The organism is Mesorhizobium sp. WSM4829 (assembly GCF_055811475.1).
The window spans coordinates 57672-283206 of the sequence record NZ_JBVVQJ010000003.1 but is presented as its reverse complement, the minus strand read 5'-3'; the positions used below and the strand labels follow the sequence as shown (position 1 = coordinate 283206).

Sequence of the window (225535 nt, the reverse complement as noted above, 5' to 3'; positions counted from 1 at the left end):
CATAGCCATCGCCTGTGGCCCGCGGGTTCCTTCCTCGGGGACTTTCGTACGCCTGCTGGCGCCCGAAACTCTTCACGGGAGCGGACTGGCGGCTTTCAAGTCAATTATTCAGAAGCGGACTGTTGCCGCCCTGGTATTGACGTTGTCCGACAGCAGGCCGCCGACTTCGGGCGTTGCGATGGGGTAGTTTTCGCGAACAAGACTTGCGTCTGTCGGCGACGTCGAGGCCTGCCTGACATCGCTGCAGCCTGTATATCGAACCCTGCTTCCGTTACGCACTCATCAAGTGATATTGAAGATGGTGCACAAGACTTCGCCATAGGTCAGACGACATGTCGAACATCGAGGAATTGACCAGCGTCCGGCGAAGTCGCCAAACGGTCGGCCATTATCTCAAGCTGAGTGCGTACTGCTCGGCTGCCATTCTCTTTGCATCGCTATGTGGTCCGACCTCCGCTTTTGAGAGCCTGGAGCAAGCTAGCGCAACGGATTATTTGAGTTGCGGGTCCTCTGGCAATCGTTCCGCACCGAGCGAAGGAGCCAGCAAGCCCCAACCGAACCCAAAACGACAACCCGCCGGCCCCATATTCAGGCAGAGCCTACGCAACGCTCCTGATCGCAGAGTTGCGCTTCTACAGAGCGTGCTGGCGGATAAGGCAGTTTATGCATCTGTGATCGATGGCTTGTTCGGCTCGCAAACAGTGAGCGCGGTGAAGTCCTTTCAGGCCAATAGTGGGATGCCTGTCGACGGCATGGTCGGCATTGAGACAGGCAAAGCGATGGGGTTGCCGTTTTGGGACGCCAGTCACACTCGCAAGCTAACTCCTCCATTTCGTGATTCTGCGAAATATCCTGACGATATAGAATTCAGGTTCAGGAGCCTGATCGGGATTGGCAATTTCTTCAGCAGCGTGCCAGACGCCCGCTACAGTTCGTCCGATACGCTCACTCGACGGGCGCTTCGAACAAACAATCCCGGCGCCATCAACATCTCGAGATGGCAGCGAGATAGCATGAAAGGGTATGTGGGTTGCACGCTGCCCGACAGGTACGGCAACCAGACCGCCGTTTACGAGACTCCTGAGTTTGGGGTAGCCGCTTGGGGCTTTCTTCTTCGCAAAATCTATTTCGGGGGCAAGAAGGACAAGGTCACCATTGGCGCCATCGTAGACAAGTACCGCGGCGACAATCCTCGTGATGCGTATATTGACGGCTACAAAAAATATTCAGGCGGCAAATTGGCGGAAAGCTATGAAATCGACTTATATGACAACCGGCAACTGGCCTTGCTGGCAATCGCCGCATACTCACACGAATTCGGCTCCTGGTACCCTCTCACGGGAAAGCAGCTTCTGGCAGGCTTTTCCATTACCGATGAATACATCGACTCTGGCGTTAACGACGAGGTCATCGTGGCGCCGGAGGAAATGGATCCCGGCCGATATATAAAGCATTCCGATGCCGAACGCCCCGCACCCACGCCCCCTCCGCCGGCCGCGCGGTCAGCCACAACCGATGCAGCGGTGCGACACGGCCTGCAGCAGCTAGTCGAGACTGAGGGTGGGCCGCCAGGTGCGATAGCAACTCTTTACCGCGACGGCCGCCTAACCGTACTCAGTGCGGGCCGCGCCAATGTGTCCTCGGATGTAGCGCCAGCGGTCAATCAATACATGCGTATCGCCAGCGTCTCAAAAGCCTTCAACGGGGCCATTGCCCTGCATCTCGTCCAGACTGGCCGGATCGGCCTCGACGAGACTATCGGCCAACATTTGCCCGGGCTGCCGGCGGCTTGGTCCGCGATCACGCTTCGGCACATGCTAAACCACACCAGCGGGTTACCTGATTACCTGCGATCCGACGGCTTGGCCAAGCATGTGGCGACAGATCCCCAAGGCTACGTCGAGCCGAGAAAGATCATCGACTGGGTCCGCAACGATCCGCTCGAGTTTGCCCCCGGTTCTAAGTATGCCTACTCAAACACCGACAATATCGTGGTTGGGCTGATTGCCGAAGAAGTGACCTCCAAACCTTACGAGGCACTGTTGCAAGAGATGATATTGGGTCCTGCCAACCTCGCGCAAACTAGCTTCCCGACAACGGAAATCGCGCTGCCGACGCCCTACATCCACGGCTACGCCGTTGAGCCCGGATCCCAGCCAGAGGACGTGACCAACTTTGTCAGCCCCAGCGGCGCGTGGGCATCTGGTGCGATCGTGTCGACTCCTGAAAACTTGTCCACGTTCATACGGGCTGACCTTGCGCTGAAGTTTTTCGGCGCTGCCGAGCAGCAGGAGCAGATGCAGTTCATATCAGGAGATTCCAGCCCGCCCGGACCAGGGACGAATGAGGCTGGCCTAGGACTGTTCCGCTACACCACGCCGTGCGGCGTCGTGTACGGCCATACAGGCAACTTCCCGGGCTATACGCAGTGGGCCGCGTCCAACGCCGACGGTACGCGCTCGGTCACTACCACGCTGAACGCTGCCGAGCCCACAGGCGCCTTGATTGAGCACTTGAGGGAGGTTCAGGCTCAGGCTGTCTGCGCGTTACTCGGCCATTGACGGTATTTTTTGCCAGTGACGGACCCGCGGCATACTGCTAAACCAATTCAGAGTTACCGCTGATTTCCCTGCCACGATAGTTCAGCGAGTTTTGACATGCCTGGCCGCAAGGCGCTGTCCCGATGGTCCGACGCAGTGCGTTGCCTATCGATTTGTCTTGCGATCAGTGCCTTCATTGTCGGGCCCAGCCTTAGCCAAACAATTCCCGAGCAGATCGACTCGGTGATCTCGGATCAGAACGAGACTGTCCGACGCTATTCCGCACCGAGGAAGCCTGGAACGATCGACCTTTCGGTCCCCGACGCGCGCAAGACTACGCCACCCGAACAAGCCGAACGAATATTATTCACCTTGAGGTCGGTAACGGTTCGCGGCGCCGTGACGGTGCCGGCGTCACAGTTGCAGCAAGCGTGGGCCTACCAGTTGAGCAAAAGGATAAGCCTTGGCGACCTCTACGCCATTGCCGAACGAGGCGTTTGCGCGGGCTGCCTCGATCTCGCTTCGTTGTTCAGGGGTAATGCTCAATTTCATCTCTCCTATTATTGGCACGTTGAACTTGGTGGCGAGTGCCGACAAGAATCCCAGCGATCAGGCGAGGGTTGCCTCAGATTTTTTGCTGCAAGCCCCTCCACCGGATACCGTTCGCAAAGCTCGCCCGCCCTTTTGTTTTAGCGGACCACGACACGATCGGATCGCAAACTTAAACCGCACCGGGAACGAACTCCAGCAGCTGCTCGTCAATGTCTCCTGAGGTTCAAGTAACGAGGAACATTGACATGGTGGGGCCGTCCATCGCGGGTGCCGAGGTGGAGCAGTGGCGGACTTCGTTGTGGAAGCAGCCGTATCGCATAACATGGCCTACCGCCTACAATAGTTTTGAGCAGCCAATCCCAGCCCGTCGGTTAGGGGGCCAATGGATGACCGCTCAGGGGTCGAAGAACGAACCCGCTGCGCGGGACGGGCGCGCGCGGTGAGGTAGAGGACACGGGCCGGTCATCGTGCATACCGGGCTCAATGACCGCAAAGGGTCGAACACCGCCGTTTGAGATCACCGCCACCGTGTACCATGCTAAACCACGTCGGCCCGGACGCTTACCCAGGTTCAGCATATCCGGTTCAGCCCCGCGCATCCTCGCCGCTGGCATCCTCGGCCGCAAGGTGATCGCCGACACGCTGCATCAGCCAGTCCCAGGCTTCTTTTTCGCCCTCGCCCGCAGTCTTTTCGATGGCAATCGAAAGGTAGGCGATTTCCACCTCGATCTTGTCGCGCGGCAGCATGCCGAGCCGGCTGACCAGGATGGCCAGTTCCAGCACCGCCGCCTTGGCGCGGTTGAAGCCGGTGAACGGCGCATGCGTTTCCTCCTGCACCACGCGGCAGAAATGGCGAGGCCGCATGGCATCGTCGTCGACACTTTCGACTTCGAGGACCGAATGCGCGAGCGCCGCTGCGAGCCGCGGCACCGGAAACCCGTCGACCGCAACGGTCGGCCAATGCTTGCGGCCGGTCAGGCAGCCGGCAAAGATGCGCACGTCATCGGTGTAATTGGCAATGGCGAACGGCACTTCGGCGAGATTGTCGAGCGTGATCGACGGCCGGAACGGCGCGATGACCCAGCCGTCCTTCTCGGCGATGATGCCGATCGGCGCGATGTGGACGTCGCCGGCTTCGTTGACCGTGGTGATGATAGATTCGCGAATGAACGGCATGGTTTAGCGCTCTTTCTTCGCGCGAAGCGTGGGGCCCGCTTCGGCAAGACGGCTGCGGTCGGTTTCGGGAGCCGGCGCGGCAACGCCCCATGCGAGCGGCTCGTCCTGCACATAGCGCTTGCCGAGGCGCCACGCGATCTCGGCCTTCATCAGTTCGGCGCCGAGATAGAACGCGTGTGCTCCATCCGCCTCAACGCCAAGCCCGGCAAAGAGTTCGAACGCATCCGTGGCAACCGCGTGCCCCTTGCCGTTGAAAACATGGATGCCGTCCTCCGCGGTCATGATGCGGAAGTTGGTGTCACGCACCTCGGCCGCGAGGGCTGCGATATCCTCGGTCGAGGCGGTGAACGGCTTGCGATCGTGAACCTGCAGCAGTCCTGGATGATAACTCCGCGGCAGCGCACCGTCACTCTTGGCGGCAAACAGGATGCGGCGGGCAATGTCGTGCTCCTCGATCGTTCGCAGCGTATGCGGGCTAACATGCACGGCAAGCACGTTTCGGATCTGAAGTTCCGAGCAGAGCCCGGCCAGAACCGCGGTAACGCCGGAACTGTCGGCGTCGGTCAATTCGGTGAGATTGCCGGTGCCCATCAGCAGTTCGACCTCGGGCCAGCGGCGGCGCGCCTCGATGAAACGCCCGAGTGAGGCGGCAAAGCCGAAATGGATCGGGTCGAGAACCGGATCGGCGAGGAAGGCGACGCCGGCCTTCTGTGCCGCTTCGATGGCCCGGCCGAGCGAATCCAGGTCGCCGGGCGTGGCCGGGATCAGCACTGGTACGGCGTTGTGGTCGAAGGCCAAGGGCAGCGTGTTCTCATCGAGGCTGAGAAGATAGTCCGCACCGGCGCGCGCGCCGATCGACAGTTCGTCGGTGCTGGCGGAATCGACGCTGACCAGAAATCCCTGTGCCTTCAGCTCGCGCACCGCCTCGTCCAGCAACGGAAACCGTGTTTCCGGCAGGCAGCCGAGATCGATGACGTCGGCGCCGGCCGCGGCCAGCGTCCGTGCTCTCGCCACCAGCGCCTCGACCGACAGCATCGGCGCATCGACGATTTCGGCGAAGATGCGCATGTCGTGACGCGAAAGGTCAGGCGGCTCGCCTGCCCGGCCGAGAAAGGCCGGCAGATCGGCGATCTCGTCGGGCCCGCGGACGAAGGGCACGCCGAAATGGTTCGACAGATGCTCGATGTCGCCGCGATAACGGCCGGGCAGGATGACGCGGTCGGTGCCGCCTGCCAGGCTGAGCCGCCGCTTGATGATGTCTTCGCTCATCAGCGCCGCGACCTTGACGCCGATGTCGATGATCTCCCAGGCAAATTCGGTTTCGCCCAGTCCGGCCAGCAGCCTTTCCAGCCGGACCTTGGCCAGATGGCCGGTAAGAAAGACCAGCCGCTCAGCCATGGCTTGCGAGTTCGGCGCGGCGCCGCCTGACCGAGGCTTCGAGATCGGCAAGCGACTCGACCACCTGGGTTCGCTCAAAACTCTTCAGCTGGTTGGTATTCTCCAGGTCGATGCTGCGCGGATAGACCTTGACCAGCCCATGCGGCGCCATGGTTTCGAGTTCCGGCGCGGTGTCGCAAGCAAAGACGATGGCCGGCACCCGGCATTTTCCGGCCTGGGCAAAAACGTTGGTGGCGAGCGTGTCGGAAATGCCGTGCACGCATTTGGCGACCGTGTTGGAGCTGGCCGGCGCCACCACCACCGTATGATAGACGCCGTGATAGAATTCGCCGACCGGGATCGCGCTCGCCGTCTTGTCGTGCAGCACGCGCGTCGTCTCCGGGAAATCGAGCTTGAGCTTGTACATGCGCAGCACTTCGTTGGCGGCTTTCGACACAAAGACATCGCAATGCTCGATCTGGTGGATGAGTGCAAAACTCTCCGTAAAAAAATGACCGGAACCGGTCAAAACCCATGCCCAGCGCGGCGTATGCAGCATCGCCATCGCCTACCCTGCTTTTCTTGCCGACCGGATCGAAGCCGCGATCGCAATGCCGGGCAGATTGCCCGCCGCGAGCAGCGCCCCGGCCTCGGCGGCATCTTTCGGGCCGGCGAGGTGGACATCGACACCGTCGGGCAGCATGGCGGCGAAGCCGGCGTCGACGATGCCTCTGACCGCCAGACTGTCGATCGTGTCGCTGCCGGAGAAGGCGCCGGTCTGCTTGATCAAGAGCAGCGCGTTCGCGCCGAGCCTGCCGGCAAGCCAGGCGGCGAGGGAATCGGAGGTAACATCCCAGGACGCCGGAATGTCCGGCGCCGGCAGCGCCAATGACGACGGCAGCCACACCGGGATCTTCCCCGCGTCCAGCGCCCGCCGCATTTCTTCCAGCGACCGTGCCGGCGCCAGTCTTTCGTCACGGTCGAGGATGACCTGAGCGAACTGCTCCATGGCCAGGATCGCCATGGCGTGGGCGGCGGTGTCGGAAAAATCCATGTAAATCTGCGTCTCGCGCACCTGGTCGGCGAACAGGCCGCCGCCGGGCACGATGACGATCGGCAGCTTGGAACCCGCCAGCGCCGCGATCCAGCTTTCCAGTTCCGCCGCATGGACGGTGCTGCCGCCAAGCTTGACGACGGACGGCTTGACGGCGGCTCGCCTGATGGCCTCGGGCCTTTCCTGTCGCGGCCGGGAAACGGCGCCTTGGTCTTTTCGGCCGGCAGGGCCGGAGGCAACGCCGCGGCCTGCCGATTGGCGCTTGCGTTCGATCTCGACGCCGACGCCGCCTGGGCCGAGCTCGAGTTTTTCCACCCTTACCGTGACCCGCACGACACGCGGGTTCTCCAGGATGTAGGTCGCCACCTGCTCGGCCAGGGCCTCGCTAAGCTGGATGTGGCCGCGCGCAACAATGGTGCGGATGCCGTCCATGATGATGTCGTAGGAGAACACATGGCGCATGTCTTCGGGATGGTCAGTGACTTGCAGCACGTCGGCGGTCACGTCGAAACGCACTTTTTGGGTATGGCCGTGCTCAAAACTGTAGGCGCCGATCTGGACCGGCAGGACAAAGTCCCGCACGAAGATCTTGTCGGTGCCCAGTGTCGGGTCGGTGCCCGGCGAATAGCCCCTCGCCGCCAGCAGGCGGTAGTCGATGCTCGACGCGCCGCCGGCCCGGGATGCTTCCGGGATCAGTTCGCGGATCTGCGCAACCGCCTCGGCGCTGATCGAACCCACGCGGCCGGAATCGCCGCACAGCGCCCCGCGAAAGCCGAGAAAATCGGGAGCGAAGGGCAGCAGGCGTGGAATATCAGGGGCTTCCAGCGATCCGCTCAGCCCAACCATGAGGCCGAGCGATTTCGCTCGATCGATGAATCCCGGGATACGCTCGGGCGGCAGATGGTCGAGCAGCCGCCCGTTGGCCTTGTTGGCCGTGTCGACCATGGCGCCATGGAAGCGATGTTCGGCAAGCATCGGCAGAAGCTCGAAATCCGGCGTCAGGTCTGCGAAAAGCACGGCGATCAGTTTCGTTCGCGCGGCGAGCGGCGCGAGCGCCGCCGCACAAGCCGCAACATTTGCCGACGGAAACAAACCTATCTTGACGTAATCGGCGCCGGCGGCAGTGATCTCTTCGGCCCTGGCGCGGATCGTCTCCGGTTCCATCGGCAGGTCGCCGCAGACCGCGCTGACCGGCGCCCGGCCGGCGATCAGCGAAATCGTCCGGCGGATGATCTGCGTGGACACCGCGCCCAGCGCTCCCGCCTTCGGATCCTTCAGATCGACGATGTCGGCACCGCCTGAAAGCGCGATCTCCGCCTCGTCGACGCCGGTGACGCTGGCCAGCATTCTGGTCATTGACGGACTTTCTCCGGCATGAGGAAAAGGACGCTTTTGGGCCCGAATACCGAAATCCGCTCGGTCGCCGTTCGGGCGAGCAGGCATGGCACTAAAGCAGACGTGAGCAGTCCACTTTCAGGGTTTGATAAAATTTGCGGGTCAGCTAAGCTCATCACGGGCACCTTGACTTCGCGCCGCTCCGACAACAATCGGACTTTAGCGCAAGAACGGGTAATTTATCGATGACGAGCGCGGTGCCGGGCACTCTGGCGGCTTTTTTGTGCTTTTTTTCCCTGACCGTCAACGTTGCGGGCGCGCTCGCCCAGGAAGCGACGGGCAAGCAACCGACCGCAACGGCCAAGCCGGAAAAAAAGCTGACCGAGATCAAGATAGGCTATTTGCGCGCCTATGCGCCGCAACTGGCCTTGTCGGTGCTCGACGTCCCGCCGCGCGATGAAGGTGTCGCCGGCGGCAATGTGGCGATTGCCGACAACAACACGACCGGCAGCTTCCTCGGCCAGAAATTCAGCCTCGACGTGACCGAGGTGAAGCCGGATGCCGATGTCGTCCCGGCCTTCCAGGAGATGATCGCCAAAGGCAACCGCTATGTGGTCGCAGACCTCTCGGCCAGGCAGTTGCTGTCGATCGCCGACCTTGCCCGCGACAGCGGCGTCTTGATCTTCAACGCCGGCGCCACCGACGACAGTCTTCGCGAGGAGGAATGCCGCGCCAGCATCTTCCACACCATCCCGACGCGCAGCATGCTGGCCGACGGGCTGGCGCAATATCTGATCTGGAAGCAATGGCGGCGCTGGGTGCTGATCTACGGCTCGCACGAGCGCGACCAGCTTTTTGCCGAGGCGCTGCGCCGGGCGGCGACGCGCTTCGGCGGCGAGATCGTCGGCGAAAAACTGTTCGAGGATACCGGCACGGCGCGGCGGACCGATTCCGGCGTCGTCCAGATCCAGCGGCAGATGCCTGTCTTCACCCAGGACCTGCCGGAGCACGATGTGCTGCTGGTCGCCGACGAAAGCGAGGTGTTCGGCACCTACGTTCCGTTCCGCACCTGGATTCCGCGGCCGGTCGCCGGCACCGCCGGCCTCACCCCCTTGGCCTGGCATCCGGCCAGCGAGCAATGGGGCGGCACACAGATCCAGAACCGCTTCGCCAAGGCAAACGGCCGCCGCATGGTGTCGAAGGACATGGCGGCGTGGACCGCGGTGCGCATCCTCGGTGAGGCAGCGACCCGCACGCAGGGCGCCGACCCGCGCAAGATGGCCGATTTCATCCGCTCCGACGATTTTTCGATCGCCGCCTTCAAGGGGCAGAAACTGACCTTCCGCAAATGGAACCAGCAGTTGCGGCAGCCGATCTTCCTCGGCGACACCAGGTCGGTCGTCTCGACATCGCCGCAGGAGGGATTTTTGCACCAGCTGTCGGAGCTCGATACGCTCGGGGTCGACGAGCCGGAAACAAAATGCGTGCTTAAGTAGAAAAGCTTGGGAGGAATTTCAGTGCAGAGACGAGCTTGCGCACTCGCCATAGTTGCGACCGGCTTCATGGCCGACCCGGCGTCGGCCTACATGGCCTATGTCTCCAACGAGAAAGACAACACGATGACCGTCGTCGACACCGCGACGATGCAGGTGGTGAAGACCGTCAATGTCGGGCAGCGTCCGCGCGGCATCACCATCTCGCACGACGGTAAGCACATCTATCTCTGCGCCAGCGACGATGATTCGATCGAGGTCATCGACACGGCGTCGCTGGAGATCGTCGATACCTTGCCTTCCGGGCCCGACCCGGAGCTATTCGTGCTGTCGCCTGACGGCAAGACGCTCTATGTCGCCAATGAGGACGACAATCTCGTCACCGTCATCAACATCGAGGGTAAGAAGGTGCTGGCGGAAATCCCGGTCGGCGTCGAACCGGAGGGCATGGGTGTCAGCCCGGACGGCAAGACCATGGTCAACACGTCGGAAACGACGAACATGGCGCATTTCATCGATACGTCGACGCACGAGATCACCGACAACGTGCTGGTGGATGCGCGTCCGCGCTTCGTCGAGTTCACCCCCGACGGCAAGCAGGCCTGGGTGAGCGCCGAGATCGGTGGCACGGTTTCGGTGATCGACAATCAAACGCGCGAAGTCGTCCAGAAGATCACCTTCGAGGTTGCCGGCCTGAGGCCCGAATCCATCCAGCCGGTCGGTGTGCGCATCACCGCCGACGGCAAGAAGGCCTATGTGGCGCTCGGGCCGGCCAACCGCGTCGCGGTGGTCAACACGCAGACATACGAGGTCGAGAAATATGTGCTGGTCGGCCAACGGGTCTGGCAGCTCGCTTTCACCCCGGACCAGAAGACCATCATCTCGACCAACGGCGTGTCGAACGACATCACCTTCATCGACGTGGCGACCGACGAGCCGGTGCAGTCGGTGACCGTCGGCGCGCTGCCGTGGGGCGTCGTCGTCTCTCCCAAATGAATCCCGCCACATGAACCATTGAATAAACCAAGTGAATCAAACCGACAGAAAAACAGCAGAAGGGCAGGAAATCATGCGGAAATTTCGGGCAGTCGCTTTCGCCGCGCTGGTGGGCATGGCGCTCCCCCAGGGCCAGGTCTGGGCGCAGGACGGCGATGACGATGACGCCGCCGCCGGAGCGGCTAGCACGGAGGCCAATCCGAAAGCCGAGAAGGCGACCCGGGCCAGCAAGGACGTGCCGGAACTTATCCTCGGCAGCAAGGAAGACCAGTTCACCGCCAACCAGAAGGATTTTGAGCTGATCGCCGGCCAGGGCTATCGCTGGAAGATCACCGCGGCGGGCGGGCTGGAGTACAAATTCCACACCGACCTGTTCCGCAATGTGTGGAACAACCAGATCGTCATCAACGACCTCGAGGTGCACATGAACGGCGCACCCGCATGGCTCGAATTCGACGCCGACGGCACCATCCAGGTACAGTTCACCACCGTGAGGCCCGGCATCTACACATGGTCGGTACCCGACCTCGCCGACAAGGGCATGAAGGGCACGATCACGATCAAGTAAAGTCACTTGAAAGCAGGACCTGCGCGATCGCGTCCCGTGGGCTAGACTATTGTCGACGACAAGGGAGCCAGCCGGCGTGCAGCATGTGAGGACAAACGGACCGGGAGATCAGGTGGCGGCGCTCGACGTCGCCGCCGTCAGCCATTCCTATGGTTCGAAGCCGGCGCTCAACGACGTCTCGTTCTCGATCGCGCCGGCGACGTTCACCGTTCTTCTCGGTCTCAACGGCGCCGGCAAGACGACGCTGTTCTCGCTGATCAGCCATCTTTACGACACGCGCCGCGGATCGATCCGCATCTTCGGCCATGACGTCAGCCGCGCCTCCGGCGAGGCGCTCAGGCGGGTCGGCATCGTGTTCCAGGCGCGCACGCTCGACCTCGATCTCAGCGTCTACCAGAACCTCTCCTACCACGCCGCGCTGCATGGCATCGGCGGACGCGAGGCCCGGCAGCGCATTGCCGCGCTGCTCGATATCGTCGACATGCCGGGCCGTCAGCATGACAAGGCACGCAGTCTTTCCGGCGGCCAGATGCGGCGCATCGAGATCGCCAGGGCGCTGCTCCACCGCCCGTCGCTGCTGCTGCTCGACGAGGCGACGGTCGGTCTCGACATCCAGTCGCGCGCCGGCATTCTCGCCACCATCCGCAAGCTCGTCGAAACCGAGGGCATCGGCGTGCTGTGGGCAACGCATCTGATCGACGAGGTTGACGACGGCGACCATGTCGTCGTGCTGCGGCAGGGCGAACTGGTCGCCAAGGGCAAGGTGGCCGATGTCGTCAGGACGAGCGGCGCCGGCTCGATCCGCGACGCCTTTTCCAGGCTCAGCCGCATCGAGGCGGCCGGCACCGCGGGGATATCGCCATGAGCGCTCCTTCAATGCCCGAAAAAGTCGCCGGCATCATCCCGGCGAAGTTCGAAAAATTCGGCCTGCGCCACTATCTCATTTGCCTCAAGGGCGTCGTCCTGCGGGAATGCCTGCGCTTCCTGCACCAGCGCGAGCGCTTCATATCCTCGCTGGTTCGGCCGCTCATCTGGCTGTTCATCTTTGCCGCCGGATTCCGGCAGGTGCTCGGCGTGTCGATCATCCCGCCCTACAAGACCTACGTGCTCTACGAGGTCTACATCACGCCGGGGCTGTGCGGCATGATCCTGTTGTTCTCAGGCATGCAGTCTTCGCTGTCGATGGTTTATGACCGCGAGATGGGCAACATGCGCACCTTGCTGGTCAGCCCCTTCCCGCGCTGGTTCCTGCTGGTGTCGAAGATGCTCGCCGGCGTCTCCGTATCGATCGCGCAGGTCTATGCGTTCCTGATCGTTGCCTGGTTCTGGGGCGTCAAGGCGCCGCCGATCGGCTATCTCATGGTGCTGCCGGCGCTGTTCCTGTCGGGAATGATGCTTTGCGCGCTCGGCATGCTTTTGTCGTCCATGATCAAGCAGCTCGAAAATTTCGCCGGCATCATGAACTTCGTCATCTTTCCCGGCTATTTCGCCTCTCCGGCGCTCTATCCGTTGTGGCGCATCCAGGAGGCGAGCCCGCTGCTCCACAAGATCTGCCTCGCCAACCCGTTCACCTATGCCGTCGAACTGATCCGCTTCGCCTTCTACGGCCAGATCGAGTGGCTGTCGCTGGGCGTCGTTGCCGGCTGCACTGTCCTGTTTCTTGCCGCCGCCATCATCGCCTACGACCCTTCGCGCGGCCTGCTGACCCGCAAACAAGACACCGGAGGAAATGCCTGATGGCACGAATGAGCCTTGTTCGCAGCCTGGCTTTGGTTGCCATGCTCGCGCCGAGCGTGAACGCCAGGGCGGCGAATACCGATCCGGACTGGCCCTGCATACAGCGCAAGGTGCCTCAACTCTCGCTCGGCCAGATCTGGAACGGGCCGGAGCTTCCGCCAGCGGCGAAGAATTTTTCGAAGGACCCTGCCGTCTCCGGCCTGGTCGAGGAGGTAGCGGCCCGGCGGATGCCGATTGCCGAAGCCCAGAAGAAGATCAAGGATTTCGCCGCCTCGCTGCCGGCCGAGCAGCTTGCGCCGAAAATGGCGATGCTGGTGCAAGGCATGTTCGATCACATGGACGCCGAGCGTTCGCAGGTGATCTCAGGCATTTCCCGTTACGCCCACAAGCAGCTCGAAATGGCCGCCGCCTTGCGCAAGGAAGCGTCCAACGTCGATGCGTTGCGGGCAAAGCCGGATGCGGATCCCGACGACATCGAACGGCGAACCGAGCAGCTGAAATTCGCAACGCGAATTTTCAATGAACGCGTCCAATCACTGACTTACGTCTGTGAAGTGCCGACGATCATCGAGCAGCGGCTTTATCAATTGTCCAAGGCCGTCTCGGAAACCCTCGCAGCGAAGAAGTAGACCCTCTATTTCCGCAACGGATCTTACGTTCCCCGGCCGGGCAGCACGCGCCAGCGCTGCACGAAATAACCGGGATGCGTCTCGATCCACTGGGCTACCAGCGGCTGCGCCTGCATGAAGGCGGTCCCTGGGTTCATCGCCAGGCCGTCCACCATCTGTTCGCGTTGTTCACAGGTCTGCGGCACATCCGTCAAGCAGACCATCATAACCAGCGTATAAAGCATTGCCCCATTACCCCCATCGAATCCCGAACCCCATGCCCGGGAGTTTCAGTGATACCGACCAGTCTGCAGGGTCGCACATACAGATCGCTTACGGGTGTGAAAGGACGTGCCCCCGCTCTTTCGCACCGCAATATAACATATCGCTTATCTAACACCTACAACCGCCGGTCGTTGTTCTAGGCAATTGCTTCAGGTTGCGCTGCGCCAATGCGGCGCCGATGTTTCCGGCGTCGATGATTCCGATCTTCACGGGGTGTCTTCGATGTCGTCAGACCGGCAGCCCGTTCTGCTTGCGCAGGCTCTTGTCGAATGCGGATGCGGGGACGAAACGGCGCAGGAGACTGACCTGGCGCGCCATTTTTCCCGCGGCATAGCGCCTCTTCGGAACGGGATCGGTCGCAGCCGCCAAAACCGTCTTGGCGACCAATTCGGGCGAATCGCCTTTTTCCATTGCTTTCCGCACGACTGCGTTCATGCCAGCGCGCGCAGCGTCATAGATATCAAGCAACTGGTCCGGCCTGGCTAGATTATCTTCAAAGGACGTGCGGGTATAAGCGGGTTCGACCAATGCAACGCGAATCCCGAACGGGCGCAGTTCATGGTCGAGCGATTCGGAATAGCCTTCGATGGCATGTTTGGTCGACGCATAAAGCGCGAAATAGGGGGCTGGGATGAACCCCTGCACCGAACTCAGATTGACGATCCTGCCCTTGCCTTGTCGGCGCATTATCGGCAGGACCGCGTTGGTCACGCGGAGCACGCCGAAGACGTTCACATCGAACAGTGCCTGAGCCTGGATCATTGAGGACTCTTCCGCGCCACCAAACAGGCCCATGCCGGCATTGTTGACGAGCAGATCGATGCGCCCGGTCTCGGCCAGCACGTCATCGACCAGTTTCGCCACCGACGCGTCATCGGTCACGTCACAGGACAGCATGGTCAGGCCGTCGGAGTTTTTGGCGGCTGCGCGACGGCTGGTGCCGAACACGCGAAAACCGGCGCTTTGCAAAGCTATGGCCGTCGCGCGCCCGATGCCGGAGGACGCCCCCGTCACCAGGGCGACGCCAGGATTGGTCTTGTTCATGGGAATCATTTCTTTCTGTGGGTTGGACTGATTTTGGATTGGCGTGGGAGAAGCACGAAAGGTCGGAGGCGTCAGTTATGAGCGCCTCTGGCGTTCGCACCGGCGAGTTCGTCCGTCCAGCGCCGGAATAGCGCGCTGGCGTTGACGCCGCCAAAGCCGAAGCCGTTTGATATCGCGTAGTCCATTGTCATCGGCCGGGCCTGGTTGGCGACGAAGTCGATGCCGTCGCCGGCGGGATCCGGGGCGCCCAGATTGAGGGTTGGCGGCGCCACCTGATCCCTGAGCGCCAGGATTGCGAAGATGGCTCCAAGCCCGCCGGCGGCTCCAAGCAGGTGTCCGGTCGCCGATTTGGTTGCGCTGACGGCGATGGTGGAATCTGCGCCGAAGAGTGTTTTGATCGCCGCCATTTCCCCGAGATCACCGACCGGCGTCGAGGTCGCGTGCGCATTGAGGTGGCGAACCTCACGCGGCGAAATGCCGGCTTGGGCCAGCGCGATCTGCATGGCTCGGCGCGCCCCGTCGCCGTCCTCGGGACCGGAGGTGACGTGATGCGCATCCGCCGTCGTGCCGTAGCCGACGAGCTCGGCGAGCGGTTTCGCACCGCGCGCCAGCGCGTGGCTCAATTCCTCGATGACCAGCACGCCGGCTCCTTCGCCCATGACGAAGCCGTCCCGCGACACGTCGAAAGGCCGTGACGCCTGAGCCGGCGCCCAGTTGAAGCCGGTTGAAAGAGAGCGTGCGGCAGCAAAACCACCGAGACTGACGATGTTCATACATGCTTCGGTTCCGCCGCACACCGCGATATCGGCTTCGTTGGCGCGGATGAGGCGGGCCGCATCGCCGATCGCCTGGATGCCGGCCGCGCACGCCGTCACCGGCGCGCCGAGCGGCCCCTTGAAGCCATGGCGGATCGAGATGTGGCCTGCCGCGAGGTTCACCAGGAAGGACGGAACCGTAAACGGCGACAGGCGGCGGACGCCGCGCTGGTCGACCGTGCGCACCGCCTCGGTTATGGCGGGGAAGCCGCCGATGCCGGAGGCGATGATCGTGGCCGTGCGCAGGCGATCCGCTTCCGAGACAGGCGTCCATCCTGCTTGCGCGAGGGCCTCTTGCGCAGCGGCGAGCCCGAAGATGATGAACCGGTCTACCTTACGCTGGTCCTTCGCAGCCAGGACGGTATTCGGATCGAAACCAGCGTCCGGATCGTCTTCCAGCGAGGGAACCACCCCGCCGATCTTGGCCGGGAGGTCTGCCACCACATCGTCCGGAAGCCTGCGGATGCCCGAGCGACCGGCCAGCAGCCGCGACCACGACGCTTCGACATCGGCAGCAAGGGGCGTGACCGCTCCCATGCCTGTAACAACAATCCGTCGCAATCTATTTTCCTATCAATTGGCTGCGCCGCCAACGCTGCGCACGCCGTTCATGCGCCGGCTGCTTCGCGAACCTGTCCGGTCGCCGCGTCCAGGAAGGCCTGGGCGAGATCCGGATCGTTGACGACGCGCGACAGCATCAGCGCGCCGACCATCGTCGAGAGAATGGCCATGGCCTTTCTGTCGGGCTCCTCAGCTTTGGCGTCGGCAATAAAACGGCCGAGGATTTCGAGATGCTCCTTGATCCCGGCTTCGAACGACGCTTTCACCTCGCTGCCCTGTCTGGCGGCATCCGAGCCGAGCGCGACAATCGGGCAGCCGTCCATCTTTTCTCCGCGATGGCCCATGCTGAGGTAGAATGCGATCACGGCGCCAAGCGGATCCTCGGATTTTGCCGCAGTCGCGGCCGACCAGCGCAGCGTGGCGCTCTCCATCGCCCGCCTCGACGCCTGCACCGCCAAATCGTCCTTGGAGGCGAACTGCTTGTAGAACGCGCCCTGGGTCAGCCCGGCAGCCTGCATCAGGTCTTTTAGCCCGATGCCGTCAAAGCCGCGCTCCCGAAAAAGCCGGCTTGCCACATTGATCACGGTTTCGCGGTTTTCCGCCGCCTGAATGCGACTCACACGCATGTAGACCTCCTTAAATTAGCTTGCGTTCGACATCTATAGCAGGTATAGAGTACGAACGCAATCCAATTTGGAGGAGAGGTCAAATACTATACAGTTATATCGTCGAGAAATCGATCCGGCAGAGCTTCGACCACGTCAACAACCATCGCTGGGACGAGGCGGTGAAAGCACTCGTGCCGCATGTCCATCACCGCGTTTCCGGTGACCACGCGCTTGGTGGTGAGCGCCACGACAAGCAGGCCGTGCGCCGCTGGTTTGAGCGCCTCGGCCGCGTCCTGCCCAATCTCCATCTCACGGTCAACCACGTCTGGGTGACGGGCTGGCCGTGGCATACCACCGTATTTGCCCAGTGGGACGGCACCGCGACGCTACTCAACGGCGACGCGTCCTACGTCAACAGTGGTCTCCACGTATTCACCCTGCGGTGGGGCAAGGTCTATGCGCTTGAGGAATTCTACGATTCACAAGCAGCGGCCCGCGGTCTTGCCGCCCAGGCGGCGACTGGCCTCGAAGAAGCTGTCGCCGAACCAATTGTTGGCTAACGGAAGTCAGCGACCCGCAGCGTAACCGCGGGTACGCTAGCCCGTAGCCCCTCATCGCTTGGCTGACTATCGCCTCGGCTCGAATGCGTATTTCGCTCCCGACCACCCCGTCATTGCCGCCGCCCGGGTCCCGCATCGCAGCCATTCTCCCTGCCACGCACGTTTGCGCCAGAGTGCTGTTGTGGCGGCGCCGCTGTGACCTTCCTTTACGGCAGCAACGCCCAAATCGCACCGAAAGTATATCCGATCACCAGCGAGCCAATGACGGCAAGGGTCACAAACAGGGCAATGGTTGGCGGCCTAAGGACGAAAGCTACGGCAAAGACGCCCCAAATACTGACCGCGCCGCCTGAAACGAGGAGTGCCATTGCCGCGCCGGGCGACATGCCGAGATCAAGTAATCCTCGAACCAAGGGCAGTGCCGCAAGACCATCGAGATACATCGGTGCGCCGACCAGCACCGCAAGCGGGATAGCGTAAGAGGATTCCTCGCCGACGTAGGTGGTGAGGAGATGAGACGGTAGAAAGTCGCGCAGCAGAAACTCAGCAGAAAAAGCAAACAGCAAACAAATCACAACGATCCTTGTTGTGGAGACAAGATTTGCTCTAAACACACGCATGCGAGCCGGCTCTCGCCAGATTTGGAAAGAGAAATCCGTCGGCGTGCACGTGCCGCACTGCTCACTATTCATAAATCGCTGTGGCCGTAACGGGTTCTGGACCATCTGGGTCTGCACCAGGAGAGCCGTTAAACCGCCGGAAAAGATTCCAAGGCCAAAAGCCGCAAGCATCTTTCCGATGGCGAATCCAGGGCCGAGCAGCGCCCACGTCGCGATGAGCATTGTGGGACCGGTAACAGGCGAGGAAAGCCAAAATGCCATGATGGGCGCAAGCGGAACGCCGGATGCAAGGAACCCCGTCGTGAGCGGCAACACCGTTACGCCGCACACAGGAGTCACAGTGCCGATCCCTGAAGCGATCACAACAGTCGCGACAGGGCTACCCTTAAACCACCGTGCAGTAATGATCGCCGCTCCGCTGGCCGCGACCCATGCCGAGATGATCAGCCCAATTGCAATTGTCAGCGCGACATCCAGGAAGCTCCGCAAGACAAAATGGAGCGTCTCCTGTGCCCGTTGCGGCCACGTCAGGGCGGCAACGACCGTCAGACCAGCAACCGTCGCCCACATGACCGGCTTTTGCACGTTCGGAAGCGCAATGCTCATGACCGCCATCCTTTGAGCAGTCTACGGCGCACACTTCCATTCAAGAAACGAATAGAATAAATACCCGATATGAGCCAAGACGATATCTTGTTTCCTCAGCTCGATAGCGACCTGCTGCGCAGCTTCCTGGCCGTCGCCAACGCCGGCAGTGTCAGTGGCGGCGCGGCGCGTCTGCTTCGGACGCAGTCCGCCGTCAGCCTTCAGGTGCAAAAACTCGAAGAAATCGTGGGGCAACGATTGTTTGATCGGCATGGACGCGGCGTTTCCCTCACGGCACGCGGCGAACAATTGCTGCCGATCGCACGCCAGGTCGTTGAAGTCCTCGATCAGGCGGTCATTGCCATGCGAGCGCCGGATAACAAAGCCGAAATCCGCCTCGGCATACCCGAAGAATACAGCGATACGTTGCTTCCCGCGATCCTGGCCGATTTCTCGCAAGAGCAGCCTGGCGCTCGCATCCTTTTGCGATGCGGCTCAAGCGTGGAATTTCCGTCCGCGCTGGCCGCGGACGAACTGGATATTGCCCTGCATGCTCCCGAAAATGTCACGGTTGACGATATCGTCGTTCACCGTGAAGCCGCCATTTGGGCCGGGTCGGCTTTCCATGAGCTCGAGCACCGTCGTCCACTGCCTGTCGCGCTGTTTGACCGAACATGTTGGTGGCGGGAACGCTGCATCGATCTGCTGCAAAAAGCAGACCTGGATTACGAGATCGTCTGCACCAGCGAAAGCGTCGCTGGCATTCGGGCGGCCATCTCGGCAGGTTTCGCTGTCGGTGTCCTGCCGCAATGTGCAATTACCGACCGGGTCAGGCAGTTGCCGGATGCAACCCTTCCACAACTTGGGGACACCGCGCTTGTTCTGACGTGTTCGCCCGCTGCGCCACTTCGCCTTGCGGATAGTCTCACCGCGATCGTCACAAAAAAGCTTCGAGCGCTCAAACCGCTGGCATATCCCTAGTCGCGCGCCGCGTGACCTATCCGAAAGCGCTGACAATCCCTTACCCAGAAAGGCGAAAGATGAGTTTTGACGGCATCGTAAGATGAGGAAGCTCTTAGCGCTAGCGCTCCTGATGGCCTTGCCGCCGCTCGCTTTTTACGGCTGGTTCGAAGTGAGCGTCCGCCGAATCGTGACTGAGCAAGGCCTTGACGGGAGCTATCGCAACGCCCTCAAGCATGCTTCGGCGTCTTCCTATCTTTATTCCGGACTGAGGCTTCTCGGGCTTTCAGAGACAATAGCCGAAGAGATGGTCGTCCGGTGTGGAATGGTCAATGAATTTGCTGAACTCTATGTGAAACGCGGAAAGCCTGACACGACTTTGGAAATCATGAAGGACCTACAGAACAACATGGTCGGTATCGGGGTCGCCAAATGGCTTGAGAACAATTCCGCCGAAACACGTGTCACTCTTTTCGTGGCATTGGGGCAGCAAGGTATCCTTGCCTTGTCCCAAAATACGCTAGGTTTTTCAGACTCCAGGGAATCGGCGGCTGACTATCCCGGCGCTAAGAATTGGTTCATGGCGCGTCGGGAGCAGATCGACCGGGATGTGCAATCCGCGTTGGACATAGTCACTCGGCGCAAAGGCAATTTGATTGGAAAGTCTAGGGACGAAGGATGAGTTTTGATCTGATCGTCAAGGGCGGCATCCTGCCCGATGGAAACACCACCGAGCCAAAGGGGAGCGTTTTTTTGGCTTTCGCCTCGGCCAGGCAAATGTGTATTTCGCTCCCGACCCTCGATTGAACTCGGCATGGACGGGCACCTGAGTAGCCCGCTATGTGCTCGACAGTGACGCCGCGGGACGCCCGTTATTGCCGCCGTCCGTGGGGGCATCGTCAGCAGATTATTGTCGAGAGAATGGCCATGGCTTTGCCGTCGGCCGTGCGTTGGCCTCGCGTACCCAGCTAGCGAGCATCTCAAGGTATCCCCTGATCCCGGCTTCGAATGACGCCTTCACGCCGGCGCCCTGCATGGCGCTATCCGAGCCGAGCTCAACAATCGGGCAGCCGTCCATTTTCTCCGCGGCTTGCACACTCATCGCCGTCCCGCGGGTTTCCGTAGCGCCGCACACGCAACTTTTTTTGATTTTTAGATTGCATTGGTAATCTAACTCAGTTATAGAGTTCGAACGCAATCTAAAACGAAGGAGATACGAGATGATCCGCAAAACCCTGAGCGCCTCCGTTCTGGCCGCGCTGCTTGTTGCCGCCCCGGCGTTTGCCGAGGAAGCCACCATAGGAAGCCCGATCGTAGCCGGCAGCCTGCACGAGGGCCACCTCGACATGGTCGTCTATTACGTCCCGGCCGAGGGCGACCTCCTGGAGGTCACCGCCACCTTCGCGCCGAAGATCGGCGGCGATCCGCAGCGCGTCGTCATGGGCCTCGCCGACGGCGACTCCGTCGCTTTTTCGATGCCGGGCCACCGCGGCTCGCAATACGCGTTCTCGAGGTCCGGCGACGAGGTGACGGTGTCGTCCGAGACCGACATGCGCGCCGATGCCAATGCACCGACCCGCCTTGCAGACAGCGGCCTGCGTGCTGCTGGGCTCGCGTCCGTCGGGCCGATGTAAAGGTCGAACGCAATCTTTTTTGAGAGGCGACGAACGTGAAAAAGAGACCCGCTGTTGTACTGGGGAGCGTGCTGATCGCGATGTCAGGAGCGGCGGCATTCGCCACACTTGCCATTCCTACGCAGGGAGCCTCCGCCGTAGGCGACCCGAGGCAGGAAGCGCCGATCGTCAGACTGGTGAAGGCAGCGCCGGTGAAAGGATCCGAACGCGGCTTCACCGGCATTGTCGGGGCGAGGGTGCAGAGCGATCTCGGTTTCCGCGTCCCCGGCAAGATCGTGGAGCGGCTCGTGGATGTGGGTCAGGAGGTCAAAGCTGGTCAGCCACTGATGCGCATCGACGACACCGACCTTCGCCTCGCGCTCACGGCGAAGCGCAACGCCGTCGCCGCAGCGCGCGCAACAGTCGTTCAGGCGGAACCGGATGAACGGCGATACGCCAGCTTGCTGAGGGATGGATGGGTCCCCCGACAGCGCTACGAGCAGGCCAAGGCTGCGGTGGATACAGCTGAGGCGCAACTCGCTGCCGCCGAAGCCGCAGCGCATGTCGCCGAGAATGAGGCAAGCTACGCGGTTCTGGTGGCGGACGCAGACGGAACGGTGGTCGAAACGCTTGCCGAGCCGGGACAGGTCGTCTCTGCCGGCCAGGCGGTGGTCCAGATCGCGCAGGCCGGCTCCCGCGAGGCGGTGGTCGCGCTTCCCGAAACGATCCGGCCGCCGATCGGGTCGGTGGCCGAGGCCAGCGTATATGGCGGCGACGGACGTCGTTATACGGCACGTCTGCGGCAATTGTCGAACTCCGCCGATGCCCGGACCCGTACCTATGAGGCCCGTTATGTGCTCGACGGTGAGGCCGCGGCAGCACCGCTTGGCGCGACGGTAACCATTCGGCTTGCGGGCCAGGCACGCCAGCGCGAAGTCCAGCTGCCGCTGGGAGCCGTGCTCGATGACGGCGAGAAGACTGGCGTCTGGGTCCTGGACAACGCCACCTCGACCGTAAAGTTTCAGCCCGTCAAGCTTGTTCGTGTGACCAGCGAAACCGCTGTGGTCTCCGGACTGAACTCCAGCGATCCGATTGTTTCGCTCGGCGCCCATCTCCTGCAGGAGGGCGCTCGCGTCAGGACTGCGTCCGAAATCAGGGGCAACTGATATGAACCTCAATCTTTCCGCGATCGCCGTTCGTGAACGCGCCGTTACCCTGTTCTTCATCCTCCTGCTGGTGGCCGCCGGCGCCTACGCTTTCGTCATGCTCGGGCGGGCGGAGGACCCCAACTTCACCATCAAGACCCTGACGGTCACGACGGCATGGCCGGGCGCGACGGCGCGCGAGATGCAGGACCTCGTCGCCGAACCGTTGGAGAAGCGCCTTCAGGAACTGACCTGGTACGACCGGGTCGAGACGACCACACGGCCGGGTTACGCGTATATGATGGTCACGCTGAAGGACAGCACACCGCCATCTGTCGTGCAGGAGGAGTTCTACCAGGCCCGCAAGAAGCTTGGGGATGAAGCCCGCAACCTGCCGTCCGGCGTCTTCGGGCCCTTCGTCAACGACGAATATTCGGATGTGAGCTTCGCCCTTTATGCGCTGAAGGCGAAGGGCATGCCGATGCGTGAGCTGGCGAGGCAGGCCGAGGCGATCCGCCAGGACCTCCTGCACGTGCCCGGCGTCAAGAAGATCAACATCCTCGGTGAACGTCCCGAACAGATATTCGTCGAATTTTCCTACGCCAAGCTGGCTACCCTCGGCGTATCGGCACAGGACATCGTCGCCGCCTTGCAGCGGCAGAACACCCTCACGCCGGCAGGCTCGATCGACACAAAGGGGCCGCGGGTCTTCATCCGGGTCGACGGCGCTTATGACAGCGTTCAGGCGATCGCCGACACGCCGATTGCCGCCGCGGGGCGGACGCTGAAGCTCTCCGATATCGCCGAAGTCCGGCGCGGCTATGAAGATCCTCCCACATACCTCATCCGACGTCAGGGTGAGCCCACCATCATGCTCGCGGCTGTCATGCAGGAGGGCTGGGATGGTCTCGCGCTCGGCAAGGCGCTGGAGGACAGGACGGCGGCCATCGCACAGACGCTGCCGCTCGGGATGACGCTCGACAAGGTGAGCGACCAGGCCGTCAACATCACCTCGGCGGTTGACGAGTTCATGATGAAATTCGCGATGGCGCTCGGCGTGGTGCTGCTGATCGCCCTGATTAGCATGGGCTGGCGCGTCGGCATCGTCGTGGCGGCTGCCGTCCCCCTGACGCTAGCCGTCGTGTTCCTCATCATGCTGGAGACCGGCCGGTTCTTCGACCGCATCACGCTCGGCGCCCTCATCCTGGCGCTCGGTCTTCTCGTCGACGACGCCATCATTGCCATCGAGGTGATGGTGGTGAAGATGGAAGAAGGCATGGACCGCATCAAGGCGGCGGCCTATGCGTGGAGTCACACTGCGACGCCGATGCTGTCCGGAACGCTGGTGACGATCGCCGGTTTCCTCCCGGTGGGCTTCGCGCGCTCGACCGCCGGCGAATACGCCGGCAACATCTTTTGGGTCGTAGGGTTCGCCCTCATCGTCTCCTGGATCGTCGCGGTGGTCTTCACACCTTACCTCGGCGTCAAGATGCTGCCCGACATCAAACCGGTCGAAGGCGGTCACCAAGCGATTTACGACACGCCGAACTATCGGCGCTTGCGGCGGCTCATCACGTTTGCCGTGCGCCACAAATTCGCAATCTCCGGTATCGTCGCTATCGCCTTCGTGCTTGCCGTTGTCGGCATGGGGTCTCTCAAACAGCAGTTCTTTCCGACATCCGACCGACCCGAAGTGCTGGTGGAGGTTCGCCTGCCGGAAGGCACCAGCATCGAGACGACGACCGCTACGGTCGAGAAGCTCGAAGGCTGGCTGGACGCCCAGGCCGAGGCCAAGATCGTCACGAGCTATGTCGGTCAGGGCGCACCCCGCTTCTTTTTCGCAATGGCGCCGGAACTGCCCGATCCTGCCTTCGCCAAGATCGTCGTGCTGACCCCGGACGCCGAGGCGCGTGAGGTGTTGAAGCACCGCCTCCGCGAGGCGGTGGCAGAGGGGCTTGCACCCGAGGCCAATGTCCGCGTCACGCAACTCGTGTTCGGCCCCTACACGCCATTCCCGGTCGAGTTCCGGGTTGTCGGACCTGATCCCGCGCAGCTCTACAGCATATCCGAGAAGGCCCTCGACATCATGCGGGGCGTCCCGGACGTGCGTCAGGCCAACCGCGATTGGGGCAATCGCACACCGGTGCTCCGCTTCGTCCCGGATCAGGATCGACTGAACCTCATCGGCCTGTCGCCGACAGAGGTGGGCCAGCAACTCCAGTTCTTGCTCACCGGCATCCCCGTTACGCAGGTTCGCGAGGACATCCGCAACGTCCCCATCGTCGCACGCAGCGCCGGCGGCGAGCGGCTGGATCCGACACGTTTGGCGGATTTCTCACTGATGAGCCGGGACGGTCGCTCGATTCCGCTCGACCAGATCGGCCATTCGGAAATCCGTCTGGAAGAGCCGATCCTGAAGCGCCGCGATCGCACGCCTGTCATCACGATCCGCTCGGATATCAACGAAGCGACTCAGCCGCCAGAGGTTTCCAAGGCGATCATGAAGGCCCTTCAGCCGCTGATCGCATCCCTTCCGGCCGGCTATCGCATCGAATTGGGCGGATCGATCGAGGAGGCTGAAAAGGCCAACACCGCGCTGGGCAAAGTCTTTCCGGCAATGATCGCCGCCATGCTGATCGTTATCATGCTGCAGGTGCGATCCTTCTCGACGATGGCCATGGTCATGCTGACGGCGCCGCTTGGCCTCGTCGGCGTCGTGCCGATGCTGCTCACCTTCAACCAGCCCTTCGGATTCAACGCCATTCTGGGCATGATAGGACTGGCCGGCATCCTGATGCGCAACACGCTGATCCTGACCGAGCAGATCAAGGAGAACCGTGCTGCCGGGCTTGACGACTATCACGCCGTCATCGAGGCGACGGTGCAACGCACCAGGCCCGTGATCCTGACGGCACTGGCCGCCGTGCTGGCGTTCATCCCGCTCACGCACTCCGTCTTCTGGGGATCGATGGCCTATACGCTGATCGGCGGCACGGCGGTCGGCACGGTGCTGATCCTGCTCTTCCTTCCCGCGCTCTATGCCGCATGGTTCCGGATCAAGCCGACTGCAGACGACGTCCATGAGGAACCATCCGGCTCGATGGATGAACTGGAAAAGCAAACAGCAATTGCTGCCGAATAGGGCTCTGTTGCGGTGGCGGCGGGTTTTGCTCGCTGGCTTTGCCTGAACATAGGCAGGGCCAGCGGCACGACCTTACCGCTTGCAAATGAACGTTCAGGGCGAGCCCGGCAAATCCATCATCAGTTCTGGAGACATCGATGAATCATCCGGTCGGACCGCGAACGGATCCCGACGAGGTGCGGGCTCGCATCCTGGAGGTGGCGGAGGCGCATTTTCGCCGCATCGGCTACCATAAGACGTCGGTAGCCGACATCGCCTCCGAACTCGGCATGAGCCGGGCGAACGTCTACCGTTTCTTTTCCTCCAGGGATGCAATCAACGAATCCATCTGCAGGCAGGTCGTGAACGAGGTCGCGGACATCGCCATTGCGATCGCACGCACCAACGCGCCGGCCTTGGAGAAACTCGACCGGCTCCTGACCGCCGTTCACCAGCACAACAAGACGAAATTGATCAAGGAAAGAAGCATGCACGACTTGATCGTCGCCGCCCTGCGCGAGAATCGGGCGGTCATCAAGGCGCATGTCGAGCGAATGTTGGAAATCCTTGAGGCGATCATTCGTGAGGGGACCGAGGCGGGCGAACTCAAGGTCGAGGACCCGGCAGAAGCGGCGCGTGCGGTCAACGCCGCGTTCACGCCGTTCTTCCACCCGATTCTGATCGAGCACTGCGTTCAACACGGCGAAGACACCGAAGCGGGCCTGCGCACGCAGATTCGCTTTGTCCTGAAAGCTCTCGCCAAATCGAACTAGCCGCCCTGGCAGGTACCTGGCAGGTGGCTGCCAGCGACGCATTCCGCCCTCAATTCAGGCGCGACCTCCTGCGTTCGGTCCTTCGTGCGGATAGAGCTTGCCGAACAGCGGCAGATACATCGCGCCCTTGCGCATCAGGAAGTCGTGGAACGTCGCCATCGCCGGCGAGATCGCGTGATCGCTGCGCATCACCGAAAACCATTGCCGGCGGATCGGCATGCCGACGACGTCGAGGATGACCAGCCGGCCGGCTTCGGTTTCGGCGGCGATGGTGTGGGCAGAGATGAAGGCAATGCCGAGCCCGGCCATCACCGCCTGCTTGATCGTCTCGTTCGAGCCCATCTCGACGCCGAGATCGTCGATGCGGCCGGGCACGTCGCTGAGGAATATTTCCAGCGAGATGCGCGTGCCGGAGCCGGGCTCGCGGATGAGGAAATGCTCTTCGGCGATCCGCTCTTTGGATATCTCGCGCGCCGACGCCAGCGGGTGGTCGGGCGGCGCGATGATGACCAACGGGTGATCACCGAAGACCGAGGCACGCACCGGGACTTCCCTCGCCGGGCGTCCCATCAGCGCGATGTCGATGTCGTGGTTCTTCAGACTGTTGATGGTTTCGGCGCGGTTGCCGATGGCGAGCCGCATGTCGATGTCGGGATGTTCCTTCATGAAGCCGGCCATCAGCCGCGGCGCGAAATATTTGGCGGTGGAAACGACGCCGAGCCGCAAGCTGCCGATACGCACGCCCTTGATCGCATCCATCTTGTCTTCGAGCAGGCGAAGCCGCTCCTCGATCGCCTGCGCCGTCTCGACGAAGGCCAGACCTGCGGCAGTCGGACGCATGCCGTCCGACGTTCGGTCGAACAAGGCCAGTTGGAACTCCTCCTCGACCTGCCGCAACTGGATCGTCACCGCTGGAGGAGACAAGCATAACACCTTGGCCGCGCTAACGATTTTTCCATGGCTGATGATGGCCTGGACGGTCTTGAATTGCTTGAGCGTGAGGTTTCTCATGCGCTATACTAAATTTTTTTTAGTGCAAAAGTAAAGTTATTGAATTTTACTTATCCACGGCAGTTTGTTCTCATCCCCTAATCCGGCCTGAGGAGTTGCGGCTGGATCGGGAGGTTACGATGCCAGCGGCAACGCTCGACGCATTTCTGAATTCCTATCTCGGCCCACCCGACGAACTGCGTTCGGCAGTCGTCGCGACCGTCCGTCAGCTGACGCAGGCCGCCACCAGGGTCCGCAACACCATCAATCAGGGCGTGCTCGGCACCGCCTTTGCCGGGACCCGCAGCGCCAATGCCGACGGCGACATCCAGAAGGATCTCGACATCTTCGCCGACGACATCTTCCTCGACGCCATGCGCCACGCTCCGGTCGCGCTCTACGCCTCCGAGGAACTGGAGCAGCCGGTCCTGCTCGACAGCCAGGCGCCTCTCGCCATCGCCATCGACCCGCTCGACGGCTCTTCCAACATCGACACCAACGTGTCGATCGGAACGATCTTCTCGCTCCTCCCTGCAACTGGCGCGCCGGACGAAAATCCGGCCGCCTCTTTTTTGCAGCCGGGCGTGAAGCAGCTGGGCGCCGGTTTCTTCATCTACGGGCCGCAGCTGGCGCTGGTCCTGTCGCTCGGCAGCGGCACGCATGTCTTCGTTCTCTCGACCAGGCTCGGCACCTTCGTCCAGGCCTACGAGAGCCGGATCATCCCGCAGCGTACCCAGGAGTTCGCCATCAACGCCGCCAACTACCGGCATTGGGACGAGGCGGTGCGGCTCTACATCGACGACTGCCTCGAAGGCACTGAAGGCCCACGTGGAAAGGACTTCAACATGCGCTGGATCGCCTCCCTCGTCGCCGACTGCTACCGCATATTGATGCGCGGCGGCGTCTTCCTCTATCCAGGCGACAAGCGCAAGGGTTACCGCCAGGGACGGCTGCGCCTCGTCTATGAGGCCAACCCGATCGCCTATCTCATCGAACAGGCAGGCGGCGCCGCCACCGACACCATCACCCGCATCCTCGAAATCGAGCCCGAGGGCCTGCACCAGCGCGTGCCCGTGGTGTTCGGATCGGCGCGCGAAGTCGCACGCATCAGCCGCTACCACACCGAGCCCAGCGCGATCGGCGAGCGTGCGCCGCTGTTCAGCCGCCGCGGCCTGTTCAGGGCCTGAGCATCATGTCGGCAAAGCACCCCATCATCACCATCACCGGGTCGTCAGGCGCCGGCACCACCTCGGTCAAGCGCATCTTCGAGCTGATCTTCCGGCGCGAGAACATCGACGCCGCCTTCATCGAAGGCGACGCCTTTCACCGCTACGACCGCGCCACGATGAAGGTCAAGGTGGCCGAGGAGGAGAAGGCCGGCAATCCGAACTTCACCCACTTCCATGCCGAGGCCAACGAGCTCGCAATCCTCGAAGAGGTGTTTGAGGAATATGGCCGCCGCGGAACCGGAAAGACCCGCACCTACATCCATGACGAGGACGAGGAGAAGCAGTACGGCACGCCGCCCGGACAATTCACCGAATGGCGCGAATTCCCGCCGAGCGACCTGCTGTTCTACGAGGGCCTGCATGGCTGCGTCGTCACCGACAAGATAGACCTGGCCAGGCATGCCGACCTCAGGATCGGCGTGGTGCCGGTCATCAATCTCGAATGGATCCAGAAGATCCATCGCGACCGGGCAACCCGCGGCTATTCCACCGAGGCGGTGATGGACGTCATCCTGCGCCGCATGCCGGACTATGTCCGCTACATCGTCCCGCAATTCTCGCAGACCGCCATCAACTTCCAGCGTGTGCCGATCGTCGACACGTCCAACCCGTTCATCGCGCGCTGGATCCCGACGCCCGACGAATCGATGCTGGTCATCCGCTTCGCCAATCCCCGCGGCATCGATTTCCCCTACCTGCTTTCGATGATCCACGACTCGTTCATGTCGCGGCCGAATTCCATAGTGGTGCCAGGCAACAAGCTCGATCTTGCCATGCAGCTGATCCTGACGCCGCTCATCCTGCAATTGATCGAACGCAAGAACCGTGTGTCGTGAGGAGGACGCCATGAACAGCCAAGCAGCAGCCCTGAAGCCCGTCGCCGCCGTCTCGGAGCGCGACATGGCGAACGCCATTCGCGCACTGGCGATGGACAGCGTCCAAAAGGCCAATTCCGGTCATCCGGGCATGCCGATGGGCATGGCCGACGTTGCGACGGTGCTGTTCAGCCGCTTCATCAACATCGATCCGTCGGCGCCCAACTGGCCCGATCGCGACCGCTTCGTGCTTTCGGCCGGGCACGGCTCGATGCTGCAATATGCGCTGCACTACCTGCTCGGCTTTGAAGACATGCCGATCGAGCAATTGCAGCGGTTTCGCCAGCTGGGCAGCCGCACCGCCGGACATCCCGAATATGGCCATGCGCTTGGCATCGAGACGACGACCGGTCCGCTCGGACAGGGCATCTCGACCGCCGTCGGCATGGCGCTGGCCGAGCGCATGCTTGCTGCCCGCCACGGCGCCGATCTCGTCGACCATTTCACCTACGCGATCGCCGGCGACGGCTGCCTGCAGGAAGGCATCAGCCACGAGGCGATCGACCTTGCCGGTCACCTGAAGCTCGCCCGGCTGATCGTCTTCTGGGACGACAATGCGATCTCGATCGACGGGCCGACGTCGCTGTCGACATCGATGGACCAGCCGGCACGGTTCGAAGCCGCCGGATGGCAAGTGCAGTCGGTGGACGGCCACGACACGGAAGCCGTCGCTGCGGCAATCGAAGCGGCGCAGCAGTCGGACCGGCCGTCACTGATCGCCTGCCGAACGGTGATCGGCAAGGGCGCGCCCAACCTGGGCGGCTCGGAAAAGACGCATGGCGCGCCGCTGGGCGATGCCGAGATCGCCGCGACGCGCGAGAACATCGGCTGGGCCTGCGCGCCGTTCGAGGTGCCGGACGACATCCTGTTCGCCTGGCGCGAAAGTGCCGAGCGCGGGCAAGCGGCGCGGCACGCCTGGGAGCAGCGGTTTGCCGCCTCGCCGCAGCGCGAGGCCTTCGAGAGTGCGGTCGCCGGCACCCTGCCCGACGCGGTCTTCGAAGCGCTCGCCGCTTTCCGCAAGGAGCATGTCGAGAAGGCGACCAAGGTCGCAACGCGAAAAGCCTCCGAAATGGCGCTCGGCGCCATCAACGCCGCAACCGAGCTGACCGTCGGCGGCTCCGCCGACCTGACGCATTCGAACCTGACGATCACCAAGGGCATGGATCGCATAGCGCCTGGTGCCTATGCCGGCCGCTACATCCACTACGGCATCCGCGAGCATGGCATGGCCGCGGCCATGAACGGCATCGCGCTGCATGGCGGCTTCGTGCCTTATGGCGGCGCCTTCCTGTGCTTCGCCGACTACGCCCGCGGCGCGATGCGGCTGTCGGCGCTGATGGGCCAGCGCGTCATCTATGTGATGACCCATGATTCCATCGGCCTCGGCGAGGACGGCCCGACCCATCAGCCGATCGAGCACCTGGCGATGCTGCGGGCGACGCCCAACCTCAACGTCTTCCGTCCGGCCGACATCATCGAAACGGCGGAGTGCTGGGAACTGGCGCTGAAGAGCAAGAACCGGCCGAGCGTGCTGGTGCTCTCGCGGCAGAACCTGCCGATGCTGCGCCACACAGATAGCGAAGAGAACCTGTCCAGCCAGGGCGCCTACGTCCTGCGCGAGCCAGCCGGGCACCGCGCCGTGACGCTGATCGCCACCGGCTCGGAGGTCGAGATCGCCGTCGCCGCCGCCGAGCGGCTGGGGACCGAGCACGGCATCGCCGCCGCGGTCGTTTCGATGCCGTGCTGGGAGCTGTTCGAGGAACAGGATGCCGGCACCCGCAAGGCGGTCCTCGGCTCGGCGCCGCGCATCGCCGTCGAAGCCGCAGCACGGCTCGGCTGGGACCGCTGGATCGGCGACACCGGTGCTTTCGTAGGCATGGCCGGTTTCGGCGCCAGCGCCCCCGCCCCGGATCTCTACCGGCATTTTGACATCACGCCCGAAGCCGTCGCCGCAGCGGCGCTGAAGCTCATCATCTAGGAAGGACCCCAAAATGGCCCGCATCACCCTTCGCCAGCTTCTCGACCATGCCGCCGAGCACGGCTATGGCGTTCCGGCATTCAACATCAACAACATGGAACAGGGCCTTGCCATCATGGAGGCGGCCAGGGCCTGCGACGCACCGGTCATCATCCAGGCCTCGCGCGGCGCCCGCTCCTATGCCAACGACATCATGCTGGCCAAGATGATGGAGGCGTTGACTGAAATGCATCCGGCCATTCCGCTCTGCATCCATCAGGACCACGGCAACAACGAAGCCACCTGCCTTTCGGCGATCCGCCACGGCTTCACCTCGGTGATGATGGACGGCTCGTTGATGGCGGACGCCAAGACGCCGGCAAGCTACGACTACAACGTCGCCATCACCGAACGTGTCGCACGCATGGCGCATTGGGTCGGCGCTTCCGTCGAAGGCGAGCTCGGCGTGCTCGGCTCGCTGGAAACCGGCCAGGGCGAGGCCGAGGACGGGCATGGCGCCGAAGGCGCGCTTTCCCACGACCAGCTTTTGACCGATCCCGATCAGGCGGTCGACTTCGTCACCGCCACCCAGGTCGACGCGCTGGCGATCGCCTGCGGCACCTCGCACGGCGCCTACAAATTCAGCCGCAAGCCCGACGGCGGCATCCTCGCCATGCAGGTAATCGAGGCGATCCACGAAAAGCTGCCCAACACGCATCTGGTCATGCATGGCTCTTCCTCGGTACCGCAGGAACTGCAGGACGTCATCAACCGATATGGCGGCGAGATGCCCCAGACCTTTGGCGTTCCGGTCGAGGAGATCGAGCGCGGCATTCGTTACGGCGTGCGCAAGGTCAACATCGACACCGACTGCCGCATGGCCATGGCCGGGCAGTTCCGCCGCGTCGCGACGGAAGACCCGCGCGAATTCGATCCGCGCAAATTCCTGAAACCCGCCATGGATGCCCTGCGCGACCTGTGCCGCGATCGCTTCGAGCGCTTCGGCACGGCGGGCAACGCCTCGAAGATCAGGGTCATCGCCATGGACGAGATGGCCAAACGTTATGCCGCGGGAAAACTCGACCCGCAAATCGCAACCGCGAAAGCCGCCTGAGCGGCAAACAGGAGACCTGTCATGAACAAGATCGACATGCCGTCAGCTGGCACGCTCAAGGAAGGCAAGGAACGCTACAAGTCGGGCGTCATCCCCTACAAGAAAATGGGCTACTGGGAGCCGGATTACCGGCCCAAGGAGACCGACCTGATTGCCATGTTTCGGATCACGCCGCAGCCAGGCGTCGACCACGAGGAGGCGGCGGCCGCCATCGCCGGTGAATCCTCCACCGCGACATGGACGGTGGTGTGGACCGACAGGCTGACCGCCTGCGAGCTCTACCGCGCCAAGGCGTTCAGATCTGAGCCGGTGCCGAACACCGGTCCCGGCACCAAGACCGAGCAGCAGTACTTCGCCTACATCGCCTACGACCTCGACCTGTTCGAGCCGGGCTCAATCGCCAACCTGACCGCATCGATCATCGGCAACGTGTTCGGCTTCAAGGCAGTCAAGGCCTTGCGGCTCGAGGACATGCGCATCCCGGTGGCTTACCTGAAGACCTTCCAGGGCCCGGCGACCGGCATCGTGGTGGAACGCGAGCGGCTCGACAAGTTCGGCCGGCCGCTGCTCGGCGCGACGACGAAGCCGAAGCTTGGCCTGTCAGGCCGCAACTATGGCCGCGTCGTCTACGAGGCGCTGAAGGGTGGCCTCGACTTCGTCAAGGACGACGAGAACATCAACTCGCAGCCGTTCATGCACTGGCGCGACCGCTTCCTCTACTGCATGGAGGCCGTGAACAAGGCGTCGGCCGCCACCGGCGAGGTCAAGGGCCATTATCTCAACGTCACCGCCGGCACGATGGAGGAGATGTACGAGCGCGCCGAATTCGCAAAACAGCTTGGTTCCTGCATCGTCATGATCGACCTGGTCATCGGCTACACGGCGATCCAGTCGATGGCCAAATGGGCACGCCGCAACGACATGATCCTGCACCTGCACCGCGCCGGCAACTCGACCTATTCGCGCCAGAAGAACCACGGCATGAATTTTCGCGTCATCTGCAAATGGATGCGGATGGCCGGCGTCGACCACATCCATGCCGGTACCGTTGTCGGCAAGCTGGAAGGCGACCCGCTGATGATCAAGGGTTTCTATGACACGCTGCGCGAGGAGCGCACGCCGCAGAACCTCGAAACCGGGCTGTTCTTCGACCAGGACTGGGCCTCGCTCAACAAGGCGATGCCCGTCGCCTCGGGCGGCATCCATGCCGGCCAGATGCACCAGCTGATCCATTATCTCGGCGAGGACGTCGTCCTGCAGTTCGGCGGCGGCACGATCGGCCATCCGGACGGCATCCAGGCCGGCGCGACGGCCAATCGCGTCGCGTTGGAGGCGATGATCCTCGCCCGCAACGAGGGCCGCGACTATCTGCGCGAAGGCACCAAAATCCTCGAACAGGCGGCCAGATGGTGCACGCCGCTGAAAGCTGCCCTGGAGACCTGGAAGGACGTCACCTTCAACTACGAATCGACCGACACGGCCGACTTCGTGCCAACCGCAACGCCCAGCTTCTAGACGAAAGGAACCGTCGCCATGATGACCAATCCGGGAAACAAGGTCACGCAGGGACAGTTTTCGTTCCTGCCCGACCTGACCGATGAGCAGATTTCGGCGCAGATCAAATACGCGTTGAAAAACCACTGGGCGGTCAGCGTCGAGTACACTGACGATCCGCATCCGCGAAACACCTATTGGGAAATGTACGGCAACCCGATGTTCGACCTGAAGGACCCGGCGGGCATCCTGCTTGAAGTCAACAATTGCCGGAAAGCCATGCCCAACATGTATGTCCGAGTCACTGCCTTCGATTCGAGCAAGGGCTGGGAAGCGCCGCGCATGTCGTTCATCGTCAACCGGCCGCCCAACGAACCCGGGTTCCGGCTGCTGCGCCAGGAGCGCGACGGCCGCAGCCAGGGCTATTCGATCGTGCCTTATGCGACCGACAGGCCCGAAGGCGAGCGGAGCTAGCCGAAACCATGCTGGACGCGATAGCAAAGGGCACTGCCGCGCCGGACGAATCGGTCGATCTGCAGGCCGAGTTCGAGGCGTCCAACATCGATGAGGTGCTGGGCAAGCTCGACCGCGAACTCGTTGGCCTGAAGCCCATCAAGACCCGCATCCGCGAGATCGCGGCGCTGCTCCTGGTCGACCGGCTTCGCCGCAAGTTCGGCCTGACCTCGGGCGCGCCGACCCTGCACATGAACTTCACCGGAAACCCCGGCACCGGAAAGACCACCGTGGCGCTCAGGATGGCCGAAATCCTGCATCGTCTCGGCTATGTCCGCGAGGGCCACATGGTCGCAGTGACGCGAGACGATCTCGTCGGCCAGTATGTCGGCCACACCGCGCCCAAAACCCGCGAAGTGATCAAGCGCGCCATGGGTGGGGTGCTTTTCATCGACGAGGCCTACTATCTCTACAAGCCCGAGAACGAACGTGACTACGGCCAGGAATCGATCGAGATCCTGCTGCAATGCATGGAAAACAACCGTGACGACCTGGTTGTGATTCTTGCCGGTTACAAGGACAAGATGGACCGCTTCTTCAACAGCAATCCCGGCATGCGCTCGCGCATCGCCCACCACCTCGACTTTCCCGACTACGGCGTCGGCGAGCTCAAATCGATCGCCGAGATCATGCTGGCGGAACAGAATTATCGTCTCAGCGAGGCGGCGGCCAAGGCGCTCGAAGAGTACCTGCCGATCCGCATGCGGCTGCCGCATTTCTCCAACGCTCGCTCGGTCCGCAATGGGCTCGACCGGGCGCGGCTTCGCCAGGCCAACCGGCTTTTCACGTCGCGCGACCGGGTGTTGACGAAGACCGACCTTATCACCATTGAGGAATCCGATATTCGCGGCAGCCGCGTGTTCGCGGAAGGCAAGCTCGAAGGCGAACCGGAGACGAGGGCGCGCTGACACGATGACGCCGGTTGGTGTGCAGCGACCGGAAACCGAAGACGGAATGGAGCCGACGACCATGGGTACCAAGACAATCATCGCCCCCTCGGTGCTTTCTGCGGATTTCTCGCGGCTCGGCGACGAGGTCGAAGCAGTCGTCCGGGCGGGCGCCGACTGGATCCATCTCGACGTGATGGACGGTCATTTCGTGCCCAACATCACCTTCGGTCCGCCGGTGATCAAGGCGATCCGTGACCGAACCGACAAGGTCTTCGACTGTCACCTGATGATTGCGCCGGCCGACGCCTATCTCGCCGCCTTCGCCGAGGCCGGCTGCGACATCATCACCGTGCACGCCGAGGCCGGGCCGCATCTCGACCGTTCGCTGCAGGCGATCAGGAATCTCGGCAAGAAGGCCGGCGTGTCGCTGAACCCGTCGACGCCGGAAAGCGTCATCGAATATGTGCTCGACCGGCTCGATCTGGTGCTTCTGATGACGGTCAATCCGGGTTTCGGCGGCCAGGCTTTCATTCCGGCGGTCGTCGAAAAGGTCAGGCGGGTCAAGGCGCTGATCGGCAATCGCCCGATCGACATCGAGATCGACGGCGGCGTCACCCCCGAGACCGCCCCGCTGGTCACCGCGGCCGGCGCCAATGTGCTGGTCGCCGGCTCGGCTATCTTCAAGGACGGCAGCGAGGCGGCCTATCGCGCCAATATCGGCGCCATCAGGCAGGCAGCCGACGGCGCGATCCGGAAAGCCGCGTAAAACCATTTCATCGGAGCATAACATGGGGGCAATCCCACCTGTCTGCGATTTCGGCTGGCAAGCCATCGATGCCATCTTGCCCGGCGTCGACGGCAAATCGCATTCGATCTTCAGCCACGCCGGTCCGAACGGGCTGGTGGTGGCCTTCATCTGCAACCACTGCCCTTACGTGAAGGCGGTGATTTCCCGCATCGTCCGCGATGCCAGCGACCTCAAGCCCGAAGGCATCGGCTTTGTCGCGATCAACGCCAACGATGCCGACGCCTATCCGGATGATTCCTTCGACAACATGAAACTCTTCGCCAGGGCGAACGGCTTCACTTTCCCCTACCTCCACGACGAGCGCCAGACGGTGGCGCGTGCCTATGGAGCCGTTTGCACTCCGGATTTCTTCGGGCTCAACAGTGAATTGACCCTGCAATATCGCGGCCGGCTGGACGCGGCGCGGCGCGACGCTGGACCGCCCGGACTGAGACGCGACCTTTTCGAGGCGATGAGGCAAATTGCCCGAACCGGCGACGGACCGCTGGACCAGATCGCTTCGATCGGCTGCTCGATCAAGTGGAAGGATGCTGCATGAACGTCGGTGCAGGCAGGCGGTTTCGATCGCCAAAAGCGATCCTGTTCGATCTCGACGGCACGCTGGTCGATTCGGCGCCCGATATAACCGCCGCCGTCAACGAGCTGCTGGCCGGTCGCGATCTGTCGCCGCTGCGCCTGGAACAGGTCAGGGCGATGATCGGCGGCGGCGTCAGGAAACTGATCGAGCGAGCCTTCGCGGCATCCGGCGCGCCGCTCCTCGGCAGCGCGCTCGACGAGGCCAACCGTGCCATGGCGCCGATCTACCGCAGACATCTGACCGGCCTGACGACGCTGATGCCCGGCGTCAGGGAGGTTCTCACCCACTTCCATTTGAGCGGAATAGCCATGGGCGTGGTGACCAACAAGCCGCAGCTGGCGGCTCGCGAAATCCTGCTGCATTTCGGGCTGACGGAGCATCTCGGCGCGATCGTCGGCGGAGACGCGGTAACTTGCCTGAAACCGGCGCCCGACGCTCTGCTGCTGGCGCTCGACCAGCTTCAGGTCGAGCCTCGTGACGCACTGATGGTCGGAGACAGCGGCGCCGACGTGGCCGCCGCCCGCGCCGCCGGCATGCCGGCTATCCTGCTGCGTGGCGGCTACACCCAAATTGCCGTTGAAGCGCTTGGCGCCGACCTGGTTTGCGACGGCTTGCTCGACCTGCCTTCCGCGATGCGCAGGCTGCAAGACGCCGCTTGACCGGCGCCAACCAGTGCGGGCGCGCCGGCCGAGCGCAGTTTGCGAACGGCCGACGAAGTCGCGTTACTTCGGCGGAAGAACCGGGTTACTTCCGGCAGAAGAACCGGGTTATTTCCTGCGGAAAAACCGGGTTATTTGGAGTATTGCTTCAGATAGGCGATGACGTTGGCGAGATCCTCGTCCTTCTTGAGGCCGGGAAACGCCATCTTCGTACCCTTGATCATGCCCTTCGGGTCGCGAAGATAATTCGTCAGCGTGGCTTCGTCCCATTTGACGCCGGATTTACCCGCCTCGGCCATCGGTTTGGAATATTTGAACCCCGGATGCGTGCCGGCCGTCCGGCCGATAACGCCGCTTAACGACGGGCCGATCTTGTTCTTGTCCTCGTCGACGACGTGGCAGGCCTTGCACTTGGCGAAGACCTTCTCACCCGCCGCGGCATCCTGTGCCTGCGATTGGTTTGTAATAAACGTCGCAACGGACACGACGGCGAAAAATGCGACTGCACGCATGGCATTTCCTCATTGATCGTCAAGGTGCCCTGGACGATTAGCGCATGCCGATCATCGGCATGCGTCCCTGTGGAAGCTACCCGGCAGATGAGCGATGTCAACCATTGGCCCGAATTCAAGGCAGTCGCTTCAGATTTGCGCTGCCTTCCAGCATTGATGGTTGGCGAAAGCCAAAGCGACATCCAATCTCCCCCCTTGCGGGGGAGATGTCCGGCAGGACAGAGGGGGGGTGGGAAGGATCGCCAACTTTCGGCTTTATCCATCCCAACCGGAAATCAGTCTGAGGGCGTGGCTGTAATTGGTCGACAGGTCGGAGGGACAGCACCCCCCTCTGCCCTGCCGGGCATCTCCCCCGCAAGGGGGGAGATCGGCAGCTTCACCGACGGCGCGATTGCGCGCAGAGCGCGCTCAGCTCCGATCGCCCCTCCCATTCGCCGTTGTTGACGGCCATCGGGCGAGCGCGTAGCCTCAAACCATTCCGGTTTTCCATGGGCACCTCGGGACTCCGGCAGTTGGCGATTTTGTCCAGGCTCACGGATCGGGCCGGAACTCGTCAAAGCGGGCGTCTTCAAGCGCGCAAGAGGTGCTGAATGGATATGGTCGACCTCATCTTGACGGTTTGCCTGATTGCCAATCCGGGCAATTGCCGAGACGAACATCTCTATTTCGAGAGCCGCGGCTCTCTGTTCCAATGCATGATGCTGGCGCCTACCGAAATCGCGAAATGGTCGCAGGAACACCCGACCCTCAAGGTCAAGCGCTGGAAATGCGCTTTCCCGAACAAAGACCGTGCGATCTGATCGGCGCCCCGGCCCGTTACGGCCCCGGGAGGAGACATCATCATGATTTCGCGTCGAGGAACGCTCCGGCTGGCGGCTCTTGGAACAGCCGCGGCGCTTGTCCCAAAGCCCTCCTTCGCCACGACCCCCTCCTTCGCCACGAACAGGGTTCGCATCGGTGTGCTGAAATTCGGCACCGTGAGCTGGGCGCTTGACACGCTGAAGCACCACAGATTCGACACAGCCAACGGTATCGATCTGGAGGTCGTCGATTTCGCCGGCGAGGATGCAACCAACGTCGCCTTGCTGGCCGGCGCGATCGACATGATCGTCTCCGACTGGCTGTGGGTCTCGCGCCAGCGCTCCGAAGGCGTCGACCTCACATTGGTTCCCTATTCGACCGCCGTCGGGGCGATCATGGTGAAGGAGGGAGCGCCGATCCGCACGATCACCGATCTCAGCGGAAAAAAGCTCGGCGTCGCCGGCGGACCGCTCGACAAAAGCTGGCTGCTGATCCAGGCGCTGGCCAGACGCGATCACGACCTCGACCTGGTGGCAACCAGCGACATCGTCTTTGGCGCGCCGCCGCTGATTTCGGAAAAGGCGATGCAGGACGAGCTCGATGCGGTGCTCAATTTCTGGCATTTTTGCGCCCGCCTCGAGGCCAACGGCTTTCGTCGCCTGATCGGCGCCGATGCTGCGGCGAAAGCGCTCGGTGCCTCAGGCGCCGTATCGGCGCTCGGCTATGTCTTTCATGACAATTGGGCGAACGAAAATCCGGACGCTATCAGCGGCTTCATCAAGGCTTCGGCGCAGTCCAAGGACTTGCTGGCCCGATCCGACGATGAATGGCTGCGCCTTGCGCCTGATATCCGCGCGCAAGGCGAGGAATTGGCCAAACTGCGTGACCGCTATCGCGAGGGCATTCCCAGACGCCCCGTCGCCGAGGATGCGGCCGACGCCGGCAGGCTTTACCGCGTGCTGGCCGAGATCGGCGGCGAAAAGCTGGTCGGCCGCGCGCCGAAGATGGCGCCCGGCACGTTCTGGCAGGTACCCCCGCAATGAGCGCACCTGATACCGGCGATCGCCCGCCTGGCGCTGCGGCCGGCATGTCCAGCCAATCCGGCCTGGCAGCGGCGCTGACACCGGTGCTGACGGTCGCGGCCTCTCTGCTCGGGCTTGGCCTGCTGTGGGGCCTTGCGGCAAATGCCTGGCCGAGCCGTGCCTTTCCAGGGCCGGGACAGGTCTGGCAAGTGCTGCTCGAAGAGGCGGCGAACGGCGATCTTTTCTACCATCTCGGCGCGACGCTCGGCCGGGTTGCCGCGGCATATGTCGTCGCGATGGTTGTTGGCTCGGTCATCGGCGTCCTCCTCGGCAGCCACCGCAGCGCAGACCGGTTCTTCGCTCCCTGGGTGGTTCTGTTCCTCAACATTCCCGCGCTGGTCGTCATCGTGCTCGCCTACATCTGGTTCGGCCTCAACGAAGCGGCGGCCATTGGCGCGGTTGCCGTCAACAAGATCCCGAATGTCGTGGTGACGATGCGCGAGGGCGCCAGGGCGCTTGATCCGAGTTACGCCGAAATGGCCGCCGTCTACCGCTTCGGTCTCCTCGACCGCGCCCGCCATGTCCTGCTGCCGCAACTGCAGCCCTATCTTGCCGCCGCCTCACGATCCGGCATCGCTCTCATCTGGAAGATCGTCCTGGTGGTCGAGCTGCTCGGCCGCTCCAACGGCGTCGGCTTCCAGATCTATCTTTATTTCCAGCTCTTCGACGTCGCCGCCATACTTGCCTACACCCTGGCTTTCGTGGCGGTGATGCTTGTCATCGAACTCCTTCTGGTGCAGCCCGTTGAACGACATGCAACCCGTTGGCGCCGTCGTCCCGCTTAGGGTCGACATCGCCGAAAAGACTTTCAGGTCCACGCAAGGCGTCTCGATCACGGCGCTCCAGGACCTTTCCTTCGAGGTCCGGCAAGGCGAATTCGCCTGCTTGCTGGGGCCGTCCGGCTGCGGCAAGACCACGACGCTGCGCATCCTGCTTGGGTTGGACAAGGACTTTTCCGGCTCGTTCCAGCTGCCTGAAGGCGGCTCCGACCGGATCGCCGCCGTGTTCCAGGAGCCGGTCTTGCTGCCGTGGCGGACGGTGGAGCAGAATGTCAGGCTGGCGCTGCCGAAAAGCCTGAGGACGAAGAATCTCGATGGGCTGTTCGACGCGCTCGGCCTCGCCGGCATGCGCGCGCTCTATCCGGCGGAGCTTTCGCTCGGCCTTGCCCGCAGGGCAGCGCTTGCCAGGGCCTTCGCCACCGAACCGGCGGTGCTGTTCCTGGACGAACCCTTTGCCTCACTCGACGAACGGACCGCCGAGCGGCTTCGGCACCTGCTTTTGACCGTGTGGTCGGCGCGGCCCACGACCGCCCTGATGGTAACCCACAATCTGCGCGAGGCCCTGATGCTGTCGGACCGCATCATCGTGCTCGCGCAGCGGCCGGCGCATGTCCTCGGCATGTTCGACGTAAGGCTGCCGCGGCACTATCGCAATCCACAGGTGATGAGCGACCTTTTACGGTCGTTCCAGCAAAAATTTCCGGGCGTGGCCTGATCGCCTTACAGTTCGGAACCATATCGGGAGGAAACCATGCCGATCGACAGGATACGACGCAAGCTTGTGAACGGCTTCGCCTGCACCGCGGTCAGCGCCGCGATGCTGCCCTGTTGCCTCGGGCGGGCCGCTCTCGCCGCAGCCTATGGCCTTGAATTCAAGCTCAGGAAAGTCGCCGACGGCGTCTTCGCGTTCCAGGGCGTCGATGAATTGATGAGCGCCGCCAACCAGGGCGCGATCTCCAACCTCGGCGTCGTCGTCGGCACCGACGCCGTCGCCGTCATCGACAGCGGCGGCAGCCTGATCGAGGCGAACGCCCTCATCGCCGAAATAGGCAAGATAAGCGCCAAGCCGGTCCGCTACCTGATCAACACCCACATGCACCCCGACCATGTCTTCGGCAACGCGGCGTTCCGGCAAATCGGCGCCACCATCGTCGGCCACCACAATCTGCCGCGCGCCCTCGAGGCGCGCGGCGCCTTCTACCTGCAGAACTTTCGCGAACAGATCGGCGACGCGCTCATCAAAGGGATCGAGATCATACCGCCGACGATGCTGGTCGACGATCGCCTGCAGCTCGACCTCGGCGGGCGCGTGCTCGAATTGCAGGCATGGAAGGCGGCTCACACCGACAACGACCTGACCGTCTTCGACAGCGCGACCCGCACGCTGTTTGCCGGCGATCTGGTTTTCATCGGTTCCTTGCCGACGCTCGACGGATCGCTGCTCGGCTGGCTCCGCCAGATGGATGGGCTCGCCGCGATTGGCGCCACGCGCGTCGTGCCGGGTCATGGCCCGGTACCGGCCGACTGGCCGCAGGCGCTGATGGCAGAGCGGCGCTATTTCGAAATTCTGGCGCGCGATATTCGCAAGGCGATCGCCGACGGGACGCCGCTCCGCGACGCCGTCAAGACCGCCGGCGCAAGCGAACGGAGCAATTGGCAGCTGTTCGACGACTACAACGAGCGCAATGCAACAGCCGCCTTTGCCGAACTCGAATGGGAATAGGTCACAGCGACGAGCGCTGGACGTGGTGGATCGATTTGCCAAACGCATCGTCAAGGGTCTATCCTCGACATTGGCCTGGGCACCACCTCTCTGACATTGGTGGAGGCATCGAAATGCAGAACCACGCTTACCGGAGCCGGCAGCTCGGCTTGCCGCTCGCAGCCATCTTCGCCGCGATCATCCTGGCCATCGGCGCGCTCTTTGGCGCCTCCGGAGCCGCCAACGCCCAGCAAACAACCGCCTCTTCGGACCGGATCTGGCAGGATATGAAAGGCGACGTGTTCGGAGATCGGGCGATTCTGGTCGATAGCGGCGTCGTCAGGATCGAGGCGCCGAAGCGGGCGCAGGATGCCGCCATCGTGCCCGTCGACATCTATATCGACCCGGCCAAGGCGCCCGCCGGCATCAAATCCGTCACCTTGATCATCGACGTCAATCCAGCGCCGGTAGCGGCGACGTTCGAGATCGGCAAGGACGCCGGCGTGACGCATCTGTCGACGCGCGTGCGCGTCGACGACTATTCCTATCTGCGTGCCATAGCAGAGACGCAGGGCGGCGAGCTTCACATGGCCCAGACCTTCGTCAAGGCGTCAGGCGGATGCTCCGCCCCGGCGCTCAAGAACCAGGACGAAGCGATGGCAACGATGGGGCAGATGAAGCTGCGCCAATTCCCGCCGCAAGAGACGATGACAAAGGCGCAGGAATTGCAGCTGATGATCCGCCACCCGAACAATTCGGGCCTGCAGCGCAACCCCTTGACCCAGTATTTCATCCCCGCGCATTTCGTTCAGAAACTGTCGGTCTCGCAGGCAGACCGGCTGATCCTGTCGATGGAAGGGGGGATATCGATTTCGGAAGATCCCAATTTCCGGTTCGATTTCACCGCGCACGGCACTGGCCAGATCCAGGTGGAAGCGATCGATACGGACGGCAAGGTATTTCGCAATCAATGGCCGCTGGAGGCTACGGGGCTTTGAAACCTCGAAACCGTATGCAGCCGCCGTCGGCGGTCTTACACAGCGTCTAAAAGCAGCGCACGTCGGCTTCCGCCTGCGCGCGCTTCAGTCCCGTGCTTGCGGCTTTTGCCGGCGCGCTTTCGCGGAACAGTCCCGAACGCTCCCCTGTCGTCAGGGACATGCTCTTGAAGGTCTCGGCCCTTTCATAGTCCTCGAAGGGAAGGATCGAGGCGATGACGTCGATCGAGCAGGAACAGCTCTCCAGCGCCCGACGTGTCTGGCCATTCGTCTGCATGCAGCCGAGCACATAGTCGACAACCGTCACCGTCGGATAATCTGAGGCGGCGCCGGCCGGATTGGCGAAGGCCAGGGCCGACGTGAGCAACAGCGGCAAGCTCGAAAAGCCGACATATCTGATCATGGGGAACCTCCGATTGGCCCGGAACGTGACAGATCGAGCCCAATGGATCGAGACGGATCACCGCACCAGTTGGCCTCCTGTCGCCACGCCCGTCAAGTTCTCATGCAGGCCATATAGTACCAAAGGACAGGGCCGTCCCGGCCGGCAAAAGGCCTCCCCGACAGCACGAACATCGGCTCCGAATCCTGGTGCTGAGCTTGATTTCAGGTCTCCTCCACTATCGGCACCCGAAGCTACGCGAGCATACTTAAAATCATACGATCCAGCGAATATTCCCAAATAAAAATCAATACATTTTGCCCAAAAAATACGTAAAATTTAACCACTTATATAAATCGCGCTTCATCCACAGTCGATCAATAGCTTTCAGTCCGGATTTTTTCATATCTATTTCTCTATATTGCAGTGCAACATAGATGGAAGTGATTTTTCTTGCCTTCCTTCTGGGGATGACATAGCTTCATCCTGTTTCCGGCTTCAAGGGCGTCACCGTCAATTAGGGAGCGGCGACAGTCTTTCGTAGGCCAGGTGGGATGGGCAGTAACGGTGCCCTCTGCTCATTCGGCTTAGGTCGTGACACGCTGCCGGAAATACTTCCCCCACATGAATCGCTTGGGCAAGCCCTGGTGGGCTCAACGGACGATTCGTCATTGTGCACCCTGGGAGGACTTTGATGCGTGTATTAGCGAAAACTGCCTACCTACTAACGACCGCGGCGCTCATGTCGTTCGGCGCGGTCCACATGACGTCGGCCAATGAAGAACTGATGAAAATGGCCGAGAATCCCAAGGACTGGGTGATGCAGACGGGTGACTACGCCAACACCCGCTTTTCCAAGCTCAACCAGATCACCAAGGACAATGTGAAGAACCTGCAGGTCAAGTGGACCTTCTCCACTGGCGTGCTGCGCGGCCATGAAGGCGGGCCGCTGGTCATCGGCGATGTGATGTATGTCCACGCGCCGTTCCCCAACACCGTCTATGCTCTCGATCTCAAGAATGACGGAAAGATCCTCTGGAAATACGAGCCCAAGCAAGACCCGAATGTTATTGGCATCATGTGCTGCGACACGGTCAACCGTGGCGTTGCCTATGGTGACGGCAAGATCATCCTCAATCAGGCCGACACCACCGTCGTGGCGCTCGATGCCAAGTCCGGCAAAGTCGTCTGGACGGTCAAGAACGGCGACCAGATCGACGGCGGAAAGGGCGAATCCGGCACGTCGGCGCCTGTGGTCGTCAAGGACAAGGTTATCGTCGGCATCTCTGGCGCCGAATATGGCGTTCGCGGCCACCTCTCGGCCTACAATCTTTCGGATGGCAAGCTTGCCTGGCGGGCCTATTCGACGGGACCCGATGCAGAAACCCTGATCGATCCCGAAAAGACCACCCATCTCGGCAAACCGGTCGGCTCGGACTCGGGCACGAACACCTGGGAAGGCGAGCAGTGGAAGACCGGTGGCGGCACGACCTGGGGATGGTACGCCTACGATCCCAAGCTTAACCTGATCTACTACGGCACCGGCAATCCATCGACCTGGAACCCGGTCCAGAGGCCAGGCGACAATCGCTGGTCGATGACGATCATGGCTCGCGATGCGGATACCGGGATGGCCAAGTGGCTCTACCAGATGACCCCGCATGACGAGTGGGATTATGACGGCGTCAACGAGATGATCCTTGTCGACGGCATGGACATCAAGGGGGCCAAGCGCGATGTGCTGGTGCATTTCGACCGCAATGGCTTTGCCTACACCATGGATCGCGCCAATGGCGAGCTTCTCGTCGCCAAGAAATACGATCCGGCAGTGAACTGGGCGACGGAAGTCAACATGGACCCCAGCAGCGACCAGTACGGCCGCCCGCAGGTGGTCGCCAAATATTCGACCCAGCAGAACGGCGAAGACACCAACTCGACGGGCATCTGCCCGGCCGCGCTTGGAACCAAGGACCAGCAGCCGGCGACCTATTCGCCGAAGACCGGTCTGTTCTACGTGCCGACAAACCATGTCTGCATGGACTATGAGCCCTACAAGGTGAGCTACACCGCCGGTCAGCCCTACGTGGGCGCCACCGTGTCGATGTATCCTCCCCCTGGAGCCGACCACATGGGCAACTTCATTGCCTGGGATGCTGCCAAGGGCGAGATCGTCTGGTCCAAGCCCGAGAAGTTCTCGGTCTGGTCGGGCGCGCTTGCCACCGAAGGCGATGTGGTCTTCTACGGCACGCTCGAGGGCTACATCAAGGCGGTCGATCATGACGGCAACGAACTCTACAAGTTCAAGACCCCGTCCGGCATCATCGGCAACATCACGGCCTACGAGCATGGCGGCAAGCAGTATATCGCCGTTCTGTCCGGCGTCGGCGGATGGGCCGGTATCGGTCTGGCAGGCGGACTGCTTTCGCCCGACAACGCCGCTGCCTGGCATGGCGCCGTCGATCAGGGCCGTGCGCAAGGCGACGAGGCTGCGGTCGTTGGGACTGCTGGTCTGGGCGCAGTCGGTGGCTACGCAGCACTTGCCGACTACACGACGCTAGGCGGCCAGCTCACCGTCTTCGGTCTCCCGGACTGATAAAAACGGGAACGACTGAAACACGGGAACCATAGGCACGCCTCGGTTTTTTGAGAAGACCAAGGCTTGAAAAAGCGAGAGCCCGGATCACCGGGAAGCCAGGACCGGGCTCTCAATTTCGCCGCGCACCCACATCGATCCATGCCGCTTCACGACAGCAAAACCGTGTGCAGGCGAAATCAAGAAATCAAGGAAGTAGCTGAATGTCCGTTCGCATTGTAATTTCCGCTCTCGCCCTGGCGCTGTCTCTGGCAAGTTCAAGCCTCGCGCATGCCCAGGACAGCGCTGAAAAAGCCAAGGCGGTGACGGAAGAAGGCGGCAAGCATTTCGACGCGGACGGAAATCCGACCTTCAAGATCGAAAACGGAGCCGTCGACTGGTATACGTTCAGCGGTTACCGCCGGTATCACTCCGATTGCCATGTCTGTCACGGACCGGACGGCACCGGTTCGAGCTATGCGCCGGCCTTGCTCAACAGCCTGAAAACAATGGATTACGCCACCTTCATCTCGATCGTCGCCGAGGGCCGCAAGAATGTCGGCGGCGGCAAGGAAAATGTCATGCCTGCCTTTGGCGAAAACAAGAACGTCTATTGCTACATGGATGATCTCTACGTCTATCTGCGTGCCCGCGCCGACGGTGCGGCGCCGCGCGGCAGGCCGCCGAAGAAAGCAGACAAGCCACAGGCAGCGAAGGATGCCGAAGCATCCTGCATGGGTGGATGATATGATTGGCCGTGACGCGTTGAAGCTGTGTTTTGTCCTGCCGATGCTCGGCGCACTCGCCTTGCTGCCTGCGAACGCCCAGGCGCAGGACGCCGGCCTTGGTGCCGCGGGCGAACTGGTCGACCCAGACATTCTGCGCGTCTGCGCCGATCCTTCGAACATGCCGTTCACCGACGAGAGCGGCGAAGGCTTCGAAAACCGGCTGGCCGACCTGGTTGCCGCGAAAACCGGCCGAAAGTCCGTCGCCTATACATGGTTTCCTCTTGTCGCCGGCTTCGTGCGCAACACGCTGGCCGCCAACCGATGCGACATCATCATGGGCTATGCCCAGGGCGATGAACTGGTGCAGAACACCAACGCCTACTATCGCTCGTCCTATGTGCTGGTGCACCCGAAGGGCAACGGCATGGAAGGCGTCGAGACCATCGAGGATCCGAAACTCACCGGCAAGAGGATCGGCGTCGTCGAAAGCACGCCGCCGACTGCCAACATGGCCGCCAACAAGCTCATGCGAACGGCAAAGATCTATCCGCTGGCGGTGGATACCCGCCTCACCCCCTCCATGGGGGAAGTCATGATCAAGGACATGCTCGCCGGCAAGATCGATGCGGCGGTCATGTGGGGACCGATGGCAGGCTACTACGCCAAGCAACTCGGCGCCGATCTCACGATCGTTCCGCTGGTGAAGGAAAAGACCGGCTCGCGCATGTCATACCGCATCACCATGGGCGTGCGTCCCTCCGACCAGGAATGGAAGCGGACGCTCAACCGGGTGATCAGGGAAAACCAGGCGGAGATCACCAGGATCCTGCTGGACTACGATGTGCCGCTGATCGACGAACACGATAATCCGATCACGCAATGACGAGAAACGCATGAAGGGAAAGGAGACGATTTTGCTGGTTGCCGCGGGCCTTCTAGGTCTGACCGAACCGATGTGGGCTGGCGATATCGCCGAGCCCGGTGGCTACCGGATGGACGACTATCGGGCGCCGGTGCCGCAGACGCTGCAGGGCGCGAAGGTGGTGACGACGGCGGAGGCGGAGGCGCTGTGGCGGGAGAAGAAGGCGGTGTTCTTCGACGTCATGCCGAACACGCCGAAGCCGGCTAATTTGCCGGCGGGAACGATTTGGAGAGCCAAGATCAGAAAGGACATCCCAGGCAGCACCTGGCTGGCCAATGTCGGTTACGGTGCTATCTCCGAGGAGACCGCCAACTATTTTCGCCAAGGCCTCGCTGCCGAAGCCGGTCCCGACAAGTCGCGTGCCATTCTGTTCTATTGCATGACGAATTGCTGGATGTCGTGGAATGCCGCGAAGCGGGCCATCGAATGGGGCTACAGTTCGGTGATCTGGTATCCGCCCGGCGCCGATGGATGGGAACGTGCCAACCTTCCGCTGGAGGAAAGGAAGCCTTATGTGATTAGCAATTGAGGATGAGCATTGTTATTTTCTTGTTTTTCGACTTTTCAGGACCTGCCGTTTCATTTGTCCATTTTGAGAGCTGATGGACGAGCCATTGCAATGGTGCCCAGCAATGGTTGACCGAGAAAAGGATCGGCCCCTTCGGGCTGGTAGAAGAGGAGATATGCCATGAAGAAGAGCTGGACAAAACCGACCATGTGCCAAGTTGCTGCGGGCTTCGAGATTTCGCGGTATCTGCCTGCTGAAATTACTCCCAAGAAGTAGGCCGCAGAGGTGCGTGTCCCCGGCAACGGGGACACGCACTGCCATTTCGCGCGAGGTCTTGGTGAAAGGCTTTGATGCGTTCAATGCGGGCGCGAAACCATTCGCGGTCGAAAATTTGCTGTTGGTTGAACAAGCCGCAGAGCGGGCATTGCAATGCGCTTGAAGATCATCGGCTCGGCGGCAGGCGGCGGCTTCCCGCAGTGGAATTGCAACTATCGCCTGAGCCGCGCGGCTCGCACCGGGATGGCTGGCGTGCATTCGCGAACCCAATCAAGCATCGCCGCCTCAGTGGATGGGGCCGGCTGGGTTCTCTTCAACGCCTCGCCCGATATCCGCCAGCAGATTGCGCAAACGCCTGAATTGCAGCCGGCGCAGGATGCGCCGTTGCGTTCGACACCCATCCGCGCGGTGGTGCTGACCAATGCCGATGTCGATCATGTCGCCGGCCTGCTCAGCCTGCGTGAGCGGCAGCCCTTCGCCATCTACGCAACGACACAGGTGCTGGCGACGCTGGAAGCGAACTCGATCTTCAATGTCCTCGATCCGGCGCTCGTGCCGCGACGCATCTTGCCGCCGGCTGAAGAACTGGCGATCTGCGACGCAGACGGCCACGACACCGGCGTGACTGTCGAGAGTTTTCCCGTGCCTGGCAAGATTGCCCTCTATCTCGAGGAAAGAAGCCGGCCGGATGCCAATTTCAGTTCCGACGCCGGCGACACGATCGGCGTCCGCATCGCTGGTGCCGGCAGTCACGGCTGCGTCTTCTATATCCCAGGCTGCGCGCGCATCGATGCGGCCCTGCGCACGCGCCTGGCCGATGCCGCCTGTGTCCTGTTCGATGGCACGGTCTACACCGACGACGAGATGATTGCCGCCGGCGTCGGCCAAAAGACCGGTGCGCGCATGGGGCATCTGGCCATGTCGGGAGACGGTGGGTCGATCGCCGGCCTGGCCGATGTGGGGATCGGCCGCCGTGTCTTCGTCCACATCAACAACACCAATCCGGTTCTGGACGAGAATTCGGCCGAGCACGCAGCGGTCAAAGCGGCTGGCTGGGAAGTCGCCCGCGATGGGATGGAGATGGAATTTTGAGTGATTTCCACGACGCGGCCAGGAACGGCCTGTCCTCCAGCGAGCTGGAAGCCGTGCTGCGGCAGGTCGGCGCCGAGCGCTATCACAACCGCCATCCTTTCCACCACAGGATGACCAGCGGTGCGCTGTCGAGGACCGAGATGCAGGCCTGGGCGCTGAACCGCTATTGCTACCAGGCCGTCATCCCGCGCAAGGACGCCATGATCCTCGCACATGCGCAGGACCCGGCGTTTCGCGCCGCCTGGCGCAAACGCATCGAGGACCATGATGGCGAGGACGGCTGGAGCGGCGGCATCGCGCGCTGGCTGCATCTGGCGACCTCGCTCGGCCTCGATGCCGATGACGTGAAGAGCGAAAGGCTGGCGCTGCCGGCGACACGCTTCGCGGTCGGCGCCTACCTCGCCTTTTGCACGAACCGGACGCTGTTCGAGGCGGTCGCATCGTCGCTGACCGAGATGTTCTCGCCGCTCATCATCGGCGAACGGGTCCCGGCGATGCTGGCCAAATATGATTACATCACCGAGGATACGCTGGCCTATTTCAGCCGACGGCCCGAACAGGCCTCGCGCGACGCCGACTTCGCCCTCGCTTACGTGCTCGGCCATGCCGACACGGCGGAACGCCAGCAGGAGGCGATCGATGCGCTGGTGTTCAAATGCGATATACTGTGGGCCATGCTCGACGCGCTTCAACACGCCTATGGCGAGCCGGGAAACATCCCGCCCGGCGCCTTCCGTCCGGAGCCAGCCCAATGATGGCGCTGCGCGAAAGAGCTTTGGTGTCGTCGCGATCGGTGCCGTCGCTGCCGAAGCACGTGCGCATACAGTACGACCCCGTGCGGCAGGCGTTCGCCGTGCTCTCGCCGGAAAAGGTGTTTTGGCCCAACGACATCAGCCTCGATATATTGCGCCGCTGCGATGGACGGTCCACGGTCGGCCACATCATCGCCGAGCTTGCCGCGGATTATGACGCCGAACAGGAGGCGGTGGCGGCCGACGTCGTCGCCTTCCTGCAAGAATGGTCGGACAAGCTGCTGGTAAAACTATGAGCGAGCCCCTTCTCCCTCCGATCGGCATGCTGGCGGAACTGACGCATCGCTGCCCGCTGCAATGCCCGTATTGCTCCAATCCGCTCGAATTGCTGAAAGCCAATCGCGAACTCGATACACAGGCCTGGCTTGATCTGTTCTCGCAGGCCGCCGATCTCGGCGTTCTCCAGGTGCATCTGTCGGGCGGCGAACCGACGCTGCGCCGCGACCTCGAGCAATTGATCGCCGGGCTTTCGGCGCGCGGCGTCTACACCAACCTGATCACCGCCGGCGTCGGCATTGCCGAGGGCCGCATCGAGGCGTTTGCCGAAGCCGGGCTCGACCATCTGCAGCTGAGCTTTCAAGGCGCACGGCCGGCGACCACCGACCGCATCGGCAATCACAAAGGCGGCCACGAAAAGAAGCTGGAGACGGCACGCCGCGCCCGCGCGGCCGGCCTGCCGCTTACCATCAACGCGCCGATCCATCGCCACAACATCGAGGAAGTGCCGGAATTCATCGACCTGGCGCTTTCGCTGGGCGCGGAGCGGCTCGAGATCGCCAACGTGCAGTATGCCGGCTGGGCGCTGACCAATCGCGATCAACTGATGCCCGAGCGCGCTGCGGTCGACCGTCAGGCGGAGATCGTCGCGGCGGCGCGCGAACGGCTCACCGGCATCATGAACATCGATTTCGTCACGCCGGATTATTTCGCCATCTATCCCAAGCCGTGCATGGGCGGCTGGGCGCGCGACGCCTTCATGGTGGCGCCGGACGGCACCGTGCTGCCATGCCATGCCGCACAGACCATCCCGTCGCTCAGTTTTGAGCGTTTCGGCCCGCGCAGCCTGGCCGAAATCTGGACCGATTCGCCGGCATTCAACGCCTTTCGCGGCACCGACTGGATGCTTGAGCCCTGTCGCAGCTGCGAACGGCGTGAGATCGACTGGGGCGGTTGCCGCTGCCAGGCGATGGCGATTGCCGGCGACGCCGCCGCGACGGACCCGGCTTGCGCGAAATCGCCGATCCATGCGCGCATGGCCATGCTGATCGACGAAGCCCAGCGTGCTGCGGCAGTTCCTTCGAACGACGAACAATTCGTCTACCGGCGGATCGGCGTCGTCACCGAGCCCGCCTGATCTCTTCCCCGGTCTCGCGCTGGCGCACCGCGTCGGCGAATGCCAGTGCGTCGCGATTGACGGCAACGTTGTGGACGCGAAAGATCGCAGCGCCCTTCAGCCGCAGGATGACGCTTGTTGCCGCTGTGCCGACGTCTCGCCCTTCGTCACTTCCGCCGACCAGGTGACGGGCAAGGCGCTTGCGTGACGTGCCGACGAGCAATGGAAAACCGAGCGCGCGCAATTCACCGAAGCGAGCCATGAGCTCGAGGTTTTCCTCGCCGTCCTTGGCGAAAGCGAAGCCGGGGTCGAGCACGATCCGCTCGTCCGGGATGCCGGCGTCGCGCGCGATCTCCAGCGATCTGTTCAGGAACAGGAACTGGTCGGCGATCACATCCGCCAGTTTTTCGCGGCCGCGCCCGGTGTGCATGATGACGAGGCCGGCGCCGGTTTCCGCCGCAACCTGCGCGATGTCGGGTTCGCGCTGCAGGCCATGCACGTCGTTGACGATATGCGCGCCCGCGGCGACCGCCAGCCGCGCCGTCTCGGCCCTGTAGGTGTCGACCGAAACCAGGCTGCCGCCGTCGGACGACAGCGCCTCGATGACCGGCAGGATGCGCGCTTGTTCCTCGCGCGCCGAAACGGCGCCGGCGCCGGGCCGGGTGGATTCGCCGCCGACATCGATGATCGCCGCGCCCTCGCCGATCATGCGCCGCGCCTGCTGCAGCGCCCGCTCCGGCCGGTCGAATTCTCCGCCGTCGGAGAAACTGTCCGGCGTGACGTTCAAAATCCCCATCAGCAACGATTGCGCGCCAAGATCGAGATACCGTCCATGAGCAAGCTGCCAGCGCCTCATGCATCAACCTTTTTTCATATCAGATGCCATTCGCGACAAGATTGTCACTCACACGAACCCGGTTTCCCCATCTACCTATGCTCGCGAAACAAAAGGAGCGTAGCAATGACCAGGGAAACGATCAGCTTTACTTACACGACCTATATTGTCTCGACACCGGGAAAGGTGTTCGAGGCGATAACCAAACCGGACCTCGCACGGCGCTCCTGGGGCCACGAGAACGTCTCCGACTGGAAGCCCGGCTCGAGCTGGCAGCACATCCGCGCTAATGACGAACGGACCGTCGAGCTCGTCGGCAAGGTCGTCGAGGTGTCGCCGCCGACCCGTCTCGTCATCACCTGGGCAAACGCTTCGCAGGCGTCCGATCCGGCGAGCTACAGCCGGGTGACCTTCGAGCTCGAGGAATACGAGGCCATGGTCCGGCTGACCGTCAGCCATGACGACCTCGAAGCCGGCAGCGGCATGGCGAACGGCATCAAAAAGGGTTGGCCGATCGTCCTCTCCAGCCTGAAATCCTTCCTCGAAACGGGTCAGGCGATCGATGTCTTCGCCAGGCCACGCGCGTCCGAACGGGCGGCCTGACCCAGGACAAAAGGACCGAGCAGATGAGCACTCACTACACCGGCGGATGCGCGTGCGGCGCGGTGCGCTACGAGGCCAAGGCAGCCCCGATCTTCGAGAACCACTGCCAATGCCGCGACTGCCAGAAAAGAAGCGGCACCGGTCACGGATCTTACCTGACGTTTCCGTCGCGGGCGGACGTGACGATCACCGGTGTGACGACGGACTGGCGTGTCGCGGCGGACAACGGAAATGTCAAAATCCATTCCTTCTGCCCGGTCTGCGGAACGCCGACCCACCTGACATACACTGCCATGCCGGACGTGATCACGGTCCATGCCGCAAGCCTCGATGATCCGGGCCGGTTCAATCCGACCGTGGTGACGTACGGTATCCGGGCCCTCCCCTGGGACAAGATGGAAACCGGGCTGACGACGTTCGAGAAAATGCCATCAGGTTGACGGCCCGGCGGGCGGGCGGACGCGCACTATTGTTCAGGAGGCGGATCTGCGCCCCTGCGACATTCAGCGGTTGCCGTACTCGTCATGGCGGCGCCACCACTCCTGGGGGAACTCGAGCCCGTTCTCGTTCCTTCCCCACGGAGCCAGGTCGAGGAAACGGTAGACCCCCATAAACGCCTCGGTGCCACGGGCGTAGGTCGAGCAGGTGTGGTAGACGGCACCGTCCTGGAGCGCGAAGACGCTCATTCCCTCCTTCTGCGGCTCGGCCCTGTCGACACGCTGATAGTTGTAGTCGGCGCCGTCTCTCTGCTGCTCTTCGGTGAAGGCGGCGCCGAGGTCGTATTTGAAATCGCTGCCGAGCGACGAAACCCACGGGAAGCGCCAGCCCATTTGCCGCTTGTAGTCCTGGATCTCCTGCAACGGGGCGATCGATTCGCAAACCAGGGTAATGTCGCGGCCGTTCAGGTGGGGGATGACGCAGTCGAAGTGATCGGCGATCAAGGAGCATCCGGTGCATCCTTGGCGCTCATCGGTGAGCCGGTATCCGTAGCCGAACATGAAATGATAGACGAAGAGTTGCGAGCGCCCCTGGAAGAGGTCGGCGAGCGAGGCGCTGCCCTCCTCGGTCTCAAACAGATACTCCTTGTCGATCCGAACCCAGGGCAGCTCCTGTCGCTGTCGCGCCAGCTCGTCGCTCTGCCGCATGAGCCTTTTCTCCGCCTCGAGCAGTGCGAGCCGCGCTCCGAGCCATTCCTCGCGTGTTCCGGTCTTGTGTTTCGTCATCGCTGCTGTCTCCTTCCTGGGGGATCTTCCTTTCCGTTTCTCGAAACAACTTGTTGCGTCAGGCGTTAAACTCAATGCCGGAGGCGAAACATGGCAGCTGGATGTGGCGGTTTCCGATGCACTGCCTGATCCCTGCCCGCTTGTTGCGGCGCCCGTTGAGGGCGCGGGCGCCTCGTCGAATCATTTGCGTCGTTTGGAGGGCAGCATGAAATCGCCGACAGTGAGGGTTATGGCCGCGTCCGATGAAGATCCGGCGATCGGAACAATCTCGCTGGCGTTTGCAGCGGATCCCATGGCACGATGGACCTGGCCGCATGCACACCAGTACCTTGCGGCCATGCCGCGAATGGTCCGCGCCTTCGGGGCCAGGGCATTCTCAAACGGAAGCGCTTTTTGCACCGATGGCTATGTCGGGACGGCGTTGTGGCTGTCGCCCGGTGTGCATCCCGACGAGGAAGGGCTTGGTGCGGTTGTCGAGAGCACGGTTGCGCCCTCCCTTGCCCCTGAAGTCGCCGCTGTATTCGAGCAGATGGCCAAGTACCATCCGGCCGAACCGCATTGGTACTTGCCCGTGATCGGCGTCGACCCAGCGCATCAGGGCGAAGGCCACGGCGAGGCCTTGATGGCATACGCGCTCGCGCAGTGCGATCGCGATCACGCGCCCGCCTATCTGGAGTCCTCGAACCCGCGCAACATTCCGTTCTACGGGCGCCACGGCTTCGAACCGCTCGGCGCAATCCAGGTCGGTTCATCGCCGACGCAAGTCCCGATGCTGCGGCGACCGCGTTGAGCCAGGCAGGGCAGACGAGCGAAGCGTCAGCCGCCATCCCGTGGTGTCGGCGCAAGGGTATTTCGGTGAAGGGCATTTCGGTGACAGTGGACTTTTTGCCGTGCTCGGCCCGCCACGCCATCTGACAGAGGCGGAATTGGGAGAGGCCCGGCAACGCATTGAACCGCTCGTCCGGGCCGCCCAATCGAGCTTGGACCGGCTCTATCTTGCGGTGGGCGATGTCGGATGCTGCGTCCTGCTCGCCGATCGTGACGGCGTGCCGGTCGAACGGCGCGGTGCGCCTGTGGATGACGAGGCTTTTCATTCCTGGGATGGCTTCGGCTTCTCACCAGTCTGCCTGTTGCGGTCTGTCTGCTGGGCAACGCTGTCCGCCTGCACTTCCGTCTCGTAGGGCGAAGGCTGACCGCCACCGACGTCGCCCGCATCGGCGACACGCCCGTCTGGTTCTTCCGACGTTTTTTCTTTCGCTTCGCGCTGGGGTGTCGTCTCGGAACTCTTCCATACCTCTTCCGGGTCAGTCGGATCATCGGCGTCGGGACGAGCTTTTTGTCGTTCATGTCTCGAGTCAACGCCCGTGGTTTTAGAGATGTTGGGAGAATCGTCCTTGCGATTCCGTTTCTGGTCTCTTTGCATGATTTGGCTCCTTATCTCGCCGAAGGCCAACGAACGCAGGGAGCCGTTGTTCCTCGATGCGATCAGGATGCTAAACGGCAGCGATCCACTCAGGACGAGCCCCAAAACCGTTCACCGAGACAATTCGCCTGCGCCCCGCCCAAGATCATCAGACTAATGCGCTGGCCGGGGATGGAAGCCTGGACGCGCAGCGCATTGGAATTCGCCGGTCGTCTCCGCATGGCCAGCTACGGCCGGAACAGCCGTTTCAATACAAGATGGACCGGCAAGTAGGCGACCAGGGGCAAAAGCACCATGTACAGGCCGAGATACATGCGTGGCGGCAAGATCCTCTGCGGCTCCGGACCAGGCCCGTGCACCCAGTTGATGTTCTCGTCGGGCCGGGTGAACCAGTAACTTGCAACCAGTACCACCCAGGCGAGAGCGGTCTGCGCTTTGAACGCGCGGCGGTCGTAGCCTTGCCGGATCAGCATGAAAATAATGATGACCGGCATGAACAAATGAAAGCCGGACAGCGTCCTCGCATATGCGGGCTCCCTTGGATCAAACATGTAGGCAGCGAGCCCGGTCAGCTTGCCGCCGGTCACGAAGTCCGCCAACCAGGCGAACTCGAGCGGCAGAACGCCGACTGCCATCATCGAATAGAGGAGTCGGCTGCCGGTCCACAACGCGATCAGCACGGCAAAGAGCGCAATATCGGAGAACCACAGGAAATTGCCGGGGCCGTATCGCAACCAGTATACCGGCGTGAGCACGGCGACAAAAAGCGTATAGGGCAGAGTGATCCAGAGCGGGTATTTGGGGATCGGGGCTTTACTGCGCTGCTTTGCCGCCATGGCCGGCCCTTTCGCGGACTGGCGCGGCGGCAAACGCCAATCGTAGGCGCAAGGACTGCTCTCGAGCCATCAATGGCTTCGCCGCCTGGACTCAATCAGCTTTATCGATCCTGGATCCTTTATGCTTGCGAGGGTCTCGAAACCGACTGAGGTGAACGCGCGGATCTCGGGGATAAATGTTTGCAGCCTCATAGCGTTCCATCGCCGCCGCTTCAGCCGCCCGTCGGGCTAAATGTCGGGTGTTCAGTGGGAAGCTCTGGATCTCACTGAGGCTCTGGCCGGCGTTTCGGTAACCGGAGGATATGATGAAGGCGGATACGGTACGGTCGAGTTGATGTGGGGCGTCCTGGCATCGACTTCAACGGCATCGTGGGCGGCAATATAGGCCCCGGCGAACGATCGGTTCTACCCTCATCCGCCACAGTTCGACTGTCGTTCCGCTTGGTTGGTGGTCAGCGACCGGAACATATCCGCGCCTTCTTTCGAAACTTCGTCGAAGCTCGCTTTCCTGCCGGCTGTCAGGTTGTGTTCGAGGGGGCCGGCGGGAACGCGGCGGTGTCGGTGAACGAAGCCAGCCCCTACATTGCAGCCACTGCGCGAGCGCTTGACGCAGAATGGCCAGAGCCGACCCTGATCAAGGGGACGGGCGGCACGGTTCCATTGGTCGTACTCCTTACGACCGTCTTGGCATCGATTGCATCGTCACGGGCTTGATCCTCGCCGACGATGCCATTCATGCCCCTAACGAGCGGTACGGTGTCGATCGGCTTCGCAAGGGAATACGCGGTTGGGTGCGCATCCTGTCGGAATTGCGGTAACATTACTCGGTTCGGTTCAGAGTCCGTGCCGAGACTCGTAAATCCCCATTTGGAGCACCGACAACATCCGATCCAGGACAGCAAGCATCAGCTTGTCATCGGGTGACGTGCTTGTGCTCCGTTGACCACGCATGTGATATAAAACACCGTGGCGCCGTTTTTGCGGTGCAATGGGAAGCTATCGTCGGCAATGAAGATCAGCGATTGCGATGAAATTGCCACCTGGCTCGCGGAGGCTGGGCTGCTTGGCATCCGCAGCGAGGAATCGCTTGTACAGGCCTTCTGCGAGCGTTGCGTCGAAGCAGGGCTGCCGCTGGGCAAGGCGTTTGTGATGATCGACACGCTGCACCCGATGCACGAGGCACGCGCCTTCTTCTGGGACGAAGACGAGTCGATCAGCTTCCGCGAAGAAGAATACCCGTCGAGCCGTGAGGGCAAGGGAGCGGAGTTGTGGAAGCGCAGCCCGTTTCTGGAGATGCTGCGGCGGCGTGAATTGACCCTACGTTGCCGGCTCGAAGCAGGCGAAACGCGCGGCTTTCCGGCGATCGAGGAGCTGCGCGATGCCGGCCAGACGGACTATCTTGCGATCGTCTATCGTATCCGGCAGGCGATGAGGGTCGAGGATGTCGATGCATTCTACGCCCGCTGGACCACAGCGCGCCCGGGTGGATTTTCGGAGGAGGAAGTCGCTGTTCTGTCCCGGCTTACACCGCATCTGGGATTGGCGGTTCGTTCGGCTGCGCAGACAAGGCTCACCAAGACGCTGGTCGAGGCATATCTCGGCCGGGGGCCTGGTCGCCAGGTGCTGAGCGGCGGCATCCGCCACGGCTCGGTGAAGAGGATCAACGCCGTACTCTGGTTCTCCGACATTACTGGCTATACGAACCTGTCCGAGTCGGTTCAAAACGATCAACTCGTGCCGTTGATCAATGACTACGCCGAAGCGGTCATCGGCGCAGTGAAGGCCGCCGGCGGCGATGTGCTGAAACTGATCGGAGATGGAGTCCTGGCCATCTTCACCAGTTCGCGGCCCGAATATTCCTGTCGCGCCGCGGTGGAGGCAGAACGCGACATGCGCACACGGCTGCTGCAGCTTGCCAAACGCCGCAAAAACGATGGCCTTTCTGTCGCCGACATTCACTTGGGCCTGCATGCCGGCAGGGTCTTCTACGGCAATATCGGTACTCCGGACCGTCTCGATTTCACCGTTGTCGGCCCGCCGGTCAATGAGGTCAGCCGGATCAGCTCCATGTGCGAGTCGGCCGGTCGCAATATGCTTTGCTCATCGGAATTCGCCGAGCTGCTACTCGGCGAGGAGCGCAAAAAGCTCGTTTCAGTCGGCCGGTTCGCGTTGCGTGGCGTCGGACGCGCGCAGGAGCTCTTTACCCTTGATCCCAGCCTGAGCCTGGAACGCTCGCAGCCTTTGCCTGGTCCGCGGCGCCGGCAGGGGCGGGGCTAGTCGGAGGAAGGTGGACAAGCATGAATTCGGGAACTTCAGATCAGTAGTCTCTTATGTTCCAACCCGCGGATGAGACTCTGATCAACCGTCGTCTCTGAGTATGAAAGCGCGCCGAAAATTAACCCCGGGGCACCGGAACGCTTAAATGTCTGATGCAGCGGCCCTTTCCGGGATATTCGAAGGGTCACGATAGGCGCCTTCTGAGACCCCAGCTCGAGGCCGGCACCGAGCTCTACAACCCGCCGCGCCACCATTGGCTGGTCCGCCCCCTGTGGCACGACGAGTGTCGGCACCCCGGTCCGCATCGCCTCGTTGACACTGTTCATGCCGCCGTGGGTCACGAAGAGCGCCGCCCGGGCCAGCACCTGGAGCTGCGGCACGGATTGGCGGGCCAGCACGTTGGCTGGCAGCGGACCCAGGTCTGCCGGTTCCGTGGACCCGGTCGAGACGACAACGGTGCCGCCCAGCGGTGCCAGCGCGGTCGCGAAGGTCTGCAGCAGGGCGGGCCGCGCATCGAACACCGTGCCCAGCGACGCGTACAGCACGGGGTCCTCGAGCCGGACGGCGTCGAACCCCGGATCGGTCAGGCGGGAACCGGCACGGTACGTGCCCGTTCGATGAAGCCACTGAATTCTACCATGAAGGTCTTCAGGAATTCGGCTGTGGATTCGCGCGACACTTCGCCATCATCGCTGATAAGGTCCGGCGTGAACTGGATGTAAGCCTCCGGCGCGTTCATCTGCGGCGAATCGCAGAAGCCGAGGACAGTGCGCAAGTGCTGCTGGCCGACGGCGGTGCCAATCAAACCGGGAGACGTTCCTATCACCGCCGATGGCTTCCTCGTGAACGCATTCTGCCCGTACGGCCGGCTAGCCCAATCTATCGCGTTCTTCAACGCGCCGGGTATCGAACGATTGTACTCTGGCGTAACGAAAAGGACGGCGTCGGTATCAGCTATGGCACTCTTGAAGCGATTTGCGGCCTCTGGATAATTGGAGTCATAATCGTAGCTGTAGAGCGGCAGATCCCGGATGGGGATTTCCCTGAGCCTCAAATTCGAAGGAGCGAGTTTGACGAGCGCGAGCGCAAGCCGTCGGTTGATAGATTGAGACGCGAGGCTACCAATAACGTAGCCGACCTCAAATTTAGCCATTTAATGATCCTTTTCAATTCTCAACTCAGCCACGCCCGCTTCTGCGCGGCCATAAGGCTATCAATTGCGGGCTCACGAGTTCAGCCCGTTTAATCGGGTCGCCGCTAACGGCTCCGCAGCGCGTAGCGCGCCGGAACCAACTCGTCAGGCTCCGGCCTACCGGGGTGTGAGGTGTTGTCCAAAGCTCATGTTTGTCTCCTGCTGATCGCCTTACCCACGGCCGTATCGGCCACCTCCGCCGCTGGCCCCCGTGGGTTGGCATGCGCCTCCATGGATGGCCACCTAGTGTCTGCGGAGGAGATTGCGCCGCCTCGGTCCGCGCGACTATCGAACGGCAGTGTCGGTCAGGCGATGCGAAGGTCTATGGTAGACCCGTTGCGAGCATGGGGTGATCTCCCGCAAACGTCAGAGGATGCCGCTTTGAGCAGCGAACAACGGCTGTGTCTCTTGCCTGTCGCCGGTACACCCAGCGCGGGGAGATTCTAAACCGCGGTATCGGTCATTCACAGCTTTGATGCAGTCGACTGAACGCGCGCCCTCAACATAGCGTTCTACGCGTGTCTTTGGTCGGCACGCTGGTCGAACGAGCAAATGACGAACCCGGGCATGTCGCGCACCGATAGACAGTCCATCACGTTTAATAATGGATCTACGCAAAGGCCTGACCCTTGGGATAGCTCTGCCTAGCCCATCCGAGCGGAGATATGACCCTCTAGCACATTTGAATCTTCGCAGCGCTGCAGCGATGCTTTCGTAAAGCGGTTCGCTTCCGCGACGCTTGCGAGATGACCCGGAGAACAAATGCCCAAGACTTGGCTCATACGATCCGACAATAGGCGAGATCATGCGGATGACCGAGAATTATGCGGGAAACGAGCCCGGCGACCCTGGCAAGGTCGCCAATGTGATCTTCGACTTATCGCGTGAGGATAATCTGCCCGAGCAACTGATTCTGGGACGTGATGCCTTAGAGCGCATAGCACAGACGGATGCCGTCCGAGCCGCGGCCGCGCTCAAGTGGGACGAGGTCAGCCGATCGACGGATTATTGAATGGAGGGTGTAAGGGCCACACGTGCTCTCCCAGACGCCGGTAATTTCTGGTTTTGGGCAGTGGCAATGGTACCCGGAATGACCAAGATCGGGCGCGAAGCTGCCGTTCACGTCGCGGCTTGCGTAAGTCGCTCTCCGGCCATCAGCGCTGGTTGCCACGAATGTCGGCTATCGGGCAGCAAAACGGGTTGCTGAAGGTCGGCTTGGGGTCATGATTCCGGTTCATCGCCGCTGCAATGACCGATGGATCACAGACGCTCGGCATTTCGCGTTAGACTGCAGCTACGGCATTTTCGATCATACACTCAACCATCCTATTCGCACGTCGTTGCCGCCGTTCGCCGCACCTACCGATCGGAGGCCTTCCTGTGTGTAGTTGAACGCACGGCTCGACCAGCATCGCCGCGCTGCCGATGTCGGCATCTGAACGGCCGGAGGGCGGCGAACCACTTCTGGACCGGATTGCCGAGCAAACCGGAAAAGCCGTGAAATCGGGAAAACGCGGCTAGGCGGGGAAAGAAAATAGTGCACTGTCACCGTAATTCCAGGACGCTGGCCAAGGCGCAACAGATCCGACAGCGCGGCGCGAAGTTGCGGCCCAGGAATTACGATCCTGACGCCAGACCAAGCGTTTGGCGCGCCTCGTTGACGGTGGCCACACGCCGGCCAAACTTCCCGACTGAGGCCGCCGCGATTTCAACAAGCTCGGCGTTGCTGCGCGCCAGGCGTTCCCTGGTGATCCTGATATTGTCCTCAAGTCCGGTGCGCACTGCGTCTGCTCCGCGCGCCAACGCCCATTCCATGACGATCGTCTGGTTGCGGCCTATTCCGGCCGCTGTCCAGGTGGATTGTGGAAACAGGAGTTTCGCTTCCGTGAGGAGCACATCGAGCAATCTCTCCTGCGCAGGCAGTGCGTTTTGCACGCCCATGACAAACTGGATGTGCGGGCGCTCGCCGATAAGCCCACCGTCGGCCAGCCGCCTGGCAGTGTGAAGGTGCGAGAGGTCGAAGATCTCGATCTCCGGCAGCACGCCATTTGCCTTCATCGCGGTTGCGAGATCACCGATCAGGGCGGGATGGTTCTCGTAGACGATGGATGGGAAGTTGACCGAACCGGTCGAAAGCGAGGCCATGTCCGGTTTCAGATAAAGTGCCGAGCCACGCGCGGCCGGATCACGACCGCGCCCGCCGGTCGAAAACTGGACGATCATGCCGGGGCAATGCCTACGCACCCCCGCCTGAACAGCAGCGAAGCGCGTTGGTTCAGACGATGAACTCTGATCGTCATTGCGCACGTGGATGTGCACCAGCGACGCACCTGCTTCAAAGGCTTCCTGGGTCGACTCGATCTGTTCGGCCACGCTGATTGGCACCGCAGGATTGTCTTCCTTGCGCGGCAGCGAGCCGGTGATCGCAACAGCGATGATGCAGGGTTCAGGCATGGCGATACACTATCCGTCGACCTGGTCGATGAGCCAGCGGATCGCGAGCGGATAGCCTTCGGCGCCAAGTCCCGCGATCACGCCGGTGGCGACCTTCGATACCAGCGACCGATGATAGATCTCCTCGCGGCGATGGATGTTCGAGATATGCAGTTCGACGATCGGGCCCGGAAACATCTTGAGCGCATCGAGCACCGGGATCGAAATAAAACTCAAACCCGCAGGATTGATCAGAATGCCCGCGCCTTCGTCGATCGCCTCATGCACCCAGTTGACGATTTCGCCCTCGATGTTCGACTGGTGAAAACGGATCGGATGGTCGCCGGCGGCGTCACGGCACATCCGCTCGATTTCTGCGAGTGTCGTCCGCCCATAGATCTCCGGCTCGCGCATGCCGAGCCGGTTGAGATTTGGGCCGTTGAGGACGAAGATTGGCTTGGTCATGGTCCTATCCTTGATAGCCCAGCAGGCGCGGCAGCCACAGCACCAGCGATGGGAAGAAGGTGATCAGCATCAGGGCGGCAATCATGGCGTAGAGAAACGGCATTACGTCGTGCACCAGGTCGCGCAGCGGCACCTCTGCGATGCGGGTCATGATGAACAGCAGCAAGCCGTAGGGCGGGGTGACGAGCCCGAGCATGATGTTGACGACGACCATTACGCCGAAATGCACCATGTCGACACCGAGCGCCTGCGCCGTCGGAATCAGCACCGGTACGATTACCAGCAGGATGGTCGTCCCTTCCAGCACGCAGCCCAGGATCAGCAGCAGGATGTTGACCAGGATCAGGAAACCCATCGGCGAAAGATCCCAGGACTTCAGGATCACCGACAGGGACTGCGGTATGTTCTCGACCGTGACAACGTAGTTGAACACCAGGGCGCCGGCGATGAGCATGCCGATCGAGGCCGTGGTGCGGGCGCTGTTGAGAAGCGCATGGTAGAGTTGGCCCGGCGTCACGCTGCGATAGATCGCGACCGAGATGAGCAGCGCGTAGCCGGCGGCGACCGCCGCGGCCTCGGTCGGGGTCATCACGCCGCCCCTTATGCCGACCAGCAGAACGACCGGCAGCATCAGCGCCGGAAATGCGCGCAAGGTGATCCCCGGCAATTCCCTGAGCGGCACCGGCTTCTCGACCGGAAAGTTCTTCCGGCGCGCGTCGATGGCGACGATGATCATCTGCGACAGGGCGAGAAGAAGGCCCGGCACGATACCGGCAATGAACAGGTAGCCGATGGATGCATCCGAGATCAGCGCGTAGATGACCAGAGGAATCGACGGAGGAATGATCGGGCCGACGACGGAGGTGACGGCTGTCAGCGCAGCGGCATAGCTCGCCGGGTACTTGCCATCCCTGGTCATGAGTTGCTGCATCATCTTGCCGGTGCCCGCGGCGTCGGCGATGGCCGAGCCGGACATGCCGGCGAAGATGATCGACTGCAGCACGTTGACTTGCGCCAGACCGCCGCGGAAACGGCCGACGACGGCGTTGCAGAATTGCAGCAGCCGGTCGGTCATGGTCCCGGCGTTCATCAACTCCGCGGCGAGAATGAACATCGGTACGGCAAGCAGAATGTAGCTTGTGTAGAGCCCGTTGAGGAGTTGCTCGGCCGACGTGCCCATGTCGAGCCCTGCAAGCCAGAGATAGAGGATCGACCCGGCGATCATCGAGTGACCGATCGGCAGGCCAAGCAGGGCCAGCGCTGTGATCGCAACGACTGACAGCGAAAAGGGACTCGCGAGATTCATACGCCGGAGCTCGCTTTCGTGGGGTCGAATTCCGCCGGTGCTTCGCCGCGCAGAGCACGCCACGCCAGCCATAGGTAACGGGCGATCACGGCGACCACGAAGACGAGATAGATCGAGAACAGCCAGTCGAAGCGTATCTTGAGATAGGCGGTGCTCTCGACCTTCATGAAGGTCACGTAGCTGAAGACGGCCGGAAAGGACCAGCCATAGAGCGCGACGAGAGCGATTGCGAAGGCAAGCGTCATTACCCGCCTGATGTCCGGACCGACTGTGGCGTAGAGGAGATCAAAACGGATTTCCTCCTCTTCACGAACGACGAACGCTGCGCCGAACAGCACAACCCAGATCCAGAGTACGACGGTGAGCTCGTTGCTCCAGCCGGTCGGCCAGTTGAGAAGGTAGCGAAAAGCAACCTGCAGCAGAAACGCGGCGAACATGACGCCGATTGCGATGGCGATTGCGTTCTCGGCGCGCCGGTAGAGCCAGCCGCCGACCTTTCTCAATCCCGGGTTCATGATGCCTCCCTGCCTGGCCAAACCGGCCAGCCGGCCGCAAGCGGACCGGCCGGCTGGCTCGTCGCGTCAAAGCGCGTTGATCTTGTCGACCATCCCGGCAGGCCATTCCTTGGCCAGGTCGGAGGCAAGATACTGCTCCTGCACATGCTTGCGGAATGCTGCGACATCGGGCTCGTAGATCTTCAGGCCCTTGCCCTTGAACGTTTCAACGAGTTCCTTCTCGCGCGTCAGGTGTTTCTCCGTCGAGAAGTCGATCGCCTTGTCCGCCGCGGCCTGGACCTTTGCCTGCTTCTCGGCCCCCATCTCGTCCCACACCTTTTTCGAGATGCTGAGAAGGTCGAATCCGACAAGGTGCGAGGTGAGCACGATCTGCGACATGACCTCGTAGAACTTCATGTTCTCGACGTTGGGCAACGGGTTGTCCTGCCCATCGATCGCGCCTGTCTGCAGGCCGGTATAGACCTCGGCGTAGGCCATTGGCGTCGGGTTCGCGCCGAGCGCCTGGCCGAGGAATTGCCAGGCGTCGCCACCCGGCATACGCAGCTTGATGCCTGCCATGTCGGCGGGAGTCTTGATTTCCTTGTCCGGCTTCAGGCCGACCTGGCGCAGGCCGAAATAGGTAGGGCCGAGCACCCTCACGCCGAGCTGGTCCTCGGTCATCCTCTTCAGCTCTGCACCGGCATCGCTGGCAAAGAACGCCTTCACGTGCGCGGCGTCACGGAACAGGTAGCCGGCGGTGACGATGGACCACGCCGGAATCTGCTTGGAGATGTCCTGCGGGGCGACGTTGCCCATCTCGAGGTTGCCGCGCTGGATGGCGACAAGTTCGGTGCCCTGCTTGAACAGGTTGCCGCCGTAATAACCCTCGAAGGCAAAGTCGTCCTTGATGGCTTCGGCGAACATCTTCATCATCTCGGCCCGGATGTCCTGTTCCGAGAACACGGCCGAGAAACGCAGCTTCGGCTTGTCCTGGGCGAAGGCGGGAATGGCGGTCGCGGCGGCGAGTGCGCCGGCGGCGACCATAAACAGGCGTCGGTTCATTTCAGCTTTCATGTCGATTTCCTCCCTATGGTCTTCATATGGTTATAGGCGTCATTGCCTTATGCGGCGGCCTCGAAATGATCTGCCATGGCGCGGCGGTCGGCCTTGCGCCCGGTGAACAGCTCGAACGCGCGGACGGCCTGATGGATCGCCATGCCGATGCCCGGCAGCGTTCTGCAGCCGATCGTACGGGCTGCGACCAGCAACTCTGTTTCGGTCGGAAAGTAGATTATGTCGGCGACCCATTTTTCGGCTGTCAGAAGAGCCGTGTCGAACGGTGTTCCGGGGTATTTCGCCATGCCCACCGGGGTCGTGTTGACGATGCCGTTTGCCATGCGCACGGCTGCGGCCGGGTCCGGCCACGTCTCGACGCGACCGCCGAACAAGGCGCCCATGCGCGACGCAAGATCCGAGGCGCGACCGGGTTGGCTGTCGAGGACCAACAGCCGGCCAACGCCCATTTGCATCAGCGCGTTTGCGACTGCGGCGCCCGCTCCGCCGGCGCCGAACATTGCGACACAGCCCATCGATGCGCCTGTCATCGCTTCGCGAAAACTCTCCGCGAAACCCCAGCTGTCGGTGTTGTGGCCTTCCTTGCGTCCGCCAGCAAAGACGACCGTATTCACCGCGCCTATCACGCGCGCTTCCGGCGACAATGCATCGAGGACGGGAATGACAGCCTGTTTAAACGGATGCGTGATGTTGAGGCCGTGAAAGCCTGCAATTTCCGCCGCCGCGATCAAGTCGCCGATCGCCGCGTCTGGCAATCCGAGCCTGTCGAAATCGAGCAAAAGGTACGAATAGCCGATGCCGAGGCGCCGGGCTTCACGCTCGTGCATGCCGGGAGTGCGCGAGGACTGAATACCGCGTCCGACGAGGCCAATCACGACCTTTTCGTTGTCGCCGCCGGCGGCGCCCTTGTGCTCGTCGGCAAGACGGCAAAGGAGGTCGACAAGGCTGTCGTCCATCTCGCGAAATTCCTCCCTGTGCGGGCCGCCTCCCAGCCCAAATGCGGCAATTCCCGGATCGCCCTTGTGTTCACGCCAAACGCGCCGGTAAATGAGCCTGTCGCGATTTGCGAATAATGTACTAACTGGTTAGTTTAGTCAAATACCGGCTGTGCCGGGGCGGGAACTCAAACTGCATGGCCGTTATCAAGAAAGAACGAAAGCCGAAGCCGGACGCGAGCACGACGCGTATCCAGGACCCTGAGGGCACGCGCCGCAACATCCTGGAGATCGCCTCCAAGGAGTTTGCCCTGAACGGTTTGTCGGGCGCGCGCATAGACGAGATCGCGGCGCGCACACGCTTCAGCAAGCGCATGATCTACTACTATTTTGGCGACAAGGAAGGCCTCTACCTGCGCGCGCTCGAGAACGCGTATCGTCAGGTGCGCGAGGGCGAGGCTCAACTTGATATCGAAGGTCTGCCCCCCGTGGCGGCACTGACGCGCCTGGTGGAGTTCACGTTCGACCACCATCACCGACACGAGGAATTCATCCGCATGGTGATGATCGAGAACATCCATCACGGCCAATACCTCCAACAATCGGATGCGATCCGCGAACTGAACGTGACGGCGATCGACCACATCTCTCGTATCTATTCACGCGGTGTCGAAGAGGGGGTCTTCCGGCCGGGACTCGACGCGGTCGAACTCCATTGGCAAGTAAGCGCGCTGTGCTTCTTCAACGTTTCCAATCGCACCACCTTTTCGATGATCTTCGGACGCGACTTCGGCGCGCCGGCACAACTCGAGCGGCTCAAACGCAACAGCGTGGAGATGCTGTTGCGTTTTGTCGCGAAGGACGAAGCTCCCGCAGAACGCTGAGCGGCCGAAACTTGCGGTGCTGGCAGCGTTGCCTTAGTTATGTACGAACTGGTTCGTTCACGACAAACCAGGGAGGAGGCGCGCTTGAAGACGTCGATCGCGACGGTGTCGATCGCCGGTGACCTGGCGGAGAAATTCGCGGCAATTTCCGCCGCGGGCTTCGACGGTGTCGAAATCTTCGAGAACGATTTCCTCGCCTTTGACGGCTCACCGCGCGACGTCGGCCGAATGGCTGGTGACGCAGGTCTGACCATAACGCTCTTCCAGCCGTTCAGGGATTTTGAGGGGTTGCCGGAGCCGCAACGCAACCGCGCCTTCGATCGTGCCGAGCGCAAGTTCGACGTCATGCAGGAACTCGGCACCGATCTGATGCTGGTATGCTCGTCGGTGTCGCCCGTCTCGCTTGGCGGGATCGACCGGGCGGCCATGGACTTTCGCGAGCTTGGCGAACGCGCCGCCAGGCGCGGTCTGCGTGTCGGCTACGAGGCATTGGCCTGGGGGCGTCACGTCAACGATCATCGCGATGCGTGGGAAATCGTGCGCAGGGCTGACCATCCGAACGTCGGGCTGGTTCTCGATTCCTTCCACACGCTGGCCCGCAGGATTGAACTCGTCTCCATCCGTTCGATACCCGCGGACAAGATCTTCATTGTCCAACTCGCCGACGCGCCGCTGATCGAAATGGACTTGCTCTATTGGAGCCGGCACTTCCGCAACATGCCAGGCGAAGGTGATCTGCCGGTGCGACAGTTCATGCAGGCGGTCGCCGCAACCGGTTATGACGGCTATCTGTCGCTCGAGATTTTCAACGATCAGTTCCGTGGCGGGTCGGCAAAGGCGATCTCCGTCGACGGACGGCGTTCGCTCGTATGGTTGATGGATCAGGTGCGGCGTGAAGAACCGGCACTTGACATGGCTATCCCGCCCATGCCCGACCGCATCGGAGTTGCAGGGGTCGAGTTCATCGAGTTCGCGGCCGATCGCCAGGACGCCGGACAGCTTGGATCGCTGTTGCGCATGCTCGGCTTTGTCGAGGCCGGTCGGCACGTCTCGAAGGACGTCACGCTCTACCGCCAGGGCGAGATCAATATTGTCATCAACACCGAGCGGCAGGGCTTTGCCCATTCTTCCTTTGTTGTCCATGGCACGTCGGCATACGCAATGGGCCTGAAGGTCGAGGACGCCGCCGCCACGGTGGCGCGCGCCGAGGCACTGGGCGCGGAGATCTTTCACCAGCGGGTTGGGCCCGGCGAGTTGTCGATCCCGGCGATCCGCGGCGTCGGCGGCGGACTGATCTACTTCCTCGATGCCAAGACCGACCTGGCGAAGGTCTGGGACATAGAGTTCACGCCGGTCACGTCGGCAAGTTCCGGCAATGGCGTCGGCCTCACCCGTATCGATCATGTCGGGCAGACCATGGCACAGGAGGAGATGCCGAGCTGGCTGCTGTTCTATGTCTCGATCTTCAGGACGACCAAGACCCCGATGGTCGACATTGTCGATCCGGCCGGCCTCGTGCGCAGCCAGGTCATCGAAGGTCTGGACAAGCGCTTCCGCCTCACGCTGAACGGCGCCGAGAGTCACCGCACCCTGGCTGGCCATTTCATCGCCGAAACCTTTGGTTCCGGCGTCCAGCACCTGGCACTCGCGACGGATGACATCTTTGCGACGGCGGCGAAGCTGCAGGCCAACGGCTTCGAACCGCTTCAGATATCGATGAACTACTACGACGACGTAGAAGCGCGCTTCGGGTTGGATCCGGAGGTCGCCGATCGGTTACGCTCAGCCAATATCCTTTATGATCGCGACGACAACGGCGAATTTTTTCAGCTCTATGCGCCGACATTCGGAGAGGGATTCATTATCGAGTTCGTTGAACGGCGCGGCGCGTATGCAGGCTATGGTGCGCCGAACGCACCATTCCGCATCGCCGCGCAAAAACGGCTGATGCGGCCCAAAGGAATGCCAAAGCTATGACAAGTATGAACTTTGCTCGCATCAATGGCGCGACGATCCACTACCGGCATCGTCCCAAAACTGGCAGGCCGACGGTCGTCTTCGCGAACTCGCTCGGCACGGATATGCGCATCTGGAACGAGGTCGAGCGAAGGCTGGCCGACGACTGTACATCCGTTGCGTTCGACAAGCGCGGACACGGCCTGAGCGAGCTGGGTGGCGCGCCGCAAACAATCGAGACCCATGCGACGGACCTTGCAGGGCTGCTCGACCATCTCAGCGTAAAGCACGCGGTGATCTGCGGGCTTTCGATCGGCGGCGTCATTGCGCAATGCCTTTACAAGACGCGGCCGGATTTGATCGAGGGATTGATCCTTTGCGATACGGCAGCGAAAATCGGCACAGTCGAGATGTGGAACGGGCGCATCAACGCGACCCTGTCGGAGGGCATCGCCAGCTTTGCCGACGACGTGATGCGAAAATGGTTCACGCCGGATTTCCATAACAATCGCGGCGAGGAACTGGCGGGTTATAAAACGATGCTGACGCGCCAGGATCCGGCCGGCTACGCTGCTGCCTGCGCGGCGATCCGCGACGCCGATTTCACCGCGACGACCGCCGCGATCAACGTGCCGACACTCTGCATTGTCGGCGATCAGGACGGATCGACGCCGCCTGAACTGGTGGAATCGCTGGCCCGCTCAATCCCCGCCGCACGGTTCGAGATCATTGCCGGTGCGGGCCACATCCCATGCGTCGAGCAGCCGGAAAGGCTGGCCGGGCTGATCCGTGGCTTCCTGAACGACATGCCAAGAGAGCGCAAATGAGCAAGCCACGACACGGCGACCGATACGTCGAAGGGATGGCGACGCGCCGTTCAGTGCTGGGTGACGCCCATGTCGACCGCGCAGAGGCGGCCAAGACCGAATTCGACATTCCTTTCCAGGAACTGATCACGGAGGCTGCATGGAGCCACGTCTGGTCGCGGCCTAACATCACCAGGCGCGAGCGTTCCATGATCACCATCGCGTTGCTCGCCGCGCTGAAGCAGGACGAAGAGGTTGCGATGCATATCCGCGCCAGCGTCAATACCGGGGCGACGCGCGACGACATACGCGAGGCGCTGCTGCATGTGGCAATCTATGCCGGGGTGCCGGCGGCAAATCATGCGATGAAGATCGCCAGGAAGACGTTCGACGAAATCGACGCTCAGGCCGGCTAATCATGACCAAGTCGCGCTTTCCCGCCAACCGCACGCCGGAAATCGGCGCCTTCTTTCCGCGCGACCGCAACTGGCATCCGCCGGCCTTCACGCCGGCCTACAAGACGTCCGTTCTGCGCTCGCCGCAACGGCCGCTTCTTTCCCTCGACAACACGCTGTCGGAGCTTACCGGGCCGGTCTTCGGCCAAAGTATTCTCGGTGAACTGGACAATGACCTCATACACAATTTTGCCGGGCCGGGCGAAAGCGCGATCGGGCCACGCATCCTCGTCTATGGCCGCCTGCTCGACGAGCGCGGCATCGGCGTCGCTGGTGCGTTGCTGGAGGTATGGCAGGCCAACGCCGGCGGACGCTATCGACACAAGAAGGAGACTTATCGCGCGCCACTCGATCCGAACTTCGGCGGCTGCGGCCGCACGATCACCGGCGAGGATGGCTCCTATTGTTTCCGCACGATCCAGCCGGGGCCATATCCCTGGCCCAACGGACCCAACGACTGGCGTCCAGCGCACATCCATTTCTCGATCTTCGGGCACGGCTTCGCGCAGCGCCTGATCACCCAGATGTATTTCGAGGGCGACCCGATGATCTGGAGGTGTCCGATCGTGCGGACCATCAACGACCGCCGCGCTATTGAAGGCCTCACCGCCGCACTCGACATGGAGGCAACGATACCGATGGATGCGCGGGCATACAAATTCGACATTGTACTGCGCGGCCGCCGCTCGACGCTGTTCGAAAACCGCATCGAGGGCAACTGATGGTCCAAGCTCTTGGCCGGCTGAAGGAAAGCGCCTCGCAGACCGCGGGACCCTACGTCCATATCGGGCTGACGCCCAACTTCGCCGGTATCTCGGGCGTCTATGAACGCGACCTTGGCACCGCGATGGTCAACGACAAGACCAGGGGCGAACGCATCAGGGTCAACATCCGGGTGATCGACGGCGCCGGCTCGCCGCTGAACGACGCACTTGTGGAGATCTGGCAGGCGGACGCCGCCGGCATCTACAATTCGCCCTCGGATCTGCGCGGCTCCGCCGACCCGAACTTTACCGGCTGGGGCCGGCTGCCCACCGACATGACGACGGGCGAATGCCTGTTCGAGACCATCAAACCCGGTCGCGTGCCGTTTTTTGACGGCCGCAAGATGGCGCCGCATTTGACGGTCTGGATCGTCGCGCGTGGCATCAACATTGGCCTTCACACCCGCATGTATTTCGGCGATGAGGAAACCGCCAACGCCGAGGATCCCGTCCTGATGCGCATTGAGCAGAAAGAGCGCGTGTCAACGCTGGTCGCGCCGCGCGATGGCGACATCTACAAGTTCGACATTCATCTCCAGGGCATCAACGAGACGGTCTTCTTCGACATATGATCGCAGCATTCGACAATCCCCTTCTGTCCGGGCCCCTCCTGTCCGGGCTTCTCGGCGATGAGAAGATGGCGACGCTGCTCGGCGTCGAGGCCGAACTTGCGACGATGCTGCAATTCGAGAAGGCGCTCGCCGACGCAGAAGCTGCGCTCGGCATCGTCCCGGCGGCTGCAGCAAGCGCCATCGGGCGCGTCCTCGACAACTTCCGGCCGGAAATCCAGGCCCTGAGGGACGCAACGGCGCGCGACGGCGTCATGGTGCCGGAACTCGTGCGGCAGATCAGGCATGCTGTCGGAGAGCCGCATTCGCAGCATGTGCATTTCGGTGCGACCAGCCAGGACGTGATCGACACGGTGATGATCCTGAGAATTCGCGCCTGTATCGACCTGTTGGAAGGACGGCTTTCGGCTCTGGTGGTCGCCTTCGCCGATCTCGGCCATCGGTTTGGCGATCGCACGCTGATGGCCCGAACCCGCATGCAGGCAGCAATTCCGATTTCCGTAGCCGACCGCGTCGCAAGCTGGCGCGAACCGCTCGTGCGCCACCATGAGCGGCTTCAATCGGTGCGGGGATCGGTTCTCGTCGTCCAGTTCGGCGGCGCCGCCGGGACACTCGAGAAGTTTGCAGACAAGGGCGCCGCCATCCGTGCCGCGCTGGCCCGGCAGCTAAGCCTCGGCGACGCGCCGCAATGGCACAGCCAGCGCGACCGCATCGCTGAACTGGCCAGTTGGCTGTCGCTTGTGACGGGCGGCCTCGGCAAGTTCGGGCAGGACATTGCACTGATGGCGCAGGCAGGCGACGAGCTGCAACGGGCGGGCGGCGGTTCGTCGTCGGCCATGGCGCACAAGCGCAATCCCATCGACGCCGAGATGCTGGTGACGCTTGCCCGCTACAACGCGGTCCAATTGTCGGGAATGCATCATGCGCTGATCCATGAGCAAGAGCGCTCTGGTGCAGCCTGGACGCTGGAATGGTTGATCCTGCCGCAGATGCTCATGGCGGCTGGAGCATCGACCTGCGTCGCGGACAGGCTGGTCCGGACCATAGCGGCAATCGGAGGCAAGATCGACTGATCCCACTAGAGCGGGATGCGTCCACTCTCCCAGGCATCGAGTGGGTTGGAAATGGCCGTGCCCTGGTTTGCCGACAATTGTGCGGCCATACCCATGGCGACAGCTTTCCAGCCATCGTCCAGCATCACCTCGACCGGCCCCTCGCCTCTCAGGGCGGCGCAGAAACGCTGATGCTGATAAAAGGTCGAGCCGTTGTGATCGCCGGCCGTCAACAATTGCGGGTCGACCGGGATCTCGACCGTGTACGGTCCCTGCGGAGAGCGCGGGCTGACAATCAACTGCGGCGTCGGCGCCGCGCCGAGATGGGCTGGCCAGAAGCGGCCGGGACCCGGCACCAGGCATTCGACTTTGCCTCGCGCACCGACGGCGCTGATCTCCTCCTGGTAGCGGCTGCCCTCTGCATACATGCACAGTTCCAGCATGGCGCGCGCCCCGCTGGCGAAATCGACCAGCACGTAGCCGCAATCCCAGATATCGGGTGTTTCGCCATCATAACATTCATCGAGATGGTTCACTTCCTGTCCGGCCGACGCCATGATTCTCACCGGTTCCGATTTCAGGATCAGCCGCATGAGATCGAAGAAATGGCAGCATTTTTCGACGAACGTGCCTCCCGATCGACGGTTGAAGCGGTTCCAGTGGGCGACCTTGTCCAGGAATGGGTAGCGATGTTCGCGGATTGTCAGCATCCGGATGCCGCCGGTGGCGTTCTGCGCCTGCTCGATGAATCGAGCGACCGGCGGCATATAGCGGTATTCCATCGCGACCCAGACTGGTGCGGTATAGGTCGCAGCGAACGCCTTCACCGCGGCTCCGTCGACCGGATCGGTGAAAAGCGGCTTCTCGACCAGGATGGGCAGCGCACGGACAGCAGCGACTTCCCTGAGCTGCGCGAAATGCACATAGTTCGGACTGGCGATGAGCAGGCAGTCGACGCGCGGATCGGCCGCCACCTCCGCGACCGAGCCGGCGATCGATGCATGCGGGGCAAGGTCTGCCGCGCGGGCGCGCATCGTCGCGTCGGGCTCGAAGATCGAAGCGACGCCGACATCGGGCAGCAGCGCGATATTGCGAAGATGCTCCTGCCCCATCATGCCGCAGCCGATGATGCCGTAGGAAATGTGCTTCGCCATAGCCGTTCCTTATCGCAGCCGCGCGACGTAGCGTGCGACGCCATGATCAAACCAGGTCCTGGAAAACTCCGCGCTGGCGCCGTCCTGCATCCAGCCGGTACGCTCGATGAAGCCGGCGGCGGCGCCCGGCGCGAGGCCGAACTCAGGCGGCGCCCATCCCGGCACCTGGCCGACCCCGACGCGGTCCTCTGCACGCAAGATCCAGATGCCGAGCGCCTTGCGGTAGTAGAGATAGAGCGAATCCGACAGTTCTTCGATTGCAACCGTCTCCACACGGGCACCGCCGAGCCAGATCTCCTCCAGCGCCGCCGGCTTGCCGCCGAGGCTCCGCAGCCGTCTTATTCTATGGGCCTCGCTGCTCGACCCGAACACCGGCAGGTCCATCGGTTTCGCCAGCCGATCGACTGACAGAACGCGCGCCGTCGGCAGCCCGCCTCCCTCCAGGAGTTCCAGCCGGAACATGGAATAGACACTGGCCACGTCAGGTTGCGAACGTACGTAGTTGCCGGAACCCTGGATGCGACTGAGCAAGCCCTTGCGCTCGAGATCGCCGAGCGCCTTGCGCAAAGTACCGACCGCTATTCCGAGCCCCGCAGCCATGTCGCGCTCCGGCGGAAGCTTCTCGCCCTCAATCATCCGCCCGGCCGCGATCTCGCGAATCAGCATTTCGCTGACCTTTTGATGCATCGGAAGCGCATAGGCGTTTCTGGACGTGGTCACATTGTCTCCAACGCAAAATTGATACACTATTGATCTACACATTCACGAATGATATGCAACAGGGAAATCCAGTCTCTGACAACGAGGAGTGCCGACATTGACGGTCGTTCCGGTGACGTCCGCAGATCTCGATGCTGCTGAAGTGTCGTGGTTTTCCGCTTTGTGCTCCGATGATTTCCGCTATCTCGGCGTACCGGATGGTACGCTGCGGTCAAGTTGGGAGCACTGCTCCGACATCGTCAAGACAGCCGAAGGACTGGGCTTTCGCAATATCCTGTGTCCCTCGTCCTACCAGGTCGGCCAGGATACCCTGTCCTTCGTGGCGGGCTGCGCTCCGATAACCCATTCGATCAACCTTCTCGCGGCGGTGCGTTGCGGCGAAATGCAACCGATCATGCTGGCGCGCACGCTGGCAACGCTCGACCACATGCTGAAGGGCAGATTGACTATAAACGTCATCTCTTCCGACTTTCCCGGCGAGGTCGCCGACAGCCGCTTCCGCTATCAGCGTTCGCGCGAGGTCATCGAGATCCTGCGTCAGGCCTGGACGCGCGACGAAATCGACCATCAGGGCGAGGTCTACCAATTCGGGAAAGTAACCGCCGACCCGGCAAAGCCCTACCAACAGAATGGCGGGCCGCTGCTCTATTTCGGCGGCTATTCGCCCGACGCGCTCGAACTCTGCGGCGCACAGTGCGACGTGTATCTGATGTGGCCGGAGGCGAAGGACGTGTTGGCGCAACGCATGCGTGATGTTCACGAGCGTGCAGCCGCCCATGGCCGCACATTGGATTACGGCCTGCGCGTCCACGTGATTGTACGCGACACCGAAGCCGAAGCCCGCGAACATGCCGAGGAGTTGGTTTCGAAACTCGACGACGAGCAGGGCAGAGTTATCCGTGCCCGCGCACTGGACGCGACATCCCTGGGCGTCGCGCACCAGGCAAAGAACCGCGCCGGCGCCGACGCACAAGGCTATGTCGAGCGGCATCTGTGGACCGGCGTTGGCCGCGCACGCTCCGGTTGCGGCGCCGCGATCGTCGGCTCGACCGATCAAGTCATGTGCGAGATCGAGGAATACCGGAAAATGGGCATCCGCGCCTTCATCTTCTCCGGCTATCCGCATCTCGACGAGGCCCTGTCCTTCGGCAAGCGCGTGCTGCCGAACATCAACACCTGCTCGCTGCCGCATGCCTATGGCCGGGTGCCGGAAATCACCCCGCCGACCCCGCTCGGAACCGGGGAGCGGCGATGATGATGCTGCGAATGCGCGTCAACGAGATTGAAGCTTCCACCGCAGCCCTTGGCCAGGAGGGCGCCTGATGTACCACTTCCTCAACCCCGAGCAGCAACCGATGAAAAGCTTCGTGCCCGGCCCCGACCGCAAGCGCGAGTTCCGCGACGCGCTCGGCCGGTTTGCGACCGGTATCACCGTCGTCACCACGATGACGCCTGATGGTCCCGTCGGCATCACAGCGAACAGCTTCGCATCGGTGTCCCTCGACCCGCCGATCGTGCTCTGGTCGATCGGCCGGCATTCGAGGCGCTTTGCCGCCTTCGCAGGTTGCGAGCATTTCGCGGTTCATGTTCTGGGCGCGGAGCAGATGGAGCTGAGCCAGCGCTTCGCTCGCGTCGGTCAAGCCTTCGACGGCCTCCCGCACGACCTGAACGATGCCGGCGTGCCGCTGCTGGGTGGCTGCCTGTCGCGGTTCGAATGCGTGCGGATCTCCGGGCATGAGGGCGGCGACCATTTGATCGTCGTTGCCCGCGTAATCGCCGCGACCTTGCGAGACGGCGAACCTCTGCTTTTCTTCGGCGGAGGTTACGGACGCTTCGAAGACGGTTCGAACGTGACCCCATCGATGTAGCGATGGCCTGGCCCGGACAGCCGTGCGAACCATACGTCTCAGGCGCGAATCGGGCCGGTCGACTGGCGTTGCACGATATGGCAGGCGAATTCGATACGGCGCGGCGGCAGGTCCCCGCCGAGATCGGCGAGCAGCAGGTCGAGCGACGCCGCGCCGATCTCGCGCATCGGGATATGCATCGTCGTGAGCGGCGGGTTTTGGAAAGCCGCCTGCGGAAGGTCATCCATGCCCATGACCGACACGTCGACAGGCACCTCGTAACCCGACTTCCGGATCGCCATCATCGCGCCGATAGCAAGACTGTCGCCCGCGGCGAGCACAGCGGTGAAATCGAGGCCACGCGCCTCGATGCGCCGCGCAATCGCTTCCGCCGCAAGGTCCGGCAGCCAATCCGCCACCTCCACGGCCAGGTCGCCGGCCGCCAGGCCGCGCTCTCGCAGTGCATCCTGCCAGCCCTCGAAGCGACGCTCGATCGTGCGCCGCCCGCGTCGCATCAGGAACAGGATGCGCCGGTGGCCGAGGTCGAGCAGGTGCTGCGTCGCGAGATGCGCCGCCGAGCGGTTGCATGGCGTCAGGCTCGAATGGTGCATCGCCGGGTCGTCGCCGTTTATGAGCACGATCGGCTTGCCGAAACCGCCGCTCAGCGTCAGCACCGCCTCGTCGTCAAGCGTCAGAAACAGGCAACCGACGACGCTCTTGTCTTGCCTGGCGTCATCGAGCAGCGCGATCTGATCATCGGCGTCGGCGATCGAGCGCGGCACCAGCTCGACACCGAGAGTCTTTGCACGCTCGTTCAGTCCGTCGAGCACATAGAAGGTGAACTGGTTGCGGCCATAGTCGATCATCGCAGCGTTGCTTGCGGCGAGGATCACCTTGCGGCCGGCGATCGACGTGGGGATCGTGTAGTTCAACTTCCTGGCGGTTTCGATGATCGTCGACCGAAGGTCGCCCCGTACGCCCTTCCCGCCGGCAAGCGCCCGCGACGCCGTGCTGACGGATACGCCACAGCGCGCGGCGACGTCTTCGAGCCGCACGCGCCGGCTGGGCGTGCCGCGCTTCCCGCTTTCGACCTTGACGACCATAGGCTGTTTCCTCACCAGACCTTCATGCTGCAAAAAAATTTCAGATTGCGCAATAAAAATTCCTGTGGCACCCATTTGCCCGACATCGCGCAAACTTGGGAGGAGTGGTGGCGTCGTCCATGAGAGATATGCGCTCAAAGCTCGACCTGCTCGTGCGCGGCATGACTGGCCTGCGCCATGACGGCCGTTTCGACGAGCCCAACCTCGACGGCACGGCTGGCGACTACATCAGCTTCGATTCCTGGGAATGGCCGCAGGGTGTGGGCCTCTACGGCCTCGTTTGCCTCTGGCGGCACAATCGCGACCCGAAACTCCTGAAGACAATCGAAGGCTGGTACGAGCGCCATTTAAAGGCGGGCCTGCCGCCGATGAACATCAACACCACCGCTCCGATGATGGCGCTGGCATTGCTCTGGGGCGAGACACGCGACCAGCGCTGGGAAACGCCTCTCTGCCAATGGGCCGAAAGGCTGCTTCGCGACATGCCTCGCACGCCCGAGGGCGGGTTCCAGCACAATGTCTCAGACAAGATCAACGACGACGAATTGTGGGACGACACGTTGTTCATGGCCGGCCTGTTCCTCGCTTTCCACGGCCGCGCGGCCGGCCGGCAAGCTTGCATCGACGAGGCTGTTCGCCAGTTCCTCGTCCATGCGCGCTATCTCGCCGACCCGAAAACCGGCTTGTGGTTCCATGGCTGGACATTTGCCGGCCGACATAATTTTGCCGGCGCTCTCTGGGCCCGCGGCAACGCCTGGATCACAGTCGGCATCCTCGACCTGATCGAAAATGGCGGTGTCGGCAAGCCAGTCGAAGCCTATCTGCTCGGCGTGCTGGAAGCGCAGATCGAAGCGCTGCTGCGCCTGCAGGCGCCATCGGGAGCATGGCACACCTTGCTTGATGACCCGACCTCCTATGAGGAGATGTCGGCCACCGCCGGCATCGGCTATGGTCTCATGAAAGCTGCGCGCCTGGGCTTCGGGCCCAAGGCGTGCGGTCCGGCGGGCCGGCGCGCACTCGACGCGGTGCTGGCCAGAATCGACGAGAACGGCGTGCTCGGAAACGTTTCCTATGGCACCCGCATGGGCCATGATCTCCAATTCTACCGCGACATCCCGATCCAGCCTACCGGCTACGGCCAGGCCCTGGCGATCCTCTGCCTCACCGAGGGGATGATCCATGCCGAAGCTGACGAGGCAGCGGCATGACGATGCGCGTTCTCTTCGGCGCCGGTCCGGGCGACATCGATGGCTACGGGACGGAGCGGCTGCGCGCCGAGTTTCTGGTGGAGCGGCTGTTCGAGCCCGGCCGTATCGCCTTCGCTTACACCCATGTCGACCGCATGATCGTCGGCGGCGCGTGCCCAACCGGAGAGCCGCTGAGTTTCGGCGATGGCGCCGACGTCGGCACGCCTCATCTGTTCACCGCGCGCGAGATGGGCATCGCCAATCTCGGCGGCGCAGGAACGGTGAGCGTCGACCAGCAGCGCTTCGCGCTCGCCAACCGCGATGTGCTCTATGTCGGGCGCGGCGCTAAGCAAGTGACGCTCGAAAGCGACAGCGCCGCGCACCCGGCCTGGTTCTATATGAACTCGGTTCCGGCCGGCGCAGACATCAAGCATCGGCTGATCACGAAATCCGAGGCGAAGCCGCTCGAACTCGGCGAGGAGCGACGTGCCAACAAGCGCACATTGCGCATGTACATTCATCCGGAAGTCGCGCCTTCCTGTCTGCTGCTGATGGGCATCACGGATCTCGCTGCGGGCAGCGTCTGGAACACCTTGCCCCCTCACCTGCATGAGCGGCGCATGGAAGCCTATCTCTATTTCGATCTCGCGGCGGAAGATCGGGTAATCCATCTGATGGGACGGCCGGACAATACCCGCCATCTGATCGTGGCCAATGGCGACTGTGTCATCTCGCCGGCCTGGTCGATCCATATGGGCAGCGGAACCGGCCCCTATGCCTTCGTCTGGGGCATGACGGGCGAGAACCAGGCCTATAACGACGTGTCGCCCGTGCCCGTTGAGACGCTGCGATGAACACCGTGGAACCGATTACGCATGATCTTGCGCTGCGCCGGCCGCTCGCGCTCGGCGCCCCCGTCGTTTACTGGCTCGTCGGCACGACGTCCGAGCAGCGCTACGATGTTGCGGATCAGCCGATGCAAGGGGAGATGGATCCCTTCTTCTTCCTGACCAAGCACAAGAATTTCATCCCGCACGAATATCCCTGCCGAACCGAGTTTGCCGCCGAACGCCGCGGGAAACGGCCCAAGCCGCAGGGCGTGTTCGAGCCGGACCGTGTTTGGCTTCCGTTCGGCTCGCCGCGCGTCGACCTGTCGGGCTTCTGGTTCCGCCCGACCGTGGTCGCCACCTGGGCAAGTACCGTGCTCGACGCAGGCTCGGACGGCCGGGCGCGGCTGCGGCTGCGCACCTGCGGCGGCGCCGTTTTGTTCGTCAACGGAATAGAGGCCGGCTGGATGGCGCCCTACGGGCGCAATCTCGAGGCTTCCCAGGATTTCGAGGTCGATCTCGTCGCCGGCGCCAACGAGATCAGCATCTGGTTCGACGATCTCGCCGAGCGTGACGCACGCTACTTCTTCCAACTCGACTATCTCCGGGGCCCAGCTGCCGAACAGGTCTTGCCCACGACCGTCAAAGGCGACGTCGCGGCGGCCATGGAAGCCGCTCTCGACGCAATGCATTTCGAGCATCCATTTTATTCCGGCGGCGAAGTGGCGCTGGTGACGGATGTCGCGCTGCCGGTTGCGGTGGATGTAGCTGTTGTGATCGAGGGCGACTTCATGTCGATCGAGGCGCCCGTGGTCTTCCGCCGCCGCATCGAAGCGGGCGCAAGACGCATCACGATTGCCGCCACGGAAGACCTTCCCGCCGACTTCCGGCATTTTGCCGTATCGCTCTCATCGTCAGGCTTTGTTGCCCGGCGGGTCTTCGGCGTCGAGATCTGTCATGCGGCGCGTCAGGGCCGCGCCTCTGCCGTCCTTGCCGACAGGATCGGCGAAGCCCTGGAACAGGTCGCCAATTTCGCGGAGGCCGATACCGTGCGGGCGCTGGCGCGGCTGGCGACCGGCCGTGGCGGCGCCGAAACCGACGCCATCATAGCTGCTGCACTGCCGGCGATCGAGGATTGCCACGACTGCGCCGATTTCATCCTGGTTCCACTGCTCTGGTGCCGTCGTGCCTATGGCGACAGGATCGCGGTCGATCTCCGTCACCGCATTGACGAGGCGATCCTCAATTATCGCTATTGGATGGATGAGCCGGGCAACGACGTGCAGTGGTACTTTTCCGAAAACCATGCGCTTCTGTTTCACACCGCGGCTTATCTCGGCGGCCATCTCTTGCCCGATGCCCGCTTTGTCCGCTCCGGGCGCACCGGCGCGGAGCAGTCGACCGTGGGCCTTGCGCGCGTGCGCGCCTGGCTCGATCATTTCGAGGCATGGGAGATGGCGGAATTCAACTCCGCCCCTTATTTCCCGATCGATCTCAAGGGGTTGACGATCCTGTACGCGCTTGGGCCAGACGCCGACGTCCGCCGGCGCGCCGGGGCTGCGATCAACCGCCTGCTCGAGATCGTCGCCCGCTCGGCTCAGCAGGGCATGCTTACCGGCGCGCAGGGCCGCTCCTACGAACACACGCTGCGCGCCGCCCGTTCGCTGGAACTTTCCGGCATTGCACGCATGCTGTGGGGCAAAGGTTTCTATGGCATGCGCTTCCACGCCCTGCCGCAGCTTGCGCTCTGCCTGCGCGACCATGGGCTCCACGTCCCGCAAGAACTGACCGGCATCGCCTGCATGGCCGGCGACGACGCGCAGGAATGGTGCTTCGCGCAGGGCCAGAACCGGATCGCCAAGCTCTACCACTACAAGACCCGCGATTTCGCCATGGGAAGCGCAGCAGCCTATCGCTGGAACGAATGGGGTTATCAGGAAACGGTGCTGCACCTGCGCCTCGGCGGCAATCCCGACGCGCAGATATGGATCAACCATCCGGGCGAGACGATTCATTCGGGCTATGGCCGGCCGTCCTACTGGGGCGGCTGCGGATCTCTGCCGCGCGTGCATCAATACCGCGACCTGGCGGTTGTGCTGTTCAGTTGCGCTGCCGAGCAACCCGACTTTACCCATGCCTGGTTCCCACAGAGCGCGTTCGACGAAGCGTGGGTCAAGGAACATATCGCTTCGGCGCGCGGCGGCGATGGGCTCGCGATGCTGAAGGCCGACGGCGCCTTCGAGCTCGTCGGCCGCGGGCCGACCGCTGGAAACGAGTTGCGCGTGCCGGGCCATCAAGCCGTATGGATCATCCGCTTGGGCCGGCGCCGGCAATATGGGTCGCTGGAGGAATTCGAGGCGCGGTTTTCTCAGCTCGCGCTCGGCCACGGAAAAAATGGCCTTCTGCATGTCAATGACCCGGAATACGGCGACGTGCTGTTCCATCCGGATGGCCGCATGGAGGCTGAGGACCGTGTCGTCGATCCGGCCGACTGGCAGGTCACGGGTGAAGCCACGTTGTTCGCAGCCGACGCCATCGCAACCAGGTGAGGATCAAAAGGAGCAGGACAAGCAGTTCGGACAGCGACAATCAAGCGGTGAAGACCGCAAAAGCGGAGGAGTGAACCATGAGAATGAACTCGATAATCCTGGGCCTTTCGGCGGGCCTTCTGTCGTCGACCGCGTTCGCAGGCGACGTTCGCGTGATGTGGTACTCGGACGGCGTCGAGGGCGAGGTCATACAGGACCTGCTCAACCGCTTCATGAAAGACAATCCGGGCATCAACGTCATTCTCGACAATGTCGCCTACAAGGTTGTCCAGGAGCAGCTTCCGGTCGAACTCGAGGCAGGACGGGGTCCCGATATCGCCCGCGTCACCAATATCAAGGAACTCGCCGATCATTGGCTCGACCTGACGCCTGTGGTTGCCGATCCAGCATACTGGCAGACGAATTTCGGCGACCAGTTCGACTGGATGCGCCCTGACGGTTCCAAAATCATTCCGGGCTTCATGACCCAGATCACGCTGACCGGCGGCTTCGTCAACAAGACGCTTTTCGAACAGGCCGGCGTGCCGATCCCGGCCGACACCGCAACCTGGGACGAATGGGTCGATGCCGCCGGCAAGGTGCAGCAGAGCCAGCAGCTCAATGCTGCCTTTGCCATCGACCGCAGCGGCCATCGTATCTCGGCGGCGAACATCTCTTATGGCGCCAACTACATCGGCGCTGATCGACTGCCGGCGCCGATCGACGCCGGCACGAAAGCCTTCGCCGAAAAGCTGGTCAATTGGGTTGCCGACGGCCGCATGAACAAGGAAATCTGGGTGTCGGCGTCGGGCACCACCTATCGCGCCGGGGCCGACGACTTCATCAATGGACAGATTGCCTACTATTATTCGGGCAGTTGGCAGGTTGCCAACCTGGCCAGCAAGATCGGCAAGAACTTCGACTGGGTGGCGACGGGCTCGCCGTGCGGGCCTGCCGCCTGCACCGGCATGCCGGGCGGCGCCGCACTGGTCGCCGTCAAATACACGAAGAACGCCGCTGAAGTCGGCAAGGTGATGGACTTCCTGGGCCGCGAGGACATCATGCGCGAATTCACCGAGCGCACCCTGTTCCTGCCCGCACACAAGGGCGTTCACGCCGGCAAGATCGATTACAAGACCGATGACGAGAACGTCAAGGCGTCGCTCGAAGCCTTCCTGAAGGCATCGGGCAAGATCGCGCCGAATGCCGCCGCCCTGCCGGCATGGAAATGGGGAACTCCGGTCTATGGCGCGCTGGTGACCCGCATCAGTCAGGTCATGGCCGGCGAGCTGAAGCTCGACGAGGCTTTCGTCCGTATCGACGAGGACATCAAGGCACAGGTGGCCGAGGCATCGAAGTAGCGTCGCGGCAGTGTCATGGCAGACGTCCGAAACGGCATAGCAACCCGCGCCGGCGCCATCATCCTGGCGCCGGTCGGCTGGCTTGCGAATGTTTTCGATGCGCCACTGCGCATGTTGCAACGGCGCACGGGCAGCAATGGCATGGCCGTGTTCTTCCTGGCGCCGAACATGCTGGTGTTCGGCATTTTCGTGCTGTTTCCGCTGGTCATCAACATCCTCTATTCGATGACCGGTGGCGGGGCGCTGTTCCTCGGCGAGCGCACCTTCGTCGGCGCCGATCAGTATGGGCGGCTGTTCAGTTGCGGCAGCTATCTCGACCCGAAGAGCTGCACCGAGGACCTGTTCTGGATCGCGGTTTGGAACACCCTGGCCTTCGTCGTGCTGCAAGTGGCGATGATGGTCGCCGTGGCGCTTGTCACCGCACTCGTACTCAACCGTGAGTTGCGCGCGCGGAGTTTCTGGCGCGCCGTGTTCTTCTTCCCTGTGCTTTTGTCGCCGGTCGTGGTCGGTCTCATCTGGCGCTGGATCCTGCAGCGGCAGGGACTGCTCAACCTGATGGTGTTCGAGGCGGGCGGAACCCCGGTCAACTGGCTGGTGGAGCGCAACTGGGCCTTCACCGCCGCGATCATGGTGTCGGTCTGGGCCCATGTCGGCTTCTATGCGCTGATCCTTCTCGCCGGCCTTCAGGCCATTCCGAAAGACCTCTATGAGGCCGCCGAGATGGACGGCACGCGGCCCATGCGTGTCTTCTGGCGCATAACGCTGCCCTTGCTGGCGCCCAACCTCCTGGTCGTGCTGGTGCTGACACTCATCCGCGCCGTGCAGATATTCGATGAGATCTATGTGCTGACCGGAGGCGGTCCCGGCACCAGCACGCTGTTCCTCACGCAGTACATCTACGAGGTCGGCTTCGCCTCGATGCTGCGCAATCCGGGGCTCGCCTCCGCAGCCTCGATCCTCATGGGAGCGGTGCTGGTCGTGCTGACCTTGATCCAGCTGGGCATCGCAAGACGCAACGAGCAGCGGGGCAAAATGCGATGAGCAGGGTTGCGGAATTTCTGTTCCGCCGGCGCGGCGGCGCCGGCTGGCACTGGACCGACGTTTTCACCTGGTTCTGGCTGATCGGCGGGCTGTTTGTCATGTTCGGTCCGGCGCTGTGGCTGGTCAACTCGTCGTTCAAGACGCCTGCGGCGCTGGCCGAGTTCCCGCCGACTGTTTTGCCCTATGTCACCGCCGAAGCAGTCGTGGAAGGGTATGAGGAGCCGCTGCAGCTCTTCGAAGTGCGCAATGACGACGGCAGCGTGCGCGTGCTCGCCGAAGTGCGCCGCCTCGGCACCGTCGCGCAGATGGTCGATCCCGCCAGCCCGGGCGAGATCATACGCGTCAACATCCGCAACCGTACGCCCAAGCGCAGCATCGCCTTCGCGCTCGACAATTATGTCCAGCCTTTCCTCGCCTTTGATTTCTTCCTCTATCTGCGCAACTCGGTCTTCGTCACCGTGGTCGCCACCCTGATTACGCTCCTGACCAATTCGATGGCTGCATTCGCTCTGTCGAAGTACAATTTTCGGGGGCGCTCCGCTGTGATGATGCTTATCGTCGCGACGCTGATGGTGCCGCTTTCCGTCATCCTGGTGCCGCTCTATTCGGTGATCTCGGCAATGGGACTGTTCAATTCGCTATGGGGCGTGATCCTGCCCACAGTGGCGACGCCCACCGGCGTCTTCATGCTGCGCCAGTACATGCTGACGATCCCCGACGAGCTGATCGATGCAGCGCGCATGGACAAGGCGTCGGAATGGCAGATCTACTGGCGCATCATCCTGCCGCTGACCGCCCCGGCGCTGGCGGTGCTGGCGATCTTTTCCGTCGTCTGGCGCTGGAACGACTTCCTCTGGCCACTGATCGTCCTGTCGCGCAAGGAGGTCTATACACTGCAGGTTGGTCTCAACACCTATGCCGGCCAACTCAATGTGCAGTGGCATTACATCCTGGCCATGACCGTGGTCACCATGATCCCGGTCGTGCTGGTGTTCATTTTCCTTCAGCGCTTCATCACCACCGGCATTGCCGGCTCCGGTCTGAAATAGAGGCTACCATGAGCCAGATCACACTCACCGGCGTATCGAGGGCTTTCGGCAAGGTCGGCGTGCTGCACGACATAAATCTCGACATCCTTGACGGCGAGCTGATCGTCTTCGTCGGCCCCTCCGGCTGCGGCAAGTCCACGCTGCTGCGGCTCATCGCCGGGCTTGACCGGCCGACAGGCGGCGTCATCGCGATCGACGGCAAGGACGTGACCACCGTTCCGGCGGCCGACAGGGGATTGGCGATGGTGTTCCAATCCTACGCGCTGTACCCGCACATGAGCGTGCGCCAGAACCTGGCCTTCGGGCTGGAGAACGCCCGTATGACGCGCGCCGAAATCGATGCGCGCATCGCCGAAGCCGCGCGGATGCTGGAAATCGCGCCGTATCTCGACCGGCGCCCCGGCCAGCTCTCCGGCGGCCAGCGCCAGCGCGTCGCGATCGGCCGCGCCATCGTGCGCAATCCAACCGCTTTCCTGCTTGACGAGCCGCTGTCCAATCTCGACGCCGAGCTGCGCATCTCGACACGCGCCGAACTGGCCGCGCTGCACGAGCGGCTGTCGGCGACGATGGTCTATGTCACGCACGACCAGATCGAGGCGATGACGCTTGCCGACCGCATCGTCGTGCTGCGCGCCGGCCGCATCGAGCAGATTGGCACACCGCTCGACCTCTACAACCATCCGGCCAATCTGTTCGTCGCCGGTTTCATCGGTGCACCGCGTATGAACCTTTTGCCGGTAAAGGCGGCACCCGGGGCCACTGGCCGGTCAAGCCTCACGCTGGACGGTTCAGCTGGATTCGAGATCGACGGGAACGTCAGCGCGGCCAATGGCGACGTGACGCTCGGGCTGCGGCCACACCACATCAGCCTCGCTGATGCCGGCAAGGGAGACATTGCGGCCCGCGTAGCGCTGGTGGAAGCCCTCGGCTCCGAGACAATCATCCACACCAAGACAAGCGGCGGCCAGACCATGCTGGCGGTCGTCGCCGGCCAATGCCAGGTGGCTTCAGGCGACACGGTGGATCTAAAATTCGATACCAGCCATCTGCATCTTTTCGACGACACCGGCCTGCGCATCGCTGTGAGTTAGAAGTTGGTTAGCCCCGTCTGGGATGGCGTCGGAGAATGAATGGGCGTCCCGACATGACCCTGGATCGTGCTCGTGCGAGAAAATCAAACTGAATGCTGCGGGGAAAGCGAAGCTCGATTGGCCCACTTCAGCGCGAAGTTTGACATAAGTCATTGATATTAAAAGATTTTGGTAGGCCCGGAGGGCGTATTCAAACTATTGATTTCATTGCTTTTTTCGTGGGCCTGAATCGCAAGTCTTCCCGTATTGTCTCGTATGGTTCCGCCAACGCCATACGCGTGAAATTGGTGACACCAATGCGTTCTTCGCGGACGGAGCAGTCATTCGATGCTGTGATCGAACGGCTACTTGGCTTGATTAGCAGGCAGCGAAGTTGCCTCACATAGACGTTCGAATTCCACTCGGCTACGCCTGCCTCGACGGCATCGCGGAGGCACTTGAGACGGCAATTTCGGCTCGGTCGCCCGCCGTTCCAACTCGGCAATATGAGCGCCCGAGTGTGCCGCAGCGCTCGATCAGAGAGATATCGGCCGCCGCGATAGCCCCGCCGAACGCCGCCGGTTGCGCGCCATGATTCACCTGTGCTGGCGAAAGATCCATTCGCGGACAGGCTGGATCGTGTAGGCGACGCGCCAAGTGTTGCGGTGCCCGCTTGCCCCGGCAGTTGACTCTCCCTCGGGTATGACGGTGCCTTCACGAAAGGCGACATAGTTGATCGGGCTGCCCTTCGCGTCGATCTCGTCGAACGCCGCGTGGAACTCTTCCGCGCTCCACTGCGCGTCCCAGACGGCACGGCTAACACTGGCGCCTTCCTGCTCCAGGACCTCGGTGATGGCGCTCTGCCCCGGCCACGCCTTGGCGTCGTCCTGCGAGACCACGATGAAGAGCTTCTGCCGCGCCAGCGGCGCGACCAACGCCGGGTCCCATTGCCCGGCGACGAGGAAGGAAGCGGCGAAGAGGCCGGGATAGGCGATGTCCATGGCGATCGACATCATGCAGCCGCCCGATTGTCCTGTCACGTAGAGCCGGTCGCGGTCGATGGCGTATTCCTGCGCCAGCGCCTCGACGAGATGGATGGTGGTCTCCATCATGCTGGAGGTTCGGGAATCGTCGTCGGCGATGATCTCGGCATATTGCGGAGCGAGCACGAAGCACGGGCGTTCCGCCTGATCCTGCGGGTTCGCCCAGATCACCGCACCCAGCCCCTGGTACAGGGTGGTGCGCGTCACGTCGCTGGTCGTGCCCGCATCGTGCATGAACAGCACCAGCGGATAGGATCGGCTCGCGTCGTAATCCTTCGGGACGAACAGGTTGTAGCGCAGCAGATCGCCTGTCTCGGGATCGTTGAATTCCAGTTGCCGGAAATCGTCGACAACGAGGTTCAGCGTGTCGCTCGTCGCCAGCATCTCGTCGTTTGCGGCCACCGCATCGCCGTCGAGCGTCGTGACGGTGCCGGTCTGACCCACACGCGCTTCGGCATCCCTGTAGACCGTATCGTAGGTCGGAATGTCGCCCGCCTGACCGGGGCCGCCGCCGGCGGGAGGTCCGCCTTCACCGCCGCCACCCTGCGCCTGCACCCGTTCCGCAAGAAGGGCGCCTTCGTCCTCTGGTGCCAAGGCGACGATGACGAAACGGCCTGCATCCACGCGATCGGCCGGATCGGCCGAGGTGCTGGCGAAAACATCGGTGACGGTCCGGCCTTCGACCGTGAAGGCCGAGGGGGAGAGGCCGCCGGCGGCGATCGGTTCGTGATATTCGACGGCGACCGCCGTCAGTCTGACGCCGTCGCCGAACACCTGCGTGACCGCCGTCGCGCCCAGCGCGTGGCCAGTTCGCTCCTGCGCATCGGCCGGCAGGTTGATCGATAGCAGCGCTCCGGCACCCACGATTAGAAATTCCCGGCGAGAGCGCATTCCATAATCCTGTATCGCGTCCACGAGTTCGGCATTTCATCAGATGCAATTTTGGAGGGCTATAGCGCAGACATAGTTCTGATCACTATCCCGCCCGGCGGTCAGGTTGTCGCTTCCGATTATGTGCGCGCACGCAGACCAAAGGGCAGCAACGTGCATCGCCTGCATGCGCAGCTCGCCGCTCCGAAGGCGCAGCATTACCCCCGGTAACCCAGCGAGCACGACCTCTATGTCTTCGGAGGCGTCGAGCAATCGGTCTCCGCCTAGCACGACGTCCAGCGCGAGGTATGAGATGACGAGGTTGTTCTGGTTCGCCGGGTTTGGATATGAGACGAGGAGTCTCTTGAGCTCACCGGCACTGTACCCTGTCTCCTCGCACAACTCGCGGCGGGCGGCTGATTCAGCTGGGTCGGTCGCTCCCGCGGCATCGCTAGGCTCGACGGTGCCGCTCACCAGTCCGGTGACAACCTCCCGTCTCCCGTGCCGATACTCTCTCACGAGGACCAGTTGAAGAGTTTCGCGAGCCAACGCGACCACGTTAACCCAGTCGGGATATTCGATCACATGTTACGGGTTCACGTGAACGCCGCGGGGAGTGAGGCAGCGATCACTGCGGATGCGTAGCCACCGATCCTCATAAGTGACCGAGCTGGTGACAACCTGCCACGGCAGTATGGTGTCTAGCATCTTGCGAGTCATGTTTCAGGCCCTTAGCGGACAAATCATCCGGATACCACGCGAAAGGTAGTTGTCGGGTGAGGACCGCGGCCCATGCGGTCTTACGCCCATTTGAGTAGCACGATCGAGACGATTTTCGATGATTTCGTGGGCGGCTTCGATGCCTTGCACGGTGAAGGCGAGACTCGGCGCCGCCTCGAGTAAGGCGGCCTCCACCGAATGCGTACTTTCAGGTTGCTCCATCGGAACATAGTGCTCGCTATCAGGCACGATGATCAGCCGTTCGTTTTGCGCCGATTTCGCTTGGCTATGTGGTCGCCAGACCGGGGGCAACGCTTCTCGCAGTGAGTCTTGGCCGGTTCTGCGAGACGAAAGCGCGTCAGAGAAGCAGCCGTAGGTCCGTTGTCGGCAAGACGCGGATCATATCCGCAGTAGGATGGATCTGCCTGGCCGGCGTGTCTATCTTCTGAGGCTGGCCTGTGCTGGCGGCGCGCTCGATGGCAAGCAGGGCACGCACGTCAGCAAGCCCCTCTCCCCCATCCGGTTCAGGCGGTTGGGCATTCAGGATGCAGTCGGAGAAGTACGCGGTCTGTCCGGCGAAATGGTCGGTCTGCGGGAAGGTCTTTTCGGTGCCGATGTCGCCCTGCCGAAACTTCATGCGCACGGCAGTCTCGAAACGGAAGCCCGGGTCGGCCGTTACGCTCCCCTTCGTTCCGCCCACGTGGTAAAAATCCGAACTATCCGAGCCGAAGCTGGCAATGAACTGCGCAAGCCGGCCCTCGGGGAAGCGCAGCGTCACGGCAATGCTCTCCTCGACCTCCCCGACGACGGCGCTGCCGTTGCCGAAGCTCTTTACAGCGACTGCCTCGATCGGCTCGGCCGCAAAGATATGACGCGCGGCATTCAGGCAGTAGACGCCGATGTCCTGCAAGGGACCGCCCCAATAGGCGGCCTTGAGTCGGTGATTGTCACGCGATGCCACGAAGGAGAAGACCGCGGCAAAAATGCGGGGATCGCCGATCTCGCCGCTGCGGATGCGCTCCAGCAGTTCAACTGTGCCGGGCTCGTTGTGCAGCCGATACGCGGTCATCAGGTAGGCGCCGCTCTCATTGGCGGCGGCGATCATCGCCTCGCATTCTGCCTCGGTCGTGGCCAGCGGCTTCTCAACGAGCGCGTGCTTGCCGGCTCTCAGGGCTCGGATCGCATAGTCGGCATGCAAGGAGTTCGGTAATGCCACGTAGACCGCATCGGCGACGTCCGATGCGAGCATCTGATCGTACTGCTCGTAGCTGAAGACATGTTCCACGCCGTAGAATTCGGCGAGCTTCGCGGCGTTTTTGGCCGATCCGCTGACGATCGCCGTCATTGTCGAGTTTCCGGTCTGGGACACACCGGGCATGAAGGCTTCCTGTGCAATCCAGCCCGCGCCCACAACGGCGTATCGTATCTTTCTCAATTGGTCCTCCCGAATGGGATCACTCGCGGAACTCGTCTTCAAATTGCCATGCCGTGACCAACGGAATCTTCTCTGAGGCCCTGACGGCAGCGGTCGATTTTGAGCCAGTCACAAGACGGATTTGTTGTCGCTCACAGGGGCAAAGGCGGGCGAGAGTCTCCTCTCGCCCGCCGCAGAGTTGCGCGCCTCGCCTACTTTGCGATGCAGGTGTCAGCGGTTCCGGGCGTGCAGACGTCGAGGCCGGTGTAGGTCGGGTCGGCCGGCGCCGGCTTGCCGTCCTTCATGTCCTTCAGCGCCAGCATTGTCTTGTAGCCCATCTCGAACGGCCGCTGTCCGACCTGGCCGAGCGACAGACCTTCCTTCATCTGGTCCATCTGCACCGGCAGCGTGTCGGCGACGACCAGCGCCAGCTCCTTCTTGGCGATCTTATCCTTGTACGGCTCGACCGCAGCGCGATTGGCATCCGGTATGAATTGCGGAAAGCCGCCTGTCGGGACAAAGGCGTCGAGGTTTGGCGTCTTCGCCATGAAGTCCTGGAACTGCTGAACCGACAGGGCGAAGTCGTCGTTGGTATAGAGCGGGCAGCCCGGTGCTTCCGTCCAGCCGTTCTGGCCGGTCAGGGCATCACCCGGCGAGGCGGCCGACTCCTTGCCGGCCAGCGTATCGCGTATGCCCTTCATGCGCTCGTTGTGGTTGGCCGCCGCAGCTCCGCCCGACTGGATGCAGATGGTGCCGCCCTTCGGCTTAATGGTCTGCACGATCTTGGCGAGGTTGACGCCGATCTCGTAATTGTGCGTGCCGATATAGGCGACGCGCAGGTCCTTGTTCTCCGGTAGCACGTCCGAGTCCCAGGTAAGCACGGGAATGCCCGCATCCTTGGCGGCCTGAAGCGCGACGGCCATTGCCGCCGCGTTGGACGGGGCGACGGCGATGCCGTCGACCTTCTTGACGACCAGATCCTGCACGATCTGCACCTGGTCCTCGCCGCCGCCATGCTCGCCGGGGCCGATATACATGCATTCGAAGGCGCCGTTGGCTTCCGATTCCGCCTTCTTGCAGCCGTCGCGGGCCTGGTCGAAGAAGGGATTATTCATGTTCTTCGGCACTAGCGCGAAAGTGTATTTCTCCTGGGCGTAGGCCTGCCCCGCCATCAGCGCGGAAAACGCCACCGCCGCCGTCAGAATATTTTTTTTCACCTGTTCCTCCACTTTGTTTTGACGTCCACTATCCCGACGGCTTGCGGCCGCCGGATTCTATTTGCGCTTCCAGGTAAACATACCCTCCAGTGTCGCCCGCAGCGACTTGCCCGAGGTCTGCATGCCGAGAAGCACGGCAAGAATGATGAAGGCCCCGACAAAGGCGCCCTGCCAATTGGAATCGATTCCGGCCATCAGCAGTGCGTTGCGGATGACTTCTAGGAAGGCCGAGCCGATCACCGCGCCGAACGCGGTGCCGTAGCCGCCCATGAGGTTGGCGCCGCCGATGACGGTGCCGGCGATGACGCGAAGCTCGTATCCGGTTCCCATGGCGTTGATCGCCGAGCCGCTGTAGCCGAGCAGCAGAAGTGAGGCGACGGCAGCACAGAAGGCCGAAAAGACGTACGCCTGGAACTTGACCCGATCGACCGGCACGCCGGTCAGGCGCGCGGCGTGTTCATTGCCGCCGATCGCAAAAAGGTGACGGGCCCACGCGGTGAAGATGAAGACGAAGCCGACGATGAGCGCGAGGATCACCATCACCCAGAAATGCGAGGACAGCTCCGGGATCCAATGCGGCACCCAGCCGTCCGGCGTGTGCCGCGGCCATTTGGCCTGGCCGATTGCCTTGACGATCGGCGCATCGGGTCCGAACTGGTAGAGCATCTGGTTGCCGGACAGCACGACCGCCGCCGAGCGCGCGATCGACAGCATGCCTAGCGTCACCACAAAGGACGGCATGCCGATATAGGCGACGAAGAAACCGTTGAAGGCTCCACAGGCCATGCCCGCGAGCAGACCCGCGCCAAACGCCACGTACCAAGGCTGGTGCCAGGTGAGCAGCAGCCCGGCGACGATGGCGACCAGCCCCATCACCGAGCCGACCGAGAGATCGATGCCGCCGGTGATCAGCACCACCGTCATGCCCAGCCCCATAATGGCGATAGGTGCAAAATTGCGGGTGATGTTGGTGACGTTGGCGACCGTGCCGAAGCTGGGCTCCAGCCACGTCATGAAGACCACCAACACGAAGAGCGCGATCGCGACCCAGAAAGCCTGGCTGGCGATCATCTTCTGGAAAACGGTCTGCTCTCTCATGCCGACCACATCGCCGATCGACGCATGGCCTTCCTTCAGCGTGTCAGTCTGGCTATGCGTCACGGATCGCTCCTGTAATCAGGCCGGTGATCTCCTCCGGCGATGTATTCTCCGTCGCCTTGTCGGCCACTTTCGAGCCGCGTCTCATCACGATGATGCGGTCGCAGACGGCGAACACATCCGGCATGCGGTGGCTGATCAGCATCACCGACACACTCTGCGATTTGAGCCGCCGGATCAGCTCCAGCACCTCGGCTACCTGGCGGACCGAAATCGCCGCGGTCGGCTCATCCATCAGCACCAGCTTGGCGTTGGAGAGCCGGGTGCGGGCAATGGCGACCGCCTGCCGCTGGCCGCCTGACATTTTTTTGACCAGATCCCGCGGCCGCGTCTCCGACTTCAACTCTGCGAACAGTTTTGCCGAGCGGTTGATCATCGCCTGCTTGTCGAGCACGCGCAACGGCCAAAACCCCTTCTTCATCTCGCGGCCGAGAAAGACATTTTGGGCGGCAGTCAGATTGTCGGCCAAGGCCAGGTCCTGATAGACGACCTCGATCCCTGCGCCCCGTGCCTCGATCGGCTTGTGGAAATGGCAGACCTCGCCATCGACCGCGATCTCGCCGTCGGAGGGCGGGAAGTTCCCCGCAATCAGCTTCACCATGGTCGACTTGCCGGCGCCGTTGTCGCCCATCAGGCCAACCACCTCGCCGGCAGCAACCGTGAAGCTGACATCCGACAAGGCGCGGATAGCACCGAAGCTTTTCGAGACGCTTCGCACGTCTAGTACAGACACGCTCTCCTCCCTATGCGACATCGGCTTGAGCACTCGGCCGACGTGCCTCTCTCTTGTTGCAATATTTATTGCAATACAATCAAACATGCAACTGTTATTTCGAACGCGTCGGGATGCGAGATCAAGTTTCTGCCTCGCATCAGCCTGTCCTCAGCCACTTGCTCTCCCGAGCCGAAGCCTGAATTGCCTCCACCAGTTCCTGGATGCGTTGGCCGGCCCGGAAGCCGAAAGGCTCGTCTCGCTTCCCGGCGATCGCATAGACGAACCGCGCCACCTCGATAGCCTTCAGATCGTTGAAGCCGAGCTGGTGGCCCGGTGCGACGCAGAAGAGTCCATAGGGGTCGTGATCCGGGCCGGCCTCGATCCGCCGAAAGCCGCGCCGGCCGGCGGGATCGGCGGTGCTGTAGAAATGCAGCTCGTTGAAGCGCTCCTGGCTGAAGAAGAGCGCCCCCTTGGTGCCGTAAACCTCGAAATCGTGCTGCATCTTGCGGCCGGTTGCGACCCAACTCGCTTCGATGCTGCCTGACGCCCCGTTGGCAAAACGCAGAAATGCGCGGCCGATGTCGTCGACCTCTACAGCTCGGTGCCCACCCCCGCCGTCTGGACGGCTGGCGATGACGGTGACGGTATCGCCGACGACCTGTTCCACTGGGCCGAGCAGAAACTCGGCCGTGGCCAGCGCATGGCTGCCCAGATCAGCCAACGCGCCCCCGCCAGCGGGATCATGCCGGAACGTGAACGGGCTGTCCGCGTCCGCCATGTAGTCCTCGGCGTGGATGCCGCGATAGCTGCGGATCTCGCCCAACTCACCCGCGCGGATCATCTCCCGCGCCAGCGCGAGCAGCGGGTTGCAGAGATAGTTGAAACCGACCTGCGTCCTGACGCCGGCCGCTTCCGCCGCGTCGGCCATCTGCCGGGCATCCGCCGCAAGCGGCGCCAGCGGCTTCTCGCAATAGACGTGCTTGCCAGCGGCGATTGCCCCGAGCGCCATCTCCTTGTGGAAGGCATTCGGCGCCGTGATGTCGATCACGTCGATCTCAGGGTCCTCGACCAGACGCGTCCAGTCCCCGCTCGCCCGCGCGAAACCCAAGGTCTGCGCCGCCTGCGCCGCGAGCTCTTCGGTCCTGTCCGCGACGGTGTGAAGAACCAGCTCATAGGGAAGATCAAAGACTCGCTGCGCGGCGGCGAAGCCGAACACATGGGTCCTGCCCATGAAGCCGGTGCCGATCAGACCGATTCTGAGTTGAGGTTTTTCACCGGCCATTCAACTCGGCTCCGTTTACCACCAGCGCCGGGTCGATCCGACCGGCGAAAAAATCGAGCACGTTCTGCACCGACGAGATTGCCATGCGCTCGCCGCACTCGGCGGTGAGCCCGGCGATGTGCGGGGTCAGAATCACCTGGTCGAAGCCGAAGAGCGGATGGTCCGCCGCAGGCGGTTCATCGTCGAAGACGTCGATACCGGCCGCTGCGATGCGCCCCTCGCGCAGCGCCGCAATCAGCGCCGCCTCGTCGACGACGCCGCCCCGCGCCGTGTTGATGAGAACGGCAGTCGGCTTCATCGCCGAGAGTTCCACGGGACCGATCACCGGGCGCTCGGCCTTGGGTACGTTGACGGAGATCGCATCGGCCCAGGCGAGACCCGCTTGCAAGTCGCTCACCGGCGCGACCGGCCCCTCCGGCCAGCCTTGCCTCTCAAGGAATGGATCGTATGCGCGCACATCCATACCGAATGCCGCGGCCATGCGCGCCAGGTGGCGGCCGATCCGGCCGTACCCGAGGATCAGCAGCCGCTTGCCTGCGAGTTCGCTTGCCTCCAGCCGGTTGCGCCAACCCCATTCGCTGCCGCGGACCGAACGATCCGCACGGATGAGCCGCTTGGTTGCCGCCAGCAACAGCATCATGGCGTGCTCGGCCACCGACACCGAATTAACGTCGCCGACGACAGCCAGGGCGATGCCGCGCTGGTTGAGAGAGGGCAAATCCACCGCGTCGTAGCCGACGCCATGGCGCGAGACGATCTTCAGCCTCTCGGCGCGTGCGACGGTCGGAGCCGACAAGGGCTGGGTGCGAATGACGAGACCATCGGCCTTGCCGATCAGAGGTGCGTAGCTTGGCTCAGAGACATCTTCGACATAGTCGTAGGTGACGCCGGGCGACGCATCGAGAAGTTCGATGCCGCTTGGATGAAGCTTTCCGGCGACCAGGACGTGGGGCATCAATAGCCTTCCTTGCCGGCTTCGACCGAGACGGCTTTCGCACGCGTCAATTCGCGGAAGCTAGCGACACTTGCCTGCGCGGCGGAGGCAAGCAGGCGGGAGTCACCCGAGACGGTGGTCATGTCGAAGCCCCATTCGATGGCACGTGCGGCGTAGTCGGCCGTGCCGCAATGGAGCGCGGCGCGTTTGCCATGCTTCTTGCAGGCCGCAACGATCGTTTGCAGCGCCTCGATCATCTCCGGTTCCTCGCGGTCGAAGGCCGGTGCGAGACGCCCCTGGTGCAAGCTGAAGGTCAGGTCCGCGGGACCGACATAAATGCCGTCGAGCCCTGGCGTCGCGGCAATCGCCTCGAGATTGCGCATCGCCTCGGCGGTCTCGACCATGGCGAAGGCCAGGATCTCGGCATTGGCCTCGGCCGCATAATTGGCGCCCGCCGAAAAGTTGGCACGCGTCGGACCGAAGCTGCGCTGGCCGGCGGGCGGATAGCGCAGGTAGCTGACGAACTCGGCCGCCTGTTGCGGCGTGTTGACCATCGGGCAGATGACGCCGTAGGCGCCGGCGTCCAGCACCTTCATGATGATGCCAGGCTCCAGCCACGGCACGCGCGCCATCGGCACGACGCCCGAAGCGCGCATCGCCTGGAACATCGGCAGCAGCATCGAATAGTCGAGTGCGCCGTGCTGGACGTCGATGCTCACGCTGTCATAGCCCTGTGCGGCCATGATCTCGGCGGTGAATGGATTGCCGATCGAAAGCCAGCCGTTGATCGTGGGTCGGCCTTCGGCCCAGATCTGCTTGAGCTCGTTCTTGATCAAGGCGGCCTCCTCAGAACACGATCTGCGCAAGCTTGGTGTCGAGGTAGTCGCCGATCCCCTCGCTGCCGCCTTCGCGACCCATTCCAGAATAATTCGTGCCGCCGAACGGGGCTTCCGATGCGGCGAGAGCGAAGCTGTTTATGCCGACCATGCCCGCCTTCAACTCCGCCACCGTGCGGCGCGCGCGTTTCGGGCTTGACGTGAAGGCGTAGGCGGAAAGCCCCATCGGTGACGCGTTCGCGCGCTCCAGAACCTCATTGTCCGACGAAAACCGGGTGATCGCCGCGATCGGGCCGAAATTCTCCTCGGCAAAGACCCGCATGTCGTCGGCAACATCGGTCAGGACCGTGGGTTCGTGAAAATGGCCGGCATTGAACGCTGCGGCGCGATGCCCGCCCGCGACCAACTTAGCGCCTGCCTTCACTGCGTCCGACACGATGTCTTCGACCTCGGACAGCCGGCCGGCATTGATCAGCGGCCCCATCTGCACGGAGGGGTCGAGCCCGTCGCCCAGTTTCAACGCCTGGGCTCGTTGAACGAAGCCCTCCACGAAAGCGTCGTGCAGGCTTTCGTGGACGAAGAAACGGTCCGGGGTGACGCAGACCTGCCCGGCATTGGCGTATTTGGTCGGGACGGAAACGCTGAGCGCGGCGTCTAGGTCGGCGTCGTCGAAGACGATTAGCGGCGCGTTGCCGCCAAGCTCCATTGACACCTTCTTCACGGTGTCGGCGGCATCGCGGATCATCTGCTGGCCGACACGCGTCGAGCCGGTGAGGGACACCTTGCGCACCGCCGGCGAAGCCATGATCGGCGCATAGGTCGTGCTCGTGGGTCCAACGACCAGACTGACGGTGCCGGCAGGAAGATTGCCGGCGCGGATGCAGTCGACCATCAGCATCGCCGTCCCCGGCGTCTGACTTGACGGCCGGACGATCGTCGAGCAACCGGCCGCCAGTGCCGGCGCCACTTTGCGGGCAATCAGTGCTGCCGGAAAGTTCCAGGCGGTGAAGGCGGCGGCGATCCCGACAGGCTCGTGCAGAACTTCGAACCGACCGCCGGGTACGCGCGATTCAATGACGCGCCCATAGATCCGGCGGGCCTCCTCGGCGTACCAGCGGAACTGGTCGACCGCGAGCCCCCATTCGCGCTCGGACTGGGCAATAGGCTTGCCGGTCTCGCTGGAGATCATCCGTGCGGCCTCGTCCTTGCGGCGGATCATCTCGTCCGCGATGGCATGCAGGGCGGACGCGCGCTCAAAACCACCCTTGGATTTCCAGGCGGAAAACCCACGGGCGGCGCTGTTAAGCGCTTCTGCCGTGTCGGCGCGCGTGGCGATGGGAACCTCGCCCAGCGGCTTTTCCGTCGCCGGACTCATGACGGGTGCTGTTCCACCATCAGACGCCTTGCGCCACTTGCCGTCGATGAACAGTCCGTAGTTCGTGTACATGGCTCAACCGATCTCGCTGACCTTCACGAAGCGGCCCTCGACCGCCGACTTCATCGCTGCCTCGGCCAGGACCAGGGCGCGGCGCCCGTCCTCGAAGCCAACTTCCGGCGGCTCGCCCTTTTCGATGCAAGTGACGAAGGCATCGATCTCGGCATCGAACGCTTCGCGGTAGCGCTCAATGAAAAAATTCAAAAACGGCGTGGCGGCTTCGGTTTGCGCGACCGAGTAGCGGCGCAACTCATGAGGCTTCCTGTTGCCGCTGATCACCATGCCGGTGCTGCCCAGCAACTCGACGCGCTGGTCGTACCCATAGGTCGAGGTTCGGGAATTGTTGATATGGCACTGCTTCCCGCTGGCGGTGCGCATGACGACCATGACGCTGTCGTAGTCGTTCAGTTCCTTCATCATCGTCGGGTCGATCAGCCGGCCGCCGATCGCAAACACCTCGTCAGGCTCCTCTCCCAGCATGAAGCGGGCAAGATCGAAATCGTGGATCGTCATGTCGCGAAAAAGCCCGCCCGCGACCTCGTAGTAGGAGCGTGGCGGCATGCCGGGATCACGCGAGGTGATGATGACCTGGTGCACTTCGCCGATCTCGCCGGATCGTGCGGCGTTCCATGCCGCGCGGTGACCGGGATCGAAACGCCGGTTGAAGCCGATCTGGACCGGCACGCCCCTGGACAAAATTGCTTCGGCACAACGGTTCACCCTTTCCAGGCTGAGATCGATCGGCTTCTCGCAGAGCACGGGTTTGCCAGCGGCAACCGCCTTTTCGATGTAGTCGGCATGCGTGTCAGTCACCGTCGCGACAAGGACCGCATCTACATCCGCAGAGGCAAATACCTCGTCGGCGGACGCCGAAGCGCGAACGCCGTGCCGCGCCGCGACAGCCTCCGCGGACGATTCGTCGATGTCATAGACGGTGGCCAGTTCCGCACGAGGATGCGCGGCGATGTTTGCCGCATGCATCCTGCCGATCCGACCACAGCCGAGCACAGCAATCCTGAGCAAGAAATCCTCCCGGTTTGAATTTTTGCAATGATCGTTGCAAACATATTGATTTGTCAATAGGCATTCCGTATAGAGTTGGAAAGACCGTCGTTAGGGAGGAGACAAAGATGACCAGGGCCACTGTCCGTCTGACCATGGCACAGGCGCTCGTGCGCTACCTGTGCAACCAGTTCACGGTCGTTGACGGCGAGAAAGTTCCGCTGTTTCCTGGGGTCTTCGCCATCTTCGGGCACGGCAACGTGACCTGCCTTTCCGAAGCGCTGGAAGCGGTGAAGGACGTGCTGCCGACCTGGCGCGGCCAGAACGAGCAGTCGATGGCGCTCGCCGCGATCGGCTTTGCGAAGGCGAAGCGCCGGCGCCAGGTCATGGTGGCGGCCACCTCGATCGGTCCGGGGGCATTGAACATGGTGACGGCAGCGGGTGTCGCTCATTCGAACCGGCTGCCGGTGCTGCTGCTTTCTGGCGACACCTTCGTCAATCGCCGCCCCGATCCGGTCATGCAGCAGGTCGAGCATTTCGGCGACCCGACCATCAACGTCAATGATGCCTTCAAGGCGGTCACGCGGTACTGGGACCGCATCGTCCACCCCGAGCAGATCATCTCGTCGCTGCCGCAGGCGGTCGCGGTGCTGCTTGATCCGGCCGATTGCGGCCCCGCCTTCATCGCGCTGCCGCAGGATGTGCAGGAGATCGCCTGGGATTATCCCGAAGCCTTCTTCGAGCCGACCGTACATGCGATCCCTCGGCCTCGGCCCGATCGAAACCAGCTCGCCGACGCCACACGCCTCCTCAAAGGCGCCAAGCGGCCGCTGATCATTTCGGGTGGCGGCGTACGTTACTCCGGTGCCGAAAAGGCGCTCGGCGATTTCGCCGAGAAGCATGGGATACCGCTGGCTGAGACGATCGCAGGCAAGGGCGCGGTCACCCACGACCACCCCGCGCATGTCGGACCGATCGGCATCGTCGGCTCAACCTCGGCCAACGCACTTGCCGCGGAAGCCGACGTGATCATCGCCGTCGGCACACGGCTCATGGATTTCACCACCGGATCCTGGAGCGCCTTCTCCGCCGACGCGAAATTCGTCTCCATCAACGCCGCGCGCTGGGACGCCACCAAGCACCGGGCGCTTGCCGTTGTCGGCGATGCGCTGGAGACGGTGAGCGAACTCGAAGCCGCTCTCGGCGACTGGAAGGCGGAAAAAACCTGGACCGACAAGGGCAAGATGGAATTCGCCAAATGGAACACGATGCTCGACGGCTTCCAGAAGCCGACCAACGAGCCGGTGCCGACCTATGCGCAAGTGGTGGGCGTGGTGAACGCCAAGGCGGGCGAGCGTGACCTGCTGATTACCGCGGCCGGCGGACTGCCCGGCGAAGTGATGAAGAACTGGCGGGTGAAGGAGCCGAACACCTTCGACTGCGAGTTCGGCTTCTCCTGCATGGGTTATGAAATCTCTGCCGGCTGGGGGGCCGCCATGGCCGACCCCTCCCGCACGCCGATCGTCATGATCGGCGACGGCACGTACATGATGATGAACTCCGACATCTATTCCACGGTGCTCGCCGGCCACAAGATGATCCTCGTGGTGTGCGACAATGGCGGCTATGCGGTGATCAACCGGTTGCAAAATGCCAAAGGCGGCGCCTCTTTCAACAACCTCATCAAGGACTGCCGGGTGAAGGAGCCCTTTGCGGTCGACTTCGCCAAGCACGCGGAAGCCATGGGGGCGCTCACGCGGCGTGTCGAAAGCCTTGCCGATCTCGGCCAGGCGATCGAATGGGCGAAGACCACCGACCGCACCACCGTCGTCACCATCGTCTCCGACGCCTTCACCTGGACGCCCGGTGATGCGTGGTGGGACGTCGGCGTGCCGCAAGTCAGCGATCGGGCCGAGGTTCGCGAGGCCCATTCCGTGCAAGCCGAAGGCCGCAAACGGCAGCGCATAGGTGTCTGAGTTTGTCGGGCGCCCCTCGGGGCGTCCTCTGCCGGAACGATGCGACACTCCCTGAGCATTGTTCCGGCAGTATTTTTTTCGTGGCGCCAACAGTCGGCGGAAGCGGCTGGAATGATGATAGGAGAAGAAAATGAGAGCCAAGCTTGGCATCGCGCCGATCGCCTGGTGGAACGATGATCTCCCCGAATTGAGCGACGACGTTTCGCTGGAGGAGTGCCTGCGGCAGGCCCGTGAGGCTGGCTTCACCGGCATGGAGACTGGCCGCCGCTTCCCGATGGACGCGGCGGTGCTTGAGCCCATCCTGAGGCAGCATGGCATGAGCGTCTGCGGCGGCTGGTTCTCCGGTCGCTTGCTGGTCGGCGACATCGATGAAGAGAAGGACCGCATCGCCGCGCAGATGCAGCTGTTCAAGGCGACCAATGCGCCCTGCATTGCCTATGGCGAGACGGGTCGGACCATCCAGGGCGACCGCGAAACGCCGCTGGCCATGCGCCCGCGTCTCGACGAGGATCAGATCAAGGCTTACGGCCGCAAGCTCACCACTTTCGGCGAATGGTGCGCGGATCAGGGCATGCCGCTTTCCTACCACCACCACATGGCCGCGCCGATCGAAAGCGAACAGGACGTCGATCTGCTGATGAAGCATTCTGGCGCGGCACTGCCGCTGCTCTACGATGCCGGCCACATGGCCTTTGCTGGCGGCGACGTGCTGCGGGTGATCGACAAGCACCACGCCCGCATCTCGCATGTACACACCAAGGACATCCGCCAGGCGGTCGTGGACGGGCTCGACCGCAACCGGGAAAGTTTCCTCGACTCGGTGGTCAAGGGAGCCTTCACCGTACCTGGTGACGGCTCGCTGAACTTCGAGGCGATCGTCGAGCGCCTGGCAAGCCACGGCTACGAAGGCTGGTTCGTCGTTGAAGCCGAGCAGGATCCCATCAAAAGTCCGCCGCTCGAAATGGCGAAGATTGGGCACAAGGAATTGCTGCGCGTGATGGCCGCGGCGGGCTACACAGTGGAGAGCTAAAGCATGAATCGCATGGATGGAAAGGTCTGCGTTGTCACCGGTTCGACGCAGGGGTTGGGAGCGGCCATTGCGCGCCGGCTTGCGGAAGCCGGCGCTGCAGGCGTCGTGACGCTCGGCCGCAATGAGGCCAAAGGCCGTGCCGTGGCCGAGGCGATCACGCGCGACACCGGCGTGCCCGTCCACTTCGTCGAGGCCGATCTCGGCAAAGTCGAGGATTGCCGACGCGTGATGGCGGAGGCCGAGCGCGTTTACGGCAAGATGCATGTGCTGGTGAACGCAGGTGCCCGCACGGACCGTGGCACCATCCTCGATACTTCGCCCGAACTCTTCGACGCCCTGTTCGCCGTCAATGTGCGCGGACCTTATTTCCTCATGCAGGAGGCCATCAGGCACATGATCCGCGCTGGCATTGAGGGTGCGATCTGCAACATCGGCTCGATCTCGGAACATGCCGGCCAGCCCTTCATCAACGTCTACTGTGCCACCAAGGCGGCGCTGGCAACGCTGACCCGCAACACAGCGTTTTCCGTCATGAAGAATCGCATCCGGGTCAACCAGTTGGATGTCGGCTGGATGGCGTCTGATCACGAGCGGGAGCTACAGGCGAGTGAGACGGGCGATCCCAATTGGGAAGCGAAAGCCGTTGCGAACCTGCCCTTCGGACGCCTGATCGACCCCCGCGAAGTCGCGCAGGCGGTAAACTTCCTTGTTTCGGACGATGCCGGGCTCATGACAGGTGCGGTGGTGGATTACGACCAGACAGTCCTCGGTGCCGCATCCGGCCCCATGGCCGTGCCTGAAAAGGCGATGGTGCTCTCGCCTTCCGACACTGATTGAGAATCGACGGCCGGCGGATCGCCAGCGTGCGCGGTTTGCAGTCCCTAACGCTCGGTAACCGTTGGAATGCGGGGATTGATCGTGTTGTTCTGAAGTCTGGCCGCCAAGGCCACAGTTAAGGCCTGGGCAAGACACATGGGCGCCGCCAACGAGCGCGAGAAAGTGTATTCGTGCTCCGGTACGGCGAAGAGAACGCGCGCGCTCTTGGCCAAGGGAGACAGCGTGCTGTCCGAGATCGCCACGATGGGTACTCCTCTTCCCGCCGCTTCTTCCACGACATTGACGACCTCATTTGCATAGAAGCGAAACGACACCGCAAACAGCACATCCTCCTTTCGCATTGCGCGGGCCATATGCGTGGCGAGCCCGCCGCCCGGGTCCAGAAGCACACAACGCTTGCCCAGCATGGTCAGTATATAACGAAGGAGTTCGACCACCGGCGCCGAGCGCAATTGTCCGATCAGATAGATAACGTCGGCCTTCTCGAGCAGACTCACAGCTTCAGCCAAATCCTTAGGCTGGATAGCAGTGAGCATTTCTTTTAGGGATGCAATGTCGCGAACGACCAAGTCGTGCATGAATCCCAACTCGCTGCGATCCGTGCGCGCACCCAGTTCCGTCTCCAGCGCCTTGACGCGAGCTTCGAAACCGGGCGCGGCAGTCGACAATCGTTTCTGGAACAGGCTTTGCAGTTCCTTGAAACCGTCATAGCCCAGTGCCTGGGCAAAGCGGACGAAGCTCGATGCATGAACGCCGCTGGTCTCTCCGATCGCATTCACCGATCGCACCGCGACGTCATTCGGATTCTGGGTGAGATACAACGCTATCTTCTGGTACGACTTGCTCATCTCGCCGTACCGATCGTGAATCACGCGGATGAGATCCTCATAGTCCTTGGGAGCTTCGACCTTCTGTTCCACGATGCACATCCTCGCAATTTTTATTGCATGATGGCGTCTTTGAAGGCTTTTGACCAGCAGAGAGTTGTCGCCTTCGTACTGCGCACAGTTCAGCTTCGCGGTTCGCTAGTTTTCGCCGCGCAGCAAATCTGTAGCAGCGCATGCGATGCGGTGGCGCGGACCCGTCGCGGCTCTGGCAAGCGCCATCGGCAAACGGCGCCTCAAGACACCCATCGGCCGCCTTACCGCAGAAACGGAAGAGAGAGGGGAACTGCCCCATCCATCATTGGGTGGACTGTCAGATATTAGGTGCTGTTCTGTTCGGCGGATACAGGGGGTTCGAGTCCACGTTGTGGGCAAGCAGGAAAAAATAGAATAGAATCAAATATTTAACCGTATGCTTTGGTGGGCCCGGAGGAACCTGTTCAAATTATTGATTTCATTGTCCTTTTCGTTGGCACATATCGAGGAACCTTCCCGTGTCATTCCGTATGGTTCCGCAGCAGGCAAGCGCCACATGTTGCCCGTGTTATGCCATGGTCCTTCTCAGCAGTTCGCCTTCACGTGTTCTTCCTGAAGTTTGAATCGATGCAGAATATGATTTCGAAAGCTTCTCTGCATTTCCTCAAACGACCCGAACCCGAGACGCGATGCAAGTCGGGACACGGTCGCGGGTGATACATGGCAGCGGCGCGCGATTGCGGCGGCATTTTCGAAAGCCACGTAATCCGGCTCCGCAAATATCACCCGGGCGACAGCCTCCGACTTCGCCGGAAGTGTCAGTTCCCTTTTGGCAATCAGCGCTTTGAGCTCGTCAAGCGATGGCGCTCGTCGGTTGTCGACTGGCACGCGCTGTCGACCGCATGTCCGTGAGGGATAAGATGAGCCCACAGACATAGTTCTCAACCTTTGACTATCTTCATGAAGACATCGAATTCGGCATCCGCAATCGAAACCGTGTGCTCGTTACCGGGATATCTGCCTGAATCGACGTCTGCCTTGTAATCCTTAAAGGCAGCGACGCGCTCGTCCTGAATCTTCTCCAGCTCAGGGCCAAGGTTTCGATAAACTTTTCCGTGTCGCGGTTTATGGTTCTTGCCGTAACCGCAGACATCTTCTGTGAAGAGGTACTGCGCATCGGCATATTTGCCAGCGCCCATGCCTAGCATGACAAGCGAGGAGTTTTCGGTGAGGAATTTCGCGACGCGATCTGGGACGACTTCCAGCTCCGCGCCGAAGACTCCTATTTGCTCCAGATTTTGGGTGTGTCGCCAAATGCGCACCGCTTCGTCGGCAGTCTTGCCGACTGCGCGCCAACCCGTCCAGGTGATATAAGACGGCACCAGGCCGATATGGCCAACGACAGGAATGTAGTTGTCGCATAACGTCTTCTGGATGTCGTATGACGCCGCACAATAAAACGCGTCGCCGCCTATGCCGGCAAAGTGGAACGCTGCACGCAGATAGTCCTCCGCTGTTGCGAGCGGGCGGCCCGCGAAACTCCCATAGCTGCCATATGGCAAACCGACTTGTACGAAACAATCGCCGGCTGCCTGGCGCATTTCCGGATCGAAATATCGACCTTCGATGGAGAGCATATGGATGCCGGCGGCGGCTGCGGCAGCCGCCTCATCCGGGGTGCTGACGAAGAGCATGGAGATTTTCTGTCCGCTCTTCTTCATCTTGCGGATGTCCTCGACATGAGGACGGTTGTGATACATGCCCATAATCAGCCTCCGCGGGGGATCAGGCAGTCTTGTATGTCAAACGGCGCTTTGGCGATGAATGGCCAATTCATTTCGGCGCGCCAAGTAATCGGGCGGTCGCGCCAGAGCATCTCGGCGCAGGCTGCAAGCTGGAACGGCTGGTCCATATGGCTCAGGTCTCGATCATGATGCGGCCATTTTCGACCTTCGTCTTGTACGTCTTGAGATTCTCGCAAGCTGGCGGGGTCTCTACGTCCCCAGTCGTGAAGTCGAAGACGGATGCGTGTTTAGGACACTCCACTGTATTCCCCATTACGAGACCGTCGGCGAGGTGAATACTCTCGTGCGTGCAAAGCCCGTCGGTGCAGAAATATTCGTCCGCATCATTTCGAAAGATCGCAAAGGTGCGACCGCCATGATCGAAGCGCTTGGCTTCCTCGGCTTCGATGTCGTCGGCGGCACAGGCGTCGATCCAAGGCATGGAACCTCCCTTCAGATGGCTTGCGGTTTGTAGTCGGCGGGGGCGGACGGCATGACCCCCTGCAGTAGCGCCACGGACTTTTCGAGTCCCTCCAGGGAGTTCAGGAGCACGTCCTCATGCTCGATGGAAAGCCAGCCGTCATAGCCGGCCATCTTGAGGCGATAGCAGAATTGCCGCCACCACTCCTCGCCATGGCCGAAGCCAAGCGTGATGTAGCTCCATGACCGGGCCGGAATAGCCATCAGGCTGCCATTCTCGAGCAGAGAAGTCGTCGCCTGCACTGGTGCGTTGAGCATCGTGTCCTTGGCATGAACGTGATAAACCGCCTCGCCCAACGATTGGGCCGCCGCCAGCGGGTCGGCACCCATCCAGAACAGATGCGAAGGGTCCAGATTCGCCCCCACGACCGGTCCGACCGCCTGTCGCAACTTCAGAAGCGAAGGCACGTTGTAGACGCACTGGTTGCCGTGGAGCTCCAGCGCAATGCGCTCGACGCCGTTCGCTTCTGCCAGCGCCACGATCTCGGTCCAGAAGGGGATCAACTTCTCTTCCCACTGGTATTTCAGGATCGCCTGCGTTTCCGGAGGCCACGACGAGACGACCCAGTTGGGCATGGTGTCGGCGGCGTTGCCGGCCGGGAGCCCGCTCATGGTGCAGACGGTACGGATGCCAAGCTCGCCAGCGACACGGATTGTGTCTCTCAGCCCCTCACCCTGTGAAGGATCGGTCGGATGCAGCGGATTGCCGTTTGCGTTGAGGCTGATGATCTCAAGCCCACGCTCCTCGAACGCTCCGGTGAAGCGGTTTTGGGCCTCCCTGTCGCCCAGCATGGACGAAAGCCGAAAATGTGGCGCAGTGGACCAGCCACAGGTGTTTACCTCGACGCCGGAGACACCCATGCGCTTCGCATGATCCAGCATCGTTTCGAAGGGCAGGTTGCCGAGGCTGTCTGAAACGAAACCCAGCTTCACGCGTAAAACTCCGGCTTTGCGATCATTTGGACGGGTACGCGGCGGCCCTCGTGCAACGCCTTCACGCCCGCCTCGGCAACGACGGCGGCGCAATAACCGTCCCAGCAATTCGCAGCGGTTGCCGGGAACTCACCAGTCATGGCGAAGCGTAGGAAGTCGCGGTTCTGCCGACGGTAGGCATCGGCATAGCGGGTCCGCCAGTCGGCGTCGTAGCTCGTGCTCTGTGCAAGCGCAGAATCGATGCGAGTGTAGGCGACGTTGTTCATCGCAACGGTCCCCCGCTCGCCGATCAGCTCGGCGCGGACATCGTAACCATAGGCGGCATTGTTGTTGATCTCGATGTTGACGAGCTGGCCATCGACCGTCTCCAGCACCATGAAGACAGGCGCGACTCGGGCATCTGAGCGTTTCGGCTGGAAGGCCGAGATCGACGCATATTCCGTCGAGAGCACATAGCGCACGACATCGAACTCGTGTGGAGCCGAATTGGTGATAGCCATAGCGCCGGTGAAATCTGCAGCCGGCGTTTCGACATTGCGGTGAAAATTGTGCATCATCAGGGGCCGGCCAAGGCGGCCGTCTGCTAGCGCCCGTTTCATCTCCTGGTAGGAGCGATCGTAACGCCGCATGAAGCCAAGCTGGACGAATTTCGCGCCCGCCTTCTGTTCGGCCTCCATCACCGCTATACAGTCAGCGGACGCTTGCGAGAGGGGTTTTTCGCACAAGACACGCTTGCCGGCGGCAATGCAGGCCTTCGACAGCGGCGCATGCGTGGCGTCAGGGCTCGCCACGATGATTGCGTCCACGTCCTTCCGCGCAACAACGCCTTCTGGATCGGTGGAGATGTCGAGCGCACCAAAGGTGTCGGCCACAGTGCGGGCACGCGCCTCATCCATGTCGCACACCAGCTGAAGGCTTGCTCCGGGAAGGTCTTCCGCCACTATCCTGGCGTGGTCGGCGCCCATCACACCGGCACCGATCACCGCAATCCGTATTGTCATATTTCTTCTGCTTTGTTCGACGTGAAGTGGCTAGTGGCGCCAAGGGTCATCAGGGCCGGTCGACGGCAGAGGTTTCCCGAGGAAAACGATCGAGCCGCCCGCCGATCCAGCTCGAAAGACGGCGCATTGTCATTGCGATCATGCATGCAATTCATGCTCGATTTCCGCCTCGAGGTCAGCCATGGTTTCACCGCCGGCCATCAGGTCGGTGATCTCCTCGCGGGTCTTCTCGCGCTTCCGGAAATCGGCGGCGATCGCGCCGCGAATGAGGACGGCGAAATGGTCTCCCACCGCCATCGCGTGCATCACCTGGTGGGTGATGAAGACGACCGCGAGACCGCGCCGCTTGGCTTCATTGACGATGCGCAGCACGTGAGCTGCCTGCTTGACGCCGAGCGCTGCCGTCGGCTCATCGAGGATCAGAACACGAGCGCCGAAATGCACGGCGCGGGCAATGGCCAAAGACTGGCGTTCGCCGCCTGACAGGCCACCGACCAGCCGGTCGCCGTCGTCGATACGCGTGATGCCGAAATCCCGCACCGCTTTCACCGCGATCTCGTTGGCGCGCTTGCGGTCGTAGATCTTGAACGGACCCCAACCCTTTGTCGGCTCCAACCCAACGAAGAAGGAGCGGCCAACGCTCATTAAGGGGAACGTTCCGCCGAACTGGTGCACGGTGGCAATGCCCCGCTCCTGCGCAGCGCTCGGACGGTCGAAGCTGACCGCCTTTCCGTCCATCAGGATCTCGCCGCTGGTCGGCTTGTGGACGCCTGCCAACACCTTGATGAGAGTGGACTTCCCGGCGCCGTTGTCGCCGAGGAGACACAAGACCTCACCCCGGCGAATTTGCAGCGAGATGTTATGCAACACGTCGATCGGGCCGAAAGACTTGTTGACATTTTTCAGTTCGAGAATGGCAGGCTTTTCGCTCATAATTGTCGCATCTTTCGTTCTTCCAAGCAGTCGCTGATCGCAACTGCAGCCGCATCGCTCAGTGCTGTATGGGTGCCCTCGGCACGCTTTGTTTTGAACCTCGCCAATAAGACAGAGCCAGTTCCCGGAATGCCTGATTCATCAGAACCGCCGTCAAAAGCATCACGCCGATGATCAGGTTCGACCAGTTCCGGTCGATCTGGGTGAAGTAGATGCCCTGGCTGACAATGGCGAACGTGATGGTACCGACGAAGATGCCGATGACCGAGCCGAACCCTCCCGTGAGCAGCACGCCGCCGACCACCACGGACACGATCGCGTTGAAGATGAAGTTCATTCCGCCGGAAACCTGGGCCGAGTTGAACAGGATCGCCTGGCACATGCCAACGAATGTGGCGCTAACGGCGGACAGCACGAACAGTGCGATGGTCATGCGGTTTGTCGGTATGCCTGCATTGCGGGCGCTGACGCGATCGCCGCCCATTGCAAACAGCCAGTTGCCATAGCGGGTCTTGTGCAGCACGAAGCCAATGATGACAGCGAACACTGCCCACCAGACGATGATGACCTGGTGGCTTCCACCGATAAGCTGTCCGAACAGGAATTTGGCCCATTCGGGAGCAGTGACGGCAACGCTGGCGTTGCCAGTTAACAACACGGACCCACTGAGCACCAAGCCCTGCATCGCAACCAGGGTGGCGAGCGTAATGATCAACGAAGGCACCGAGGTGCGGATCGTCAGCAAACCATTAACGAGGCCGACCGCCACACCGACCGCCAGGGCGCCGGCCATGCCCACCGCGATGGGCAGGTCATAGTAGCCGCTAAGGATGGCGGTGGTCATAGAGCCCGCGGGGATCAATGCGCCGATGGAGATGTCGAGTTCACCCGAGATCATCAGCAGACCGACCGGAATGGCGACAATGCCGAGATTTGCGGCGAAATTCACCCAGCTCGCCGCGCCAAGGAGTGTGCCCAGGTCCACGCCACCGAAAAATACGAAGAACAGCACCACCCCGATCAGGCTGAGGATCGAGCCGGCTTCCGGGCGGCGCAACAAGGATTTGATTGCCTCAGTCATGGCGGTCCCTCAAGCCTTCTTCGATGAGTAGCTGAGCGCCAGCTGCCGAAAGGTGTCGTTGGTGAGTACGGCGATCAGGAGAAGCGCGCCGATGATGACGCTTCCCATGTTGGGATCGATACTCGTGAAGTAGATGCCCTGGTTTACGATAGAGAACGTGATCGTGCCGAACACGATACCTACGACCGAGCCAAATCCGCCGGTAAGCAGAACGCCCCCGATGACCACGCACATGATCGAATTGAAGATGAAGGACTGCCCAGCCAGAACCTGAGAGCTCTGGTAAACCATCACCTGGCTGACTCCGATGAACGCGGCGGAAAACCCCGAAAGCATGAATAGACCGATGGTAAGCCGTTTGGTGGGGATGCCCGCGTTGCGCGCGCTCTCCTTGTCGCCCCCGAGTGCATAGATCCAGTTGCCCACGGGCGAAATGTGGAGGAGCCAGAGAAGGGCGGCGATGTAGACGAGCCACCAGAGAATCGTCACTTGGAACATGCCCCCGAGATATTGGCCGAGAAGCATCTTCGTGAGTTCGTCGGGTACCAGCGAGACACCGGTGCTGCCGGCGATCATCACCGTAAGACCCAGCGTCAGGCCCATTGTGCCGAACATCGTTCCTATTGTGATTATCAGCGACGGGATCGTGGTTCGCGTGACGAACACGCCGTTGATCAAGCCGATGGCGAGACCGAGCCCAAGCGCGGCCGTGATGCCGAGCCAATCAGGCAGGCCATAGTAGCCGGATATGATCGCAGCCGTTAGGGAGGCCGCGGGAATCACGGCGCCGACCGAGATGTCCAGCTCACCAGCGATCATCAGCAGCCCTATCGGCAGAGCGATGATGCCGATCTCGGAGGCGATGCTCAGCCAACTGGCCGTACCGGCTGCTGACAAAAAGCCACTGCCTCCGAATATGGCGAAGAACAGAAAGACTGCGACCATGCCCAGGAACGAGCCCGTCTCGGGCCGCCGCGCCAGACGACCTAGGGCCAGTCCAGAACCGCCGCGGTTTGCCATCGGCGTTGGGGTGGATGTCACGGGATGTGCCGTCATCATGGGTAATCCGCGAGTTATTGAGCGCCAAAATTGCGGTCGCTATGGAAGTACAATGAACTGGCCGCCCGCCTCACAAGGCGGGCGGTCGTAAGGACACCTAGCGCGCGCCGGCCTTCACGCCGGCAATGGTCAGCTCGACAGTGTTCTTGTCGATGATACCAGGACCGGTGAGTATCTCGCGCGTCGGCACAGTCAGCCCGTAGTTTATCTTGCCATTCAAGATCGAGACGGCGAGGTAGCCTTGCCAGTAGCCCTGCTGGTCGATCGCGCATGCCTGCTTTCCATCTCTGATGTTGTTCAGGATGGTTTCGTCAAAGTTGATGCCGCACAGCTGAACCTGCCCGGCCTTGCCGGCCTGGGTAAGGCCGTTCATGGCCGAGTTGGCGTCGACATTGCCGATGGTGAATACAGCGGTTACGTCTTGATGCTGCAGCAGATAGGCCTTCACCGCCTGCGCTACTGCTGTTGCCGAGCCGAAAGAGGTGGCTGGCAACGGCAACACATCGGCCTCGCCGCCGCCATTCTTCATCCCTTCCTTGAAGCCACCACAGTAGGCCTCGATATTGGCCGCACCCGGCAGTGTGTTGATGCAGACGCCTTTCTTGTTGCCGGCCTTCGCGAGATACTCGCCGCCGGCCACGCCACCTTTGTAATCGTCCGAGCCGACATAGTTCATAGCGCCGAGGCGATCGGCCGCCTGCAAACCGCCCGCATTGTAAATGACCAATGGAATGCCTGCATCGACGACGGCTTTGAAGGCCGGGTCCATGGCCTCTGGGACCCAGTCCGGACCGACAATGGCGTCGGCCTTCTGGTCGATGGCCTGGCGGATCAGTTCGGCCGCGTCCACACCCAGATTGTCGTAGTTCTGCGGCCCGAGCCAGGTGACCTTACCGCCTTGGGCTTCGACCACCTTACCGGCGTCTTCGGCACCACGCTTGACGATTGACCAGAATGGATCGTCCGGCTTGCCGCCGATAACGAAGATGTCGGCGGCAAGCGTCATGCCGGTGCTGAATGCGGTAAGCACCGTTGCCGACACCAGCGTCTTGAAGAGTTTCATGGTCTTCCTCCCAGGTTGACCCGCCCCGCGGGTTTGAAAAACATGGCTGATCCGCTCCCCCTCCTCCGGGCACACAAGCGAAACAGCGGCTGTTGATTACTCTGCCGGCATGTCAGAGGCCCTGCCGTCGGGGGCTTCCTGCTTGGCGCGGAGCCTTTCTTTCTTCTTGCGAAAGCGCGCCTTCATAGCCTCGTCGGCCTCCTTGCTACCGTCGTGCCAAGTGCCGAAAAGCTTATCGAGAGGGACCAGACCGTCACCGCCGTAGTTCACCTCGAAATACTTGTGGTGCAGGTAGTGGACGTAGGAATGGCCATCGAGCTTGATCTTGTCGGTGAGTTCGAAGGTCTCAAACCCAAGATGGCCATTCACCGCTCCGAAGCCGGCCCCATGCAGCGTGAAGTACGCGCAGACCGGGTTGGATGGGATCAGCAGGTGCAGCCAGGCTTCGGCATGGTAGAGGAACCCTTCCACCGGATGCATGGACAGCGACGACCACGGACTGGGGTTGATCGAGTTGTGGTGAACCGAGTGCACCCATTTGTAGAGCGGCGGCCAATGGATGGCGCGGTGCAGGAAGAAGAAATAGATCTCATGCACGGCCGGCGCGATGATGACGAGGAAAGATAGGTAAAGCCAATTGGTCGTCCAGGGCAGCCAGACCGCCCAGCTATTGGCGTAGACCCACAGCATCACGATTTCGACCACGGTCCACAGCGGTATGGTGATGAAAAACGAGCGGGTGAAATTGTCGATATTCTGGCTCTGAAACCAGAAGACGTCGGACGGCGCGTCAGACGGGAATTTTGGATTGTACTTGAAGCGGTTCTCTTGCTTGCGCTGGATATAATAGCGCAGCTCAAAGAACCCGTAGAAGAGAAAAATGCCCGCTGCGTTCAGGCCGTACAGCCAAAGGTAGTTGAGCAGCGAAAAGGTTGCCAGGCTGTCCCAGCTCGGAATGAGCAAGTTGACCCATATGATTGCCGTGGCCATGTGGAACGCATTCCAGGGCCAAAGAAGCTCAGGAATCCAGGCCAGTACCTTCTTGGCGTTGAACGGCCGATGCCAGATCGGCACCGGCTCGGCTCGGCGGTGCGGGACCCAGTTTCCGCGTTTGTCGCGCGTTCCATACTGAAGGTCATCCATCTGAGCAGCGCCTCCTGGCCGACCAATTCCGGTCTGCCTTCACCCGATTGGCCTCAACGGAGGCGATTCATATCGGAGGCTTGATATCGTCGGAACACAAAAATAGTATTGAGGTCGCATTTGTATCATAATGTCTCACTCATGATGATACAGAAGAGGGACGGTTCCATGATGCGACCGACGATTCGCGACCTCGCTCAAGCCGCTGGCGTATCAGTGGCGACTGTGAACAGAATCCTCAGCGGCACTGTCTCCGTTCGCCCAAAAACCGTGCAACGAGTGCAAAGCGCAGCCGAAGAAATCGGGTTCTATGGGATCGGGGCGATCGACGACCGGGCCAAGAAACTATCGCCCCATCACCGATTTGGTTTCCTGCTGCAGCAATCGACCCGCGAGCTCTACCAACTGTTCGGAAAGAAAATCGTCGCAGCCTGTCGCGCTCGTCGCGACGAGGTGGTCGAGGCTGTCGTCGAGTTTGTCGATCTACTGACGCCGGAGACTATCTCTAGCCGCCTCATCGCGCTTGGCGACTCTTGCGACGCAGTCGCGGTGGTTGCCGCAGATCACCCAATCATAGGTCAGGCCATCCGTTCACTGAAGGAAATGGGGAAGCCCGTTGTTGCTTATATTACTGACCAATCCGCGCCGGAACGGGCAGCGTACGTGGGCACGGACAACTGGAAGCTGGGACGCACAGCGGCATTCTTGGTTGCGCAAACCACCCAAGGTCCAGGGCGCATTGCGGTTTTCATAGGCAATCACCGGTATCAATGCCAAGACGTCTCAGACGCCAGCTTCCGTTCGTATTTGCGCGAACACGCTCCGCGGCTCGCAGTGGAAGAAAGTCGCCCTACTCGTGAGGAATCGAGTGAAGCTTATCGTATGGTAGCCGAGCTCCTGAAGACGACTAATGACCTTGTGGGAATTCTGATCGTCGGTGGTGGAATAACCGGGGTGCTCCGTGCGCTGCGAGAGGTCCCTGCCGAAAGGCGGGCGGGAATCAAGCTGGTTTGCCGTGACATTGGCCCCGAGACGCGAAAAGGCTTGTCCGAGGGAATGATCACCGCAGCGCTTTGTCATCCACTCGAGGCGACCTCGGTCCTCCTTGTGCAGACGATGATTGACGTGATTGGACCGCAAGCACCGGTCGCGACCCTTCAGCGGTCTATACCTTTTGAAATAGTCACGCCGGAAAACATCTGACGCATTTATCTCGGCGATGCCTCAGAGGGATTCGAGCCCAATGCGTGGGCTTGAGATAAAATATACAATAAAATCAAGTATTTAAGCGATGGATTTGGTCGGGCCGGAGGGTGTGCCGGGAGCGTTGATTTCATTGGCTTTCTCGTGGGCCAAAATAGCCGTGTCGGAACACCCGCGCGCCGATGTTATAGGCAATCACCAGCGCGGCTTGCGACCTGATGTCGTCGACCTCGCCATAGATGTCGCGGTGTCACGCCAGCGCGTGGCGCCACCTGCCGCCCAGGTGCCGATCCCGATGCGCGGTACCGAGCCGGCATCCCAAAGCTCCATCATCTGCATGCCCGTCTCCATTATCTCAACGACGCAGGCTGGCGTGGCGGGCATGCTCGCGGATCTCTTCGCGAGAAATGCCAGCATCCGCCAGTGTGCTGTCTGGGGCCTGCCTCAAGCTCGCAAGCGTCTGGCGATAGGCAAGCCAGCGGGCGAAACGGTGTCGAAGTCTATACAACATGATCGTCTCCTTTGGCGCGCAGAAAGCCCACGCCTGGGTTGGTCGAATGCGCAAAGCATCTGCGCGAAGCGCATGCGCGATCGAAAGGATTGCGCTGGCTTCTTGGCCAGCCGAGGCGCTTGTCACTGTCGCTCCAGGCAGGATTGTCCAACGCCTTCAATGCCTGCAATGCTTGCTTGTGATGCCCGCTTCGCGCTACAGCCAAGGTCGCAAGGAGTTTTTCATTTCTGCAAAATGGATATCGACTGGGACGATCTGAGGCTGTTTCTTGACGTTGCGCGGCTGGGTGGCTTGAGCGCAGCGACGGGAACCACGCGCCTCAGCGCAGCCACCCTTGGACGTCGCGTCACCGCGCTCGAAAAGCAGATCGGCGAACCGCTGTTCGTGCGCCAGCAGACAGGCTACCGGCTGACCCCGGTCGGTGAAGAACTGCTGCGGCGCGCCGAAGACGTCGAGGCAGCAATGCAGTCGCTGACCCGCTGGCGCGAGGGGAACCTGCCCGACCGCATTGTCCGCGTCTCGGCCGGGCCATGGACCTCAGCCTTCGTTTCCGCCCATATCGGCGAGATCTGGACGGTCGATGACGGCATAAGGGTGGAGCTCGTCACCACCACCGACCGCGTCGACATCGGCCGCCGTGCCGCCGACATCGGCATCCGCAGCGAGCGCCCGACCGAGCAGTGGCTGGCCGGCCGTCAGAGCGGCAAGGTCGCCTACGCCATTTATTCCGGACGCCACCTGATCAACGGCATCGCCGCCGGGTTGTTCGTCGGCGTCACCGGCGAAGCGGCAAACATTGCCTCGGCGCGCTGGCTTCGAGCCCATCACGGCGACCGCATCGCCGTGCGCGGCAACAACACCCATTCGGTGCGCGAGCTGGTGGCCGCCGGCGCCGGCCTTTCGATCTTTCCGTGCTTCGTCGGTGACAGCGATCCGCGGCTGGTTCGCGTCGCTCAGCCTATCCCCGAACTCGAAACCGACCAATGGATCGTCACCCATCACGAGGAACGTCACGCGCCACCGGTCCGAAAAGTCGCCGACCGGATTGCCGCCTTGATGCGGGTGCACCAGCCGCTGTTTCGCGGCGAGACGCCGATCCAGTAAGCCTCAGGCGTCGATCGGCCGCCAGCTGAGCCGCATGGTGGCACTCATGCCGGACTCCTGCGCCGTCAGGCCTAGGCCGTAATACTTCAACAGGGACTCGAACTCGCCATGCCGCTGCGTCCAGCCGCTATTCGCGGCACCGACCATCGAGCCCCAGCGGACGCTTTGTTCCATGGCTGACCACCGTCAAAAAGAGCGCTGTTAACCAAATTTTCTAACCCGCCAATGCTTATTCGCGCGACTGAAGAGGTGAGGTGATCGATGTGCAATTCAAACATAAGCGCATTTCCGCTGCATCGGCGGCGGAAATTGGTCGAAGGGATCGCCCTGGTCCTGGAGTCCAAGAACGGGGAGGACGCGAACGCCTTCTGGCGCAACACCGCCAAGGCAATTCTCGTTCAATTATCCGAATCAGGAATTGCACCCGGGCTGGCCGAACAGGAAGTCGGAACGCTTCTTCATGCTGTCTTGGATGATATAGCCACCCGCAGTGCGGCGAAACTAGCACAATAGCATCGGCTGGCTCACGACGATGGATTGCCGCGTGTCAATGCGGATGAAAAGATAGCCGCGTCCGTCGAAATCATGCCTCACCGTTGCAGACACCACCCAGTCGGGTCATGAAGGGCTCGGATGAGCCCTGACGCCCCTTACTGCGCAATCGGGGAGGAAATCCTGCGTATGGGCGCGATCACGCCCGGTCTATGTAGCTGCGCCCCACCATGCGCGCCTATAACACGAAGAAGTCGTCCACTGTGAGGAATGTGCTCGGGTCCAGGGCGGCAAACTTGACAGTCGCCGCTCCTCCTGCCCCGTCCACATCGAACAGCAGATCGCCGGTCTCCTTGTCGTAAATGATGTGATCGTTGTCATCGATGGCGTGCTTGCCGAGGACGAAAACCGCAGCGGAAAGCGAGCCGGCCGACAGCCCGACGAATGCGGAGCTGTCCAGCCAGAACACATCGTCGAGCGCATTGAAGTCTTCTATCCTGTCGTAGTTCGCCGGCCCAACTGCGTCGAACACGAAGACATCCCTGCCCCCCTCGCCGGCCAGCCGGTCGCGGCCGGCGCCGCCATTGAGGATGTCGTCGCCAGCACCACCTCGCATGTCGTCGGAGCCGGCGCCGCCGTCGAGGACGTCGTCGCCAGTGTCACCGCGGACGCCGTCTGCGCCCTCACCACCGCTGATCTCGTCATTGCCAGCGCCGCCCTTCAGCCAATCGGTGCCCGCGCCTCCAATGATGTCGTCCGCGCCCGCGCCGCCGAACAGCTGGTCGTGGCCGGCACCGCCGTCGAGCGTATCGTTGAACGGGGTGCCGCTGATGCGGTCGCCCCCGCCCAGCGCGGCGACGAGCACGGCATGATCATGGCTTGCGTAGTTCGCAATGTTTTTGGCGTCGGTCAGGGTAATGGATTCGGCCGGCGGAGTGACTGTGATCGTAATCGTCGCCACATTGCTGTTGCCCTGGCCGTCCGTAGCGTAAACCGTAAAGCTGTCGGTGCCGATGAACCCTGCCTCCGGTGTGTAATCGAACAGGTTTCCGCTCAGAAAATCCGCATGATAGTGCAGGGTAGTGCCATAATGACCCTGGTGAAACGGGTAGTAGTTACCGTCGAAACTCGTCTCCTGCTCCAGGGTGCCGCTGTCCGGCCCGTCCAAGACGATAAAGTTCAAGAGATCGTAGTCGGCATCTGTCGCGCTGAACTTGACGTCGTCGAGAGATTGCGCCTGCGAAATCGACAAGTCCAGGTCGGCAACGGTGGGCGCGTGATTAACGAAGGTGTCGGACTGAAGCACGCCCCCTTTCAAGATGATCTGGTGCTGACCGTATTTGGTGTTTTCGCCGCCGAAATATTCGTTCGCCCCGATCCATGTCACCGTGAGGTCGTCGGGGCTGTCAGCGCTGATCGAGACGATCCGGACCGACTGGAAGGCCGCCTGGTCGGAGACGGTGCGGAGAAAATTGCCTTCGTTGTCGAAGACCTGCGTTTCCACTGTCGTCCAGGTTTCGGTCCTGCCCTCGTGGGTGAAGCTGGTGATGGTGAAGAAGCCATCGAAGACATCGACCGAAGCCAGTTCGATCCCACCGTAAGGGAAATCCGGCTTTGCGCCTATCGGTCCGATTACGTCGCCGTCTGTTTCCGTAATGCTGAAAAGGACCGAGTCAGGGGTCGGATTGGGATTCTCTGGTTCGTTCCATACGATGAGTTCACTGCCATTGCTTAAGGTCGGCATCCTGTCTCTTCCTTGCCTTTGCGCCTGGACGTGCTGCGGATGCCCCAATTCCAACAGTAACATGTTACGCGAGACGGATCGGTGACAGACCCAACCGCCATTCGCCTTCTTCGAATATGGTTAATTCGGTGATCATGCCGAACTGTCTGATTGGATTCGGCAATGGGCCGACGCCGGTGAAATCCAGTCGGCGATGCGGCGAGCCGACGAGGTGCGGTCGTGCTGGGCATCAGGCACTGCGGACCCGAAGATAGTGTCCTGAAGGTTCTGCAAAAAGCTTTGGAGAGGGAACGGCCCGTGCTCTGAGGTGAGGGCGGCTATGGCACGCTGGTGACGTTTCGATCCACGTCCCCCGCGGGCGACCGGCACGCCGGATCTTGGAAGATCTCCGCACATGGTTTCGATCCACGCGCCCCGCGAGAGAACCGCGAGAGGGGCGACGCGACGGCTTCCGGATCATTCTCGTTACGTGCTTGTTTCGATCCACGCCCCCGGCGAGAGGGGCGACCCAACATGAATACCGGCTTCCACCAGGTCAACGCGTTTCGATCCACGCCCCGCGAGAGGGGCGACACTGTCTTCGTGACCACCTTTGAGCGGTTGTAGATGTTTCGATCCACGCTCCCGCGAGAGGGGCGACCCTTTGACGAGGATCGGCAACGCATCTGGGCCGTGGTTTCGATCCACGCCCCCGCGAGAGGGGCGACCAGTCAGTGTGCGCACATTGTCCTTGAAGGAGACGTTTCGATCCACGCCCCCGCGAGAGGGGCGACCCCCACATGGCGGAGCGGAATGTCGCCCTCTCCAAGTTTCGATCCACCCGCGAGAGGGGCGACGCCACCCTTGAGGAGCCGCCTTTCGTAGACCTGGTTTCGATCCACGCCCCCGCGAGAGGGGCGACTGCAGGGGCATCGCCAGTTTCGTCTACCCGTTCATGTTTCGATCCACGCCCCCGCGAGAGGGGCGACGACGCGAAACCGCAGATGCGGCCGCTGATATCCTGTTTCGATCCACGCCCCCGGGGCGACGACATGCTCGACGACATGGATTGCAAGCCCTAGATCGTTTCGATCCACGCCCGCGGGGGCGACCCTTTACGCGCGTGGCGTCAGCCTGATGGATGAGTTTCGATCCACGCCCCCGCGAGAGGGGCGACGCGGAAATCCTTATGAACGCCGTCTATGTCTCGGTGTTTCGATCCAGGGGCGACAGCTTGAGGCCGCGAGGAAGGGGGGCCCCTGGGGGGTTCGATCCACGCCCCCGCGAGAGGGGCGACCATCTCGAATTTCATCGCGGATCAGATCGAAGATGTTTCGATCCACGCCCCCGCGAGAGGGGCGACTCGTTCCCGCCTGGGCGACGGTTGACGCGGCGAAGTTTCGATCCACGCCCCCGCGAGAGGGGCGACAAGTGCTGACTTATTCAGATGTGCAGAAGTACCTGTTTCGATCCACGCCCCCGCGAGAGGGGCGACTGCCATTGACGTTGGGGTGCAGACCGTCGGCGAAAGTTTCGATCCACGCCCCCGCGAGAGAGGCGACACATGTGCATGTCGCTCAGCCAGCCGATGGCGGCGTTTCGATCCACGCCCCCGCGAGAGGGGCGACGCTCATCATCTGCAAACAAGCCAGTGTTGACGAGTTTCGATCCACGCCCCGCAAGAGGGCGACTGCCCGTCATCAGCAGCGATGACCGCGTCTCAACGTTTCGATCCACGCCCCCGCGAGAGGGGCGACGCCAGCGCGCGGAGCGCAGCAAAGAACGCGCTATAGTTTCGATCCACGCCCCGGGGCGACTCGAGACGAACACGGCGCTAGGTTCATAGGCGTTGTTTCGATCCACGCCCCCGCGAGAGGGCGACGCGGCGACCGGCTGTTTTCAGCGCATCGCGAGGTTTCGATCCACGCCCCGCGAGAGGGGCGACGCCGAGCCACCATTGCGGATAGCAGTGAGCGGGTTGTTTCGATCCACGCCCCCGCGAGAGGGGCGACCCATCCACGTCGGCGATGAGGTTCGTTCCGTGCTGTTTCGATCCACGCCCCCCCGCAAGAAGGGCGACGTCGCAGCCGAAAACGCAGCCGCTGCGGCTCTCGTGTTTCGATCCACACCCCCGCGAGAGGGGCAACGTATCCAGATCGAGAGGATCGACAAGGCGCAAACGGTTTCGATCCACGCCCCCGCGGGGCGACTTCTGACACGGCTACACCGGCCACATCCACAATGAGTTTCGATCCACGCCCCCGCGAGAGGGGCGACCCGCATTGCCGGCAGCGACGTGATAGTCGCCGTTGTTTCGATCCACGCCCCGCGAGAGACGCGACATCTTGCGGCCATCGCCCTGCGAGCCGAAGATGTTGCTTCGATCCACGCCCCCGCGAGAAGGGCGACTTTTTCACTTGAGTTCCTTGGATCCACAGAAGATGTTTCGATCCAGCCCGCGCGAGAAGGGCGACAATTCCCCGCCCTCGATATCCGCTTTGCGTTCTGGTTTCGATCCACGCCCCCGCGAGAGGGGGCGACGACGTTGTTGGCGGTGCCGGAGGCGATCTCGAAGTTTCGATCCACGCCCCCGCCTGAGGGGGCGACGCCGACCCACCGTTGCGGATCGCGGTCAACGGGTTGTTTCGATCCACGCCCCCGCGAGAGGGTGCGACAGTTGAAGAAAGAAGAACTAGATCGCGGAGATGGTCCCACAATTGAGCAAGAGGTCGGGCGAAAACCCGGCTTGACGCACATAGTTTCACGATTTCAAAGAACCAGCACCGGTGCGAATCCGTCGGAATTTTCCGGCACGCTCCATGTTCGCGCTGTGTCGCGCTTGCAATGGATTTAGATGAGGAGGGTGGATCGGCGTCCCGTTCGTAGGGCTGGGTTGGCCGGAGTTTCCGGCCGCCGCCTGCTCACAGACGCTCGATAATCTCCACGCCGTCGGGTAGCCCTTCACGATCGATCTCGATCTTGTAGTCACTAAATTTAGGGATCCACGCCCCCCCCGAGAGGGGCGACCAACATCCTGCCGGTGCAGGAAGACCTGCTCAAGATTTCGATCCACGCCCCCGCGAGAGGGGCGACCTCGGTGCGAATCTCGGTCGTCATCTGATTGTAGTTTCGATCCACGTCCCCGCGAGAGGGCCGACAACTAGAGCGGTCCATGATGGCAAGCGGGGCGAAGTTTCGATCCACGCCCCCGCGCGAGGGGCGACCGCGCCCTTTGAGCGCGCGCCGAGACAGGAGATGTTTCGATCCACGCCCCCGCGAGAGGGGCGACAGTGCCTCAGCTAACAGATTGCCATGATTGAAGAAAGAAGAGCTAGATCGCGGACATGGTCCCACTATTGAGCAAGAGGTCGGGCGAAAACCCGGCTTGACGCACATAGTTTCACGATTTCAAAGAACCAGCACCGGTGCGAATCCGTCGGAATTTTCCGGCACGCTCAATGTTCGCGCTGCGTCGCGCTTGCAGTGGATTCAGATGATGAGGGTATGCATGACATTGCCTTCCGCCGTAAACCGGTTCTCTCCCCACATTCGCTCGACGTGGATGAGTGCGGCTTGCCGGAGACAATAGACAGCGTGTTGCAACGCCGAGAGCGGAATGGGATCGGCATCCCATTCGTCGGGCTGGGTGGCCAGAGTTCCGGCCGGCGCCATGCTCACAGACGCTCGATAATCTCCACGCCGTCGGGTAGCCCTTCACGATCGATCTCGATCTTGTAGTCGCTAAATTTACGGGCCGGTGGATAGTTGTCGATGCCGGAATCCTCGACATCACGGAAGACGCCGTCAATGTTGCGACCAACCCTTACGCGATCGAAGAGCGCATGGGCCGGTGCATTGCCGAGCGTGTTGGCGTGTTTGAAGACGACGAGCTTGCGGCTTGCCATTTCTCCACGCGCTGCCGACCGATCGTGCTCGAACATCGTTGAGAGCGCCTCGAAGAGCAAGTCAAGGTCTGCATCGGAAAAGCCCGTGCGTTCGGCAAGTTTCGCGGAGACGAAACCGTGGGCGCGGTAAAGCCCATAGGGTACAATATGCTTGCGGCCCATGGTGCGGTTGTCGACGCGGTCATTGCCTTCCTCGCTGCCCTCCACCCGTTGCTTTTTCTCCGCCTCATTGGTTGCAGCCATGCGGGTGATGGAGATTTCCTGGGGCACGATCGGCTCGATGGAACTCGCAAATGTCATCTGCACCGGCCCACGCACCTGGCCAGCATTGATGCCGGTCGACATGACCGCGCCGAAGGTGCGAACATCGAAGAAATTTGCACACATAAATCTTGTCAGAGCTCGCCCTTCATCGTCGTCTTTGGGATTTAGCTTGGCGTCCTTGGCGGCTTTTCCATCGTCGGGGCGTAGCGCGACATAGGCCTTGCGGTGCTGTTCATTCAGGATCGCGCCTTCCTTGACGTAGATGTTGTAGCTCTGATGCTCGCCTCTGGCGAACTCGACATAGTTGCGCACCTTGCGCTTGAGGCTGACGTCCGAAACCAGACCATGATTGGTCTCGGGATCGAGCCGCGGCATGTTGCCGGCATCCGGGTCGCCGTTCGGGTTGCCTTTGGATACATCAAACAGCAGGACGAAATCATAGCGGTTGGAAAGGGCGTTCATGATGCGGCATCCTGTGTGTCGATAGTTTCGGGTTTGCGGAAGAATTCGCCGCGCTGATGGTAGTAGCCGAGGCCGAACAGTGCCTGCTCTTCGGCGGAAAGGGAGGCCGGGAAGGGATCGCTGTCGGGCGACATGCGTTCGAGGATAGCGCCGATGGTTTTTTCGAGATTGACCCTGTGTCCTGGCCTTTGCTTGCCGACCTTCGAAAGATGGTTGGCTGATCCCCGGTCGAGCAGGGCGAACACCTTGCGAGGTTGGGCGGATGCCGAACTGTAGAATTTGTCCTTAATGGTGGCGTTGACGTTGCGACCGAGCGCGGCCGTTTGTATTTGTTCATAGGCAGCGAACAGCCGCCCGAGCAGATAGCCCTTGTTCCTATTCTCCGGTTGGAATGACACAGGAACCTCCCCAATTGCCTTGTTGAAATTTCGAACGAGCAGCGCTTTCAGGATACTGACCCTGAGCGCGTTCACCTCTCCGTCCGCGCGAATGCGCATCAGCACCGTCGAGAGCAACGTCAGCGGATAACGGGTGCCGGTCAGGATCGATCGCATCCACTCCCCGGCGAGATTAGGCGGCACGTTTTCGCGCTTGCCCAGCACCGCGGTTTCGGCGAGATATTTCCATAGCGCGGGGTGCGAGACGCGCGGCGGCGGATCGACGTCCATTTCGGCGACGAAGCGCTGGTAGTTTTTCGCCAGCACGCCGAAATCGTTCTCGAACCAGAACCGGATCGAAAGCCGCGCGGCATTCGGAGCAAGACCAAGGACATAGAAGCGGACGCCGTTTTCAAGTTCGGGGGCGACCACCTTGAGTGGCAGGCCCTTGCGAATGCGTGCGAGGATATCGCCGACCTTGCCGGCTTGGGTGACTTCGTCAACATCCGAAAACATCGTGCCGAACGTGCCTTCCGCCGTACGCGCCACTTCGGCGTTGGAGGCATCAGCCCAGAAAACGGTGGAGGCATCGCCGACCTGGATCCGGTTGGTCTTGCCTGCAAGGAATGTGTTGAGCGCTGTGGAATATTTGAAGGCGGCGGCTTCGGAGACGGGCGCATTGTCGCCCTGCTCGTGCTCATAGGACGTGAAGGCATCGAGGTTGAACGATACGATGGAAGCGCCGGAGGATTGCGCATTCCATACGCCTTTGATCGCCGGATGAAGGCGCGCGACCACCCCATTTGAGCCGGTCACCAGGCAGATCGAGGCGGCATCCCCGCCTCCGCTTCGGGCCATCCATAAAGCCTTGGCCGCTGGCCGATCATGAAGATAACCGCCTTGACGCCTTTCACTGTCGAGCGCGAAGACCACGTTCTGGTCTTTCATCTCGTCAAGCCATGTGGGCTCGACAAACCGTTCGGGAGCCCAACCTTCAAGGAATAGACACAACGCCAGCAGGCCGGTGTCATCCGAGTGTTCAAGCGCCTCGCGGTGACGTTGCACAAAAGCGGCATGCTCGTCGGCTGTGCGCTTGCCCTCTCCTGCCGTGACGCCAAGCACATAGGAAGTCTTATCCCAGAGGAAGTTAGGCGCGATACCTGCGGTGCGTTTGGTCGGCTGCGGCACCTGCATCATGCGCGGCAGTTTCTTCTTGCCCGTGCCGTCTCGCAGATCGACAACGCTGGCCACTGTTCCATTATCGTGGAGTGAGACAACGAAGCCTATTTTTTCGGTGGAATAGCCAAAGGGCGGAACATCGGGCAGACGGTCGTAGGCCTTGGCAAGTGAAGCCAAAATGCTCATCGCCGGATCTCCGAAGAATTGGGAGCCGGAATGCGCATCACCCCGTCGTTGAGGCCAGCACGGAAAAACAGCGAAGGCTTGTCCGGCGCCCCATGGTCGATGTCCCACAGCATGAAGCCAAGGTCGCGCGTTTCCTTAATCGCGTCCGGCAACGGTGCACCCGGCGGCAGCAGTTCGAAGGCTGCCGCGAACTCGCGTGTGCCGAGGCAGGGCTGATGGAAGCATTGCCCCCGCGCCGCGCGACGGTTGAACGTATCGAGATGCTTGCCCTCGTTGTCGTCGGGACCGGCCTTGTCGGTCATCTCGAAATGCGCTTCGATGAGATAGGCGACGTCGACGAGCACTGTGGCGGCTCGCTGCTGGCGATCCTCATCGACGAGAAGGTGCAACCCTTCGAGGCTGCCGCGGTTCATGGCGGTCTTGGCGTTTCGAGCAGAAACCTTGCTGCCGACTTCGTTGCGGCGGATGGACTGGAAACGAATGACATTCAAAACATGGATGGCATCCACCACCCATCTGATGGCTGGCTTCCAGTGGATCGCCTCCAGAATTCCACGTGCCGCCGAAGGTGTCATCACGTCATAGGAGACGCGCTCAACCTTCATCTCCGGCCGCGTAAAGCAGGCGTGACTCCCTGAAACCCTCAGCCTGACGCCAAACGACATTCGCCCCTCCCCAGAGACATTTAATACGCAAGGAACATATCAGGAACTAAATAACAATAGCCTCTTGCGCTAAATATTCGGCGTCCTCCCAAACGAGGCCAACTTCCGGGTCATAGAGACCAGGCGTCATGAGCACCGCAAACTGGTCAGCGCGCAGCCGCTCCTCGGCAAATTTCACATGGCCGCAGGCGATAAGCCGTGCCCGTGCCTTCGGCGGCACCTGTACGACATAGGTCTGCAAGTCACGGGCAATCACGCCGGACGGAATCGTTTCGATCCTCAGCTTTGCAATCGCCGCTTTCGCTTGTTCGTCTCGGGCGACAATCACCGGAACCATGCCGCTCTCGATCATGCGAAAATTCTCGGCGACCGAGCGATAGGAAAAGTTCGTGCCGCCGCTGCCGATACGAAACTTGTCCACGAGGGGCAGTCTGTCGTTGCGTCCACGATCCAGCCCTTCGGGACCGACGCGCCAATAGACTTCACCGAAGAAATCCTCGATCGCGGCGGGCGACAGGAGCTTTTCGTGCCTCGCCATCATCCGGGCCATGTCGCTCGAAAGCCCCGCGATCTCCGGTGGTGGCGGGTTTTCAGGTGCCTTGAACACAGTGACAATGCTGTCCTCCACCGGTCGCCGCCCCTCGCGATTGCAGCGCCCGGCCGCCTGCGCTATTTGATCCAATCCTGCTTCCGCGCGCCACAGCCTCGGGAAATCGAGATCGACGCCAGCCTCTACCAGCGAGGTCGCTATCACGCGACAGGGCTCGTCGTTCAAAAGTCTCTGCTTGACCGCCGCCAGAATCTCGCGCCGGTGCGCCGCATATTGGCGCGTCGTCAGATGGACGAGACCCTGAAGGCCAGTCTCCTTCGCCTGCCGATAGAGCGCCAGCGCATGCTTGCGGCTGTTGACGATGACCAGGCCCTGGTTGGTCTTACCGAGTCCGGCAAGAACGGCCGTGTCGTCCATCGCGCCACCATGGACCAGCCTGACGCGTTCCAGTTTTTCGGCCAGGTCGTCGGGGTCCGGTGCCAATTCGCGGCCTGCCAGCGACAGGCCTGCCGGATGCTTTGCCGGGAATTTTCGCTGGTCGAGCGCCGGTTGGGTCGCGGTACATAGAACAATGCTGCAGCCATAATTCTCGGCAAGTTCGCGCAGCGCCCAAACGGCAGGGATGAGAAGCTGGCGTGGCAATGTCTGCGCCTCATCGAGAATGATGACGCTGTTGGCGATGTTGTGCAGTTTGCGGCAGCGCGAGGTTCGCGCGGCAAACAGGCTCTCGAAGAGTTGCACGTTGGTCGTGACCACGATAGGCGCCGCCCAGTCTTCCATGGCGAGCTTGAGCTTGTCTTTGTCGGCCTTGGTGCTGTCGGCATCCCGTGGTTCACGTGGGCGGCGCTCCTCATCCTCGATGGCCGAATGGTGCTCCAGCACGACGCCGTCGCCAACTATTTCACGAAAGATCGCCGCCGCCTGATCAATAATCGATGTAAATGGGATTGCGTATATGATGCGATCAAGCCCGTGTGCTTTGGCGTGATCGAGGGCAAAGCCGAGTGAGGCGAGCGTCTTGCCGCCCCCAGTTGGCACTGTCAGCGTGAAGAGGCCCGGCCTTTCGGTTGCGCGCGAACGCACATGGTCGAGAATGCTCGCTCGCAAGACGTTGACCGAAGTGTCCGATCTGCGCTTTTGGCCCATATGGACGTCGAAAGCCTCGACAAGGCTGTGCAGGATCAATTGCAATTCCGGCCAACTGCGGTCGACCTGCCTTCCCTCAGTGCGCGCATAGAATTGTTCGGTATCCTTGAAATCGGCATCGACGAGGCAGGAAAAAATCATCCGGCCAAGAAAGCCGAGCTGGAAGGCAGCTCTTGCTTTGTCCGTCTTTTCCCAGTTGGGAAACGGCGGCAAGAGATTGGCAATCTCTGGCGCGATTTGGGACTTCCAGACATGGTCGAGTCCCTCGTCCGAAAACCCATTGAGGCGTTCTGACAGTGTGGAAAGAGACTCGCCTTGTTGATCCGGGAGACCGGCATGGTGACCGGCAATGCAATAGGCGATTAGTTCGGCAACGATCCTGTCGTCCGCTTTGGCTGCCCGCGCCAGTTGAACAACAGTGGCAGCGCCTGCGGTGGAATGATCGACTCGCTCCTCCGCACCAGACAATCGCGCCTGGAATTGCGGCGTGTATTTCCCGAGATCATGAAGCAGGCCAGCAAGCCAGGCTGCACGTCCGATGCCGATCCGCGCGCCAAATTGCTGCGCGACCGCGGCGACAGCGATGAGATGGTCGTTCAAGGGTTGCCAGTTGGAGCGAACGAGTTCGGCGGTCGAATGCGCGTAGTACATCGTGCCCTCTGGGAGATTGAATGCCGTTCGACTGGGGATGCGCAAAAGCTGAGCTGGCCTGGCGCCAATTTCCCTTCGATAGCTTTTTCACAACTGGACTTCACGTGCAAAGCAGCATGACCGCCGCAACTTGTTTGGTAGCGGCTTGACAGGGATAAGCCAAGCCGAGTGCCGACTGGAAAGACGGCCGCGTTCGTGCGCACGCGCTTAGCCGCGCGAGGCCGTCACCATCAGCACCGCTGCGACATAGAGGATGCACGCGGCACTGAAGTCCAGCGGTAGCCGCGCATCACGTCCGCATGGGCAGGAGCGACCGACATCAGAACCGCCGGCCACACCGGCGCGCCATCAGCGCATGCGCTCGAGGACGCAAGAAGATGGTTCAATCGAAGAAGCCCGCATCCTCTTCCCTGAGATACTTTCGGGCTGCTTCGGCGTCGAGATCGAGGCCCAGCCCCGGCGCTTCCAGCAAATCCACCATGCTGTCCGTCACGATCTGCGACGGCAGGCCGATTACGAGATCCTCCCACCAGGGGTCGGAGGCGCTCGGATATTCGAATGCGATGTAGTTGGCGGGCAAGGTGGCGCAGACGTTGATCAACGCGCCGAGGCCAAGCAGGCCGTTCGCCGTGCCGTGCGGCGCCATCAGGATCGAGTGCATATGGGCGTGCTCGGCGACCCATTTGAGCTCGGCAATGCCGCCGATATCGGCAGGATCGGGGCCGATGACGCGTACCGCCTGCGTCTCGATCAGTTCCTTGAAATTGTGCCTGAGGTAAATCTGCTCGCCGGTATGGATTGGCGTCGAGGTCGAGGTGGTCAGCTCCCGATAGGCCTGCGGATTGACCCACGGCACATAGTCGCCAGTCAGCATGTCCTCGAGCCACATCAAATTGTATTTTTCGACCGCGCGAGCGAACTTGATCGCATCGGGCAGCATCCAGCCCGGGCCGCAGTCGAGCGCCAGGCTCACCTTGTCGCCCAGTACTTCCTTCATCGCGATCACGCAGTCGAGCATGTGATTGAAACCGCGCTCGCTGATCACACCCTGATCCATGGCACCGTGATAGCCGGCCTGCTTCTGCGTCACGCCGTAATGGAAGCCGTCGATGGTGTCCTTCATGTTGGAGTGGAACGAGATTCCCTGCTTGATCATGAAGAAGTTCTGCGGCTGCTCCATCATCCATTTGACGTCAGCGGCGTAATCCTGTGGCCGGTCGCCCGTGCGTTTCCTGCGGATCGAGCCGTTGTAGACGCGCACCTTGTCGCGCACCTTGCCGCCGAGCAGTTTGTAGGCCGGCACGCCTGCGGCCTTGCCGGCAATGTCCCACAGCGCATGCTCGATAGCGCTTACCGCCGCGCCATAGGGCTTGAAAGAGCCGCGTTGGCGGATCTTCAGCATCACCCGTTCGACGTCGGTCGGGTCCTCGCCGATCAGCGCCTCGCGAAAATGCAGGACCCAGGGCTTGAGATAGGGCTTGGTGTACTCGACCTCGCCCAGGCCATGGAGGCCCTCGTCGGTGACGATGCGTACGATGGGGTGCTTGCCGATGACGGCACAGCGGAGGTCGGTGATCTTCATCTTCGGCTCTTTTCCCCCTCAGCTCCAGGTGCGATCCCAGGAATACTCGTTGTCCCATTGATCCGTGGGCTGCCAGATGCCGGTGACACCCGGCTGCAGATGCTGCGAGATCACTTCGTCGACGACGTCGTCGATCCCCAGGCCCGGTCTGTCGGGAACGGTGATAAAGCCGTCCTTCACCAGCGGCTTGGCAACGCCAGTGACGATATCGTCCCACCAGTCGACATCGGCAGAGTGGTATTCGAGCGCCAAAAAATTTTCGGTCGCAGTCGCGACATGTGCCGCGGCCATCGCCGCGATTGGACTTTCCGCCATATGGATGGCCATGGCGACGCCGTGGTCCTGCGCCATGTCGCCGATCTTCTTGGTCTCGAGGATGCCCCCGCTGGTGAGCAGGTCCGGGTGGATAATGGAGAGGCCGCCGCTCTTGAGCAGAGGCTCGAAGCCCTCCTTGAGATAAATGTCCTCGCCGGTGCAGATCGGCACCGTGGTGGCGTCCTGCAGTTGTCGGTAGTGCTCGGTATACTGCCATGGGATCACATCCTCGAGCCAGGCCGGCACATATTTTTCAATCCGCCTGGCGAGGCGAATACCGTCCTGCAGCGAGATGTGGCCGACGTGGTCGATGGCGAGCGGAATATCCATGCCGATAATTTCGCGAACCTCGGCAATGTACTGCTCAAGCAAGTCGAGGCCCTTGTCGGAAAAGTGGAGGCCGGTAAATGGGTGGGGGACGTTATGCAGATCGTAAACGGCGTTGCGGGCGCGCCGCTCTTCAAGGGTCTTGACCGGGCCGCGGCCGGGCTGGACGCGGTACCCATCAAGTGAGCCGGCAGGTGACACGACCGCACCGGGGACATCGGCGATCTGCATCAATCCCAGATCCATCTTGAGGAACGTGAAGCCGAGCGCCATGCGCTGCTTGAGGCGCTTGCCGGTCTCGGCCGGCACGGTGGCGTCGGTATCGCAATAGAGGCGCACCTTCTCGCGAAACCGGCCGCCGAGCATCTGGTAGATGGGCACGCCATAGGCCTTGCCGGCGAGATCCCACAACGCGATTTCGACCGCCGAGACGCCGCCGCCTTGCCGGCCGTGCCCGCCGAACTGCTTGATCCGGCGAAACAGGCGATCGATGTTGCAGGGGTTCTCGCCGAGCAGCCGGCTCTTCAGCATCAGCGCATAGGTGGCGCTGGCGCCGTCGCGCACCTCGCCAAGCCCGACGATGCCCTGGTTGGTGTAAATCTTGAGCAGGGTCGAGGTGAACGGCGCGCCGACGATTTCGGCAACCCGCATGTCGGTGATGCGGAGCTCGGATGGCTTGGAGTTCGCATTCACCCGATTGAGCGCCTCGTCGGCGCCACCCATCTTTGCCATGACTTATCCTCGTTCTGGTGGGTGGGGCTGGTCGTCGCCCGCATGCCGGCATGGAGCGTCGCTAGCCCAGCTCAATCTCATGGGCCTGCAGGTAGTCACGGTCCATCTCGATACCGAGACCAGGCCTCGACGTCAGCTTGAGGCTGCCGTTCGAGACGTCGAGCGGTCTGTCGATGAGGTGATCGTATTTGCCCAGGTTCCACTCCGACGTTTCGAGCCTGTAGAAGTTAGGAACGGTCATCATCACCTGTGCTCCCGCAACCACGTTGATCGGTCCCGCGGCGTCATGTGGCGAGACCGGGATGTAGTAGGCTTCGCATAGGGCAGAAATCTTCTTGAGCTCGGTAATGCCGCCGGTCCAGGTGACATCCGGCATGATGTAGTCAGCGAGCCTGTTCTCGAGTACCGGCACGAAATCCCACTTCGTGTGGCCGCGCTCGCCCCACGAGATGGCAGCACTGACTTTTTCACGCACCTGCTTGAGGGCGTTCAGGCTCTCGGGCGGGCAAGGCTCCTCGAACCAGTCGATCTGGCCGGCTTCCTCAAGACTCCGACAAAGGCGAATGGCGGTGGGAACGTCGAAGCGGCCATGCGCATCGATGAGAACGTCGACGTCAGGCCCCGCCGTTTCGCGGATCAGCGCCGTGAGTTCGGCGGCTTCGCGCTCGTCCTTGCGGGTCATGCTGCCATCGAGGTAGCCGTCCCGCTGTTCGCGGGACAGGCCATCGGCGCTGTTGCCCTGATGGGGGAAAGGATCGAACTTGAGCGCAGTGTGTCCGGACTCGACGATGTCCAGAATTTCGCGGACCACCGCCTCCTTGCTGGTGAATCTGGCCTGGTTGGGATGGGTGTAGAGCGCGATTTCATCGCGTACCGGTCCGCCCAGCAGCTCGCAAATCGGCTTGCCGAGGACTTTGCCGCGGATATCCCAGAGGGCAATATCGATGGCGCTCACGCATTCGACGGCGGCGCCGCGGCTGCCCATATAGGTGAAGCTGCGAAAGATCTTGTGCCAGAGATGCTCGATACGCGCTGGATCCTCGCCTGCCACGGCGACGCCGATCTGCCGCAGGATCGTGCAGAGAGCGCGGTTGGCGAGCCTTGTCGTGGTGGTGATCTCTCCCCAGCCACTCACCCCCTCGTCGGTCGTCACTTCGACGAACAGGAACTCTCCCCAATAAGAAGCATCGGACTTGATCAGCCACGGCCGAATGCTCGTGATTTTCATCTCAATCCCTTTATCTGAAATGCTTAGGGCTAACGATGTTCGAGACTGGACCTTCGTTCCTATCCGGCCCGAGCGGCGTTGCGCGCACGCATCTGTTCGAGGATATGCCGGCCGGAACCCTCGACATGGCGGGAAACGAGTTCGGCCGCCTTGTCGGCTTCTCCCGCTTTTACGTGCGCGATGAGTTCGCGGTGCTCGCGAATGATCGCGGCACGCCGCGCCAGCGTGAAATTGAAACGCCGGCTCACGGCTCGCAGCACTTCGCGATGCTTCCACCAAAGTTCAGCGGCATGACGGTTATAGTGCCGCTGGTACATCACGGTGTGGAAGGCGGTATCCAGTTCACTGTGCCTGAAGGTGTCGGCAAAGTTGTTCTCTTCAATCAGGCCTTGGAGACGTTCGAGTTCGGCGATGTCCTCGCCGGTCGCCATGTTCACAAACCATCGCGTCAGGGCCGGCTCGATCAGAACACCGATTTCATAGATATCCCGGACAAAATCCTGATCTATGGGTCGCACGCGCGCCCCGCGGTTGGGGAGAAAGGTGACAAAGCCCTCCCCGCGCAAGAGCTGCAGGGCCTCGCGCACGGGGTTGGTCGAGGTGCCGTGACGGCGGGCGAGATCGGTGACCACAAGCCGTTCGTTGGCGGCGAGCCGTCCCTCGATGATGTCTTCCCTGATCAGTTCATAAAGCGAGGCGCCCTCGCTGGAGGCCATGGGGTCAGTCTCCACCGGTGGCATGGCTTTAAAGTCATCTATTTCGGCCAAGGCCGGCTCCCCTGATCAACACATACCCTGCCCGATATCACACACGGATTTCACAAACAATGTACGATCCAGCGCGTTGACAGGCAATCCACGATCTGAAAACGTACAAAATGATCGAAGGGATACATAGAATAGAAAGCGTCCCGCGGTCGAACGAGCTAGACCGCTTTGCCTCGGCGCAGGGCGGCATGGAGAACCAGGGAGGATACCTATGACGAGGATTACGCTCGGCAGTGCGGTCCTGCGCGGCACTGTCGCCACTGCTTTGATGGCATCGCTGATGTCCACATCGGCGCTCGGAGCGCCCGTCGACCTCAGCAAGTGGTCGCCGGAATATGTGCGCTCCATTGCGGGTACAGAGGATTTTGACACCGCGGCCGATTGCGCCAAGGTCACCCCGCTCGACTACAAGGGGCGACTGACTTTCTGGTATCAGGGCGTGTTCGAGGGCGACCCCGACCTTTTGCGCCAGTACTACAAGGATTTCTTCGAGACGTTCCGCAAGACCTATCCGAACATCCAGCTCGAGGAACAAGCCCTCACCTATAACGACCTTCTTGACAAGTTCCGCACGGCGCTCCTCGGCAATGCCGCGCCGATGGCGGTCCGCCTGCAAATCCTGGGTGGTACCGAGTTCGCCTCAAAAGGCTATCTGGAGCCGCTCAAACCCGAGGATGTCGGGTATTCCACCGAGGACTTCTGGCCAGGCGCCATGAAGGCCGTGACCTGGGAGGGAGTGACCTACGGCATTCCAACCAACAACGAGACGATGGCGTTCATCTGGAACGCCGACATCTTCAAGCGTGCGGGCCTCGATCCAGACAAGGCTCCGGCAACCTGGGACGACGTCGTCAAGTATTCCAAGCAGATCCACGACAAGCTCGGCATTGCCGGCTACGGCCTCGTGGCTCGCAAGAATGCCGGCAATACGCCGTACCGCTTCATGCCGCAGCTGTGGGCCCATGGCGGCGGCGTCTTCGACGAAGCCACTGCGAACCCGACCTATGAGGATGTCCAGCTCGATAGCCCGCAGAGCAAGGCCGCCCTGCAAGCCTCGTACGACATGTATGTTCGCGACAAGTCGGTTCCGGTTTCGGCGCTCACCAACCAGCAGGCCGATAACCAGCCCCTGTTCCTCGCCGGCCAGCTCGGCATGATGATCTCGCATCCGTCCGACTACGACGTCATGCTCGACCTGCAGAAGAAGGCGACGGGCGCCGACAAGGACAAGGCGCAGACCGTCATCGACAACATGCGCTACGGCCTGATTCCCACCGGCCCCGACGGCAAGCGCGCAGTCGTGTTCGGCGGCTCGAACATTCACATCCTGAAGCCCGAATATGTCGAGGGCGGCAAGGTCGACGAGCCGGCCGCAAAGGCTATCATCTGCATGTGGACGAGCCCTGAATGGTCGCTGAAGATGGCCTATGCCGGCTCGAACCCGGGCAACCTCAACGGCTTCAAGACCAAATGGATGAAGGAACGTCTGGAAAACATCAAGTTCCTCGACGTGACGACCTCGATGCTGCCATACGGCATCCCGTTCCCAGCGCTGCCGCAGGCTCCCGAGATCATGAACATCATCGTCCCGGACATGCTGCAGAATGCCCTGACCGGAGCGATGACCGTCGACGAGGCAGCCGACGACGCGGCCAGGAAGGTAAGAGACCTGATGGGCGGACTCTGATGCATGTCGCGCAAAAGCATGCCCTCGGGCCAGATCTAGGGCTTGACCCGAGGGTGTGCAGCGGTTTTGCGATAACGACATGCATAAAATAACAACCTAAAGCGCGTCGCGTGAGGCCGATCAAACGCGACGCGCTTTAGTCTAGGCCTGACCGGCTGCACCGATAGTGCAGCCGGTTCGTTCAGAAGAAATAAGGGCGCGCCAAAGTGACGATCGTGACCGGCAAGGCCGAGGCTCGCCGAAGATTGCAATCCGGCAGGTCCGGCGTGCTACGCCAGATATGGGAGCATCGCGCTGACTACGCGTATGTGCTCCCTGCGATCGCCGTGATGCTCGTCGTCATCGCCTATCCGATCTACTACACGATCGAGCTGTCGTTCTTCAAGACGCCGCCTGGCCTGCAGCTTCGCGACAAGAGCTTCGTCGGCGTCGACAACTACACGACCATCCTCACCAGCGAGGTGTTCTGGAGAGTCACCTGGAACACTCTGATCTGGACGCTGGGCTCGACTTTGATTGCCTTTGTCCTGGGGTTTGCCACCGCGCTGGCACTCCACCGCGAGTTTGTCGGCCGCGGTGTGCTGCGCGCAATCCTGATCATTCCCTGGGTCATCAGCGCGGTCGCCGCCTCCTATATCTGGAAGTGGATCTATCATTCGGACTTCGGGATCATCGGCGCTGTGCTGGTCGGCCTCAGATTGGCCGACCGACCGCCGAATTTCATCGACAGCGTCAACACGGTTCTGCCTTCCCTGATCGTCGTCAATATCTGGCGCGAGTTTCCGTTTGCCATGATCATGATGATGGCCGGCCTGCAGACCGTACCCGAGCAGTTGCTGCGCGCCGCGCAGGTCGACGGCGCCAGCGCCTGGCAGCGCTTCTGGCACGTTACCTTCCCGCACTTGCGCAACGTCTCGACGGTGACGATCCTGCTGCTCGCGGTGGCCAACTTCAATTCCTTCATCATCCCCTGGATCATGACCGGCGGCGGGCCGTCCAACGCATCGCATATCTGGATCACCCACATTTATGAGCTCGCCTTCGGCCGGCAGCGCTGGGGCGTGGCATCTGCCTATTCGGTGCTCCTGTTCCTCACCCTGATGACGCTCGGCTACTTCTACGTCCGTGCGCTAAGCGGCAACGAGCGGCAAGAGGGGAACGCATGAGCACGACTACCGAGACCGCCCCGCGAGCCCTGAGCCGTCGCCGGATGCGCGTCGACGGATGGCGGTGGACCGGGCGCATCTTCCTCGCATTCATGCTGCTTTACACCGCGGTGCCGATGATCTGGATGCTGATCACCTCGATCAAGTCCGGGTTCGCGGCGTTGCAGTTCCCGCCGCAATGGTGGCCGGACGAACCTACCCTCGCCAGCTACGAGAAGCTGCTCGATCCCCAGAACAGCGTCGGCCAGGACTTCCTCCGCTTCTTCTGGAACAGCCTTTTCGTGTCGACCGTCACGACAATCCTCTCGGTGATCGTCGCCGTCCCTGCGGCCTACGCGTTTTCGCGCTTCAGTTTCCCCGGCCGGAACTTCCTGTTCTTTGCCGTGCTGCTGCGCAACATGTTCCCGGCGGTGATCTTTCTCGTGCCGCTGTTCATCCTGATGCGCCTGCTCGGGTTGATGAACACGCATGGCTCGCTGATTCTCACCTATCTCACCTTCGGCCTGCCGCTGGCGATATGGTTGCTCAAGGGCTTTTACGACAACATTCCGGTGCAGCTCGAGCAGGCGGCGCGCATCGATGGGGCAACGCGGTTCCAGGCCTTCATCCTGATTGTGATGCCGCTCTCGACGCCGGGGATCATCGCCACCGCGATCTATTCGTTCATCGGCGCGTGGAACGAGTACATCTACGCCTACACCTTCCTCACCAAGAACGACCAGTTGACGCTGCCGGTCGGCATCCAGCGCTTCTTCTCGGAAAATACGACGGACTTTCCGGGCCTGATGGCGGCCAGTTTCATGATGAGCGTGCCCGTCGTCGTGCTGTTCCTCGTCCTGCAACGATACTTCGTACGCGCCCTTACAGAAGGCGCGGTCAAGCACTAGGGAGTTGCCGATGGCCCACGTGGTCCTCAAAGATCTCGTAAAATCCTATGGCAGCTTCAAAGCCGTCAACGACGTGTCGCTGACGGTCAATGACGGCGAGTTCGTTGCGCTCGTCGGCCCTTCAGGCTGCGGCAAGACAACCACGCTCAATCTCGTCGCGGGGCTGATCCCTATGACATCGGGCGACATCGTCATCGGCGACCGGGTGGTCAACGACCTCGACCCCAAGGACCGGGACATCGCCATGGTGTTCCAGAACTACGCGCTCTATCCGCAGAAATCGGTTTACAAGAACCTGGCGTTCCCGCTGCAGATGCGCAAACTGCCCAGGGACGAGATCGACAAGAAGGTCAAGGAAGCGGCGCGCGTGCTCGACATGACGCACCTGCTCGAGCGCAAGCCGCGCGAACTTTCGGGCGGGCAGCAGCAGCGGGTGGCCCTGGGCCGTGCGCTTGTCCGCGACCCCGCCGTGTTCCTGATGGACGAGCCGCTCTCCAACCTCGATGCCAAACTGCGCGTGCAGATGCGGTCTGAGATCAAGCGCTTCCACCAGGACCTCAAGGCGACGATCATCTATGTGACGCACGACCAGCTCGAAGCCGTGACCATGGCCGACAAGATGGCGGTGATGAACGGCGGCTACCTGCAGCAATATGATTCACCGGCGCAGGTCTTTGCCCATCCCGTCAACATGTTCGTCGCCAGCTTCATAGGCAGCCCGGCGATGAGCCTTATTCCGCTGCAGGCATCGACGGCAAACGGCGACGCTGTGTTGACCAGCGCGGAGGGCTGGAGCTTCGAGCTCTCGCCGCGCAACGCCCGGAAGGTCGCAAGGGCAACGACCAGGAAAGTCGTGCTCGGCGCACGTCACTCGACGATCAAGCTGCGCAACAGCGCGGTCCCCGGCGCCATTCCGGCCAAGGCCTACACGGTGGAGCCGACCGGTGACGTCACCTTCGTGCAGGCGTTCCTGTCCGGCGCCATCGTCAACGTCAGTGTGCCGCCGAACATTGCCGTCGCGCCCGATGAACGGATCTGGCTCGAGTTCGACCAGGAGCGGATGCATCTGTTCGACGGCGAAACCGAAATGGCCCTCAAGGCCGACTGAGACACGGCGCCAATTGAAACAGGGCGCCAACTGAAACAGGGGGATGCGTTTGGAACGTGGGCGTGGATGACTACGAAGCTTAAGATCACCGCAATCAAGCCCTATCCAGTGTGGGTAGGAACGCGCAACCAGATGCTCGTCAAGGTCGAGACCGACCAGGGCATCTTCGGCTGGGGCGAGAGCGGCTTGAGTGGTCGCGAGAAGGCAGTGGCCGGCGCGGTCGAGCACTATCGCGAGTTTCTCATCGGCCGCGACCCGATGCAGATCGGCCGGACCTGGCAGGAGCTTTATCGCAGCCAGTACTTCGAAGGCGGACGTGTTCTGCAGGCGGCGATTTCCGCCATCGACATCGCCCTTCACGACATCAAGGGCAAGGCGCTGGGAGTGCCGGTCTACGAGCTGCTAGGCGGCAAGCAGCGCCACCGCATCCCCACCTTCGCCTCGACCGGAGACGAGGCCGAAGGTGACGCTGCCATCGAACGAGCCCGCGAGCTGCGCGCACAGGGGTGGCAGGCGATCCGCTTCTTCCCCGCCGGGCAAAACAGCAGGGACATCTTCGAGCCGCGCGAGTCGATCGGCACTACCGCCAGTATCCTTAACCGGGCGCGCGAGGCGCTAGGCGACGACGTCGTCCTCGGCATCGACTATCATCATCGGCTGTCGGTGGCCGAGGCGGCGAGCTTCTGCAACAAGCTCGGCCGCGGCGTGCTTGATTTCCTCGAGGAGCCGATCCGGGACGAGACACCGGAGGCCTACGAATCGCTGCGTACGATGACCGACATCCCCTTTGCCATCGGCGAGGAATTTTCCAGCAAGTGGCAGTTCCTGCCCTACATCGAGCGCGGCATTCATCAGTTCAACCGGCTCGATGTTTGCAATGTCGGCGGGCTTACCGAGGCGATGAAAGTCGCTGGCTGGAGCGAGGCGCACTATGTGGACCTGATGCCGCACAATCCGCTTGGTCCGGTGTGCACGGCCGCGACCGTGCATCTCGCCGCCGCGGTACCCAACTTCGCGTGGCTCGAGACCAGGGAACCCGAGACAAAGCTGGGCTTCGACAATTCCGACTTCTTCCCCGTGCGACCACGGCTAGACGGGACCGACTATCCGGTCGGCGACCTGCCGGGGCTCGGCGTCGAGGTCAACGAGGAGGCGATCCAGGCGGCGAGCTTTCGTTTCTGGGAAGCGCCTCACCTTAAGCGCCGCGACGGTTCTGTTACGAACTGGTAGTTGCCATTCAACCGGAGTCCACCATGACACATGCTCCCGACATCACGCGGCCGCCAAAAGACCTGATCGACGCGCTCAGCGAGATCGGCGCCGCGACGGTTGCCGGCACGCTTGGCCACATGGGTTTTCGCAATCCGCACATGGTCGGACCGGTGGCGCAGAACCACGGCAAGTCGATCGTCGGGCCGGCGCTGACGCTGCAGTTCATGCCACAACGGCCGGACCTGTTCACCGAGGGAGAATATGCCGATCCGGAGACGCAGCTGCATCGGCACGTGCTTTATCACGCGCAGGCGGGCGATGTGGTCGTGGTCGACGCGCGCGGCGACATGAGCTCGGGCGTCTTCGGCGATATGATGTCGACGTATTTCAAAGGCAGGGGCGGCGCCGGCATCGTCATCGATGGATGCATGCGCGACCGGCCCAATGTTGAAAAGCTCGATCTGCCGCTTTGGCTGCGCGGCTGGACGCCGAACTATCATGTGCAGACCAGCATTTATCCCAATGCCGTCAACGTTCCGATTGCCTGCGGCGGTGTCACGGTGATCCCCGGCGACATCATCGTCGCCGATGACGACGGGGTGGTGGTGCTTCCCGTCGCAATGGCCGCAAAGGTGATCGAAGAATCACAGAAGCATCACGATTGGGAGGAATTCTCGCGAGTGAAGCTGATGGAGGGCGGGCCGTTGCAACGCTACTATCCGCTGCATGACGATGCCCGCGGGGAGTACGAGGAGTGGCGCAAAACAAACCGCTCGGGGAACCCCGGTTAGCGCATGGATTACCCCGTGCGGCTGCTGGCAACCGTTCGCAGATGGCGCGGTACTGGTTTATTCGGCAGCTTCGGCCCTCGCCGCCGGCGCAATTCGCGCGGCGCAGTATTTGAACTCCGGGATCTTGCCGTAGGGGTCCAGCATCGGGTTGGTGAGCGCGTTGGCCGGACTTTCGTTGAAGCAGAACGGCATGAACACCATGCCGTCGGCGACCTCCCGGTCGGCGCGGAGGATGGCGTCTACCGTCCCGCGCCGGGTCTCGACCGCAATCATCTCCCCTTGGCGCAGGCCGTGCCGCTTGATCTCGTAAGGGTTCATCGCAGCGATGCCCTGTGGCTCGATCGCGTCCAGCACGCCCGCCCGGCGGGTCATCGAGCCGGTGTGCCAATGCTCGAGCAGGCGGCCGGTGGTGAGCACCAGTGGAAACTCTTCATCGGGCACTTCGTCAGGCGGCAGCAAATCGGCCGGCACGATGCGGCCGCGTCCGTCCGCGGTCGGGAATCCGGACGAGAAGATGATCTCATTGCCGGGCTTGTCGGGGCCGTCGGCCGGATAGATCACCGAACCTTCGCGCTCGATGCGGTCCCAGGAGATATGTTTCAAGGACGGCATCACATCAGCCATTTCCGCATAGACCTCGGAGACATGGTTATAGTTCCAGTCCAGACCGATGCGCCTCGCCAGTTCGACAATCAGTTCCCAATCCTGGCGCGCTTCGCCCGGGATGTCGAGCGCCGGCCGGCCGATCTGCACCTGCCGGTTGGTGTTGGTGTATGTGCCGAGCTTTTCGGCATGCGCCGAGGCCGGCAGCACCACATCTGCGTGCCAGGCGGTCTCGGTCAGGAAGATGTCCTGCACTACGAGATGGTCGAGCATGGCCAGTGCTTGCCGGGCATGGGTCTGGTCCGGATCGGACATGGCCGGGTTCTCGCCCAGTATGTACATGCCCTTGATTTCGCCGTCATGGATGGCGTCGATGATTTCGACGACCGTCAGGCCCCGTTTCGGGTCCAGCGTCTGACCCCAAAAGTTCTCGTATGAGCCGCGGATGTCGATGTTCTCGACCGATTTATAGTCGGGGAAATACATCGGGATGAGCCCGGCATCGGATGCGCCCTGCACGTTGTTCTGGCCGCGCAGTGGGTGCAGGCCTGTTCCCGGCCGGCCGACATGTCCGGTGATCAGCGCCAGGGCGATAAGGCAGCGCGCATTATCGGTTCCGTGTGTGTGCTGGGAAATGCCCATGCCCCAAAAGATGATCGACCGCTCGGCGGTCGCGTAGGTGCGGGCGACGTCGCGCAGCACGCTCGCCTCGACGCCGCAGACCTCGGCCATCGCCTCGGGCGAAAAATCCTTCACCTTGGCCGTCAGGGCCTCGAATCCGGAAGCGTTGGCCTGGATATACTGCTCGTCGTAGAGCTTTTCCTCGACGATGACGTGGATCAGCGCGTTCAGCATGGCCACGTCGCTGCCAGCCTTGAATCGCAGCGAATGCGACGCATGGCGCATCAGATCCTGGCCGCGCGGGTCCATGACGATCAGCTTGGCGCCGCGCTTGGCCGCCTGCTTGAAATAGGTCGCGGCGACCGGATGGTTGGTGGTCGGCCGTGCGCCGATGACGATGATGCATTCGGCCTTCAGCGCGTCGTTGAAGGGCGCCGAAACCGCACCCGAACCGACGCCTTCCATCAGCGCCGCCACCGAAGATGCGTGGCAAAGCCGCGTGCAATGGTCGACATTGTTGGTGCCAAAACCCTGGCGCACCAGTTTTTGGAACAGATAGGCCTCTTCGTTCGAGCCTTTCGCCGAGCCGAAACCGGCCAGCGCCTGCCCGCCATAATCCCTGAGGATCGTCTTCAGCCCGCCGGCGGCGCGCGCGAGCGCCTCTTCCCAGCTAGCCTCGCGAAACACGGTCAGCGGATCGACGCCGCGCATATCGGCATCGCCCGACTTCGGCGCACCGTCGCGGCGGATCAGCGGCTTGGTCAGCCGTTCAGGCGACATCGCATAATCGAAGCCGAAACGACCCTTGACGCAGAGCCGGTTCTCGTTGGCATAGCCATTGCGGCCATCGACCTGAACTATTCTGTTGTCCTTGACCGCAACGCTGGTCTGGCAACCGACGCCGCAGAACGGGCACAGCGTGTCGACGACCTTGTCGAATTCCTGGATAACCCGGGTCTTGCCTGCATCATCCATCAGCGACTTTTCGTAGAGCGCGCCGGTCGGGCAGGCCTGCACGCATTCACCGCAGGTGACACAGGTCGACAGGCCCATCGGATCGTGCATGTCGAAGACGGGAAGCGAGTGATTGCCGCGCTCGGCCATGCCGAGCACATCGTTGACCTGGACCTCGCGGCAGGCCCGGACACAGGCGCCGCAAGTGATGCAGGCGTCGAGATTGACGGCAATGGCGGGATTGGTGATGTCGAATTCTGGCCGGACATCATCGGTGGCGAATTTCGAGCTGTAGCGAGCGCCGGAAATGCCCATCGAACCAGCCCACTGCCAGAACATCGACTGCTGATCCGGACCGTCGGCCGCCGGCCGCATGTTGCTGGCGAGAAGCTCGAACACCATCTGGCGCGATTTCTCAGCCCGTTCGGTATCCGTCTTCACCACCATTCCGGCAGAAGGCTTGCGGATGCAGGAGGCGGCAAGCACCCGTTCGCCCTCGACATCGACCATGCAGGCGCGGCAATTGCCGTCTGGCCGATAGCCGGGCATGTCGACATGGCACAGATGCGGTATCCTGGTGCCTTGGCGCTTTGCAACGTCCCAGATCGTCTCGTTGTCAGCGGCTGTGACCGTCTTGCCGTCGAGGGTGAATATGACGCCATCTGCCATTTCAAAGATCATCCCTAAAATGCGTCAAAAGGTGATTGACCGGATTGGGCGCCGCCTGGCCGAGACCGCAAATGGAGGAATCGCGCATCACTGTTTCAAGGTCGCGCATCGCCGTCTCATCCGGCACGCCCTTCTCTTTCAAGAGCGTTACCAGCTTTTCGGTTCCCTCCCGGCACGGCGTGCATTTCCCGCAACTCTCGTGTTTGAAGAAATTCATGAGATTGAGGGTCACATCCTTGATGTTGTCGGCTTGCGAAAGCACGACCACAGCATGTGAGCCGACAAAGGCGCCCTGTTTGGCGAGTTCGCCGCCGAAATCGAGTTCAATGTCGCCCATCGACGCCGGAAGGATGCCGCCCGAGGCTCCACCTGGCAGATAGGCCTTGAATTCATGCCCGTCTGCCATGCCGCCGCAATAATCCTCGATCAGTTCGCGCACGGTGACGCCAGCCGGGGCCAGCTTGACACCCGGCTCCTTCACATGCCCGGAAACCGACCAGGAGCGAATTCCCTGATGGCCGGGCTTGCCCTGCGCGGCGAACCATTCGGGTCCCTTCTCGACGATGTCGCGAATCCACCACAGCGTCTCGACATTGTGGTTGAGTGTCGGGCGTCCGAAAAGTCCGACTTCGGCAATATAGGGAGGCCGGTGGCGCGGCATGCCGCGCTTGCCCTCGATGCTTTCGAGCATCGCGCTTTCCTCGCCGCAAATATAGGCGCCGGCGCCGCGCCGAAGGTCGATGAAACCGGGCTTGACGATGCCGGCTGCCTCGAGCGCCGCGATCTCGGCGCGCAAAATGGCGAGCACGGCAGGGTATTCGTCGCGCATGTAGAAATAGATGCGCTCGGCCTCGACCGCGTGGGCGGCGATAATCGCGCCTTCGAAGGTGCGGTGCGGATCCTTTTCAAGATAGATGCGGTCCTTGAAAGTGCCAGGTTCGCCTTCGTCGCCATTGATCGACATCAGCCGCGGCCCTGGATAGCCGCGCACGAAGTTCCATTTCTTGCCGGCCGGAAAGCCGGCGCCGCCGAGACCGCGCAGACCGGCGTGCTCCATGATCTCGATGATGGCGTCAATGCCGGTCTCGCCCGCCTTCACCTTCCGGAGAAGCTGATAGCCGCCAGCGGCCCGATAGGCATCGAGGCCAACATAATCGGGCACGACAACTTTCGTATCGCCCGAGCGAGCCAGATCGATGAGGATATGGCTGCTGGCTTGGTCGACCTCACGGTCGCCAATGCGCGCCGCGGGCGCTGCGGCGCAGCGGCCCATGCAGGGCGCACGCATGACGCGAACTGTGTTTGGGTCGGCCTTGGCGGCCAGTTCGCCAATCAGGTGTTCGGCGCCCGCCAGCATGCAGCTTATCGATTCGCACACCCGGATTGTCAGCGGCGCGGGTCTCGCCTCGCCTTCCCTGACGATATCGAAATGGTCGTAGAAGGTCGCGACCTCGTAAACCTCCACCTGGGACAGGCGCATGTCTTCGGCAAGCGCTCGCAGATGCGCGGCCGACAGACAACCGTAGCGGTCCTGGATCAGATGCAGGAATTCGATCAACAGATCCCGGCGCCGTTCGCGCTGGCCAAGAAGTTCCCGGACCTCGGCCAGGGCAACATCATCCAGCGCCCGCCCTTTGGGTCCGCGATCGGGGCCTCGCCGTTGCTGCTTTGTCATTCTCTCTCCACCCGGACCCTTCGTCTGAGGAAGGCGGCTCCCGCCACCAATGTGGTTGTGAGCTCCCTCAGCCCGGCGCACCTTGGATCAAGGACTTGGCACACAAATCGACTTGGCAGACAAGTTGAACCAAATGCCGGTTTGACAATTTTAGCATGGCCGGGGCGCCGCGACAGAACTGATCTGCGCCCTGATTTGTCGCACGGCCTATACCGGGGCAGCTTGCGCCTTCTCGATCAAGAAAACGATGTGGTCTCCCTGCCGTTGCATCGCCTCCAGGCGGTCGCCCATTTCGTTGATCAGATTGGGAATGTCTATGGCTGCCAGCGGATCGGTGCAACGGACCTCAAGGCGCTCGCCTGGGCTTATGCCGCTGAGCGCCTTGCGGGTTTTCAGCGCCGGCAAGGGACATTTCAATCCCGTCAGATCGAGCTGTCTCGTCGTCATGGTGGCGCACCATGGCGGACCGATTACCGGTCGTCAACGGTCGCCGACCCAGGGTATACTGCAGTTGAGAGCGGCCAGGCGTCGCACCGCATTTTGGCATACTGCATGCCCACCGGCTCGACGGCGTTCGTCAATACAGGTCCGAATAGGCAAGGAACTGAACGGCCTGGCCCGGCTCGACCTCGGCTATTTCCTCGCCGAGTTCGACAAGGCCGTGCGTTTGAACCAAAGAAGACAGCATGCCAGCGCCCTCGCGCGGGAATTTGACGGCTTCATATGTGCCATCCTGCGTCCCACGCAGGCTTACCCGCACATATTCGCGTCGCCCCGGCTTTTTGCGGTAGGAGAAGGCGGCCCGCACCGGCCGCGAAATTGGTGGCTGCTGCCGTGCGCCGGCCAGTGCAAAGATCGCGGCGCGCGCAATATGGGCGAATGTGACGAAGCTCGCCACCGGATTGCCGGGCAGCCCAATGAAGGCTGTTCCCCGGATCACCCCCATGGCGACTGGGCGGCCGGGTTTTATGGCCACCCGCCAGAAGACCAGGGTGCCCACACTCTCGACGGCGGCCTTGACGCAGTCGGCCTCCCCGGTCGAGACCCCGCCGGACGCCAGGATCAGGTCCTGTCCTGGCGCAGCCTTGCTCAGCACATCCGCGATCAGCCTGCTGTCGTCGATCAGAATGCCCAAATCGGTGGTCTCGCAGCCCAATCTTGCCAGCATGGCCATCAGCATGAAGCGGTTCGAATCGAAAAGCTGGGCCGGTCCCCGGACCTTTCCCGGCGCGACGATCTCGTTGCCGGTCGAGAAGATCGCGACGCGAACTTTGCGCCGCACATCGATCTGCGTCATGCCGAGCGCCGCGGCGAGCGCAACATCCTGCGGGCGCATGCGCTGGCCGGCCTGCAGGACCACCTTGCCTGCTGCGACGTCCTCGCCCGCCGGCCGCACGTTGGCTCCTCTTTTCAGGCCGGGCGGAAGAATGACCCTGCCGGTATCGTCGACACGGACATCTTCCTGCATGTAGACCGTGTCTGCCCCCTCCGGCAGCGGAGCGCCGGTGAAGATGCGTATGGCTTGTCCGGGCGCGGCGTGCCGATCCGGCGCCATCCCAGCCTGGATCCTGCCGCTCACCGGCAAGGCTTTTTCAACGGTTCCCGGCAGGTCGTCGCCGCGCAGAGCATAGCCGTCGACGGCTGAGTTGGTGAAAGGCGGCAGGGGCAGCGGCGCCACCAGATCACTCGCCAGGACGCGCCCATCGGCAATCGCCAGCTGGACGGTTTCGGTCTCGTCGACAACGGTCAGCCGTGAAGCAATCAGTGCGGCTGTATCATCGAGCGATCGCATCGGGCCGCCGAAAGCGAAGCAGTCATCTGAAAGTTGCGCCATCGAGCCTTCAGCCTCTATGGATCTGGCCGAGCCGGCAGCTCGGCGCCATCCGGCAAACCCAGTCTGCGCCTGTGCGCGCTTTTGTGGACCGGCATCGGTTTGAACAGGCTATATAGTGCAGGTCAAGCCGGAGGTAACGCGTCCACTCCGGCAAGCGGGATTGCAATTTCAAGAGAGCGCCATGCAACAGATGAAAACCCGACCAGACCCCGCCATCATCATGCCGAGCCCGGATGACATCCGATTGACCGAACAGGTCAGCGGCATCGATCATACGGGCGCCGCTATTCAAATCCGCGTCCCCGTTGAACGCCCGCTGACGCTCTATCTGAATGCCCAGGAGATCGTCACGATGATGACGATCGGCGACTATCCCGAATATCTGGCGCTGGGCTACCTGCTCAATCAGAACATGCTCAAATCTGACGACGTCGTAACCGAGGTCGAATATGACGACGACGTGCAGGTCGTGGTTGTCCGTACCGAGCGCAACACAAATTACGAGCAGAAGCTTAGAAAACGGACGCAGACTTCAGGCTGCGCGCAGGGGACCGCTTTCGGCGATCTTCTCGAGGCGCTCGATATCACTCTGCCGCCAGCCGCGCTGCACACCTCCTGGCTTTACCAAATGACCCGCACGATCAACACGACGCCGTCGCTCTATCTCCAGGCGGGCGCGATTCATGGCTGCGTGCTTTGCAAGGAAGGCACGCCGATCTGCTACATGGAGGACGTCGGGCGCCACAACGCCGTCGACAAGATCGCCGGCTGGATGTATCGCCACGGCATCGATGCCGCTGACAAGATCCTTTACACGACGGGCTGGCGGCGGTCTCAAATGACGATCACGACGGTTCGACGGGCCCTTCCCACCCGCGCCTCGCGCGCGGGTGCCCCCGGGGGGGGGGGGGCTCTGGCGCGCCCGCCCGCCCCCCCGCTGGTCGGTCGGGCGCGCGGCAAGCGGTTCGCCGTGCTATCGGGCGCGGACCGCATCGTCTTCGACCAGGACCTCGCTTCCGTCGACGAGGAAGCACCGCGTCACAGACGCAAGGGAGCCGACGATGGCGAATGAGAAGGTGCCGACCCTGGGCGTCGTTCTCGCCGGCGGGCTCGCCCGGCGCATGGGCGGTGGCGACAAATCGATGCGTCGGATCGACGGACTCACCATCCTCGAGCGTGTCCTCGAGCGCCTCGGCCCGCAATGCGACGGGCTGTTGCTGAACGCCAATGGCGACCCTGCCCGCTTCGACCGCTTTCGCCTACCAGTCGTCGCCGACCCGGTCGAGAATTATTCGGGCCCGCTTGCCGGCGTGCTTGCGGGCCTCGACTGGACCGCGGCGAACAGGCCCGATGTCGAATGGATCGTCAGCGTCGCAGCGGACTGTCCTTTCTTGCCGCGCGACCTCGTCGAACGGCTGCATCGAGCGCGCATGGCGAAAGCTGCGGATCTGGCGGTGGCGATGTCAGCGGGTCGGACGCATCCTGTCATCGGGCTGTGGCAAGTGGCGATGCGAGATGCGCTACGCCATGCACTGGTCGAAGAGGGCGTTCGCAAGATCGACCTGTGGACAGCTCGCTACAAGGTTGCAACCCAGTCCTGGCCGGACAAGCCGGTGGATCCCTTCTTCAATGTCAACACGGTCGAAGATTTTGCCGAGGCCGAACGGCTGGTTGGGCACCTTGCCGACCCTTAACCCGGATATCTCACACTTGGCCAGGTCGGGTAAAACCCATGCGCTCGACCGCCTCGTTGAATTCAGGCGAAGCGACCGCGGTTAGGAAGGCCTGCACCGCGGGTCGCTGTTTGCGGGCAGAGACCAGCGCGAAATCATAATGCTCTTCCTTCAGCGCAATGAAGCCGAGCCCGGCTGAGCGCGCCACCGGCGCAATGGTGACGCCCCAGTCGGCTCGGTTCTGCGCCACGGCCGCCGCGACGGCATTGTGCGAGCGGGGCTGGTTCCAATATCCGTCGGGGCGCGCGGCACCAAGCAGTTGGTCGATCAGGATGCGCGTGCCCGAGCCCTGGTTGCGGTTGACCATCATGCAATTGGGATCGGCGAGTGCGGCTCGCACCGCCTCCTCTGGGTCGGTCCCCTGGAAGCGCAGGTCGCCCGGGCGGTAGACGATGCCCTGCATGCGTCGCCATCCCTGCACGAGTTCGAGGCCTTCGCTCAGGAACGGCGCATTGTAGCTTTGCGTCTTGGCATCGAAGAGGTGGATGGGCGCGATATCGCACTCGCCTCGCCTGGCCGCGGCCAGGCCGCCGAGGCTGCCGACCGCGATGGACCGCACCGTCAGGCCGGCGCGAAACAGAATGCCCACGACAAGGTCGAGGCCGGTGCAGTTGCTGCCGATCACCACGAGATCGGGAACACGGACGTGCGGGGTGAACAGCGTCACCGACGCCTCGCTTCCGGCAGGCATATTGTCGGCCAAAGCTTCGATGCTGATGAAGCCGTCCGCCTGGGCAAAGGACGTTATCGCCCCCGAGCCCTTGCCGGTGGGATAGGCGACCAGCCCCTGCTCACCCTCGACCAGCGACACCATCACGAACTCCGTGCGGCCGAGTTCGGACTGAATGCGCAGTGGAACCTTTGCCGCGACCTTCGCTTCGGTCCGAGGCGGCAGGCCCGCCATGCGGCGCAGCACGGGAACGATCATGTCGTGGAAAGTGAACATGGCCGAAGTCGGAAATCCCGGCAGCACGACGACCGGCTTGCCGTCGCAGACGGCGAGGCAAAGTGGTTTTCCCGGCTTCAGCGCCACGCCATGGGCAACGATGCCGGGCGCGCCGAGACGGTTCACGATGCGGTGGCTGACATCACCCGCGCCCTTGGACGTCCCGCCCGACACTATCAGCACGTCATGCGCCGCCAGCGCCTCGCGCATGGCGGCTTCCAGCGTGGCTTCGTCATCCGGATAGGCGCCGAGAAAGCTCGCCTGGCCGCCATTTTCAGTTATCGCGGCGCTGACGATTGCGCCATTGGCGTCGTAAATGCCGGCGGGCCGCAGGGTGTCGCCCGGTTGGACAAGTTCGTCGCCGGTCGACAAAACCGCCACGCGCAGCTTGCGCGCCACCGTCACCAGCGCAATTCCGCAGGCGGCAAGCATGCCGATTTCACGCGAGCCGATCACCGTTCCGGCGCGCAGCAGAACCTCACCGCGGGCAATATCGGATCCGGCATGCGAGATGAACTGGCCGGGCGAGGCTCCGCGCCTGACCTCGATGGCATCGCCGTCGGCTGGGTGTGTGTGCTCCACCATGACGATGGCATCGGCGCCGCGCGGCACCGGCCCGCCCGTCGCGATCGAGGTGGCGGTGCCTGCGAGCACAGGGATTTGCGGGGCGACACCGCAGGCGATGGTTTCGCGGTTGAGCAGGAGCCTGGCAGGAAGCGCCTCCGACCCGGTGGCGATGTCGGCGGCACGCACGGCAAAACCATCGACGTTCGAACGGTCGAAGGGCGGCACGTCGATCGGAGCCGTGACATCATCGGCAAGCGGCAGCCCAAGCGCATCCGCCAGCATCAGTTCTTCGGTCGGGGTCGTCCTGGGAAATAGCACCGCCTCGAAACGGGCGAGCGCCTCGTCGCGCGACAGGACCGTCAGGAACTGCTCCTGGCCGGTATGCTCCTGGCCGGTATCTGGGCGGGTGGATCTGGTCATCACCGACTCATCTTGGATCGTCGAACACAAAGGCGCCGACAGGTGTTCCCGCGGCCCAACCCTCACTGCCCCCTGGAATGGCAAGCCATGCATCCGCCAGGCGGATCGCCTCCAGCGAAAAATCTCCTATCGCAAGCGGCCGCCATCTGTCTTGTTGCTGGTTCAGCAGGACGATCTCGGCCAGTCCGACCGTGGACGAGATTTTCCGCTCCAGCGCCAGGACCGTCTGTCGCCGGGCGCTCCTGTCCGTCAGGCGATCGATAGCCGGCTGAACCAGCGCCAGAAAGGCGGCAAGAGCCTGATCGGGCGCGCCGGGCAGAGCAATGATCGGGACCGCATCGAGCCGTCCGATCGCCGCGGTTCGGCCGGGCTGTAGCGCTATGTTGTGGGCGATGAGCGCCCCACGCGCGGCAAGCGCGTCGGCTGTAGCGTCGGCGCGCCCCGCACCAGTGCCTCCAATCAGGATAATCAAATCGCCGGCTGCATTGCCAAGCGCCTGGGCGACGGATCTGGCGTCGCGCGCAACCGTTTCGATATCGAATACCGTCGCGCCAGAGGCTCTTGCAAGGTCGGCGATAAAATGCGCCGTGAAAGTATCGCTCGTCGGGGCGGCGACATCGATCAGGCGCACCTGCGGCATCCGCACCGCAATTTCACCAATCCCTGCGCTTCGCACTGTCAGGAGGTCAGCGGCCGACAGCCTGTTCCCTGCAATGATGAGCGGTCGGCCCGCCGCCATGTCCTCGCCGGCGCGTCGCACGCCCTGGCCCGGTGCCGCTTCATCGAGCGCCTGGGGCATCGGGCCGCTGCAATCGATGAGATCGGCATCGAGAACGCAATCGCATCCCTCCGGCATGGCGCCGCCTGCCTCTATCCAGACCGGCATTGCCGTCAGCGGCAGCGGCGAATAGGCCGACGCACCGGCAAGATCGAGCGCGCGGCACGCCCAGCCGTCTGTCCTTGCGGTGTCGCGGATGGGCTGCGCGCGTGCCCGGGGCGGCATGGCGGCGCCTATCTTCCCAAGCGTCTGGTCAAGCGGCAAAAGAGTGGGCGCAACCGGCTCCACTCCGTCGAGGAGTGCGGCGAGAGCCGCTTCGAGACCGGTCAGCGCGCCGACGGAAGGCTGCATTCTCATCATGTCCGATGATGGGGCAGATGCAACCCGCTTTGCAACCGACTTCAGGAGCGCTTCTGCTCAGCGTTCGGGAAGAACAGTTGCTGGCCGTCAATATTGTATTCGCCGATCGCCTGCTGTCCTTCAGGCGAGATCAGCCAATCTATGAAGCGTTGGCCGGGTTCAGCCTTGACGCTCGGGTGCCTCGCGGGATTCACCAGCATGACACCGTACTGGTTGAACAGCCTTTTATCGCCTTCGACCACGATCTCCAGTTCGCCGCGGTTCTTGAACGCCAACCATGTGGCGCGATCGGAAAGCACATAGGCATCCATGGCGCAGGCTGTGTTGAGCGCAGCGCCCATGCCCTGCCCTATCTCCTTGTACCAGTGGTCCCCCACCGCCGCGATATCGACACCTGCCGCCTTCCAGAGTCCGAGTTCAGCAAAGTGGGTTCCGGATTTGTCGCCGCGGGAAACAAAAACAGCTTTTTTGCTCTGGATCGATGTCAAGGCGACTGCGATATCCGGCGAACCCTTGATGCCGGCCGGGTCGCCTCTGGGCCCGATCAGGACGAAATCATTGTACATCACATCGAAGCGTTTCACGCCAAAACCTTGCTCGACGAATTTCTCCTCCTGCTCCCTGGCATGGACGAAGACCACGTCTGCGTCTCCCCGGCGGCCGGCGTCGAGGGCCTGGCCGGTTCCCTGCGCGACCACCTTCACCTCGATTCCGGTCCTTGTGGTGAACAAAGGCAGTATGTGGTCGAAAAGGCCGGAATCCCGTGTCGACGTCGTCGAGGCCACCACGATCGACTGTTCCTGTGCGCTGGCCGATGCGCCGCTGGAAGCGAGGAAAGTCAAAATGATCGCAATTGCGGTAAACAGTCGACGGTTCAGCACTGGAAGCTCCATTTCCGCGGTCAAAGCACGAGTTCCCCATGGATAAAGGCGGCAGCTTCTGCGGATGCGGGGCGATCGAAAAAATCACCGGCGCTGGCGTGCTCGCACAGTCGGCCGCGAACGAGGAAGACGACATCTCCCGCGAGCCGTCGCACCTGACCGAGATCGTGCGAAGCCATGACGATCTTGGTGCCCGATTGGGAGGCCATGAGGATGATCTCCTCGACATGGCGGGTTGCAGCGGGATCAAGGCTGGCGGTGGGCTCATCGAGCAGCAGGACCTCGGGTTTGCGCGCCAGTGCGCGGGCAAGCGCCACGCGCTGTTGCTCGCCGCCGGACAAGCGCCGCGCAGGTCGCGCCGCCAGGCCCAGAAGGCCCACACGATCGAGAAGTTCCTCGGTGCGTGTCGCGCGACGATGGCGCGGACAGCCAGCTTGCGCCAGTGCGTAAGCCACGTTGGCGGCGACAGAGCGGCGCAGCATCACCGGTTTCTGGAGCAGCATTGCCCTGCGGCCAAGGCCGCGATCGGTGCGCCCACCCCAGCTCACAGTTCCTGCGGAAGGCGCGGCAAGTCCCATGCAAACCCGAAGCAGTGACGTCTTGCCCGCGCCATTGGGACCGAGCACCAGTGTCGGCGCACCGGGAGCAATCGCCAGGTTCAGGCGGTCGAGCATGGTCGTGGCGCCGGCGCTGAGCGAGACCCGGTCCAGAACGAGAGGAAGGTCGGTCAGCGCGGCCCGCATCATCAAGCCACCCGTTGCTCCGACCACAATCGCAGGCCCCAGGCAGCGGCATTGATGGCAAGAATGAGGCCGATCAGGATGACGCCGAGCCCGATCGCGAGCGGCAGGTCTCCCTTTGATGTTTCGAGCGCGATCGTGGTGGTCATGGTTCGGGTAAAGCCCTCGATATTGCCGCCGACGATCATCACCGTGCCGACTTCGGCGGCCGCCCGGCCGAAGCCGGCGAGCATTGCGGTGATCAGGCTGAAACGGCTGTCCCACAAGAGCGTCGCCACCCGGCCTGTCGGGCCGACGCCCATCGCCGTCAGTTCGTCGCGATATTCGCGCCACAAATCCTCGATGGTCTGGCGCGTCAGAGCCGCGATAATTGGCAGGACGAGAAGCGCCTGCGCGATGACCATGGCGGCCGGTGTGAACAGCAGGCCGAACGTGCCGAGCGGCCCTGATCGCGACAACAGCAGGTAAACGGTCAGGCCGACGACTACGGGCGGCAGGCCCATGAAGCCGTTGACAAGCACGACGAGCGCGCAACGTCCCGGAAAACGGGTCAGTGCCAGCAACGCCCCGAGCGGCAGTCCCACGACGGCCGCAACTGCAACGGCGGCCAGGGTAATGGTCAGCGAAAGCCGCACTATCGAGATCAGCGTCGCGTCGCCACTCGCGATAAGCTGCCATGCATTTAGGCCTTCTGACATACCCTTTCACCTGCGCTGCGTCGTCCTGCTATTTCTGCTGCATTTACTCCGCATTCGTCAAACAATTGAACCTGCGCAGGAATATGCATAAGATTGCAGGATGGATTTGCTGACGACTGCAGAAGCCGCAGACTATTTGCGCCTTGGCGAACGCAAGCTTTACGAGCTGGTCGCCAAAAACAGCATCCCGTGCAGCAAAGTGACGGGCAAATGGCTGTTTCCGCGCAACGAACTCGACCGGTGGGTTCTGTCGGGATTGGCGCGTCCCGACGGAATGATTGCGCCCGAGCCGCCGCCCATAGTCGGCGGCAGCCAGGACGACCTGCTTGAATGGAGCCTTCGTCAGGCGGGCTCTGGCCTCGCCTCGCTGACCGAGGGGACGGCAGGCGGCGTTGCGCGTCTTTTGCGTGGCGAGATTGCCGCTGCGGCGATCCATTTCCACGGTGATGCCGCCGACCTCAATGTGGAGGCCGCGCGCGCCATGCCGCGGCTGCACGATGCGGTGCTGATCGGTTTCACGCGGCGCGAACAAGGGCTGCTGCTGCCGCCGGGCAACCCCCGATCGCTCAACAGCCTGGCCGATGTCCTAGAAAGCGGCGCCAAGATCGCGATGCGCCAGGTCGGGGCCGGAGCCCAAATGCTGCTGGATGTCCTGGTCGCCCGCGCCGGCGCCAGCCAGAGGCGGTTGAACCGGCTCGAGCCGCCATGCCTGACAGGGCCGGAACTCGCTGCCGCGATCCGGACCGGCAGGGCCGATTGCGGCATCGCCACACGCGCCGCCGCGCGCGCCGCCGGCCTCGAATTCGTGTCATTGGCGTGGGAGAATTTCGATCTGCTGATGCGGCAGCGAACCTATTTCCAGCCTTCGATCCAGGCGCTGATCCGCCTCATGGCCCAGGACAGCTTCGCTCAGCGCGCCGCAGAACTCACCGGCTATGACACCGGCCCGGCCGGGCAGGTCCGGTTCTTCCATTGATGTGGGCGTCGACGGGGCGCCGGGCGCACCGTCGCAGCTATTCAGCCAAGGTCGATGTCGCCTTCGACGACGTGGTGCAGACCGGCGCGTTCGGCCGTAATCACGGCCCTCACGGTCAGGCGCCCCTGCCCTTTCAGTCCAGCATCGGCCACCGCCTTTTCGATCGCCTGCTGCGAGGTTACGCCGACCTGCTTCAGGAACTTGCGCATCGACACGTTGAAGGGATCGGTTTCCATGTTTTGAGTCATAGGATTGCCTCCAATAGCTGGGAGTGTGCGGCTGGTCAGGTCGCGATCGCATGCTGCTGTCCGGCCACGGCGCTGCCCGCCAGCGGAACACGGAAACGTATGATGCGCAATGCGTAAGACGCTCGCAATAGCCTTGCTCGCTGCTGTTTTCCTCGCTGGCGCGACGGCACATGGTGCGGAACTGCGCGGGCATGGCGGTCCCGTGCGAGCGATTTCCGTGGCGCCGGACGGAAAGACGGCGGCAACCGGCAGTTTTGACACCAGGACGATCATCTGGTCGCTTGAGACCGGCGAAGCGCGCGACGTGCTGCTCTTTCATGAAGGTGAGGTAACGGCCGTCGCCGCACTACCGAACGGGCGATTTGCCAGCGCCGGTGCGGATGGTCGCATCGCGATCTGGCAAACCGGTCGAGGCGAACCGGCCCGCATCCTGGAGGGTCACACCGGACCCGTCGCCGACCTCGAACTGTCGCCCGACGGATCGATGCTGGCTTCGGCATCCTGGGACACCACCGTACGGCTCTGGCCGCTTGCCGGCGGTGAAGCGCGCGTCCTGGAAGGCCATCGTGCAAACGTCAATGCGCTCGCCTTCCTGGCCGACGCAACCCTCGTCAGCGCCGGCTATGACGCGACAGTCATCTTTTGGCCGAGCCAGGCTGGGGCGCCGCCGCTTCGGGCCATCATGCCGACGCCGCTCAACGCGCTTGCAAGAGCGTCCGGCGACCGCCTGTTCGTCGCAGGTGCGGACGGATGGGTACGGCTGCTCGACCGACTCGGCAAAGTGCAGTTGGAAGTTCCGGTCTTGCGCAAACCGGTGATTGCTCTCGCCGCTGCGCCAGACGCGAACTATCTCGCCGTCGCCGGCATCGGTGATGGAATCCTGTTGCTGGACGCTGTCAGCCTTTCCACCATCCGCACTCTCGACACGTCCGGCGTGGCGGTATGGTCGCTTGCGTTCGCGGCTGGCGGCAAGACGCTTCTGGCTGGCGGCGCCGACCATCTGGTGCGGGAATGGAACGTCGAGACGGGCGAGCGCCTTGGAGCCGCTACAGCAGGCAGGACCGATCCGATGGCCAGATACGCAGGCAATCCGGACGCAGAAGTATTTCGCGCCTGCGTTGCCTGCCATACGCTCGACCCGAACGATGGCCATCGAGCCGGGCCGACGCTGCATGGCATTTTCGGGCGCAAGATAGCGTCCGTGCCGGGTTACCACTATTCGCCCGCTTTCCGGAAAATGGACATCGTCTGGACACCGGAAACCGTGTCGGAGCTGTTCGAGTTGGGTCCGAACGCCTACACCCCCGGCACCAAGATGCCTGAACAGACGATCAGCAATGCCGAGGATCGGGCAGCCCTGATCCGCTTTCTTCAGGCCGAGACACGCACCGACTGAACTTCGACATCACCGCATCGACCGAGCGCCCAAAAGGCGCGATGACTCCAGCCTGTGGAACACCGCCCGATTGCGGCCAGTCTGCTTGGCAACATAGAGTGCTTCATCGGCCTGGCGCTGGAGCTGCTCCGGCGAAATGGCGTGGTCCGGCGCCTGGACCGCCACGCCGATGCTGAGGGTGATATAGCGGGACACGCGCGATCCTGGATTAGGAAGACGAGCAGCTTCCACACACTCGCGAATTCGCTCGGCTACAATGGCGGCCTCCTGCTCGTTCACACTTGGAAGCAGCACGAGAAATTCCTCACCGCCGTAGCGCGCAACATGATCGCGATCGCGCCTCACGTTCTCCCGGATCAAGCGGGCGACCTCGATGAGGCAACGATCGCCCTCGGCATGACCGAGACGATCGTTGAGCTTCTTGAACTCGTCGATGTCGCACATCAGCATGGCGGCGCCGCCGGGGCATTTGCCGCCACCGCCCCAGGCGTGGTCGAGCGTTTCCGTCATCCGGCGCCGATTGTCGACGCCGGTCAGCGGATCGGTTCTCGCCAGAAGCTCCAGCCGATCGTTCGCTTCTGCCAGTTCGGCAACCCTGTGTCGGTCTCGAAGCTCGAACAGAAAAGTCTTCTGAGCCAGAATTGTCATCGTACGCCGCGCGGCGACCGTAGCGAGAATGCCGCTGGCAAAAAACAACGTGGCAGCCACCGCATTGCCAATCTCAAGGCCCGGGTTCTGCACCTGGAAGACGAGATAGAGACCGAGAGCCAAAGCCGCGACCGTCACGGTCCATGCCTGAGGGACGCCGAAGATGATGATGGCGGTAATCGCTACGAACAGCATGATGTTCAAGTGCCGTTCGTAGAACTCGCCGCCGGCGCTTGCGCCGACCAATACGATCGACAACAGGATGAGGAACATGCCTGTGATCAGGGAAACCCCCTGGACCCAGGACGGGCGCCGTTTTCGCCAGACAAGGACCACGGCTACAGCGACGGGAGGGATGATGGCGCCAGGCAAGAGCATGGATAGCGCGATCGACCTTGGAAGCATCACCAGGTTGAGCGCCAGCGTCAGGACATCCAGGAACGCCACCCATGTCATCCAGGCGCGGATGATCTTGGCCGTTTGCGACCAGACACGTGCCTGAAACAGGCGCTTGATCTCGCCTTTGAGCCGGATGTCGCGCGTGCGCTGCGCCAGAAGTCGCTCAACTTCCGCCGTGACGGCAGGATCGTCCTGCATGTCGAGGTGCGTTCGATCTACCAATCGACGGGCCCTGAGGCCCCCCTTTCCCATACATCCATTCGAGCCACCCGGTGGTCAGCCGAGCGGCAAGCATGTCACGCTATGCCTAAGATTTGATTGCTGAAACCGTTTATTTGCGTGTTGATCGTGTAACCCTTTTGGTCACCGTCGTAGCCGGCTCACCGCCCCGATCGCCGGGAAACGCATTTTTGAGGGCGATCAGCCCAAGGCTCAGACCGCCTTGTCGCTCGAGGCCTTGCGCTCCCGCAGATAGTCTTCAGTGGTTCGCGGCGGCGAGCGACCAGGGCCTGCATAAGGATCGAAGCCCTCATTCATCGCCGCATCGACGCGGCAATTGTCGCACATCCGTACAAGGTCGAGCCGCCGTGCGTTCTCGCCTGCAAACATCCAGTGTTTGCCTTCGAGCTTGGCGACGATCCGCTCGACGGTGCTCCTTGTGCCGAACGGCTTTGCGCAGCGGATGCAGTTGTACGGCTCCTCTTGCTTCACGACCCGGCTGCGAGCACCCCATGCCTGGAAATCCACCTGCGGCGTCAAGGTGATGACCTTCTCCGGGCAGGTCGCGGCGCAAAGGCCGCACTGCACGCAGGCGCTCTCGGAAAAATACAGGGCCGGCTGCTGTTCGCTGTCGGAAAGCGCCCCGGTTGGACAGGCCGAGACACAAGAGAGGCAGAGCGTGCAGCCGTCGACATTGACGTCCAGGCCGCCGAACGGAGCACCACCCGGCAACGCCACGCGGTCGACCGGCGTTGGCGCAGCTCGATGGAGCTCGAGCATGGTGCTCGTCAGCAGGCTGCGCTTCTTGCCGAGCGGCAGGAATGCCGCCGGGCGCCGCGACGCAACATCTGGAGTAATCAGGTCGAGCGCCGAGGCGAGTATGTCGGGATCGTCCACTTCGATCAGTCCGCAGACCTCCGCGCCATAACCGAGAGACCGGCTCAAAAGATTGGCGATTGCGATGTTTGCGGCAATTCCGGTAAGCTCATGCCTTGGCTTGGCCGACGACAGCGCCCTTACGGCGCAAGCGCCCCAGGCGACCGGCGCGGTCCACGCCTCGATCCCTAACTGGGTTATCTCATTCACCGCGACCGGCAGGACATTTGCGGGCAGACCCGCGCCGAAGCGGGCAAGTGCGTCGATCAGCGGCTCGCCATGGCCGAGATCATGGAAAAGCACAATCGCATCCAGGCCGCCCGCCTCACGATAGGTGACAAGAAGCGTCCGCAGCCGCCGAAGCAGCGTTGCGGCATCTGGCACGGCGTAGGCGGCAGCGCCCGTGGGACATGCCGCCGCGCAGCTGCCGCAGCCGGCGCATACTTCCGCATCGATCGCGACGTGGTTCCCGGCGGGCGTTATCGCTCCAGTCGGGCACAGGTCGAGGCACCGTGTGCAGCCGGTGATGCGCGATCTCGAATGGGCGCACAGATCGGAGGAGAAATCGATGAAGCGCGGCTTGTCGAACTCGCCAACCAAATCGGCTGCCGTTGCGATCGCAACGGCGACGGAGGCGCGATCGCCGGGATCGGCCTTCACGTAGCCGTCGCGCAATTCATGAGCAGGGAAAAGCGGAGCCCCGCCGGAGAGATCAAGGATGATGTCGGCGTTCGAGACCGCTCCATCCCGCGATATTCCAAAGCCAAGCCGATCGCGCGAAGATGGATTGGGCGCCGCGAAATCGTCGACCGTCAGCTCGAAGGCGCCAAGATGGCCGCGCGCTTGCCGGATCGTGCCCTGCAAGACGGGAAAATCCCAGACCCGGTGCGGCGCGATTTCGCGCGGACGGCTAAGCAACACAGTGACGTCCAGCTTTTCGGCGAGTTGCCGGCCCGCGTCGATCGCCGTCGCGTCGCAGCCATAGACCAGGACGACACCATTGCTCGAAAGCGTAACCAGCGCGGGTGGCGAAGCGGATTCGGCCGCCATGGCGAGCAGAGCCGCCGCTTTCGGGCCGGCAGCAGCAGCATCCTGCGACCAGCCGCCCGTCTCGCGAATGTTTGCGAAAACCAGATCGCCTGCGAAACCGAGTTCCTCGGCGAGGTCGCCGAAAAGCGGCGCCTGTTGCGTGCAACTGATGGTGACTGCTTCGCCGCCGCTCAGGGCGCTGCGCACCCGGTCGAGTTCCGCGCCGCAGAACTGGTCCCCCGCCTCGACCCGTGCGCCCTTGCATCCGCGGGCGACGCTGGCGCCGAAGCGTGGCATGCTCCGCTCGCACGAGCAGACCAGGACCGTGCGTGGTTTGTCCAGGCTCATTCCGACTCCCGTGGCATCGTCCTTGTCCACGCGGTAGCGCCTCTTGCCTGGAAGTATTATAAAGACATTACAGTCGCCGTCATCAAAATATGGATCGGGCTATGCGGCCCTCTGTCAGCGACCTCCAACTGCCACCGCCTTACAGCCTCGTGCCGCTGAGAGAGGCCGGTGACGCCTTTGCGCACGCCTGCGCGATCGCGGCAGACGAAGGCGCAGGCACGCTTGCCTGGGTGCGCCGCTACGATCTGGCCGAATTCGCAGTGGTGCTTGAGCCTGAAGAGCCGCTAGAGGATGCGCGTCGCGCGATTTATGCCGGCATGAACGCACTTGCCGATGCACTTGCGGTCCATGCTCCGCCGTCGCGGCCCATCACCTTCGACTGGCCCGACACTGTTCGCGTCGACGGGGTTCTCGTCGGCGGCGCCCGCCTGGGCTGGCCGGAAGGGGCCCGGGAGAACGAAATCCCCGACTGGATCGTCTTCTCCGGCATGATCCGCACCGCCGTCATCCGCGCCGACGAGCCCGGCCTGCGTCCGCTGCTTGGCGCGCTTGACGAACTCGGCTTCGTTGCGCTCGATGCCGGTGAGATCGTTGCGAGCTTCTCCCGCCATCTGATGGCCGCATTCCACGAATGGAGCGACACCGGCTTCGGTTCGATCGCCAGCCGCTGGCTCGACCGGCTGCCCCGAAAGGGCGACGAGCATGCAGAGATTGCCGGCAACGGCGATCTGGTGATTTCCCACACGGCCTCTCACGGGCCTGGCGAGCGAAAAAGCCTGCCCGAGGCGCTTGCCAGGCCCTCCTGGCTCGATCCGATGACGGGCACGCCATGGCTTTGAAGCTGCCGCGAACGATCCGCCTCGATCCATCGGACACGTTTGTCTATTCGCGCGCTGCAGAACCAGGCGAATGGGCGGTGACCGGCACCTTCCTGTTCTTCGGCGCCGATGTGGCCAGGCTTACCGGCAAGGAACGGCAGGCGTTCCGCGCCGGGTTCCTCGGCATTGATAGCTTCGGCTGGTCCACCCTCGTCGTGGTCACGGACGCGACCGTGCATGATCGCGCGGCGGCCGTCGATCGGCTGGCCGAGCAGCTTGTGGTGCGATGCGGTGCGCCGGACACCGAAACGGCGCGCGCCGCCGCCGAAGAGGAGATAGAATTCGCGCAATCGCTGTGCGACCACCCGCCAAACACGCTGATTGCGGTCAACCGCACCAGCGAACAGGCCGGCACCCGCGAGTGTTTCCGAACCCTGCATCGCAAGGCGAGCCGGCTGGAGCCGGCAACGGCATTCCGCTTTGTCGAAATCGACGGCGAGGAGGAGTCGACGGAAAAGTTCGATCTCCTAGCATTGGCCGGGAGGCAGAAGTGAAGGATTTCTGGGTTTCCTCAGGTCATCACCTTCTCGACAGGGATGAGGCCGGGCGCCTGCTGGTGACCGACTCCTTTCTGAAGGCATATTTTGCGCGGCCAGAGCTTCTCCCTCCCGAAACGGCCTGCCCGGCGGAGCTGCGCCTGCATCACGAGCTTTTGATGCATCATCCGCGCCGGCCGGTCGCGAAGCAGGAGATCGCCGCCCTGGAGGACCCGGATGCGCGCGAGAACTGGGAGTTCATGATCGCCTTTCGCGACCATGTGTTGGCCGCTCCCTCACTCGAGGCCGCATATCTCGCGCTGGCGCGCGGCTCGGCCGAAACTATCCCGCCGCTGTTCATGAACCAGCTTGCGCAGGTCGTCCTGCGCAATGCGCTGGATGGTCAGCACGACGCCTGCGTCGTGCGAGCCGCGGAGCTGTTTTATCGGCCGCAACGGGTGACGTCTAACGAGGGCGCCGTGCTTCTCGCCGATGCCGAAACCATAGAGCTGCATGAACAGAACCGCCATGCCTCGCCACTCCTGAACATGCTTGGTGGCCCAGCCGTCACCGAACTGGAGATACTCGACGAGAACAATGCCGAGCGTTACTTCGCCAGGAGCGACGCTTTCGATATGGTGCTCAAGCTGGGCAGCGCGCGCAGTCCGACCCGGCGCGGCCTTGCCACAGCAATGGAGATCTGGGTTCGCCATCTACTTGCGGTGGACGTGGAGATCGAGCCGGTGGAGCGGATCGAGGACGAGGACTGGGCCTGGTTCGTCGGCCTCGACGCCGAAGCGACCCGCATCGGCAACACGCTCTGGGCCGGCGATGAACTTGACCCGGAGGCTGCACAGCGCGTGATTGCACTGTTCCGGCTCACCTTTTCCGACACCGGCGAAGTACTGCCGCAGGTGGGCGCCAGGCCCGTCTGGCTCATAATGGCCATGACCCCTGACCGAACGATCCGCATGAAGCCGCAGAACCTTGTCGCAGGCCTGCCGTTTCGCGCCCCAGGGACAGTGAACTAGGAGGATTGGTGCCATGGTGCAGGAGACGGCGGAAGTCGGGGTGATCGTCGAGCGACGGGCTCTGGACAACCCTTGGATCGACCATGTCTGGGTTCCCGTGGCCGTGCTGGCGGGCGCGCCGAGCGCGGCGCCATGGTCGGTGCTGCACGAATCAGACGGCGTGACGCGCTTCTATGCCGGAACTTTCAAGCTTGAGCTCTTCGGGTGCGACACGGGCATGTACCGGGACAACCTCCGTTCGGGGCGGCCTAGCCTGTGGATCGCGCTCCGGTCGAGCGATGCTCCACCCGGAGTTGTGCTGCACCTGGTGACCGCTGACCCTTTCGAGGGCGAGTCGCTGACCGAGGCTGGCCCCGACATCATCGAGGCCGTGCCGATGCCGATCGAGCTTCAGCAATGGCTGGCCGCCTTTGTCGAGACGCATCACGTCGAGCGTCCTTTCATCAAGCGCAAGCGCGATCGGGCGGACCCTGATGCCCTGGCGAGGCGCGGTCCTCGTTCCGGAACGACGGATGATGCCGAATGAGGGCGGGACGCGACAATGTCTTCGCCCGCTGGTCGCGCCTGAAACAGGCGGCGCGTTACAGTTCGACTGCGGGGCCGCAGAACGATCAGCTTTCGCCTGACGAAGTTGCGGCGCCAGCCGATACTGGTGAGCAGCTTGCACCAGCAATTGTCGAGCCGGAGGCCGCCGAGCCCGCCGAGCCCCTCCCGCGCCTCGAGGATCTGACCGCTCAAAGCGATCTCTCAGCCTTCCTGCGCAAAGGCGTGCCCAAAATGTTGAAGCGCGCCGCATTGCGCAAGATGTGGTCGCTCGATCCGGCAATTCGTGATCATATCGGGCCTTCCGAATATGCCTGGGACTTCAACAGCCCTGGATCCATGGCGGGATTCGGCCCCTTGAAAGCATCCAGCGAAGCTGTCGTGGATTTCCTGTCGAACGGCGGCAACCCGACCGATCCGGCACCCGCCGCCATGGCTTCGCAGGCGCCGGAGAAGGCGCCAGCGACCAGCGCCGTTTTGGCGGACGAGGGCGTGAACGCCTCAGCCGATGGGTCGGATTCTGTCACGCCGGACAGTTCGATCGAACCGGCAAACCCCGAATCTCCTTCGGCCGACGGCGCCGGGACCGCTATCGACCGCGACGAAGGCGCCGGCGCCGCGGAATCATCGCCGATCGATCGCCAGCGACGCCATGGCGGCGCCATGCCGCGCTGATCTGGATTTGTTGCCATTTTGGCACAGTCGCTGTTGCAATTGCCGGGCGGGGCACTAGTATTCACTTACCCACTCGTTGAGGGGCACGGTCGAGGTCAGTAGATGAACCCAGACTTGCGCCTGGAGGAGGCAATCGGCACGTCGTTCGGAGCTGACGCTCTGGTTCCCGGCGTAGAAGATGCTGACGTCAACGACGTGAACAGCGCACGCGCGGATGAGTACGCGCTGCTCGCCACGCTTCTCCTGGCCGCTCCGGATGCAAACCTCATGGCGCGGCTTTCCGGGTTGCGAGGCGACGCCGAGACCCCGCTCGGCAAGGCTCATGCCGCACTCGGCCAGGCCGCTTCTTCAGCCTCTCCGGTTGCCGTCAGTCGCGAGTATTTCGAGCTCTTCATCGGGGTCGGGCGCGGCGAACTCGTTCCCTACGCCTCCTACTACCTGACCGGCTTTCTCAACGAACGGCCGCTTGCCCGCCTGCGCGGGGACATGAGGCGCCTCGGCCTTGAACGCGCGGACGGTCATTTTGACCCGGAAGATCATCTCGGCACACTGTTCGAGATCATGAGCGGCTTTGCCGCCACCCATTTCGTGGTTCCCGCCGGCGAGGAGCGGGACTTCTTTGAACGTCACATCGCGCCGTGGGCGAGCCGTTTCTTGGCCGATCTGGAAAACGCGGCCTCGGCCAGGTTTTACCGGGCAGTCGGCGCATTGGGGCGGATTTTCATCGACATCGAAGCCGAAGGCTTTGCCATGGAGGCGCGACGAAGCTCGTGACCTGATCGCGTCGACGCATAGGGAGGAAGGCAGATGCAGGAAAAGCAACAGACGGCAATGAACCGCCGCAGTTTCCTTCGCGCCTTCGGCGGCGCATCCACCACCGCCGTGGCCGCCGCCGCCGTGACGCTCACCCCAGGAGAAGCGCAAGCTTACGATCCCGGTGAGGAGGAGACGAGGGCTCGCTACCGCGAGACCGAGCACGTCAAGGCATTCTACCGTGTGAACGGTTATGAGACGTTGAAGAAATGAGGGCGCCATGCTGACCAAGCGCAAGAGCGGTCAGGCGAGCCGCACAAGATTGCACACACTGATGGGCACGGTCGCCTCCGCTCCCATCGACCGGCGAACCTTCCTTCGCCGTTCCGGTCTCGCGGTCGGCGGAATGGCTGCACTCGGGTCGTTCCAGCTCGGCACCGTTCAGAAGGCGGCGGCCATCAGTCCGCCGCAGCCGGGCGTGCCTATAGAACTGAAGAAAAGCGTCTGCACCCATTGCGCGGTCGGCTGCACCGTTACCGCCGAAGTCCAGAACGGCGTCTGGACCGGTCAGGAGCCTTCGTGGGACAGCCCGATCAACCGCGGCTCCCATTGCGCCAAGGGCGCAAGCGTACGCGAGCTCGTACACAGCGACCGCCGGCTGAAATACCCGATGAAGCTCACCGCAGGGCAGTGGGAGCGTGTCTCCTGGGACGACGCAATCAATGGGATTGGCGACAAACTGCTCGAGATCCGTGAAAAGTCCGGCCCGGAATCCGTCTACTGGATGGGGTCGGCCAAGTTTTCCAACGAAGGAACCTATCTCTTCCGCAAGCTCGCGGCGCTGTGGGGAACAAACAATCAGGACCACCAGGCCCGCATCTGTCATTCGACGACCGTCGCCGGCGTAGCCAACACCTGGGGCTACGGCGCGATGACGAACTCCTTCAACGATATTCGCAATTCGAAAACCATGATCATCATGGGCGGCAACCCGGCTGAGGCACATCCGATAGCGATGCAGCATCTGCTGGAAGGCAAGGAACTCAACCAGGCCAATCTGATCGTCATCGATCCCCGTTTCACGCGCACCGCCGCCCATGCGACCGAGTACGTCCGGTTCCGCTCCGGCACCGACATAGCGCTGTTGTGGGGCATGCTTTGGCACATCTTCGAGAACGGCTGGGAGGACAAGGAATTCATCGCGCAGCGCGTCTACGGGATGGATGAGGTCCGCAAGGAAGTCGCGAAATACACGCCGGAGGAGGTTGAGCAGATCACCGGCGTGCCTGGCGATCAGGTGAAGCGCGTCGCCGAGCTGTTCGCCACGCAGAAGCCGTCGACGATGATCTGGTGCATGGGCCAGACACACCACACGGTCGGCACCGCCAATACACGCGCAAGTTGCATACTGTGTCTCGCCAGCGGCAATGTCGGGAAGCCGGGGACCGGCGCGAACATCTTCCGTGGCCATGACAACGTCCAGGGCGCGACGGATATCGGGCTCGATGTGGTCACCCTGCCCTTCTATTACGGGTTGACGGAAAGCGCCTGGAAGCACTGGTCGCGCGTCTGGGAGATCCCCTACGAGGACCTGCTGAGCCAGTTCGACTCGAAGGACGCCATGGAAACCCCGGGCATCCCGCTGACAAGGTGGTTCGATTCCGTCTCGCTGCCCAAGGACAAGATAGCTCAGCGCGACAGCATGCGCGCCATGTTCATTCAGGGCCACGCCAGCAACAGTATCACCCGTATCCCGGATTCGATGAAAGGCCTGACAGGCCTGGAGCTGCTTGTCGTCGCCGATCCCCATCCCACGACCTGGGCAGCGCTGGCGGTGGAGGCGGGGCGAAAGGACAACACTTATCTCTTGCCGGTCTGCACGCAGTTCGAGACGTCAGGCTCGCGCGTCGCCTCCAATCGGGCCATCCAGTGGGGCGAGCAGATCGTAAAGCCGAGCTTCGAGCAGAAGGACGACTACCAGGTCATCTATCTGTTGTCGAAGAAGCTCGGGCTTGCCGACAAGATGTTCAAGAAGATAGCCGTCGAGGGCGACCGTCCGGTGCCGGAGGACGTGCTGCGCGAGATGAACCGCGGCAGCTGGTCGACGGGCTATTGCGGTCAGTCGCCAGAGCGGCTCAAGGCGCATATGAAGAACCAGCACAAGTTCGACTTGGTGACGATGCGGGCTCCCAAGGACGATCCCGAGGTCGGCGGCGACTATTACGGCCTGCCTTGGCCATGTTGGGGCAAGCCTGAGATCCGCCACCCGGGTACGGCCAATCTTTACAGCACCGGCCTGCATGTCATGGACGGCGGCAGCCCGTTCCGCGCCCGCTTCGGCGTCGAACGAAACGGCCAGACCCTATTGGCGGAAGGCTCCTACACGCAAGGCTCGGAACTCACCGACGGCTATCCGGAGTTCACCATGGCCGTGCTCAAGAAACTCGGCTGGGACAAGGATCTGACGGCGCAAGAACGCGCCGTGATCGAAAAGATCGGCGACGACATCAACAAGGTCTCGTGGTCGACGGATCTGTCAGGCGGGATCCAGCGCGTCGTGCTCAGCCATGGCTGCCATCCCTACGGCAACGGCAAAGCGCGCGCAGTAGCGTGGAACCTGCCCGACCCGGTACCCACCCATCGCGAGCCGATCTATTCGCCGAGGGTGGATCTGGTCGCAAAATATCCGACCTATCCCGACGCCACGCAGTTCCGGTTGCCGAACATAGGCTTCAGCGTGCAGCAGGCGGCGGTGGAAAAGGGCATCGCCAAGACGTTCCCGCTGATCCTGACCAGCGGCCGGCTCGTCGAATATGAGGGTGGCGGCGAGGAAACGCGGTCGAACAGATGGCTGGCCGAGTTGCAGCAGGAGATGTTCGTCGAGATCAACCCGGCCGACGCGTCCGAACGCGGCATCGGCGATGGGACCTGGGTTTGGGTCAATGGTGCGGAGAACAACGCGAAGGCGCGGGTGAAAGCGCTGGTCACGGAGCGCGTCGGCCGCGGCGTCGCGTTCATGCCCTTCCACTTCGGCGGCTGGTTCCAGGGCAAGGATCTCAGGGCCCACTATCCGCAGGGCACCGATCCATATGTTCTGGGAGAGAGCGTCAACAGCATCACCACCTACGGCTACGACCCGGTGACGGGCATGCAGGAGCCGAAGTGCACGCTCTGCCAAATCGTTGCGGCGTGAACGGGAGGAACAGAAATGGCCAGGATGAAATTCCTTTGCGACGCTGATCGTTGCATCGAGTGCAATGCCTGCGTCACCGCCTGCAAGAACGAGCACGACGTGCCATGGGGCATCAACCGGCGCCGCGTCGTCACCATCAATGACGGCAAGCCCGGCGAACGCTCCGTCTCGATGGCGTGCATGCATTGCACCGACGCGCCTTGCGCGGCGGTCTGTCCGGTCGACTGCTTCTACACCACGGCCGACGCGGTGGTGCTCCACTCCAAGGACCTGTGCATCGGGTGCGGCTATTGCTTCTACGCCTGCCCGTTCGGCGCCCCGCAATATCCGCGTGTCGGCAACTTCGGTTCGCGCGGCAAGATGGACAAATGCACCTTCTGCGCCGCGGGCCCGGAAGGTGATTCCACCGAAATTGAATATGCCAAGTACGGAGCCAACCGGCTGGCTGAAGGCAAGCTGCCGCTTTGCGCCGAAATGTGTTCAACCAAGTCGCTCCTGGCCGGCGACGGGGAGATCATCGCGGCGATCTACAAGGAGCGTGTGACGCAGCGTGGCTATGGTTCGGGAGCCTGGGGCTGGCAGACGGCCTATCGGGAAACAATCGACGTGTAGGAGGCAGTTGGGCTCGTCTCGCGCGCAACGGAGCTAGCAGGGAGGACGGAGAAATGCCGGACAACAGGCTTGGTCGACTGATTCCGCAGGCTATCGCGGTGTTCATGACGCTCACGCTGCTGGTCGCGGCGCCCGTGTACGCACAAGCCCCATCCGGGAGCAACCCGACCGCTCAGGCGGTGAACGAACAGCAGCTTCTTGATGAGCTGCGGAAGATCGAGGGGCGCGTCACCCTGCCCAATACGGCCGCCGGCTTGCTCGAGCAACCGCAAGGCCGCGATTACCGCGGCTTCCACGAGGGCTGGCTGCCGTGGATCGGCGGCATCGCGATAACAGGAATCTTGCTGCTGCTGGCGCTGTTCTATTTCTACAGGGGCCGCATCCGTACACTGGCGCCCGAATCGAGCGTAAGGATTTTGCGCTTCGGTGCTCTGGAGCGGCTGACCCACTGGATGACTGCCACGGCGTTCATCATCCTGGCCATCACCGGCTTGAACTTTATCTTCGGCAAGCGTCTGTTGATGCCGCTGATCGGGGCCGATGCATTTTCAACCTGGTCGATCTGGGCGAAATACGCCCACGACTTCGTCTCCTGGGCATTCATGCTCGGCATATTGATCATGCTGGTGACATGGGTCTGGGATAACCTTCCCGATCGCCATGACGCGCATTGGCTCAAGGTCGGTGGCGGCTTTTTCGACAAGACCAACAGGACGCATCCGCCGGCCGGACGTTTCAACACCGGCCAGAAGCTCATCTTCTGGGCCGTCGTGCTCGGCGGAATTGCGCTGTCGGTGTCGGGCATATTCATGCTGTTCCCGTTCGCATTCACCGACATAAACGGCATGCAGACGGCCCAATATGTTCACGCGACTGTCGGCGTCATCCTGATCGCCGTGATTATCGCTCACATCTATATCGGCACGCTCGGCATGGAAGGCGCTTATGAAGCAATGGGTTCGGGCACCGTCGATATCAACTGGGCGAAGGAGCACCATAGGCTTTGGGTCGAAAGCCAGGAGGCGAAAGGTGCGATACCGCCGCGCTCGGCGGCCGAAGCGGCCGAATAATAGCTTCTGCGCACAATCGAAATGCCCGGGCCATTGGTCTGGGCATTTTCTTGGCGTGCTCGCAGGCTTTCATTGCGCGGGCCTCGAAATCCACGTCAGCGACCGCAGGCTTAGGAAGGTGTCTCCTCGCCCTCCGCGGCTGCGGTAGAGTTGTCGCCCGGTTCGCCCGTCCAGTTTTGACCGACCAGATTGTGCCCCGGATCGCCGACGCGAGTGCTCTCGCTGCTGTAGACCTGCCATGCTGGCTGTTGCTGCTGCGCGCTCAGAAGAAAATAGCCGGCCCCGAACGCAATCGCGATCGAAACGACAATTCCGGTCAAGATCATACCCATCCCGCCTTCTCCTTTTACCTGCTCAAAGTCCCAGTCATGCTCTCATTGCGGCGGCGGCGCCTGCGGCGCCGGATCCTGCCCCGTCACGGATGGGGTGCCAGATCCGGGCGGCTGAAGGGCACCGGACTTTTGCTGATGCTGCAGGTCGAGTGCCGCCAGCGCAAGCAACGGCGGCGGCATGGCGATGCCGGCCACTCGCATTTGCCGCGCGGTCTTCTGGCATTGTGCAATGTCATTGGCGGCGGCCAGTTCCTCCGCTTTCGCGGCATTGATCACGGAATCCTTGGGAGTGCTTGACGTATCGGAGGGGGGCACCGGCGCGGCCCTGCTTTCCTTCTGGGGCGCGTTCGTCGCCGATCCGCTGGCCACCTTCTCTTTGTTCGGTTGTGGAGCATCGCTGGCAACCCCAGCCTGCCCGGTAATTTTCTGCGCCGAGCCCGTCCCGGTCTCGGGCTTGGCGGGCGCGGCTGCGCTGGTAGAAGATGTGCCAGACTGCTGAGCCGAGGCAGCTGCGGTCGGGCTAGCCGCTTCGGCAGGCGCCTTCATGAAGGCGAGGAGCTCCTGGCAGAGATTGGCAGGGCCGCCTGGCTGCTGCGCAGCGGGCGTTGCAGCCGGTGGAGCCGTAGGCTCGGGGGCAGTGCTCGTCTGCGCCAGCGATGTTGACGCCGACAGGGCAACAAACCCTGCGAGAAGCATTTTTTTCATCGCCTTGCTCCTTCCCTGATGAAAATCACCCGCCTCGGTGACAGCATAACTCACAGGGTGCCCGAACGATCCATGGAATTGCGACGCCTGCCTCGCAATTCGGCCATCACTGTCCTCGATGAGATGACTGACGACTACATGCGCGAGGCCAACGGAAAACCGATGGCAGTCGACATCGCGAGGGCGATCGGCCGCGGACGGAAAAATGCCGCAAATCAGCGGCGTACTTTAGCCGCGAAGCCGCTCAGGCGGCCGTTTTCGCCCACCACATCAGCGGGAAAAGCCGAAGGATGACCAGCCGCGCGCAACCCGAGATCATCCGCCGGGAAAGCAAGACCTTCCGTTTGGCGCATTGCCTTTTGCCGGCATGGCGCGACGGCGAGATCGAGTCGACGTCGGCGCCCGGGTCGATCGGCATGGCTTTCACCGGCCAGGCGGCTGCCGTTGTGCGCGTAGCCGATGGCACTGCAAGGCCACGGCCCGTGCCGCCTATGACAATCGGGCTTGGCGGCGACACGCCGATCGCCTGGTTGGAGACGGACTCTCCCTCCGACGTTCTGGAAATCACCGGGGCGACCGGGCTGCGCCGCGAGATGGCGCGGGACATGCGTGTCGAAGGCCACGCCGATCTCGATGACGTGCATGGCTGGCAGGACCCGATCATCCAGGCGGTGGCGACCAGACTGCGCGCCGCCCTGCGCGGGTGGATACCGATGTCGGACATGGAGGCCGAGACACTGGTTCGCGCCGCCTATGCCCAGGTGCTGCGGCGGCACTTCGGTGGACGCGATCTTATCCGGCGAACGCTTGACGCGCGGCGGCGTCAGCGTGTGGTGGAACTGGTGCTGGACACCGCCGACAAACCGCTGACCTTGGGAGATCTTGCCGAGGCGGCCGCACTCAGCCCGTTTCACTTCGCGCGCAGTTTTGCCAACACCTTCGGCATGCCGCCGCATCGCTTTGTAACTGCAAGTCGGCTGGATCGAGCGTTTCACGCTCTGCGGTCGACCCAGGCAACCGTGCCGCAGGCGGCTGCGGCTGCGGGGTTCTCGAACCTGCATCATTTTCGTCAACTGTTCCGGCGGCAGTACGGCGTGCCGCCATCGGACATAGGCAGGCAGGCGCGGGCTCAGTCCATCCGGCACCGATAGGGCTTCGGGCGACAGCTTCGCCTGAACCCGGCGATCCACGAAGTGAGCAAGAATCGACCCTGTCCGCGGCGCCGGCCGTGCCTATTTTCAGCAAACCACCCTTTGAGGCCGGCGACCGAACATCCGCGCCGGCCTCATGGCGAGCCAAGGATCGTGACATGACGAAATCTCACCGAGTCAACCAGTCTCCCTCAAACAACCAGTCTCCCTCGAACATTGACAACCCGCAGCGCCGGCAATTTCTGGCGTCGGCAGCTTGTCTCGGCGTTGCGCCCTGGCTGCTGTCTTCGCTTGGCGAAGCGGCGGCGCAAACGGCCAGCCCGCAACCCGCGAGCCAGCGCCGCAAGCTGGGCGCCCTCGAAGTGTTTCCCGTGGGGCTCGGATGCCAGTGGAAACCTGGCCCTGACGAGCGCACCGCCCAGGATTATTTCGGCAGCCGCATAGATCGCTCCGCCGCCGTTGCGCTTATCAGGCGCGCGGTAGACCAAGGCGTCACCCTCATCGATACGGCGGAAGTGTATGGACCCTTCATTTCGGAGGAGATCGTTGGCGATGCGCTGCAGGGGCTGCGCGAGACCGTCGTTCTGGAGAGTAAGTTCGGGTTCAACGTTGATCTTGAGACCGGCAAGATCGGAGAGGGCCTGAACAGCCGGCCCGAGCACATCAAGCGCGCCGTCGAAGGCAGCTTGCGCCGCCTGCGCACCGACCGCATCGACGTGCTTTACCAGCACCGCGTCGACCCGCTTGTGCCGATCGAAGACGTCGCCGGCGCGGTCAAGGATCTCGTCGCCGAGGGCAAGGTTTTGCATTTCGGGCTCTCGGAGCCGGGACTTGAGACCATCCGACGCGCACACGCGATTCTGCCGCTCGCCGCCATCCAGAACGAATATTCGATGGTCTGGCGTGGTCCCGAGGCCGACGTGCTGCCTCTGTGCGAGGAACTGGGTATCGGCTTCGTGAGCTGGGCTCCGCTGGGCTATGGTTTCCTGACCGGCACGATTACGGCAGAAACCCGCTTTGGCGACGACCCCGAGCGAGACTTTCGCGCCTGGGTTCCCCGCATGGCTGAGGATGCCTTGGCGGCCAACATGGCGCTCGTCGATGTCGTGCGGACGTGGGCGCAACGCAAGGAGGTCAAACCCGCCCAGCTGGCGCTGGCCTGGCTGCTGGCACAGAAGCCGTTCATCGTGCCGATCCCCGGTACAACGAAGGCCGCCCACCTCGACGAGAACATTGCGGCCGCTGCCATCACCTTTACGCAGGACGAGCTGCATCAGCTCAATGCTGACGTGGCTGCGGTCAAGATCGAAGGCGCTCGGCTCCCTCCGCCGGTTCTCGCAATGTCCGGAGTGGAAGCCCCACCCAAGGCTTAGTCCCAATATCTCGCAGAGCCGGGTGACCGCCTGCTCAATGGCCAGACACCAGGCGCGCCATACAGCTACGTTGCGACAAAACAATTCCTGCTGGAGTTCGGCCTCGACACGCTGCGGGATTTGCCGGATTTCGAGGCGCTTGAAGATGCCGGGCTGCTGTCGAAGGAGAAGCTGCTGGCTGGTGACATCATACCGGGATTTGAAGATATCGACGATACGTGTTGCGAGCATCGCGCTCGACGAATAGATGAGATGTGCGTTCGCGCTCCCCGGTTGGCCGCTTCCTGTCAATGCTTTCAAAAAATTGATTTGTGCGGCACACAAGCTGCCTAGATGTTACGGACTTCGCATGAAGGACCGATTACGAGGGGTAACCATGGTTCACACTGCACGCCTCCGCCACGATTCTCTGGCCGCCCCCTCCAGCAGAAACGTCCCTGCAAAATGGCTCGCCGCCGCGGCCTTCGCGGCGCTCGGCTTGCTCGCGGCCCCGGCCGCACAGGCGCAGGAAGCACCTCCCGCGCCCGTCGTCACGGTAGCCAAGCCGCTGGTGCGCGATATCGTCGAGGACGATGAGTTCGTCGGCCGTTTCGAAGCCGTCGACCAGGTTTCGCTGCGCTCCCGCGTCGGCGGCTATCTCGACCAGGTCCATTTCCAGGACGGTACGCTGGTCAAGCAGGGCGACCTCCTGTTCACCATCGACCAGCGGCCGTTCAAGGCGGCGCTGAACCAGGCGCAGGCGCAGGTCGACTCGGCCAAGACCCTGGTCGAATTCAGCAAGATGCAGTTCGAACGCGCCGAGACCCTGTCGCGCGAAGGCAACATACCGGTTTCGACACTGGACGACCGCCGCCGCGAATATCTCGCCGCCCAAGCGCAACTGGACGGCGCGGAGGCGGCACTTGAAAACGCAAGTCTCGATCTCGAATTCACCGAGATCAAGGCGCCGTTTTCCGGCCGGGTCGACCGCCGGCTCATCTCGCCGGGCAATCTGGTGCAGGCCGACCAGACCGTGCTGACCACCATCGTCTCGATCGACCCGATCAACTTCTATTTCGACATCGATGAGCGGACCTACTTCTCTTATGCGCGCGACGCCCGCGAGCGCGGCGGCGTCATGCAGGAGGGCGCCGGCGGCGTCGACGTTGTCGTCCGTGTCGCCGACCGTGATGAAGCGACGTTCAAGGGCAAGCTCGACTTCGCCGAGAACCGTCTGGACCAAGCTACCGGCACGATGCGGGCCAGGGCGCGCTTCGACAACAAGGACGGCGTGCTGCAGCCGGGCATGTTCGGCCGCATCAACGTGCCCGGCTCGTTGCCGCATCCGGGCGTGCTTCTGCCTGACGAGGCGATCGGCGCCGACCAGAACCGCCGCATCGTCTTCGTTGTCGACCAGGCAGGCCTGATCTCGGCCAAGCCGGTCCGCACCGGCCCGCGCATCGACGGCTATCGCGTTATCCGCGAGGGCCTCACCGGCGAAGAGACCGTGGTAGTCAACGGGCTGGTGCGAGTGCGGCCGGGCGTCACCGTCAAGTCCGAGATGACCAAATTGCCGCCCAAGGTTGAAGCCGAAGGGCAGACGCAATGAACTTCGCCCATTTCTTCGTCAACCGCCCGATCTTCGCGGCGGTGCTGTCGATCGTGCTCGTGCTCGTCGGCGGCATCGCCTATACGCAGCTTCCGGTCGCGCAATATCCCGAAATCGCGCCACCGACCATCGTGGTGCGCGCCTCCTATCCGGGCGCCGACGCCGAGACGGTCGCCGCGACCGTGGCGACGCCGATCGAACAGGAAATCAACGGCGTCGAGCACATGCTCTACATGTCGTCCTATTCCTCCGGCGACGGCTCGATGTCGCTCACCATCACCTTCCGCCCCGGCACCGATCTCGATGCGGCGCAGGTGCTGGTCCAGAACCGCGTCTCGATCGCCGAAGCGCGCCTGCCGGAAGAGGTGCGCCGGCTCGGCATCACCACGGCGAAAAGTTCGCCCGACCTGATGATGGTCGTCCATATGCTGTCGCCCGACGACACATATGATCAGCTTTACGTCTCGAATTATGCGCGTTCGCGCGTGCGCGACGTCCTGCTGAGACTGGACGGCGTCGGCGACGTGCAGATCTTCGGCGAGCGCGAATATTCGCTGCGCGTCTGGCTCGACCCGGAAAAGCTGTCCGCCTACGGCATGACCGCAGGCGACGTAGTCGAGGCGCTGCGCGACCAGAACGTCCAGGTGTCGGGCGGCTCGATCGGCGCGCCGCCGATTGGCGACGGCTCGGCCTTCCAGTATACGGTCACCACGCAAGGGCGCTTTGAAGACGCGCGCGACTTCCGCTACGTCATAGTCAAGTCGGCCGAGGACGGCCGCTTGATCTCCCTGCAGGACGTGGCGCGCATAGAGCTCGGCGCCAGGGACTACGTCACCAATTCCTATCTCAACAACAAGGCGGCGGTGGCGCTCGGCATCTTCCAGCGGCCGGGCACCAATGCCTTGGCCTCGGCGGAAGAAATCCAGGCGACCATCGCGGAGCTTTCGAAGGATTTCCCGAAGGGGCTGGCCTACGAGATCATCTACAATCCGACCGAGTTCATCGCCGAATCCATCAACGAGGTCTATGTCACCATCGCCGAGGCGATCCTGCTGGTGGTGATCGTCATCATCGTGTTCCTGCAGTCGTGGCGCATGGCGATCGTGCCGATCGTGGCGATACCGGTCTCGCTGATCGGCACGCTGGCCGTGCTGCTCGCCTTCGGCTTCTCGCTCAACATGCTCACTCTGTTCGGGCTGGTGCTGGCGGTCGGCATCGTTGTCGACGACGCCATCGTGGTTGTGGAAAATATCGAGCGGAACATCCGGCTGGGACTCGCTCCGCGCGCCGCTGCGCACAAGACCATGGATGAAGTGGGAAACGCGGTCCTCGCGATCTCGCTGGTGCTGATCTCCGTCTTCGTTCCGGCGGCTTTCATTCCCGGGATTTCCGGCCAGTTCTACCTGCAGTTCGCCATCACCATCGCGGTCTCGACCGCAATCTCCGCATTCAACTCGCTGACGCTTTCGCCGGCTCTCGCTGGCGTGCTTTTCAAGCCGCACAGCGAGGAACATTCGAACTTCTTCCTGGCAAGGTTCGGCCGCGCTCTGGCGAACGGGTTCAACAACGGGTTCGACAGGATGGCGGACGGCTATGCCTGGCTGGTGCACAGACTGGTCGGCACGACTCTGGCGCTTGCCGCCATGCTGCTCGTTTTCGCAGGCCTGCTCTACGCGACCTATCACATGCTGCAGACGGTGCCGCGCGGCTTCATCCCGAACATGGACCAGGGTTATGCGATCGTCGTCGTGCAGTTGCCGGAGGGCTCTTCGCTCGCCCGAACGGACGCAATCATCCAGAAGGCGTCGGATATCATCCGCGAGACGCCGGGTGTCGCCAACGCCGTCGCCTTCGCAGGATTCAACGGCGCGACATTCACCAACGCCAGCAATTCCGGCGTGATCTTCGCGCCATTCAAGAGCTTCGAGGAACGGCTCGAGAGCGGCGATACTTCCGACAAGATCATCGGCACGCTGTTTGGCAGCCTGCAAAGCATCCAGGAGGCCTTCATCATCGCGCTGCCGCCGCCGCCAGTGCGGGGCATCGGCAACTCCGGCGGCTTCAAGATGATGCTCCAGGAGCGCAACAGCGCCGACATGCGGCCGATTCTGGCGCTGGCCAACGAAATCGCCGGCAAGGCCAACCAGACGCCCGGGTTGATGGGCGTCTTCACCACCTTCTCGGCCTCCAGCCCGCAATTCTTCCTGGCGATCGACCGCGACAAGGCGCGCATGCTGAACGTGCCGATCCCCAACATCTTCGAGACGCTGTCGATCAATCTAGGCACCGCCTACGTCAACGATTTCAATGCCTTCGGTCGTGTCTACCAGGTGCGGGCGCAAGCCGACCAGGCTTTCCGCATCGATCGCGACGACATATTGAAGCTGAAGGTGCGCTCGGCGGCCGGCGACCTGGTGCCGCTCGGCACACTGATCGAGATCCGCGACGTCACCGGTCCCTCGCTCGTGCAGCGCTACAACATGTATGTCTCCGTGCCGCTTCAGGGCAATGCAGCGCCGGGTGTCGCCACGGGCACGGCGCTCGACCTGATGGAGGGGATCGCAGCCGAATCGCTGCCGCAGGGCACTTCCTTCGAATGGACTGAACTCGCCTTCCAGGAGCGGCAGACCGGCAACACGGCGGTCTTCATCTTCGGCCTGTCGGTTCTGTTCGTCTTTCTGGTGCTCGCCGCGCTATACGAAAGCTGGATTACGCCCTTCGCCATCGTGCTTATCGTCCCGCTCAGCGTACTGGCCGCCCTCTTGGGCGTCGCCTTCCGCGGTCTCGACAACAACATCCTAGTGCAGATCGGGCTGATCGTGCTCATCGGCCTGGCGGCGAAGAACGCGATCCTGATCGTCGAATTCGCGCGCCAAGGTGAGGAGCGCGGCCTTGACGCCGTCGAGGCGGCTGTCGAGGCCTGCCGGCTGCGGCTGCGGCCGATCCTGATGACGGCGTTCGCCTTCATCTTGGGCGTGGTGCCACTAGTGATCGCCAGCGGGCCTGGCGCGGAAATGCGCCAATCGCTCGGCACGGCCGTGTTCTCCGGCATGCTGGGCGTGACGTTGTTCGGCCTCTTCCTGACGCCGGTCTTCTACGTTGCTCTGCGCAGGACATTCCGGCGCAGGCGGCCTGAAGCCGGCCCGGCCCTGGCTTCCGAGAGCGGCGCAGCCGAGTAGACGCCGAGCCGATGAGGCGCCGGGTTCAGGCTGAAGCCGGACCGGCGGGTTCCTGAGTCTCGGTGGCACCATGCACGCTCAATGGCCGGTTGCCGTGAGCCGCGTGCCAACCGTCGTCACGGCGCTCACAGAGAGACGACCTGCTACCCAGAGTTGAGTCAATCAAACCCACAACAGTTGGCTGTCGCCTTCTCCACCAATATCATGAAACTTGATCCTGCTCTGAAGGACTCAGGAAGCATATCCGAGCGCTTATGCATACGTGCGGATGGACGTAGGAGTCATCAGGCCCGACGACGCCGGCCGTGGCGGTACACCAGAATGTTGCGGTCGAACTGTAGCCTGCGTTGAAGTCGACGCCGCTCCCGTAACCTGTCCCGGGTGCGCCCTTGGAGCGCAACCGTCGGCAGACTGCCGGCGCCGCGTGTGGCTGCGAAGTTGCCGAACCCATTTTGGACGCCCCCAGGACGCTAGCCCGCGGCAGCGGCCAGGATCGTGCGGCGAACGACCGTCTCCAGCACTGGCACCTTGTAGCTGTTCTTCGCCAGCGGGGTAGCGCCGGCCACCGCGGCACGGGCCGCCTGTCGCGCCAAGTCGTCGGTAAGCCTGTTGCCGATGAGGAGACGTTCGCTTTCGGCGGCGCGGCGAGGCGTTGGTGCGACCCATCCCATGACGATCGAAGCATTTTGCACTGTCTGGCCCTCCATCGTCAGCACCACCGCCACATCGCAAATTGGCCAGTCGTAGCTGTCGCGCTCGGTCTGCTTGTGGTAGGCGGCCTTCGCCCCGGCGTTCAGCGGCGGAACGATCACGCGCGTCATAACCTCGCCAGTCTCGATCCTGGCATCGTGAGCGCGCCGCAATTCGGGTGGCAAGAAGAAATCCGAGAGCTTTACGACGCGTGAGCCGTTGGCGCCGCCGGCAAGTTCGGCGCTTGCATCATAGGCGACCAGTGCCGTTGCCGGCGTCGAGGCTTGGACCATCGCGTTTTTGTCGTTGTCGAAGATCGCGTGATGCTGGTTCTCGTCAGCGCCCCTGCTCCCCATCTCATCTGCACCTTCGCCATGGAAATGATCGTGCCGAAAATACCAGCAGCGCGGCCGCTGCAGCAGATTGCCCCCGATCGTTGCGGCATTGCGGACCTGCGGCGTCGCCGCATGTCCGGCAGCATCCGACAGCGCCAAGTAGCGCGCGCGGATCTGTGGATCGTTGTCGATGCGGTCCAGCGTCACAAGCGCGCCGAGCGACAGCCCGTTTTCCGTGTCGACTTCGTCGAGACCGCGGATGGTCTTCAGATTTACAAGTCGCATCGGCGCTAGAATCCCTTCCTTCATCAAGTCCAGAAGGTCGATCCCGCCCGCCTTGGCGATGACGGGGCGTTGCTCGGTGCTTTCGGCAAGCAGACCTGCTGCCTGCTCGATCGTCGTGGCATCCACCCATTCGAAGCTGTTCATGGCCATGATGGACTCCTTCTGGCCGATCTCAGGCGCTAAGCGTCGCCAGCACATTTGCCGGGTTCATCGGCAAAGTGCGGATCCGCTTTCCGGTGGCGTTGTAGAATGCATTGGCGATCGCGGCGCTGGTCGCCACATTGCTTGCCTCGGCGATGCCTCGCGCGTCGGTCGACGACTGCGCCCCGATCTGCTCCATGAGCAGCACCTCGATCGCCGGAGTCTCGCGTGATCCGACCATCTTGTATTGATCGACATTGGCGTTGAGTTGATGGCCGCTCGCCGCGTCCATGATGCGGTCCTCGTAGATCGCGTAGCTGACACCCTGGATGATGCCGCCGATCACCTGGCTCTCGACCAGTTTGGGGTTGATCGGCCTGCCGCAATCGCTGGCAGCGACGATGCGCTCGACCTTGACCACGCCGGTCTCGACATCGACCGCCACCTCGGCGAATTGGACACCGCCCAGCCCATGCCGGCTGATGGAGAGCTCTCCCGGCACCGCAAATCCCTCATAGTCGTCGTGCCGCTTGGCGAGTTTCGAGATTTCGCCGAATTTGGCTTCCTTGGCTGCATCCTTGAGCGGCCTTGCGGCCCCTTCCTTGCCGCGGACGCCCACCTTGCCGTCGGCGAAAAAAATGTCATCGGGATCGGCGTCGTCGAAAAGCGGCGCGAGGCGCGCGGCCAGGTCGCGTGCCGCCGTATAGGCCGCATTGCGGGCAGGCGCGGTCACCGACGCAGTCACCCGGCTGCCGCCGGACGGCGGTCCCCACGGGAACCGCGTGTCGCCGATAAAGACGCCGATGTCCTCGGCATTGAGGCCGAACTCCTCCGCAACCACCTGGGCAAGCACAGTCCGCGTGCCGGTGCCGACATCCTGCGTGCTGTTGTAGACGGAGACCGACCCGTCATCGGCGACCCGCACCTCCACCGTCGTCGGAGGGCTGACGACATACACCCACTGCGCCTGCGCCATGCCGATCCCCCGCTTGATCGGCCCGGCGTCGGCGTTCGGCGGACGCCGGCGGCTCCAGCCGAACCGCTCGGCCGCGACCTTGCGTTCATGTGCCCGTGCAAGCATGTCGTCGGTGGGCTTTGTGTCGATGCGATCGCGCAGGATCAGCGGGTCGAGTTGCAGCCGATCCGCGAGTTCGTCCATCGCCTGCTCGAGCGAGAAGATGCCCTGCACCTGTCCGGGTGCGCGGAAAGCCGCGCACGGGCCGGCATTCGTGAACACGTCATACTGCTCGGTGCGCATGTTCGGGCACGGATATAGCGCATTGTAGCAGAAGCCTATGCCGGCGCCCCCAGCGATGCCGCCGGTGCCCCAGCTTATGACGTCGATGGCGGTAAGGGTGCCATCTTGTTTGGCGCCGATCCGTACGCGCTGCAAGCTGTTGGGTCGATTGCCCGCCGAAACATGCTCTTCACGGCGGTCCAGCATCATGCGCACGGGCGCGCCGGCCTTTTGCGACAAATGAATGGCGAGGAGGCCGAAATTGTTGATCCCATATTTGGCGCCGAACCCGCCGCCGGTGAAGTCGCTGATTACCCGGATCTTGCTCTTGGGCAGATCGAAATATTCGGCGGCCTCATCGCGCACGCTGTGCGTGTGCTGCGTGGAGGCATAAATGGTCAGCCCGTCATCCTGCCAATCCGCGACGATGCCATGTGTTTCCATCGGCACATGAGTCTGAACCTGCGTGCGATATTCGGCCTCGACGATCACGTCCGCCTCCGCCAGGCCCTGGTCGATATCGCCCGTGGGCGTCATACCCGGCATGCCGAAGTTGGGACCGCGCACATTGCCCTTCTGCGGCAAGCCTTCCGGTGCGCCGCCGCCGCCGGCCGTTGATGGCTGCTCGACCGGTCCTGGAAAGACGATCGGTGCCTCATCGTCCATTGCCGCATCGAGGTCAGTGACATGCGGCAAGCGCTCGTATTCGACCTTGACGAGCTTCGCCGCCTGGTCGGCGATCCGCTGCGTCTCGGCGGCGACCGCGGCAACGGTCTGGCCGGCGAAGCGGACCGTCGGGTATTTGTTGCGGGCCTCGGCCTCCGGATCGCGAAGCCTGGCGGATTGCAGCAGTGTCTCGAGCACATGTACAGCACGGACGCCGGGGTGACGCTCCGCCGCCGAGGTGTCGATCGAGATCACCCTGGCATGCGGCCATGGGCAGACGATCTGCCGTGCGTAGAGCATTCCCGGCAGTTGCACGTCGAATGTGTATTTCGCCGCGCCCGTCACCTTCTGCACGGCATCGAGCCGCGGGATCGACTTGCCGATGGAGCGCAGTTCGGCGTTCACTGGCAACTGCGGCGGCTCATCGTCCGGCACCTGCCGAGTCACCTGCCTCATCTCCTGCCCGACGATACCGTAGAGCAAGGACTGGGACCGTAACGAAGGCCGGTCGGCCCGTGCCTGATTTTCGGTAGCCATCAGGTGCCCCTCCTCCGATTCTCGCCGGCGACGGCGAGCACTGCCGCAAAGATGTTCGGATAGGTGCCGCAGCGGCACAGGTGACCGCTTATCGCGGCCTTCACTTCGTCGATGCCGGCGTCGGGTTTACGATCTATGAGCGCTGCGCAACTCATTACCATTCCAGGCGTGCAGAATCCGCATTGAAGGGCGTCATGCTCGATGAACGCCTGCTGCACCGGATGAAGCTTGCCGCCCTCGGCCAGCCCCTCGATCGTGGTGATGTTCCTGCCCCGGGCGTCGAGCGCCAGCGTCATGCAACTGCTGGCAGGCTGACCGTCGAGCCAGACCGTGCAGGCAGAACAGGCTCCGCGATCGCAGCCGATTTTGGTGCCGGTCAGGCCGAGGTGATTGCGGAGGACGTCGACCAGCGTGGTGGCGGGTTCCGCCTGCACCGGGACCCGTCGTCCATTTATCGTGAGATCGATCGGGATCAGACCAGGGCCAAGCACTTCGTTGGCATCGTCCTGCATAGAACCATCAACGGCTGCCTGCGCCGCCCCTGCTTCCAGCAACGCCGCCCCCACGGCCGAGGTGCCACCGTGCTTCAGGAACGTCCGACGAGAGATGCCCGATCTCGTGGATCCGCCCGAACCTTGACTGCGGCTCAATTCCGCCATGCTGTACCTCCGGATTTGTTACAGCGGTTACCAAAACTAGGGTGATCGGATCAGCACCAAGCTAGGGGACCGATCGGTTCGTGCCAGACGCCATCACAACGAAGTGACCGTCGAGGCGATCGCGACGCTGGGCATGCCGTCGAGGGCACAAAGCGGCTTGAGGCTTACCATGATCGCCGGCGGCAGCGCCGCCGCCGCAGCGGATCGTCAGCAAAGAAACCGGGGCGGCGCGGGCCGCCCTTTTTCGTTGCTGCCGGCGCGCTGCCAAATGCTGCCAAATCGGCTTGGCAGCACCCATTATAACCTATTGATAACAAAGAAAAATGGTGGGCCCAACCAAGCTCTCGTCGAGGAAGGTTTCAGCCTCGATTCGTAGCTTTATCTCCCTCCGAGCATTTTCGTTGTGCAGTCGCGCCGGATGATCTCGATCACGATCTCGGTAGCGCGATCGAGATGGCTGCGCCCGTCGACGAGCCGCGCCGTGGGGCTGATGTAGCTCTGCGGGCCGACGTGGGTTGCCGGGTCGAGCGAACACACCGTGATCTTCCCGGCGTCCAGGGCCCGGTTCCAGGCGCTGCGCCGCCATAGGCGCCAACGCTGGGGGAAGAGTCCGATGCCCACCCGCTCGATCCAGTCGTTCGCGCTGGTGAGCCGGTACAGGTGGAGCGCATGCGTGAGGTCGTTGGCGCCGTTGTGGAAACCGCCGAGCGTGATCAGCAACAGCGGAGCGCGGAACTGGGCGAACAGCTCTTCGACCGCGCCGGTGGCCACCTGGGCACCACCGCTGTAGCAGAGCAGGACGACCGGTATGCCGCTAGCGGGCTCGTACCCTGCGAGCCGGAGCTGGTCGGCGATCTGGGCACCCACTGCCCGGTTGTACAGCGGGCGGTATCGGCGATCGGCGGCCACAAAGGTCTGCATGACGTTGTGCAGGAACAGTGTAATACCGACGTGCCGCCGTAGCCAATCCCACACCGGGCGCCCTACGAGCGGGTCCGCCAGGGGCGAGTAGGGCTGGACCTGGCCCAGCACGCGCAACTCCGGTGCTCCGGCGATGATGGCCTTGACGAGCTGGCCGCCATCGCGCGTATCGGTGAGACGGCGCTTGCCGATCCCGTCCAGGTAGACCACGTAGGCGTCCGGCGGCCGCCCTGGATCGGCCCCCCTGGCGTAGGGCACCTCCGGTGGGAGCGTGGCGGCCGGTGCGCGCCGGCCGATGGTATAGACCATGAGTTCGTATCGGGCGAGCAGGCCCTCGGCGAGCAGGAAAGGGCCGAGCGCCAAGAGGGCGACGAGCAGGAGGTGCTCGCTCACACGATCGACTCCCGCTCCCGCGCGCCGGCGATGATCCTGGCGATCAGCCGCCGGACAACCTCGACCGTGACCGCGAGCCCGACCCCCGCGACGGCGATGCACCCGACCGCGGTCCACCAGCCCAGTCCCGACGCCGCGGCGAGTGGGCCGGCCAGCCCTGCTCCGACACCGGCCATAAGCAGCATGTGCAGGAACGGCCCGAGGAGCGGGAACGCGAGGACGGCGGCCAGGAGCAGCGGGGCGACCAGGGCGGGTGTCCAGGCCAGCCCGGTCGTGCTGGGCAGCGGGGCCGCGTCAGGCGCCACGACCGGCTGCACCAAGTCGGCGACGGTCCATGTGGCAAGGGGCCACAGCGCGATCACCGTGCCCTCGACGACGGTGCCGGTCACCATCAGACCGGCCACGAGGCGCGGGGACAGCTTGGGCCTGCGCGCCACCAGGGGCAGCACCCGCCCGGCACTCTCGGAAAGCCCGGCGAGGACCAGTAGTACGGCGACCGTCGTCGACATGGTTCAGCGCCCCTGTGCTCGATCGGTCGCGATGCCTCCGAGCACGTCGTCGAGATACCGCTCGAGCTCGTCGGCGGCACGCCGGGCGCCGCCGGCCTGCTTTTGTGCGGCGCCCTGTGCGGCTGCCGCCTCGCGGAAGCGCGGCTCGTCCAGCAGAGTCAGGGCGAGCGCCTGCACCGTCTCTGCAGTGGCGTCGTCCGTGCGGAGCTCGAGGCCGGCACCGAGCTCTACAACCCGCCGCGCCACCATTGGCTGGTCCGCCCCCTGTGGCACGACGAGTGTCGGCACCCCGGTCCGCATCGCCTCGTTGACACTGTTCATGCCGCCGTGGGTCACGAAGAGCGCCGCCCGGGCCAGCACCTGGAGCTGCGGCACGGATTGGCGGGCCAGCACGTTGGCTGGCAGCGGACCCAGGTCTGCCGGTTCCGTGGACCCGGTCGAGACGACAACGGTGCCGCCCAGCGGTGCCAGCGCGGTCGCGAAGGTCCGCAGCAGGGCGGGCCCCCCATCGAACACCGTGCCCAGCGAAGCGTACAGCACGGGGTCCTCCAGCCGGGCGGCGTCGAATCCCGGATCGGTCAGGCGGGAACCGACGCTCGCCCCGACGAACCGGTACGAGGGGTCGAACGCGTCGGCTCCAGGCTGGAACGCGCTGGATGTGAAGACCAGGTTCAGCGGCTCGCGGGCGTTCATCAGGTCGATCAGGGGCAGCCCGCCGGTGTCGTAGCCGCGGTGCAGGGCCCAGCGCGCGCAAACGTAGCTCCAGCCGATGCGAGGACGGGCGGCTGCGGCGGCCACCAAGTCACGGGAGAGGCGGGTGGGGCTGGGCACCTGCCCGTTGAAGGCGAACGTGGTGAACGTGGCGGCCGCCGGCACACCGAGCTCACGCGCGGCCACCGCGCCCCATGGACAGGCCGCCCCATGCACGATCAGGTCGGGCCGGATGCCGCGGAGGTCTGAGAGCACGCCGGGTAGCAAGCCGAGGGCGGTCCGCGCGAGCTCTTCCAGCATCGCGAGGGGGATCGGCGGATCCGGCAGGGGCAGGTCGCCCCCGGAGTAGAGGTGGACCTTCGCACCAGCGGCCTCAATCTGGGCCGCAAACGCCGGGGAGGTGTGGTAGGTCACCGTGTGACCACGCCGGGCGAGTTCTGCCACGACCGGGAGCGTCGGGTTGATGTACCCGTGCATGCCGATGTTGAGGAAAGAGACGGTGCTCATCGACGCCTCCGGGGTGGTCGGAAGATTCAAGGGGTGGCTGGACGCACCCCCTGCCAATCCGGCAAGGGCCGCCGTCCGATGCAGCCAATGTTCGTGGAACCCGCGGCGCCAGCCTATCAAACGGTAGGATCGGTTGGACGATGCCGAAGTATGGGAGACTATGACCTCCCTCTAGGACGCTCTGCCCGGTCGGGTGCGACGGCTAAGCCCGGCGCCGCTGGGATGGGATGGCGCAAGTCAAAAGCTATATCGGGGACCGCCACCAGCCTGCCTCATAATGCTAGCAGCTTGCCGGCCTGCTCGGGCACTATTTACGAGCATACCGGTCCGGCAAGTTCTCGTCGCACTGGCCGCCGATCCGCATTTTCGTGTTCGCTGCGACTTTTCGAGGCACGCCGGAGCGCGGCTACGACTCGACCACCGACACATAGGCAGTCCCGTCAGCACTCCACGCGCGTGGCGGTGCAGCAGCCAGCTTTCCCGTCAGGCTTAGTCGGTTGCAAGCGCGTTCTTTAGCGGATGCGCGTCTGCAAGCGTTCACATACCTGTCCGGGGGCGCCACGATCTATACCCTGGGGATAGGGTGACCTCTGCTTGATGCTCATAGACCGCGATCAGCGGGCTGAGTTACCGTGGCGAAAATGTCCGGGTATCCGCATCGATGCCAAGCGCCGCAAGAAGACCTTGATGGCATCGGTGGGACGATGAGTTGGACAAGAGTATGGAATGCCTCGTTGGCCAGGAATTGACTGCGGGTGGCCTTCCCGCAGTCCTTAGTGAAGTATCAGGCCAACGGGAAGCCTTTATGGAGATTTACGCGCACCGGGCCAAGCGATCTTACAAGCACAGCTTCGGGCTGCGCATGCTGGGAATCGCCCTCGGTCTGCTGGTCTGGATTGCGCCGGTTTACGCACAAGAGGTGCTGCGCATACCCTACGTGGCCGATATCGGCACTTTCGATCCGGACAACGGGTTCGAGGTCGGCGGGATCAGCGCAATCAACAATGTCTATGAAGGGCTCGTCGAATACGAGCCGGGTTCGACCAGGATCGTTGGTCTGCTCGCCAAGAGCTGGGAGATCTCGAACGACGGGCTGACCTACACCTTTCACCTGGTCGATGGCGCCAAGTTTCATGATGGCACTCCATTGAATGCGGCGGCGGTCATACAGTCGTTCGAACGCCGCCGCGATCGTGGACTGAACCTGAGCTACTTCCTGGCGAACGTGAAACAGATGAGAGCGCCCGACGATTCGACGGTCGTGCTCACGCTAGGTCATCCTCAGCCGTCGTTCCTCGATACCCTTTCCAGTCCGTGGGGGCCCAAGATCATCAGTCAGACAGCGCTCTCCGAGCATGACAACGGCGACTTTGCGACGACCTGGCTCAATGAGCATGCGATCGGCACGGGTCCATTCAAACTGTCGGAATTCAAACGCAGTCAGCGCTATGTGCTCGAGCGCAACGACGACTACTGGGGCGACAAACCGTTCTTCCGGCAGATCCAGATTTCGGTCGTCCCCGATATCAGCCAGCAGATACTTCAATTGCAGGCCGGTGCGATCGATGCCGTGCCAATCAACTATCCATTCGCGCAACTCACCAGCCTGCCGGGGGGGCTGGAGATCACCGCCGCCCCGAGCATGATACCGTACTGTCTCTTCGTTAAGCCGAACTCGCCGCTCGACGACGCGGAGGTCCGCAATGCCGTTTTGACAGCGATCAACCCGGCGCTGTGGGTCAAGGACGCCTTTGGAGAGTTCGCAAGCCTGTCGAGGTCCGTTTATCCGAACGTGATGCTCGACCCAGTGAATCCGATCCGGTTCCCGACCGACTTAGAGGCAGCGAAAGCCGCGATCACCAAACGTGGCGCGGTCAATTTGGTCATTGGCCTTCACAGCGCCGCCCCAAGCTACAGCCGCATCGCCGACCTGATGATAGCGCAACTGGCGTTGATCGGAGTAAAGGCAACGGCTTACGTGCTGCCTTCCGGTGCTGCTTACACCTTGAAGGACGACCCAAACCCTCCCGATTTGCTGCTCACGATCGCGGGCCCGGACGCTGCTCATCCGGAGAGCCAGGCCAAGGCGTTCTTCACAAAAGACGCTCCCCTCAATTTTTTTGGCCGGGTGCTGCCGGAAGCCGATGCCATCGTGGACCAGGCCGGGCAGTTGTCCGACGCTAAAGAACGCGACGCTCTCTACGAGAGAGCGGGGCAGATGTATTTCGATGCCGGCATCGTCATCCCGCTTGTCGACGTCAACGATGTGGTTGTCCACGCTAAGGGTCTGAAGGATCTTGGACTCCGCCCCGTGAATCCACCTGGCAACATCGACTTTGCCACCGTTCGCTGGGGACCCTGAGTTCCGGAAGCAGGTCAGGCTCGTCCCTTAGATGGTCAAGCTTCCGCGCAGAATGTCCGAACCCGTGACCGAATCCGTCCTTGCCGTCAAAGACCTCTCAGTTATTCTCAGCCGCGAAGGCCGCCCATCCCGCGTCCTCGATGGCATCAGTTTCGACATGTTTCCGGGCGAGATCATCGCGCTGGTCGGGGAAAGCGGATCCGGCAAGACAAGCATCGGGCTTACGCTTCAAGGGCTCCTGCCGCGCGAGCACCTTCCGCAGATTGCAGGCTCGATCCGGCTGGCGGGGATCGAACTTGTCGGCGCGGGAAGGCGCACCTGGCAGTCGGTTCGCCGCCACATCGTCCGTGCCGTCTCGCAAGATCCGATGGGCGCGCTCAACCCTACGATGACCATCCGGCGCCAGATGCGCGAATCCAATGGGGGGTCCGAGCGATCGATCGAAGACTGGCTCAGCCGAACCGGCCTGCTTGACCCGGACCGCATCGCCGATGCGCTTCCGCATCGCCTGTCGGGGGGGCAGCGTCAGCGAGTGCTTATTGCCATGGCGATGATGGCTAGACCGAAGCTCCTCATCGCCGACGAACCGACCACCGCGCTCGACGTCACGATGCAGGCGCAGATCCTTGACCTGTTGCGCGATCTCGCTCGCGAGCAGCAGACGGCAATTCTCTTCGTCACGCACGATCTGACCGTGGCGGCCTCACTGGCCGACCGCGTCCTGGTTCTCTACGCCGGACGCATCGTTGAAATGGGCCGCATGCAGGATGTGGCCGGCAATGCCGCGCACCCCTATTCTGCCGGCCTGCTCGCCGCTCGATTCGATCTGGACTCTGATCGACGGCGTCCGCTTCCCACGCTCCCGTCCGAGCATACGCCCTCCACAAATGCTGATAGCGCCTGCGCCTACGCGACCCGTTGCCCGATCGCCCAGCCGGATTGTACGACGATCCGCCCACCGTTGGAGCCTGCGTACGTCCACGCCGGCGCAGTCGCCTGCCTTCACCACAAACAAACCCCGACGCTCTCAGCGCAGCACACTGATGCGAAGCCATGGCCGGCCCTGGCGATCCAGGAAACCGCTGCCTTAAGGCTGTCGAACATCGGAAAAACATACCCGACAGGCACCCGATCGTTTTGGGGACGGCGTCAACCGCAGCCAGTTCTTAGTTCGGTCAACCTCTCGATCAAGCTTGGCGAGTGCGTCGCCCTGGTGGGCGAGAGCGGCGCCGGCAAGTCTACCCTACTGAGGATAGCTGCCGGTCTCGTGACACCCGAGAGTGGCACTGTTGCACGCTTCGACAAGCTTCCTCCGCAAGTTGTGTTTCAAGACCCTGTAGCGGCGCTGACGCCGTGGCTCACGATCGGCGAGCAGATCGGCGAGCGCCTGCGGGCCATTTCGCCGGACAGTGATTACGGCCGCCGTCGCGTCGGAGAGGCCATGAAGCTGGTCGGCCTCGATCCGATCCTGATGGACGCGCTGCCGGCCGAGATGTCGGTCGGGCAGTGCCAGCGCGCCGTTTTGGCTCGCGCGGTAATCGTCCCCCCAAGGCTTCTGCTTTGCGATGAGCCGATCAGCGCCATGGACGTGTCGCTGGCGGCCACAACCTTGAATCTTCTTGGCGACCTTCGGCGGCGGCTCGACATGGCGATGCTGTTCGTCACCCACGATCTGGCGGCCGCCAGAATCATCGCCGACCGTATCGCCGTGCTGAAGGACGGCCAGTTGGTTGAGATTGCGGATCCCGATGCCATCGTTGCCGCACCACAGTCTCCCTACACGCGGTCTCTCGTCACGGCGATGCCGAGTCTACAGGCGGGAGGCGGACGGTGAACGGCACGCCAAGCTCGGACACGCTGCCTGCGCGGCCTCGGTTCAACTGGCGCGAATTCTTCCGGCGTGCCGGCTGGCTTGAAAGCGTCGGCATCGTCGGCGTGCCTGTCGTCACCGTTGTGGCCCTGCTGGCGCCATGGATCACGCCGTTCGATCCACAACTGCGCGTCGCCGCGGCCTACCTGCCGCCTTCGGCCGCCCATTGGTTCGGCACCGACGAGATCGGCCGCGACCTGTTCTCGCGCGTCATTCTCGGCATTCAATATACGTGGCTGCCAGCGATTGCCGTTATTGGTTTCAGTCTCGCCGTGGGCTCCCTGGTCGGACTGATTTCGGGCCTTGCGGGCGGCAAGGTCGATCTGGTCATCCAGCGGATCATCGACCTGTTCTTTGTCGTTCCGGGAACGCTCGTCGCGCTTGCCGTTGTGGCTTCGCTTGGCCCGGGGCTCGTCAACACGATGATCGCGGTTGCCATTTTCTGGTGGCCCTGGTACGCGCGCATATCGCGTGACGAAATCCGTCGCCTCAAGGCCCGTCCTCATGTCGAGGCGGCGCTTATCGCCGGGGTCGGCCGTCCGCGCCTGCTGTCGCGTTACTTGTTGCCGGGAGTGGTCCCGGCCTTGCTCATCGGGGCGTCACTGGATGTGGCCAGCATCATCATGACGCTGTCGCTGATGTCTTTCCTCGGCCTTGGACTGCCGGCGCCGGCGCCTGAACTCGGAGCGATGACGGCGCGCAGCGTCGACAGTCTTACTGTCCATTGGTGGCTGCCGATCCTGCCGGCTGCGGTCATCTTTCTCCTCTGCCTCCTCGCCAACCTTGCGGGCGACGGCGTTCGCGCCGCGCTAAGGGGGGCGTAGTGCTGGCATATCTCGCCAAAAGCATAGTCGGCGCCGTCGTCGTTCTCCTGGTGATGAGCTTTATCTTTTTCAGTCTCCAAAGCATTATCCCCGCCGATCCAGCGCGAGCCATTGCCGGGCCGAACGCTCCGCTGGAAACGGTCGAAGCGATGCGGGAGCAGCTCGGACTGGACGACCCGGCTGCCGTTCAGTACGGACGCTTTCTGTTCCGCCTCGCGCATGCGGATCTGGGAACGTCGGTAAGGACCCGACGGCCGGTGTCTGACGACATACGGCAATATCTTCCCGCTACACTTGAACTCGGACTGGTGTCGATCGCCTTGGGAGTGGTGCTCGCCGGCGCAATGGCGGCGCTTCAGTTCCTGATTCCGGGATCAGCCGGCATAAGGCTCGCCATGGTGGGGGTGGGCTCCACGCCGATTTTTCTGTCGGCCTTGCTTCTTGCCTACTTTTTCTGGTTCCAACTCGATTGGCTTCCCGGAGCGGGTCGGCTTAACTACCGCGACTTCGCAGGCCCTACCGGACTTAACGTCATCGACGGAATACTGGTCGGCCGGCCCGAAGTCAGCGTCGACGCGCTGCTGCACATGATCTTGCCGGCGCTTGCTCTGGCGTTGCCTATCGGCATCGCGGTCGGCCGAAGCCTGAACGGTGCGCTTCACGAAGTGATGAGGCAGACATACATCCGGACCGCGCGTGGTAAGGGCCTCGGGGAGACGAATGTGCTGTTGCGCCACGGTTTGCGCAATGCTGCCACGGCCCCACTGTCCATGCTCAGCCTGCAGGTCCGCCTTCTCTTCGGCAATTTGCTTGTTGTCGAGCGCGTTTTTGGGTGGCCTGGTCTGGGCCTTTACGCGGTCCAGGCTTTTGCCAGCGCCGATCTCCCGGCAGTGCTGGGCGTCGCCATCGTTTTCGGAATCTTGTACATCCTGGTCAACACGCTCATTGAGATCGTGCAGTCGATGGCCGATTCTCGGATCAATCTCTGAAAGCGCGCTCTCTCAGACCCCTGCTGTCGCAACGGTCGATGCTTTAGTCGAGTCGGCAGCGCAGATGGGGAGGCTGAAGGTTATGGACGCTCCCCCTGTCCCGACATTTTCCGCCCAAAGCCGTCCGCGGTGTGCCTCGACAATCGAATGGCAGATTGCCAGGCCCATTCCCATTCCATCCGGCTTGGTTGTGTAGAACGCCTCGAAAATCCGTTCCGGATCGCCAAGCCCGCGGCCGCTGTCTCGCACTTCGACCTCGACTGTTTCGTCATTCTGACGCCGCGACACGATCCGCAGGCTTCGCACGTTGATGTTGACGTCCTGCATCGCTTCGATGCCGTTGCGGACGATGTTGAGGACGACTTGCTCCATCTGTACGTGATCGGCAGTGGTCGTCGGAAGGCCGGGATCGAGTTGAAGGTCCAACTTGACCCTGCTCGATGCCAGCCTGTCACCCAGGAGATCACACACTTCGCGGATCACCGCGTTCAGATCTATCGCGTACGGTTCGCCTTCGGTCTTGCTGAACAGCGCACGGATGCGGGTGATCACCTGTGCCGCCGCGTCGGCGTTTCTGATGATTTTTTGGGCGACCCGGCTGGCGTGATTGAAGTTTGGCGGATCGGCGGCCAGCCATCTCTGGAAGGCGCCGGTGTTGGCCACGACAGCCTGGAGCGGCTGGTTGAGTTCATGCGCAATGGACACCGACAGTTCGGATAGGCTGGCGGCGCGCAAGGCGCGCGCGAGCCGTTCGTCCGCCAGACGCAGGGATTCTTGGGCGCGGACCTCGTCGTCGATGTCGAAGTTGACGCCGTACCAGCGAAGGATAGTGCCGTCTTCGTCGCGTAGCGGTTCGAACCGCGAATCAATCCAGCGATATTCGCCATCCTTCCGGCACAGCCGACCTTTGTGCTGGAGTGGTTCCCCACGGGCAAAGGACTTCTCGAACACAGCCTTGACGGCCGCCCGGTCATCGGGATGGAACAACTCTACATGCGGGGCGAATTGCCGCGTGCCTCGCGGTTCCTCCTTAATCGAGTTGATGCCCGCCCAATCTACGAACCGTCTGTTGAAATAGTACGGTACTCCTGCCGGCGTCATCAGCCAGATCATGGTGGGAACTGTATCGACCAGCAGGCGCAGTTCGCGCTCGCGCTCACGCAACGCAGCTTCGGCCTTCTTCTGATCGTCGATATCCACCGTGTGGCCATACCAGCCGGTTATCCTTCCGTGCTCATCGCGCGAAGCAATCCCGGTGTCGCGAAACCATCGATACGTTCCGTCGAACCGGCGCACACGCTGCTCGTCGATCACAGGCTCGCCCGTCTGCAAGCTGTGACGCCACCGCACCATGCTCGCCTCGACATCGTCCGGATGGACAAACTGTGTCCAATGATAATCATCGCCATCCATGATCCGACGCATCTCATCGGCTGTAACACCCACATATTCGAGCGCCGCGGGATTGACTGCGCGAAGGCGGCCATCCGAAGAGGCCGACCATCCGAGGCCCGGAATATCGGCCATTCGGGGTCCGGTGTCATGGTAGACCCGGTCATAGAAGCTCATAGTCCTGAAAATCTTTATCACGAACCATAGGGCTAACGCCGTGACGACAAATACCGTCAACCGGACCGCGCCGCCTGTGGCCCCTGATTCCAGCGAAAACAGGATCACGGATGAAAACAGACCGGCCGCGGCAATGGCCACCAAGCCAGCCTCCCAGCCGATGCAGATGCATATAACTGCAACCGCGACCAGCAGAACGTAGGGCTCATTGACGAATAATGCCAGGAGAACGCTCGCAGCGGCGATCGCCAATGCGACGGCGCGGCGCTGTTTCGTTGACGTCAGCTCCATTTCGACCTCTCGAGATCGCCTCTGCGTCCCACTCCCTGTCGCGGCCGATTTCCGAGTCAGTTACGGAGCGCCAATGCCTGATTGTAAGCCGCTCAGCGGCTGTCGACTGGAAGCGATTGCCACACATTGAAGAGATGGGAGAGGGACCTTGCGTTCATCTTCTTCATCATGTTGCTCCGATGGAGCTTCACGGTGATCTCGCTGATGCCGAGATCCGATGCAATCTGCTTGTTCATCGCACCGGAGACCACGAGCCTCAGCACTTCCCGCTCGCGGGGCGTAAGGGTCTCATAAAGTGCCACGTTCTTGCGCGATACGGTCGATGCCGCTCTTCGCGCGACGTCGTCGGCGATAGCGGTGGACACCGCGTCAAGGAACGTCTGGTCGCGCACCGGCTTGGTTAGGAAATCCACTGCCCCCGCCTTCATCGCCTGGACGCCCATTGCGATGTCGCCATGACCGGTCAAGAATACGATCGGCGTTAGTATGCCTTTGGTTGCCAGGACATGCTGAAGATCGAGGCCGCTCAGACCCGGCATTCGCACATCGAGAACGAGGCAGCCTGGGCGGTCCGGCAGTTTTGCGTCCAATAGTTCCTGACCCGAAGAAAACGACATCGTGTCGATGCCGACCGAATTCAGCAACTCCTCCAACGCGTCGCGGACCGTAGCGTCGTCGTCAACCAAAATTGTTATGGGACTGTCTGCGATTTCTGAAGTTGCCACGCCCATGATTCTCGCCTCGGGGAGATATGCTCGACACGAACTGACCGCGTTCACGCAGTCAGTATCAACCGCGCTTCCGTCACACGTCAACCAGGACCTGCGCCTCACGCTAGGCCGCCGGAACTCGTCGATAACCAGCTATACCGGCCAGTTCGTAGTCTCTACGTCAGGTCTTGCGTACCTGTATCGCGGCGTCCAACGCAACACTACAAAGGGTGGTCGGACCTAGCGATTTAAATGGCTAACCTAGACCTCGGTATAGGTGTGTGGACCGTCGGTTCCGGCCCTCTATGTCATTCATCGTCGGAGCAGGAAATCGCCATCGCGGTGATTGGCTGCTGCGCGAGCAGCCGCTGTACAGTGCCTATCCTGGTTGGTTTCACGAGCGGCGGGCGCAGTTATCCTGTACCTTTGCAGCGCATCACAAAGACTCCTGTAGAATAGGTTGGTCTGACGGTCGGGCGCATCCTCCTCTGTACTGGCTACAAGCCTTCATGGAGGAAACAATGCACAATTCGCCCGGAATGCCGTCGCACCGCACCTCCCTTGCCGCCGCCATATTCTCCGCACCGATGCTCCTCGCGTGTCCGGTCTGTGCGCATGAAGCGCTCCCCACAGCGGCCAAGCCCTTGGGCTGGAGCTATCCGTACTCGTGCTGCTCCGGCGTAGACTGCCGCCAGGTCGGCAACAAGGCCATCAGCGAGCGATCGGAGGGCTATGTCATCAACGGGACGGGAGAGGTCGTCGCCTACAGCGACACCCGGGTGAAGAACTCGCCCGACGGTGACTATCACTGGTGCTCGGTGGCCGGCGCCAACGACAGCAAGACGATCTGCCTCTTCGTTCCGCCGAAAGGATACTAGGCCTTCGCACGACGTCGCTCGCGCATCGTCACCCCTGCGATCCGGGTCAAGACCTGTTTTCCTAGATCGCACTCACCTCTAGGACCAATCATGAAAGCCGCATCGGCACTCCATTTCCTCGCGCTCGGCGCCTGCTTCGTGGTGCAGTCCAGCAGGCTGGAGTTATGGGGCCCTCCAGGTATCCGACGCGCCGTTCAGATGATGGAAGCGCGCGGAGCAGCGGATAAAACTGCGGTTCCCCTGACGTCACCGCGGCAGGCGACCTATACCGTGGTAGGGCCCACCATCATCCTTGGACCAATCGACTACAACCGCGGCCTCCCCATAGGCTGCTCGATGGGGCTCATCACCGACGTCGTGTCGGGCGAGATGAGCAGCATCCCATGATGCGTCCGGTTGACGGGGTAATGCAGCGCTGACAGCGTGATGGCTTGCCTGCTGGGGATTGAGTCTCGTCGCCGGAAGCGATTCGTTCGACCGAGGTGTCGGAGACCCGCGGCCGACACCAGGCACGTTGGAGATCCGGTTTTGCGCCCTTTGAAAGCATCGGTGCTCGTTGGGATGTCAGCACTGGTTGCGAGCTTCGTTTGGTTCCAGGGTTGCGATCCCCGGGTCGGCGAGACAGACAGATCTTATGACGCCACGGAAGCAGCAACGGCTTCGATCGCCGGCTATGGCGAGATCAGGATATATCGCGACGGCCGGATCGCTGCAGGAGACGTTCGCGACTGGACGCCGGCAACCGAGCCGGATGGCCTCGATGTCCTCATGATCTCCGGCGGCGGTGCGGGAGGCGCCTTCAGTGTCGGCGTGCTTTCGGCGTGGAGCGCGGCCGGGACCCGCCCGCAATTCGATATAGTCACCGGCGTAAGCACTGGCGCCCTGATCGCGCCATTCGCGTTCCTCGGATCGGCTTATGACCACACCCTAGTGCATCTCTTTACTAGCGGCGTCGCCAACGATCTTATTGCAACCAAATTTCCCGTCGGCTTGATCGGATCGAGCTTGCTGAGATCCACGCCAATGAGGCGGATGGTCGAAAACTCCATCACACAAGCGGTCCTGCAGCAGGTCGCAGCCCAACATCGGGAAGGCCGTCGCCTCCTGGTTCTCACGACCAACCTGGACACGCAACGCGCCGTCGTCTGGAACATGGGCGCCATCGCCAACAGCAGCCGACCGGACGCGCTGAAGCTGTTCCAGGACGTCATGATAGCGTCGGCGAGTATCCCGGGTATTTATCCGGCGGTGATGATCGAGGCCGAGGCGGGAGGGCGCCGCTTCCAGGAATTGCATTCCGATGGAGGGTCGACGTCGCAAGTCTTGATACTTCCACAGGCAATTCTGGCAAGCACGAGCCCTCTCGTGCCGGCGAAACGCCAGAGTGTCGATTTCCATGTGATCGTAAACAACGCGCTCATACCGGAGTTCGCCACCACGCGGAATAGAACGCTGTCAGTGATCGCAAGAGCATACTCCATCCTCCTCAAATCCCAGACACAGGGCGAACTGGCTATCCTCTACAATTACGCCAAACTGACCGGGGCACGTTTTAACCTCGCGACCATTGACGCTCAGGTCCCCTATTCGATGCTCGATCCCTTCAACGCCAGCTATATGCAGGCCGTCTATGACCTCGGCTACGCCGGGTTGGCGGCCGGCACCCTCTGGAAAGATCGCCCTGTATTCGCCGAGCGACTTTGAACGGCAGCCTGAATCTCGGGTGTTGCCCGGCAGGAGCGTGCTCGACAGCAAGAATGGCGGAATCCCTACGCCCAAGAACTCTGTGGCCCAAGCGCTTCGATATTCCCGCCCAACGCCGCGCTCAGCCGCACTAGACGTTAGCATCGTCCGACAGATGCCCGCGTAGAATAGGCTCCCCCGCGGGACCGCCTCATTCTCCTCGTACCCGGCCGCCCCGACACTGATGGCGTGGGTACGGAGCCGGATTGGAGAAGGAGATGAAAATGTTAAGTGAAGTATCGAGCAAGGGATTGGAATGGACCAACCTCGTTCTGGGCGCAGGTCTGGCCTGCGCTGCCTTCGCGTTCACCGAGCTGCCTGACGCGGCTTGGAATGCGGGGATCGTCGGCGTGCTGATTGCCTGCTGCTCGGCAGTGGCGCTCTACGGTTACGGAGCCTGGGCCGAGTGGTCCAATCTCGTCTTGGGGTGCTGGGCAATAGCGGCCCCGTTCCTGCTCGGCTTCGGATCGGCGCAGGCGGCGATGTGGACGCACGTCCTGGTTGGGCTTTGCGTCACGACGATCGCGATCTTCCAGCTTTCAAGCGGCCGCAAGGCGCAGATACCTTCCAAGTTCAACGCCAGATGATGTCATTGAAGGCGAGGCACCAGTGGACGGGGCGCGCGAGCTGTTTTTGCGGCCGTCCCCTGGGATGCTTCGGCGGGTTGCGAGTGAAAACCCGCCCCCGCAAGCCCGAGCCGGCAAGGGAACAGATCATGGACCCCGTGACTCCAGAACCAACACTCGAAGAGATGCTGGACGATCCTATCGTCCAGCATCTGATGAGGCGCGACAACGTCTGCGCCGATGATGCGAGGCGGATCGTTCACGAGGCCCGCGAGGCACGTCGGCGTCGAGGCTTGTTGGTCAAACGCAGCACACCGCCCGACCTCTCGGCAAACAGCCCGGTGCTGACGATGACGATTGCCCTTTTACTTCTGACCGCGCCGAACGCCGTTCAGAAAGACTTCCACGGCGGAAGCGACCGCCTCCTGCGCTTCTTTGTCCGACGGCGGTGGCCGGAGGCCGAGAACCACCTGCAGATGAATGTTGTCGCGGATCATGCCTACAAAGTGCCCGGCCAGGCGCAAGCAATCATCCGCCTGGATTTCTCCTCGTTCCCTGGCAGCTTCGAGCACTTCGGCCAGCCGGACCGTAGTCCGACCGGGCCCTTGTTCGTAGAACGATTTCACGAGATCGGGGAAGCGGTTGGCCTCGGTGACGGCAATTCGGTAAATACCGATCAAGGTGGGCGACATGTAGGCGTCCATGGAATGACGGCCGAACGCCGTCAGCGTCGCCTGCAGATCGTGGCCCTCAATTTCCTCGATCACCAGGGGCGCCAGCACTTTGTTTGCACTTTCCCGGACGATTGCGGAGAACAGGCCCTCCTTGTTGCCGAACTCATTGTAGATGTTGCGTTTCGATCCGCCGGCACGTTCGATGATCGCGTCGATGCTTGTCGCGGCGTAGCCTTGTTCGAAAAAGACCTCGGTGGCCGCCTGAAGAAGGGTCTCCCGGCGGCCCTTGCGCCGCGTGGTCTTTACAGCCGCAGCCATTCATCCACTCCAATGCATCCCTTGACTGGTAACAATCATTACCATAAACGTCAATGGTAACACATATTACCGGAGGCCGTCATGCCGCAACATAGCAGGAAAAAAACGATCGGCTTGCTACTGTGCCTCACGGCCGTGCTCGCCTTGGGTGCGGGATGGGCTTGGGCCCGTTCGAGCGAGACGTCGACCGACAACGCCTACGTCCGCGGGGACGTGACCGGTCTTGCGCCGAAGATTGCGGGATATGTCACCGCGGTAGAGGTTCGGGACAACCAAGCCGTCCAAGCCGGTGACATCCTGTTCCGGATCGACGACCGCGACTACCGCGCGCGGCTGGCGCAAGCCGTGGCCAATGTCGAAGCCGCCCAGGCGCGCCTCGGCAATGTCGATGCCGAAGTCCAGCTTCAGCACGCCCTCATCAGGCAGGCCGAAGCCCAGGTGCGTTCGGCCGAGGCCGAGCTGAATCTCGCGACAAAGGCGTCCGACCGCCGCCGCGAACTTATTCGCGCCAATGCCGTAAGCCAAGCCCAGGTCGATGAAAGCGACGCTGCGCGGTCGAGAGCCGAAGCGGCGGTGGCGGCGGCATCGGCAGCGCTGGAGGCACAGCGGCAGCGCATCGCTGTTCTCGACGCCCAGCGAGAAGCCGCTGTAGCCGCAGTAGCGCAAGCACGGGCCGCAGAGGAACTCGCTCAAATCGACCTCGACAACACCGTGGTACGTGCGCCGATCGGCGGCGTCGTCGGCAACCGCCAGGTTCGCATCGGCCGGCTTGTGGCGCCGGGTGCCTCCCTGCTCGATATAGTTCCGGTCAACGATCTGTGGATCGTGGCGAACTTCAAGGAAACCCAGATCGAACATATACGGGCCGGTCAGCGTGTGCGAGTTACCGTCGACGGCTACCCGGACGAGATGTTTGAAGGCGTGGTGGACAGCTTTTCGCCAGGCAGCGGATCAGCGTTCAGCCTGCTTCCCGCCGACAATGCGACAGGGAACTTCGTTCGCATCGTCCAGCGTGTTCCGGTGAAGATCCGGCTTGTCGGCAACCCACTGCCTGGCCGCCTCGTCCCGGGCCTGTCCGCCCGCGTCGAGATCGATGTCGGGAGCGGCTCGTGACCGCGGCGCTTGTCGCCACGCCATGCCGCGATCGACCCGCGACAGGAACGCTTCTCGTCGCGGGCATAGTGCTCGCGACCCTGACGGAGGCGATCGCCAGCACGGTCCTGTCGCTCGGGCGAGGCGACATCATCGGCGACACCTATGCAACACCCGATGAGTTCGCCTGGCTGGATGTCGGATATACCGCTCCGAAGCTGATCGGGTTCATGGCCGCGGCCTGGCTGATGAACCGTATCAACCCACGCAGCCTGATCGTCGGCTCGGCCCTGGTCATGGGCACGGCCTGCGCCATTGCCGCCACCACGGCTCGATTGGACATGCTCCTCCTGCTCCGCGTGATGCAAGGCTTCTCCGGAGGCATCCTGCTCGTCGCGGGGCAGGCGATCATTTTTCTTGCCTATCGGCGACGCCACCAACCGTTTCTCCAGGCCCTGTTCGCAATCGGTTCGGTCGTTGCCCCCGCGACGATCGCCCCTGCCCTTCAGGGCTGGTTGCTCGACAGCCAGTCATGGATGTGGATCTTCTTCAGTGTCGTTCCAGTGTCGCTGGCAGCGGCCGGTTTCCTGCTGCTCGCGGACTGCCCAGCGCCCGTCAAAGTCGCACGCCGACCGTTCGACTGGATCGGCTTCTCGCTCGTCTTCACCACACTCTTCTGCTTCACCTATGTGTTTAGCCAGGGCAGCCGATGGGACTGGTTCGAGGAATCCCGCATCCTGTGGCTGACAATGATCGGCACGGCCGCACTGCTGGCGTTTATCGGCCAACAGGCGATGGCCAAAGGCCAGGGCCTGCTGGATTTCACCTTGTTCCGGTCGGAGGATTTCTCCTTCGCGTTCATCGTCAGTTTCGTCGCCGGCGCCGCCTTGTTCGGGAGCGCGTTCCTTATTCCGTCATTCGCCGTGTCAGTCCTCGCGTTCACGCCAACCGAGGCGGGTCTGCTTTTGTTGCCAAGCGGCGCGCTTTTTATCGGTGCCCTCCTCCTCGCTGCATTCGTGATGCAGGCCCGCCACGTTCCTCCGATCGCCACGGTGCCCTTTGGAATCCTAATGATCATGGTCGCGATGTGGATGCTGTCCGGTTCGACCATCGAGAGCGGCGCGGATGACATGATGCCGGCCATCCTGTTGCGTGGCCTCGGCCTCGGCTTCCTGTTCCTGTCGATCACCCTCATCGCCTTCACCAAGCTCAACGACCAAAACATCGCATCCGGCATAGGCCTCTTCAACACGGGTCGCCAGCTTGGCGGACTCATGGGTGTCGCCTGGCTGCAGACGTTGATCGAGAATAACGTCGCCGCGAATGTCGCAGTGCTTGGCGCCAACGTCACGGCTGGCATTCCCGCGGTCAGCGAGCGTCTGGCGACGACGACAACCATGCTCGCGGCAAAAGGAATGGATCCCGCGGCAGCCGGCCGGGCAGCGACGAGCCTGCTGGGCAGAGCCGTCGCCGGTCAGTCCACAGTGATCGCCTTCGACACTGCGTTCAACGCAGTCGCGCTGCTGTTCGTGGTTGCCGCGCCCGTGCTGGTCACGATCAAGGTCGGCCTGGCCCGATACATGAGGAAGCGCACGGAACAGTCGTCCCTGGAGCTGACCGCGGTCTCGATGCTGATCGCGCCGGCGCCCGATATGGCCCCGAGCTGGCCGTCTCCAAACTTGGCCTCGAGCGTCCCCGTCGACGGGAATCCGAGGCAAGTGGAAGAGGCGCGGTTGCCAGCCTGACAAACGTCGTGGAGAGATTGTCCGCTGGTGCTTCGCCGTGGCTGCCACGATCATGGATGCCCGGCCCGGCGCACGGTGTCGCTGGATTGGCAGCCATGATCTGGGCAGGGCCCGAGCGCGACGAGCCGGCATCGGAAACCCGAAACCTGATGGGGGGGATGGAACAGAGCTGCGACTACCGAGCAGGCAAGGCGAAGTGTCCGGCCAAGCCTGGGTGAGTTCTCGTATTGCCGTGAGATGGAACGAGCAGCAAAGGCGGTGGGAGCCGACCGCGGCGATTCAGCGATACGCATTGCTTTCGAAAGGCGCTCTCCCTGGTGGGTCATGGCCACCGCCACGGATCAGCGGCGACACGGCGAGGGCCGCGCCGCCGGTCGGGAATCGGTTAATTGAGCCCCGCCCTGTCCAGGCCATACATTGCATCGGCGGAACCCGGCACGGTCTTGAAGCCGACGTTGAGGCGGTTCCACGAGTTGATTGCCATGACAGCGAAGCTGAGGTCGGAAATCTCCTTCTCCGACAGCTGCGTGCGGACGCGGTCATAGATCTCGTCCGGCACGCCCTGGTCCGGCAGCTTGGTCAGGACTTCCGTCCATGCGAGTGCGGCGCGCTCGCGCGGGGCGAACAGGGTCGAATCCCTCCACGCCGCCAAGTGGTAGAGGCGCAGTTCGCGCTCGCCGTGCATCTTGGCCTGCTTGACGTGCATGTCGAGGCAGAAGGAGCAGCCGTTGAGCTGGGAAGCACGAATATTGACGAGATTGAGGATGGACTCCTCGATCGAGCTTGCACGGAGAGCCATGACAACCTCGGTGAACTTCATCACGAGTTCGGGAGATTGCTCAGCCCAGTTGATGCGAGGCCCATTCTGGGTTCCGGCCTGCGCTTGCGGCTTGGTGGCGACGTTCATGAGTGTCTCCTTGAAGGTGGTTTATCGCCCGCAAATCATGTCTGGATGAACCCAACCGAGCCATCATGCGAGAAGGCATGTCTCCGCTCGACTGGTCTAGGCGGCATCATCCCGAAGACTAGGAACGGCTGGGCTCATGGATTTCCATGAGGTGCAGCCAAGGAATGGCCGGAATAGAGTGGGCCATGAGTTCGCAAACCCAGATATCGCGGAGACGTGCTACACCCATCGCTGACAATCCCCAGCCCTTCTTTGCCCGGCAGGAGAAGCCGATGATGTCCGTCTGGTCGCAGCGCCCCCAATTCCTGCACCTGGGGCTTTTTTTCGCGGCATATGTACTAGGCTGCGGGTTCGCCCAGGCGCTCGCAATCGTCCCCGGCATAACCGTTTCCATTTGGCCTCCGGGCGGCGTTTTCATCGCGACGCTTATTCTCGCCTCTCCTTACAGTTGGCCGTGGTGGATATTGGCGGGCTGCCTGGCCGAGATGTTCGCGCAGCTCGTGTGGTTCCACAGTCCGCTGCCTGCTGGCTTCCTGATCTATGTCGGCAACGCCCTTGGCGCGGCTGTCGGCGCAACGCTGGTGAACCGGACATGCGGGCGCCCGGTTCGGCTGGAAGCCTTGCAGGAAGTTCTCGCATTCGTCGTGCTGGGCGCCGGAGTTGCGCCCCTGGTAAGCGCGACGATCGGAAGCGCGACGCTTGCGTGGTTTGCCGTAGAATCGCAAACCTTCACGGCGGTATGGCCGTTGTTTTGGATTGGAGACGCCACCGGAATCCTGCTCGTAGCGCCACCGGCCCTGGTCGTGATCCGGTATTGGCGCAGCAAGACCCAACTCTCTTCCGCGCAGCGGGTGGAAGCCGGCGTCCTGGGTCTGATCTTTCTGGGAGTCGGCGCGCTCTCCTTGAGCGACGTCTATCTGCCCACCCCCTACATCATCATGCCGCCCCTTCTTTGGGCGGCGGCGCGCTTCGAGTTCAGGGGCGCCGCCGTCGCCTTGACGCTCCTCGCCCTGATCACGATGGCGCTCACGATATCCGGCGACAGCCAGTTTATCGGCGATCCCGAGTCCCAGAGGGAAAGGCAGGTCATGCTGCAGCTTTTCCTGGCCATCTCGGCATTTTCGGCGCTCATCGTGGCGGCCATATCCCGGCAGCGTCAGCTGGCGCTGGTCACATCGCGCGACAGGGAGCGGGAGCTCTCGCAGCTCGTCGATATGGTTCCGAGCCACGTCTGGCGTCTGATGCCTGACGGCGAGCCGATTTTCTTCAACAAGCGCATGGTCGATTTCCTCGGCCTGGACGTGGCGGATACGGAAAAACTGGGCATGAGCCGCTTGACGGCGGTCATAGGGACCGTCCATCCGGACGATGCGGTAGCTTTCGGCGACACGCTCCGCCGTTGCCTTGCTACCGGCGAAGTCTTTGCAATGCGATATCGCTTGCGCCGTTTCGACGGAATCTATCGCTGGATGTCGAGCCGCGCCGAGCCATTGCGGGATGAGGACGGACTCATCGTCCAGTGGTACGGCATCTGTCACGACATCGACGATCAGATGCACGCCGAAGAGGCGCTGCGGCGCAGCGAGCGGCAGCTTCAGGAGATGATCGACGCCGTTCCAGTCCGCATCTGGAGTGCAAAACCTACCGGTGGGCCGGTCTACTTCAACAAGCGATACCAGGACCATTTCCGCTCGGTTATCAAAAACTTCGAAGCTCTCGAGGAGCCGCGCATCGAAGGATTGCTGCAAGAACTGGTTCATCCCGAAGATGCTCCCGAAGTGCAGCTCACGCTATCGAGGTGTTTCGAAACTGGCGATGAGTCTGCGATGCGATTTCGATGGCGCGAAAAGGATGGCGTCTATCGTTGGGCCGAGTGCCGGGTAGAGCCTCGGCGCGACGAAAACGGCGAGATCACGGAATGGTACGGCGTTTCTCTCGATATCGACGACGAGGTGCGCGCGCAGCAAGCATTGCGCGAGCGGGAGCGGGAACTCTCCCAACTCGTCGACATGGTTCCGGTCCAGATCAGGCGACTGACTCCCCAAGGGGAGCCGATCTTCTTCAACAAGCGCTTGCTTGACTTCTTCGGGTTGAACGACTTAGCACAACTAGATATGCCGGACACGAGCCGGTTGGCGGCCGCCATACGGACTCTCGTCCATCCGGAAGATTCAGCACGCCTGCTCGACACGGTTCGCCAGTCGCTCGCCACAGGCGAGCCGTACTCGATGAAGTATCGTATGCGTCGCGCGGACGGCGTCTATCGCTGGGTTGATGGCCGCGGGGAACCGGTGCGGGACCAGAGCGGAGCGGTTGTGCAATGGTACGCCATTTCCATCGACATCGACGGTGAAGTCCGGGCGCAAGAAGAGCTGCGTTTGGCGCAAGAGAGCCTCGCACGTGCGAGCCAGTCGGCGAGCCTGGCGGAACTGTCTGCTTCCATCGCGCATGAGGTGAACCAGCCGCTGGCGGCCGTGGTGGCGAACTCGCATGCCTGCCAGCGTTGGTTGACGGCAGATCCGCCCAATCTCGAACGCGCGCAAAAGACGGTGGAGCGCATCACACGCGACGCCAACGCCGCCGCCGACGTCGTGAGACGCATCCGCGGCTTGTTCAAGCGAGCAGTGGAGCCCAGGGACAACTCGGAACTCTTCAGTATCGTCCTCAACGCGCGCAATCTCATGGCCGAGGAGGCGGCGCGGCGGCGTGTCCGCATGGATGTCGATGTCGAAAGCGGCCTGCCGCTTGTCGCGCTGGATCGCGTACACATCCAGCAGGTTCTGGTGAACCTCATTCGCAACGGCATGGATGCGATGGACTCCCTCGAAGGTGACCGAGTTCTTGGCGTGCGAGTGCGCCGCGTGGGAGACGTGATCCAAACGGAGATCAGTGATCGCGGCGCGGGGATCAAGTTTCCCGACAAGATATTTGAACCGTTCTTCACGACGAAGGGGAACGGGATGGGCATGGGGCTCGCGATCTGCCGTTCGATCGTCGAATCGCACGGCGGACGCTTGTGGGCGGAGACGAACGAACCGCAGGGAGCGACGTTGGCCTTCACCTTGCCGATTGACGTGAAAGCAGTGCCATGACCACGGATGACCATATCGTCTTCATCGTAGACGACGATGCGCGCCTGCGGGAGGCGCTGACCGAACTGCTGGATTCGCACGGCATCCGCGCCGCTGCGTTCGGATCGGCAGGCGAATACATCGGTGCGGATAAACCGAACGTCCCGGCATGCCTCATCCTCGACGTCGAGCTGCCTGACATCAACGGCCTCGATCTGCAGAGGCAGATCGCAAAGGGAGATCATCCGCCGATCGTTTTCATAACAGGGCACGGCGACATCCCGTCCTCCGTCCGGGCGATCAAGCATGGCGCCGTGGACTTTCTCACCAAGCCTTTCAGCGATGCGGATCTCATGGCTGCAATCGAGGCGGCGATCGCCGAGGATCGGGAAAGCAGGTCCGCGCGGGCTGAACTGGACTTGCTAAAGCGACGCTATCGCGAGCTGACGCCACGCGAACGCGAGGTGCTGCCGCTTGTCGTGAGCGGTCTGCTCAATAAGCAGGCGGCCGCCGAGCTAGGGATCAGCGAAGTTACGCTGGAAATCCATAGAAGGAACGTGATGCAGAAAATGGCGGCGTCGTCGCTCGCCGATCTCGTGCGGATCGCGGAGCGATTGGAGATACCGATCACCCACTCACGCCGAGCGGGAGTGAACCGGGCATGACCAAGGGAAAACCTGTCGTGGCGGTTGTCGATGACGATCCAAGGCTACTCGAGTCGTTGGAGGATCTGCTGGAGTCCGCCGGCTATGCGGCCCGCAGCTTCTCGTCAGCGCGAGCATTGCTCATCAGCGGGCTGTCCGGCCTTGACGTGCTCATCACCGACATCGGGATGCCCGGCATGGACGGCTTCGAACTTTGTGATCTGGTGAAGAAGGTGCGTCCGGACCTGCCGGTGTTCCTGATCACCGGGCGCCACGAGGTTGCCGATGCGGACAGAGCCCAGTGCGTCAGCGAGTGCTTCCGTAAGCCCTTCGATGCGCAGGTCATGCTGGCAGCCATCGGCAATGCATTACGCAAATCGAAAAATGGAGGTGAGCATGAGAGTTGAGCAGCCGCCGCAGTTACGGAGATCGGCGCCGTTGTCATCACAGCGCAGGAGCGAAGCGGAGCAGCCACTCGTCATCATTGTGGATGACGATGCGTCTGTTCGGGAAGCGCTGTTCGAATTGATACTTTCCGCCGGGTTCCGGCCTGTCTGTTTCAGCTCGACGCGCGAGTTGCTCGATACCGATCTACTAGATAGCGCCGGTTGTCTGATCCTCGATGTGCGCATGCCGGGAGCGAGCGGCCTCGACCTGCAACGTCATCTGGCCCAAACGGGCAACCCCAAGCCGGTCATCTTCCTGACCGGGCATGGCGACATTGCAATGACCGTGCAGGCGATGAAGGCCGGTGCGGTGGACTTCCTCACGAAGCCGGTGCGGGACCAGACGCTGCTCGACGCCGTAATTGAGGGTGTCGCCATGGATGCCGCGCAGCGAGTTGCATCAGCAGTCGTCAAGCGCAACATCGAACGCGTCGAGACGCTGACGCCACGCGAGCGGGAGGTTCTTTGTCAGGTTGCGCGGGGGCGCCTCAACAAGCAGATCGCCTTCGATCTCGGCATCAGCGAAGTGACGGTGAAGCTGCACCGCGGCAACGTCATGCGCAAGATGGAGGCCGCTTCCATCGGCGAACTGATCCGGGCATGGGACACGCTGCCGGCCTCGATACGCGAGGTCGGCGGGGCCAGGACTGCGGCATGAAACAGTTCCGGCAACGGCTCACCGGAAGGGCACGAGTCGCCGGCCATGGGCGAAGGTAGACAGCCGAATTCGCCGGGTACGACGAATCCGGACAATCCGGCTCCAGCCGTGTTCAACCTTCAAATGGCGCGTTCGACACGAGATCGACGGAAGAAGGAGATCGGTATCCAGATACATAGCGTTCACCGAAATCCCGGACGAAATTGTCGTAGGTCGTTTCCGGCCTGGCCTCGGCGATGTGACAGAAGCACCGGGTCATGCGACGCTTCATCTTGAGCCGCGGGAATTCCTCGATGATCCTTGCGATCTCCGCTGCAGGGACAAGCTCGTATTGCAGGCCGATCACATCCAGGCAGATGCCGGCAGTACAGAGCGCCACCTCTGCCTCCTTGTAGAGGCCTATCGACGGTGTCGAGTTTAGGGCGACGCTGTCCCAGATCAGCTGGGCTCGGCGCTCGTCGACACCGCCTTGCTGTGCGAAGATCCGGGCTAAATCGGCGCCTTCGACTTCGAAGCGGCGCGGGCCGTTAAAGCGCTCGTTGAGCGTGATGTCATGCAACAGCGTCCCCAGGGCGACGACTTCCGCATCGTGATCGATGTTCCGAAGCTGTCCAATCCGCGCCGCGAATAGCCAAGAACGGACGACATGATTGAACAGATAGGATTCGCATTCGTGCCGAGCATAGTCGAGGGCCTGTTGCACAAGCGGCGTATCGGGAACCAAAACTCCTCCAAGGATTCGACCGCTGGCTCGGTTCATATCTATAGTCTCCTCGGCGATTTTCGACCGGCTGTTCGTCGGCACGTGCGTCATGTGAGGCCAAGGCCCCCATCCACGGCGATTACCTGCCCGGTCACCCACTCGGACGCCGAATCGGTGAGATGCACGATCCACCTGGCTACGTCGTCCGGACTGCCACGTCGTTTGAGCGGTATCTGCTCTCGCTCCGCTTCCTCGATAACCGCTGCATGTTCCAGAGAGAGCCCCATCATACCCGTCAGTGCTCCCGATTCGGTTGGACCGGCAGCGATGGCGTTGACCCGCACTCCCTGTGGCGCGAGTTCGAGCGCCCAGCAGCGCGTCAGGTGTTCGAGCGCTGCCTTGCTGGCGGCGTAATGGGACAGATCCGCCGCGGGCTTGTGACCGAACGTGCTCGATATGTTTATGATCGCTCCCTTCGCCGCCGTCAGATGCGGAAGGGCTGCCGACGCTAGCAGGCTTGGGCCAACGACGTTCACCGCGAAGATGTCCGTGATCCGCTCAGCGGCAGCATCGCCCAGAGGCAAGAGAGCGCCAGCGCCGGCATTGTTTACGAGGATGTCCAGACGTCCCCATGTGTCGATTGCCTTCGCAATGGTGCGAGGGGCATCCTCGGGCTTCGCAGCGTCGGCGACGAGGCTCGTTATATTCGGGTGCTCAGCGGCCGCTTCCTCCACCATTGCTGGGCGGCGTCCCGTGATGAGGACCTTTGCACCTTGCCTGGCAAAACTCAGGGCAGCGGCGCGGCCGATGCCGGAGCTTCCTCCGGTGATAATGACAACCTTGTTATCCAGTGACATGATCGCACTCTTCACGCGTGTGAGCATTCGCTTCACTGTCTATCAATGAGATCAGGCCCTCTTGCCGCATGGCGGCTTGCACCGCCGGACGGCTCGCCATGCGGCGACGCAATACAACGAATGGCGGGGGAATGCCGACATCAAAGCGCTCGGCCCACAAGAGCATCACGAACAGATAGAAATCCGCGACGCTGGGCGTTGCGCCAAACAGGTAGTTGCCCGCAAGCCTCTCCGAAAGTATGTCCAGCAGCTTGGAGATCGTCGCTCTTGCCTGCGCCTTTTGGGTTTCGCTGCTGGCATGCCACATCGGCTTGAAGCTGCGGTGCACCTCGGTCGAGATGAAAACCAGCGCTTCTAACACGCGCGTGCGGCCAAGGTTTCCTGGAATACCGAGCGTTGGATACTCCGTAGCGAGCCAATCGAGGACGGCGATGTTCTCGGTGAGGATTTCTCCGCTGTCCAGCACCAGCGCCGGAACGTAGCCCTTTCGCGTTACAGCGTTGAAATCGGCCCCCGATGCCGTCCGCTTGGTCTTCAGGTTAACGCTCTCCCGCTCGAATGGCGCGCCAGCTTCGAGTAGGGCGATGTGATCGGCCAAACTGCACGCAAGCGGGCTGTAGTATAGTTTCATGTTCAACGATCCTTTTCGGGATATGCCTGGAGGAGGCGCGGCAAAAACCGTTAGCGGTAGCCGACCCCGGTGACATAATTGAAGAGCATCCGCTCCTGCATTTCTTCCTGCTCGAACAACACTTTCATCGCGTCGCGTATGTCCAGTATGCCGAGAGGCCTGGCGCCGACGTCGATTACCGGAATGTTCTGCAAGCTTCGCGCCGCCATGGTCTGCCATACGTCGTGGACATCGTCCTGCGGACTGCAGGAGACAATGGATCTGTTCATCAGGTCGGACACTGGCGGTGTCTTGGACCACGGGCCGGCGAGATGGCGCACGAGATCGGATTTGCTGAGCACACCCTCCGCGCCTCCGCCTGCATTGCATACCACAACGAGGCCGATGCCAGGCCTGGACAGTGAAAGGGCGGCCGCTTGCACCGTTGCATCCAAGTCGATCACGGCCAGGCGCGACGACGTGAAGGCATGCAGTTTGCCGATGAGCATTGCGCCGTCCTTGGTTGCGTGCCGTGCCGCCAGGCGCTTCAAACGCTCCGGCGGCGCGGCGCTTTCCTGTTCAAACAGGGCGATAGATTCCGATCTTATTCTTCGTAGGGGAGCACAAGTTCGGTCTCGCCGGTGTCGACGATGAAGACAGCCAGCAGCCGGGCGGGGTCAGTCGCGCTGGCATTCTGGCTGACGCGGTGACGATCGCCGGGATATTCGGACCAGCTCTCGCCGGCGCGATAGGTGACCACCGGGCCATCATTGACCTGACTCTTGATCGCCCCTTCGAGAACCGTGGCGTAGATGAAGGCAGATTTGGGATGGAGATGCGCGGGCGAGTTGCCGCCTGGCTCATAGTCGACAAGCACACCTCTCATGCTCTTGCCGGGCACGTTCGGAAGCGGCTGATCATAAACGAGCTTCACGTTTTTGAAAGCGCCAGCCGTATTGTCGGCCAGCGCGGCGGTGGCGATGAACGCCGCGAGAGCGGCGGTGCTGTAGAGTATGCTCCGGATCATTTGTCTGACTCCAGTTTGCGGTTGAGATTGGGGTGATCGCCGGCCGGAGGGGAGGACGGCCGGCGATCGGGCTCTCGCCTCAGGACACGGCGCGAGCCTACGACCTGATGAAGGTGAGCAAGTCGGCGTTCACCACATCGGCATGCGTGGTACACATCCCGTGCGGAAAGCCCTCATAGATCTTGAGCGTGCCGTTCTTCAGAAGCTTTGCGGATAACGGCGCGGAATCGGCAATGGGCACGATCTGATCGTCCGTGCCGTGCATGACGAGTGTCGGCACGTCGATGATCTTGAGGTCGTCGGTGAAATCGGTTTCCGAAAAGGCCTTGATGCCGTCGTAGTGCGCCTTGGCGCTGCCCATCATGCCCTGCCGCCACCAGTTCTGGATGATGCCCGGGATCGCTTTCGCGCCCGGCCGATTGAAGCTGTAGAAGGGGCCCGATGGGAAATCGATGTAGAACTGCGCGCGGTTGTCGGCGAGCGACCCGCGCAGCCCGTCGAACACTTCGATCGGAAGGCCGCCAGGATTGGCCGGCGTCTTCACCATGATTGGCGGCACCGCGCCGATGAGGACGAGCTTCGCGGTGCGCCGGTTGCCGTGGCGGGCGACGTAATGAGCGGCTTCGCCGCCGCCGGTCGAGTGGCCGACGTGGATTGCGTCCCTCAGGCCGAGATGCTCGATCACCGCCGCCGCGTCGGCAGCATAGTGATCCATATCGTGACCGTCGCTCACCTGCGCGGAACGGCCGTGCCCGCGCCGGTCATGGGCTATGGTGCGATATCCATGCCCGACGAAGAAAAGCATCTGCGTGTCCCAGTCGTCGGCGCTGAGCGGCCAGCCGTGGTGGAAGACGATCGGTTGAGCATCCTTCGGACCCCAGTCCTTGTAGTAGATCTCGGTGCCATCCTTGGTGGTGATAGTGCTCATATCTTTCGATCCTTCTTGAGAGATGGATGAGTTCGATTCCTGGCCGGCTGTCCCCTGCCCGAGCGCATATTTGGGCAGGCCGGTTGCAATGCCGGCGGCCGCTGCGCCGAGGAGGAGGGCTCGGCGACTTGCCTGAGGCGCAATGGGCAGCTTGTGGTCCATCGTCGTTTCCCTTGCGGGTTGTCTTCAGATGCCGCCGTTACGCCGCAACACCGCTTCGCCGAGACGGGGCGTGGTCGAACCAGTCTTCGAACGGCGTCGAACCGATGCGGGCGCCCGCGCCCGGGACAAGCGATCGGTCGTCTAGCTCGGTCCCGAAATAGAGCGCATGAGGATCACCGATCACCTTCCTGGGATCGTTGGCGAGCTGCAGAAAACGCAAGACCAGTTCGTTCATGCGGAAGGGCTCGGGGCCGCCGATCTCCATCACGCCGTTAATCGGCTGGGAGAGCGCCACGTCAGCCATCACCTCTGCAACATCGTCGGCGGCGATGGGTTGGAAGTAGGCCGACGATACCGAGACCGTGTCGCCGACGGTTGCCGACTGCACAATGCCGCCAAGGAACTCGAAGAACTGGGTCGAGTGAACGATCGTGTAGGGAATTCCCGACTCCCTGATCAGCTTCTCCTGAGCCATCTTAGCACGCAGGTAGCCGCTCCGGGGCAGGCGCTCCGCCCCGACTACCGAGAGCGCAATGTGATGCTTCACGCCGGCGGCCTTCTCTGCCGCGAGCAGGTTCTTTCCGGCTGTTTCGAAGAACTCGAGAACGGCCTTGTCCTCGAACGACGGCGAATTGGCGAGGTCGATGACAACATCCGCCCCGGCAAGAGCCTTATCCAATCCTTCACCGGTGAAGGTGTTGACGCCGCCACTTGGCGACGCCGCCAACACGTCGTGGCCCTTCACGCTCAGCCTTGCGACGGTCTTGGAGCCGATAAGTCCGGTGCCACCGATGATTACGATTTTCATTTCATTCTCCTGTTCTGACTTCGAAAAAACTACTTGGAACAACGCCGGCGGCTCTAACCGTGCCGGCCCTGAATTCCTCGATGAGAGCGACGCGCGTCCGCGACTCGCTCGACCGCCAGCGCAAGGGCTTGGCTCAAGCGACACTGTCTTCGCAGCCTTCCCTCGCTTGGCCCCAACCCAGGACCTCCGAGGCGCTGCCGTAGTAGCCGAAGCCAAAGCTGTCGGCCGTGCCATAGGTGGCGCAGGACGGAGGCGGTGTTCTCGAGGAATTCCCGAAGAGGTCTGCCAGCGTGGCCGGGATCATGAGGTGCCGCTGTTGTGAGGGCACGACGTTGCGGCGACGCCGCCACGACGTCGTGCCCCTGCTGACGCAACCTCTCGACGGTCGCTAACCGGATGTACCGAGTGCCGCCAATGACCACGATTTTCATGTCGATGTCTCCTGGGGGCTTGCACTTGTTGAATGCAGCCGGCGCGAGGCGACCGGTTTCGTCACTGCGCCGATGCAGCTTCCTCTATGAGCAAGGCGATCGCTTCTGGACGCGAGACCATCAGCGCGTGCGACCCGCCCTCGACGACGATGGTCTTCACCGAATGCGCGCGCTCGGCCATGAACTTCATGACCGCCGGCGGGATATTCCGATCCGCCGAGCCGTAGATCGCGTAGGATGGAATTGTCTTCCAAGAAGGCGCGCCGGAGGGTTCTGCCAGGGCGGCGTCAGCCACCGGGCGTTGTGTCGCCGCCATCAGGCTGGCCTGCGCTGCCGTCACATCGGCCGCGAACTGCAGGTGAAACTTTTCCGGCTGGATGTAGAGGTCCTGTCCTCCATCCGGCCGCGCCACCGGCAGGAGCGCCTCGCCAAGCGTGCTGCCTGGGAACTTCCCCGAAAGCGTGAGACTGGACTCGCCTTTGTCCGGGGCGAATCCGGCCACATAGACCAGCGCTTTCACATTGTTCTTCCCGTTAGCTGCCTCGGTGATGACTGGCCCGCCGTAAGAATGGCCGACCAGGACGACCGGTCCGCCGATGGATCCGATGACGGCCGATACGGCGGCCGCATCGCTTGCAACGCCGCGAAGTGGGTTGGCCGCAGCGATGGTCCGGAAACCCTCCCGGTTGAGCTCGGCGATGACGCCGTTCCAGCTCGACGATTCAGCAAAGGCCCCGTGCACCAGCACGATCGTCGGTTTTGCCTGATGGTCCGCGGCCTGCGTCGTCGCGCTGTCTGACACGCAACATGCGTAAACAAGGGCCAGAGCTCTGATGATCTTGTGCACGTGTCTTCTCCTGTGCGGCGGGTCGTCCGATACCGAGAAGAATGCGCCCACTTGGCGCGCGAAAATATTCGACGGACGGCTCGGTCAGGCGATCCGAAAGTCTAGGATGATGCACCCGGGGGAGTGGCAGCTGTAGCCGGTGGTCGGCGCACGGGTAGGTTCCCGGCATCGATCGAATGCATCGCCGGGGCAAGGCAGCGCCGCCATGGCGATCAATCCGGCGAAAACTGCAGCGAGACATATACCGCCGTATGGCTCGCCCTCGTCCTCCATCCAATCGACCCGGAAATGCTCCTCAATATAGTGTCCTCACACGACCGGATTGCCAGGGTCGACCGAACAAAAGAGGGCATGAAAATGTCAGGCGCGGAAAACAAGATCAAGCACGGCCGACAATCATGTCTTTGACCGAACTACTGATGTTCCCCTGTCCGACCCGCCGGCAGAGCAGTCGACGGCCGGCATTGTTCATGATCTGGGCAATCTTATTCAGGTCGCTTCATCTGCACTGAATCGGGTCGCCCGCGACCCGAGCGTCTCGACGGCTCCAGCTCTCGACCCCGTAATCGCCAGCGCCAGGACCGCCCTGCAGCAAGCTGCCGCACTTGTCAGGGAGACGGTCGGGCCGCGGCAAGTCATCGAGCGCCGGAACATGCGAGCGTGGGCGCCTGCTTGGCCGAGCTCGAAAACCTTGTCCGAAGCGCATGGGAGACGAACGTTCGTCTCGAAGTTCGCGTTGGGCGCGATCTACCCGCTGCGAAATGCAATCCGCTGGGTTTGCAGAACGCGGTCTTGAATCTCGTATTCAACGCGCGCGACGCGATGCCGTACGGCGGGTTGATCTCGATAAACGCCGCCGCGGTCGTTCAGGATCCTGGCACCGTCGTCGAGCTCCGTATCGAAGACAGTGGAATCGGAATGACGCGGGAGACCGTGCTCCACGCCTTCGATCTCTTTTTCACCACCAAGGGCACTGGCCTGGGCGGCGTCGGCCTGCCGATGGTGAAGCATTTTGCCGAGCGCCACGGCGGGCGGGTCGATATCGAAAGCGCCGTCGGCTCGGGCACGACAGTGATATTGCGCCTGCCCGCCATGGAGGCCCGGCAGGATTAACAGCAAGCCAGGAGGAGAGTTCGATGACCAGCATCCTCATATTATGGGTATGCCTCTCGGATCCAGCTGACTTCACCGGGGCGAGAGCCTGCACCTTACCGAGACTGTCCCGGTGGACGATCTCCCATCGACCAGGTAGGTCATGGCCGCCAAGCCTGTATGGGAATGCGGTCTCGCGTCCAAACCCTGGTGGTATTGAACACGGCTGGCCCCATCTGCTCGAAGAGGACAAAGGGGCCGACCATTCGCCCAATACCTGGAGGGCAATACGCGCCGTACCTTGAAACCGCTCACCGGTTCACTGGACACCGGCAAAACGATATCTGTGACGCCGGTTTGTCGGATGCTCATGCCTACCTCCCTTCTTGTGCGCCCGGTCTGCCGGCGCTTAAACCGCGCCGGAACGGTATTGGGTAAAAGATCGTCTGCATGGCTTTGAGCAGCGCGAATTTCGAATCCGTGTGCTCTTGTCCGGTGCGGCTACCGCCGAGGGACATTCTGGCTGAGAGGACCGCCGCAAGATCTTCAGCCATTTCGGGCCGGTCGAGCAGCAGGGGCGCGAAGCTTTGCTGGTCAATCTCGTAGACCACGACGTGGCTCATCGCGCGCAAGGTCGAGGTCTCGCCAATGCCCGCGAGCAGACCGGTCTCTCCGAAAAAGTCGCCGGGAGCGAGGTGGCCGATCTCCTGCGGCTGGGCGTCATCTTCGCCGCGCTCTCGGACAATGATGCCCGTCCGAACAATCATGAGGGAGGGCAGCATCTCTCCCTGTCGTGCTATGATGTCGCCCTTGCGATAGGTGCGCACCGTAACCGTTGCCGCGAGGGCTTCTTTTTCGTTGTCCGTCAACCGCGAGAATACTGGTATGGCATTTATAAGCTTGATCGGCGTGACTTCTGCGAGATTTGCCGTCTCTTCGTTCGGCAAGTCATTCATGAGAATCGAAGAGGAGGGTGGCATTGCCAGCCGCAAACCCGCGGACTTGGAATGACGGTAGACAAGATCGAAGATTTCGTTCGTCGCTGGAATACGCTGGCCAACATTTGCGACCCGAAAAAACAAATCGACCTCGATCGCCGTCGCATCCAGGGCTTTGATGGCGACCACTGGCGGCGGCTCCCTCAGTATTGTGTTGCTGCTTTGTAAGGCCGCGTTCATGACGTCCGCGACGATCGCCGGCATCTTGGTCGGCGCCAATCTTATCGTGACGGACAGCCCATGGCTCTCCTCAGGGCTGCTGACATTGGTCAGCCCTAGCTTCGCGAGGAAGCTGTTCGGCAGCGCCACCACGTTGTGCGCCAAAGTGAGCAGGTGGGTCGATCGCCAGTTGGTCTCCACGACGCGGCCTTCGGTGCCGTCGCTCAGAACGATCCAGTCCCCAAGCACATAAGGTCGGCCGAGGGTGAGTGCGATGCCCGAAAAGACATCGCTCAGCGTATTCTGGAGCGCCAGTCCGAGTACGATGGCAAAGACGCCCGAGGTGGCGATCAGCGTTCCGACCGGCGCACCGAAGACGAAAGCCAGGATGGACAGCAGCATCCCAACATAGACGGCGCCGACGACGAGGTCCTGCAGAAGGCGCGCCTCGCGCGGCTTTCGCTCGAACACGAGATAGATGCGGACAAACCCGATCAGCGCCCAGGCGAGGTGAACCCACCACAGCAACTTGGCCGAACCGACGAGGATTGCGCTAGCGGTTGTCTCGGTGCCCCGTATCGGTTCGTAGGGGAGCACGGCTCCGTCAAGCAGCAGGACCGACATGGTAAGGAAGAATGCGATCTGGACAATCAGCCTGGTGGTGGAGAGCCGCCGCGGAATGACGTGCCAAACGACTATGCCGGCGAGACCGACCAGCACCATGTAGAGATGGGGAGCATTCCACCAGCTCGTGACCGGATCCGAATCCATAAAACCCTCGCACAATCCTCGCCTCGGAGCATGACGAGCGATCCTTCGGTGTTAATCCTTGCCTTTCTCCAGGATCGCTTCGGTTATTGAGTTCGGCAGCCGGCGCGGCGTCTCGATCGCGCCCAGCAGCGGCATGACGACGAGAAAGAACGCGAAGTAGTAGAGGGTCGACACCTGCATGGCGGGGATATACCAGCCTTCCGCCGGCTTGGACCCCAGCCAGCCAAGGAAGAGGGCGTTGGCGACAAACAGCCAGAAGAACCGCCTGTACCAGGGCCGGTAGACGGCCGAGCGCACCTTCGACGTGTCGAGCCAGGGCACGAAGAACAACACGGCGATGGCGCCGAACATGGCGAGCACCCCGCCGAGCTTCGAGTCGACCGGCCCGATGTTGAAGGTGACGGCGCGCAGGATCGCGTAGAAGGGCAGGAAGTACCACTCGGGCACGATATGCGCCGGCGTCTTCAGCGGGTCGGCGGCGGTGTAGTTGTCTGGATGCCCGAGATAGTTCGGCACGTAGAACACGAAGTAAGCAAAGGCGAGCAGGAACACCACGGCCCCGAGCACATCTTTCATTGTGGCATGGGGCGTGAAGTCCACGACGTCGGTTTTTGACTTCACGTCGATGCCTGCCGGATTGGTCTGGCCGGCGACGTGAAGCGCCCAGATGTGCAGGATGACGACGCCCGTCAGCATGAACGGCAGCAGGTAATGCAGCGCAAAGAAGCGGTTTAGAGTCGGATTGTCCACCGCAAAGCCGCCGAGCAGAAGCTGCTGGATCCATTCGCCGACCAGCGGAATGGCGCTGAAGAAGCCGGTGATGACGGTCGCGCCCCAGAACGACATTTGTCCCCAAGGCAGCACGTAACCCATGAACGCCGTAGCCATCATCAACAGAAGGTTGGTGCAGCCGAGGACCCACAGCAGTTCGCGCGGCGCCTTGTAGGAGCCGTAATAGAGGCCACGGGAGACATGGACGTAGACCGCGATGAAGAAGAACGACGCGCCGTTGGAGTGCAGGTAGCGCAACAGCCAGCCGGAATTCACGTCGCGCATGATCTTGTCTACGGAATTGAAGGCCAGTGTCGTGTCGGCCGCGTAGTGCATGGCCAGCACGACGCCGGTAACGATCTGCGCGGCCAGCATCATCGACAGGATGCCGCCGAACGAATAGGCGTAGTTCAGGTTGCGCGGAACCGGGTAGACGATGAACTGATCATGCACCAGGCGCGGCACCGGCAGGCGGGCGTCGAACCAGCGTCCGATCCTGGTCTTGAGAATATAGGTGGAATGCCCACCGCTCATCGGAGTGCCTCTGGTTTTGAAATTGCCGGTATCGATATCGGCCGGCGCTCCTTGGCCAGCCGCCCTTTAACACGGATGAGCCGGTTCACTCGCGGTCACGAACCTTCCTCGACGGGACGCGTAAGTAGATCGGCGGGACCATCGCGCGAGCAAACCCGTTACCGCCGCGCCTAACCGGCTTCGCCGTCGTGTCGACGGCCCAGACCCTCAGGAAGATCTGCAGCATCCTCGAAAGAACGAATCCGAGCGTCATTTCCGATGCTCCTTGGTTGGGTTGTGGAGGACCCAAGCATGCCAGCCTTTCCAGTGTTCGAACTATCACGCCGAGGACGCATGCGTCCGATACGTTGGTCTATGGGTTCCTGACTGAAAGGCTGCGCCGGACGGCCGAGGTGGCCGAGTCAGGAGCGCCGCCGTTGCAGGATGCCGCACGGGCGCTGCCGAGCGCCTCGTCAATGATGCGTCGGATAGTACGCGCGCAACGGCCGCACTGGGCGCTGCAGCCGAGACAGCCATAGACCTGGCGGATCGAGCACGTCCGCTCCGCCTTGACGGCGGAGCGGACATCCTGATCGCTCAACACATTGCACGAGCACACGATCATGGCGTGATAAGTCTCGATCCGACCTGGTGCGGCTCTGACCCGACAAGCGGGTCAGTAGTCCCAGACAGCCGGTACACAACGAAAGACATCGCCGTCCACCGCCACATGGCAGATGGAAGGGAATGGCAGGTGAGTGGCCACCAGCGGCTCACGGGTCGCGGCCAGCTCCCGCAAAAGATTGATGCGGACGCGGGCCGCCTCCTCAGGGTCGTGTTCGAAGCCGTTGTGCCAGTCGGGTTGGTCGAACCCGACCTGGAACACGGCGTCGCCGGCGAAGGTCAGCCTATCGCCGCCGGACGCCAGGCGGACCACGCTGTGCCCGGGGGTGTGGCCGCCAGTGAGCGTGACAACCACCCCCGGCGCCACCTCGTGCTCCGTCTCAAACGGCCGCAACTGGCTGCGGTACTCGTTCACGAACCGCTTGGCCGCCCGCCGAAGCGCATCCGGGAACCCCGTTGGCATGGAGGCGCGGGAGAAATCGGGCGACTCCCAGAACTTGAGCTCGGCGGCCGCCACGTGAATCCGCAGATCCGGACGCAGCTGGTCCTTCACCCCGTCGATGAGCAGCCCGCCGATATGGTCCATATGCATATGGGTCAGCACCACGTCGGTGACGGATGCGAGATCGATGCCGGCTGCCTCCAGTCGTGAGACCAACCGCCCGGCCCTCGGCAAGTGCAAGTCCGGGTCCGCCCCCAGCCCGGCGTCCACGAGTATGGTCTGGCCGCCGCTGCGCACGACCACCACGTTCAGCGGCCACTCGAGCACGTCCGGCGGCAGGAACATGTCGTCCAGCCAGGCCGCCCGGACGGCCGGGTCGACGTTGTATGCCATAACCGGGGCTGGTATCGGCAGCACTCCATCGCTGACGATCAGCACATCGATGTCGCCGACCTGCAGTGCGTAGCGCGACGGAACCAATTCGGGCTCCGGTCTACCGTTGCCGTGCTTCGCGTTCAGGCTGTCGGCGCAATGCTGGATCGAGGGGTGTGAAATGTTGTCCAGGGTCATGTTTGTCTCCTGCTGACCACGGCCGTATCGGCCACCTCCGCCGCTGGCGCCCGTGGATTTGGCATGAGCCTCCATGGACCGCCACCTGGCGTCTACGGGAGGAAGTATCGCCGCCTCGGCGGGCGCCACCATCGGACGGAAGCATCGGTCAGGCGATGCGAAAGTCTATGGCAGACCCGTTGCGAGCATGGGTGATATCCCGCGAACGTCGGAAGGCGCCGCTTTGAGCAGCGAGCAACGGCTGTGCCTCTCGCCTGCTGGCAGTACGCCCAGCTGTGTTGCCACCAGCTTACTTTGCCGCCGCGGCATTCTCGATCGGTCGCGCCAACCATCCCATTCGCACGTCGTTACCGCCTTTTGCCGCACGCGTCGCCCAAGCGTCTTTCCAGCCTTGAAATAGCTGGACTATACATGGCTGCACAAACCAGACTGACGAACAGGACGACAATAGAATTTAAGAGCAGGCAAAAGTCGCCCTTCCCGCTCATGGATTGAGTCGATGCACGTGACTCCTGGGCCATAGAATCTAGATTGGCCCACTTCTAAGCGAAGTTGACCATAACTGGTTGATATTGAATAATTTTGGTGGGCCCGGAGGACGTATTCAGATCTTTGATTTCGTTGAGTTTTTCGTGGCACCTATCCATGAACCTTCCCGTATCGTTCCGTATGGTTCCGCCACTGCTGCCGCTCGAATTATCCGTCCAATGCCTCCTTTCGCGGCATCAGAAGACCATCTCCTCAAGCTGATCGCGAAGGTCGCCTCTTGGGCCAACTGCAGACCGTCCGCTATCGGAGCGACTGCAGCGGATAACTGCCATTCGCTCACAGGCGACTGGTCGTTCGGCAACGCCAGTCACCCAGGCTCGATGAAGGGTGTCAGCGTGTTGCTTCAAGCGAGCCGTAATGAACGGGGTCGTGGTTCCGCACGGCATCCAGGATTAATATAACAATTGCTTGCGCCTCACTCATGTCTGGTAAACGCATTCCGGCACTTCTCGAAAGCGTGTGAGAATAGAAATGCATAAATTTGCGGGCGCGCTCGGCATCGACCGGATCGGTGATGAGACGATCAATACTGCTATCTATGTTAACGTGCTCGAGGAACTTAAACGAAGCGTACCCTTCGATGAATCTCCTCGCCATGTTGCCGAGATTGAAGATGATCTGATGATCGTTCTGGGGGTTCTCGGCGTAGCCGGCAATCTGGTGAAAGATGTAGAGGTACTCGGAGCGATATTTCTGAATGCTGTCAGGGCATGGAATAATCTTCGAAGCGACAAGGCCATTCGCGTCCGTCCGCTCAACGAGATATGTCCGATACATCTGATCAGTCATCTTCCTCATCCAGTCCAGCATGAGATTGAAAAACTCATGGCTGTGGGTCGAGATGAACAGTTGCCTGGCCAGACATTCATGCTGACGGGTTTGGGCGCCCCTTCGTTGAACCGGTAAAATGTGGTTCTGATGAATGCGCAAACGTGCAGAAGATGGTGCGCATCAAGGCTCGATATCGGATCGTCGATATAGACGATGGTCTGCGAGAGATTGTTTCCGTTTTCGAGCAGCTTGGTGATGAAGTAACAGAAAGCGATCGCCGTTCGCTCGCCTTCGCTCAAGTTTCGGGCAGGTGCTTCGCCGCGCATCAGCTGAAAACGGTCGCTGTCAGTGACTTTAACCTGAATATCGGCTTTCCCGAAAAATCGCCGAAGGGTCTCGTTGATGGCTTCCGCACCTTTGGTCGCGTTTGAGAGTTCCGCCTGAAGGTTGGCGATCTCCAGATCAAGGGCAACAAGGGCCGCTTCAGAGTCCGTTACAGCTTTCTTCTGAGCACCAATTCGGGCCTCAAGTGCAAACCGATCGATCCGACGCATCGCGTCGGCTGCGTAATGATCCTTTAGCATGGCAACAGCTTCGTTGCGCGCGGAGTTGAACCGACGGGTGCGATCATTGTTCTCGTCTATCAGGGCCTGAAAACGCCTCGCTGCCGCAGCGAGTGGATCGGATTCTGGTTCGCCGTCCGGTGCCTGCACAATATCGAACGGATTTCTCTGTTTTTTCTTCAGGGCATCGATGAGCGCCTGTATGGCACCGTTGAAGCCGTCTCTAGCGAGTGCCAGCTCGCGACCAGCCTGTGTATGTTCGTCGTGCAGATCGGCATAAAAGCCTGATCGGGGATAGGCGGCACCGGAAAACTCCATCCGTTGCCCAGTAAGTTCATCAATGGCTGTGGTGATCCGCTTCTTGAGATCATCAAACGCATCGGAAAAGTGGGCGTTGAGTGCCGCCTTGCGCGCGGTAGTCAGTTCTCCTTCGCAGAATTCACAGTGCGACTTGCCGTCATGCAGGTGTCGCCCATGTTCAACCCATGTTGCAATATCCGGGTGTTCCACAAGACGCGCGATCGTGGCAGATGAGTCGATCTGATCGCTCAGGAGAGCAATGCCATCGCGCCAGAGTTGGTTGATGGACTGCGTGACAATCGAAAGATCGGGCAGAACATCCTTCTGCTCGGCACTCACTTTGCCGCGTGCTGCCTGAACCTGCTCGGGAGGTAGGGCATCGGGCATCGTGCCATTCCAAGCGCTGATTATGGGACGCAGGTTAGTCCTGTTGAAACGGCCGACCGGAAGCTCGTTCACGATCTGGCTGGCACAATCGGTTTCAGCCTTACTGATTCTGTCATCAAGTCGCTTGGCCTCAGCGACGGCTGCCTTACGCTGATTGTCAAGTTGCGCACACTGCGTTTGCTTCTGTACGAGGTTATCGCGTCGTTCGATATTTTCGGCACCGAGCAGGAGGATGGGATTGAAACCGTCGGCATCATCCCAACGAAGATGTGCTTTGCGGAAATCCTCATTGAACACACGTACGTTGCAGGGCGTTGCAAAGGCATGATCATACTGTGTGCCGTCAGCGTGCACTACGTCAAAGCGCGCGTTGGGATAATCCGGATGAAGTGCGCCATCTTCCAGGCAGCGAAACACACGCGACAGCGTTGTCTTTCCTGAGTAATTCCAGCCGTAAATCAGATTGAAGGGCGCGAACTCCGGTAAGGTACCTCCGGTGAAGTTGTTGAAGACACCGAAATCCTTGATGCTTGAAATAAGTCTGAACATAATGCCCACCCTAAAATGCGATTCGTTGCTCTAGCCAACCAGCACTCGCAACGCCTCGCCTCACAGCCTGGCGGGTTCCCCCGAAAAGTTTCGAACAGCCATCTTGCGCCAGCGGCAAGTTTCCGGCGGGCGCTGGTGGATACCCGGCATCACGACCGTTGCTCGTGCACCTGTGTAGACTTGGCGAACATGAATGTGCCCGAGTGCCCAGTAGTCGAAACCATGGTTGTGCAAGTCGCCTACACTGCAAGGCGCGTACACGTCGTGACCGGGCGAACCTGCCAGGCTTGTGTGCATGATACCAACGTTCACTGCGCCTTCACGAGCAGCTGGGTACTTTGGCAGCAGACTTTCTGGCGCCTTAGGGTGCGCAAAACTCAGGCCATGGAAAACGACATCCAGACTACCGGCAGTTTGCAAGACCGATTGGGGGCGACCGCTAAAAATAGTCACAGTGTCCGGAAACACGAGCTGTTTCGAGATACGTGAGAGGGAATCGTGATTACCGCGGATCTTGAAAACCCTGATACCAGCCTGAAGCAACCGTCCGATCTGGGTCGCGACGAACCGGGCAGTCTTCATCGAAGTTTGATCGCCATCATATAGGTCGCCAGCAATGACCAGCGCATCCACGCGTTCCTCGAGGCACAAATCCACTGTCGAAATGAAAGCCTGACGGCTGGCGTCACCCACGAGCTCTGCGAGGTCGAGATTTCGCAAGGCTAGCGAACGCAGCGGTGAATCGAGATGGATGTCGGCCGTGTGAACAAATCGAAATGCCATTCAGCCTCCAGCCAAGGACAGGGTTCGTCCCAGGTTCGCTCTGATTTAGCGAGGGCGATTAAGCCCGCCCTCACATTTCGCTGATTTCTTACTGACCGTTTGCGCCGTCTATCAGCAGCCCGTCTTGGTACCGCAACGATCCCTTGGCGACAGCAGCGGCGACCGCCGTTGAAATCAATTGCCTCAATTGAGCGCTTGTGGCTTTGAAACCCAGCATCCTCGCAATGCTCGGTCCAATTTCGTCCTCCGTCGCGCCGAGATTGGATCTCACCACCTCAATGGCTCCTTGGGCAACTTCTTCCGATGAGATCATTTCGGGCTTACGCAATCCAGGGGACATGACACCGCTGCGGTCCCGTAGCTGAATAGGGGCGCCGGGCTTAAAGCAGAAGTCGCCCCGCCGTGCCACCGCTCCCCGTGCTTCGGCGACAATAAGGCCGCGCTCAATCGCGTCCTGAATTCTACCGCCGGCCCGCTGCAGGCCCCACGCAAGCCGAATACGCGATACCACCTCGTCGAGATGGATTGGCGTCTCCGCAGCCACGACCTGCTCGACCAGCCCAGCCAGAAGACCGGTGGGCGTCTCGTGAAGTTCAAACTGGCCGGGCGGTCTCTGTATATGTGCTTCCGAGTAGGTCCGATCTGGTGCCGCGGTTCTGTCGGCGGTTTCCAAGCCGATTTCGGTGACATTACCTCGGTCGACGGTTACGACTTGTACGGCTGCGGCACGGCTTCTCTGGTTCCCCAACTCTGCTCGTTCAGCGAGTTCTCTTGTTGCAGCATCAATCGCTGCCACTGCTCGCTCGAGCTGTTCGCGCGGCCGTTGGAACCAATCAGCGCTCCAAATGCGATGTATGATCCAGCCGTGGTCTTCCAGGACAGCCTGACGCAGCCGATCCCGATCTCTGGCAGAGCGCGACGAATGATACTCAGCGCCGTCGCATTCGATGCCTAGTAGGTAGCGCCCTGGCCGCTCCGGATCAGCAACTGCAAGATCGATGAAGAAGCCTGCGATACCCACCTGCGCATGGACCTGGTAGCCTCTTTCAATCAATGCGTTGGCTACCTGTTCCTCAAAGATCGAATCCATCTCTCGAGTCGTCGTCTGCGCGAGCGAGATACGTCCGGTCCTCGCGTAATGCAAAAAGAGCTTGAAGGCGAAGACACCCTTGCCCTTTCCGCGTTCTAGATCGATGTCCTCATCTGTTATCGACGCGTATACCTCACAGGCACGCTTGGCCCGGCTTATGAGGACGTTAAGGCGACGCTCGCCGCCTTCCGAACCGAGTGGGCCGAAGCGCATAGCCATGTAGCCTTGGGCATTCTTCGCGTACCCTACCGAGATCATGATCACGTCCCGCTCGTCGCCTTGAACGTTCTCCAGGTTCTTGACGAAAAACGGCTCACTCGGATGGGCGTGGAAGAAGTCTTCCGTATCGGGGTTCAGCCGCCGTAAGGCTTCAAGTTCATCTTGGATCGCACGTCGCTGGCTAACGGAAAAAGTCGCTACCCCAAGAGACTCTTGCGGATTCGACTTCGCGTGACGGATGATCGCTTCTGCTACAGCTCGCGCCTCGATCGGGTTCGTTCCTGTCCCACCCGAATCGAACACTCCGTCCGGCACATGATGAAACCGTAGCCCCATGCCGGCCTCTTGGGTATAGGGGCTCGGCACAATGAACAGCCGGTTCTCGTAGAACTGGCTATTCGATACGGCGATCAGTGATTGATGGCGACTGCGGTAATGCCAGCGAAGCATGCGCTGCGGCAAGCCACGGGCCGTGAACAAGCCGAGGATGCTTTCGATGTCAGCGACCTGCGCACCCTCGCCGTCGTCATCTTCAGATTGCGAGCCCGTCATCTTCGCGAAGAAGGTCGTCGGCGGCAGTTGGCGTTCATCGCCAACGACGACCACCTGGTTCGCTCTGGCAATAGCGCCGAGTGCGTCCACCGGCTGGATCTGAGACGCTTCGTCCATAACCAGGAGGTCAAACGACATCCGACCGGGCGACAAGAATTGCGCCACCGAAAGTGGGCTCATCATCAACACCGGCTTCAGCGCTTGGACAGCTGGCCCCGCTTTGAGCATCAACTGTCGGATAGGCATATGGCCTCTTTTGCGCGCCATCTCAGATCGAAGCAATCCGACAGGCCCAGCTCCGCCATCTCTTGAGGGGATCTTGCGATGATGCGCGGTGACGACCTCGATGGCACTAGCCTTGATCCTTTGCCGATCCAAATCCGCAAAGTCGCGGACAGCTCTGGAATGGAGTTCGCCGTCAAACCTCCCGAGCTCCGGCTCCTTAGTCGCCATCGCCATCAGCATTCGCTCGTAATATGCCATATCGAAGACCGATCGCGCCGATGCGGTCGGAACTTGGCCGTTGGCTAGGCCGTCTATCAGAGGTCCCAATCCGGCCTTTCGAGCACTTTCAGATCGTCCTTCGTAGGCAACCCATTTCGAGAGCTGTTCCTGATGCTCGACCCAGCCCCGGAGTCGAGTAACCAACTCGTCGATCACGACATCCGAAAAATCGTCTACTCCAAACAAAGACGGAGCGTCAGCTTTCAAATCCTCTGCCAACGCTTTCAATTCCAGCGCTGCGGCTTGGGTCGCTTCTCGAGTTGAACGAGCCAAGTTCGCGATCTCAACCCTGTCAAGCAAACGCGCAGCCAGATGTCGAATTGAGCTATTTTCTTTCAACCAGAGCTCGGCCTGTGTGAGAGCGGCCCAGTCGGATCCTCGCCCCAGCCATGACAAGCCGAATGCAGACGTGCCAAGGCCGTGAGCGGCATCGATCTCGTGAGCAAACTTTTGTAGAGCGCCCAGTCGTCGCACGACCTCCACCCGATCGGATAACTGATCGGGCACGCCAGCCAGAACCTTCCGCGACGCTTCGTCGGCTTGAGCCACGGCGCGCGCCTTCACTTCCATAGCCTGCAGCGAAGCCCGTTCGGCGGAAGCCACGTCA

210 protein-coding genes, 6 pseudogenes and 1 CRISPR repeat array (1 of these 217 running past the window's edge) are annotated in these 225535 nt (G+C 62.2%); of the genes and pseudogenes, 110 read left to right on the top strand and 106 right to left on the bottom strand.

Annotation, left to right across the window (positions count from 1 at the left end; translation table 11 throughout):
- Together AC0L17_RS05200 and AC0L17_RS05195 are read left to right on the top strand one after the other, a co-directional pair.
- A partial coding sequence (locus AC0L17_RS05200; protein WP_473515020.1) for a hypothetical protein occupies positions 1–187 on the top strand: 187 nt, incomplete at its 5' end.
- A gap of 145 nt (positions 188–332) precedes the next feature.
- Complete coding sequence (locus tag AC0L17_RS05195; protein WP_473515019.1) at positions 333–2561, top strand: serine hydrolase; 2229 nt, start codon at positions 333–335, stop codon at positions 2559–2561.
- 393 nt (positions 2562–2954) lie between these two features.
- Here AC0L17_RS05195 and AC0L17_RS05190 read toward each other — a convergent pair whose 3' ends face one another.
- The 5 genes from AC0L17_RS05190 to AC0L17_RS05170 form a co-directional block, all read right to left on the bottom strand.
- Positions 2955–3086, bottom strand: a complete 132-nt coding sequence (locus tag AC0L17_RS05190; RefSeq protein WP_473515018.1) for a hypothetical protein — start codon at positions 3084–3086, stop codon at positions 2955–2957.
- Between the two features lie 591 nt (positions 3087–3677).
- Complete coding sequence (locus AC0L17_RS05185; RefSeq protein ID WP_473515017.1) at positions 3678–4268, bottom strand: DUF447 domain-containing protein; 591 nt, start codon at positions 4266–4268, stop codon at positions 3678–3680.
- 3 nt (positions 4269–4271) lie between these two features.
- Entirely contained in the window at positions 4272–5666 is a 1395-nt protein-coding gene (locus tag AC0L17_RS05180; RefSeq protein ID WP_473515016.1) for a DUF6513 domain-containing protein, read from the bottom strand.
- Positions 5659–6210 (bottom strand): flavoprotein, encoded by a 552-nt coding sequence (locus tag AC0L17_RS05175; RefSeq protein ID WP_473515015.1) that lies wholly within the window; start codon positions 6208–6210, stop codon positions 5659–5661. The genes AC0L17_RS05180 and AC0L17_RS05175 overlap by 8 nt, the downstream gene beginning before the upstream one ends.
- Before the next feature lie 3 nt (positions 6211–6213).
- Complete coding sequence (locus tag AC0L17_RS05170) at positions 6214–8055, bottom strand: (5-formylfuran-3-yl)methyl phosphate synthase (protein WP_473515014.1); 1842 nt, start codon at positions 8053–8055, stop codon at positions 6214–6216.
- A gap of 224 nt (positions 8056–8279) precedes the next feature.
- On the opposite strand from AC0L17_RS05170, the gene AC0L17_RS05165 reads away from it, so the two are divergent.
- The 6 genes from AC0L17_RS05165 (at position 8280) to AC0L17_RS05140 (ending at position 13457) form a co-directional block, all read left to right on the top strand.
- Entirely contained in the window at positions 8280–9530 is a 1251-nt protein-coding gene (locus AC0L17_RS05165; protein WP_473515013.1) for an ABC transporter substrate-binding protein, read from the top strand.
- 66 nt (positions 9531–9596) lie between these two features.
- Positions 9597–10523 (top strand): YVTN family beta-propeller repeat protein, encoded by a 927-nt coding sequence (locus AC0L17_RS05160; RefSeq protein ID WP_473515037.1) that lies wholly within the window; start codon positions 9597–9599, stop codon positions 10521–10523.
- Between the two features lie 73 nt (positions 10524–10596).
- Positions 10597–11091, top strand: coding sequence for a cupredoxin domain-containing protein (locus AC0L17_RS05155; RefSeq protein ID WP_473515012.1), 495 nt, complete (start codon positions 10597–10599; stop codon positions 11089–11091).
- 76 nt (positions 11092–11167) lie between these two features.
- Positions 11168–11956: an ATP-binding cassette domain-containing protein gene (locus AC0L17_RS05150; protein ID WP_473515011.1), complete on the top strand. Its 789-nt coding sequence runs from the start codon at positions 11168–11170 to the stop codon at positions 11954–11956.
- 11 nt (positions 11957–11967) lie between these two features.
- Complete coding sequence (locus tag AC0L17_RS05145) at positions 11968–12828, top strand: ABC transporter permease (RefSeq protein WP_473515036.1); 861 nt, start codon at positions 11968–11970, stop codon at positions 12826–12828.
- Positions 12828–13457 (top strand): hypothetical protein, encoded by a 630-nt coding sequence (locus AC0L17_RS05140; RefSeq protein WP_473515010.1) that lies wholly within the window; start codon positions 12828–12830, stop codon positions 13455–13457. The genes AC0L17_RS05145 and AC0L17_RS05140 overlap by 1 nt, the downstream gene beginning before the upstream one ends.
- 23 nt (positions 13458–13480) lie before the next feature.
- Here the strand turns inward: AC0L17_RS05140 and AC0L17_RS05135 are convergent, their stop codons facing one another.
- From AC0L17_RS05135 to AC0L17_RS05120, 4 genes are all read right to left on the bottom strand, one after another.
- On the bottom strand, positions 13481–13681 hold the full coding sequence (locus tag AC0L17_RS05135) for a hypothetical protein (protein WP_023797709.1): 201 nt from the start codon (positions 13679–13681) through the stop codon (positions 13481–13483).
- A gap of 268 nt (positions 13682–13949) precedes the next feature.
- A complete protein-coding gene (locus AC0L17_RS05130) occupies positions 13950–14765 on the bottom strand; it encodes an oxidoreductase (RefSeq protein WP_473515009.1) in 816 nt (271 codons plus the stop codon).
- Positions 14766–14836: 71 nt separating this feature from the next.
- Positions 14837–16141, bottom strand: coding sequence for a beta-ketoacyl-ACP synthase II (gene fabF, locus AC0L17_RS05125; RefSeq protein ID WP_473515008.1), 1305 nt, complete (start codon positions 16139–16141; stop codon positions 14837–14839).
- 47 nt (positions 16142–16188) lie between these two features.
- On the bottom strand, positions 16189–16767 hold the full coding sequence (locus tag AC0L17_RS05120; RefSeq protein ID WP_023797706.1) for a TetR/AcrR family transcriptional regulator: 579 nt from the start codon (positions 16765–16767) through the stop codon (positions 16189–16191).
- A gap of 83 nt (positions 16768–16850) precedes the next feature.
- On the opposite strand from AC0L17_RS05120, the gene AC0L17_RS05115 reads away from it, so the two are divergent.
- Positions 16851–17309, top strand: coding sequence for a nuclear transport factor 2 family protein (locus AC0L17_RS05115; RefSeq protein WP_473515035.1), 459 nt, complete (start codon positions 16851–16853; stop codon positions 17307–17309).
- 206 nt (positions 17310–17515) lie between these two features.
- Here the strand turns inward: AC0L17_RS05115 and AC0L17_RS05110 are convergent, their stop codons facing one another.
- Positions 17516–18535 carry a permease gene (locus tag AC0L17_RS05110; protein WP_473515007.1) on the bottom strand — a complete coding sequence of 340 codons (1020 nt, stop codon included), beginning with the start codon at positions 18533–18535 and terminating at the stop codon, positions 17516–17518.
- Between the two features lie 69 nt (positions 18536–18604).
- Between AC0L17_RS05110 and AC0L17_RS05105 the strand changes: the two genes are divergently transcribed.
- The 7 genes from AC0L17_RS05105 to AC0L17_RS05075 all read left to right on the top strand — a co-directional run bounded on the left by AC0L17_RS05105 (position 18605) and on the right by AC0L17_RS05075 (position 26126).
- Positions 18605–19495, top strand: a complete 891-nt coding sequence (locus tag AC0L17_RS05105; protein WP_473515006.1) for a LysR substrate-binding domain-containing protein — start codon at positions 18605–18607, stop codon at positions 19493–19495.
- 82 nt (positions 19496–19577) lie between these two features.
- Entirely contained in the window at positions 19578–20156 is a 579-nt protein-coding gene (locus AC0L17_RS05100) for a hypothetical protein (RefSeq protein ID WP_473515005.1), read from the top strand.
- A complete protein-coding gene (locus AC0L17_RS05095) occupies positions 20153–20281 on the top strand; it encodes a hypothetical protein (RefSeq protein ID WP_473515004.1) in 129 nt (42 codons plus the stop codon). Before AC0L17_RS05100 ends, AC0L17_RS05095 begins: the two co-directional genes overlap by 4 nt.
- Before the next feature lie 413 nt (positions 20282–20694).
- A complete protein-coding gene (locus tag AC0L17_RS05090) occupies positions 20695–21108 on the top strand; it encodes a hypothetical protein (RefSeq protein ID WP_473515003.1) in 414 nt (137 codons plus the stop codon).
- A gap of 35 nt (positions 21109–21143) precedes the next feature.
- Entirely contained in the window at positions 21144–22253 is a 1110-nt protein-coding gene (locus AC0L17_RS05085; RefSeq protein WP_473515002.1) for an efflux RND transporter periplasmic adaptor subunit, read from the top strand.
- 1 nt (position 22254) lies between these two features.
- Positions 22255–25374 carry an efflux RND transporter permease subunit gene (locus AC0L17_RS05080; RefSeq protein WP_473515001.1) on the top strand — a complete coding sequence of 1040 codons (3120 nt, stop codon included), beginning with the start codon at positions 22255–22257 and terminating at the stop codon, positions 25372–25374.
- A 137-nt stretch (positions 25375–25511) separates the two neighbouring features.
- A complete protein-coding gene (locus tag AC0L17_RS05075) occupies positions 25512–26126 on the top strand; it encodes a TetR/AcrR family transcriptional regulator (RefSeq protein ID WP_473515000.1) in 615 nt (204 codons plus the stop codon).
- 54 nt (positions 26127–26180) lie between these two features.
- On the opposite strand, the gene AC0L17_RS05070 is transcribed toward AC0L17_RS05075, so the two are convergent.
- Positions 26181–27137 carry a LysR family transcriptional regulator gene (locus tag AC0L17_RS05070; protein ID WP_473514999.1) on the bottom strand — a complete coding sequence of 319 codons (957 nt, stop codon included), beginning with the start codon at positions 27135–27137 and terminating at the stop codon, positions 26181–26183.
- 119 nt (positions 27138–27256) lie between these two features.
- Between AC0L17_RS05070 and AC0L17_RS05065 the strand changes: the two genes are divergently transcribed.
- The 10 genes from AC0L17_RS05065 to gph all read left to right on the top strand — a co-directional run bounded on the left by AC0L17_RS05065 (position 27257) and on the right by gph (position 37232).
- Positions 27257–28303 (top strand): class 1 fructose-bisphosphatase, encoded by a 1047-nt coding sequence (locus AC0L17_RS05065; RefSeq protein ID WP_473514998.1) that lies wholly within the window; start codon positions 27257–27259, stop codon positions 28301–28303.
- 5 nt (positions 28304–28308) lie between these two features.
- Positions 28309–29181 (top strand): phosphoribulokinase, encoded by an 873-nt coding sequence (locus AC0L17_RS05060; RefSeq protein ID WP_023797694.1) that lies wholly within the window; start codon positions 28309–28311, stop codon positions 29179–29181.
- Between the two features lie 10 nt (positions 29182–29191).
- Complete coding sequence (gene tkt / locus AC0L17_RS05055; protein WP_473514997.1) at positions 29192–31198, top strand: transketolase; 2007 nt, start codon at positions 29192–29194, stop codon at positions 31196–31198.
- Positions 31199–31211: 13 nt separating this feature from the next.
- Positions 31212–32291: a class II fructose-bisphosphate aldolase gene (gene fba / locus AC0L17_RS05050; protein WP_287076246.1), complete on the top strand. Its 1080-nt coding sequence runs from the start codon at positions 31212–31214 to the stop codon at positions 32289–32291.
- Positions 32292–32312: 21 nt separating this feature from the next.
- Positions 32313–33806: a ribulose-bisphosphate carboxylase large subunit gene (locus AC0L17_RS05045; protein ID WP_473514996.1), complete on the top strand. Its 1494-nt coding sequence runs from the start codon at positions 32313–32315 to the stop codon at positions 33804–33806.
- An 18-nt stretch (positions 33807–33824) separates the two neighbouring features.
- Positions 33825–34259, top strand: a complete 435-nt coding sequence (locus tag AC0L17_RS05040) for a ribulose bisphosphate carboxylase small subunit (protein WP_023797690.1) — start codon at positions 33825–33827, stop codon at positions 34257–34259.
- Between the two features lie 8 nt (positions 34260–34267).
- Positions 34268–35206 (top strand): CbbX protein, encoded by a 939-nt coding sequence (cbbX, locus tag AC0L17_RS05035; protein WP_473514995.1) that lies wholly within the window; start codon positions 34268–34270, stop codon positions 35204–35206.
- Between the two features lie 61 nt (positions 35207–35267).
- Positions 35268–35954 carry a ribulose-phosphate 3-epimerase gene (gene rpe, locus AC0L17_RS05030; protein ID WP_473514994.1) on the top strand — a complete coding sequence of 229 codons (687 nt, stop codon included), beginning with the start codon at positions 35268–35270 and terminating at the stop codon, positions 35952–35954.
- A gap of 22 nt (positions 35955–35976) precedes the next feature.
- Positions 35977–36534, top strand: a complete 558-nt coding sequence (locus AC0L17_RS05025) for a thioredoxin family protein (RefSeq protein ID WP_473514993.1) — start codon at positions 35977–35979, stop codon at positions 36532–36534.
- Complete coding sequence (gene gph, locus AC0L17_RS05020; protein ID WP_023797686.1) at positions 36531–37232, top strand: phosphoglycolate phosphatase; 702 nt, start codon at positions 36531–36533, stop codon at positions 37230–37232. The genes AC0L17_RS05025 and gph overlap by 4 nt, the downstream gene beginning before the upstream one ends.
- Positions 37233–37363: 131 nt before the next feature.
- Here gph and AC0L17_RS05015 read toward each other — a convergent pair whose 3' ends face one another.
- A complete protein-coding gene (locus AC0L17_RS05015; RefSeq protein WP_027151302.1) occupies positions 37364–37744 on the bottom strand; it encodes a c-type cytochrome in 381 nt (126 codons plus the stop codon).
- Between the two features lie 590 nt (positions 37745–38334).
- Here AC0L17_RS05015 and AC0L17_RS05010 point away from each other — a divergent pair.
- The 6 genes from AC0L17_RS05010 to AC0L17_RS04985 all read left to right on the top strand — a co-directional run bounded on the left by AC0L17_RS05010 (position 38335) and on the right by AC0L17_RS04985 (position 43106).
- Positions 38335–38544: a hypothetical protein gene (locus tag AC0L17_RS05010; protein WP_027151301.1), complete on the top strand. Its 210-nt coding sequence runs from the start codon at positions 38335–38337 to the stop codon at positions 38542–38544.
- A 39-nt stretch (positions 38545–38583) separates the two neighbouring features.
- A complete protein-coding gene (locus tag AC0L17_RS05005; protein ID WP_473515034.1) occupies positions 38584–39588 on the top strand; it encodes an ABC transporter substrate-binding protein in 1005 nt (334 codons plus the stop codon).
- A 44-nt stretch (positions 39589–39632) separates the two neighbouring features.
- A complete protein-coding gene (locus AC0L17_RS05000; RefSeq protein WP_473515033.1) occupies positions 39633–40412 on the top strand; it encodes an ABC transporter permease in 780 nt (259 codons plus the stop codon).
- On the top strand, positions 40381–41121 hold the full coding sequence (locus tag AC0L17_RS04995) for an ABC transporter ATP-binding protein (RefSeq protein WP_473515032.1): 741 nt from the start codon (positions 40381–40383) through the stop codon (positions 41119–41121). Before AC0L17_RS05000 ends, AC0L17_RS04995 begins: the two co-directional genes overlap by 32 nt.
- A gap of 36 nt (positions 41122–41157) precedes the next feature.
- Positions 41158–42129 carry a quinoprotein relay system zinc metallohydrolase 2 gene (locus AC0L17_RS04990; RefSeq protein ID WP_473514992.1) on the top strand — a complete coding sequence of 324 codons (972 nt, stop codon included), beginning with the start codon at positions 41158–41160 and terminating at the stop codon, positions 42127–42129.
- A gap of 113 nt (positions 42130–42242) precedes the next feature.
- A complete protein-coding gene (locus tag AC0L17_RS04985) occupies positions 42243–43106 on the top strand; it encodes a quinoprotein dehydrogenase-associated SoxYZ-like carrier (protein ID WP_091596815.1) in 864 nt (287 codons plus the stop codon).
- Positions 43107–43152: 46 nt separating this feature from the next.
- On the opposite strand, the gene AC0L17_RS04980 is transcribed toward AC0L17_RS04985, so the two are convergent.
- Positions 43153–43506 (bottom strand): hypothetical protein, encoded by a 354-nt coding sequence (locus AC0L17_RS04980; protein ID WP_023797678.1) that lies wholly within the window; start codon positions 43504–43506, stop codon positions 43153–43155.
- A 673-nt stretch (positions 43507–44179) separates the two neighbouring features.
- Here AC0L17_RS04980 and AC0L17_RS04975 point away from each other — a divergent pair.
- The 4 genes from AC0L17_RS04975 to AC0L17_RS04960 all read left to right on the top strand — a co-directional run bounded on the left by AC0L17_RS04975 (position 44180) and on the right by AC0L17_RS04960 (position 48236).
- On the top strand, positions 44180–46078 hold the full coding sequence (locus tag AC0L17_RS04975) for a methanol/ethanol family PQQ-dependent dehydrogenase (RefSeq protein ID WP_473514991.1): 1899 nt from the start codon (positions 44180–44182) through the stop codon (positions 46076–46078).
- A gap of 203 nt (positions 46079–46281) precedes the next feature.
- Positions 46282–46803: a c-type cytochrome, methanol metabolism-related gene (locus AC0L17_RS04970; RefSeq protein ID WP_473514990.1), complete on the top strand. Its 522-nt coding sequence runs from the start codon at positions 46282–46284 to the stop codon at positions 46801–46803.
- Between the two features lies 1 nt (position 46804).
- On the top strand, positions 46805–47668 hold the full coding sequence (locus tag AC0L17_RS04965; protein WP_051407715.1) for a quinoprotein dehydrogenase-associated putative ABC transporter substrate-binding protein: 864 nt from the start codon (positions 46805–46807) through the stop codon (positions 47666–47668).
- A gap of 10 nt (positions 47669–47678) precedes the next feature.
- Positions 47679–48236: a PQQ-dependent catabolism-associated CXXCW motif protein gene (locus tag AC0L17_RS04960; protein ID WP_287212414.1), complete on the top strand. Its 558-nt coding sequence runs from the start codon at positions 47679–47681 to the stop codon at positions 48234–48236.
- Positions 48237–48286: 50 nt separating this feature from the next.
- On the opposite strand, the gene AC0L17_RS04955 is transcribed toward AC0L17_RS04960, so the two are convergent.
- Entirely contained in the window at positions 48287–48424 is a 138-nt protein-coding gene (locus AC0L17_RS04955) for a hypothetical protein (RefSeq protein WP_167366504.1), read from the bottom strand.
- 220 nt (positions 48425–48644) lie between these two features.
- On the opposite strand from AC0L17_RS04955, the gene pqqB reads away from it, so the two are divergent.
- The 4 genes from pqqB to pqqE are packed head-to-tail and all read left to right on the top strand — an operon-like array spanning position 48645 to position 51749.
- The gene (gene pqqB / locus AC0L17_RS04950; protein ID WP_473514989.1) at positions 48645–49583 is read left to right on the top strand and encodes a pyrroloquinoline quinone biosynthesis protein PqqB; all 939 of its coding nucleotides are present in this window, start codon (positions 48645–48647) and stop codon (positions 49581–49583) included.
- Entirely contained in the window at positions 49580–50338 is a 759-nt protein-coding gene (gene pqqC, locus AC0L17_RS04945) for a pyrroloquinoline-quinone synthase PqqC (RefSeq protein ID WP_473514988.1), read from the top strand. Before pqqB ends, pqqC begins: the two co-directional genes overlap by 4 nt.
- The gene (gene pqqD / locus AC0L17_RS04940; protein ID WP_023797669.1) at positions 50335–50631 is read left to right on the top strand and encodes a pyrroloquinoline quinone biosynthesis peptide chaperone PqqD; all 297 of its coding nucleotides are present in this window, start codon (positions 50335–50337) and stop codon (positions 50629–50631) included. Before pqqC ends, pqqD begins: the two co-directional genes overlap by 4 nt.
- Complete coding sequence (gene pqqE, locus AC0L17_RS04935; RefSeq protein WP_473514987.1) at positions 50628–51749, top strand: pyrroloquinoline quinone biosynthesis protein PqqE; 1122 nt, start codon at positions 50628–50630, stop codon at positions 51747–51749. The genes pqqD and pqqE overlap by 4 nt, the downstream gene beginning before the upstream one ends.
- Here pqqE and folP read toward each other — a convergent pair.
- Positions 51733–52584: a dihydropteroate synthase gene (folP, locus tag AC0L17_RS04930; protein WP_473514986.1), complete on the bottom strand. Its 852-nt coding sequence runs from the start codon at positions 52582–52584 to the stop codon at positions 51733–51735. The genes pqqE and folP overlap by 17 nt on opposite strands.
- Positions 52585–52689: 105 nt before the next feature.
- Between folP and AC0L17_RS04925 the strand changes: the two genes are divergently transcribed.
- Together AC0L17_RS04925 and AC0L17_RS04920 are read left to right on the top strand one after the other, a co-directional pair.
- Positions 52690–53166, top strand: coding sequence for an SRPBCC family protein (locus AC0L17_RS04925; RefSeq protein WP_473514985.1), 477 nt, complete (start codon positions 52690–52692; stop codon positions 53164–53166).
- A 23-nt stretch (positions 53167–53189) separates the two neighbouring features.
- Positions 53190–53606, top strand: coding sequence for a GFA family protein (locus tag AC0L17_RS04920; protein WP_473514984.1), 417 nt, complete (start codon positions 53190–53192; stop codon positions 53604–53606).
- A 63-nt stretch (positions 53607–53669) separates the two neighbouring features.
- On the opposite strand, the gene AC0L17_RS04915 is transcribed toward AC0L17_RS04920, so the two are convergent.
- Positions 53670–54389 (bottom strand): DUF899 domain-containing protein, encoded by a 720-nt coding sequence (locus AC0L17_RS04915; protein ID WP_473514983.1) that lies wholly within the window; start codon positions 54387–54389, stop codon positions 53670–53672.
- A gap of 205 nt (positions 54390–54594) precedes the next feature.
- On the opposite strand from AC0L17_RS04915, the gene AC0L17_RS04910 reads away from it, so the two are divergent.
- Both AC0L17_RS04910 and AC0L17_RS04905 read left to right on the top strand, forming a co-directional pair.
- On the top strand, positions 54595–55179 hold the full coding sequence (locus AC0L17_RS04910) for a GNAT family N-acetyltransferase (protein WP_091596894.1): 585 nt from the start codon (positions 54595–54597) through the stop codon (positions 55177–55179).
- Positions 55180–55288: 109 nt separating this feature from the next.
- A pseudogene (locus AC0L17_RS04905) lies at positions 55289–55489 on the top strand (sigma-54-dependent Fis family transcriptional regulator); the annotation flags it as partial.
- Here the strand turns inward: AC0L17_RS04905 and AC0L17_RS04900 are convergent.
- Positions 55480–55917, bottom strand: a complete 438-nt coding sequence (locus AC0L17_RS04900) for a hypothetical protein (RefSeq protein WP_473515039.1) — start codon at positions 55915–55917, stop codon at positions 55480–55482. The pseudogene AC0L17_RS04905 and the gene AC0L17_RS04900 overlap by 10 nt on opposite strands.
- Before the next feature lie 122 nt (positions 55918–56039).
- The gene (locus AC0L17_RS04895; RefSeq protein WP_473514982.1) at positions 56040–56648 is read right to left on the bottom strand and encodes a hypothetical protein; all 609 of its coding nucleotides are present in this window, start codon (positions 56646–56648) and stop codon (positions 56040–56042) included.
- Between the two features lie 336 nt (positions 56649–56984).
- On the opposite strand from AC0L17_RS04895, the gene AC0L17_RS04890 reads away from it, so the two are divergent.
- Positions 56985–57362 carry a hypothetical protein gene (locus tag AC0L17_RS04890; RefSeq protein WP_473514981.1) on the top strand — a complete coding sequence of 126 codons (378 nt, stop codon included), beginning with the start codon at positions 56985–56987 and terminating at the stop codon, positions 57360–57362.
- 252 nt (positions 57363–57614) lie between these two features.
- A complete protein-coding gene (locus AC0L17_RS04885) occupies positions 57615–58925 on the top strand; it encodes an adenylate/guanylate cyclase domain-containing protein (RefSeq protein WP_473514980.1) in 1311 nt (436 codons plus the stop codon).
- 35 nt (positions 58926–58960) lie between these two features.
- On the opposite strand, the gene AC0L17_RS04880 is transcribed toward AC0L17_RS04885, so the two are convergent.
- Together AC0L17_RS04880 and AC0L17_RS04875 are read right to left on the bottom strand one after the other, a co-directional pair.
- Positions 58961–59470, bottom strand: a complete 510-nt coding sequence (locus tag AC0L17_RS04880; protein ID WP_473514979.1) for a nucleotide disphospho-sugar-binding domain-containing protein — start codon at positions 59468–59470, stop codon at positions 58961–58963.
- A gap of 38 nt (positions 59471–59508) precedes the next feature.
- Complete coding sequence (locus AC0L17_RS04875) at positions 59509–60078, bottom strand: NADPH-dependent FMN reductase (RefSeq protein ID WP_473514978.1); 570 nt, start codon at positions 60076–60078, stop codon at positions 59509–59511.
- Positions 60079–60928: 850 nt separating this feature from the next.
- Between AC0L17_RS04875 and AC0L17_RS04870 the strand changes: the two genes are divergently transcribed.
- Positions 60929–61129: a hypothetical protein gene (locus tag AC0L17_RS04870; protein WP_473514977.1), complete on the top strand. Its 201-nt coding sequence runs from the start codon at positions 60929–60931 to the stop codon at positions 61127–61129.
- 605 nt (positions 61130–61734) lie between these two features.
- On the opposite strand, the gene AC0L17_RS04865 is transcribed toward AC0L17_RS04870, so the two are convergent.
- The 6 genes from AC0L17_RS04865 to AC0L17_RS04840 all read right to left on the bottom strand — a co-directional run bounded on the left by AC0L17_RS04865 (position 61735) and on the right by AC0L17_RS04840 (position 66845).
- Positions 61735–62571 (bottom strand): 3-oxoadipate:acetyl-CoA acetyltransferase, encoded by an 837-nt coding sequence (locus AC0L17_RS04865; RefSeq protein WP_473514976.1) that lies wholly within the window; start codon positions 62569–62571, stop codon positions 61735–61737.
- Between the two features lie 9 nt (positions 62572–62580).
- Positions 62581–63015 carry a type II 3-dehydroquinate dehydratase gene (locus AC0L17_RS04860; protein ID WP_473514975.1) on the bottom strand — a complete coding sequence of 145 codons (435 nt, stop codon included), beginning with the start codon at positions 63013–63015 and terminating at the stop codon, positions 62581–62583.
- Positions 63016–63019: 4 nt separating this feature from the next.
- Positions 63020–64321: a TRAP transporter large permease gene (locus AC0L17_RS04855; RefSeq protein WP_091595707.1), complete on the bottom strand. Its 1302-nt coding sequence runs from the start codon at positions 64319–64321 to the stop codon at positions 63020–63022.
- Positions 64318–64836, bottom strand: coding sequence for a TRAP transporter small permease (locus tag AC0L17_RS04850; protein ID WP_473514974.1), 519 nt, complete (start codon positions 64834–64836; stop codon positions 64318–64320). The genes AC0L17_RS04855 and AC0L17_RS04850 overlap by 4 nt, the downstream gene beginning before the upstream one ends.
- A gap of 66 nt (positions 64837–64902) precedes the next feature.
- On the bottom strand, positions 64903–65889 hold the full coding sequence (gene dctP / locus AC0L17_RS04845; RefSeq protein WP_473514973.1) for a TRAP transporter substrate-binding protein DctP: 987 nt from the start codon (positions 65887–65889) through the stop codon (positions 64903–64905).
- Between the two features lie 47 nt (positions 65890–65936).
- Complete coding sequence (locus tag AC0L17_RS04840; RefSeq protein WP_091595713.1) at positions 65937–66845, bottom strand: shikimate dehydrogenase; 909 nt, start codon at positions 66843–66845, stop codon at positions 65937–65939.
- Positions 66846–67021: 176 nt separating this feature from the next.
- Here AC0L17_RS04840 and AC0L17_RS04835 point away from each other — a divergent pair, with 176 nt between their 5' ends.
- The 7 genes from AC0L17_RS04835 to AC0L17_RS04805 all read left to right on the top strand — a co-directional run bounded on the left by AC0L17_RS04835 (position 67022) and on the right by AC0L17_RS04805 (position 73331).
- On the top strand, positions 67022–67708 hold the full coding sequence (locus AC0L17_RS04835) for a TetR/AcrR family transcriptional regulator (protein ID WP_473514972.1): 687 nt from the start codon (positions 67022–67024) through the stop codon (positions 67706–67708).
- An 84-nt stretch (positions 67709–67792) separates the two neighbouring features.
- Positions 67793–69685 (top strand): bifunctional sugar phosphate isomerase/epimerase/4-hydroxyphenylpyruvate dioxygenase family protein, encoded by a 1893-nt coding sequence (locus AC0L17_RS04830; protein ID WP_473514971.1) that lies wholly within the window; start codon positions 67793–67795, stop codon positions 69683–69685.
- A gap of 5 nt (positions 69686–69690) precedes the next feature.
- On the top strand, positions 69691–70491 hold the full coding sequence (pcaD, locus tag AC0L17_RS04825) for a 3-oxoadipate enol-lactonase (protein WP_473515031.1): 801 nt from the start codon (positions 69691–69693) through the stop codon (positions 70489–70491).
- A complete protein-coding gene (gene pcaC, locus AC0L17_RS04820) occupies positions 70488–70886 on the top strand; it encodes a 4-carboxymuconolactone decarboxylase (protein ID WP_128166359.1) in 399 nt (132 codons plus the stop codon). The genes pcaD and pcaC overlap by 4 nt, the downstream gene beginning before the upstream one ends.
- Before the next feature lie 2 nt (positions 70887–70888).
- The gene (gene pcaH / locus AC0L17_RS04815) at positions 70889–71647 is read left to right on the top strand and encodes a protocatechuate 3,4-dioxygenase subunit beta (RefSeq protein ID WP_473514970.1); all 759 of its coding nucleotides are present in this window, start codon (positions 70889–70891) and stop codon (positions 71645–71647) included.
- The gene (gene pcaG / locus AC0L17_RS04810; protein ID WP_128166355.1) at positions 71647–72261 is read left to right on the top strand and encodes a protocatechuate 3,4-dioxygenase subunit alpha; all 615 of its coding nucleotides are present in this window, start codon (positions 71647–71649) and stop codon (positions 72259–72261) included. The genes pcaH and pcaG overlap by 1 nt, the downstream gene beginning before the upstream one ends.
- Positions 72258–73331 carry a 3-carboxy-cis,cis-muconate cycloisomerase gene (locus AC0L17_RS04805; RefSeq protein ID WP_473514969.1) on the top strand — a complete coding sequence of 358 codons (1074 nt, stop codon included), beginning with the start codon at positions 72258–72260 and terminating at the stop codon, positions 73329–73331. Before pcaG ends, AC0L17_RS04805 begins: the two co-directional genes overlap by 4 nt.
- A gap of 5 nt (positions 73332–73336) precedes the next feature.
- Here AC0L17_RS04805 and AC0L17_RS04800 read toward each other — a convergent pair whose 3' ends face one another.
- Both AC0L17_RS04800 and AC0L17_RS04795 read right to left on the bottom strand, forming a co-directional pair.
- Positions 73337–74464: a Gfo/Idh/MocA family protein gene (locus tag AC0L17_RS04800; RefSeq protein ID WP_473514968.1), complete on the bottom strand. Its 1128-nt coding sequence runs from the start codon at positions 74462–74464 to the stop codon at positions 73337–73339.
- A 9-nt stretch (positions 74465–74473) separates the two neighbouring features.
- The gene (locus tag AC0L17_RS04795) at positions 74474–75151 is read right to left on the bottom strand and encodes a GntR family transcriptional regulator (RefSeq protein WP_473515030.1); all 678 of its coding nucleotides are present in this window, start codon (positions 75149–75151) and stop codon (positions 74474–74476) included.
- 130 nt (positions 75152–75281) lie between these two features.
- On the opposite strand from AC0L17_RS04795, the gene AC0L17_RS04790 reads away from it, so the two are divergent.
- Positions 75282–76439 carry an LLM class flavin-dependent oxidoreductase gene (locus AC0L17_RS04790; protein ID WP_473514967.1) on the top strand — a complete coding sequence of 386 codons (1158 nt, stop codon included), beginning with the start codon at positions 75282–75284 and terminating at the stop codon, positions 76437–76439.
- Between the two features lie 67 nt (positions 76440–76506).
- Positions 76507–77052 carry a flavin reductase family protein gene (locus AC0L17_RS04785; protein ID WP_473514966.1) on the top strand — a complete coding sequence of 182 codons (546 nt, stop codon included), beginning with the start codon at positions 76507–76509 and terminating at the stop codon, positions 77050–77052.
- Positions 77053–77090: 38 nt separating this feature from the next.
- On the opposite strand, the gene AC0L17_RS04780 is transcribed toward AC0L17_RS04785, so the two are convergent.
- Positions 77091–78134, bottom strand: a complete 1044-nt coding sequence (locus AC0L17_RS04780; protein ID WP_473514965.1) for a LacI family DNA-binding transcriptional regulator — start codon at positions 78132–78134, stop codon at positions 77091–77093.
- A gap of 119 nt (positions 78135–78253) precedes the next feature.
- On the opposite strand from AC0L17_RS04780, the gene bglB reads away from it, so the two are divergent.
- The 7 genes from bglB (at position 78254) to AC0L17_RS04745 (ending at position 87218) form a co-directional block, all read left to right on the top strand.
- Positions 78254–79342, top strand: a complete 1089-nt coding sequence (gene bglB / locus AC0L17_RS04775) for a beta-galactosidase BglB (protein WP_473514964.1) — start codon at positions 78254–78256, stop codon at positions 79340–79342.
- A complete protein-coding gene (gene kduI / locus AC0L17_RS04770; RefSeq protein ID WP_473514963.1) occupies positions 79339–80175 on the top strand; it encodes a 5-dehydro-4-deoxy-D-glucuronate isomerase in 837 nt (278 codons plus the stop codon). Before bglB ends, kduI begins: the two co-directional genes overlap by 4 nt.
- Positions 80172–82697, top strand: a complete 2526-nt coding sequence (locus AC0L17_RS04765; protein ID WP_473514962.1) for a hypothetical protein — start codon at positions 80172–80174, stop codon at positions 82695–82697. The genes kduI and AC0L17_RS04765 overlap by 4 nt, the downstream gene beginning before the upstream one ends.
- Before the next feature lie 77 nt (positions 82698–82774).
- Positions 82775–84037: an ABC transporter substrate-binding protein gene (locus AC0L17_RS04760; protein WP_473514961.1), complete on the top strand. Its 1263-nt coding sequence runs from the start codon at positions 82775–82777 to the stop codon at positions 84035–84037.
- A 15-nt stretch (positions 84038–84052) separates the two neighbouring features.
- Complete coding sequence (locus AC0L17_RS04755; RefSeq protein WP_473514960.1) at positions 84053–85078, top strand: carbohydrate ABC transporter permease; 1026 nt, start codon at positions 84053–84055, stop codon at positions 85076–85078.
- The gene (locus AC0L17_RS04750; RefSeq protein WP_473514959.1) at positions 85075–86127 is read left to right on the top strand and encodes a carbohydrate ABC transporter permease; all 1053 of its coding nucleotides are present in this window, start codon (positions 85075–85077) and stop codon (positions 86125–86127) included. The genes AC0L17_RS04755 and AC0L17_RS04750 overlap by 4 nt, the downstream gene beginning before the upstream one ends.
- Positions 86128–86135: 8 nt before the next feature.
- Positions 86136–87218, top strand: a complete 1083-nt coding sequence (locus AC0L17_RS04745; protein ID WP_473514958.1) for an ABC transporter ATP-binding protein — start codon at positions 86136–86138, stop codon at positions 87216–87218.
- 575 nt (positions 87219–87793) lie between these two features.
- On the opposite strand, the gene AC0L17_RS04740 is transcribed toward AC0L17_RS04745, so the two are convergent.
- From AC0L17_RS04740 to iolG, 11 genes are all read right to left on the bottom strand, one after another.
- Complete coding sequence (locus AC0L17_RS04740) at positions 87794–89131, bottom strand: hypothetical protein (protein WP_473514957.1); 1338 nt, start codon at positions 89129–89131, stop codon at positions 87794–87796.
- Positions 89132–89170: 39 nt separating this feature from the next.
- Positions 89171–89695 carry an NUDIX hydrolase gene (locus AC0L17_RS04735; protein ID WP_473514956.1) on the bottom strand — a complete coding sequence of 175 codons (525 nt, stop codon included), beginning with the start codon at positions 89693–89695 and terminating at the stop codon, positions 89171–89173.
- A gap of 493 nt (positions 89696–90188) precedes the next feature.
- On the bottom strand, positions 90189–91265 hold the full coding sequence (locus tag AC0L17_RS04730; RefSeq protein ID WP_473515029.1) for a Gfo/Idh/MocA family protein: 1077 nt from the start codon (positions 91263–91265) through the stop codon (positions 90189–90191).
- A 191-nt stretch (positions 91266–91456) separates the two neighbouring features.
- Positions 91457–92461 (bottom strand): substrate-binding domain-containing protein, encoded by a 1005-nt coding sequence (locus tag AC0L17_RS04725; RefSeq protein WP_473514955.1) that lies wholly within the window; start codon positions 92459–92461, stop codon positions 91457–91459.
- A 57-nt stretch (positions 92462–92518) separates the two neighbouring features.
- On the bottom strand, positions 92519–93622 hold the full coding sequence (locus tag AC0L17_RS04720; RefSeq protein ID WP_413468431.1) for an ABC transporter permease: 1104 nt from the start codon (positions 93620–93622) through the stop codon (positions 92519–92521).
- The gene (locus tag AC0L17_RS04715) at positions 93612–94352 is read right to left on the bottom strand and encodes an ATP-binding cassette domain-containing protein (protein WP_091597838.1); all 741 of its coding nucleotides are present in this window, start codon (positions 94350–94352) and stop codon (positions 93612–93614) included. Before AC0L17_RS04715 ends, AC0L17_RS04720 begins: the two co-directional genes overlap by 11 nt.
- 139 nt (positions 94353–94491) lie before the next feature.
- Positions 94492–95616 (bottom strand): Gfo/Idh/MocA family protein, encoded by a 1125-nt coding sequence (locus tag AC0L17_RS04710; protein WP_473514954.1) that lies wholly within the window; start codon positions 95614–95616, stop codon positions 94492–94494.
- Entirely contained in the window at positions 95606–96571 is a 966-nt protein-coding gene (locus tag AC0L17_RS04705; protein WP_091597785.1) for a hydroxyacid dehydrogenase, read from the bottom strand. The genes AC0L17_RS04710 and AC0L17_RS04705 overlap by 11 nt, the downstream gene beginning before the upstream one ends.
- Entirely contained in the window at positions 96571–97386 is an 816-nt protein-coding gene (locus AC0L17_RS04700; RefSeq protein WP_473514953.1) for an HpcH/HpaI aldolase family protein, read from the bottom strand. The genes AC0L17_RS04705 and AC0L17_RS04700 overlap by 1 nt, the downstream gene beginning before the upstream one ends.
- Positions 97387–97396: 10 nt before the next feature.
- The gene (locus AC0L17_RS04695) at positions 97397–98833 is read right to left on the bottom strand and encodes an NAD-dependent succinate-semialdehyde dehydrogenase (RefSeq protein WP_091597779.1); all 1437 of its coding nucleotides are present in this window, start codon (positions 98831–98833) and stop codon (positions 97397–97399) included.
- A 3-nt stretch (positions 98834–98836) separates the two neighbouring features.
- A complete protein-coding gene (iolG, locus tag AC0L17_RS04690) occupies positions 98837–99844 on the bottom strand; it encodes an inositol 2-dehydrogenase (protein ID WP_473514952.1) in 1008 nt (335 codons plus the stop codon).
- Positions 99845–99951: 107 nt separating this feature from the next.
- Here iolG and iolD point away from each other — a divergent pair, with 107 nt between their 5' ends.
- From iolD to AC0L17_RS04675, 3 genes are all read left to right on the top strand, one after another.
- Positions 99952–101799, top strand: coding sequence for a 3D-(3,5/4)-trihydroxycyclohexane-1,2-dione acylhydrolase (decyclizing) (gene iolD, locus AC0L17_RS04685; protein WP_473514951.1), 1848 nt, complete (start codon positions 99952–99954; stop codon positions 101797–101799).
- 130 nt (positions 101800–101929) lie between these two features.
- Positions 101930–102829 (top strand): myo-inosose-2 dehydratase, encoded by a 900-nt coding sequence (gene iolE, locus AC0L17_RS04680; RefSeq protein ID WP_473514950.1) that lies wholly within the window; start codon positions 101930–101932, stop codon positions 102827–102829.
- Between the two features lie 3 nt (positions 102830–102832).
- A complete protein-coding gene (locus AC0L17_RS04675) occupies positions 102833–103666 on the top strand; it encodes an SDR family oxidoreductase (RefSeq protein ID WP_473514949.1) in 834 nt (277 codons plus the stop codon).
- A gap of 44 nt (positions 103667–103710) precedes the next feature.
- Here AC0L17_RS04675 and AC0L17_RS04670 read toward each other — a convergent pair whose 3' ends face one another.
- The 11 genes and pseudogenes from AC0L17_RS04670 to AC0L17_RS04620 all read right to left on the bottom strand — a co-directional run bounded on the left by AC0L17_RS04670 (position 103711) and on the right by AC0L17_RS04620 (position 114003).
- Positions 103711–104586, bottom strand: a complete 876-nt coding sequence (locus AC0L17_RS04670; RefSeq protein ID WP_473514948.1) for a MurR/RpiR family transcriptional regulator — start codon at positions 104584–104586, stop codon at positions 103711–103713.
- A gap of 881 nt (positions 104587–105467) precedes the next feature.
- The gene (locus AC0L17_RS04665) at positions 105468–106292 is read right to left on the bottom strand and encodes a 3-methyl-2-oxobutanoate hydroxymethyltransferase (protein ID WP_473514947.1); all 825 of its coding nucleotides are present in this window, start codon (positions 106290–106292) and stop codon (positions 105468–105470) included.
- A 59-nt stretch (positions 106293–106351) separates the two neighbouring features.
- A pseudogene (locus AC0L17_RS04660) lies at positions 106352–106438 on the bottom strand (hydroxypyruvate isomerase); the annotation flags it as partial.
- Between the two features lie 5 nt (positions 106439–106443).
- The gene (locus AC0L17_RS04655) at positions 106444–106752 is read right to left on the bottom strand and encodes a MocE family 2Fe-2S type ferredoxin (RefSeq protein ID WP_473514946.1); all 309 of its coding nucleotides are present in this window, start codon (positions 106750–106752) and stop codon (positions 106444–106446) included.
- 11 nt (positions 106753–106763) lie between these two features.
- Positions 106764–107723, bottom strand: a complete 960-nt coding sequence (locus tag AC0L17_RS04650) for a sugar phosphate isomerase/epimerase family protein (RefSeq protein ID WP_473514945.1) — start codon at positions 107721–107723, stop codon at positions 106764–106766.
- Complete coding sequence (locus AC0L17_RS04645) at positions 107720–108724, bottom strand: Gfo/Idh/MocA family oxidoreductase (RefSeq protein WP_473514944.1); 1005 nt, start codon at positions 108722–108724, stop codon at positions 107720–107722. The genes AC0L17_RS04650 and AC0L17_RS04645 overlap by 4 nt, the downstream gene beginning before the upstream one ends.
- Before the next feature lie 138 nt (positions 108725–108862).
- A complete protein-coding gene (locus tag AC0L17_RS04640; RefSeq protein ID WP_473514943.1) occupies positions 108863–109657 on the bottom strand; it encodes an ATP-binding cassette domain-containing protein in 795 nt (264 codons plus the stop codon).
- A gap of 58 nt (positions 109658–109715) precedes the next feature.
- Entirely contained in the window at positions 109716–110738 is a 1023-nt protein-coding gene (locus tag AC0L17_RS04635) for an ABC transporter permease (protein WP_473514942.1), read from the bottom strand.
- Positions 110739–110747: 9 nt separating this feature from the next.
- Positions 110748–111758, bottom strand: a complete 1011-nt coding sequence (locus AC0L17_RS04630; protein WP_473515028.1) for an ABC transporter permease — start codon at positions 111756–111758, stop codon at positions 110748–110750.
- Between the two features lie 136 nt (positions 111759–111894).
- Positions 111895–112803, bottom strand: a complete 909-nt coding sequence (locus AC0L17_RS04625; protein WP_091597831.1) for a sugar ABC transporter substrate-binding protein — start codon at positions 112801–112803, stop codon at positions 111895–111897.
- A gap of 153 nt (positions 112804–112956) precedes the next feature.
- Positions 112957–114003, bottom strand: a complete 1047-nt coding sequence (locus AC0L17_RS04620; RefSeq protein WP_473514941.1) for a sterol desaturase family protein — start codon at positions 114001–114003, stop codon at positions 112957–112959.
- A gap of 168 nt (positions 114004–114171) precedes the next feature.
- Here AC0L17_RS04620 and AC0L17_RS04615 point away from each other — a divergent pair, with 168 nt between their 5' ends.
- Positions 114172–115206 (top strand): LacI family DNA-binding transcriptional regulator, encoded by a 1035-nt coding sequence (locus AC0L17_RS04615; protein WP_473514940.1) that lies wholly within the window; start codon positions 114172–114174, stop codon positions 115204–115206.
- Between the two features lie 195 nt (positions 115207–115401).
- On the opposite strand, the gene AC0L17_RS04610 is transcribed toward AC0L17_RS04615, so the two are convergent.
- Entirely contained in the window at positions 115402–115545 is a 144-nt protein-coding gene (locus AC0L17_RS04610; RefSeq protein WP_473514939.1) for a hypothetical protein, read from the bottom strand.
- Between the two features lie 16 nt (positions 115546–115561).
- Positions 115562–115717, bottom strand: a complete 156-nt coding sequence (locus AC0L17_RS04605) for a YjiS-like domain-containing protein (protein WP_128173374.1) — start codon at positions 115715–115717, stop codon at positions 115562–115564.
- A gap of 234 nt (positions 115718–115951) precedes the next feature.
- On the opposite strand from AC0L17_RS04605, the gene AC0L17_RS04600 reads away from it, so the two are divergent.
- Positions 115952–116821, top strand: coding sequence for a LysR family transcriptional regulator (locus AC0L17_RS04600; RefSeq protein WP_473514938.1), 870 nt, complete (start codon positions 115952–115954; stop codon positions 116819–116821).
- Positions 116822–116824: 3 nt separating this feature from the next.
- Here the strand turns inward: AC0L17_RS04600 and AC0L17_RS04595 are convergent, their stop codons facing one another.
- Positions 116825–116995, bottom strand: a complete 171-nt coding sequence (locus tag AC0L17_RS04595) for a hypothetical protein (protein ID WP_473514937.1) — start codon at positions 116993–116995, stop codon at positions 116825–116827.
- Between the two features lie 87 nt (positions 116996–117082).
- On the opposite strand from AC0L17_RS04595, the gene AC0L17_RS04590 reads away from it, so the two are divergent.
- Positions 117083–117334, top strand: a complete 252-nt coding sequence (locus AC0L17_RS04590; RefSeq protein WP_473514936.1) for a DUF6074 family protein — start codon at positions 117083–117085, stop codon at positions 117332–117334.
- A gap of 217 nt (positions 117335–117551) precedes the next feature.
- On the opposite strand, the gene AC0L17_RS04585 is transcribed toward AC0L17_RS04590, so the two are convergent.
- The 10 genes and pseudogenes from AC0L17_RS04585 to AC0L17_RS04540 form a co-directional block, all read right to left on the bottom strand.
- Positions 117552–119057, bottom strand: coding sequence for a calcium-binding protein (locus tag AC0L17_RS04585; RefSeq protein WP_473514935.1), 1506 nt, complete (start codon positions 119055–119057; stop codon positions 117552–117554).
- Between the two features lie 1243 nt (positions 119058–120300).
- Positions 120301–120664: a CRISPR direct-repeat array (repeat unit 32 nt; unit sequence GTTTCGATCCACGCCCCCGCGAGAGGGGCGAC).
- A gap of 1876 nt (positions 120665–122540) precedes the next feature.
- A pseudogene (locus AC0L17_RS04580) lies at positions 122541–122708 on the bottom strand (CRISPR-associated protein Cas4); the annotation flags it as partial.
- Positions 122709–122710: 2 nt separating this feature from the next.
- On the bottom strand, positions 122711–123667 hold the full coding sequence (gene cas7c, locus AC0L17_RS04575) for a type I-C CRISPR-associated protein Cas7/Csd2 (RefSeq protein WP_473514934.1): 957 nt from the start codon (positions 123665–123667) through the stop codon (positions 122711–122713).
- A complete protein-coding gene (gene cas8c, locus AC0L17_RS04570; RefSeq protein WP_473514933.1) occupies positions 123664–125409 on the bottom strand; it encodes a type I-C CRISPR-associated protein Cas8c/Csd1 in 1746 nt (581 codons plus the stop codon). Before cas8c ends, cas7c begins: the two co-directional genes overlap by 4 nt.
- Positions 125406–126074, bottom strand: coding sequence for a type I-C CRISPR-associated protein Cas5c (gene cas5c, locus AC0L17_RS04565; RefSeq protein ID WP_473514932.1), 669 nt, complete (start codon positions 126072–126074; stop codon positions 125406–125408). Before cas5c ends, cas8c begins: the two co-directional genes overlap by 4 nt.
- Positions 126075–126120: 46 nt before the next feature.
- On the bottom strand, positions 126121–128421 hold the full coding sequence (gene cas3 / locus AC0L17_RS04560) for a CRISPR-associated helicase Cas3' (RefSeq protein ID WP_473514931.1): 2301 nt from the start codon (positions 128419–128421) through the stop codon (positions 126121–126123).
- A gap of 382 nt (positions 128422–128803) precedes the next feature.
- The gene (locus AC0L17_RS04555; protein ID WP_473514930.1) at positions 128804–130003 is read right to left on the bottom strand and encodes a mandelate racemase/muconate lactonizing enzyme family protein; all 1200 of its coding nucleotides are present in this window, start codon (positions 130001–130003) and stop codon (positions 128804–128806) included.
- 18 nt (positions 130004–130021) lie between these two features.
- Positions 130022–131377 carry a mandelate racemase/muconate lactonizing enzyme family protein gene (locus tag AC0L17_RS04550; protein WP_473514929.1) on the bottom strand — a complete coding sequence of 452 codons (1356 nt, stop codon included), beginning with the start codon at positions 131375–131377 and terminating at the stop codon, positions 130022–130024.
- Positions 131378–131438: 61 nt separating this feature from the next.
- Positions 131439–132605, bottom strand: coding sequence for a mandelate racemase/muconate lactonizing enzyme family protein (locus AC0L17_RS04545; RefSeq protein WP_473514928.1), 1167 nt, complete (start codon positions 132603–132605; stop codon positions 131439–131441).
- A 59-nt stretch (positions 132606–132664) separates the two neighbouring features.
- Positions 132665–133372 (bottom strand): GntR family transcriptional regulator, encoded by a 708-nt coding sequence (locus AC0L17_RS04540; RefSeq protein ID WP_027151244.1) that lies wholly within the window; start codon positions 133370–133372, stop codon positions 132665–132667.
- 211 nt (positions 133373–133583) lie between these two features.
- Between AC0L17_RS04540 and AC0L17_RS04535 the strand changes: the two genes are divergently transcribed.
- From AC0L17_RS04535 to AC0L17_RS04510, 6 genes are all read left to right on the top strand, one after another.
- Positions 133584–135059, top strand: coding sequence for an ABC transporter substrate-binding protein (locus AC0L17_RS04535; RefSeq protein ID WP_287237933.1), 1476 nt, complete (start codon positions 133584–133586; stop codon positions 135057–135059).
- Positions 135060–135265: 206 nt separating this feature from the next.
- A complete protein-coding gene (locus AC0L17_RS04530; protein ID WP_473514927.1) occupies positions 135266–136225 on the top strand; it encodes a carbohydrate ABC transporter permease in 960 nt (319 codons plus the stop codon).
- Positions 136222–137112, top strand: a complete 891-nt coding sequence (locus AC0L17_RS04525) for a carbohydrate ABC transporter permease (protein WP_473514926.1) — start codon at positions 136222–136224, stop codon at positions 137110–137112. The genes AC0L17_RS04530 and AC0L17_RS04525 overlap by 4 nt, the downstream gene beginning before the upstream one ends.
- A gap of 10 nt (positions 137113–137122) precedes the next feature.
- Entirely contained in the window at positions 137123–138220 is a 1098-nt protein-coding gene (locus tag AC0L17_RS04520) for an ABC transporter ATP-binding protein (RefSeq protein WP_473514925.1), read from the top strand.
- 66 nt (positions 138221–138286) lie between these two features.
- Positions 138287–139450: a mandelate racemase/muconate lactonizing enzyme family protein gene (locus AC0L17_RS04515; RefSeq protein WP_473514924.1), complete on the top strand. Its 1164-nt coding sequence runs from the start codon at positions 138287–138289 to the stop codon at positions 139448–139450.
- 23 nt (positions 139451–139473) lie between these two features.
- Complete coding sequence (locus AC0L17_RS04510; protein ID WP_473514923.1) at positions 139474–140223, top strand: ribonuclease activity regulator RraA; 750 nt, start codon at positions 139474–139476, stop codon at positions 140221–140223.
- A 57-nt stretch (positions 140224–140280) separates the two neighbouring features.
- Here the strand turns inward: AC0L17_RS04510 and fdhF are convergent, their stop codons facing one another.
- The 4 genes from fdhF to AC0L17_RS04490 form a co-directional block, all read right to left on the bottom strand.
- Positions 140281–143070 (bottom strand): formate dehydrogenase subunit alpha, encoded by a 2790-nt coding sequence (gene fdhF, locus AC0L17_RS04505; RefSeq protein ID WP_473514922.1) that lies wholly within the window; start codon positions 143068–143070, stop codon positions 140281–140283.
- Position 143071: 1 nt separating this feature from the next.
- A complete protein-coding gene (locus AC0L17_RS04500; RefSeq protein ID WP_473514921.1) occupies positions 143072–144745 on the bottom strand; it encodes an NADH-ubiquinone oxidoreductase-F iron-sulfur binding region domain-containing protein in 1674 nt (557 codons plus the stop codon).
- A gap of 207 nt (positions 144746–144952) precedes the next feature.
- On the bottom strand, positions 144953–145192 hold the full coding sequence (locus tag AC0L17_RS04495) for a sulfurtransferase TusA family protein (protein WP_031254334.1): 240 nt from the start codon (positions 145190–145192) through the stop codon (positions 144953–144955).
- A gap of 130 nt (positions 145193–145322) precedes the next feature.
- Positions 145323–146579 carry a molybdopterin molybdotransferase MoeA gene (locus tag AC0L17_RS04490; protein WP_473514920.1) on the bottom strand — a complete coding sequence of 419 codons (1257 nt, stop codon included), beginning with the start codon at positions 146577–146579 and terminating at the stop codon, positions 145323–145325.
- Positions 146580–146760: 181 nt separating this feature from the next.
- Between AC0L17_RS04490 and AC0L17_RS04485 the strand changes: the two genes are divergently transcribed.
- On the top strand, positions 146761–147651 hold the full coding sequence (locus AC0L17_RS04485; RefSeq protein ID WP_473514919.1) for a formate dehydrogenase accessory sulfurtransferase FdhD: 891 nt from the start codon (positions 146761–146763) through the stop codon (positions 147649–147651).
- Positions 147641–148273, top strand: a complete 633-nt coding sequence (gene mobA, locus AC0L17_RS04480) for a molybdenum cofactor guanylyltransferase MobA (RefSeq protein WP_473514918.1) — start codon at positions 147641–147643, stop codon at positions 148271–148273. The genes AC0L17_RS04485 and mobA overlap by 11 nt, the downstream gene beginning before the upstream one ends.
- A gap of 10 nt (positions 148274–148283) precedes the next feature.
- On the opposite strand, the gene AC0L17_RS04475 is transcribed toward mobA, so the two are convergent.
- Genes AC0L17_RS04475 through AC0L17_RS04455 form a run of 5 tightly spaced genes read right to left on the bottom strand, consistent with a single transcriptional unit; the run spans position 148284 to position 153702 of the window.
- A complete protein-coding gene (locus tag AC0L17_RS04475) occupies positions 148284–150245 on the bottom strand; it encodes a molybdopterin biosynthesis protein (RefSeq protein ID WP_473514917.1) in 1962 nt (653 codons plus the stop codon).
- Positions 150246–150252: 7 nt separating this feature from the next.
- Positions 150253–151374, bottom strand: coding sequence for a molybdopterin-binding protein (locus AC0L17_RS04470; protein ID WP_473514916.1), 1122 nt, complete (start codon positions 151372–151374; stop codon positions 150253–150255).
- 50 nt (positions 151375–151424) lie between these two features.
- Positions 151425–152276, bottom strand: coding sequence for an ABC transporter substrate-binding protein (locus AC0L17_RS04465; protein WP_473515027.1), 852 nt, complete (start codon positions 152274–152276; stop codon positions 151425–151427).
- 8 nt (positions 152277–152284) lie between these two features.
- Positions 152285–153007 (bottom strand): ATP-binding cassette domain-containing protein, encoded by a 723-nt coding sequence (locus AC0L17_RS04460; protein WP_473515026.1) that lies wholly within the window; start codon positions 153005–153007, stop codon positions 152285–152287.
- Between the two features lie 2 nt (positions 153008–153009).
- Positions 153010–153702, bottom strand: coding sequence for an ABC transporter permease (locus AC0L17_RS04455; RefSeq protein ID WP_473514915.1), 693 nt, complete (start codon positions 153700–153702; stop codon positions 153010–153012).
- Between the two features lie 100 nt (positions 153703–153802).
- Between AC0L17_RS04455 and AC0L17_RS04450 the strand changes: the two genes are divergently transcribed.
- Positions 153803–154678 carry a substrate-binding domain-containing protein gene (locus AC0L17_RS04450; RefSeq protein WP_473514914.1) on the top strand — a complete coding sequence of 292 codons (876 nt, stop codon included), beginning with the start codon at positions 153803–153805 and terminating at the stop codon, positions 154676–154678.
- 41 nt (positions 154679–154719) lie between these two features.
- Here the strand turns inward: AC0L17_RS04450 and AC0L17_RS04445 are convergent, their stop codons facing one another.
- Positions 154720–154926 carry a DUF6494 family protein gene (locus AC0L17_RS04445; RefSeq protein ID WP_128180972.1) on the bottom strand — a complete coding sequence of 69 codons (207 nt, stop codon included), beginning with the start codon at positions 154924–154926 and terminating at the stop codon, positions 154720–154722.
- Positions 154927–155035: 109 nt separating this feature from the next.
- Between AC0L17_RS04445 and AC0L17_RS04440 the strand changes: the two genes are divergently transcribed.
- Entirely contained in the window at positions 155036–156322 is a 1287-nt protein-coding gene (locus tag AC0L17_RS04440; RefSeq protein WP_473514913.1) for a hypothetical protein, read from the top strand.
- A 9-nt stretch (positions 156323–156331) separates the two neighbouring features.
- Here the strand turns inward: AC0L17_RS04440 and AC0L17_RS04435 are convergent, their stop codons facing one another.
- Together AC0L17_RS04435 and AC0L17_RS04430 are read right to left on the bottom strand one after the other, a co-directional pair.
- Positions 156332–157567, bottom strand: a complete 1236-nt coding sequence (locus AC0L17_RS04435; RefSeq protein WP_473515025.1) for a GGDEF domain-containing protein — start codon at positions 157565–157567, stop codon at positions 156332–156334.
- Between the two features lie 234 nt (positions 157568–157801).
- Positions 157802–159841, bottom strand: coding sequence for a 4Fe-4S binding protein (locus AC0L17_RS04430; RefSeq protein WP_473514912.1), 2040 nt, complete (start codon positions 159839–159841; stop codon positions 157802–157804).
- Between the two features lie 101 nt (positions 159842–159942).
- Between AC0L17_RS04430 and AC0L17_RS04425 the strand changes: the two genes are divergently transcribed.
- The 10 genes from AC0L17_RS04425 (at position 159943) to AC0L17_RS04380 (ending at position 169072) form a co-directional block, all read left to right on the top strand.
- Positions 159943–160680, top strand: coding sequence for a biotin/lipoate--protein ligase family protein (locus tag AC0L17_RS04425; RefSeq protein WP_473514911.1), 738 nt, complete (start codon positions 159943–159945; stop codon positions 160678–160680).
- Entirely contained in the window at positions 160671–161213 is a 543-nt protein-coding gene (locus tag AC0L17_RS04420) for a DUF6505 family protein (protein WP_473490875.1), read from the top strand. The genes AC0L17_RS04425 and AC0L17_RS04420 overlap by 10 nt, the downstream gene beginning before the upstream one ends.
- On the top strand, positions 161210–162226 hold the full coding sequence (locus AC0L17_RS04415; protein WP_091597660.1) for a DUF6352 family protein: 1017 nt from the start codon (positions 161210–161212) through the stop codon (positions 162224–162226). Before AC0L17_RS04420 ends, AC0L17_RS04415 begins: the two co-directional genes overlap by 4 nt.
- 13 nt (positions 162227–162239) lie before the next feature.
- Positions 162240–162752 carry a DUF3305 domain-containing protein gene (locus tag AC0L17_RS04410; RefSeq protein WP_091597656.1) on the top strand — a complete coding sequence of 171 codons (513 nt, stop codon included), beginning with the start codon at positions 162240–162242 and terminating at the stop codon, positions 162750–162752.
- Positions 162749–163444, top strand: a complete 696-nt coding sequence (locus AC0L17_RS04405; protein WP_473514910.1) for a DUF3306 domain-containing protein — start codon at positions 162749–162751, stop codon at positions 163442–163444. The genes AC0L17_RS04410 and AC0L17_RS04405 overlap by 4 nt, the downstream gene beginning before the upstream one ends.
- Before the next feature lie 114 nt (positions 163445–163558).
- Positions 163559–164218 carry a TorD/DmsD family molecular chaperone gene (locus tag AC0L17_RS04400; protein WP_473514909.1) on the top strand — a complete coding sequence of 220 codons (660 nt, stop codon included), beginning with the start codon at positions 163559–163561 and terminating at the stop codon, positions 164216–164218.
- A gap of 33 nt (positions 164219–164251) precedes the next feature.
- Complete coding sequence (locus tag AC0L17_RS04395) at positions 164252–164470, top strand: formate dehydrogenase (RefSeq protein ID WP_023797596.1); 219 nt, start codon at positions 164252–164254, stop codon at positions 164468–164470.
- Between the two features lie 7 nt (positions 164471–164477).
- Positions 164478–167390: a formate dehydrogenase subunit alpha gene (locus AC0L17_RS04390; protein WP_473514908.1), complete on the top strand. Its 2913-nt coding sequence runs from the start codon at positions 164478–164480 to the stop codon at positions 167388–167390.
- A gap of 15 nt (positions 167391–167405) precedes the next feature.
- Positions 167406–168002 carry a formate dehydrogenase FDH3 subunit beta gene (gene fdh3B / locus AC0L17_RS04385; RefSeq protein ID WP_027151217.1) on the top strand — a complete coding sequence of 199 codons (597 nt, stop codon included), beginning with the start codon at positions 167406–167408 and terminating at the stop codon, positions 168000–168002.
- Positions 168003–168055: 53 nt separating this feature from the next.
- A complete protein-coding gene (locus AC0L17_RS04380; RefSeq protein WP_473514907.1) occupies positions 168056–169072 on the top strand; it encodes a formate dehydrogenase subunit gamma in 1017 nt (338 codons plus the stop codon).
- 110 nt (positions 169073–169182) lie between these two features.
- Here the strand turns inward: AC0L17_RS04380 and AC0L17_RS04375 are convergent, their stop codons facing one another.
- Both AC0L17_RS04375 and AC0L17_RS04370 read right to left on the bottom strand, forming a co-directional pair.
- Positions 169183–169398 carry a hypothetical protein gene (locus tag AC0L17_RS04375; protein ID WP_287180486.1) on the bottom strand — a complete coding sequence of 72 codons (216 nt, stop codon included), beginning with the start codon at positions 169396–169398 and terminating at the stop codon, positions 169183–169185.
- A gap of 48 nt (positions 169399–169446) precedes the next feature.
- Positions 169447–170109 carry a hypothetical protein gene (locus tag AC0L17_RS04370; RefSeq protein ID WP_473514906.1) on the bottom strand — a complete coding sequence of 221 codons (663 nt, stop codon included), beginning with the start codon at positions 170107–170109 and terminating at the stop codon, positions 169447–169449.
- Between the two features lie 290 nt (positions 170110–170399).
- On the opposite strand from AC0L17_RS04370, the gene AC0L17_RS04365 reads away from it, so the two are divergent.
- From AC0L17_RS04365 to AC0L17_RS04345, 5 genes and pseudogenes are all read left to right on the top strand, one after another.
- Entirely contained in the window at positions 170400–171260 is an 861-nt protein-coding gene (locus AC0L17_RS04365; protein WP_091597639.1) for an AraC family transcriptional regulator, read from the top strand.
- Between the two features lie 158 nt (positions 171261–171418).
- Positions 171419–172633, top strand: coding sequence for an aldo/keto reductase (locus AC0L17_RS04360; protein ID WP_473514905.1), 1215 nt, complete (start codon positions 171419–171421; stop codon positions 172631–172633).
- 45 nt (positions 172634–172678) lie between these two features.
- Positions 172679–172834: pseudogene (locus AC0L17_RS04355) on the top strand (SMC-Scp complex subunit ScpB); the annotation flags it as partial.
- Positions 172835–173009: 175 nt separating this feature from the next.
- Entirely contained in the window at positions 173010–174221 is a 1212-nt protein-coding gene (locus AC0L17_RS04350; RefSeq protein WP_473514904.1) for an efflux RND transporter periplasmic adaptor subunit, read from the top strand.
- Positions 174218–177400, top strand: coding sequence for an efflux RND transporter permease subunit (locus AC0L17_RS04345; RefSeq protein ID WP_473514903.1), 3183 nt, complete (start codon positions 174218–174220; stop codon positions 177398–177400). The genes AC0L17_RS04350 and AC0L17_RS04345 overlap by 4 nt, the downstream gene beginning before the upstream one ends.
- Before the next feature lie 470 nt (positions 177401–177870).
- Here the strand turns inward: AC0L17_RS04345 and AC0L17_RS04340 are convergent, their stop codons facing one another.
- The 3 genes from AC0L17_RS04340 to AC0L17_RS04330 are packed head-to-tail and all read right to left on the bottom strand — an operon-like array spanning position 177871 to position 181950.
- The gene (locus AC0L17_RS04340) at positions 177871–178860 is read right to left on the bottom strand and encodes an FAD binding domain-containing protein (RefSeq protein WP_473514902.1); all 990 of its coding nucleotides are present in this window, start codon (positions 178858–178860) and stop codon (positions 177871–177873) included.
- Between the two features lie 22 nt (positions 178861–178882).
- The gene (locus AC0L17_RS04335) at positions 178883–181291 is read right to left on the bottom strand and encodes a xanthine dehydrogenase family protein molybdopterin-binding subunit (protein WP_473514901.1); all 2409 of its coding nucleotides are present in this window, start codon (positions 181289–181291) and stop codon (positions 178883–178885) included.
- Positions 181291–181950, bottom strand: coding sequence for a (2Fe-2S)-binding protein (locus AC0L17_RS04330; RefSeq protein ID WP_091597620.1), 660 nt, complete (start codon positions 181948–181950; stop codon positions 181291–181293). Before AC0L17_RS04330 ends, AC0L17_RS04335 begins: the two co-directional genes overlap by 1 nt.
- 169 nt (positions 181951–182119) lie before the next feature.
- Here AC0L17_RS04330 and AC0L17_RS04325 point away from each other — a divergent pair, with 169 nt between their 5' ends.
- A complete protein-coding gene (locus AC0L17_RS04325; RefSeq protein WP_473514900.1) occupies positions 182120–182326 on the top strand; it encodes a hypothetical protein in 207 nt (68 codons plus the stop codon).
- Between the two features lie 2 nt (positions 182327–182328).
- Here the strand turns inward: AC0L17_RS04325 and AC0L17_RS04320 are convergent, their stop codons facing one another.
- The 3 genes from AC0L17_RS04320 to AC0L17_RS04310 are packed head-to-tail and all read right to left on the bottom strand — an operon-like array spanning position 182329 to position 184991.
- The gene (locus AC0L17_RS04320; RefSeq protein WP_473514899.1) at positions 182329–183264 is read right to left on the bottom strand and encodes a hypothetical protein; all 936 of its coding nucleotides are present in this window, start codon (positions 183262–183264) and stop codon (positions 182329–182331) included.
- Positions 183261–183773 carry a hypothetical protein gene (locus AC0L17_RS04315; protein ID WP_473511122.1) on the bottom strand — a complete coding sequence of 171 codons (513 nt, stop codon included), beginning with the start codon at positions 183771–183773 and terminating at the stop codon, positions 183261–183263. Before AC0L17_RS04315 ends, AC0L17_RS04320 begins: the two co-directional genes overlap by 4 nt.
- A 3-nt stretch (positions 183774–183776) precedes the next feature.
- On the bottom strand, positions 183777–184991 hold the full coding sequence (locus tag AC0L17_RS04310; RefSeq protein WP_473514898.1) for a macrolide family glycosyltransferase: 1215 nt from the start codon (positions 184989–184991) through the stop codon (positions 183777–183779).
- 805 nt (positions 184992–185796) lie between these two features.
- Between AC0L17_RS04310 and AC0L17_RS04305 the strand changes: the two genes are divergently transcribed.
- The 4 genes from AC0L17_RS04305 to AC0L17_RS04290 all read left to right on the top strand — a co-directional run bounded on the left by AC0L17_RS04305 (position 185797) and on the right by AC0L17_RS04290 (position 191036).
- Positions 185797–187353: an ABC transporter substrate-binding protein gene (locus tag AC0L17_RS04305; protein WP_473514897.1), complete on the top strand. Its 1557-nt coding sequence runs from the start codon at positions 185797–185799 to the stop codon at positions 187351–187353.
- Between the two features lie 64 nt (positions 187354–187417).
- Positions 187418–189187, top strand: coding sequence for an oligopeptide/dipeptide ABC transporter ATP-binding protein (locus AC0L17_RS04300; protein ID WP_473514896.1), 1770 nt, complete (start codon positions 187418–187420; stop codon positions 189185–189187).
- Positions 189184–190047 (top strand): ABC transporter permease, encoded by an 864-nt coding sequence (locus AC0L17_RS04295; protein ID WP_473514895.1) that lies wholly within the window; start codon positions 189184–189186, stop codon positions 190045–190047. Before AC0L17_RS04300 ends, AC0L17_RS04295 begins: the two co-directional genes overlap by 4 nt.
- Positions 190047–191036, top strand: coding sequence for an ABC transporter permease (locus AC0L17_RS04290; RefSeq protein ID WP_473514894.1), 990 nt, complete (start codon positions 190047–190049; stop codon positions 191034–191036). Before AC0L17_RS04295 ends, AC0L17_RS04290 begins: the two co-directional genes overlap by 1 nt.
- 12 nt (positions 191037–191048) lie before the next feature.
- On the opposite strand, the gene AC0L17_RS04285 is transcribed toward AC0L17_RS04290, so the two are convergent.
- Positions 191049–192896, bottom strand: a complete 1848-nt coding sequence (locus AC0L17_RS04285) for a PAS domain-containing sensor histidine kinase (RefSeq protein ID WP_473514893.1) — start codon at positions 192894–192896, stop codon at positions 191049–191051.
- 92 nt (positions 192897–192988) lie between these two features.
- Entirely contained in the window at positions 192989–193627 is a 639-nt protein-coding gene (locus AC0L17_RS04280; protein WP_473514892.1) for a response regulator transcription factor, read from the bottom strand.
- A 500-nt stretch (positions 193628–194127) separates the two neighbouring features.
- On the opposite strand from AC0L17_RS04280, the gene AC0L17_RS04275 reads away from it, so the two are divergent.
- From AC0L17_RS04275 to AC0L17_RS04260, 4 genes are all read left to right on the top strand, one after another.
- Positions 194128–194484, top strand: a complete 357-nt coding sequence (locus AC0L17_RS04275) for a hypothetical protein (protein WP_473514891.1) — start codon at positions 194128–194130, stop codon at positions 194482–194484.
- Between the two features lie 90 nt (positions 194485–194574).
- Positions 194575–194871 (top strand): hypothetical protein, encoded by a 297-nt coding sequence (locus tag AC0L17_RS04270; protein ID WP_473514890.1) that lies wholly within the window; start codon positions 194575–194577, stop codon positions 194869–194871.
- A gap of 141 nt (positions 194872–195012) precedes the next feature.
- On the top strand, positions 195013–196188 hold the full coding sequence (locus AC0L17_RS04265; protein WP_473515024.1) for a patatin-like phospholipase family protein: 1176 nt from the start codon (positions 195013–195015) through the stop codon (positions 196186–196188).
- A 245-nt stretch (positions 196189–196433) separates the two neighbouring features.
- Positions 196434–196814, top strand: coding sequence for an SPW repeat protein (locus tag AC0L17_RS04260; protein ID WP_473514889.1), 381 nt, complete (start codon positions 196434–196436; stop codon positions 196812–196814).
- 344 nt (positions 196815–197158) lie between these two features.
- On the opposite strand, the gene AC0L17_RS04255 is transcribed toward AC0L17_RS04260, so the two are convergent.
- The gene (locus tag AC0L17_RS04255; protein WP_473514888.1) at positions 197159–197785 is read right to left on the bottom strand and encodes a TetR/AcrR family transcriptional regulator C-terminal domain-containing protein; all 627 of its coding nucleotides are present in this window, start codon (positions 197783–197785) and stop codon (positions 197159–197161) included.
- A gap of 81 nt (positions 197786–197866) precedes the next feature.
- On the opposite strand from AC0L17_RS04255, the gene AC0L17_RS04250 reads away from it, so the two are divergent.
- On the top strand, positions 197867–198898 hold the full coding sequence (locus tag AC0L17_RS04250) for an HlyD family secretion protein (protein ID WP_473514887.1): 1032 nt from the start codon (positions 197867–197869) through the stop codon (positions 198896–198898).
- Entirely contained in the window at positions 198895–200622 is a 1728-nt protein-coding gene (locus AC0L17_RS04245) for a DHA2 family efflux MFS transporter permease subunit (protein ID WP_473514886.1), read from the top strand. The genes AC0L17_RS04250 and AC0L17_RS04245 overlap by 4 nt, the downstream gene beginning before the upstream one ends.
- Before the next feature lie 385 nt (positions 200623–201007).
- Here the strand turns inward: AC0L17_RS04245 and AC0L17_RS04240 are convergent, their stop codons facing one another.
- Positions 201008–201529 carry a carboxymuconolactone decarboxylase family protein gene (locus tag AC0L17_RS04240; protein WP_473514885.1) on the bottom strand — a complete coding sequence of 174 codons (522 nt, stop codon included), beginning with the start codon at positions 201527–201529 and terminating at the stop codon, positions 201008–201010.
- Between the two features lie 272 nt (positions 201530–201801).
- On the opposite strand from AC0L17_RS04240, the gene AC0L17_RS04235 reads away from it, so the two are divergent.
- The 4 genes from AC0L17_RS04235 to AC0L17_RS04220 are packed head-to-tail and all read left to right on the top strand — an operon-like array spanning position 201802 to position 206348.
- Complete coding sequence (locus AC0L17_RS04235) at positions 201802–204621, top strand: MASE1 domain-containing protein (RefSeq protein WP_473514884.1); 2820 nt, start codon at positions 201802–201804, stop codon at positions 204619–204621.
- A complete protein-coding gene (locus AC0L17_RS04230; RefSeq protein ID WP_473514883.1) occupies positions 204618–205265 on the top strand; it encodes a response regulator transcription factor in 648 nt (215 codons plus the stop codon). Before AC0L17_RS04235 ends, AC0L17_RS04230 begins: the two co-directional genes overlap by 4 nt.
- Positions 205262–205651: a response regulator gene (locus AC0L17_RS04225; RefSeq protein ID WP_473514882.1), complete on the top strand. Its 390-nt coding sequence runs from the start codon at positions 205262–205264 to the stop codon at positions 205649–205651. Before AC0L17_RS04230 ends, AC0L17_RS04225 begins: the two co-directional genes overlap by 4 nt.
- A complete protein-coding gene (locus AC0L17_RS04220; RefSeq protein WP_473515023.1) occupies positions 205641–206348 on the top strand; it encodes a response regulator transcription factor in 708 nt (235 codons plus the stop codon). The genes AC0L17_RS04225 and AC0L17_RS04220 overlap by 11 nt, the downstream gene beginning before the upstream one ends.
- 112 nt (positions 206349–206460) lie before the next feature.
- Here AC0L17_RS04220 and AC0L17_RS04215 read toward each other — a convergent pair whose 3' ends face one another.
- The 9 genes and pseudogenes from AC0L17_RS04215 to AC0L17_RS04175 all read right to left on the bottom strand — a co-directional run bounded on the left by AC0L17_RS04215 (position 206461) and on the right by AC0L17_RS04175 (position 212721).
- Positions 206461–207108: an HD domain-containing protein gene (locus tag AC0L17_RS04215; protein WP_473514881.1), complete on the bottom strand. Its 648-nt coding sequence runs from the start codon at positions 207106–207108 to the stop codon at positions 206461–206463.
- Between the two features lie 50 nt (positions 207109–207158).
- Positions 207159–207908: an SDR family NAD(P)-dependent oxidoreductase gene (locus AC0L17_RS04210; RefSeq protein ID WP_473514880.1), complete on the bottom strand. Its 750-nt coding sequence runs from the start codon at positions 207906–207908 to the stop codon at positions 207159–207161.
- Positions 207895–208539, bottom strand: coding sequence for a glutathione S-transferase C-terminal domain-containing protein (locus tag AC0L17_RS04205; protein WP_473514879.1), 645 nt, complete (start codon positions 208537–208539; stop codon positions 207895–207897). The genes AC0L17_RS04210 and AC0L17_RS04205 overlap by 14 nt, the downstream gene beginning before the upstream one ends.
- 50 nt (positions 208540–208589) lie before the next feature.
- Positions 208590–209069 (bottom strand): CBS domain-containing protein, encoded by a 480-nt coding sequence (locus AC0L17_RS04200; protein WP_473514878.1) that lies wholly within the window; start codon positions 209067–209069, stop codon positions 208590–208592.
- A gap of 53 nt (positions 209070–209122) precedes the next feature.
- A complete protein-coding gene (locus AC0L17_RS04195) occupies positions 209123–209545 on the bottom strand; it encodes a cupin domain-containing protein (RefSeq protein ID WP_091597564.1) in 423 nt (140 codons plus the stop codon).
- A 97-nt stretch (positions 209546–209642) separates the two neighbouring features.
- A complete protein-coding gene (locus AC0L17_RS04190) occupies positions 209643–210473 on the bottom strand; it encodes an alpha/beta fold hydrolase (RefSeq protein ID WP_473514877.1) in 831 nt (276 codons plus the stop codon).
- A 199-nt stretch (positions 210474–210672) separates the two neighbouring features.
- Positions 210673–211443: an SDR family oxidoreductase gene (locus AC0L17_RS04185; RefSeq protein WP_473514876.1), complete on the bottom strand. Its 771-nt coding sequence runs from the start codon at positions 211441–211443 to the stop codon at positions 210673–210675.
- Positions 211444–211778: 335 nt separating this feature from the next.
- A pseudogene (locus tag AC0L17_RS04180) lies at positions 211779–211874 on the bottom strand (NmrA family transcriptional regulator); the annotation flags it as partial.
- 61 nt (positions 211875–211935) lie between these two features.
- Positions 211936–212721, bottom strand: coding sequence for an alpha/beta fold hydrolase (locus AC0L17_RS04175; protein WP_473490915.1), 786 nt, complete (start codon positions 212719–212721; stop codon positions 211936–211938).
- Between the two features lie 672 nt (positions 212722–213393).
- Between AC0L17_RS04175 and AC0L17_RS04170 the strand changes: the two genes are divergently transcribed.
- A complete protein-coding gene (locus AC0L17_RS04170) occupies positions 213394–213834 on the top strand; it encodes a sensor histidine kinase (protein ID WP_473514875.1) in 441 nt (146 codons plus the stop codon).
- Positions 213835–214187: 353 nt separating this feature from the next.
- Here the strand turns inward: AC0L17_RS04170 and AC0L17_RS04165 are convergent, their stop codons facing one another.
- The 9 genes and pseudogenes from AC0L17_RS04165 to AC0L17_RS04125 all read right to left on the bottom strand — a co-directional run.
- Positions 214188–215693, bottom strand: coding sequence for a mechanosensitive ion channel family protein (locus tag AC0L17_RS04165; protein WP_473514874.1), 1506 nt, complete (start codon positions 215691–215693; stop codon positions 214188–214190).
- A gap of 99 nt (positions 215694–215792) precedes the next feature.
- Positions 215793–217046 carry a cytochrome b gene (locus AC0L17_RS04160; RefSeq protein ID WP_473514873.1) on the bottom strand — a complete coding sequence of 418 codons (1254 nt, stop codon included), beginning with the start codon at positions 217044–217046 and terminating at the stop codon, positions 215793–215795.
- Positions 217047–217131: 85 nt separating this feature from the next.
- Entirely contained in the window at positions 217132–217299 is a 168-nt protein-coding gene (locus tag AC0L17_RS04155; protein WP_473514872.1) for a hypothetical protein, read from the bottom strand.
- A gap of 99 nt (positions 217300–217398) precedes the next feature.
- A complete protein-coding gene (locus tag AC0L17_RS04150; protein ID WP_473514871.1) occupies positions 217399–217650 on the bottom strand; it encodes a (2Fe-2S)-binding protein in 252 nt (83 codons plus the stop codon).
- Positions 217651–217701: 51 nt separating this feature from the next.
- Positions 217702–218661, bottom strand: coding sequence for an MBL fold metallo-hydrolase (locus AC0L17_RS04145; RefSeq protein WP_473511162.1), 960 nt, complete (start codon positions 218659–218661; stop codon positions 217702–217704).
- Positions 218662–219540: 879 nt separating this feature from the next.
- Complete coding sequence (locus tag AC0L17_RS04140) at positions 219541–220020, bottom strand: AAA family ATPase (RefSeq protein WP_473514870.1); 480 nt, start codon at positions 220018–220020, stop codon at positions 219541–219543.
- Positions 220005–221780 carry an AAA family ATPase gene (locus tag AC0L17_RS04135; RefSeq protein WP_473514869.1) on the bottom strand — a complete coding sequence of 592 codons (1776 nt, stop codon included), beginning with the start codon at positions 221778–221780 and terminating at the stop codon, positions 220005–220007. Before AC0L17_RS04135 ends, AC0L17_RS04140 begins: the two co-directional genes overlap by 16 nt.
- A gap of 132 nt (positions 221781–221912) precedes the next feature.
- Positions 221913–222563: pseudogene (locus tag AC0L17_RS04130) on the bottom strand (metallophosphoesterase family protein); the annotation flags it as partial.
- A gap of 88 nt (positions 222564–222651) precedes the next feature.
- Positions 222652–225535: the 3' portion of a DUF3320 domain-containing protein gene (locus tag AC0L17_RS04125; protein ID WP_473514868.1), read on the bottom strand. Its footprint extends 2684 nt past the window's final position; the window shows 2884 of its 5568 coding nt (coding positions 2685–5568); its start codon lies off the right edge, out of view — the gene reads right to left on this strand; the stop codon is at positions 222652–222654.

Coding starts and splice junctions, on each gene's coding strand:
- AC0L17_RS05195 (WP_473515019.1), top strand. CDS start 333: ATGTCGAACATCGAGGAATTGACCAGCGTCCGGCGAAGTCGCCAAACG.
- AC0L17_RS05185 (WP_473515017.1), bottom strand. CDS start 4,268: ATGCCGTTCATTCGCGAATCTATCATCACCACGGTCAACGAAGCCGGC.
- AC0L17_RS05180 (WP_473515016.1), bottom strand. CDS start 5,666: ATGGCTGAGCGGCTGGTCTTTCTTACCGGCCATCTGGCCAAGGTCCGG.
- AC0L17_RS05175 (WP_473515015.1), bottom strand. CDS start 6,210: ATGGCGATGCTGCATACGCCGCGCTGGGCATGGGTTTTGACCGGTTCC.
- AC0L17_RS05170 (WP_473515014.1), bottom strand. CDS start 8,055: ATGACCAGAATGCTGGCCAGCGTCACCGGCGTCGACGAGGCGGAGATC.
- AC0L17_RS05165 (WP_473515013.1), top strand. CDS start 8,280: ATGACGAGCGCGGTGCCGGGCACTCTGGCGGCTTTTTTGTGCTTTTTT.
- AC0L17_RS05160 (WP_473515037.1), top strand. CDS start 9,597: ATGGCCGACCCGGCGTCGGCCTACATGGCCTATGTCTCCAACGAGAAA.
- AC0L17_RS05155 (WP_473515012.1), top strand. CDS start 10,597: ATGCGGAAATTTCGGGCAGTCGCTTTCGCCGCGCTGGTGGGCATGGCG.
- AC0L17_RS05145 (WP_473515036.1), top strand. CDS start 11,968: ATGCCCGAAAAAGTCGCCGGCATCATCCCGGCGAAGTTCGAAAAATTC.
- AC0L17_RS05140 (WP_473515010.1), top strand. CDS start 12,828: ATGGCACGAATGAGCCTTGTTCGCAGCCTGGCTTTGGTTGCCATGCTC.
- AC0L17_RS05135 (WP_023797709.1), bottom strand. CDS start 13,681: ATGCTTTATACGCTGGTTATGATGGTCTGCTTGACGGATGTGCCGCAG.
- AC0L17_RS05130 (WP_473515009.1), bottom strand. CDS start 14,765: ATGAACAAGACCAATCCTGGCGTCGCCCTGGTGACGGGGGCGTCCTCC.
- AC0L17_RS05120 (WP_023797706.1), bottom strand. CDS start 16,767: ATGCGTGTGAGTCGCATTCAGGCGGCGGAAAACCGCGAAACCGTGATC.
- AC0L17_RS05110 (WP_473515007.1), bottom strand. CDS start 18,535: ATGAGCATTGCGCTTCCGAACGTGCAAAAGCCGGTCATGTGGGCGACG.
- AC0L17_RS05105 (WP_473515006.1), top strand. CDS start 18,605: ATGAGCCAAGACGATATCTTGTTTCCTCAGCTCGATAGCGACCTGCTG.
- AC0L17_RS05100 (WP_473515005.1), top strand. CDS start 19,578: ATGAGGAAGCTCTTAGCGCTAGCGCTCCTGATGGCCTTGCCGCCGCTC.
- AC0L17_RS05095 (WP_473515004.1), top strand. CDS start 20,153: ATGAGTTTTGATCTGATCGTCAAGGGCGGCATCCTGCCCGATGGAAAC.
- AC0L17_RS05090 (WP_473515003.1), top strand. CDS start 20,695: ATGATCCGCAAAACCCTGAGCGCCTCCGTTCTGGCCGCGCTGCTTGTT.
- AC0L17_RS05080 (WP_473515001.1), top strand. CDS start 22,255: ATGAACCTCAATCTTTCCGCGATCGCCGTTCGTGAACGCGCCGTTACC.
- AC0L17_RS05075 (WP_473515000.1), top strand. CDS start 25,512: ATGAATCATCCGGTCGGACCGCGAACGGATCCCGACGAGGTGCGGGCT.
- AC0L17_RS05070 (WP_473514999.1), bottom strand. CDS start 27,137: ATGAGAAACCTCACGCTCAAGCAATTCAAGACCGTCCAGGCCATCATC.
- AC0L17_RS05065 (WP_473514998.1), top strand. CDS start 27,257: ATGCCAGCGGCAACGCTCGACGCATTTCTGAATTCCTATCTCGGCCCA.
- AC0L17_RS05060 (WP_023797694.1), top strand. CDS start 28,309: ATGTCGGCAAAGCACCCCATCATCACCATCACCGGGTCGTCAGGCGCC.
- tkt (WP_473514997.1), top strand. CDS start 29,192: ATGAACAGCCAAGCAGCAGCCCTGAAGCCCGTCGCCGCCGTCTCGGAG.
- fba (WP_287076246.1), top strand. CDS start 31,212: ATGGCCCGCATCACCCTTCGCCAGCTTCTCGACCATGCCGCCGAGCAC.
- AC0L17_RS05045 (WP_473514996.1), top strand. CDS start 32,313: ATGAACAAGATCGACATGCCGTCAGCTGGCACGCTCAAGGAAGGCAAG.
- AC0L17_RS05040 (WP_023797690.1), top strand. CDS start 33,825: ATGATGACCAATCCGGGAAACAAGGTCACGCAGGGACAGTTTTCGTTC.
- cbbX (WP_473514995.1), top strand. CDS start 34,268: ATGCTGGACGCGATAGCAAAGGGCACTGCCGCGCCGGACGAATCGGTC.
- rpe (WP_473514994.1), top strand. CDS start 35,268: ATGGGTACCAAGACAATCATCGCCCCCTCGGTGCTTTCTGCGGATTTC.
- AC0L17_RS05025 (WP_473514993.1), top strand. CDS start 35,977: ATGGGGGCAATCCCACCTGTCTGCGATTTCGGCTGGCAAGCCATCGAT.
- gph (WP_023797686.1), top strand. CDS start 36,531: ATGAACGTCGGTGCAGGCAGGCGGTTTCGATCGCCAAAAGCGATCCTG.
- AC0L17_RS05015 (WP_027151302.1), bottom strand. CDS start 37,744: ATGCGTGCAGTCGCATTTTTCGCCGTCGTGTCCGTTGCGACGTTTATT.
- AC0L17_RS05010 (WP_027151301.1), top strand. CDS start 38,335: ATGGATATGGTCGACCTCATCTTGACGGTTTGCCTGATTGCCAATCCG.
- AC0L17_RS05000 (WP_473515033.1), top strand. CDS start 39,633: ATGTCCAGCCAATCCGGCCTGGCAGCGGCGCTGACACCGGTGCTGACG.
- AC0L17_RS04995 (WP_473515032.1), top strand. CDS start 40,381: ATGCAACCCGTTGGCGCCGTCGTCCCGCTTAGGGTCGACATCGCCGAA.
- AC0L17_RS04990 (WP_473514992.1), top strand. CDS start 41,158: ATGCCGATCGACAGGATACGACGCAAGCTTGTGAACGGCTTCGCCTGC.
- AC0L17_RS04985 (WP_091596815.1), top strand. CDS start 42,243: ATGCAGAACCACGCTTACCGGAGCCGGCAGCTCGGCTTGCCGCTCGCA.
- AC0L17_RS04980 (WP_023797678.1), bottom strand. CDS start 43,506: ATGATCAGATATGTCGGCTTTTCGAGCTTGCCGCTGTTGCTCACGTCG.
- AC0L17_RS04975 (WP_473514991.1), top strand. CDS start 44,180: ATGCGTGTATTAGCGAAAACTGCCTACCTACTAACGACCGCGGCGCTC.
- AC0L17_RS04970 (WP_473514990.1), top strand. CDS start 46,282: ATGTCCGTTCGCATTGTAATTTCCGCTCTCGCCCTGGCGCTGTCTCTG.
- AC0L17_RS04965 (WP_051407715.1), top strand. CDS start 46,805: ATGATTGGCCGTGACGCGTTGAAGCTGTGTTTTGTCCTGCCGATGCTC.
- AC0L17_RS04960 (WP_287212414.1), top strand. CDS start 47,679: ATGAAGGGAAAGGAGACGATTTTGCTGGTTGCCGCGGGCCTTCTAGGT.
- AC0L17_RS04955 (WP_167366504.1), bottom strand. CDS start 48,424: ATGGTCGGTTTTGTCCAGCTCTTCTTCATGGCATATCTCCTCTTCTAC.
- pqqB (WP_473514989.1), top strand. CDS start 48,645: ATGCGCTTGAAGATCATCGGCTCGGCGGCAGGCGGCGGCTTCCCGCAG.
- pqqD (WP_023797669.1), top strand. CDS start 50,335: ATGATGGCGCTGCGCGAAAGAGCTTTGGTGTCGTCGCGATCGGTGCCG.
- pqqE (WP_473514987.1), top strand. CDS start 50,628: ATGAGCGAGCCCCTTCTCCCTCCGATCGGCATGCTGGCGGAACTGACG.
- folP (WP_473514986.1), bottom strand. CDS start 52,584: ATGAGGCGCTGGCAGCTTGCTCATGGACGGTATCTCGATCTTGGCGCG.
- AC0L17_RS04925 (WP_473514985.1), top strand. CDS start 52,690: ATGACCAGGGAAACGATCAGCTTTACTTACACGACCTATATTGTCTCG.
- AC0L17_RS04920 (WP_473514984.1), top strand. CDS start 53,190: ATGAGCACTCACTACACCGGCGGATGCGCGTGCGGCGCGGTGCGCTAC.
- AC0L17_RS04915 (WP_473514983.1), bottom strand. CDS start 54,389: ATGACGAAACACAAGACCGGAACACGCGAGGAATGGCTCGGAGCGCGG.
- AC0L17_RS04910 (WP_091596894.1), top strand. CDS start 54,595: ATGAAATCGCCGACAGTGAGGGTTATGGCCGCGTCCGATGAAGATCCG.
- AC0L17_RS04895 (WP_473514982.1), bottom strand. CDS start 56,648: ATGGCGGCAAAGCAGCGCAGTAAAGCCCCGATCCCCAAATACCCGCTC.
- AC0L17_RS04875 (WP_473514978.1), bottom strand. CDS start 60,078: ATGGCTAAATTTGAGGTCGGCTACGTTATTGGTAGCCTCGCGTCTCAA.
- AC0L17_RS04870 (WP_473514977.1), top strand. CDS start 60,929: ATGACCGAGAATTATGCGGGAAACGAGCCCGGCGACCCTGGCAAGGTC.
- AC0L17_RS04865 (WP_473514976.1), bottom strand. CDS start 62,571: ATGCCTGAACCCTGCATCATCGCTGTTGCGATCACCGGCTCGCTGCCG.
- AC0L17_RS04860 (WP_473514975.1), bottom strand. CDS start 63,015: ATGACCAAGCCAATCTTCGTCCTCAACGGCCCAAATCTCAACCGGCTC.
- AC0L17_RS04855 (WP_091595707.1), bottom strand. CDS start 64,321: ATGAATCTCGCGAGTCCCTTTTCGCTGTCAGTCGTTGCGATCACAGCG.
- AC0L17_RS04850 (WP_473514974.1), bottom strand. CDS start 64,836: ATGAACCCGGGATTGAGAAAGGTCGGCGGCTGGCTCTACCGGCGCGCC.
- dctP (WP_473514973.1), bottom strand. CDS start 65,889: ATGAAAGCTGAAATGAACCGACGCCTGTTTATGGTCGCCGCCGGCGCA.
- AC0L17_RS04840 (WP_091595713.1), bottom strand. CDS start 66,845: ATGGACGACAGCCTTGTCGACCTCCTTTGCCGTCTTGCCGACGAGCAC.
- AC0L17_RS04835 (WP_473514972.1), top strand. CDS start 67,022: ATGGCCGTTATCAAGAAAGAACGAAAGCCGAAGCCGGACGCGAGCACG.
- pcaD (WP_473515031.1), top strand. CDS start 69,691: ATGAACTTTGCTCGCATCAATGGCGCGACGATCCACTACCGGCATCGT.
- pcaC (WP_128166359.1), top strand. CDS start 70,488: ATGAGCAAGCCACGACACGGCGACCGATACGTCGAAGGGATGGCGACG.
- pcaH (WP_473514970.1), top strand. CDS start 70,889: ATGACCAAGTCGCGCTTTCCCGCCAACCGCACGCCGGAAATCGGCGCC.
- pcaG (WP_128166355.1), top strand. CDS start 71,647: ATGGTCCAAGCTCTTGGCCGGCTGAAGGAAAGCGCCTCGCAGACCGCG.
- AC0L17_RS04805 (WP_473514969.1), top strand. CDS start 72,258: ATGATCGCAGCATTCGACAATCCCCTTCTGTCCGGGCCCCTCCTGTCC.
- AC0L17_RS04800 (WP_473514968.1), bottom strand. CDS start 74,464: ATGGCGAAGCACATTTCCTACGGCATCATCGGCTGCGGCATGATGGGG.
- AC0L17_RS04795 (WP_473515030.1), bottom strand. CDS start 75,151: ATGCATCAAAAGGTCAGCGAAATGCTGATTCGCGAGATCGCGGCCGGG.
- AC0L17_RS04785 (WP_473514966.1), top strand. CDS start 76,507: ATGTACCACTTCCTCAACCCCGAGCAGCAACCGATGAAAAGCTTCGTG.
- AC0L17_RS04780 (WP_473514965.1), bottom strand. CDS start 78,134: ATGGTCGTCAAGGTCGAAAGCGGGAAGCGCGGCACGCCCAGCCGGCGC.
- bglB (WP_473514964.1), top strand. CDS start 78,254: ATGAGAGATATGCGCTCAAAGCTCGACCTGCTCGTGCGCGGCATGACT.
- kduI (WP_473514963.1), top strand. CDS start 79,339: ATGACGATGCGCGTTCTCTTCGGCGCCGGTCCGGGCGACATCGATGGC.
- AC0L17_RS04765 (WP_473514962.1), top strand. CDS start 80,172: ATGAACACCGTGGAACCGATTACGCATGATCTTGCGCTGCGCCGGCCG.
- AC0L17_RS04760 (WP_473514961.1), top strand. CDS start 82,775: ATGAGAATGAACTCGATAATCCTGGGCCTTTCGGCGGGCCTTCTGTCG.
- AC0L17_RS04755 (WP_473514960.1), top strand. CDS start 84,053: ATGGCAGACGTCCGAAACGGCATAGCAACCCGCGCCGGCGCCATCATC.
- AC0L17_RS04750 (WP_473514959.1), top strand. CDS start 85,075: ATGAGCAGGGTTGCGGAATTTCTGTTCCGCCGGCGCGGCGGCGCCGGC.
- AC0L17_RS04745 (WP_473514958.1), top strand. CDS start 86,136: ATGAGCCAGATCACACTCACCGGCGTATCGAGGGCTTTCGGCAAGGTC.
- AC0L17_RS04740 (WP_473514957.1), bottom strand. CDS start 89,131: ATGCGCTCTCGCCGGGAATTTCTAATCGTGGGTGCCGGAGCGCTGCTA.
- AC0L17_RS04710 (WP_473514954.1), bottom strand. CDS start 95,616: ATGGCCGGTGAAAAACCTCAACTCAGAATCGGTCTGATCGGCACCGGC.
- AC0L17_RS04705 (WP_091597785.1), bottom strand. CDS start 96,571: ATGCCCCACGTCCTGGTCGCCGGAAAGCTTCATCCAAGCGGCATCGAA.
- AC0L17_RS04695 (WP_091597779.1), bottom strand. CDS start 98,833: ATGTACACGAACTACGGACTGTTCATCGACGGCAAGTGGCGCAAGGCG.
- iolD (WP_473514951.1), top strand. CDS start 99,952: ATGACCAGGGCCACTGTCCGTCTGACCATGGCACAGGCGCTCGTGCGC.
- iolE (WP_473514950.1), top strand. CDS start 101,930: ATGAGAGCCAAGCTTGGCATCGCGCCGATCGCCTGGTGGAACGATGAT.
- AC0L17_RS04675 (WP_473514949.1), top strand. CDS start 102,833: ATGAATCGCATGGATGGAAAGGTCTGCGTTGTCACCGGTTCGACGCAG.
- AC0L17_RS04665 (WP_473514947.1), bottom strand. CDS start 106,292: ATGGGCATGTATCACAACCGTCCTCATGTCGAGGACATCCGCAAGATG.
- AC0L17_RS04655 (WP_473514946.1), bottom strand. CDS start 106,752: ATGCCTTGGATCGACGCCTGTGCCGCCGACGACATCGAAGCCGAGGAA.
- AC0L17_RS04645 (WP_473514944.1), bottom strand. CDS start 108,724: ATGACAATACGGATTGCGGTGATCGGTGCCGGTGTGATGGGCGCCGAC.
- AC0L17_RS04640 (WP_473514943.1), bottom strand. CDS start 109,657: ATGAGCGAAAAGCCTGCCATTCTCGAACTGAAAAATGTCAACAAGTCT.
- AC0L17_RS04635 (WP_473514942.1), bottom strand. CDS start 110,738: ATGACTGAGGCAATCAAATCCTTGTTGCGCCGCCCGGAAGCCGGCTCG.
- AC0L17_RS04630 (WP_473515028.1), bottom strand. CDS start 111,758: ATGGCAAACCGCGGCGGTTCTGGACTGGCCCTAGGTCGTCTGGCGCGG.
- AC0L17_RS04625 (WP_091597831.1), bottom strand. CDS start 112,803: ATGACGCTTGCCGCCGACATCTTCGTTATCGGCGGCAAGCCGGACGAT.
- AC0L17_RS04620 (WP_473514941.1), bottom strand. CDS start 114,003: ATGGATGACCTTCAGTATGGAACGCGCGACAAACGCGGAAACTGGGTC.
- AC0L17_RS04615 (WP_473514940.1), top strand. CDS start 114,172: ATGATGCGACCGACGATTCGCGACCTCGCTCAAGCCGCTGGCGTATCA.
- AC0L17_RS04610 (WP_473514939.1), bottom strand. CDS start 115,545: ATGCAGATGATGGAGCTTTGGGATGCCGGCTCGGTACCGCGCATCGGG.
- AC0L17_RS04605 (WP_128173374.1), bottom strand. CDS start 115,717: ATGTTGTATAGACTTCGACACCGTTTCGCCCGCTGGCTTGCCTATCGC.
- AC0L17_RS04600 (WP_473514938.1), top strand. CDS start 115,952: ATGGATATCGACTGGGACGATCTGAGGCTGTTTCTTGACGTTGCGCGG.
- AC0L17_RS04595 (WP_473514937.1), bottom strand. CDS start 116,995: ATGGAACAAAGCGTCCGCTGGGGCTCGATGGTCGGTGCCGCGAATAGC.
- AC0L17_RS04590 (WP_473514936.1), top strand. CDS start 117,083: ATGTGCAATTCAAACATAAGCGCATTTCCGCTGCATCGGCGGCGGAAA.
- AC0L17_RS04585 (WP_473514935.1), bottom strand. CDS start 119,057: ATGCCGACCTTAAGCAATGGCAGTGAACTCATCGTATGGAACGAACCA.
- cas7c (WP_473514934.1), bottom strand. CDS start 123,667: ATGAACGCCCTTTCCAACCGCTATGATTTCGTCCTGCTGTTTGATGTA.
- cas8c (WP_473514933.1), bottom strand. CDS start 125,409: ATGAGCATTTTGGCTTCACTTGCCAAGGCCTACGACCGTCTGCCCGAT.
- cas5c (WP_473514932.1), bottom strand. CDS start 126,074: ATGTCGTTTGGCGTCAGGCTGAGGGTTTCAGGGAGTCACGCCTGCTTT.
- cas3 (WP_473514931.1), bottom strand. CDS start 128,421: ATGTACTACGCGCATTCGACCGCCGAACTCGTTCGCTCCAACTGGCAA.
- AC0L17_RS04555 (WP_473514930.1), bottom strand. CDS start 130,003: ATGAAGATCACCGACCTCCGCTGTGCCGTCATCGGCAAGCACCCCATC.
- AC0L17_RS04550 (WP_473514929.1), bottom strand. CDS start 131,377: ATGGCAAAGATGGGTGGCGCCGACGAGGCGCTCAATCGGGTGAATGCG.
- AC0L17_RS04545 (WP_473514928.1), bottom strand. CDS start 132,605: ATGAAAATCACGAGCATTCGGCCGTGGCTGATCAAGTCCGATGCTTCT.
- AC0L17_RS04535 (WP_287237933.1), top strand. CDS start 133,584: ATGACGAGGATTACGCTCGGCAGTGCGGTCCTGCGCGGCACTGTCGCC.
- AC0L17_RS04525 (WP_473514926.1), top strand. CDS start 136,222: ATGAGCACGACTACCGAGACCGCCCCGCGAGCCCTGAGCCGTCGCCGG.
- AC0L17_RS04520 (WP_473514925.1), top strand. CDS start 137,123: ATGGCCCACGTGGTCCTCAAAGATCTCGTAAAATCCTATGGCAGCTTC.
- AC0L17_RS04515 (WP_473514924.1), top strand. CDS start 138,287: ATGACTACGAAGCTTAAGATCACCGCAATCAAGCCCTATCCAGTGTGG.
- AC0L17_RS04510 (WP_473514923.1), top strand. CDS start 139,474: ATGACACATGCTCCCGACATCACGCGGCCGCCAAAAGACCTGATCGAC.
- fdhF (WP_473514922.1), bottom strand. CDS start 143,070: ATGGCAGATGGCGTCATATTCACCCTCGACGGCAAGACGGTCACAGCC.
- AC0L17_RS04500 (WP_473514921.1), bottom strand. CDS start 144,745: ATGACAAAGCAGCAACGGCGAGGCCCCGATCGCGGACCCAAAGGGCGG.
- AC0L17_RS04495 (WP_031254334.1), bottom strand. CDS start 145,192: ATGACGACGAGACAGCTCGATCTGACGGGATTGAAATGTCCCTTGCCG.
- AC0L17_RS04490 (WP_473514920.1), bottom strand. CDS start 146,579: ATGGCGCAACTTTCAGATGACTGCTTCGCTTTCGGCGGCCCGATGCGA.
- AC0L17_RS04485 (WP_473514919.1), top strand. CDS start 146,761: ATGCAACAGATGAAAACCCGACCAGACCCCGCCATCATCATGCCGAGC.
- mobA (WP_473514918.1), top strand. CDS start 147,641: ATGGCGAATGAGAAGGTGCCGACCCTGGGCGTCGTTCTCGCCGGCGGG.
- AC0L17_RS04475 (WP_473514917.1), bottom strand. CDS start 150,245: ATGACCAGATCCACCCGCCCAGATACCGGCCAGGAGCATACCGGCCAG.
- AC0L17_RS04470 (WP_473514916.1), bottom strand. CDS start 151,374: ATGCAGCCTTCCGTCGGCGCGCTGACCGGTCTCGAAGCGGCTCTCGCC.
- AC0L17_RS04465 (WP_473515027.1), bottom strand. CDS start 152,276: ATGGAGCTTCCAGTGCTGAACCGTCGACTGTTTACCGCAATTGCGATC.
- AC0L17_RS04460 (WP_473515026.1), bottom strand. CDS start 153,007: ATGCGGGCCGCGCTGACCGACCTTCCTCTCGTTCTGGACCGGGTCTCG.
- AC0L17_RS04455 (WP_473514915.1), bottom strand. CDS start 153,702: ATGTCAGAAGGCCTAAATGCATGGCAGCTTATCGCGAGTGGCGACGCG.
- AC0L17_RS04450 (WP_473514914.1), top strand. CDS start 153,803: ATGGATTTGCTGACGACTGCAGAAGCCGCAGACTATTTGCGCCTTGGC.
- AC0L17_RS04445 (WP_128180972.1), bottom strand. CDS start 154,926: ATGACTCAAAACATGGAAACCGATCCCTTCAACGTGTCGATGCGCAAG.
- AC0L17_RS04440 (WP_473514913.1), top strand. CDS start 155,036: ATGCGTAAGACGCTCGCAATAGCCTTGCTCGCTGCTGTTTTCCTCGCT.
- AC0L17_RS04435 (WP_473515025.1), bottom strand. CDS start 157,567: ATGCAGGACGATCCTGCCGTCACGGCGGAAGTTGAGCGACTTCTGGCG.
- AC0L17_RS04430 (WP_473514912.1), bottom strand. CDS start 159,841: ATGAGCCTGGACAAACCACGCACGGTCCTGGTCTGCTCGTGCGAGCGG.
- AC0L17_RS04425 (WP_473514911.1), top strand. CDS start 159,943: ATGCGGCCCTCTGTCAGCGACCTCCAACTGCCACCGCCTTACAGCCTC.
- AC0L17_RS04420 (WP_473490875.1), top strand. CDS start 160,671: ATGGCTTTGAAGCTGCCGCGAACGATCCGCCTCGATCCATCGGACACG.
- AC0L17_RS04410 (WP_091597656.1), top strand. CDS start 162,240: ATGGTGCAGGAGACGGCGGAAGTCGGGGTGATCGTCGAGCGACGGGCT.
- AC0L17_RS04405 (WP_473514910.1), top strand. CDS start 162,749: ATGAGGGCGGGACGCGACAATGTCTTCGCCCGCTGGTCGCGCCTGAAA.
- AC0L17_RS04395 (WP_023797596.1), top strand. CDS start 164,252: ATGCAGGAAAAGCAACAGACGGCAATGAACCGCCGCAGTTTCCTTCGC.
- AC0L17_RS04390 (WP_473514908.1), top strand. CDS start 164,478: ATGCTGACCAAGCGCAAGAGCGGTCAGGCGAGCCGCACAAGATTGCAC.
- fdh3B (WP_027151217.1), top strand. CDS start 167,406: ATGGCCAGGATGAAATTCCTTTGCGACGCTGATCGTTGCATCGAGTGC.
- AC0L17_RS04380 (WP_473514907.1), top strand. CDS start 168,056: ATGCCGGACAACAGGCTTGGTCGACTGATTCCGCAGGCTATCGCGGTG.
- AC0L17_RS04375 (WP_287180486.1), bottom strand. CDS start 169,398: ATGATCTTGACCGGAATTGTCGTTTCGATCGCGATTGCGTTCGGGGCC.
- AC0L17_RS04370 (WP_473514906.1), bottom strand. CDS start 170,109: ATGAAAAAAATGCTTCTCGCAGGGTTTGTTGCCCTGTCGGCGTCAACA.
- AC0L17_RS04365 (WP_091597639.1), top strand. CDS start 170,400: ATGACCAGCCGCGCGCAACCCGAGATCATCCGCCGGGAAAGCAAGACC.
- AC0L17_RS04360 (WP_473514905.1), top strand. CDS start 171,419: ATGACGAAATCTCACCGAGTCAACCAGTCTCCCTCAAACAACCAGTCT.
- AC0L17_RS04350 (WP_473514904.1), top strand. CDS start 173,010: ATGGTTCACACTGCACGCCTCCGCCACGATTCTCTGGCCGCCCCCTCC.
- AC0L17_RS04345 (WP_473514903.1), top strand. CDS start 174,218: ATGAACTTCGCCCATTTCTTCGTCAACCGCCCGATCTTCGCGGCGGTG.
- AC0L17_RS04340 (WP_473514902.1), bottom strand. CDS start 178,860: ATGGCCATGAACAGCTTCGAATGGGTGGATGCCACGACGATCGAGCAG.
- AC0L17_RS04335 (WP_473514901.1), bottom strand. CDS start 181,291: ATGGCTACCGAAAATCAGGCACGGGCCGACCGGCCTTCGTTACGGTCC.
- AC0L17_RS04330 (WP_091597620.1), bottom strand. CDS start 181,950: ATGGCGGAATTGAGCCGCAGTCAAGGTTCGGGCGGATCCACGAGATCG.
- AC0L17_RS04325 (WP_473514900.1), top strand. CDS start 182,120: ATGATCGCCGGCGGCAGCGCCGCCGCCGCAGCGGATCGTCAGCAAAGA.
- AC0L17_RS04315 (WP_473511122.1), bottom strand. CDS start 183,773: ATGTCGACGACGGTCGCCGTACTACTGGTCCTCGCCGGGCTTTCCGAG.
- AC0L17_RS04310 (WP_473514898.1), bottom strand. CDS start 184,991: ATGAGCACCGTCTCTTTCCTCAACATCGGCATGCACGGGTACATCAAC.
- AC0L17_RS04305 (WP_473514897.1), top strand. CDS start 185,797: ATGGAGATTTACGCGCACCGGGCCAAGCGATCTTACAAGCACAGCTTC.
- AC0L17_RS04285 (WP_473514893.1), bottom strand. CDS start 192,896: ATGGAGCTGACGTCAACGAAACAGCGCCGCGCCGTCGCATTGGCGATC.
- AC0L17_RS04280 (WP_473514892.1), bottom strand. CDS start 193,627: ATGGGCGTGGCAACTTCAGAAATCGCAGACAGTCCCATAACAATTTTG.
- AC0L17_RS04275 (WP_473514891.1), top strand. CDS start 194,128: ATGCACAATTCGCCCGGAATGCCGTCGCACCGCACCTCCCTTGCCGCC.
- AC0L17_RS04270 (WP_473514890.1), top strand. CDS start 194,575: ATGAAAGCCGCATCGGCACTCCATTTCCTCGCGCTCGGCGCCTGCTTC.
- AC0L17_RS04255 (WP_473514888.1), bottom strand. CDS start 197,785: ATGGCTGCGGCTGTAAAGACCACGCGGCGCAAGGGCCGCCGGGAGACC.
- AC0L17_RS04250 (WP_473514887.1), top strand. CDS start 197,867: ATGCCGCAACATAGCAGGAAAAAAACGATCGGCTTGCTACTGTGCCTC.
- AC0L17_RS04240 (WP_473514885.1), bottom strand. CDS start 201,529: ATGAACGTCGCCACCAAGCCGCAAGCGCAGGCCGGAACCCAGAATGGG.
- AC0L17_RS04235 (WP_473514884.1), top strand. CDS start 201,802: ATGATGTCCGTCTGGTCGCAGCGCCCCCAATTCCTGCACCTGGGGCTT.
- AC0L17_RS04230 (WP_473514883.1), top strand. CDS start 204,618: ATGACCACGGATGACCATATCGTCTTCATCGTAGACGACGATGCGCGC.
- AC0L17_RS04225 (WP_473514882.1), top strand. CDS start 205,262: ATGACCAAGGGAAAACCTGTCGTGGCGGTTGTCGATGACGATCCAAGG.
- AC0L17_RS04220 (WP_473515023.1), top strand. CDS start 205,641: ATGAGAGTTGAGCAGCCGCCGCAGTTACGGAGATCGGCGCCGTTGTCA.
- AC0L17_RS04215 (WP_473514881.1), bottom strand. CDS start 207,108: ATGAACCGAGCCAGCGGTCGAATCCTTGGAGGAGTTTTGGTTCCCGAT.
- AC0L17_RS04210 (WP_473514880.1), bottom strand. CDS start 207,908: ATGTCACTGGATAACAAGGTTGTCATTATCACCGGAGGAAGCTCCGGC.
- AC0L17_RS04205 (WP_473514879.1), bottom strand. CDS start 208,539: ATGAAACTATACTACAGCCCGCTTGCGTGCAGTTTGGCCGATCACATC.
- AC0L17_RS04195 (WP_091597564.1), bottom strand. CDS start 209,545: ATGATCCGGAGCATACTCTACAGCACCGCCGCTCTCGCGGCGTTCATC.
- AC0L17_RS04190 (WP_473514877.1), bottom strand. CDS start 210,473: ATGAGCACTATCACCACCAAGGATGGCACCGAGATCTACTACAAGGAC.
- AC0L17_RS04185 (WP_473514876.1), bottom strand. CDS start 211,443: ATGAAAATCGTAATCATCGGTGGCACCGGACTTATCGGCTCCAAGACC.
- AC0L17_RS04165 (WP_473514874.1), bottom strand. CDS start 215,693: ATGGTGCTGGTCGGTCTCGCCGGCATAGTCGTTTGGCACGTCATTCCG.
- AC0L17_RS04160 (WP_473514873.1), bottom strand. CDS start 217,046: ATGAGCGGTGGGCATTCCACCTATATTCTCAAGACCAGGATCGGACGC.
- AC0L17_RS04155 (WP_473514872.1), bottom strand. CDS start 217,299: ATGACGCTCGGATTCGTTCTTTCGAGGATGCTGCAGATCTTCCTGAGG.
- AC0L17_RS04150 (WP_473514871.1), bottom strand. CDS start 217,650: ATGATCGTGTGCTCGTGCAATGTGTTGAGCGATCAGGATGTCCGCTCC.
- AC0L17_RS04145 (WP_473511162.1), bottom strand. CDS start 218,661: ATGACCCTGGACAACATTTCACACCCCTCGATCCAGCATTGCGCCGAC.
- AC0L17_RS04140 (WP_473514870.1), bottom strand. CDS start 220,020: ATGCTGGACTGGATGAGGAAGATGACTGATCAGATGTATCGGACATAT.
- AC0L17_RS04135 (WP_473514869.1), bottom strand. CDS start 221,780: ATGTTCAGACTTATTTCAAGCATCAAGGATTTCGGTGTCTTCAACAAC.